The organism is Moraxella sp. CTOTU47579 (genome assembly GCF_032004885.1).
GTDB classification, from domain to species: domain Bacteria; phylum Pseudomonadota; class Gammaproteobacteria; order Pseudomonadales; family Moraxellaceae; genus Faucicola; species Faucicola tetraodonis.
Genome location: NZ_DALZOJ010000003.1, coordinates 57,672 through 224,867, shown reverse-complemented (window position 1 = coordinate 224,867; position 167,196 = coordinate 57,672). Strand labels below are relative to the sequence as shown.

The window sequence follows — 167,196 nt, the reverse complement described above, 5'->3', positions numbered from 1 at the left end:
AACGCGGGACCAATGGATTAAAAGTCCACTGCTCTACCAACTGAGCTAACGATCCTGAGAAGCGTTAAGAAAACGTCTGGGAGACGTTTTTAGCTTCGCAAGAGCAAATCTATGATTTGCTAAAGCATTAAAAAATTGCAAAGCAATATATGGTGGATCGTCCGCGACTCGAACGCGGGACCAATGGATTAAAAGTCCACTGCTCTACCAACTGAGCTAACGATCCAAAACTGTTAAGGCAATCAAAAACGATTTTTAACGTTTTTATTTTGGCTATTGCCGTTAAGTGAGTGCATATTATACGCATTAAATCTTGGTTTGCAAGCCTTTTTGCACAATTTTTTCAACCAAAGATTTGCATCAAGATAGCGGCTTAAATTCATCGACTTATCATACCTTTAACTTATCTAGCCTTGATTAAATAAATCTTGATTGGCTAGACGTGGATTAACTAGGTATTAATTAACTAGGTGATAAAACTTTTATTCACCACCTGATAAGGCATCGACAGGATTGAGTCTCGCGGCATTGCGCGCGGGAATAAACCCAAAAACCACACCAATGAGAGTGGAACACACCACAGCCGCTACAATGGAGGTGGTTGAATACACCACTTGGAAATTACCCCCTGCAAATTTGTTAATTAAAGCGCCGATACCAAACGCTAGACTAATACCTAAAATCCCGCCCAAGATACACACCAAAATCGCTTCTATCAAAAACTGCTGCATGATATCAGATTGCCTTGCACCCACTGCCATACGCACACCAATTTCACTGGTGCGCTCGGTGACTGAGACGAGCATGATATTCATGACGCCAATCCCCCCCACAATCAAAGAAATAATAGCTATCGACGAAACCAGTAATGTCATCGTGCCTGTGGTGGATTCAATCGTCTGACGGATTGAATCAGAGTTTTGAATACGAAAGTCATCGGTGCCGTGTCGCTGCTCTATCAAATCAGAAACAGCTTGCTCAGCGGCACTAGACGAGATAGTATTTTTTAGTAGCACAATAAAACTATCTACATGACTGGTGCCAACCATTCTACGCATCACAGTGGTATAAGGCATATACAGGGTAGGGGTGTCTGAACTTGGACCAAAAGCTTGTTCAGATGGCTGCAATACACCGATGACGCGAGCGGGCACACTACCCACCAACATCACTTCACCAATGGGGTCGCTGACATTGCCAAAAAAGGCGGTTTTTGCATTATTATCAATAATCACATCTTGGGTCATCGAGGTGATACTATTGTCATTAAAAGTTTGCCCAAGCGCGAGTTTTTCGCCTTTCACCGTTAGATAATCTTTGCCCACGCCACTGACATTCACAGAAGCTTCTGTTTCACGGTAACGGGCGGTGGCGGTATTGCTGCTGACTTGTGGACTGACGCTTTGCACATAAGGTTGTTCTGCGACAGCATTGGCATCGGCATCTGTTAAATTATTATCATGGTATTTACGGCGAGGGTCACCAAATTTATAGCCATCTCGTACGGTTAAAGTATTGGTGCCTAAGGAGCTGATATCATTGAGAATTTTTTGTTGAGAACCTTGTCCTAGACCCACTACCGATACCACAGAGGCAATACCAATGATAATACCTAGCATGGTTAACAATGTCCGCATTTTATGGGCTTTCATCGCCAAAACAGACATCTTAAAGGCTTCAGATAAGCGGTCTAAAAACGCGGTAACACCAGACTTTTTGGCAAAATTTAGGTGTTGAACCGCTTTGGTTTTATCAAATCTATTGTCGGTATAATAATCTTTAAGAATCTGTCCGTCTTTGATTTCAATCACGCGTTCGGCTTGGGCAGCGATAGAAGGATCGTGGGTCACCATAATGATGGTATGACCTTGGCTATTTAGATTTCTCAAAATTGCCATCACGTCTTTGCCCGATTGGCTATCTAATGCCCCAGTCGGTTCATCAGCCAGGATAATGTCGCCACCATTCATTAACGCACGAGCAATAGACACACGCTGTTGTTGACCACCGGAGAGTTGGCTTGGGCGATTTTGGGTTTTTGCCGCAAGCCCTAAGTCGTCTAATAATTGAGTGGCGCGCGCTTCACGTTGCCGCACCGGCATCCCTGCATACACAGCGGGGACGGCGACATTGTCTTGGGCATTGATGTCACCGAGTAAATGATAGCGCTGAAAAATAAAGCCAAAATGCTCACGGCGAAGCTCGGCAAGTTCGTCTGCGCTGAGTTTGTCCACCGCTTTGCCATAGATGTGGTAACTGCCCGCAGTCGCCTGATCTAGGCAGCCTAAGATATTCATTAAGGTGGATTTACCCGAGCCTGATTGACCGATAATTGCGACCATTTCACCTTCATAAATGGTCAAGTCAATCCCATGTAAAACCCGAATTTTTTCATCACCTGCAGGGAATTCGCGGATTAAATCCTTCACTTCCATAATAGGTTGTTTGGTATCTTGCGTTATCATCAGCCGTGTGTCTCACAGTTAGCATGCGTCATAGGGTTAGCATGCGTCATAGGTTACAATCAACGTTTACAATCTAGGGTTATCATCTACCAATTATTACATCATCGGTGGACGACCATTATTTTTAGACGATGAACTTGATTTACTTGCCGTTGCTTGACCCACAACCACCTTATCCCCTTGGTTGACGCCGCTAAGAATTTGGGTGGTAATACGATTGGTGACACCTGTTTTGACCGCTTGTTTTTTGGTAGTACCGTCGGCTTGTACGACTTCAACATAACTGCCTATTTTTGGGTCGGTTTTGATTGCCGCAGCGGGTACGCTAAGCACATTACTGACTTTATTTTCAACAATATAGACTTGCGCTGTCATGTTGATACGTAGCGCGCCATCGGGATTGGGGACAGTAAAATAACCAATGTAATAAATCGCTGAATCCGTTGACGTTGATGAATCACTGGCGGTAGTGCCATCGGGCGCAGGTCCAATGGTCGACAGTGTGGCTTGGTATTTCTTATCTGGGCGTCCAATGATATTGAAATAAACAGGCAACCCTACTTTTAGGTTAACGACATCGGCTTCTGATATTTTGGCTTTCACGCGCACACTGCTCAAATCTGCCAATGTCACAATGGTGGGGGCTGATTGATTGGCGTTTACTGTTTGCCCTTGTTTGGTGGTGATAGAAATCACCGTGCCTGACATTGGGGCAACAATTTGGCTATATCCAAGATTTTTTTCAGCCGTATTGACGTCCGTTTGCGATTTTTTTATGGTTTGTTGTGCACTAACAATATCGGCTTGCGATGAGGCAATATTTGCTTGGGCAGTCGCAATCGCTTCTTTGGCACTGTCTACATTGGCTTGCGCTGTTTTGACAGCGGTACCCGCTTGCTCCAGCTCTTGTTTGGAGATGGCATTCATGGCAAGCAAGGATTTTAGGCGATTGTATTCTGTTTGCGATTGTTGCAAGGTTGCTATTTTACCTTTCAAGTCGGCTCGCGCTGTGGCAAGCGCGGCTTGTTTGGTCTGATAGGCGGACTTGGTACTTTCCAAATTCGCTTTGCTTTGCTGTAAAGTAGCCTGCTGCGTGGTTAAGGTATTTTGCAGGGTAACTGGGTCAATTTGAGCAATAACATCGCCTTTTTTGACCGTATCACCAACCTCGACATACAATTTTGTTACTTCCCCTGACACCTGAGCCCCCACATCCACTTGTTTAATGCCTTCAATTTTGCCCGTCGACATCACACTGTTTTCAATATCGCTACGTTCGACATTGGCGGTGATGTAATTGGGTTTTTGGGGTTTGGGTTTAAAGTACCAATAAGCTAACGCTGCCAGCGAAATAACGATCAAACTTAAGATTGCCCATTTGAGCCATTTTTTTTGGGTAGCGGTCATCGTGCCAAGCCTTATCAAGGGATAAACAATTGAAAAAAATTAAATAAATACAGCTTTTTAACAGGGAGCATTAAAAGCTAAATGAGAATAAATTGCAATAAAAATAGGTAAGTCGCAAGGATTTTTAATTATAACGACATAATCTTACTGGATTATAAAATAAATGTTATGAGTAAGAAAAATGCATTAAAAATTTGGGGATAGTGGATTGTACGGTGACTTGATGGGCGTGCTGTTCGAAAATCTGCAAAGGTTGCGAAGCATTTTTAAAAGCAACTTTAAAAGTAACTTTTAAAGCAACTAATGAAATAACGGTTGACCCGCTAGGCGAAAAGCGAGTTGGTAGAGCAGCTCCCAAGCAGGTTGTTGCACCAGACCTTTGATGGCTTGGTCGGCTTTGTACAGTGCATCCGACCAGTTTCGGGTGGCGTCATGGGAATGACGATGCAGGGCTTTACTATACAGCTGTTGCTTACTTTGCCAAATGCCGAGGCTTTGATAGCTTGCCCCTGATTGCAAGCTTAAAATATTGCGCATGTCTTTGGCTATCATCCATAACACCAAACTCTCTGGTTCTTCACTGGCTTTGAGTTGCTGTAAGATTTTTGCAACCTGCGCGATATCACCTGCCAACATGGCATCCGATAAATCAAAGGTGGTAAACATAGATTGACTCACCAACCCATCAAACAGCTGAGACTCATCGATGGTCACGAAATGGGTAGGAGGATTCGCATCTGTTGTAGCATAAAGATAGGAGAGTCGCCACAGACTTTGATAAGCCGCTAGCAAATTATGCTGAGTTTGTGCCATCAGTATCTGCCAAGCGGGTTTGGTGAGCTCGAGCCCAAAATCTTGGGCGTGTTGCTGTAGCAATTGTTCGCGTTGCTGCTCTTGATAAAGATGGCATTCGATGATGTGACCAAATTTGTCGCAAAGCGAAAAAAACGCACTGCTTTGGCTTTTTTTATCGTATTTATCACTGATAATGACTAAGCAATTGCTAGAATTGCTCGTCGCAAATTGCGCTAATTCTGCCAGCGCCTCTTTATCGGGTTTATGATTACCGTGAACGATAATGGCTTTATTGTCGTCAAACAGTGACATACTGCTTAGCTCTGCCAAAACCGCTTGCCATGATTTGGCGCTGGTAATATCCATGCGCGAAATTGCCATATTATGTTGCCGCCAATTGGGCGACATTTTTTCAATCAGCCACTGTGACAACAACTCTTCATGGCCATGCATTAGCCACACCCCAGTGGCGGGGTCTTGCCTATTTTTGAGATGTTGAAAGGCATTTAAAAAATTGTACTGCATCAGCGTATTATCAATTAGGTGTCAATTAGGTATCAATTAGGTTAGGGGGTAGTTGCGGTCGGCACTTTGGTGATTTTTGGAAGGCTCAGTGCGACATATTGGTCAGCAATACGCTGCGCCAGGTTGTCATACAACCATACTTTAATTTGCTCTGCTTGGGGATTGTCAGTGGCTACCACGCCTTGGTCATACTGATAGCTGCGCTGTACTTGAATCGTATTGGTCAGCGTGCGGGGTTGACCATTTTCAGTGGCGCGATAGCTCACCTCTGCGCTTAGTACCATACGAATTTCGGTCAAAATACCGCGTAGCTGGTAGTTTTGCAGGCGAATGTTTTTGACTTCAATACTGGCAGGCAAGGCGGTATTTGATTGGTTGGCTGCCTTGTTATCAATCACCCTATCTTGGGTGTTAATGCTCAGCTGGTCGAGTTGTTTTTTTAACGCATTTTTAACCGCATAGGCTTCTGGGCTATTGTGAAAAATCAGCTCAGTGGTCGGGATATTTTGTGACATGGGCGCGTCATACCCGCGCAAATGAAAACCACAGGCAGGTAGCTGCGTCAGTAACACACTGCTTAGGAAGATACGAAGAAATGGCTGATTCATATAGTTACCTGTCTGTTAGTTACCCATCTATGATTGTCGGTATTGCTTGTGATAACGCTTTATTATAAAGCGTCAAGATAAAGCTTTAAGGTCAAAAAGGGCTTAGGTTGCCAATAAGCCCTTATAATCAATTAGGCTTTTACCACAATATTAACCAGTTTATTGGGCACCACGATTTCTTTGACGATATCGCCGGTGATGAATTTAGCGACGCTGTCGAGTTGTTTCGCTTCGGCTTTTAACCAATCGCTGTCACTGTTTGGCGCCACATCCATTTGACCACGGATTTTGCCATTGACTTGCACCACCATGGTAATAGTGTCTTGTACCAAGGCTGAAGTATCAACGGTGGGATAGGTTAGCGTCATCACATCAATCCCTAACTCCTCAAGTAGGACTTCTGCCATATGCGGCGCGTACATGGTGAGCAAGGTCAATAATGTTATGAGTGCTTCATTGGCTACCGCCAAATCTCTGTCTGAATGAATGTCAAACGCGGTGAGTTCGTTCGACAATTCCATTAAAAATGACACAGGCGTATTGAGCGCCAAGTTTTTGCCAAACGCGTCATCTAATTTGCCGATAGTATCATGTGTTTTACGGCGTAGATTTTTAGCGGCTTTACTCAGCGACTGGGTGTCACTCACCGATAGCGTTGCTGCGGTTAAAGATTGTTGTGCCAATGTTTCGGCATGCTCGATGGTATAACGCCATACTTTTTTCAAAAAGTTATACGGACCTTTTAGTCCATCGTCAATCCATTCAAGCGTCTGGTCGACAGGCGCGGTAAACATGGTGTAAAGTCGAACTGTATCTGCGCCATATTGATCAATAGTCGCTTGCGGGTCGACACCATTGTTTTTTGACTTCGACATTTTTTCGATTTTGCCAATTTTGACTGGCTGACCATCGGCTTTTAAGGTCGCTTCGATGGGCTGACCTTTGTCGTTGTAGCGGATATCAACTTCTTCTGGAAAGTAATAGGATTTGCTACCATCGGCATTTTCGCGAAGATAAGTACCCGCCAAGACCATGCCTTGGGTGAGTAAATTGGCAAAGGGTTCATCTCCCTGCACCAAGCCTTCATCACGCATAAGTTTGTGGAAAAAACGCGCATACAGTAAGTGTAACACAGCGTGCTCAACACCGCCTACATATTGATCTACAGGTAGCCATTTATCGGCCGCGACTTTATTAATCATCCCATCGGTATAATTGGGTGAGGCAAAACGCGCGTAATACCAGCTTGATTCTACAAAAGTATCAAAGGTATCAGTTTCACGTTTGGCAGGCTTACCACAACATGGGCAGTTGACATCAGTAAATGAAGCGAGATTGTTGAGGGGATTGCCGCGTCCATCGGGCACTACATCTAAAGGTAATACCACAGGCAGCTGATTTTCAGGGACAGGTACTGTACCGCAGTCGGCACAGTTGATAACTGGAATTGGGCAACCCCAATAACGCTGACGAGATACCCCCCAATCGCGTAGCCGATAATTAATGGTTCTTTTACCCAAGCCTTTTGGCTCAAGTTGGGTTAAAATGTTGTCAAAGGCTTGTTTAAAATTTAAACCGTCTAACTCGCCCGAGTTAATAGCCACGCCATTTTGCTTATCGCCATACCAGTCTTGCCAAGTCGTCGCATCAAACTGTTGACCTTGCTTATGGTTTTCGTCCAGGTCAATCACTTGCTTAATAGGTAACTGGTATTTATTGGCAAATTCAAAGTCGCGTTCATCATGCGCAGGGACTGCCATGACAGCGCCAGAACCGTAGCTCATTAAGACGTAGTTAGCGACCCAAACAGGCACTTGCTCACCTGTCAACGGATGGGTGACAGTCAGACCCGTATCCATACCCATTTTTTCAGCTTTGGCTAAGTCTGCTTCGGCAACTGAGCCTTTTTTGCAGGCTTCAATAAAGCTTTGTAGGGCAGGATTTGTCGCAGCAGCGTGTTTTGCTAGTGGATGCTCAGCTGCCACCGATACATAAGTCACGCCCATTAAGGTATCTGGGCGGGTAGTAAATACATCTAAGGTTTTTTCTTCACCATTTAAGATATAGGGAAAATGAATTTCCATGCCTTCAGAGCGACCAATCCAGTTGCGCTGCATGGTAATTACTTGCTGCGGCCAATGACCTTCTAGCTTATCCAAATCATTTAACAGCTCGTCTGCATAGGCGGTGATATTAAAGTAGTACATGGGGATTTCGCGTTTTTCAATTAGCGCACCTGAGCGCCAACCGCGACCATCCACCACTTGCTCATTGGCAAGGACGGTATTATCAACAGGGTCCCAATTCACTGTTGAGAGTTTTTTGTATACCAAGCCTTTTTTGAACAGTTGTACAAATAGCCATTGCTCCCACTTGTAGTATTCGGGCGTACAAGTGGCAAATTCACGTGACCAGTCAATCGATAGTCCTAATGATTTGAGCTGTGCGCGCATGTTATCAATATTTGAAAACGTCCACGCAGCAGGGGCGACAGCGTTGGCAATCGCTGCATTTTCTGCAGGCATACCAAACGCATCCCAGCCCATTGGCTGCAATACTTCATAACCTTTTAACCGATAGTAACGGCTCAAAACATCACTAATCGTGTAGTTGCGCACGTGCCCCATATGCAGCTTGCCACTGGGGTAGGGAAACATAGATAGCAAATAACGTGATGGCTTATCTGATGCCGCGTTGTTTACTTGATAGCGATTTTGCTGTTCCCATTTTTGTTGTTGGGCGGGCTCAATCTCTTGGGGTTGGTATTGACTGGTTAAAGCTGAATTACTCATAATGGTCTGAATTTGTAGTATTTGAATGGGAAAATATATTAAGCCCCATAGCATAGCCTAAAACCGTAAAAATTGCGATAAAAAAAGGAGCCAATATGAGCATCACCATCTACGGTATCAAAAACTGTAGCACCATGAAAAAGGCGTTTGATAAATTAACTGCACTGGGTTTGGAGTATGAATTTTTTGACTACAAAAAACAGGCGATAAATAAATCGACATTAGCCAATTGGGTAAAGCGAGCAGGTATAGATAAGGTATTAAATACCAAAGGTACAACCTACCGCAACCTTAGCGATGCGCAAAAAGGCCAAATGAATCAAGATGTGGATGCTGCGTTAGATATGATGGTGGCTAAGCCAAGTATGATTAAGCGCCCGATTGTTGTCTCAGACAGTGAGTTAATCATTGGTTTTGATGAAACTGCCTTTGAAAAACTAGGCATGTAAAACTAGGCAAGTAAAGAGGGACAAGTCAATCGCCAATAAAAAAGCGAGTAACTAAAACTCGCTTTTTTAAGTGGCGGGTAAAAATTACTTTACCACACTAGCAACCGCAGATTTTACCGCATTTGCAGTTTCAACTGGGGTAGAGGCTGCACCACGTTCCTTATTGACGATAGTTTGTGGCGTCATCACAGAAGCGTCTTGTTTGTGATCGCTTAATGAATAAACATACGCCGCCAATAACATAATACGCTCGTTACCCAATTTGGTATCCCAATGTGGCATCACACCGGCACGGCCGTTACGTAACGTAGTACGAACCGTTTCACGGTCGCCACCATATAACCAAATGTCATCCGTAAGATTCACCGCACCGATATCATGGTTACCTTTACCATCTTTACCGTGACATACCGCACAGTTGGTATCAAAAATAGCCTTACCTTGATTAACCAAAGTTTGGTTCAACTGACCATTTTCTTTTGAACCATGACCGGGTGATAGTGATAGTACGTATTCAGCTGCGGCGCGAACACCATCTTCGCCAATCTGCGCTTTCCAAGCTGGCATACCACCGACGCGACCATGATTTAGGGTTAACAAGATTTTATCGGGTGTACCGCCATAAATCCAGTCATTGTCCGTCAAGTTTGGATAACCCGGCGCACCATGCGCTTGTGAGCCATGACACACTGAACAGTTTTGTAAGAACAAACGCTGACCAATTTTAATCGCTTGAGGATCTTGAGAGAGTTTTAGAACGGCAGGTGCCAGTCCTACAATACCTTTATCAATTTGCGATTTTAATTCGGCATTCGGTTCTGCATTTTTAGCTTGCTGCGCTTGTAATTTAGCAAGGCTGTCAATTTGCGCCGTTACTGCTTTGTCTTTTAAGATTTTATCATTGAACGTGCCAGTAAATACAGCATTATTGCGCTCAAGATCGGATGCTAATTCATTAGCACTGGTCCAAGGAACATCTTGACCATCTACTTTTACCGTAGTAATACCTTTCCATGAGCCTGGCATTACTGATGGGAACAATAGCATGTATAGTAGTGCCCAAGCTAATGAACCCCAAAAGATTACTAACCACCATTTTGGTAATGGACGGTCAAACTCTTGGATACCATCGTATTCATGGCCTGTAGTACCGTCATCCGACATTTTTGGGCGATAACCCAATACACCGACTAACCAGAACAAAATCCAAGCCCAACAAGCGATGGAAAATAGGGTTATCCAAAAACTCCAAAATCCACTCATTTTTTATCCTTATTGCGTTGTGATGCACCTGTTAGGTCTTCGTCATCTAACGCAAGTTTTGCATCTTCTTCAAATCGTTTGCGATTCTTTGGCGAGTAAGCCCACCAAACAATCGCAATAAAAGCGATAAACGCTGCGACCGTTGCGATACTGTGTAATGTGCCCAACATTAACGTTGACCTTTCATTGCAGTGCCCAGTTGTTGTAAATATGCAACAACAGCATCGAGCTCAGTTTTACCTTGTACCGCATCAGGTGCACCTGCAATATCAGCATCGCTATAAGGCACACCAAAATGGTCACGGAATAGACGCATTTTTGCTTGTACTTCTCCAGGGTTAACGTCATTTTTTGCTAACCAAGCAAATGATGGCATCACAGACTCAGGTACCAATGATTGTGGGTTAATCAAGTGTTCACGTTGCCAGTCATCAGAATAGCGTCCGCCGACACGCGCAAGATCAGGTCCAGTACGTTTGGACCCCCATAAGAAGGGATGATCCCAAGCGGATTCAGCTGCGCGCGAGTAAGGTCCATAGCGTTCCACTTCAGCCCGAAGAGGACGAACCATTTGGGTATGACAGACGTGACAGCCTTCACGAATATAAATATCACGACCTTCCATCTCAAGTGCGGTCCATGGCTTCATATTGGGCAAAGGTTGGTTAACTTCTTTGGTATAAATCAATGGCACGATTTCTACCAAAGTCGCAAAACTAATAGCTACAACGATTAGGATAAGTAGAAGACCCGTGTTTTTTTCAATAATTTCATGATTGAGTTGCATGAGTCTCTCCTTAAATCTGTTTTACGGTAGCAGTTTCTACTACAGGTGTAGTGGTATCCGCTACTTCAACAGTTTTAGTGCTTGGCATCGTGATAGTTTTGTAAACGTTGTAAGCCATGACTACCATACCTGTGACATACAATAAACCACCAAATGCACGACCAATGTAAGGATAGTGCGAGAACAAGACAGTATCAACGAAACTATATACCAGCGTTCCATCTGGATTTGTAGCACGCCACATCATACCTTGACCAATACCTGAAATCCAAAGCGATACGATGTAGAAAATAGTACCTGCCGTAGCCAGCCAAAAATGCGTGGTGATTAAATCAGTTGAATACATTTTTTGTTTGTTCCAAATACGTGGAATCAATACATATAATGAACCAACCGTAATCATACCAACCCAGCCTAACGCACCAGAATGCACGTGACCAACGGTCCAGTCAGTATTGTGGGATAACGCATTGACAGTTTTGATTGACATCATCGGACCTTCAAACGTTGACATCGCATAGAAGGACAGTGCAACAATCAAGAAACGAATAATAGGGTCTGTGCGAAGTTTATCCCAGCTGCCAGATAAGGTAAGTACACCATTAATCATACCGCCCCATGAAGGCGCAAATAAAATGATAGAAAATACCATCCCTAAAGACTGTGCCCAGTCAGGTAGTGCTGAATAATGAAGATGGTGACCACCCGCCCACATATAAGACGCAATTAACGCCCAAAAGTGGATAATAGATAAACGATAAGAGTAAATAGGACGACCGATCTGTACAGGCACAAAATAATACATCATACCTAAAAACGCGGCTGTTAAGTAAAAACCTACGGCGTTGTGACCATACCACCATTGCACCATAGCGTCAGTTGCACCGCCAAACAACGAATACGACTTCCAGAAGCTCACAGGGATTGCCATACTATTGACAATATGCAGTAACGCAATAGTCAAAATAAATGCCGCAAAGAACCAGTTAGCAACGTAGATATGCGAGGTTTTGCGTTTCAATAACGTACCAAAAAACACAATAGCATAAGATATCCACACCACGGCAATTAAAATATCAATGGGCCATTCAAGCTCAGCATATTCTTTCGCTGAGGTTAAACCCAAGGGTAGGGTAATAATTGCGCCAACAATAACAAGGTTCCATCCCCAAAAGGTGAACCAGGCTAGATAAGGTGCGAATAAACGCGTTTTACACGTTCTTTGAACGATATAATATGAAGTTGCGAATAACGCACAACCACCAAATGCAAAAATCACCGCGTTGGTGTGCAATGGACGCAAGTGGCTAAATGTTAGCCAAGGGATACCAAAATTGAGGGCAGGCCATGCCAATTGTGATGCAATGAACACCCCAATTGCCATACCGATAATACCATATACTACCGCCATGATTGAGAACAACTTAATGATGTCCACTTCATAATCATCGGTAATAGGTATTGCTGTGTTTTGTAAATTCATTCGATGATTTCCTTTACAGCCTATATTATCAACAAGTTTAAGCAGAAATCTCCTTTGTGCCTGTCAATAAAACTATCCGGTCAGATACGTTGGCGCTAGTTATTTTTTTATAAGATAGGCTAACTGTTTAGTGGCTAGTTTCACGATGAATTTTAAAGAAATTAGCGGCTAAATCTTGACGCAAAACAGTAAATTTACAAGCAGTAAAATAGGCTCAAACTCACGATTCTCACCAAGTATTGTAACTTAATCTTTGCTAAATATCATCTAATGTAACGTTCATAGCGCAAAAAAAAATTACATACCAACCATTATAATATGAAAAATAAAAAAAACCATGTAAATTGTGGGGATTTTTTTAACATCCTATACACTATCTAGTAACAATGCTAAAAATGGTTAACCGAGCGCCATTATCGTTGCTCTATAAATAGGTTTATTATGCGTCAGAGAATTGTCATTCATACAAAATCTCGGTAAGATGCACAAGTTCTAATACAACTAACGATAATGAGGATTTAAAATGGCTAAAATTTTAACACAAGAATGGTTTGATAAAGTTGACGAATTAACCAACAAAGCCGGTGACTTAAATCTACCACCCGCGATTAAAAATATGTCAATTAATTTACAAGTCACAGATAGCGACAATCAAGAAGTCAATGCCGCTTTTTATGATGGGACAATTCATCAGGGATTGAAAGATGGCGCTTTAACCACCTTAAAACTGGATGCCGATACCTTAAAAGCGATATTTTTAGATCGTGATATGAACCGTGCGATGGAAGCCTTTATGTCTGGCAAAATCCGTGTCGAAGGCGATATGGGACAATTAATGTCTATTCAAACTGCAAGCCCAAGCGCTGAGCAAAAACAGCTTTTCAAAGACATCTTAGCCAATACACAAGTATAACCAATACACAAGTATAATCGGGCTTATCAAATAATTTAGGATATTGCGAGCATTATCCGTGCGTTAAGCGAAATATCACTAACACCCCGAGCACAAAGAAAATCATCGATAATATTCGGTGATTTTTTTTATCGCGTGCTTGGGTGGGGTACAGTAGCAAACCTGTGGTATAAACCATCAGCCCATTGACTGGGCTAGTTTGAGTGGCTAAGGTGGTTTGAGCAGATAGTGGGAGTGGGCTGTGATTTACCAATCCAGTCTGGGCTTGGATAGCGTCTGAAGTAGAAACTGCGGATTTAGTCGACTGATTTGGCATGGGTCATCTTCCCAAAATAACTGATAGAACACTCATAAACGTTAGCGGATAATGTTAGGTAGGCTGTTGAGCCACTATAGGATTTATGACGTTGATTGATAAAAATTGATTAAAATCAAATTTAAAATAACGATAATATAAAATTGTAGTCAATTCAATGAATTAAATAAAATAACGCGCTAAATTTACATTTATTTACAAAATAACAAAGCCACTGTCATAGTGGGCAGTGGCTTCAAGAAAATTAATCAATAATCTTACAGGGGAAAGGCTTAAAACGCTCTATAATTGGTGGCTGCTTTTTTCTGGTTTTCCATAAAAATAGTCCCCTGTAGCCAAATATTGGCTTGAATATAATCGTTGACTTGAATGGTTGCATCGATGTTATCGGCATTGACCGCTAAACGAATAACGACAGGATTATCAAGGCTTTCACGTAATATCACCACATCAAGCAATACAAATTCAACCCCATTAAAGCTGGTAGTCTGTTTGCCAATAATTTGACCTTGGCACCACGCCTCATCTTGTTGCCCGATGGTTTCACCAAATAAATAAGCACACATATGACCGACATTGATTTCAATTGGCTCCAGCGGCAAGTCGTTTTCGCTAGGTTGCCAAGCGGCGATTTGGGCTTCAAGGTCTTTTGGGGCAACGTTATTATTTTTGGTCAAAATATCATTAAAAGCGCGGTGATAGCGAATCGCTTCAGGCTCATCAACCACAATGGTTTCTGAGCGGTTACTCAAGCTTACAGTGTAAGCAAATGCACTCAGATTGATTAAGTAGCGGTGATTTTTTTCATAGTTGTGCGCATTGATAGCATAATACTGGTCAAACACATACAGCACGGTATTGTCATCAGTTTTTAAGCGCAAAATCGCCTCTATCTGATTGTCACATTTATAGACACCTTCAATCGTGACCCATTGCCCATACGGACTATTGACACAAGGAAACGCATTAATCAAACGTTTGGGTGAGCGATTGCTATCAATTTCAATCACTTGATTGACATGAATTGGCTGATTACCCGATAGTAAAATATGCGAAGGCGTGGCGTTGGTAGCCTTTAGTGGGGTAGGCATGGTGGCAGTATCGATATGCGATTGCAACCAATTTGGGACGTCATCGGGAATATTGTTGGTAAAACATGACCAGTGATCTGCATGACCAACCACTTGATCACAGTTTAGACTAATCGTATTGGGGGCATTTGAAGAAGGGGGTTGGTGAGTATTGGTCATAAGACGTCCTTTAAGTAACAACAGGTTTATCAGTAACAACAGGCTTATACTGCAAACACACTGAATAAACTAAACAGCTGTCACGATATTTATCAAAATTTTAATGATTACATTATCAGCTATCAATAGGCTAATATCAGCCTTCAAATCATCCAGATTAAATTAACGAGTATCATCTATTAACCTATCTGTTAACAATGGATTAACCCTTGATTAAGCAGGGATGAAATTTAATTCTGCTATGTTAATGGGGACATGCAGAATTTTTTCACCTTATTTTGCTTAAAACATCCACAATTTATTGCGCAGTTATGTTTGATTCTGCGAATTTTTAGCAAAATTGCAAAAAAACTTTTGCCAAAATGGTAAAAAAGTGTGTCAGACTAACACGCTTTTAGCAGGCTTGAATAATGGTTTTGAAATAAGTTATTTCTTTGCCTGCTTGTATCATCAAAATAGTGATAATTTTTAGGAATGCTATGTTTCGACCGTTGGCTTTGTTTTTAGGATTACGGTATACCCGTGCTGAGCGAAGTAACCGATTTATTTCTTTTATTTCTTTGATTTCAATGGTGGGTTTGACGCTTGGCGTCGCTGTGCTCATTACCGTGTTATCGGTGATGAATGGCTTTGACCGCGAACTCAAGAGTCGTATTTTGGGCATGGTGCCGCAAGCCACCGTCACTGCCAGTGAAATTATCCCAAATTGGCAGACGCTGGCGCAAACGATTCAAAAAAACCCCAAAGTTGAAGCCGTCGCGCCTTTTATCCAATTACAGGGTATGCTCACCGCAAATGGACAAGTTGCTGGTATCATGGTGACAGGTATTGAGCCAAGCTATGAGAAAAAAGTCTCGATTATTCATCAGCATATGGAAAGTGGTAGTGTCGATAGTCTAAAAGCAGGTCAATTTGACATTGTGATTGGCAAGCAAATGGCGGATTCACTGGGGGTGAAACAAGGCGATATGGTCACCTTGGTGTTGCCAGAAGCTTCGCCATCGCCTGCTGGCGTGATTCCGCGTTTTAAGCGTTTTACCGTCACTGGGGTGTATGACATCAGCCCTGAAGTCAACAATATTATGGCATTCATCCCGATGAATGATGCGGCTACGCTATTGCGTCTGCCTGCGGGGGCGCAGGGTATTCGCATGAAGCTAAAGGATTTGTTTGCCGCACCACAAGTAGCTCAGCAAGCCGCGAGCCTTGCACCCAATATGCTCATGCCTAGTGACTGGACATCGACGCATGGGAATTTATTTGGTGCGATTCAAATGGAAAAAGCCATGGTGGGGTTATTGCTGTTTTTGATTATTTTGGTTGCTGCATTTAACATCGTCTCATCCTTGGTGATGCTGGTGACTGATAAAAAGGCGGACATTGCGATTTTAAAAACCTTCGGCGCCTCGCCTAAGCTCATAACCCAAGTGTTTATGGTGCAAGGATTGTTTATCGGGGTGATTGGTACCGTCGCGGGAACTATCTTGGGCGTGATTTTAGCGTTGACCGTGAGCGATGTGGTGGGCGGTATCAATAATTTATTTGGGTTACATTTATTTGATGCGTATTTTGTCAACTATTTACCTTCACAACTTGAATGGAAAGATGTATCCATCATCGTGGTAGCTTCTCTGGTAATAAGTTTTGTGGCAACCATTTACCCAGCACGCCGAGCAGCGAGTATCCAACCGGCTCAAACATTACGTTATGAATAGGAGTGAGCCATGACGGCGATTTTAACAGGAAACAATATCACCAAGACCTATCAAGATGGTAAAACCACCACGAATGTGCTCAATCATTTAGATATCAGTATTAACAGTGGCGAGCGCATCGCCATTGTTGGCACTAGTGGGTCGGGTAAAAGTACCTTGCTACATATCTTGGGTGGCTTAGATGTGCCGACCAGTGGGGAAGTTTGGTTACATGGGCAGCGCATCAATGATTTGAATGAAACCCAGCGCGGTGAGCTTCGTAACCAGCATTTGGGCTTTATTTATCAGTTTCATCATTTGTTGGCGGAGTTTACTGCCATTGAAAATGTGGCAATGCCGCTATTGATGCGAAAAGCAGTGCCAATCGCAGTAGCGCGTCAACAGTCTATTGAGTTACTGGAGAAAGTAGGGCTGGGGCATCGACTGACCCATCGCCCAGGCGAGCTGTCTGGGGGCGAACGTCAACGGGTGGCGATTGCTAGGGCACTGGTGACAAAGCCTTCATTGATACTGGCAGATGAGCCCACAGGGAACTTAGACTACGCCAATGCGCAGGCGGTGTTTGAAATTCTGTCAGAGCTACAAAAAGATTTTAATACGGCGCTGTTGATGGTCACCCATGACCGGCAATTGGCACAGTTGGCGGATAAACAATTAGCCTTACAAAATGGTACGTGGGTGGCTTAATACTCATCGAGTAGCCAACCGCTGATAAAGGCAAAGTATTCGCGAAACCACACATTTGGACGGATATACCAAGGAGTGTCAGACCCGACCACCTGTAAATTGGTATATCCTTGTCGTTTGCCAATAAGGCTTGCGCGTAAGGTGTGAAAATCACTGGTGACGGCGATTATCGGCTGATTTAAGGCAATCCCTTGCTGCGCTAAAATCGTTTTACTATTGACAAAATTAAGCTCGGTACTGGTGCTTTGTTCTTCAAGCGCAATATGCGCTAAGCTTATACCATAGGTGTCATGTAAATAATCCGCCATCGCTTTGGCTTCACTGACATCCTCCCCCGCATCAAAACCACCACTGGTTATCACAAGTGCGTTTGCAAAGCGCTTGATGACTTCAGATGCTTTATCTAAACGCAGTTTTACCGCATCGGTCGGCTTATTATCTTTTGTTCCGCCACCTAAGACAATAATCGCTTGCGCTGCTTTAGGATGGTTATCGGTGTTAAAGTGCTGTTTTAAATAGCTGACAAAGACACAAAAACTTATTAACCAGACAAAAAATAGTAGCCAAATCAGCTGCCATAGTTTTTTTAATGACGGCTGTGACGCCAAATAAAGTTGGATACGCTCCCAATATACCGCATGGCCTAAAAAAATTAGCCCGATGCCCAATGGCACTAGGGTGCCAATATGAAAAACACGATTGACCAGCAATAGCCCGCAGTCAATAACCAGTATTAATCCTGCAATCCCTAGACTGATTTGAATACTTTTTTTCCCTACGGCTGAGGTATTGTCATTGCCGCTAATCAATTGAGTCAACATCGATTAATAATTTCCAAAAATTGTTATTTGTTTTACTATATCGTTCATTCGATAATTGTAAGGGAAGTAGCGTGCTATCGCTATCTTTATCAAGGATGAAACATGATTTGGCTCATCACGGTTGCCAGTTTGTTGGGGTTTTTAGTTGTCAATACACTAGCAAACCAACCCTTGATGACAGGTTATGCGCTAACAAGTTATGAGATAGCCAGTTATGATGCAAAAATTTGGTATGTTTTATCAGTAGCCCTGTTGATAGCGCTGCTAATCAATGTAGGTTTATACCATGGCTGCAACCGTAAACAGCTAAGAAGAGCATCGCCAAACCCTGCATTCGCCTACCGTTTTGCCTTACCGTTATTATCAAGCTTTATCTTTTTGCTGACGCTCATGTTGAGCGCCAGTTATGGTTTATATCATTATAAGCTGTATCAAAACACGTTATTGCCCTCAGCGCTCACAGTGGATGCCATCGTTGAATCGCATCAGATCAGCGATACGCTGAGCCAAATAAGCCCATTATCAAATGATAATGCCCTAATTGGCAATGGTTTCATCAAACAAATCCTGCAAGTCCGCGTTGATGAGGGCAGCGATGCTGATGCATCGTCATCAACCCCCCGGCCACCGCTAACGGCACTGATTAGCGCTAACATCAAAGACAACCCTGATTGGGAAGCAACCTTGTCGCAGTTAAGACCTGGCATGCAGCTTAACGTAAAATTACAGCTTGAGCCCATTGCACAGCGTAAACCTACAAGCTTACCCAGCAATGCCAAACCGCTCATGCTAGGATTTGATGAAGCGCAATGGTTGAGACAGCGTGGGGTGCAAGCAAAGGGAGTGATCATCGGTATTGAAAAAACGAGCCTACGGGAATTTAACCCATCCCATGTCACAGACCGTATGGCTATTGCTATCGAACAATTGCGCTGGCAACTACGCCAAAAAATCCTCGCCAATTTGCATACAACCCTGCTGAAACAATCCACCGCTATAGTCACTTCTAAAAATACCGATATTGCCCAAACTGCTTTTCAAACTTCTGGTCAAAGTTCGGGTCAAACTTCTAGTCAGAGTTCCATTCAGAGCGCTATCCAAAGCCATGCAATCTTATTAGGACTGTTAACCGGTGATAAAAGCCTGATGGATAGCGACCTTAAGAATCGCTATCAAGTCACGGGGATTAGCCATTTATTGGCAATTTCAGGCCCGCATGTGCTGATGCTAGCTTCTATCGTATCTGTTTTTTTATTATGGCTCGTTAAGTGGCTTGCGCCGCAGTTGTTGGTCAAATTACCGAGTAGTTTATTGGTACTCTGGGTGAGTGTAGTGATGGCAGGGTTTTATGCGCTGCTGGTGGGTTTTGAAATACCTGCCCAGCGGACATTTTGGATGCTGTTACTGCTTACGCTGTCGAAACAGTTATTGGTTAATTTTTCTGCTTATCGGCTGCTGGCTTGGGTTGCGTTAGGCATGATTTGGCTAGAACCGACGGCAGTCGGGCAAGCAGGGTTTTGGTTGTCCTTTGTGGCGGTGGTTTTACTGTTAAAATTTAGCGAGACAATAGGGACAGTTAGCGCCATTGAAATTAAGGATGTTAGTCAGTTACTAGCGCCTACTGCACGCAGCGATGTGCTGAGTGGTTTTGTTAAAATCATCAGCCATCAATTCAAGACGTTACTAAAACTACAAATTTGGCTATTTGTTTGGATGCTGCCTATCGTGGTGTGGTTTTTTGGCAAAGTATCGGTTATTGGCATCTTGGTAAACTTGCTAGCCGTACCATTTTTAGGCTTAGTGATTGTACCTTTGGATATGTTGGCAGGCGTCGTTAGTTGGCTACCCGTGGTAGGGGATTGGCTAAGCCAAATCATTTGGTCGCTGCTAACAACCCTGCTCAATGTATTTCATCTTTTACTTAAGCAACTTATCGACATGGGTGTTGCCAAACAATCATTTTTCGCCTTGTCACAAACGCAGCTTGCCCTGTGCTTGTTAATTGCGCTACTGGGGTTGTTAAAAGGCTTGTTGCCTAGAATGCTGATGTTGCCACTGGCTATCTTGTTGATATTATTGCCACTGCAGCAGCGCAGCCTAAATAACAACAAGCCGACTCTAGCAGTTGGTGATAACCCTAAACTGGTGATTAGTTTATTAAAGAAAGGCGATGATAGCTGGCTGATTTTGTCCGATAACCAAATCAAAGCTGCGCAGGCGGATAAACCCAATTTTTTGAAAACCAAACCAGCTATCCGTAATGTTGCAGTTGATGAAGAAATCAGTTCGCTGTTGAACCGTGATATTTATCCGCTGTTGGCAAATCAGCAGGTTCACCGATTAACTGGCGTGATTAGTCAAACGCCCAGTGTTCGTGTCAATGAGCTGGTGCAACAACTGGCAACCCATGTACCTATTAAAGCCTACTGGCTGGCAGGGTATGATGTCGAACACAGCAGGCTTGATGTGACAGATAAGGCTGTATCTGCAAGTTTTCGTGCGATTACACCGAGGAGCTGCCAAACCGCCCAACGTTGGCAACAAGATGGCTTGGAAGTGACAGCGGTGTCGGGATGGCACTTGGATTTAGCCTTAACCGATGAGCAAAAGCTAGCGACCCAAACCTGTTATATTCACATTCGTTTCAAGCCACCAACTAGAAAGCCCTACGATGTACTGATGTTGGCAGGTAATAGCGATATCCCCATGCAAATGACTGAAAAATTATGCACGGTGTCGGCGACCCATTTACTGATTCAGCCCTATACGTTATCCATTAAACCATCGTGGCTAGCGTTGACTAAACCTTCCTTACTGCATGTGGTCACAGGCGCGTATAAGTCGCAAAAACTGGGCGAAGATAGCCAATTATCGCTGGCTAGTTGGTCAGTGGATAAGCCTGCAGACCACCCATTCGAAGTCCTGTATGCCGATCAAGTGGGCGCGGTAATTTACACGCTTACCCCAGATGATACGGACTGATACTTGACGATTTGGCTACAAGGCAGTGATTGTAATTTTGACCGCTTCCCCCTATCATGGGCGGTAAATTACCTATTGCTAAGGAACTTTTATGTCAGATAATTGGCCACCCGATCCCAACCAACCCTCACAGTCAAAGCCACCTGTTCAACCAAACCATGCACAAAACTTGCCACCCAATGCGCCATACGCAGGCAAAGAATGGCAATTGCTAGAAAAAACCCTGATGGCAAGCCTTGTGGAGCAGCGCCGTGCAAGACGCTGGGGTATTTTCTTTAAGCTTATCACCTTGGGGTATGTGCTACTATTTGGCGCGGTAGTGGCAAAAGGCTGTAGTGGCTCTGCCAAAAGTGGCATGAGTGATATCGATATGAGCAAACCGCATTTAGCCGTCGTCGATGTCAAAGGCGTTATCAGCAGCGACAATGAAGCCAATAGTCAAGCGGTGGGCGAAGCATTGACGGAAGCGTTTAACAACGACCAAGCGCAAGCGGTGGCGTTACGCATCAACTCACCGGGTGGTTCGCCTGTACAATCCGATGAAATCTGGCAAACCATGACCGAATTGAGAAAAGCCCATCCTAACAAAAAACTGTATGCCGTTATCGAAGATATGGGTGCTTCGGGCGCGTATTATATCGCATCTGCGGCAGATGAAATTTGGGTCAATCCCTCAAGCTTGGTCGGCTCAATTGGCGTGATTATGCCAAGCTACAATGTCCAAGGTTTGATGGATAAACTAGGCGTTAAAGATGGCACCATGACAGCCGGTGCGCACAAAGATATTTTAAGCATGAGCCGCCCGCTCTCCGAGTTTGAGCGCCAACATGTACAAGGTGTCCTTGATAACACCCACGCCCATTTTATCAATGCTGTCAAACAAGGTCGCGGCAATCGCCTCAAAAACCCTGACGCCAATCAGCTTTTTTCTGGGTTATTCTGGAGTGGTGAGCAAGCGATTAATCTCGGTTTGGCAGATAAAAAAGGCGGCATCAGCACCCTTGAGTCTCAGCTAAAACTAGACAATGTCGTGGAATATAACCCAGAAGACCCGGTGAAAAAAGTGTTGGGTAAATTTGCCAGCCAAATCGGCTATGGGTTTGGCGAAACGGTCTCCAAAGGCTTTGCTATCCAATTAACCCAAGCGGCTGCAAATGACAAAGGGATGCAATAGCCATGTCATCTGAGACGAGCCAGCATCCGTTAGCCAATGGTTTGCCCTCTGCGCCAACGCTAGCGACAGGCATAGAGGGGATAATAGCGATAGCAGAGGCAGGGCAAAAACCGCTGATACACTTTGCGCATGCCAATGGGATACCATCGCGAACCTATCAATCTCTGTTTGATTTGCTCAGTGATGAATTTGATATTGTCTATATCCCAGCGTTAGGCATTGACCCGCGTTATCCGGTTGACAATCATTGGCAAAAACTGACCCAACAAGTGATTGATAGCATCCAAGCGCACTTAAGCGCCCGCGGGCAAACCAAGGTCATCGGGCTAGGGCATTCGCTTGGTGCATTGTGCACGCTGCAAGCCAGCTATGAGGCGCCCGAGCTATTTAGCCAAGTGATTGCCTTAGACCCACCGCTCATTCATGGCTACTATTCGATGGCACTACATTGGGCAAAACGCTTTAGCCCACGGTTGGTAGATAGGCTCACGCCTGCAGGTCTATCAAGCCATCGCCGTGACACGTGGCCAAGCCGTGAAGTCGCCTACGAGCATCTGCGGCATAAGGCATTCTATCGATACTTTGATGAGCGCTGTTTTAATGATTTTATTCGTTATGGCTTGACTGATACGGCAGATGGCCAAGTGACGCTTACCATTCCAAAAGCGGTGGAAGTAGCGGTGTTTCGCACTAATCCCTCACTTTACTGGCAAAAACCTAACCATCCGCCGGCTGTCCCTGCCAAGCAAATAATTGGTAAAGATAGCTTGTTTTTCAAACGTGGGTTCCCTGCGCTGGTCAAACAGCGTATGGGCATTGATTTTGAAGTACATGAAGGGGGGCATATGTTCCCGTTAGAATACCCAGCCAGTACGGTTGAACGAATCAAAGCGCTTATTCGCTCAGTCAATCATGATATCCAGTAACAAAACCAACATCCATTCAAAGGTTTAATGTGCAAAATTTATCATTACAGCCTAGCACCCCCATCTACGATTTGCCAAAGACCATTGTGCTATCTATGGTGTTATTGGCGGTGTTTTTTGCCAGTCAATTGATCGGCGTGGTGTTGTTTGCACCGTGGGTGCTAAAAGATGCAGCAAATTTGGATATCGCTAAAAAAGTGTTGCAGGGCAGTGAAAACGGCACGTTAATGAGTCTATCGCTAGGCTTTACCTTAGCCATGGTGCTTGGCTGCGTTTATTTGTTTATCCGATTCAAAAACAGCCGTGTCAAAGATTATCTTGCCATGAAGCCCTTTACTTGGCATCAGTTGTTACAATGTAGCGCACTACTGATTGTGCTAAATGTTATCATCAATCTAATCACCGTCTGGCTGGGTCGCGACCCCATGATGTTTATGGACAATCTTGCTGAGTCCGCGCATCCACGCTGGCTGCTTGTGCTGGCGATGGTGGTATTTGCGCCGATCTATGAAGAAGTGATATTTCGTGGGTTTATGTGGACAGGGCTTGCCAGCTCAAAGCTTGGTATGTGGGGCGCCAGTGTGCTAACCAGTATTGTATTTGCGGTGATTCATATGCAATACGGTGTGGTCGAGTTGTTGGGGATTTTTTGTCTAGCGATGCTATTTAGCTATGGGCGTATCATGTCAGGGTCACTGTTATTGCCTGTGGTGTTGCATATGATGAATAATGGCTTGGCGATGGCGCAGTATTTATACGGCTAGTCTTTTTTAGCTAACTTTTAACCCGCATTTAACGCCAAAACCGCTTCACCCGCTTCACGAACTTGGGCAACCGAGAGGGATTTTTGCCCGCTAAGTGCCTGACGCCATTTACGACTGCCTGTCAATCCTTGAAACAAGCCTAAATAATGGCGCATAATGGCCGTCAAGGGTGTGCCACGCGCGTCACTGGCTGCCAAAAAATCCAATAACTGATAAAAAATATCCGCTCGGCTAGGCACTGGCTCGCCCCACAGCTGCATGGCTTCAGCTAAAATATAAGGGTTGTGATAAGCTTCACGCCCAATCATCACGCCATCGACTTTCGTCAGATGGGTTTTGATTGCATCAATAGTGGTGATACCGCCATTGATTTCCACAAATATATCGGGAAAATCCTGCTTTAAGCGGTACACATCCTCATAGCGAAGGGGCGGAATTTCACGATTTTGTTTAGGGCTTAAGCCTTGTAGCCAAGCAGTGCGCGCATGGACGATGACATGCTGACAACCTGCTTTCACCACATGATCTACAAAATCCGCCATAAACTCATAACTATCAAAATTATCAATGCCAATGCGATGCTTGACAGTGACAGGAATATCCACCGCATCGCGCATCGCAGAGACAATATCTGCCACCAATTTGGGCTCTGCCATCAAGCAAGCCCCGATTTTATAATGTTGTACCCGATCGGACGGACAGCCAACATTTAGGTTGATTTCATCGTAACCGTAGTCTTGCCCGATTTTAGCACAGCGCGCCAATTCATCAGGATTTGAGCCGCCAAGCTGAAGCACCAAAGGATGTTCATTGGGATAAAATCGCAGCTGATAGTCTGTATCTCCCTGCAATATCGCCGAGGTACTTATCATTTCAGTATAAAGGTAAGTATAAGGATTGAATAATCGAGCAAAGTAACAATAATCGCGTGTACTCCAATCAATCATCGGGGCGGTGGACAATCGTTTATGCTGCATTGAGGTCATAGGCAGAGTCATCGGCAAATATTCAAAAAAAGTGGCTAATCTATAGCTAATCTATCAGCCAATCAATAAAAGCGGGCGCTAAAAAAAAGCGATGGTAAAACAACTATCAGCGATGAAAAAACTCAAGAATTCATCAGCCGCTTATCTTCCATGCGATACAAACCATGCAAGTTGGTCAACAACATACCCATGATAATGCCAATCACACAGACAAACACCAGATACAGTGCGCTTGAAAGCATTAATTTACGTGAAAAATAAATCAATAGCACAGGCAATAATGCGCCTGCCAATGCATACGCTAAGTTATAGGTAAAGCTAATACCACTAAGGCGTACACCAACCGGAAACAAACGCACACAAATACTTGGGACTAAGCCAATCACGCCAGAGAAAAATCCTAAAATCGCATAGTTAATCAGTAGTAACTCGCTACTGTCTTTTAGTGAAACAAAGAAAACAACACTGGCAATGCTTAAAAATATACAGCCTAAAGTAAATACACGACCTGAATTAAAACGATCGGCAAAATAACCATAGGTTAAAGCCCCCAATCCACCAAAGATAATACCCACCCCATTAGATATCATCATCAAACTGGTATCGACATCAAAAAACTGGATGCCCAAAATCGGCAAAATCAGATAAATCGTCAAATAAACACTGGCGGTAAACCAGGACAAACCCAGCGTCATCACCGTACCATAACGGTATTTGATAATAGCTCGGCGTATCGGTAGACGTTTAACCAAGCGATTTTCAGACTTAGCCATCAGCCAAAGCGGGGTTTCTTCAAGCTTGGCTCGTAACAGCACCGCAAATAGCGTACCGATACCGGCAATGACGAAAGGAATACGCCAACCATACGATTGCATTTGGGTAGGGGTGAGCATATTTGATAAGGTAGAGCTTAAAATATTGCCCATCAAAGTCGAAAAAATCAATGCACCGATGAGGGCGCCACACACTGACCCTAATTGACGCCGTGGCATATGCTCAGCAATGTATACCCATGAAGCGGGCACTTCAGCCCCATAGCCAAAGCCTTGAATTAAACGCAATAATAGCATGAGAACAATCGCTGCCACACCGATATGATGATAGGTAGGCAAACAGGCAATCACTAAACTTGACGCACCCACCAATAGCAAACTATACAGCAACACACGTTTTCTGCCATAGCGATCGCCGATATCACCCAATATCAAACCGCCTAGCGGTCTTGACATATAACCGGCTAAAATCAGCAGCAAAAAACAAATCGACTTTAACGACTCGGGCATATTTTCTGGGAAAAAAGCTTGATTGATACTATCATTAAAATAAAAATAAATCGTAAAATCAAAGGAAGCAAAAAAAACCCCAAAAATCGTTAAATACACCACGTTTTTTTCGTAGCGATTTAAATCCCTAATTTCTTCGTTGGCATCATGGAAAAATGGCATAGTCGACAATATCACTTAGAAGCTGGCTAAAGGTTTACAAGCTTTATAATCAATGGACAGATAGGTTACTTAACGCGCTAAAGAATTAAATTCGTCAGTATTCACCTGATAAATTAAATCACTTGACAAATTGAACACTAAATTATCAAAACTGTAATAAATTTAATTATTTAAATAAATATTACAAGCATATGTCATGATTTAACAGTTGAGATATATTACTTTTTGAAACCGCATACTATAGTGATTTTGGTACTATTTTTACTACCAAAAATGTGTGTTTTTTGTAATATAGCCGCTTACAATAAGCGCTTAAATGGCAAGGCAGAAAAAATCTTTAGCCAAAGTCTATTGACAAACGTCATGTGCGGCTCTTTATCCAATGTGATAAGCTTTTTATTGGTTTTATCATCATGGGTTTGCCACATCAGTTGTTCATCATCGTTAAGATGCACGCGGTAACTGACATTGAGCATAGAATTATCAAACGTATTATGAAAGGATTTGGCAAGCGCTTTATCTTCAATCAGCACACCAAGCTCGGTATTGATATTGGCAGAGCGCGGATCCACATTGTAAGAGCCGATAAAAGTGTATTTGTCATCCACCGCAAAGGCTTTGGTATGCAAACTGGTGCTGTATTTACTGCGATATAAGCTACGTTTTTTGCGGCGAAAATCTGCATCGGCAGAGGATTTTAGCTCATACAGTCCAATCCCTGCTTTGAGCATCGGCACGCGTGCCACGTTATACCCTGAATGCACGATAGGCACATCGGTTGATTCATACGAGTTGGTAAAAATATTGATTTTTACCCCGTTTTCCATGAGTTTGCTTAGTTGCAGCACACCCAAGTCAGTGGGCACAAAATACGATGAGACAATGGTCAATTGCTGTTTTGGGGTGCCAATACGGGCTCGAAGCTTGGATACCAATCGGCTATCTTTATCATCTTGATTAAGCAGTTTTTTGACATCATCTGCCAAAAATTCCATCGGTTGCCAACGAAATGGGATTTTTTTGTTATACAGTTGTTTATCGACTATGGCGCCATTTTGTACCCGATAAAGTTGCGAGCTTTTATGCAGATGCGACTGGCTGTTAATCGGTGCAATCGCAGTCAAAGTCCCCAAAAATGGCTCATCGCTTTTATTACGATCGGGGTTTTTTGAGGGTCTGACCAAACGCTCGATATCATACGATAGAGGACTGTCCCAATAATCTTCAAAACTCTCATTGATTTGGTTGACCACTTTGCCGGCAAGCAAAACATCCAAATCAGCAAACTCAGCGATGCTATCTTTACGCAGATATTCATCGCCAATATTGCGCCCACCAATGATGGATAACTGGCGGTCAAAGGTCATGCTTTTATTGTGCATGCGGCGTTGGTAGCGGGGCAGGGCTACCACAAAATTGGCGGGGGTAAAGCTACGCACCAATTTGGGGTTAATCAATCGCACTTGGATATTAGCATGCGCCGCAAAGGCAAGTAGTTGTTGGTCAAGTTCCGGATTGGTGTTTAAATCATCGAGTAACAGTCGTACTTTGACACCCCGATTGGCGGCTTGGTACAAGTCTTTGAGCATCAGTTGCCCTGCTGCATCGTTGTGCCAAATATAGTATTGGATATCGATGGTCTGCCGAGCCATTTCGGTCAAAATACTGCGTGAGGCGAAGGCATCACTGCTATCAATCAACGGATAATAACCGGAAAATTTGCTCGGTAAGGGGTTTTTGCTGGCACTAATACGGCTGATTAAATACTGACCTTGTATACGCGATTTTTCAGAAAATTTTTGCGCACCTGTCAGCTGCGTTGACACAGTTGGCGTAGCGGCGATATGAGGGTTGCTCGGCAGCACTTGGCAAGCGGTAAGTGGCGTAAGTAGCAGCGTAAGTAGCAATGACAAGCAAAACGTCACAATTTTGGTGGTGAGTTTTTGCGATGCTAGTCTGACAAAGCCAACAGATACCGAATAAAATGCTGCTACCAAAGCCTGAATCCTTTTAAAAAAATCACTGATTAACGTGACACTCGCCTAAGAAAAGTTGGTTGTCATGGCATTTTTGCATAAAATACTGACTTGAAAGCCACCGTCAAATCCAACTTATGCTATCATAATTTATTTGATGCACAAAAGATGTAACATTATGACCCAATTAGACCCCAACTGGCAAAGTGATGCACTTGATTTAAGCCTAGATTATGCCGACCAAACCATCGCCGTGCGCGGCGGTTACCACCGTACCGATGAAGGCGAACATAACGAAGCGATTTTTACCACTAGCTCCTACGTATACAAAAATGCCGCCGATGCCGCCGACCATTTTAATGGCAATAAAAAAGGCAATGTCTACTCGCGCCATACCAATCCAACCGTGCGCGCTTTTGAGCGCAGATTGGCAGCTTTAGAGGAAGGCGAGCGCTGCGTGGCAACCGCATCAGGCATGGGCGCAATTTTGACCATGTGTTTGGCGTACTTGCAAGCCGGTGACCATCTGCTAGCAGCCAAGCAATTATTTGGCTCATCCGTCGCCCTGTTTGATACCTACTTTAAGGCGTTTGGCGTCGAGGTGAGTTATGTAGACTGTTTTGACAATGACGCTTGGCAACAGGCGATGCAGCCTAATACCAAGGTGCTGTACTGCGAAAGCCCTTCCAATCCTTTGGCGCAAATTGCCGATTTAAGCTTTTTATCAACGCTGGCGCATGAAAACGATGCGCTATTAATCGTCGATAACTGCTTTGCTACCCCTGCTATTCAAAAACCTTTAATGTTGGGTGCGGATGTGGTATTGCATTCCGCCAGTAAATATATTGACGGTCAAGGTCGTGTGCTAGGCGGTGCACTGGTCGGTAACAATGACTTGATGGAAAAAGCCTTTGGGGTAGTGCGTACTGGCGGGATTAGTCTATCGCCCTTTAATGCGTGGGTGTTGCTAAAGGGTCTAGAAACCTTGTCACTGCGTATGAAAGCCCACTGCGAAAATGCCAATCAAATCGCTAAATTTTTGCACAATCACCCAAAAGTCAGCAAAGTCCATTTTTCAGGGTTGCCCGATCACCCATCCCATGATATCGCCAAACGCCAACACACCGCGCTCAAAAATGTGCAAGGCGGTGCGTTTGGTGCCATTATTGGCTTTGAGGTGGCTGACCAAGCGGCAGCCTGGCATGTTATCGATAGTACCAACATGATTTCGATTACCAATAACCTAGGCGATGCCAAAAGCACCATTACCCATCCTGCGACGACGACCCATTTTCGCATGACACCTGAAGCAAGAATCGAGGCAGGCGTGAGCGAAGGCTTAATTCGCTTCTCGGTGGGGCTTGAAGATGTCGATGATATTATCGCTGATTTAAAACGCGGTTTGGATACACTCGCCTGATATAAAGCCAAAACCCATTAGCCAGAACCCAAAAGCCAGTAGCAAAATTTACTGGCTTTTTTATTGTGCTTTTTTATTTCAGCGCCTTGACCAATAACGGCAATATTTTCCCTGCGTTGTCGGGTAACACGATGTCAACCGCTGTGGTCTGGGTCGGATTGGGATTAATCTCGATGACGGTTGCGCCCTGTTGTTTTGCCAAATCAATCAAGCCCGCTGCAGGATAAACCACGCTTGATGTGCCGATACTCACCAATACATCACAATTGAGCGCTGCCGTTTCTGCCGTTTGCCAAGCGTCTTGGGGCAACATCTCGCCAAACCACACAATATCCGGGCGAATCAAACCGCCGCATTCACAATGCTTTAACTCAGTGTCTGTGACAGCAATCGCTTTGGTATACGGCTTGCCGCAATCATGACAACGATTTTTGGCCAAATTCCCATGCAGTTTTGCCACCGTAGCACCGCCTTGCTCATGCAGATTGTCGACATTTTGACTAAACAACGTCCAAGTCTTACCTTGCTGCTTTGCCAATGTTTGCCATTCACCTAAGGCAAAATGGGCAGGATTGGGCTGTTTATCGGCGATTTGTCCACGCCACCATTGGTGCCATTGCCACACCAAGGCAGGCTCCTTTTCAAACGCTTGAATGCTGACCAAATATTCGGCTTGGTATTGTTGCCACAATCCAGTAAGTTTATCCCGAAAAGTCGAAATGCCACTTTCAGCCGAGACACCTGCCCCCGTCAGGATGGCAATATTTTGCGCACATTTAATAACATCAGCAGCTTTATAGAGAGCGACCTCTAGCGATGGGGGTGTATTTGTTGTCATAGTCGTAGTTTTTTGCTATTAATGGGTTTATGTGAGTGATGGTATCTTAGCATTTTTATGCTAACAATTTTATGTTAGCAGTTGTATGTTAAAAATTTGGGCTAACGATTAGCAATAGACAGTTTGCGGTCAAATTCGCTACAATGAGCCACCAAGATTAGAAACAAACAGGAAAACTTATGAACTTACAAGCCCTCATGCAACAAGCGCAAATGATGCAAAAGCAAGTCGAAAAAAACGTTGAAAACGCCAAGAAAAAACTGGCAGAAAAAGAAGTGCATGCCGAAGCGGGTAGTGGCTTGGTCAAAGTCACCATGAATGGTCGCCATGTGGTCAAACGTTTATCAATCGATCCAAGCCTACTGCAAGATGACCCTGATATGATTGAAGATTTGATTGCGGCTGCTATCAATGATGCCGTGCGTCAGGCCGATGAACTACATGAGACTGAAATGGCGAGTGCTACCAATGGCATGGGGTTACCACCAGGCATGAATGGTTTATTTTAAACCCACTAGGGCTATAAAATAGTGGAAAATTGCCTTGCGATTATGCAGTCAAACCCCCATAAAAAGCTGATAATTGATTGTCAGCTTTTTTATTTTCCAGCCAGCTTTTTTTATTTTTTATCATTTTTATAAGAATGCGCCTATGCTTACGCCAAAATTTGATGAACTTGTAAAACAACTCAAAGTACTGCCCGGGGTAGGACCCAAATCTGCTCAGCGGATGGCATTGCACTTGCTTAGCTATAAACGCCCGCAAGGTCAAGCATTGGGCGAAGCCTTGATTGTGGCGATGCATGATATCAAGCAATGCCAAGTATGCCGTGGTTTATCAGATGAGGATATTTGCCCGATATGTAGCGATCCGCGCCGCAATGAGCGCGTGCTTTGTATCGTAGAGACGGCAGCAGACATGATGGCAATTGAGCAAACCGCTGGGTTTAACGGTAAATACTTTGTGCTTGGCGGGCATTTATCACCCATTGATGGCATTGGCGTGGAGCAGCTCGGCATCAATCAGCTGATTGGGCTGTTAAAGCAACACCAAGCTGCGCAAACCCCGGTGGAAGAAATCATCTTGGCAACCAGTACCACGGTAGAAGGGCAAACCACCGCGCATTTTATCAGTGAAGCGGTCAAGCCTTACGTCACTCATATCAGCCGGATTGCCCAAGGAATTCCGATGGGCGGTGAGCTTGAGTATTTAGATAGCATGACACTGGGTCAAGCCCTGCAAAATCGTGGACGCTTATAAAATCTTTTCATCAGTTTGACAAGACAAAATCCTAGATTCATCATAAAATACGCTTAAATTATCCGTCCACAAGACCCAAGTTATGCTCATCCAGAACCCGTTAAGCCCAGCCCAATTACAACAACTCCATGACTTGCCAATCCATTGGGTGAAAACTCAGGACGCACTTTTTGCCCTGCTCGATGACCTAGAGCAAGTCGATACCATTGCGTTAGACACTGAGTTTATTAAGCGCGACACTTTTTTTCCCATTCTTGCGCTGATTCAAATCAATACAGGCAAAGCGATTTATTTGATTGACGCGCCTAAGCTGTATTTAGAAGAATTTTGGGAAGTGTTAGCGGATATACCCACCGTGGTGTTACATGCGTGTGGCGAAGATTTGGGGATTTATTATTTACTCTCCAACTTGCCTGCGCTGCGCAATGTGTTTGATACCCAAATTGGTTTGGGTTTTTTGACTGGTGAAAACTCGCTTGGCTATCAAAAATCGCTGCAAGAAACGATTGCTGTGCATGTGGATAAAGGTGAAAGCCAATCAGATTGGTTGCAGCGTCCATTAACACCTGAGCAAGAAAGCTATGCGGTAGACGATGTGCGTTATTTATTGCCGATGTTTGCGACCATCAAAACACAGTTGACCGAGCAAGGTTTATGGCAATATGCGGTTGAAGACTGCCAAAGCTATACCCAAGAAATTTTTGCTAACTTTAGCACGCCTGATAACGCCTTGTATTTGAGTGTCGCTGATTACCGCGATAATCGCGAGCAACTCGCCATGCTGCAAACTCTGTGCGAATGGCGCGAACAACTTGCCAAATCAATCAATAGACCACGCACTTTTATCCTGCGGCCGCAGGCGCTGCGTGAAATCATCGAAAAACCGCCTTTTAGTATGAAGCAGCTAGGTTTTACCAGTATCAAGCCCAATGTGATTCGCATGTATGGGCAAGAGATTTTGACGCTGATTGATAAGGTACGAAAAGAAGATGACGCAGCCTATCCAGCTCTATTGCCTTTACCGTATCGCAGTCTGTCTAGCGATGTGCAAAAACAACTGGAAAAAGCCATCAAACAGCATGGGCAAACCCTGTCAATTAATGAAACAGTATTGATGCGAAAAAAATGGCTGTCAGAGCTGTATGCTTATGCTGTCGCAGCAGAAAAACCGGCATTAAGCCCTTGGCTGAGTGGGTGGCGCAAAGCGTGGATTATGGCAGAGATTTTACCCATTTTGGATAGGGTGATTGCCAATAACTCGCCATCTATTGACCATGAAACAACCGCTGAATAAATAAAAAAATCCCACCGCTGAGTGGGATTTTTTACTACTAAATGGCTTAAAAATAAACCGATTAAAAATAAAACGCTTAAAAAGAACCTAGCATGGTACCCAAAGCAATCACCACCGTCACCGCAATCAGCGGAATTGCCATCGTCACTATGGCGACATCTTTATAAGATTGCTTGTGGGTCAAATGGCAAATGGCAAATAACGTAATCACCGCACCACTATGCGGTAGCGTGTCTAAGCCACCTGCTGCCATCACCGCGACACGATGCAGTAACTCAGGATTTATCCCATGTGCCACTGCCTGCGCCAAATATTCTTTGCCTAAAATGGGCAGCGCGATACTCAAGCCGCCAGAAGAAGAACCAGTGATGCCCGCTAAGGTGGTCATAGCCACGGCTTCTGAGATTAATGGATTGCTAGGCGATAGATTTAACACGCTATCTCGTAACACCGCAAACCCCGCCAATGTGGCAATCACCGCACCATAACCGACTTCTGAACCTGTATTAAAAATAGGCAACATAGAGCTATAAGTGCCTTTATTAAGACTGTGTTGCAAGTTCGTCCATTTGCCTAGGCGCAGCACAATCAAAGCAATAATCGCGGTGACTAAAGCGATAATGATTGACCAAAGTCCCAAAGCGCCCTTGATATCCAAGTCTTTAAACTGCGCTTGCAGTGCAGAGAAATCCATACTCGGAAAAACCGCATACGTTAACAAGGCATTTATGCCGATGACCAATACCAAAGGAATCATCGCCACCATAAAAGAGGTGTGATGGGGGTCTAGGTTATCAGCGTGCAGCTCATCATCTTCATGAATACCATATCCCTCGCCAGCCGTTTTGGCACTATGGGCACGTCGTTGCAGCCACAGCATGCCCAAGCCAAACATCACAAGCGAACCAATAATACCCAGTATGGGTGCAGCAAAGGCATTGGTACCATAATAGGGAATGGGAATGGCGTTTTGGATGGCCGGTGTCCCGGGTAACGCTGTCATAGTAAAGGTAAATGACCCTAACGCAATCGCCCCTGGAATTAGCCTTTTTGGCACCCCTGCTGACTTGAACAAATCTTTAGCAATCGGATAAATGGCAAAAGCCACCACAAACAGCGACACACCGCCATAGGTTAAAATCGCACAGACCAAAACCACAGCCAGTATGGCTTTATTCGCGCCTAATTTACTAACCACCGTTCTGGCAATCGCTGTGGCAGCCCCAGAGTCTGCCATGAGCTGACCAAACACCGCCCCGAGCAAAAATATGGGAAAAAACTTCAATAGAAAGCCACTCAACGCTTTCATAAAAACGGTGGTATAGATAGGTAGTGAGCTTAGAATATCGCCTGATAGCGCCACCGCTAGGGTTGCCATCAAGGGCGCTAAAATTAATACAGAATAGCCGCGATAGGCAAAATACATTAATAGAAATAGCGAAATAATAATCGCAATGGTACTAAACATAATGTCATCCTTGACTTATTATGGGTTTAAAGTCACGCGTAGTGATTACAATTTTTTTGAGTCCCCTGCATCATAACAGAATTCTTTTGACTCGCAATTGGCTTTATAGCAAAAAGCCACACATTTTTGCATGGCTTTTGTAATAAATACGGTAAGTATTGATTGAGGTTTACTCTGCGATTTCACCATTCTCATAGCTTGAGATATCGGGGCAAGAACAGATTAAGTTTTTGTCGCCATACACATCATCGATACGGCTCACCGATGGCCAAAACTTATTGTCACGTACATAGGCAAGTGGATAGGCGGCTTCTTCACGGCTGTATGGACGATCCCAGTCACCGGTTACCACTTGCGCGGTGTGTGGTGCGTTCACCAGTGGGTTGTTATCTGCTGGCCACTCGCCGTTTTTAACTTTCATCGCCTCAGCTTTGATTTGAATGAAAGCTGAGATAAAGCGGTCTAGCTCTTCTTTGCTTTCCGACTCAGTCGGCTCAATCATCAAAGTACCTGCCACGGGGAAAGACATCGTTGGCGCATGAAACCCGTAATCCATTAAGCGTTTGGCGATATCAACTTCGGTGATGCCTGTTTCGGCTTTTAGTGGGCGGATATCAATGATACATTCATGGGCGACGCGACCATTTTCACCACTATAAAGCACGGGGTAATGGTCTTTTAATTTCATAGCCGTGTAATTGGCATTTAATAACGCAGCTTCTGTCGCTTGCACCAAGCCATCACGACCCATCATGGTGATATACATCCATGAAATAGGCAAGATGCTGGCTGAACCAAACGGGGCAGCCGATACCGCACTCATGCCATCTTGTGCATTGGGTACCGCAGATACGACGTGGTTGGCAATAAAAGGCGCCAAATGTGATTTCATGCCGATAGGACCCATACCAGGTCCGCCGCCGCCGTGTGGAATACAGAAAGTTTTGTGCAAATTCATGTGTAGGACGTCAGCACCGACATCCGCAGGTTGCATCATACTGACCTGGGCGTTCATGTTAGCGCCATCCATATACACTTGACCGCCGTGTTGATGAATCAAGTCACAGATATCACGGATACCTTCTTCAAACACACCGTGCGTCGAAGGGTAAGTAATCATCAAGGCGCCCAGATTGTCGCTGTATTTTTCCGCTTTTTGGGCCAAGTCGGCAATATCAACGTTACCACGCTCATCGGTGGCTACCACGACGACTTCCATCCCCATCATCTGTGCTGTGGCAGGATTGGTGCCGTGTGCGGAGCGCGGAATCAGACAGATATGACGATTGGGTTGACCTAAGCTTTCATGATAACGACGAATCGCCAATAGTCCCGCGTACTCGCCTGATGCGCCTGAATTTGGCTGCATAGAGATAGCGTCAAACCCTGTGATGGCTTTGAGTTGCTCTTGCAAGCCTTCAATCATTTCGATATAGCCGCCCACTTGTTCACGAGGTGCAAATGGGTGCACATTGGCAAATTCATTCCAAGTAATCGGTAGCATTTCGCTAGTGGCATTAAGTTTCATGGTACAGCTACCCAGCGAAATCATACTATGATTCATCGCCAAGTCTTTGTTTTCTAGCTTTTTCAAATAACGCAGCATTTCATGTTCGGTGTGATAACGATTAAAGACAGGATGAGTTAAAATCGCATCGGTACGTAGCAATGATGCTGGCAAAGACAAGCTGATATCATCGGATAATTGAGCCGCTACGCCTGTGAATAACTGCGTGAGCACACCAAAATCCGCTGCATCACTGGTTTCATTAAAGGCAATGGCAATATGGTTATCGTCTACTTTGCGCAGGTTATAGCCGATATTGAGGGCATTTTGATAGATTTGCTCAGTTTGACCTTGGGTGTTCACCAACACGGTATCAAAAAACTGCTCATGCACAATCGACATACCAGCTTGTTTGATGGCTTGGGCAAAAGCGCTTGCCAACGCATGAATGCGGGTGGCGATACGTTTGATGCCTTCAGGACCATGATACACCGCATACATCCCTGCCAAATTGGCCAGTAACACTTGCGATGTACAAATATTTGAGTTGGCTTTTTCGCGGCGGATATGTTGTTCACGGGTTTGTAGTGCCATACGCAAGGCTTGTTTACCTTGAGCATCCACCGATACGCCAATGATACGACCTGGGGCAGAGCGCTTGGCACTGTCTTTAAAGGCAAAATAAGCCGCGTGTGGACCACCAAAGCCCATCGGCACACCAAAACGCTGGGTGTTGCCCAGTGCCACATCCGCACCCATGCTACCCGGTGATTTAAGAAGTACCAGACTCATCACATCAGCAGCAACGATTGTCTGCGTGCCTTTGGCTTTGACCGCACTGATGATATCAGTTAAATCAACCACATCGCCTTGCGCGCCCACGTACTGGAAAATCGCGCCAAAGAAGTCGCCATTCTTGGCAACGTCAAAATCACCAACCACTACCTCCCAACCAAAATACTTGGCACGGGTTTTGATGACATCTAAGGTTTGAGGGTAGATACGGCTATCAACAAAAAATTGGTTAGATTTACTTTTACCCACGCGTTTTGCCATCGCCATGGCTTCAGCCGCCGCCGTCGCTTCATCAAGCAAACTGGCACCCGCCAATTCAAGACCTGACAAATCAATACAAACTTGTTGGAAGTTGAGTAATGCCTCTAACCGACCTTGGGCAATCTCCGCTTGGTAAGGGGTATAAGCCGTGTACCAGCCTGGGTTTTCAAGCACATTGCGTGCAATGACTGCAGGTAGGCGAGTCGGATAATAGCCTAAGCCAATATAGCTTTTATTGACCTTGATTTTATCCGCCAACCCGCGCAACTTTGCCAAAGCATCATGCTCAGTCATACTGAGGGGTAAATCTAACTCTTTGCTAAGACGTACCGAAGCTGGCACCGTCTGTTCAATAAAGCTTGCCATGCTGTCAGCGCCGACGGCTTTTAGCATTGCTTCTTTTTCATCTTGGCTAATGCCAACATGACGATGAATAAATTCTGATGATTGGAATAAATCAGCAAATGATTGAAAAGACGGTTGACTCATTCAAGTTTCCTTTAGCGTCTGATAAAACATTGAAAATAAAAATAGCAGGTTTTGTCATGGCTACCATGACAAACATCGGTTGAATGGATAAAAATCACACTTTAATGATATTACACCTTAACGATAAAGCGCTCACGCTCAAAACGGTATTGCTCACTATAGATACCACGCTCGTCGCGTTCACCGGCAGCAATTACCATACAAATATGCTGCTCTTCATTGAGATCAAGCAATTTTTTGAGTTGTGGCTCGTCAAATCCCCCCATCGGGCAACTATCAAAACCGTGGGCACGCAAGGCGAGCATCAAATTCTCGGCAGCCAGTGAGGTGCTAATGAGCGCCCAGTTTTTGAGATCGTCAGCATCATAGATGGGGTCAACCATCGCACCTTTGACTTTGCGCGTGGCTTGCGTCAGCGCCCATTTGGCAGGGGTGAACACATTCATCACACCGCGCGTCATGGTCAGTGGAATAAGCTTGCCATAATAATCTTGCACAGGTTTTGGTACAGGTTTGACAGGAAAATACTTGATATTGTCTTTGGCGTGTTGACGCCACGTGTCAGTACGAGCGACCACGACAATCAGCTTATTGGCGGTTTTTGCTGCATTTTGGCTCATACAATAGGTCACAGTTTTTTGGCGCTTTTCTTCTGATTCAATCACAAAAAATTGCCAAGGCTGTAAATTACTTGAGCTAGGCGCTAACATCGCCATATCGAGACAGGCGTTCAGCACCTCATCACTGATGGGCGTTTTGGTAAAGCGTCGTACCGAACGGCGAGTGCTCACCACCTCATAAAAACTGGCTTGTTTTGGGTCAGCAAGCGGGGTAAGTGTTGACATATCAGCTCTCAAGTTAACAAAATAAAGGATGCGTTCAAAATAAAGGATGCGTTACAGTTAATTGATAGGACAACAGGCTAAGGTAATCAAGCGATTACCTTAGCTAGAGTCTATAAAAAAGACGAGATGAAAATCATGAGATAAAGATGATTAAATACTATCTTGGTACTCGTCTGCGTCCATCAAGCCTTGGTAATCATCGGCATTGTCTGGTTTGATTTTAAAGAACCAACCTTCGCCATAAGGGTCTTCATTAATGGTTTCTGGAGCATCTACTAAAGCTTCATTGACCGCTAGAATTTCACCAGCGATGGGCGCGTATACATCCGAGGCAGCTTTCACCGATTCGACCACGGCAATTTCAGCATCCACGTCAACGTGTTCGCCCACTTCAGGCAATTCAACATACACGATGTCACCGAGCAAGTCTTGGGCGTGGTGAGTAATACCCACGGTGATAGTGCCGTCTTCTTCTTGGCGTAACCATTCATGACTAGCCACATATTTTAAATCTGCTGGAATATTGCTCATAACTATTTTCCTCAAAGCAAAAGTAGGGGTGAAAATAAAAGGCTGTTAGCCAAGCAGTCACACTTGGCGCCTTTTTACTAAATATTTTTAAAAGCCTAATAATTTAACAAACATTTTAAAAGCTAAGTAATTTAATAAACTGAGTAACAAAAATTTGGTCGATACAATGTATATCGACCAAACTTAAAAACCAACTTAGCGGTTTAACCCATTCAACAAGTGAATCGGATTAAATAGCATTACACACAAAGTTATAATCACGACCTTGTGAGGTCACGGTTAACGCACCTTCTGCACCTTTAACGCCCCAATCATACATGGTAGTTTTGGTTGCATTTGACAAGGTATAGCGGTTACCCGAGCCTGATACATCTTGTTTTAATACCATCGCAGCTTGGTTTAGACTGAGCATGGGCGAGGTGATTTTTAAATTTGCGACATTGCTGCCGTTTTCTTGACCGTAGAATGCCACAACTTCAGTGTTGTTGTCGCATTTAAAGGTTTGTGAATTTGCTTGAACTGCCAACACTTGTGACGGACTAGGCTGTGCAACTTGGGTTGAAGTACAGGCCGCCAAACTTGCCAAAAACGGTACAACAAAGAGTAACTTTTTCATGATTTTACCTTCTAAGTATGATGAATTTATTATTGGTTTTTCAAATTACGCTGACTAATCATTTGAATATTGTTCATTAATAAGCGTTAAATCCATCATAACACGATAAAATCCTAGTTGAATTGTTTGTTGCCATTTCTAACAAACGGTAACGAAATGATACGTACTGGCGTCGGTGTGCCCCGCAAATCAACGGTGGCTGCTGTATCCGTCGTCTTTGGAATACGCGCAATCGCAATCGATTGTTTTAGGCTTGGGCTAAAAGTGCCGCTAGTGATTACCCCAGTTTTGCCATTGTCTAGCGTGACCGTCATGCCTTCACGCAGTACCCCACGTGACTCTAGCACTAAGCCTACTTGCATGACGTCATTACCCCCAGCAATCGCTTGGTCTTGTTTGGCTTGCATAGCCTCACGACCCACGAAATTCCGATCATCTTTTACCGCTAACGTCCATGCCATACCGCATTCATACGGATTGATGGTTTCATCCATCTCATGGCCATACAAATTCATACCCGCTTCAAGACGTAATGTATCACGAGCACCTAAGCCTGCTGGGGCGATGCCATGGTCTTTAAGTAAGGTAAAAAATGCTGAGGCCTCGGCTTGTGGTAAAATGACTTCAACGCCATCTTCACCCGTATAACCGGTACGCGCCACAAACCAATCTGCGCCTTCGATGTCGGTCAAGTCTTTGCCCACAAAGGGTTTTAAGGTAGTTAGGCTATCTGCCCAATTTGGTTTGGCTTGGCTCAGTTTCTGCAAGGCATTAGGACCTTGCACCGCAAGCATAGCAAGTTCTGGGCGCTCGGTAATGGTGACAGCAAAGTCTTTGGCGATTTTGTCAAACTGTGCCAAATCTTTATCACGGGTGGCAGCATTTGAGACGATACGATACTCGGTCTCTGCATCGTTCATCCGGTAAACGATTAAGTCATCAATCACGCCGCCGTTTTCGTTTAGCATGGCAGAGTAAAGTGCTTTACCGACAAATTTGAGTTTGGCGACATCATTGGCGAGCAGTTTTTGCAGCCAAGCTTTGGCGTCTTTGCCGGCGATGTCAGTCACGACCATATGTGACACGTCAAACATGCCCGCATCCGTACGCACAACGTCATGTTCTTGAATCTGTGAGCCATAATGAATAGGCAATTCCCAACCAGAGAAGTCAACGATTTTGCCGTTGCTATCGATATGGGATTGATAAAAAGGGGTGCGGTTTAAAGGCTTGTCTGTGGCTGACATGGCAAATCCTTGAGTGGGTAAAAATCAAATAACGGTTTGATGTTTCATTTGATGTTTTAATAGCTTGGGATAAAACGCTAAAGCCAAACATCGCACATCAATAGAGCACTAAAACTAATCCAACCTGATGTCGGTAGCTATCAGCCCTATCTGTCCTGTTACCTGAGATTTTCAATCGACTTGTCAGCTTCTTACTTCTTATAGTACAGATAGACAAGTCAACCTTTTCCCCTTCGGTGGTATTGCAAAGCAATACACTCTCCAGATTTGTTATATTTTGATGCAGTGCATAACACACTGCCAAAAATTACGATTTCAGTCCTTTTACCTGAGCGATTATAGGGTCTTTACGCCTTCGGTGATGGTTTTGGTATTTCATAATTTGATGAAAAACAAAACAACATTCTCTCCTGAAATCTTCGGTTATTATGCTGGGTTTTTAACTTTTTGACAAGCAAATTTGCACAGATTTTATGACCGCCTGATGTTTTGGCAATACTGCATTATGAGCATTATTGTGTTATAGCAAATAAAGCCAAAAGCAAGTATGATTAAAGCCATTGATGAACATTAAACTTTAAGTAGTCAAAAAAAGTTAAAGTATTTAACAAGTGCTTAAATAATTTTTGCGGTTTTGGGTTAAATTTTTGCGTGCTGACCCCATTAAAAGCAGAATAATTTAGCCTTTAACATTTTGAATGTCTTTGAATATTAACCCCAAATACCAAAAAATGTTATTAAAAGTTGTTAAAAGTTACTATAAACGTCGGTGCTAACATTGCTGAGTGAAAATTGGCTGATTGAGAACTGGTAGATGAGTTGGGTTGTTAGCTTATAAAGATGGCATGATAAAAGGAATAAAATAACGATGGACTTCATGAATATTTCGTTGGTAGGCATTTTAACCAGTCTAGCCATGGGCGGTACGTTGCCCGATGATAGCAAAACCCAACAGCAAGTGGCGCAAGTGTCGACGCATATTTTGCCAAATATCGCAGGACAGTGGCAGCTGCGACTTGATAAAACCGACGCTGCGCAGCCAAGTTGTCAAGAGCGGTATAATTTTGGGCGCGATCAACAGTTTATCGGTTCAAGCGGTCAGGAATTTACGTACGGCAAATATTTGTACGCTGACACAGGCGATGGTTTGCCTGCACTAGCGATTCAGACCCAATATGATAACAATGCAACAGACTGTTCTGGCAATCGCGTTGACCAGACCGGCGATATTTTGGTTGCTTATGTCAAACAGCAAGGCGAGCAAATGCAGTGGTGCAAGGATAGTAAAGGCACCCGATGTGATATGACATTGTACCGTGTGTTGCCTTAATTTTTTTTACTTTTTCTCTCTATATCCCATAGCACTTGCAAGATTTGCCAGTGCTATTATCCTCGTTAAAACTTGCAACTAGTGTCAAATACTTATGATTCCACCTTTTTCAAGTGCCAATTCGCAGCAACGTCTGATTAGTCCGATGGGGCGCTCAGAAGACCAAAATGACAATAATATCCGTCCAGCGTTGCTCGCTGAATATATCGGTCAGCCTGTGGTCAAAGAACAAATGGGCGTGTTTATCAACGCCGCATTATCGAGAAAAGAAGCGCTCGACCATACATTGATATTTGGACCGCCTGGACTGGGCAAAACCACACTCGCCAACATTATCGCCCGTGAGATGGGCGGTAATTTGCGCTCAACGTCTGGTCCTGTGCTTGAACGCGCGGGTGATTTGGCAGCGATGCTGACCAATCTAGAGCCGGGTGATGTGCTGTTTATTGATGAGATTCACCGGTTAAGTCCGATGATTGAAGAAATCTTGTATCCTGCGATGGAAGATTTTCAGCTTGATATTATGATTGGCGAAGGACCTGCTGCACGCTCCATAAAGCTTGATTTGCCGCCTTTTACTTTGGTGGCTGCGACCACGCGAGCAGGTTTGTTGACCTCGCCACTGCGCGATAGATTTGGTATTGTACAGCGATTGGAGTTTTATAATGTGGAGGACTTAACGACCATTGTCACAAGGTCGGCTGGATTGCTTAACGTGCCTATGACCAAAGAAGGGGCAGTGGAAGTCGCTAGACGGTCGCGCGGTACACCGCGTATTGCCAATCGGTTGCTACGCCGCGTACGCGACTATGCCCAAGTTAAAGGCGATGGCACCGTCACCGCTGAAATTGCCCATAGCGCACTCGATATGCTGGCAGTTGATAAACGCGGGCTTGATAATCTTGATAGACGTTATCTTGAGATGTTAGAAGAGCGTTTTAATGGCGGACCTGCGGGGGTTGAGTCGATTGCGGCGGCTTTGGCAGAAGATAGAGGCACGCTTGAAGATGTGATTGAGCCGTATCTGATTCAGCAAGGCTATATTGTACGCACCGCACGGGGGCGGATGTTGACTTAATCTTTTGAATTTTTGTAGTGACAAACAAAAACCCCTTACATTGTGTAAGGGGTTTTTACTAATTTAATAGGGTTATTTATAAGGTGTTACACACACATTATAACCAGAACCACTGTCTATTGGATTGATAACCGCGCCATCAGCAAAGGGACTACGCCAGTTTGGACGAATAGTAAAATCGGTGATATCTGTTACTAGTACTGGGAATTCAAATTTTGAACGCTGCTGTACATATTCAGTCCCATCGACTTTAGTAGTGACACGCACATTTGCGGTAAACCAGTTGGCGGTGTCTTTGGCATAGCGTAGTTTGATGTCAAGCTTACCTGTGGCATCGGTGGTTAACGTCGCTGTGCCATCTTGCGTTAGTACGCTACCATCGCCACCTAAAATAGCGACTGGATTAAATGGGTCTAGTTTACCATTGGTGTTGGTGTCTTCGCCACTATCCAGAATGTTGTTAAGGTTGAGGTCTTCAGCACGACAGGTAATATCTTCAATCTTGGTCGGTATGATGCCAAGGGTTTTGCTAAAGTCTCGGTAAGCACGCATACCCCAAGCGACTGCATTGCCAGAGGCATCTGTAGCGGCATAGAACTCGCCACCACGGTAGTAGTCAGGAATCACAGAAACAGAGACAGGTTGATTCACCACAGGTTTACCAGTGCTGTTAACCACATAAATAGAGCCATTCATGATGTAGTATACTTGATCATCGCTTGAGGCAACTTTATCAGAGAAGCTTACCCCAATCGATGCGGCTTGATTTTGTACCGTGAGTGTTTTGGTAGCAGTTTTTGGCGAGTTAATCAGCATATCAGTATTGCCAACGCGTACGGCTTTGACATCACTCTTGATTTGTACGGCATCGACTGCGGTGGGCACTTTACCTGCATAGTAGCGGATAGTTGCAAGACCAGTTTCATCAGTGAGCACGTAGGCATTACTAATTCTGCCGCCTGAAGCATCTTTGACAAGTGAGAACTCAACAATCGCGTTTTTGATAGGACGATCTAGGCTATCTTTGACGGTTGCTGTAACTTTGGCTTCACCATTGGTATTAACAATCGTGATGTCAGAGTTTAAGAAGAATTTATCTACGTTTCTGGAAATAAAGCTAATATTATCACTGAGTAATGGCTTAGCTTGTTCATCTTCAACTGTCAATACTGCATTACCTGGGACACCTGAGGTAAGGTTGAACACAGCTTTCCCATCACTGACATCCGCTGATATACGCGTACCTGTCTGACTACCAACAGTGAGTTGTCCTTTGGTGGTTGATAAATATACTTTAGTAATGCCAGCAACTTTTGGGGTATTGACAGTAATCGTATAAGGCTGATCAACCAATGCTTCATTATCGACTGTATTAATCCCATTTTGGCTAACAGTGATGGTGGTGGTATTTGGAGTAAGCTTGGTCAAAGTATAAAGATTGCTAAATACTTGATAACTCGCTGGGTTAGCTTGATTACTTACACGAACTGCTAAGTTGATTTTACCACTGGCATCGGCGCCTAACTGCGAAACAGTCTTGGTAACACTATAGGTACCTGCCGCATTGGTAACGGCTGTCTCAATAACAGTCGTTGGGTCATCTTTGTTAAACAATTCGATGGTGGTATTAGCGATGGCTTTTTGGGTGCCATCAAGTAGCGTGCCTGTCAGTGTCACATTGTCAGTTGGCAATACAGAGGTTTGCGAAGCAGTAGCATTTTGAATCACTGTACCTGATACTGCAATATCTAGTGTCTGCTCTTCGGCTTGGTAATTGCCATCATTGACAATTACTTTTACTTTAGCATCATGGTTAAGTCTGGATAACAAGCCTATATCGCTTTGTTTAAGTGTGACAACGACATTGCCGCTGCTATCAGTAGTTAAGGATGACGTTTTATCAAAAGATAAACCATAGCTAACACCGTTATCCAAGATTTGTAGATATACAGGAACATTCGCTTTGATACCACCTTTAGTATCAGTGACATGAATCGTTAGAGTCATTTCATCACTGCCAGTAGTCAAGCTATCTTTTGACTTGTTGACAAAGAATTGATAAGCAGGGGTATTGGCATTGCTTGTTGCGCTGCGGACGGTAGTAGTACCCACAGACACACCAGATTGGGCAGTGACGACTAAACCATTTTGTAAAGCAGTCGTTGCCTTGGTAATGTCCTTGATTTCAACTTCAATGGTTGCTTCACCATTGGCGTTGGTATTGACAACTGCACCTGTGTTATTGACCAAGCCAGAATCCGTTGGGACTTTGAAGCTGACTTGCGCATTTGGCACGACAGCCCCATTTTTATCCATCGCAAGTGCTGTGACTTTGACTTTTGAGCCAAAAGCCAATTGAATTGCTGAATCACTGGTTAATAGTAATGTATTGACGCTATTTGCCGTAATGGCTCCTTGGGTTCTTAAGGTTACCGTTGAGCTAGTGATAGCACCGGCAGTTGCTTTAAATGATAGACCACTAGTTTGTAGATAATATTTTTGATCTGGGGTAAGCGCACCGACTTTGAAGGTTAATACCGCTTCACCATTGGCATCGGTGGTTGCCTGAAGAGGGGTGGTATTAGTTATACCCGTTGCAGTTGCCGAATCCAATAGCGTAAAGCTGACAGGCATGTTCGCTAAGCTAACGTTATTTGTATCTCTTACTTGCGCGGTTACATTGATGGTGTCGCCAGTGTTGGTTGTCAATGTGTCCTTGTCTGTAACTAAATTAACTTTAGCGATATCTGCAACAGTTGCTACTTTAATAGATTTTAAAGTAACGGCAGTAGCGGTCTTAGCGTTTGAAGATGCATTTACCGTAAAGCCTTCAGCTAGTTTAGCTTTTTGGGCTGTGGTCAAAGAAGCGTTGACAGCAAAAGTCATCACTGCTTGGCCTGAACCATTCGTATTAGGAGAAGAACTGGCTATGGTTAGTCCATAATCAGCGAGTGTGGGATAACTAAATGCGACAGGTGCATTGCTAACAGGTCTGCCATCTTTACCAAGCGTTGTTGCGGTTATACTAAACTGAGCGTTAGGCGCTAAAGAGATTGTATCAACGCTCGGGGTTAAGCTAATTGAGTTTACTAAACTTTCAGCTGTTTCATTTTTAGCCGTCAAGCTTGCTTGGGCAAATTTACCATTAGAAGATGCATTAACGGTGAAGCCTTCGATTAATTTAGCTTTTTGAGCAGTAGTCAGTGAGTTTACTGTGAAAGTAACAGTAGCTTGACCAGATCCATTCGTAGTTGCCGAAGAATTTGCTACCGTCAGTCCGTATTCTGCAAGTGTTGGATAAGTGAAGGCAATAGGCGCATTACCAATAGGTTTGTTGTCTTTATCATTAGTCGTTACAGTTAATGTGAATGTTGAACCAGTAGTTAAGGGAATAGAGTCCACATTAGGGGTTAGAATAATAGAGTTAACTAAGCTTTCAGCGGTAACCGAACCACTATTGGTATCAAGGTTATCAACACCTTTAAAGGTTGGTCTATTTGACGCTTTTAAATCAATATCTCTATCAATAAAGGCATCAACTTGGAAACCATTTTTTAGATCTTCTCTTTTATCTAAAGACATGACTTGCAAAGTAATTGTAGCAATACCTCTATCATCAGTATTTACAGTAGAGCCAGAAAGATTATAAATACCTAAACTTGGTAAATTTGATAAATCAAAAGTAACAGGTACATTTTTTAAAGCGCCGCCTTTACTGTCAGCGACAAATGCACTTACTGTAATTTGCGTACCTACCTCAAGTTTGAAGTTTGCATTGGAGGGAGAAAGCATAAGTGAACGGGCATCGTTAATAACATTAGTTATTTCAGTAGATATAGAGGGTGCAGCACCAGTTAAGCTAATTGTTCCATTCGTAATGGCTTGCTTGGTATTGGTTGGTTTCACACTAATTGAAAGTTTATCACTGTTTGCTTTTAAATAAGCGGTTGCTTTTGCCAAATCTTTAATTTGCAGTTCAATCGCTGCTTCACCATTGGCATTGGTGGTAATAGGTGTTGGTGTAATGACATAGATTCCGCTTGTCGCTGGGTCTGGAATGGTTGCATCGACAATTACACCTTCTACAGGTTTACCACTTTTTAACGCATTAGCAATAATTGTAAACTTTTCGTCTTGTTTAAGAATGAAAGTATCAAAAGATTTGGTGATAGTGATACTATCAACATCTTTAACATTAGTAGTGGGAGTTGTGGTACCCCCATTACTTTGACCTGGCTTCGAAGGCGGGGGCAATGTATCATTACCGCCACCACCGCCACAACCAGCGAGGGCAAGTGCGGTCGTCAATGCAGAGAGTTGAAAGGATTTGATTAGGTTGGTAGAGATAGCCATAAAGTTATCCTAGAGAAAGTAAGTAAGGCTGCTAAATAAATCGAGAGAGATAAATAGAATCAGAAAAAATTACCAATTTTTCGATGAGCAGAAAATGTTACTTGATTGATGCTAAAATATAATTTTTGATGCTATCTACTTTACTAAGTTTGCACAAAAGTTACAACAAATTCTAATCATAATTTGATGAATTTAATCGAATTGAAATTATAAATTATCAACAAGATTTCTAAATTGAAGGCTGTTTTTTTAGAGCAGGTGTAAAAAAGTTGTCACGAATCTACAATATTGCTAAAAATTAACTACTCATCCCAATGCCCAAAAATGTAAACTAAGTGATAAAGTATGCTGTCAAACAACCTTTCAACGCCTTGTAATATCATTGACCATATATCGCTATATCATTTTTGGGCAAACACTCTGCCGCCATTGCTACCGATAGTCGCAGATGGGTCACACGTATCAATTTGTTATCTAAAAAAAGTAGTGCCTGAGCTATCAAAAGTCGTGCTTTATCAGTTGTCGGCAAAAATTCAGCAAAATCCGTCGTTGACCCATCGAACTTTGCCGCAGGTAACAGATAAAAATAGTTTTATCCCCGAAATTTTCACTGGTTTAGTTACAAAAAATTTGACTGAAAACGGCATTAATTTTGTAACTCTAAAACAACTGTCTAAAAAAAGCCCATTAATTTTTGCGCAGTGGTTTGATGATGAAACCCAAAAAAACGTTATTGCCGGCGTGCTACTGGAAAAAACCCATCTGCCCTTAGATAAGCTGTTAACTATTTGGCAAACCATCACTGCATTGGCGTCGATAAATTTGGCAGATATAATAAGTTTGCTACAAAACACCATAGACTCAGCGCAGATTACTGAGTGGCTTGTGATGCAGCCGGTTTTTTTTATGTCGCCAGAAGATACGGGGCTGATAAATGCACTGGGTTTTAGGCGTGCTGTCAGTTTTCAAGCAGTACAACAACAGCAATTAAAATGGTCAAAAATTCAAAATGTTGCGGACTTGCCTGCCTATCAACAGCATATTGTCCAGCAAATGACTATTTATAAAGCGTCCAATTTTTTTAACATTGCACCAATAACCATCCCGCAGGCTCACTTTAATCAACAGGTGATTTCAAAAGGCAATCGTCAAATAAGTAAAGCGGTGACGTCAAACGCACAAACAGCCAGCAGTATTTTTGCCAAACCGCAAGTTCGCAAACCCGCTGATTGGATAGATAAGCTACAAAAAAATTGGATTGCGACCGCCACCGTATTATCTGTCACCGTTTTTGGCGGGGCAGGCGCGTTGGTGAGCGTCAAAGATAAGCCCGCCGCCACCCAACCCTCAGCAAAAATGTCAGTGGCACATCCGGTTTATCACGATGTGGCGATAGTAAAAGTCGCCTCTGTAGCGGCTAAGACTAATCCGATTACAATGACTGAGCGTGGCAAAAAAGCAGCTATCTCTGAACTACAAGAGAATAATAAACCACGAGATAATCACAAATCACAAGATAATAAGCATTCAGCGCAAGCTGAAAAAGCACGAGATACGAAAAAATCCGACACAAAGCAGCCTAACAAAGAGCGCAAAAAAACAACTAGCCCTGATTTTGGCAATGACTCTAACCTTGATTCTAGCCCTAACTCTAGAAATAATGCTAAAACAGATAACAAAAAAGCTAACTTAATGACCAAAGGCGACAAGAAACCCTCTGAAAAAGCTGCTAGCGCCAGCAAAAAATCAGCTGCTAACGATAAAACTGTAAAACAAAAATCGCCACAAAAAGCGCAGAAAGCCTCATCAACAACAACCGCCACTGACAAAAAATCCGCTAAAAAGCCTGACAAAAAAGCAAATAACACGATGGATAATAAGGCAGATGACAAAGCGAATAACAAAGTAAACAATAACGCGAATAAAAAACCTAGCAATAAATCCAAAACCCATTAATACCGGCATAAAAACTAACTGGCATAAAAACGACATAAACTGACGTATTATTTGTCAGATTACTTGGCTTACGAATATTTTCATGTCGTTTTTTGCCTAAAACTGCTATGATGCACAAGTTTTTCAACGCTTCAGTTATCGGTTTTTGACGTTGTTTTTTAAGGCACTCTCAAAACTGTTCGAGGAAATCATGAGCGCAGCGACTGCATCTATCAATACTTTTACTATTACTGCCCCTGATGACTGGCATATTCATTTACGGGACGGGCAGGCGCTTGCCACGACGGTGCCACATGCTGCGGCCAATTTTCGCCGCGCCATTTGTATGCCAAATTTGGTGCCGCCCGTCAAAACAGCCGCTGATGCTATCGCTTATCGTGAGCGTATTTTGGCGCGAGTGCCCAATGACAGTATCTCCCAGCAATTTGAGCCATTGATGACGCTTTACTTGACCGAGTCACTGACGGCAGAAGACATCGAAGCCGCCGTTAATTCAGGGGTAGTAAAAGCAGTCAAGTTATATCCTGCAGGTGCGACCACCAATTCTGCGGATGGCGTGAGCCATATCAATCATTGCACCGATGTATTTGCCAAGATGGAAGCGTTGGGTTTGCCGCTGTTGGTTCATGGCGAAGTGACGCACCATCATATTGATATTTTCGACCGTGAAAAACGCTTTATTGATGAAGTGATGGTCAATCTCATTGATAAATTTCCAAAATTAAAAATCGTCTTTGAGCATATCACCACCAGTGATGCCGCTGACTTTGTGTTGTCACAGGGCAAAAATGTCGCAGCGACGATTACCCCGCAGCATTTACTGTTTAATCGTAATCACCTGCTGGTGGGCGGGATTAAACCGCATTTTTATTGCTTGCCGATTTTAAAACGCCAAAGTCACCAAAAAGTATTACTTGATGTGGCAACCAGTGGTAATCCCAAATTCTTTATTGGCACTGACTCTGCGCCCCATGCGACGCATACCAAAGAAAATGCTTGCGGTTGTGCAGGCTGTTATAGCGCATCGATTGCGCTGCCCTTGTATGCGCAAGCCTTTGACAGCGTGGGCAAACTTGATAAGTTAGAAGGCTTTACCAGTATTCACGGGGCAAAATTTTATGGCTTACCTATCAATAGTGATAAAGTGACCTTGGTGCGTGAAGCCTGGCAAGTCCCCGAGCATTATCCTTATCTTGACGGTAAAGATTTGACCCCGCTGATGGCTGGGCAAACGCTGGACTGGAAAGTGATGCCATTTAATTTAGCAGTATGATTGTTCACCCTTTATTTTTCTGTTTTTTTTCCGCAAGGTAACGTATGACCGCCACAACTGAACCCATGACTATTGCCAACCGTTTTCGCAATTACTTGCCCGTGGTGGTGGATGTAGAGACAGCAGGGTTCAATCCAAAAACCGATGCCTTGCTTGAGATTGCCTGTATTCCAATTTTGATGGATGATACCGGGCGTTTTTACCCAGGTGAGGCGGTCAATGCCCATATTGAGCCGTTTGAAGGGGCAAATCTTGAAGCGCGTGCCCTGCAATTCACCGGCATCAATCCCCACAGCCCGATGCGAAAAGCCATTGCCGAAGATGAAAAAACCGCCATTCGCCGTATTTTTAAATATTTAAAAACGGTGCGTCAATCGACCCAATGTACCAAATGTATTTTGGTGGGGCATAATGCGCATTTTGACTTGGGCTTTTTAAATGCTTTAATTGAGCGTACCAATAGCAAAAATCAAAGCCAATTTCACCAGTTCTCCGTGTTAGATACCGTCACCTTATCCGCGCTTGCGTTTGGGCAAACGGTACTGGCGAGAGCGTGCAAACTCGCTGGACTAGAATTTGATGGTAATGAAGCGCATTCTGCCTTATATGACACCCAAAAAACGGCTGAATTGTTTTGTTATATCTTAAACAATTATCCGCTGCTGACGCCAAACTTAGCGAGCGATGAGCCTAATGATGAGGAGCGTGATGAGCGTCAGCATAGCGATGATGAGGGTGCACTAGTGTCATCTGATGACCCAAATGATGGCTAAATTTTTTGGTAGTGATTTGGATGTATAACCTTAATTTAACATACAAATCACAGCATTCATCCAAATCTTTAAACTTTAACTGCCACAAATATCAGTATCATGAATATAATCAGCGCCGCAGTCGCAAGCGTCATTTTTTTGCCATAGCTAGTATCCTCGCGTTGGGTTTGCTTGAGTAATGACAGGGTGGCAATACCTTGTGAAATTCGTATGGCATCAGGGTGACCATGTGCCGCAGCCAGCTCTAGCCAGTATTTGCCCATCTCTCTATCTTGCTCGACCCCATGTCCTGCATAGTAGAGTTTACTGAGTAATTTCTCCGCGCGATTGTCTTGTTGCGAGGCTGCTTGTTGCAACAATAGCAAAGCTTGTTGGGAGTTTTGAGAAATCTTGAGTAAGTGATTGCCTTCAAATAGCCACAGCGCTCGACGCAGCAATGCATCAGCAAGACCATTCTCGGCAAATTCATCAATTAATTGTACGGCTTTTGCCAAATTGTCTGCTGATATAGTGTTTTCGACTATATTTTCTGCTGCTACATTGTCTTCGAGTACATTATTTTCTAATGCATTGATTTCTAATAAATTATTTTCCGATGCATTGCCACTTGATTGCGCTGTTTGAATCAGTGCAACCGCTTTTTCATACATTGTTCGGCTTTGTTCTGCCATGTCTGAATCAAGCCATTGAATGGTCTGCAAATCCTGTGTAAGCTCGCCAAAAATCGCATGTTTATTGACCACTGCCTGTGATTCGGCAATGGATTTACGCTGATTGAGCAGTCCTTCATGCAGTGTGGGATTGAGTAGCGCGGCTTCAACTTCTGCCTTATAGCGGGCGATTTCATGTGCTTGGCGTTGCTGTTCTTGTTGTTGTTTTTGCTGTTCAATCTGTTTGGCTTGGGCCCTTGCTTGCGCAATGATTTGGCGATTTAAGCGTGTTTTTAATGGGATTTTGCTGGTTAGCGATTGAGAAGTAAGGGGGTTGTTGAGCGAAGTGGGCGGCATAGATGACGCCGTTTGTTGAGCCATGTGCACAGGTTTATCAGTAGCAGGGGTGACATTCTCTGATACCGCTTCATGATAATTGCGCTTATCCATCATATTGGGTGCATCAATCACCGGGGTGATTTGCATCACTGTTTGGCTAAAATCTGGCACCTCGGTAAAGTCAAACCGATAAATTTGCGGCAATACCACGCCGTCATCGGCAGCCATCTCATTGGGATATTTACGATCAATCAGCGGATTGTCTTCATCGGTGATAAATTTGGGATGAGAGAAGCGAGATGCAATCATGGTGTTGGATAAATGTTGATAGTGATGTCATTATAGAGGACAAATAAGCGAAAGTAAAAAAGCCAAAATCATAAAAAAACCATAAAAAAGGACAGCATCACTGTCCTTTATTATTGTCTTTTTCCACTGTCCTTTTAATGGCAATTTAACGCTGACTTGATTGTAATAGCGCTGTTATTTTGCAGGTGTTATTGGGCAATGGTTACAGGCGTTTTTGATTGTAATTCTTCAAACGTGACACCGTCTGCCAGTTCAACCAGTTTTAAACCGTTATCGGTCACATCCATGATGGCTAAATCAGAGATGATACGATTCACCACTTTTTTGCCTGTCAGGGGGAGCGTACATTCAGCCAATATTTTTGGCTCACCATGTTTGTTGGTATGTTCCATCAATACAATGACGCGTTGAACGCCTGCGACCAAGTCCATGGCGCCGCCCATGCCTTTAACCATCTTGCCAGGAATCATCCAATTGGCAAGATCGCCACTGTCTGAAACTTCCATCGCCCCTAAGATGGCAAGGTTGACTTTGCCGCCACGAATCATGGCAAATGATTGTGAGCTTGAAAAAAAGCTCGCACCAGTCGCTGTGGTGACGGTTTGCTTGCCCGCATTGATTAAATCTGGGTCAACTTTATCGGGTGTTGGGAATTCATCAATCCCAAGCAGCCCATTTTCTGATTGTAGCCAAACGTTGACGCCTTCTGGAATATAGTTCGCCACTAAGGTTGGTAAACCGATACCTAGATTGACATAAAAGCCGTCCTGTAGTTCTTTAGCGGCTCTTTGTGCCATTTGTTCACGAGTCCATGCCATGGTAATCTCCTTATATCCTAGTTTGTCTGTTCTTTGGTCGTCACTTTTTCGATGCGTTTTTCTGGGTTGGCATTGACCACGATGCGATGCACATAAATACCCGGCAAATGAATTTGGTCAGGGTCTAGCTCACCAGTTTCCACCAATTGCTCAACTTCGACAATGGTAACTTTACCTGCAGTGGCGACATCTGGGTTAAAGTTACGCGCCGTTTTATTGAACATCAAGTTGCCCGCTTTATCGGCTTTTTGGGCTTTGACCAGTGCCACATCAGCGACTAATGAGCGCTCAAGGATATATTGACGACCGTCAAATTCACGCTCTTCTTTACCTTCAGCAATTTGGGTGCCTACGCCAGTGGCGGTAAAAAACGCAGGGATGCCCGCACCCCCTGCACGCAATTTTTCTGCCAGCGTCCCTTGTGGGGTCAATTCCACTTCCAATTCACCCGATAAAAACTGACGTTCGAATTCTTTGTTTTCACCCACATACGACGCAATCATTTTTTTGACTTGGCGAGTCTCTAGCAATAATCCTAAACCAAAACCATCGACACCAGCGTTATTGCTGATACAGGTCAAATCTTTAACGCCGCTATCTCGCAAGGCTTCAATCAAAGCTTCGGGAATACCACACAGACCAAAACCACCCACCGCAATCGTTTGTCCATCTTTGATGACGCCTTCAAGTGCCGCAGCTGCGCTGTCATATACTTTGCTGGTCATACATTCACTCCTTGTCGCTAACCAATGTTGTTAATATCATTTACCAAAAATAAAAATCACGCTCAAACCTAAGAATTCTAAAACGAAACAGATTGTATCATTATAGAATTTATATAACAAATTTTGTCTTAAGTAAATCACATTGCATGAATTTTTGCAAAAAGTAAACCCAGTTTTTCGCAAAAATAGGGGATAAAAAAAGGCATACTAGGGATGCCTTAAATTTATTAATGTTTAATAGTCAATTTTTTATCCATCTTCTAGTCATCATTGGCAGAGCGGGTGATGCGTTTGGCGTTCGAGTTGACCGTTTTGGCTTGTCCGTCAATGGTCGTGCCAAATTTACCGCCGTTGTTATTTTTGCCACCAAAGCCCCCAAATGGACTTTGTCCGCCCATACCGCCAAATGGATTTTGACCACCAAACGGGTTTTGTCCACCCATGCCGCCAAGACCCCCTAAGCCACCCATTTTTGAGGGATCCATACCGCCCATTTTGCTTGCCATCATTTGCATCAATTTTTCTGGGTTTTTAGTGGCATAGTCTTTGGCAAAGGCTTTAAACTTATTTTGTACCGCGGGTAATAACACAATAAGTGCCGCAATATCACTTAAAATACCTGGCAGTACCAACAAGATACCTGCCACCGCAAAAGCAATCGCTTTAACCACGGAATTTTCATTGGGACGCATGGCAGGGTTAAGCATGGCAGCTTGCGCTTGTCCAGCCATCGGTTTTAAGGTGGCTATGCCTTTTTTAATGAGTGCGGCACCCACAAAGCCAGCCACGACAAACCACAAAAACACCCACCAGCCACTGACAAATTGTGCGATTAGATACCAAACCAACATCTCAATAATCAACCAGACAATGGCAATCCCAGCTATATTTCCCATGAAAATACGATTCCTAAATTGTGAATAAACTATAAAGAACAAACGATGAATCATTAACCAATGCAATAATGATGGGGGTAATGCATAAAACTATCAAATAGTTTTTTGAAATTCAGCAATTTTTTCGTTAAATTTTTGATAAATGCTATAATTTGACTTCGTTTTTAGCTTCGATATTTTTAGCTTTGACTGCATTTTTAGCAAAATTGTTTTGTGGGTATCTTTTTTTGTACGAGCATCTTTTATGAGTATCTTTATTGGTATTGACCCAGGCTCACGTCTGACAGGCTATGGCATCATTCGGTTGAGCGGGGATAAACTTGAACATTTGGATGCAGGCACGATTCATGCTTACAGCCAAGGGGAAACCATGCCCGAGCGGCTCAAGCGGATATTTGATGGGATTAGCCGTATCGTTGAGCATTATCAAAAATACACCAATGAACCCATGACCGCTGCCATCGAGCAAGTATTTATGGCATCAAACCCCGATACCGCGCTCAAGCTTGGGCAGGCGCGGGGTGCAGCGATTGCCGCTATGGTTGCTAAAGATTTGCAAGTAGCTGAATATACCGCACGGCAAATCAAACAAGCGGTATGTGGCTATGGCGCGGCAGACAAAGAGCAGATTCAGCTTATGGTGATGCGCTTGTTGAGCCTTGAGATACAGCCGCAAGCGGATGCGGCAGATGGCTTGGCGTGTGCGATTTGTCATGCCTATCATAGTCAGACACTGAATAAATTGCTCAGTGGGGCAGCGGTAATCGCTGGTCAAAGCGCAGGTGGACGCTCAAAGAAAAAAGGGCGCTGGCGCTTGACCGAAGTTGATTTGGGTAATTTAAGTTAAAAGGCAGAGGGTAAACGAATCTCAAGAAAATTTTTATATCCAACAAGGCTTTTGACGGGTTTAGACTTCTTTGTCAGCACAAAAATCGCTACAATGGCATCTTTTGAAAATTGAACACAAGAAGTACCTCATGAGCCAACTAGCTACTGCAACTTTATTGATTAAATGCCAAGACCGCGCAGGTATTGTGCAAGCTGTATCCGAATTTTTTTATCGTTATGGCGCCAATATTATCAGCCTTGACCAATACTCGACTGAGCCCGAAGGCGGTCAATATTTTATGCGCCTTGAAATGGCTATCAATGATTTAGACAATATCATCGACAACATGAAAGGCAGTTTTGAGCATACCGTCGCTCGCATCTATCAAATGGAATGGAAACTATTTGATAATAGTAAACGTAAAAAAGTGGCGATTTTGGTGTCCAAATATGACCATGCGCTACTTGATTTGCTGTGGCGCTGGCAACAAGGGCAACTAGATTGTGAGATTACCTGTGTCGTCAGTAATCACCATGATTTGCGCCAAGCGGTAGAAAATTTTGGTGTGCCATTTCATCAAGTGACTGTAAGCAAAGACAACAAAGTACAAGCAGAAGCCGAGATTCAAGCGCTGGTAAAAGACTGTGATTTGTTGGTGCTGGCGCGCTATATGCAGATTTTGTCCGCTGAATTTACCGCCGCTTGGCACATGAAAATTATCAATATTCACCACTCATTCTTGCCAGCCTTTGTCGGTGCTGATCCATACCGCCAAGCGTATGAAAAAGGCGTCAAACTGATTGGCGCCACCGCGCATTATGTCACAGCTGACCTTGACCAAGGACCGATTATTGAGCAAGACGTGCACCGTGTCAGCCATCGCCACCATGTGGCAGAATTGCGGGCGATTGGACAAGATGTCGAGCGTAGCGTGCTGACCCGTGCCGTGCGTTGGCATCTACAAAACCGTGTGATTGTCACAGGCAATAAAACGGTGGTATTTAACTAATTTTTCATCTGTTATGTGTTGTCATTGCAGCTTATCTTGTTATTAGGGCGTAGTTTTTACGCCCCTCTTCCGACTATAAAAATAATCTACCTGTGGTAGTCCTATGCCGTTATCAAAGTCGCCAGCGCCACGATCCAACACTCGTATGACCCACTATAAAACCTTGGGCTTACTGCTCACCTTATACTTGGCTCAAGGCTTGCCCGCAGGATTTATCACCCAAGCCTTGCCAGCGATTTTACGTGAATACAAAGTCTCACTGGTTGCCATTGGTTGGTCGGGGCTGATTTTGGTACCTTGGGGGCTTAAATTCCTGTGGGCTACTGTCGTGGACGGCTATTATTCACAGAAAATCGGACGCGCCAAAAGCTGGATTTTGCCGATGCAAGGGCTATCGATTGTCATACTGATTGCGGTGGCATTTTTTGAACCGCATAATTTGGCACAAACCAGTTCGGTGATGACATTGTATGGGATGTTATTTACCTTAAGCCTCATTGGGGCGACACACGATGTGGCGACCGATGGGCTAGCAACCCGTTTGCTTAAAGCGGCTATGGCGCCCAAAGAACCGCTGACCCATGATATGCCTGTGCCTAATCTTGATTCGGTGAATCAAACGACCAATCACCATCATCGCCAAAGCCAAGGCAATGCCGTACAAGTCATCGGCTATCGGCTGGGGCTGATTATCGGTGGCGGTGTTTTACTGATGCTGTTAGAACAATGGGGCTGGCGTAATAGTTTTCTTGCCATGGCGGCTTTGGTGGCAATGAATACCGTGCCCATTGTGTTTTTTAAAGAGCACGCCAACACCTCGGTTATACCTTCCAAAAAACAAGTACAGGCAGAAAAATCTGGCAGTTTTAAGGCACTAAAAAATTACCTGAGCCACCATTATCAATATTTTTGGTCATCGCGGGAGATGCTGGCTTGGCTAGGGGTGTTATTGACCTATAAAATTGCTGATGGCATTTCAAGCGGTATGGTCAAACCGATGATGGTTGATGTTGGACTCAACTTGCAGCAAATTGGCTTTTGGGCAACTATTTTGGGCTCGGCTGCCTCAGTCGCTGGGGCAGGGGTCGCCACAATTTTGATGAAACGACTCACTCGCTTTACGTCACTGCTATATTTTAATCTTGCTCAAGCGCTGACCACAGGGTTGTATGGGTTGGTAGCTTATGGGTTTTATCATCAGTTACTGACTGATTTTTTGTGGCTCTATGTCGTCAATGCACTGGAGCATTTTTGTGCATCGTTGGCGCTGATTGCGATGCTCACCACCATTATGCATTATTCACGCCCTGCCAATGCAGGGAGTGATTTTACCGTGCAGGTTTGTCTGTTGACGGTGTTGGGCGGCTCAGCGCATTTTGCCAGCGGCTATATGGCGCATTTTTTGGGCTATCAATGGCATTTTTTGGTGAGTATGTTGATTGGTTTTGTCTGCCTTGTACCAATAATTTACTGGCATAAATTAAAAAATAATGAGAAATAATTTCATTTTTAATTGATTTTTGATATTTTTGCCCATATTATCTATTTATATGATAAATTAGAAAATATAGATAGAGCGGAGGGGATATGGCGAAAACATTTTGGCTGAACCAAAAATTTAATATCAATTTACCCATTTGGACGTTATTGTCGCCAAGTATCGCCGCTTTAGTGCTGGCGGTGCATTTGATTTGGCATCCCTCGGGCATCATCATGAATACCGTGACGGCGATTTTTTTGATGGGGTCAGTTTTTGCTGCTGTGCATCACGCTGAGGTGATTGCTCACAAAGTGGGTGAGCCTTTTGGTACGTTGGTTTTGGCGTTGGCGGTCACTGTAATTGAAGTGGCACTTATTTTGGCACTCATGAGTAGTAGTACACCCACCGATGCGGCGGTGCTTGCCCGTGATACGGTATTTGCAGCAGTGATGCTGATTTGTAACGGGATTATTGGTATTTGCCTGTTAATTGGTGGTATCAAAAATTATGTACAGCGTTATAGTTTGCATGGCAGTAAAGCGGCAATTAGTGTGTTATTGGCGATTGCATTAATCGTATTTATTTTACCCAATTTTACCACCTCTGCTGCAGGCGGTTTCATGATTGGCGCTCAGCTGCTGTTTGTAGCGATTTGCTGTTTGATTTTGTATGCCGCATTTATCTTTACCCAAACCATTCGTCACCGTGATTATTTTATTGCCGACGGTGTAGATGATCAGCATCACAGTGATAATACGCTAACCACGGCGATGAGTGTGGGATTTTTGTTTTTCAGTTTGGTGACGGTCGTGGGTCTTGCTAAGATGTTGTCGCCTGCGATGGAAGCGGCGCTGCTCGCGATGGGTATGCCAAAAATCGTGTTAGGGATTATCATTGCTGCCTTGGTACTGTTGCCTGAATCTATTGCCGCGTTAAAAGCTGCCTACAACGACCAGCTGCAAAACAGTTTAAATTTGGGGCTCGGCTCGGCTTTGGCGTCTATTTCGTTGACAATTCCTGTTATCGCGCTTTATTCAATCTTCACAGCAACGCCCGTCATGTTTGGGTTGTCTGCTAAAGAAGGGGTAATGCTAGTCATTACGCTCATGATAACCATCAATACTTTAAGTACCGGGCGCACCACTTTTTTACATGGCATTATCCATTTGGTCATGTTAGCCACTTTTGTGTTTTTCTCCATTATCCCCTAATGGTACAAATTGCATAGAAAATAGGCGTAATAAATGACGTAATAAATGAAAGGATACTTGCAATCAGTAACATTCCTTTACTAAATACTTATGCTCATCGATTTAAGTTTTTGCTAATCTAGAGAGCAACTAGAATAGCGTCATAATTAACACGATTATCATTGTAGTGATTTGAGGTCGTTCTAGTCATTTGAGGTGTTGAAACGATCATTTAATAGTTTCAACAAACCATACATTAAAAATCGTGCATTAAAATATTAAAACATAAGGAAAAACAAATGGGACTATTTAGTTTTGCAAAAGACATCGGTGATAAAATCTTTCATCGTAATAAATCAGTTGATACTGCGGCTCCCGCATCAAATGTCGCACCAACCGCAGCGCCTGCCGCCTCTACTGAGCCATCTGCACAAGAGATTGCGAACTTATTGATTCAGCGCATCCAACAAAATGCCAAAATTGACAATTTATCAGTCAACTATGACGGTAACACGGACAAAGTAACCATTAATGGCTCTGCCGCCAATCAAGCAGAGCGTGAAAAAGCCATTCTAGCGGCAGGTAATGTACAGTATGTTGCACAAGTGGAAGACAACATCACGGTTGCAACGCAAGAGCCAGAATCTCGTATGTACACAGTGAAATCAGGTGATACGCTGTCAAAAATTTCAAAAGAAGTATATGGCGATACCAACCAATACAACAAAATCTTTGAAGCCAACAAACCATTACTATCTGACCCAAATAAAATCTATCCAGGTCAAGTACTTCGTATTCCAGCTTAATTTTTACCTTAAGACTTGTAAACAACCAGTGACCCCTGTCGCTGGTTTTTTTATAAAAAAATTTGCATATCGACAAATAAAGTTTTATAGTATGTCGCTGATTCATTAGTTTTGATAACATATCAAACTGTGAATGCAATCAAATTTTTATTTCCGCTCTGTTTTGGCATTCTGATGTTAGTACCATCGCCAAAACCGCCACCCTAGCAAAAGGGAAAAAGGAGACACATGATGTCCGTACTTACTCACAACGTAAAACGTCTAAACAACACTGTTGATGTGTCTACCGCCTGTTTTAACTAATTAAAATTTGGTTTTTTAACAGCGTATATGCCATACGCCCCTCCATTTACCGATTTTGATTTACCAAACCCAAAGCGTCACCATCAATAGTAACTGACGGATAATAAAGCGAATTTTGGCTTTTGATTATGTTTGTTGTGATGGTAACGATTTGGGTTTTTTGTTGTCTAAAATTTCCCTGTTTTCTTATGCCATAGCAATCGTCGGATAGCTAAAACGCACCCTGCGATAACAAAACTTTTTCAGAGCAGTTAGTGTTTCAAACGCATTTATGTGTGTCAGTCTTGTTTGCCAGTCGTGTTAAACGATTGGACGGTGTTTTATTATTTAAATTTACTTATCAAAGTTATTTTAAAAAATTTTGATTATCATTTATTGGTCTAAATTTGCTACGCTAAAAATGTTAAGGGCAAGTGAATTTAGCATTAAAACAGAAAAAATATATGAGTATTCAATTAGTATTAAATAAATCTGCGCAACATGGCGTACCTGTCAAAGTATTTACCAAAGATATTGAACGAGAAGCCATCCAGCAGTTACGTAATCTTGCCCAGCTTGAATTTGTCCATCACCATATTGCGGTAATGCCTGATGTGCATGTGGGCAAGGGTGCGACTGTGGGTAGTGTGATTCCGACTAAAGATGCGATTATTCCTGCGGCGGTGGGTGTGGATATCGGCTGCGGCATGAACGCGGTGCGACTGTCGCTCAAAGCCCACCAATTGCCCGATAATCTAGCTAAAATCCGTGCAGCGATTGAAGCCAAAGTTCCTGTCGGTTTTAACCAGCACCAAGCCATCACGGTGAAAATGACTACGCTTGACCCACTTGCCAAACGCTTAAAGCGCATCACCGATAAGCACAAGGGGCTGCTCAAAATGCTGCGCAACTTTGAGCGAACTTGGGCAAAGCAGCTCGGTACGCTGGGCGGTGGCAATCATTTTATTGAGCTGTGTATCGATGAAAATGAGGATGTTTGGGTGATGCTGCATTCGGGCAGTCGCGGCATTGGCAACTGTATTGGCGAGTATTTTATTACCCTTGCCAAAAAGGAACAGCAAAGCCGCTTTGGGCATGTGCCTGACCGTGATTTGGCGTATTTTGCCCAAGGCTCCCATAGTTTTGACGATTACCTTGAGGCGGTGCAGTGGGGGCAGGATTATGCGTTAGAGAATCGCCGTGAAATGATGCGGCTGATTATCAATGTGCTACAGCGTGAACTGCCACATTTTACCCTGACCAAAGAGGCGATTAATTGCCATCACAATTATGTCAGCCAAGAACATCACTACGGTGAGGACGTGTACGTCACCCGTAAAGGGGCAATTTCTGCTTTCGAGGGTGAGCTTGGTATTATACCTGGCTCGATGGGGGCAAAATCCTATATCGTCAAAGGCAAGGGCAATAGCGAGGCGTTGTGTTCGTGTTCACATGGGGCAGGGCGACGCATGAGCCGTGGCAAAGCGATTCGGCATTTTAACCTTGATGACCTAAAAGCACAAACGGCGGGCGTGGAGTGCCGCAAAGACAAGGGCGTAATGGATGAAATTCCAGAGGCGTATAAAGATATTGATGAGGTAATGGCGAATCAGTCGGCGCTTGTCGAAGTCGTCCATACGCTCAAACAAGTGATGTGTATTAAAGGATAAACCATGAAAAACCAAAAACAATTAATTAAATTGGGCGAGCGATTGGAGAAAAATCCGTCAATCGTTCAATCCAATTTGGCTGTTAAACCCCGTAATTACTTGGCGTTAAATCCGCTTTTACAAAAAGGCGGACTGCATGAAAAAGATGATGTCGAAATCGCCCGTAAGAAACAACGCAGACAGACCAAGCAGGATTTGCGAAAACAAGTTTGGCGACAGGAATCGTAATAACAAAACACCCCAGATTTTGGGGTGTTTATTTGACGCCCATACAATATAAACTTATTCAAATACCACGTCTGCGCCATCGGCTATCGTGCCATACAGACTTAGGGCATCCCAATTGGTCAAACGCACACAACCGTGTGATTTTTGTGCGCTGATTAACTCAGGCTCAGGCGAGCCATGAATACCATAGCTCCGTTTTGATAACCCAATCCAAGCGCGCCCCACAGGATTGTTGGGTCCTGGTGGTAGCCACTTTTCTTTGGAAGAAAAATCAGTATTATAGGTGGGATTTAATACCCGATTTTTAACTTTTAAACTGCCAGACGGTGAGGGGGTGTAGTTCGAACCCACGGTTGTTGGGTAGCTTGCAACAAGCTCACCACTAGCGGCATAGGCGTATAGAATGTTTTTCTTTTTATCACTCACAACCTTGGTCACTTCCGTCATATTGGGCTGATAAGGATTGTACACGGTGATAACGTTACCTGCTTTGAGTGGCGTGGTGGGGTTTAATCGACTCACCAGTTTTTGGCTCATATGGAACTTTTCAGCTACTGCTTCACGCGCTGATTTGTATTGCATGTCTTTGGGCGCTTTGGTGATAACCAAATCATCGCGCGTTAGCTGATAATTGATAAAAATCGGCTGCTTATTTAAAGTCTCGTTGCTGGTTAACGCTGACCAAGTGGCTTCATCCATCGTGGTGGTTACGGGCAGATTGTGCTTTTGCTGAAAAATCTGCATCGCTTTGATGGTGTTTTTATTCATTATCCCAGTCAGCGCCCCCACACTATGCCCATGCCAGTTAAGCAGTGCTTGGGTCTTAAATACCAGCAGTTCATCAGGCTTAATGAACACTTGTTTTGATGGTAACGTGTCTTTGTCAGCCACGGATGACGGATTGTCATTAGCCGATTGTTTGAGTGCAGAGTAGTCAATAGTTGATTGAAAACCTGGCGTAGATTGGGTCGCTGAAGCAGATGCGGTTGATGCGGCTTGTGACGCGACTACCGCAGAGGCAGGCATGGCTTTTAATTCAATTGCGCCTGTGGGTGACCAACTCACTTGGTTTACTTGCTGGGCAACCATCGGTAAATTATCAGTGGTATAGGCAATCTCTGGCAAGGCTTGTTTCAGTCGTTGCTGCACCAAGCTTGCGCCAATAAACTGTTGACTGACATTGGCTTTTAGCGTTGGGGCAGGCGAAGAGGCAGCGACACTTGCGGTTGTGCTGGCTGTAGTACTAGCTGTAGTACTTGCTGTCGCAACTGTGGGTACATCCATCGCTTGATTGGGTGACTGTTGACAGGCAGATAAACTGATAGCAAGCAGTAGGCTTGTAAAGCAAGGTAAGATTTTATGATAAGAAGACATAGTCATTGAATTTTAAGAAAAATTTAGCAAGTGAGGATGGAAGGTCATCGAGGTTTTAGAGAAACGATAATGGCATACTATAGCAAAACTGGTTTCAAGATAAGCAGGATTTTACAAATTTTTCAAAAAAATGTTGGCAAAAAATGCTATAAAAAAAGGCAGGTTAGACCAGCTAACACTACCTTTAATGCAGGGTAAAAATTAGGGTAATCAAAGATTATAAGTTAGCGATGACCGCATCACCCATCTCTGAGCAAGAAACCAGCGTGGTGCCTTGTTCAAAGATATCGCCTGTGCGTAACCCTTGTTGCAATACTTTTTGCACTGCTTGCTCAACCTGTGTGGCACGGGCTTCATCATTGAGGCTATAGCGTAACAGCATCGCCAATGACAAAATGGTTGCCAACGGGTTGGCTTTATTTTGACCTGCGATATCAGGGGCAGAACCATGCGATGGTTCATATAGCCCTTTGCCTGTGTCATTTAAGCTTGCTGATGGTAGCATACCAATAGAGCCAGTCAGCATTGAGGCTTGATCTGATAAAATATCGCCAAAAATATTGCCGGTGGCAATCACATCAAACTGTTTTGGGGCTTTGACCAGCTGCATCGCTGCATTGTCGACATACATGTGAGTCAATTCAACATCTGGGTATTCGGCAGCCACTTCAGTGAAAATCTGCTTCCAAAACTCTGTGGTCTCAAGCACGTTGGCTTTATCAACTGAACAGAGTTTTTTACCGCGTTTTTGCGCCGCTTCAAAGGCGACTTTGGCGATACGGCGAATTTCTGATTCGCTGTATTTCATGGTGTTGTAGCCTTCTTTCTCGCCGTTTTCAAGCGTGCGAATACCGCGTGGTTCACCAAAATAAATATCGCCGGTGAGCTCACGGACAATCAAAATATCTAAGCCAGATACCACCTCAGGTTTTAAAGTTGAGGCATTGGCAAGCTCTGGATAAAGAATGGCTGGGCGAAGATTGGCAAATAGATTTAAGTCTTTACGAATCGCCAGTAATCCACGCTCTGGGCGCACTGAGCGTTCAAGGTTATCATACTGTGGGCCACCGACAGCACCGAGCAATACTGCATCAGCCTTGCGGCACAGAGTTTGGGTAGCTTCTGGATAGGGTGAGCCATGCGCATCATACGCTGAACCACCTAACAGCCCATACTCATAATGAGCGTCTAATCCTTGCTCGATTAATTTGTCCAATACTTTGACAGCTTGTCCAATGATTTCAGGACCAATACCATCACCTTGTAATACGGCAATTTGTTTTGTCATGTTACTTCCTTCACGTTAATCCACAACTTTTTGCTGACAACGCAGCTTTTAAAATTTTGTTAGTTTCTAAAAAATAATTGAATCAGGCGTTATTGAATGACGCTTTTTTGAGAGGCGCTTTTGCGTGAGGCTTTAAGGTGCATCTATAAAGCCACCTTTACAAATTCATTCGATAAAGCGCCTTGCTGATTGGGTTTTTTACACCATTGATTGGTAAGTTTGGCATTTTCATACAAATCAATACACAGGGGCGTTGGGGCAGATTGTGCTAGTAAACTATAATCGGTCTTTTGAATTTGGCGGTAGGCTTTAAGCTCATAGCGTTTACCGCTTTCAAAACGATGGATAAAACTAAAACTTTCAACCGTCGTCAAGTCCTCATCCAAATAAAAACGGGTGGCAACCATGTGCTGACCACTGGGAAAACTTACCAAGTAATTTGGTATAGTAGACTTGCTCTGCGGCTTACTCATCAAAGGTGTGACGGTCACTGGGCTGGTCATTGAGCTATGGTTGCCAAGTGTAGCGCTCGGGGTGTGAGTCGATTGATTAATAACTGACAACGTGCCAATACGATTGATTTCACAGGCATAAATACCGGTACATTTTAGGGTGCTTTTGCCTGCAGCAATCGGTTGCGGCGCTGTTACCACTGAGGGTTTGGCGCGTGCGCTTGGCTGCTTTGTCATTGATTGACAGCCAGATAGCGCCACTGCCGAACAAATCGCAATGGCTATACCTACAACAGGCAAACAGTCAAGGCGAAAAAAGCGCTTCGTAAACATCATGGTCGTTATTCCCTCAAATCAAAAAAAGCAACTAAAAAATTGCAGTAACAGGGTGCCTGCCATAGTTAGACGATGATAATCATGGCGGATGATGCCATGATTTAAACACAGTCCTAGGCACATTAAAATGTGACTAACATAACCAATATCCCAACCTTTGTCAAAAAATGCCTTTTTAGACGCGGCTTATACGCAGGATGGGATACATGATGGATAAACTATCAATGATAAATCATCAATGATGAAACGCTACTGTCATTGTACATTTACCTAACCAAGCAGCATTTTAAGCCGCGCCTGTGCCAAATACCCAAGGGCGTGATTGTTTGGCGTTCTCTTCATACGCTTTGATGCTATCAGCTTGCTGTAATGTCAGGCCAATATCGTCTAAACCGTTGAGCAGACAGTGCTTACGAAATTCATCGACGTCAAACGCATAGCTTTTACCTGAGGGTGAAATCACTTGCTGTTTTTCTAAATCCACGGTTAATTGGTAGCCATCTTGGGCAAAACATTCGGCAAACAATTCACTGACCGCATCTTCGCTTAAAATCACTGGCAACATGCCATTTTTAAAGCAGTTATTGTAGAAAATATCGGCAAAACTTGGCGCAATCACCGTGCGAAAACCGTATTCTTCGAGCGCCCAAGGGGCATGCTCACGGCTTGAACCACAACCAAAGTTTTTACGCGCAAGCAAAATGTTAGCACCTTGATAACGGGGCTGATTCAAAATAAAATCAGGGTTAATGGGGCGTTTGCTATTGTCTTGACCAGGATAGCCTTCGTCCAAATAACGCCATTCATCAAATAAATTGGCACCAAACCCCGTGCGTTTGATAGATTTCAAAAACTGTTTTGGAATGATTTGGTCAGTGTCCACGTTTGAGCGATCTAGTGGGCAGACAATGCCCTGCTCAAGGGTATATTTTTTCATAGTTCTACCTTAATAATTTCTCACGTCAACAAAATGACCGGCTAATGCGGCAGCGGCGGCCATGGCAGGGCTGACCAAATGGGTGCGTCCGCCATTGCCTTGACGACCTTCAAAGTTACGATTGGAGGTACTGGCGCAATGTTCTTTTGGCTGCAATTTATCCGCGTTCATGGCGAGGCACATCGAACACCCTGGCTCCCGCCATTCAAAACCCGCTGCGGTAAAGATTTTATCCAGCCCTTCGCTTTCTGCTTGTTGTTTAACCAACCCAGAACCGGCTACCACAATCGCTTCTTTGACGCTATCTGCGACTCTGCGACCTTTGATGACCGCCGCCGCTGCGCGGATATCTTCAATACGTGAGTTGGTACAAGAGCCGATAAACACCCGATCCACTTTGATGTCAGTGACCGGTTGACCCGCGGTCAAACCCATATACTCATAAGCGCGTGTCCAAGCCTCTTTCTGTACGTCATCTTTTGCCGCATCTAGGGTAGGGACGTGCGCGCTGATATCCACCACCATTTCAGGGGAGGTGCCCCAAGATACTTGGGGGGCGATGTCCGCGCCTGCCATCTCAATGACGGTATCAAACACGGCATCAGCATCTGAATGCAGGGTTTGCCAGTAAGCCACGGCTTTATCCCACATTTCACCCGTAGGCGCATAGGGACGACCTTTGACGTATTCAATGGTGGTGTCATCAACGGCCACCATACCAACGCGTGCGCCGGCTTCAATCGCCATATTACACACGGTCATACGTCCTTCCATGCTCATGTCACGGAACACATCGCCTGCAAATTCAATGGCGTAACCTGTCCCGCCCGCGGTGCCGATTTTTGCAATGATCGCTAGTACCACGTCTTTGGGGGTGACACCTTCACCCAATTTGCCATCGACTTTGATAAGCATATTTTTCATCTTGGTTTGCACAAGGCACTGTGTTGCCAATACATGCTCAACTTCACTGGTACCGATACCGTGGGCAAGACAGCCTAACGCACCATGGGTTGCGGTATGTGAGTCGCCACACACCACTGTCATCCCAGGTAATACCAAACCTTGTTCTGGGCCTACCACATGCACAATGCCTTGGCGCACGTCATTGATGGTAAATTCAGTGATGTTAAATTTGGCACAGTTTTCATCGAGTGTGGCTACTTGCAAGCGAGAGACGTCATCTTTAATGCCTGCCACCCCTTCTTTACGTTCGCTTGCCACCGTCGGGACATTATGGTCAGGGGTGGCGACGTTTGCTGACAAACGCCAAGGGTCACGATTTGCCAATGACAAGCCTTCAAATGCTTGCGGGCTTGTGACTTCATGTAATAAATGACGGTCGATATAGATAAGACTAGAACCGTCGTCTCGTTGATTGACTAAGTGATCTTGCCAAAGTTTATCATAAAGCGTTTGCGCTGCCATGACACATATCCTATGGTTTTTTTATAAAAGGGCGTAGTAATCGGGTAAACAATAACGCCATTATAACAAAGAAAAATGATAATTTTAATTGATGATTTTTATATTTTATAAAAATTTTAGGAATGTATTGGGCAATTAAATAAATTGTATTTGTGCATACGTTGTCTTATAATCTTATTTAATGTATTTTTTAAAGAATGAAACTTTTATTTATATCAAATGGTAGGGTTTTAGTTTTGGGGGAAAGATGAATACCACAAATTTAAATACTTTTTTAGCGGTTATGCAAACAGGTAGTATCTCGCAGGCGGCTGATAAACTATTTATTACACAGCCTGCAGTGAGTAAACGTATCAAAAACTTAGAAGACGAATTTGATGTCACCCTTTTTGATACTGTGGGTCGTGGTATTATCCCAACCCAAGCGGCACATGACTTGATACCCCATGCCAAACGCTGGCTAGATGATTACGACAATCTAAAAATTAATCTTAAAAACCGCCAGCAAACAGTATCAGGCAAACTGATTATCGGTACCAGTCATCATATTGGCTTACATCATTTGCCAGCTGTCCTCAAACAATTTATCCAAAGCTATCCTGCGGTACAGCTTGAAGTGCATTTTGTCGATTCTGAGCAAGCGCATAAAGCAGTCCTTGATGGCGACTTGTCATTGGCTTTTTTAACGCTACCCCCTGTGTATGATAAACGTCTAAATTATCATATGCTATGGTCAGATCCGCTGCATTTTGTGACAGGCATTTTATCGCCACTCGCGCATAAAATGAACGTGACGCTTGAGCAATTGGCAAATTATCCAGCGATTCTACCCGCCGCCAATACCTTTACCAGCCAAATCACTTTAGCTGAATTTGCCAAATATAACTTAAAACCGTATGCCACCATGAGCACCAATCCGCTGGAGTCGATTCGTATGTTGGTATCGGTTGGGCTAGGCTGGTCGGTGTTACCGCAGACGTTAGTCAATCAAGATTTACAGCCGATTAACATGGATACCCCCGTTGAGTTACAACGCTATTTGGGGTTGGTCACTAACCCCAATATCACGGTATCTGCAAGCATGGCAGCCTTGCTTGACATGTTAGGATTAGAGGTGGATGGTAAACATCGCGATTAATGGTTCGACATAAAAAAAAGCCTATCGATGTGATAGGCTTTTTTTATGAGACTTATTTTTTCTGATAAGTTAAACGCAGCCCGTAAATCCAAGCATCGTTATTTTGGAAATCACCCACTAAGTCGCCATTGGGGATTTTTGATTTGGCATCGCCAAACATCAAATATTTCACGCCTGCCGACACGGCGACTTCGGGTGTAACATTGTACTTGGCGCCTAGACCCACATTCCAATGACCTTCCACAGGTCCTAAGGTGGTGGTGGGATCACCCGCGCCGCTATCCCAACCCACTGAGCCTGATACTGCCCATTGATTACTTAATTTTTTACCCAAGCCCACTTCTGCTGCCCAGCCATCATCTGAGTAATCAATCAAGTTTAAACCATTGGGATATAGGGGTTTAAAATCCGCGCCGGTGGCTTTTTTGGTCGTTGCATTATACAGAGGCGGTTTGATTGAAAAATCACTCCAAGGTACCCAGCGCAGTTTTGCGGTCAACAGCGTGGTTGGATTAAGACCTGTTTGAAAGTCAACATTCACAGATTTTGGGGTAGTGATGGTCATGTCATAACTGCCTGATTCGCCAGTTGCTGGCATGTATTCATACGCTACGGTGTCATGATCAATTTCAGAGCGATAAGTCAACGCCGCTTTAAGCGCAATTTCAGGTTTGCTATAGGCCAAACCTGCCATCCAACCATAACCATTCGATTGGGCAAAGATACCATCATAACCTTGGGTCGAATTGTAGGCTGTACCGCGTAAATGCACTTCACCTTCTAATTTTTGTAATACCGGCCCGCCATATACTTGCCAGTTATTTTTTTCGCCAAATTTGACCCCCACCAAACCCGTGAAGTTTTTACTATCAACGGAGGCATTGGTACCTTCGTTGGGATGCTGAGCGATATTGCTTGCTAGATTGTAGGCTGCCCCTGCTTGCTGTGCGGTTTTAAGCGCGGTAGCCGCATTATAAGCGAGTGTTTGGTTGGTGGGATCTGCTTGATAAGCAGCAGCAGCGGTTTTTGCAGCTGTGGCGGCTGCTAGCGCCGCTTGTCCTGCACCAGCAACCTGCTGCGCGCTGACTGTACCATTAACAAAGTTATTATTGCCTGTGAACTCAACATCCGCGCCCCACGGTTGGTCAAAAAACACACCCACACTGACTTTATCATTGATGTCTGCTTTTGCCCCATAATTGATAAAATCATAGTTTAGCGCCATGTTATTAATATCGCGACCTTCTTCGTACGTGGTTGGCGAAGGGGTGGTGGCCGCATTGTCTTTGCCACTAATTGATGGGTCGATGGTGATTCGTTCGATGTACGCAAAAGTGCCATCTTGCGTAAACCCCCAACTTGGCTGAGTTGAGCGGTCAAGCCCCGCGGCTTGGGCAGCGCTAGCAAATGAAATGCTGGCAATAGCGAGTGTTAAGGATTGCAATCTTAATGACATGAAATATTCCCTTTTACATGGATATTGATAAAGTGCGAATTGGAGAGCTTGCTAAAGGTTGCTAAAAGGTATGAGAAACTTAGACAGGATAGTGAGGCCTTCCAATGGACCCACAAAGAATAGTTAAAAACTTACGCCTTGACAACTTATGGCTTACAAAAATAGCGCCAATTTCTGACCTGATAAGTCATTAATAGCGTATTTACAGTGACATAAACATAACAAAACACCGATTAATATAATCGGTGTTTGAGTCAAAACATGACAAAGTATTAATTTACTCTAGCCAAATTCATTTCCATTTTTCTACCATCATTGTTTTGAACCACTTTGACAGGTAGATAATCGAGTTTTGGGGCTAACCAAAAACTGGTTTGACGGTCTTTATCATCATGTACGCGATCGATACGCACCACATCAAAAGTACCCGCTGGCACGGTAATGCGAGTCATGGCAGATTTTTTGAAGGGCACCGCTTCAACGGTATTGCGATCTGCCATGTAATAGTTACCACGGAACTTGCCTGCTTTTAAATCTTCCCGAATTTGAATTTCTAAACTCAAATCATCATAGGCAGGCTGTGGCAAAGCAATGACTTTGTTTTGACCTTTATAATTGGTGACCAGTTGTTTTTTTGCGTTATTAAAGTTTAATGTGGTAGTTCGACCCGTCCCTAAGATTTTGTATTGGGTTAATGCGCTCACCGGTAAGATAGCGCCATTGGTATTGACAAAATTGGCGGTTTGCTTGGCACTGGCTAATTTACCGACACTTGCATTAACATTATAAAAATACTGATTGCCAGTTTGGGTCAATACACGGCTTGCGGTACCATTATATTTGCCTTCAATATTAAAATTATAGGTTGCATTAAAAGGGGCAACTGCCGCATTCGCTATAGAAGTGATAGCCATCGCTGACACGAGTGAAGTACTTACTAACAGTTTTTTTACTAAAGAATTTTTCATGTTTCATCCATCAAATAACGTTCATCAGATAAGGTTAAATCTATTTGGTATGCATACAGTAGTATTGATGGCAAGCAAATACAAGCCAGTTAACAAAAGATTGTGATTGTGCAATAAACGACAGTCTTTATGAGGTATTTGGGTGAAGGGGTTAAAAAATTGACAACAAATTGCAAAATTTCGTAATTTTCTGCTTGAACAAATTGGCATACATCCCCACTGTTAGACAGTGAATTGATAACATGTCATAAGCATATGATTATTTATGCAAACAGATAGTTATCATCTTTTTGTGGTCGGCAAAATAGAGGGGGTCTTTTGAGCCAACCTCTGAGCTGATCACAGCTTTCAAAGCTAACTACGGCTTTCAAACAATAATTTAACAGTTAATTTATGGAGTAGATTATGGCAATTCGTCCTTTACATGATCGTATCGTCGTGCGTCGCAGCGAAGAAGAACAAAAAACAGCTGGCGGTTTATTGCTAGCAGGCGGCGCCCAAGAAAAACCGTCTCAAGGTGAAGTCATTGCAGTAGGTAATGGTCAAATCCGTGAAAACGGTGATGTACGTGCGCTCGATGTCAAAGTCGGCGACAAAGTACTCTTTGGTCAATATGCCGGCTCAACGGTTAAAGTAGATGGTGAAGAATTATTGATTATGAAAGAAAGTGATGTATTAGGTGTGATTGAAGGTTAATCAGTCATTACTTTAAACAATCGTTTTTTACCCAAAAGCTAATTTACTTAGTCTTAATTTACCTGGTCTTAATCTAACTGGTTAAGTACTTGGTAAAATAATTGATAGCAACCGTGGTAGCAATTTGGACTACCTTATACAAATAAAAATTTATAATTTGGAGAATTTAACATGGCTAAAGATGTAAAATTTGGTATTGATGCCCGTGCAAAAATGATTGATGGCGTCAACGTATTGGCAAATGCGGTTAAAGTGACATTAGGCCCTAAAGGTCGTAACGTGGTTATCGACAAATCTTTTGGCGCACCCACCATCACTAAAGATGGCGTATCAGTGGCTAAAGAAATCGAACTTGATGACAAATTTGAGAACATGGGTGCACAGCTGGTCCGTGAAGTTGCAAGCAAAACCAATGATGTTGCAGGTGACGGTACTACCACAGCGACTGTTTTAGCCCAAGCGATTTTGCAAGAAGGCATGAAATCAGTTGCCGCTGGCATGAACCCAATGGACTTAAAACGTGGTATCGATAAAGGTGTACGTGCTGTTGTTGCACAAATCCACGCGTTTTCAACCCCAGCCAATGACACTAAAGCCATCGCACAAGTTGGCTCTATCTCAGCTAACTCTGACCAAACTATCGGTGACTTAATCGCTCAAGCGATGGAAAAAGTGGGTAAAGAAGGCGTAATCACAGTTGAAGAAGGTTCAGGCTTTGAAGATACCCTTGAAGTCGTTGAAGGTATGCAATTTGATCGTGGCTACATCAGCCCATACTTTGCCAATAAAGCAGATACGTTGACCGCTGAACTAGAAAACCCATTAATCTTGTTAGTCGACAAAAAAATCAGCAATATCCGTGAGTTGATTCCACTGCTTGAAAACGTGATGAAATCTGGTAAAGCCTTACTGATCATTGCTGAAGATGTTGAAAACGAAGCCTTGGCAACTTTAGTTGTGAATAACATGCGCGGCGGTTTAAAAGTTTGTGCTGTCAAAGCCCCTGGTTTTGGTGACCGTCGTAAAGCGATGCTTCAAGATATCGCAATCTTAACGGGTGGTACAGTTGTATCAGAAGAACTGGGCATGAGCTTAGAAACTGCGGATTTATCAGTATTAGGTACTGCCAAAAAAGTGACGGTTGGTAAAGAAAACACTGTGATTGTCGATGGTGCCGGTCAAAAAACTGAAATCGATGATCGTGTTGCCTCTATCCGTCGCCAAGTGGAAGAATCAACCTCTGATTATGACAAAGAAAAGCTACAAGAGCGTATTGCTAAACTCGCAGGCGGTGTGGCAGTTATCAAAGTCGGTGCGGCGACTGAAACTGAAATGAAAGAGAAAAAAGACCGTGTGGATGATGCCTTGCATGCAACTCGTGCTGCCGTCGAAGAAGGCGTTGTAGCAGGTGGTGGTGTGGCATTGGTTCGTGCTATCTCTGCGCTTGACAATGTCAATGGTGACAATGACGACCAAGCCGCGGGTATCAACATTTTACGCCGTGCGATGGAAGCACCACTTCGTCAAATCGTGACCAACGCAGGTGATGAAGCATCTGTGGTGGTAAACCAAGTCAAAGGCGGTCAAGGTAACTACGGTTACAACGCAGCGACTGGTGAATATGGCGATATGCTTGAAATGGGTATCTTAGACCCAGCCAAAGTCACTCGCTCAGCGCTTGAAAACGCAGCATCTGTGGCAGGCTTGATGCTTACGACAGAAGCAATGATTACTGACCTGCCAAAAGACGACGCTGGCGCTGCTGCCATGGGTGGTATGGGCGGCATGGGTGGTATGGGCGGCATGATGTAATCTAAAGATTATATCCTACTCAAGCCATTTAGCTAAAATTAAAACCCTATTAAACTTCAGTTTAATAGGGTTTTTTAATTAGGGAAATTATCACAACCATGACGATGGAACTACCGACCGCTTCACTACCACAAGCCAACACCATCGGTGTATTCAATAAAAATGTGTTAAAAGATAGTATGAGTGTGGATTTATGGGCGAATATTTTGCGTTAAATGGCGGCGCAGTTAATCATTATCCCGTCTAAAAACATACTCAGTTGAGCTTGAAGCATTTTCAACAAACTGATAGCCTTCCAAGTTAAAGTCTTTTAACTGTTGCGCGGTTGTCAGCTGATTTTCAGCGGCAAAACGCACCATCAAGCCGCGTGCCTTTTTGGCATAGAAACTTACCACTTTATATTGACCATCTTTGCCGTCTTCAAAACGGGGCGTGATAATATCCGCGCTGATTTTTTTGGGATTAACCGCCTTGAAGTATTCGTTGGAAGCCAAGTTTACCAAAACTTTGTGTTTATTTTCTGCCATGCGTTGATTGATGAGATTGGCAAGCGTATCGCCCCAAAATTGATACAAATTATCGCCTCTAGGATTTTTTAGTTTTGTGCCCATTTCCAAGCGATAAGGTAGCATCAAATCAAGCGGCTTTAACAAGCCGTACAACCCAGACAATATTCCTAATCGCTCATTGACATAATGGACTTGTTGTTCAGTCATTTGCTTCGCTGCCAAACCTGTATAGACATCACCATCAAATAAATACAGCGCCGCTTTAGCAGGTATGTCAGCATGATCGGTACTAAATGGCTGGGTAGTATCCCATCGCCAATTTTGGTTGCGCACGGCATTTAATTGCCCAAGTTTAGCTGAGATACTCATCAACGCCGACAAATCGGTTGGCGCTAATGTTTTTAATTCACTCATCAATTCGCAAGCGTGCGCCATCAAAGCAGGCTGGGTGTAATGTTGACTAAAATCAAAAGGTAAATCATTTTTTTTATTCAGATTTTTGGCAGGCGAGAGCACAAAGTACATGGGGTATGTTCCGTTTACTTTATCGGTTAAGAATTAGAGCGGTTAAGATAATGATAATGGCAGCGCAGGGCGCAAAGATAACGCCCAAGCCACATAGACTAGGCGAGTTTGATTTTATCGGTTAACAAGAATTCCATCAGCGCTTTTTGGGCATGCAGACGATTTTCGGCTTCATCCCATACCACAGCGCGCGGATCCTCAAGCAAATCATAGGAGATTTCTTCGCCGCGGTGGGCAGGCAGACAATGCATAAATAAGACGTCTGGATCGGCTTTATCCAGTAATGAGCGGGTCACCATATACTGGGCAAATCGCCGCGCACGAGTATTTTGCTCGCTCTCTTGCCCCATACTTGCCCATACATCGGTGGCGACCAAATGCGAGCCTTTGACCGCCTCATTAACATCTTCGACCAGCTCAACACAGTGCGAATACTGCTTGATGAGGTCGGCATTGGGTTCAAACCCATAAGGCGCGGAAACCCGCAGTTGAAAGCCAAATTGATGCGCAGCATGGATAAAAGAAGCGCACATATTATTGCCATCCCCAATCCAAGTCACTGTTTTGCCTTCGATGCTACCACGGTGCTCTATAAAGGTTTGGATGTCGGCTAGTAGCTGACAAGGATGCTGCTCGTCAGTGAGTGCATTGATAACAGGCACTTGTGAATACTGGGCGAATTTTTCAACAATACTGTGTTCAAAGGTGCGAATCATGACGATATCGACCATGCGTGAGATAACACGTGCTGAGTCTTCAATCGGTTCGCCACGACCAAGCTGGGTATCGCGCGGTGATAAAAATATGGCATGGCCGCCAAACTGTCCCATCCCTGTTTCAAACGAAATACGGGTACGGGTACTCGATTTTTCAAAAATCATCCCCAAGGTACGACCGACAAAAGGCTGATAAATAACCCCTTCATGCTGCATCAAACGCAGTTCACTGCCACGTTTAATCACTTGCATTAATTCTTCTTTGCTAAAATCCAATAACGTCAAAAAATGGCGGGTACTCATTGCCTGTCCTACATCCCAATTTTGTCAATAAACATTACAGTAAACTATCAGTATAGCGGATTTATCCAAACTGTCTAGCAAATTGACGCATTTGTGTCACTTTAACATCCGTCACATAGTTAACAGTTATGACTGATAAATCCATGTTGGACGTCGGGTGACCACACTTAACAGCTCATAGCTAATGGTATCATTCCAGCCACCCACCTCATCAATGCTCGGTGCATTACCCCAAAGCTGGACAGGGCAGTCAAGGTTTACCCCAGTGGTATGGGTCAAATCAACCATCAACATATCCATCGCCACCCGACCGATGATAGGCGCCTGTTGACCTGCGGCGACGACATACGCATCATCGCTAATCACCCTTGGATAGCCATCGGCATAACCCACACTGACAATGCCGATGCGCGCTGGGGCTCGGGCAGTCCAGCGACTACCATAACCCACGCTATCGCCCGCTTTTAGCGTATGAATTGCCATGATACTGGCGTTAAAATGCATGACGGGTTGCAGATTTAGCTGTTTGGCAGTGGCATGATTTACAGGCGTTGCCCCATACAAGATAATGCCTGGGCGCACCCAATCATAATGGCGGTCTGACCAGTTCACAATCCCTGCTGAATTACACAATGAGCCTTTAATCGCTGGGTTTACTTGGTCACGTAGCATTTGTAGGGTTGAATCAAATAACTCAAACTGTTGTTGGTTATTGGGATGATCGATGGCATCAGCGTTGGCAAAATGGGTGGTCAAAACAATCTCATAGCCTGAGCTAGTTAATTGCTGGGCGATTTTCTTGATTTCACCCGATGTAAAGCCAAGGCGGTTCATGCCAGTGTTTAGTTTTAGCCACACGGTTGCGCCCGCTTTTGCAGGCTGCTGCAACGCCCAGTCTAATTGGCGTTGGTGGTGTACCACGCACTCGATTTGATGCGCTATACAATATTGCCATTCTGCTAACGAAAACGCGCCTTCAATCACTACCATTAGTTTTTGCCAGCCAGCCTGTTGTAGTTCTATCGCTTCTTGCAAACAAGCGACACCTAAGGCATCGGCTTGTGCGACGGCAGGTAAACAGTTGACTGCGCCATGCCCGTAGGCATTGGCTTTCACCATGGCTAATACCTTGGCGGTCGGGGCATAATCTTTGACGCGTTGTAGGTTATGGGTAAGCGCTGCTAAATCGATGGTGATGCTGGTTTGACGCACAATCTTGACCTTGTTGCAGTGAAATTTTTATTCATCAGGTTCGCTAAAGGAAGCGGTTTGGTAAAATTCAGGGGTTAGGTTACCAAAACGGGTAAATTGCCCTTCAAAGGATAGGCGCACTGTCCCAATAGGTCCATTACGCTGTTTACCGATAATGATTTCAGCTGTGCCTTTAGCATCGCTATTTTCATTATAAACCTCATCACGATAAATGAACATAATCAAATCGGCATCCTGCTCAATTGCACCCGACTCCCGTAAGTCCGACATAATCGGGCGTTTGTTGGGTCGATTTTCTAAACTTCGATTGAGCTGTGATAAAGCGACCACAGGGCAATTCATCTCACGGGCAAGCGCTTTTAAGCTTCGAGAAATCTCCGAAATCTCACCCACGCGGTTGTCGCCTAAGCCTGGCACTTTCATCAGTTGTAGATAATCGACCATTACCATGCCAAGTTTGCCATCATTGTCTTTGGCAATACGGCGACAGCGCGAACGAACCTCAGATGGTGGTAGCGCGGTACTGTCATCGATATACAGTTTTTTAGCATGCAGATGAGCGATGGCATTGGAAAGTTTACCCCATTCATCTTCGTTCATTTGACCTGACCGCAAATGCGTTTGGTTGATAGCCCCCCAAGAGGACAATAGACGCATCACAATTGACTCAGCAGGCATTTCCATCGAAAACACCACCACAGGTAAATCGGTATGAAATAAAATACTCTCTGCCAAATTCATCGCAAATGTGGTTTTACCCATCGAAGGACGCGCTGCCACGATAATGAGATCGCCTGCTTGTAGCCCTTGGGTTTTGTTATTGAGCTCTTCAAACGGGGTCTTAAGCCCAATCATGCCTTCAGGATGGTCTTTAAGTTCTTGGATATTGTTGACGACATTGGTAATAACATCGCTTAGTTGGGTAGGGCCCTTGTGTTTTGACTGGCGGCTATGGGTTTCATTGATGGCAAAAATTTCGCTTTCAACGGTGTCTAAAATATCACTGACACTTTGATTTTTTGGGTCAAAGGCAAGCTCTAGCATATGACTGCCGGCTTTGATGATTTGGCGTAAAGTCGAAAATTCCCTGACCCGCTGCGCATAAGCAGTCAAGTTAAACAGCGTCGCTGGGCTTTGTGATAGGATATCGCCTAGATAATCGCTACCCCCTGCAGGTTCAAGCAGTTTTTGCATATCGAGCCAGTCCATCACCATGGTGGCATCATACGGCTCATTGGCATTGGCAAGATGAGAGATAGCATCAAAAATATATTGATGGCGCTGTGCATAAAAATCATATTTGGTAATAATATCTGAGATGCGATCAAACGACTCTTCAAGGCTCATCAGCGACGCTAGGACGGACTTTTCTAAATCCATACTGTGCGGTTGGTGCTGCGTCAGCGAAGTATTCTTAAGATCGTTCTCTTTGGTTTTATCGTCTGCCATGATGACCTGTGATAAAGTTATTTTAAATAGTTTGAAAGGGCAAAAGTTTGCTAAAAGTTATCGCTTGTAAATGGTGAGTCTAACACACGCATCGAAATAGAACAGTCAATATACCGAAAAAACCATTCAAATTCTAATGAGAAAAATATAAAAAAACGGCAATTTTTTTGAATGAAATCAGCTTGAATTTTAGGCTTTTTTGTTAAATTTTACGCCGCAAACAATAAAAAAAAGAGACAGCAAAGCCATCTCTTTTTTAAAGTAAACTATCAATTAAGCAGCTGAATCTTCTGCCAAGATAGTGACTTGGATGTTGATCATTACATCGTGATGTAATTGGATATCAACATTGTATTCGCCAATTTGACGTAATGTACCTTCAGGCAATTTAACTTCTGAACGGTCAACAGGTAAACCAGATTTGGTTAAGGCATCGGCGATATCGCGAGTACCAATAGAACCAAATAGTTTGCCTTCATCACCTGATTTTGCACGGATGATAACATTGACGTCTTGTAGCGCTTCAGCACGGGCATTAGCAGCGGCTAATTCATCAGCTTCTACTTTTTCAAGTTCTGCACGGCGTGCTTCAAATTTTTCGATGTTAGAAGCAGTGGCTGGTAATGCTTTACCTTGTGGTATAAGGAAGTTACGACCGTAACCTGCTTTTACATTAACAGTATCGCCTAGTTTACCTAGGTTAGCGATACGTTGTAATAAAATAACTTGCATATATCACTCCTCGGTTTATTTTTGGCTGTCAGTGTAAGGAATCAACGCAAGATAACGTGCTTGTTTGATTGCTACAGCCAATTGGCGTTGATATTTGTTTGAAGTACCAGTGATACGGCTTGGTACGATTTTGCCACTTTCACTCACATACTGTTTTAGGATTTCGATATCTTTATAATCGATATGGGTAATGCCTTCAGCAGTAAAACGGCAAAATTTACGGCGGCGATAAAAACGTGCCATGATTAGTCTCCTTAATTATTCGTCGTTGTTGTCTTCAGCATCAACTTCTGACTCATCATCATTTGATTGATAGTCATCTTGAGCTGTATCGTTACGGCGTGAAGCTTTACGAGCACGTTTTTCTTCAGCACTTTTTGCTAATGGTGATTCTTCAGTAATCGCTTCGTCACGACGGATAACTAAGCTACGGATGATAGCATCGTTATAACGGAATAATTCTTCAAGCTCATCAAGCGTTTGTTGACCCGCTTCAATGTTTAATAGCACATAGTGAGCTTTGTGAACTTTGTTGATTGGGTAAGCTAACTGACGACGACCCCAATCTTCTAGGCGATGGATAGCACCACCTTGTTCTTTTACTAAGTTGATATAACGCTCAACCATGCCAACCACTTGGTCGCTTTGGTCTGGGTGAACCAATAATACCAGTTCATAATGTCTCATAAAGACTCCTCACGGATTAAACAGCCGTTGACCCCGTGTCAACAGCAAGGAGATTGAATGCACCTAAGTTAAAATCATCTAACTATATTGGTATAAACAAGGTGCGCTATTATATAGTAGCGCACACTCAGTAGCAAGTTAATATTTACTTAACAAATTCGCCCACGCATTGCTGCAAGGTATTCGATACCGCACGCGCCACAATGACATTGCGCGCGGCCGGGTCGACTGCTGCTGTGGTCAAATCGACAATGGTGACGGACTGCGGGGCTTTTTCGCTGACGCAGCTACAGACATTGCTCGCTACCTCTGCTTGTTTCTCGGAAGTCATCAATACACTGCCCAAGCGCCAGTATTGGTTATTTTGTAATTGAGCTTGGCATTGTTGATTCACTGCGGCTTTAAATATCGCCATGCCGACATTGTTGGCAGCGCCGATGGTGCTATTAGCATCCATCACACCGGTACCAGTGGTAGCGGCGCAGCCGCCCAAGGCTAGGGCTGAGCCAATCACTGCAGCGGCACTTCCTATGCATTTAGTAGCTTGGCGTTTATTAGCTAGGCGTTTAGTAGATAGCCTAATAGCGGCGAAAAAAGAAAATTGTTGATGCATATCAAATACTCCTGTCCTTTATTGTGTTAAACAATTGATAAACACCGCTAACATAGCAGATTACAGAAGATTTCTTTACCACAATTTTTTAACCAAGTCATGTTATTGGGTCATAGTTATTAAAAATAGTTACTAAAAAATATGCCATCAAACTTAAAAAACTGGGTGGGATTTTTTTTCATCAATGTTTATAAAGCCAATTAAATTCCTCGACCTCAGTGATATTAATCGGAAAAAAACGCGAGTTTTTTAGATTTCTCAATAAATTTGATTCAAATTAAACCTTACTAAAAATGTGGAATTGATAACCAATTGTTTTAGGTTGCGCATTTGTTTAATCTTTTTTTTCCTTGTTTTGAGTGTGGAATTGGACTATAACTATACCTAACAAATACATCTATTTACGCAATGATAAGGAGTTGTTATGAACTGGCAATTATTTAGCGCAATTTTTACAATCGCTTCTGGTGTGACTATCGGTGTTCTAATGACCATTGCGCTGGTAACTGGTTTTGACCAAATTCCACACATTATAGCCACAGCGATTGTTGGTTTAATCCTATCTATTCCAATTGCATGGATTGTCGCCAAAAAAATGCAAACACTGACTACTGCCAAAACCCCAGTTGCGCGATAACAAAGTACGCTAGATAAATAACTAAAACCGCTAAAACCGCTTAACTAATAATAGCTAAGCGGTTTTTTTATGGCTAATAAAGTTAAAAGTGTAGCACTCACGCTAGACTACGGTGCTAAACGCTGTAGCTCAACAGCTACTGTAAATCTACCTTAGTGCCTGTATCAACATTGGCATACACTTCAAGCACATCCCAGTTGGTTAAGCGAACACAGCCGTGCGAGGCTTGACGGCTAATGCCTTCAGGAACGGGCGAGCCATGAATCCCGTATGAGGGTTTACTCAGTCCCATCCATACCACACCGACTGGACTTTTGGGTCCTGGCGGCAACATAAACACTTTTTTATCTTTGCCTTCACCGCTACTGGCGCGGTACCAAGGGTTTTTAACACGATTGACAATACTAAAGGTACCCGTAGGAGACGGTGTATCACTACTACCGACCGTGGTAGGATAAGTGGCAATTAATCTATCGCCATTATAAGCGTATAAGATATTGTCGGCTTTTTTGGCAACCAAACGGGTGATTTTCTCATTGAGCGGTGCACCTGGGTTAAACACGGTGATGGTTTCACCTACGGTGAATTTTTTATCGCTATTAAGCTTTTTAAGATAGCGAATATCCATGTGGAAACGTTCAGCCAACATTTCTTGGACGTCTTGATAGTATAGACCTTTCATTTTAGATTTGGCTTCACTACCACTCGGTGTTGGCTGATACGGACCTTTGATATCTTCTTGCGTCAAGGTATAACCGACCAACACAGGCTGATTGGCAGGAATTTTTTCATTTAACAGTTTCCAAACTTCCGCGCTCATACGGCCATCTTGGGGTAGTCCATGCATGGCTTGGAAATTTTTGAGCGCTTTTTTGGCATTCATACCCCAACCGCCATCAATTGGACCCGGTGAAGCATGATTCCAATCTAACAAGGCTTGAAGTTTTAAGGTCGTTGCTGAGTTAACATTTTGACCAGGTTTCCAGTCGGCACTATTGACTAGCTGTGCGTAGTCAGACAAATTTAGGGTAGAAAAACTGGCAGGTGTTGTTGCTGTTTTATTGTTACCCACTGTTGTCGGGTCAAAATTTGGCGCAGCCGTTGTGGTATTGTTGACTTCTTCAGAGCTCGCGCCTGCGACACCTTCACCCGAAGTATAGTCACTATCGATACCTGTTTGGGTGGCATCTTCTTTAATGCCTAATGCCGTGGTGGTGGCTGGGATTGCGGTTGCTGCTGCCGTTGGTTTTGCCGCCGTCACCGCAGTAGCCGAGGCGAGTTTCGGCGTGGTGGTAGATTGTGTGACGCTAGCTGCGGACTTGGCTGGTTGCGATTTTTTAGCCGTTTTACTATCGGTAGTAGTTTCTTTAGCAGTCGCAGCTGCGGTAGAGGCGCTGGCCGCTTTAGTTGTGGCAGTTTTAGTTGTGGCAGTTTTAGTCGTTGTCGTTGTTTTGGTAACAGCTTTGGTGGCGGGTGCCGTTTTGGCGGTAGTGGTGTCTGAGACCGTGTTGGTGGCTGCAAATGCTTGATTGGCAATCAGACAAGCTAGGGTAGATAATACAAATTTTTTCATAGATTGACTCAATAATCGGCAATAACAAATAAAAATAAGGGACAATATAAATAACGTACAATAAAAGCATAAATTGGCAGCAATTATACTATAAAAACCAACTTTTCAGGCAATGGCTCATTTGTTAGCTGCACGACAATCTAAGTCTAAGTAGCGTTTGCCAAAGCGTTTAACAACCTTGCGCTATTAAACCTCGCTGCACACTTAATTTTTACGCCGTTAAATTGTTGTATAGATAAATTGTCCCATAGGCGAATTTACATGCTTTAAGTCTAACATTAACAAATCGCACGATAGACAATGGTAAAATTTTTTAACCAAGCGGTATTTTTATAGCAAAGTTAAGGCAAAAAAGGGTTTAAAACATTTAGACCTGCGAGCAACAGTTATTTTTACCATGTTTATTGAACAGCTCGATGATGAAAAATTGAATTGTACAAATCTGTGGCCCTTTAGCTTGTTAAATAACTTTAGCTCGTTAAATAATTTGTAAAAAAATCAAAGTATATTATAATTTTAATTCAAAATTTTTTAGGTTAACCACTATGTCATCATCGCCATTTGCATCAGCCAATGTTTCTCACACGCCATCTTTTGACCAAAATCAAGATTCACAAAACTTTGACGATTTGCAAATCGATTTGCAAGCACTTGATATGGATGAAGAAACCGAGTCAGATGACATCTTTGACACTATGCAACAAGAGTTTGCTGAAGCACACCAAACCCTAAAAACGATTCGCGATTTTATTCGTTTTGGGGTCAGTAAATTACGCGAGCATGATGTGGTAGTCGCGCAAGGTACGACAGATGAGTTTGCTGAAGCATCTGCCATTGTGCTACAAACCTTGTCGCTTGATTGGTCTGCCGATGAGCAAATTTTAGATTGTCGCCTGACCAATAGCGAAAAATCAGAAGTGTTGACATTGTTGCAGCGCCGTATCGTAGAACGTAAGCCTTTGAGCTATTTAATTAATTTATCTTATTTTTGCGATTTGCCATTTTATGTGGATGAGCGGGTATTAATTCCACGCTCGCCAATTGCTGAGCTGATTCGTCAGCAGTTTTATCCGTATTTTGAGCCGAATGATTTGGTTGAAAAAATCAGTGGCACTACTAATGACAAAAAATTTCATGACCACGGATTGTATGATAAACAATTAGCACAGCCAGAGCGTATGCTGGACTTGTGTACAGGGTCAGGCTGTATTGCCATTGCCTTGGCAAGCCGTTTCCCTGATGCAATGGTCGATGCCAGTGATATCGATAAAAACGCGCTAGAAGTGGCAGCGGTCAATGTGGATCATCACCATATGAACCATCAAGTCAATTTGATTGAGTCAAACTTATTTGAAAAAGTGCCTGCAGAAAATCAATATGATTTGATTGTGACCAACCCGCCGTATGTCGATGCGGCAACGATGGCAGATTTACCACCCGAGTTCTTGCATGAGCCAGACCATGCGTTGGCAGCGGGACAAGATGGCTTGGATTTGGTGCATCATATTTTATACAACGCCCCAGATTATCTGACTCGTGACGGCTTGCTGGTATGCGAGGTGGGGGATAGTGAATGGGCACTGCGCCAAGCCTATCCTGAAATTCAGTTTGATTGGTTAACCTTTGCGCATGGCGGGCATGGGATTTTTGCCATGGATTATGATGAATTGATGGAAAATCGGGCATATTTTGAGCAGTATGTGAGTGTATCTCAATAGGCAGTCGTTTAGGGTTGCTATCTTTAACTGGTTGATTAGGCTTGAGGATTTAACGAGTTAGATAATGGCTAAAAAAACAATATATGAACAGGGTGCAACAAACCTATTATTTGATTTGTAAGCATCCATAAAATAGTAAGCGGAGCGTAAATGGCAGGCAATACCATCGGGCAAGTTTTTACCGTCACCACCTGTGGCGAATCACATGGCGCAGGACTTATGGCAATCGTTGACGGTGTGCCACCAGGGTTGCCTTTAACCGAAGCAGATCTGCAAATTGACCTGGATCGTCGTAAGCCGGGCACGTCAAAATTTGCGACCCAGCGCCGTGAAGACGATACAGTTGAAATTATTTCTGGCGTGTTTGAGGGTAAAACGACAGGTACGTCTATCGGGCTGTTGATTCGCAATACCAACCAAAAATCCAAAGATTATAGCGATATTAAAGACACCTTTCGTCCCAACCATGCCGATTATACTTATAGCATGAAATATGGGTTTCGCGATTATCGTGGCGGTGGTCGTTCATCAGCGCGCGAAACGGCAATGCGAGTGGCAGCAGGCGCGATTGCCAAGAAATATTTGAAACAACGGCTAGGGGTAGAAGTTCGCGGTTATGTCACCCAGATTGGTGATGTGGTTGCCAAACAGATACCTGAAAATACGATTGATTGGGAATTTGTCAACAGCAACCCATTTTTTTGTGCGGATATAGACGCCTTGCCAAAGTTTGAGCAGCTGATTACCCAATGCCGTGAGCAAGGAACAAGCTGTGGCGCAAAGCTTACCATATTGGCATCGGGTGTACCGGTGGGATTGGGTGAGCCTGTGTTTGACAGGCTTGATGCGGATATTGCCCATGCGATGATGAGCATCAATGCAGTCAAAGGCGTTGAAATTGGCGATGGCATGGCAGTGGCGGGACAGTTTGGGCATGAGTCTCGCGACGAGTTAACCTTGCACGGCTTTAATGCCAACCATGCCGGGGGAATTTTAGGGGGGATTTCATCGGGTCAGACGATAGTAGTGAGTATTGCGCTAAAACCTACTGCCAGTATCACTACGCCGGGTCAAAGTATTGATATTCACGGCAATGCACTAGAGATGCTAACCAAAGGGCGGCATGATCCTTGTGTCGGTGTACGTGCTACGCCGATAGCAGAAGCCATGCTTGCCATTGTGCTGTTAGACCATTATCTGCGTCATCGTGGGCAAAATGCAGATGTCACTGTGCCGCTCACCCCGATTGTATAATTTTTTAATAGGGGTATTTGGTTGCTATAAGGTTGCTACAATGCGTTGCCCCATTCAACTTGAGTTAACATTGGTATGACTGTGCCTGACCTTACCCTTGATGAGCAGCAGTACGATGCCTGGCAAAGCGAAATACTGGCGCAGATGGGTATTACACGTTGGGTGCGCCAAGATTGCCCTGTCAAAACGTTTGCTAATCTAGAAGATTTTGAGGTTGTTTCTTCCTATCAAGCGGTTGAGACGCTTGCTGCCATGCCACAGCAGTTACCACCAGCTCAAACTGGGTTAACGAGCGAACTTGCGCCCATTGATACAACGCCAGACTTCAATCATCCTGTTATTGCGGATGCTGCCGTTGATAGCGCAGTAGAATTATCCCCAGCGAATCTGGCAAATTTTCAACCCCATGATGTAGCTTTACTCAATCATTTATCTTTACTGCATGATTCATCTTTACCCCATCATTCACCTTTAAAAGTTTACCCGGCGCCAAATAATGATGGTCACACTAATAACGGGCACAGTGATGACGGGCACAGTGATGAACAGCTCAATGATGAATTGCTCACTGCCAGTTTTGATGTGCAGGCGATAGTGGTGGGTGAGTGGACACTGGTGGTTGACAGTCATTTTTTGCAGACGGACAGCCGCCAACACCAGTTATGGCAACAAATCATCAGTGGGTTAAAAGCGTCAGTGCATTTTTTTAACTTTCCCTTGCTCACCGATAGCCAGCATTTACCCAAAGCTACGGTGCAATTAATGAGCAGCTACCCGATGGCAGTCGCAGGGTTTTCGGGGTTTTTATACCGTATCAATCAAGGCAATCCCAAGGTGGGGGCATTGACGCCATTGCCTGACTGTCTAGATGAACAACCGATACAGCGTCTGCCGTATCTAGTAGATATGCTCGATGATTATCGCCTAAAACGCCAACTTTGGCAGTTGCTATCAAGGTAAACCCAATAAGCCTCCGATTGATGACGCATCTTTATGATTCATCGACTAGCCATATTGTGGTAAAGTATTTTTTTATGTCATTTCACACGATAACATTTCACACGATAACATTTCACATGATAAAAAGGAACGTGCTATGAGTGTCAGCTTTGATCAACGTGTTGCTAACTTTTGTGCAGGCCCAGCGTCTATGCCGACTGCGGTGCTGCAAAAAGCGCAAGCCGAATTGTTAAATTGGCATGGCTCAGGCATGTCGGTGATGGAGATGAGCCACCGTAGCAGTGAATTTATGGGCATTGCCTCAAAAGCCGAGCAGGATTTGCGCAAGCTCATGAACATTCCTGATAATTATAAAGTGCTATTTTTGCAAGGTGGCGCAAGCTTGCAGTTTTCAGCCATTCCTTTGAATTTACTCAAAGGGGAAGCCGATTATTTAGACACTGGCATTTGGTCAAAAAAAGCCATCAGCGAAGCCAAACGCTATGAGCAAGCAGGGCTAGGCAAAATCAATGTCGTCGCTTCTGCCAAAGACAGCAACTATACCACTGTGCCCCCACGTGATAGCTGGCAACTTAATGACAACGCCGATTATTTTCATTATTGCCCCAATGAGACCATTAATGGCTTGGCGATGTTTGATGTGCCAGCGGTGAATGTGCCCATCGTGGCGGATATGTCGTCTTGCATCCTATCTAGCCCAATAGATGTATCAAAATTTGGACTGATTTATGCAGGTGCGCAAAAAAATATCGGTCCTGCAGGTTTGACGCTTGTGATTGTCCGTGATGATTTGATCGGTCATGCCAACTTGGTTTGCCCAAGTATCTTGGACTATAAAAACCAAGCCGACAATGATTCGATGGTCAATACCCCAGCAACTTTTTCTTGGTATTTGGCAGGTTTGGTGTTTGAATGGTTACTTGAGCAAGGGGGTGTCGAGGCAATTTATCAACAAAATTTGTTAAAAGCGCAAAAGCTGTATGAATTTATCGACCAAAGCGATTTTTACCAAAACCCTGTCAACAAAGACAACCGCTCAATCATGAATGTACCCTTCACCTTGGCAGATAGTCAACTTGATAAAACCTTCTTGGCTAAAGCCGACGAAGCAGGATTGTTGAATCTTAAAGGGCACCGTACAGTAGGCGGCATGCGTGCCAGTATTTATAATGCGATTGATTTGTCGACCGTTGAAACGTTAATCAAATTTATGCAGCAGTTTGAACAAACTAGCGTATAAAAAGATTTAACAATCATGCTACATTAAGACTTAACAGCTAAAATGCTTGTTAAGTCTTTTTTATAGTTAGCGGGTGTGGGGCATCTGAGGGATAACAGCTGGCAATACCAAGGTTTTTTGAAAAATAGGTGAAGGGGTCATGGGGATGCAAGTGAAAAAAGACAGGATGATAAAACCAGCCCACTGGATGAGGGTAGTTACTCGCCAGACATTTGGCAAAAAATGCTGGGTGCTGGGCTTGCTAGTGGTCGCGTCCGCTGCCAATACCGCTATCATCACTGACACGTCTATTGCTCACAACAGCACCGCACAATTTGCCAATGTCTCTCATTTACCCTATGCCAATCCCAACGCCCCCAAAGGCGGTGTGTTGAGCCTATCTGCCATCGGCACCTTTGACAGTATTAATAAATGGATTGATGTCGGTACGCCTGTGACCGGCACCGATTATTTGTTTGAAAGTTTGATGACAGGCTCGCTCTCTGAAGCGTTTGTGCAGTACCCACTACTTGCAGATAAAGTCACTTATGACCCAGATGACCCAAGCTGGGTTATCTATCACATCAACCCCAAAGCCTATTTTTGGGATGGCACGCCTGTGACGGCGCAAGATGTCAAAGCCAGTATGGATGCACTGCTCACAAAAGGCGTGATGAGTATGCGTAGCTACTTATCGGATGTCAAAGAAACGCAAGTGATAGATCGACAAACCGTCAAATTTATTTTTAAATCTAAAGACAACCAAGAAATCAAACTGACCGTCGCGCAAATGCCGATTTGGTCAAAAAAATCGATTGATGGCTATTTTGATAAAGTCGGACTGACGCCACTGATGGGCAGTGGCGCGTATAAAGTCGGCACAATCGATGCAGGACGCGCCATTACTTATGTGCGCGACCCCAATTATTGGGGTGCCAAACCTGACGCAGGCGTGGTGGTGAATGTCGGGCGTTATAATTTTGACCAAATTAAGTATGTGTATTATCAAAACCCCGAAGTGGCATTTGAAGGCTTTAAATCCGGCGAATATTTTTTCCGTGCCGAAAACAAAGCGCGGACATGGTCGACGGGTTATAACTTTCCTGCCGTCAAAGCAGGCATGATCACCAAAGCGCAAATCGCCAATAACAACCCCGTACCGATGCAAGCGATTGTGATGAATTTGCGCCGACCGATTTTTCAAGATATTCGGGTGCGCCAAGCGATGACACTGGCGTATGATTTTGAATGGCTCAATAAAACCATGTTTTATGGGCAGTATGAACGCTTGCAAAGCTTTTTTCATGGGTCAGCGCTTGCCGCAACCGGCATGCCAACGCCCCAAGAGCTGGCGGTTATCAATCCGCTATTACCTGACCTTGAGCCCATTCAAACACAGGCTGTTTTAAGCGATTGGCAAGCCCCCAAATCAACTGGCGATGGATTTAATCGAGACAATTTATTAAAAGCGCGTCAATTGCTGCTACAAGCAGGTTTCAAATACCAAAATATGAAGCTATATCAGCCCAATGGTCAGCCCGCCAAACTGGAATTTTTATCCGCCGATGACAAGAATGCGCGCATTGTGTTGCCTTTTTTACGTAACCTGCGACGACTCGGGTTTGATGCCAGCTTTCGCCAAGCCGATGTCCCCCAGTACCTAGAGCGCACTCGCAGATACGACTATGACATGATTATCGATATGTTTGCCCAAAGTTTGTCCCCTGGCGCCGAGCAAACCTATATGTGGGGCTCACAAGCCGCAGACGAAAAAGGCAACCAAAACTCGGCGGGTATCAAAAACAAAGCCATTGATGCGGTGATTGCCAAACTCATAGTCTCCAAAAATCGTGATGATATTGTGCTATACAGCAAAGTATTAGACCGTCTGCTACGGGCGGGCTATTATGTCGTGCCGACTTATGGCAAGCATACTGACAATGTGGCGTATTGGAAATTTTATGAGCATGGGCCGCTGCCAAGCAATGCCATCGGTATCGATTATTGGTGGGTGAACAAAGACAAACAAGCACAAGTCATGCAGTATTTAGGAAAATAATAAGGAATAAAACAATGCTAAAAATCCACCCAATCCCAGCCTTCACTGACAACTATATTTGGGCGATTATCAATGATGGAACACACGAAGTGATTATTGTTGATGCTGGCGATGCTGAGCCTGTTTTAGAGTTTGTCAACCGTGAAAATCTAACCATCACCCAAATGTGGGTTACACATCATCACAGCGACCACATCGGCGGCGTAACAGCATTGGCAAATGTGTTTCCAAACGCACAGATTTTTGCGCATGTCAATATTCACTCGTTAATCAATGCCACACAGTTAATCCCCGTCGCTGAAGGGCGCGAATTAACCGCTTGGGGCAGTCCTGTGCAGGTGTGGCAGGTGGCAGGGCATACCGAAAATCACTTAGCGTACTTAGTGACGCTTGATAACCGTCTGCATATTTTTTGTGGAGATACGCTATTTCGCGCAGGTTGTGGCCGGGTTTTCACCGGCACGATTGAGACGTTGTTTGAAAGCTTTGACCGTTTTGCGCAGTTACATGACGATGAAACGCTATTTTATCCTGCCCATGAGTATACCTTGTCAAATCTTAACTTTGCCCAGTTTATCGAGCCCAATAACCCAGCCATTGCACAGGCAATAGCGCATGACAGTGAGTTACGCCAGCAAAATACGCCAACCTTACCGACCACGCTTGCCGATGAAAAAGCCATCAATCCGTTTATGCGTGCGGTGCTTGCACCCAGTGATGAGATGATAAAAACCGTACAAACGCAAACAGGAATTGAGGATGACAGTCCGTTTGAGATATTTAAAGCCTTACGCCAACTAAAAAATAACTTTTAAGGCTAATAATCAGGGATAACCATGGGCAAATATATTGTTAAACGGCTGTTATTAATCATCCCCACTTTGTTTTTGATTCTGCTAACCAACTTTGCCATTGTCCAATCGGCGCCGGGCGGTCCTGTCGAGCAAAAAATATCCCAAATTGAAGCAGAACAAAAACAGGGCGCCACCCAAACCCAACTGTCAACGACCACTTATCAAGGCAGTCGCGGTTTATCGCCAGACATGGTCGAGGCTATCAAAAAACAATACGGCTTTGATAAATCCGCGCCCGAGCGATTTTGGCTCATGTTGACAAGCTATGCAAAAGGCGATTTTGGTACCTCATTTTTTAAGGGTAAACCCGTGGGCGAGTTGATTTTGGATAAAATGCCCGTGTCGATTTCGCTAGGACTTTGGAGTACATTACTGATTTATTTAATCGCTGTGCCGCTAGGGATTGCTAAAGCCAGACGCCATAATTCACTGATGGATAAAACTACCGCGTTGCTGCTTGCTGTGAGTTATGCCGTGCCTGTGTTTGTGCTTGCGGTGGTGTTACTGGTGATGTTGGCAGGGGGGAGTTATTGGCAGATTTTTCCGCTACAAGGCTTGGTGAGTGAGAATTTTGATAAGCTGTCCACGTTTGGCAAAATCAAAGATTATTTTTGGCATTTGGCATTACCCATCACGGCAAGCACGATTGGCGGGTTTGCGGGCCTGGCGTATTTGACCAAATTTAGTTTTATGGAAGAGTTGAACAAACAATACGTGCTGACGGCTCGCAGTAAAGGGTTAAGCGAAAAAAAAGTGCTATACGGTCACGTATTTCGCAATGCGATGATGATTATTATTGCAGGCTTGCCATCGGCGATTGTGGGAATATTTTTTACCGGCAATTTTTTGATTGAAGTAATTTTTAACTTAGATGGTTTGGGACGACTGGGGTTTGAAGCGATTGGGCAACGCGATTATCCGGTGATTTTTGGCACGTTGTTTATTTTTACCTTGATGGGGCTGATTTTGCAGTTGATAAGTGATGTGACTTATCATCTCATTGATCCCCGTATTGATTTTGAGGGTCGCTAATGCTGATAAAACATCCTGTTTGGCAAGCGCGCATTCACCGCTTTCGGCGTAATCGGTTGGGATTTGTTTCGCTCATCATGTTTAGCTTGATTTTCCTTGCCTGCATGGGGGCAAACCTTATCGCCAATGACAAGCCGATGCTGGTCAATTACCAAAATCACTGGTATTTTCCCATCGTCAAGTCTTACCCCGAAACTACCTTTGGCGGTGTGTTCGAAACCGAAACCAACTACCAAGACCCTGTGGTCAAAGACCTAATCAACCAACATGGCTATATGATTGAGCCTATGATACCGTTTGCCGACCAAACGCCTAGTGTCATGCGCTCAGTGCCGTTTCCTGCGCCGCCCAATGCCCAAAACTGGCTCGGTACCGACGACCAAGGTCGAGATGTGCTGGCGAGGGTATTGTATGGTTTGCGTGTATCGCTATTATTCGGGTTGGCGTTGACGGTGGCAGGGTCAATCATTGGCATTGCAGTAGGGGCGGTGCAAGGGTATTTTGGCGGCTGGACGGATTTAGTGGGTCAGCGGCTGATGGAAGTGTGGGGCGGGCTACCACAGCTGTTTATGATTATTATTTTGGTCAGTCTGTTTAGCCCAAGCGTGTTTGTGTTGTTTGGGCTGATGCTACTCTTTGGCTGGATGGGACTGGTTGGTTTGGTGCGTGCCGAGTTTTTGCGAGCGAGAAATTTTGATTATGTGCGGTCGGCAAAAGCGATGGGGGTGTCAGATGCCAAGATTATGTTTCGCCATATTTTGCCCAATGCGATGTCGTCGAGTCTGTCGCAGTTGCCGTTTATTTTGACGGCGAATATCACGGCACTCACCACGCTTGATTATTTGGGGTATGGCTTGCCTGCGGGGTCGCCTTCGCTTGGGGAGTTGATTTCGCAGGGTAAGGATAATTTGGATTCGCCGTGGCTTGCGTTGGCGGGTTTTTTTAGTTTGACGATTGTGTTGTCGCTATTGATTTTTATTGGGGAAGCGTTACGAGATGCGTTTGACCCTAGACAATAAATGTTAGATTCTAGAGTAAAATTTTTAAGGGATAAAATATGGCAACAAATGATATCTTATTAATTGATGGAATAATTGATGAAAGAATTGAAGAATGCCAACCTTCAAAAGAACGAGGCGAGGTTTTTGAATTTTTTGTGTTTGAACAAAGTTTAAAAGACTACAATTTATCTGATGAAGAAATCCTTTTTGGCTCTGTGGATGGAAGAGCAGATGGTGGAATTGATGGATTTTATATCTTTGTAAATGGACATTATTTAACTGACATCGCTTCATTTTTTTGGCCTAAAACAAATTGCGAACTCGAAATTTTTATTTTGACTTGTAAACACCAAGATACTTTCAAACAAGCACCTTTAGACAACCTTAATTCAACACTGATTGAGTTCTTAGATTTATCTCTCGAAAATAGCGAATTAAAAGGTGAATATTCAGATATTATTTTATCTATGAGAGATAATCTGAGATTTGCTTACAGAAAAGTTTCACCTAGATTAAATAGTTTTAAAATTAATTTAATCTACGCATCAAGGGGAGATACTTCTATTATTGGAGAAACCATTGTTGCTAGGTCTAATCAAATTGTTGGATTAATACAGGGTCAATTTGGGAATTGTGAGGTAAATTTTAAATTTATAGGTTCTTCTCAACTAATTGAATCTTATAGAAAATTACCAAATTTTTCTCTTAGTTTACCATTCAAAGAATTTTTATCTGAAGGTGAGCGATATGTACTGCTTGTTAAAATAAAAGATTATTTTAATTTTATTAATAACGAAGGCTCTTTAAGAAGATATTTATTTGATTCTAATATTAGAGCGTTTATGGGATTAAATTCAGTCAACACGGATATAAGAAATACCTTAAATGATTCTGAGTCACCAGATTTTTGGTGGTTGAATAATGGAATAACAATTCTAGCAACAGGTGCAACAGTTATTGGAAAGACAATTCAAGTAGAAGATATCCAAATTGTTAATGGTCTGCAAACAACGGAGTCTATCTTTAATCATTTCATTATTGGGGGAAAAGACCCTAAAGATAGACTTATTCTAGTGAAAATCATAGTAACCAATGAAAGTTTAGTTAGGGATGCAATTATTAGAGCAACAAATAACCAAACACAGGTTGAAACATCTGCTTTACATGCAACAGATAAAATTCAACGAGATATTGAAGAAGTTTTAAAACTAAATGATTTTTATTATGAGAGAAGGACGAATTTTTATAAGAATCAAGGTATAGAGTCTGACAAAGTAATTAGTCCGCTTTATCTATCTACTGGCTATATTACGCTCATTCTCAAAAACCCCAAAGAAGCAACTGGTTTGAAATCAAGATTCATTGTAAATGATGATAAATATAATAAGGTTTTTGACCAAAATTCAAATCTAGAAGTATGGCCACAAATAGTTAAATTTATGAAAAAAATTGATAAATTTCTATTTTCCATTAAAAAAACAAATTCAAAACGTGAAAGATTCATTAAACATAACCGTCAATTTCTTGCTTTTCTAGTAGCATCAAAGATTTTAAATAACTTTAACTTCAATGTAGCTGATTTTATTAAAATTAATCTTGATAAAATTACTGACGAAACTTGTTTAGAATGCTTTGAATTAATTGAACAAATTACAATAAATAGGCTTAGATTTAGTAATTTACATTTTATAAAAATGTGTCAAATTGCTGAGAAAAAATGGGAAATAAAAGGATTTGAACAAATAAATAAATTACAAGAATATAAAGCAGATTTTAATAGGCAATCTATTGAAATTTCAGATGAATTTGTTGAACAAGTTAGAGCATTATTGCCAATCCAACCTTGGAAACCTAAGATGCACTTAGAAATTCTTACGAAATTAAACTGCTCTCAACGTGAGTATCATGCTGTTGTAAATAAATTGATAAGTGATGGTATTTTTTATAGACAACGTGATGGAGTAGTTTACGATTCAGAAGGAGATATATTATTGATAGATGAGGAACGTGTAAAAGATATATCTAATATTCAACCAATAGGTAAATTAAATAAAAATAATGAATAAAGAAACATTAAAGTTGGATAATTTAAACATAAAATCTGCTAATCAAATCTTAGTGGATAATCTATCCTACACACTCCACACAGGTGAAACGCTCGCCATTGTCGGCGAATCTGGCTCGGGCAAATCCATATCAAGCCTCGCTTTACTCGGACTGCTGCCAAATAGCCTAAGTATCACAGGACAAGCCAGTTTAACAGATAGCCAAACTGACACAACCATCAACTTACCCATTGAAAATAGCCTAAGCAATAAAAATAAACCTAAACAAAACGAAAATATTTTTCGCCAAATCCGCGGCAAACGCATCGGCATGATTTTCCAAGAGCCGATGACCGCCTTAAACCCTTTGCACACGGTGGGCAAACAAATCGCCGAATCGTTAAGTCTGGCTGGTGTGGCAAAAAAACACTGGCGACAGCGTACCCTAGAGCTGCTTTCCCAAGTCAATATTGCCGACCCTGAAAGCAAACTTGCCCGCTATCCGCACGAGCTATCGGGTGGACAACGACAGCGTATCATGATAGCGATGGCACTCGCGCAAGACCCTGACATTATTATCGCAGACGAGCCAACCACCGCCTTAGATGTGACTTTACGCCATGAGATTTTGGGGTTATTGCATCGGCTAAAAAATGAGCGGGGCATGGCGATGATTTTGATTAGCCATGATTTAAACCTTGTCAAACGCTACAGCGACAACCTCATCGTCATGCAACAAGGCAAGGTCATGGAGCAGGGGGCTACCCAAGCAATTTTTGACCAGCCGCAGCAGGATTATACTCGCTCATTGATTTATCAAGATTTTGGACAAAGTTTGCCAATCATTGACAATTCACCCAGCGTTTTGGAAATTAAACAGTTAACCATTGCTTTCCCCCAAAAAAACAATATATTGGGTCAAACCACCCAATGGTTTGAGGCGGTCAAAGGGTTAAATTTGACCCTTGCGCAAGGGCAATCCTTGGGTATAGTGGGCGAGTCGGGTTCTGGCAAAACCACCACGGCTTTGGCACTCATCAAATTATTGGCGAATGCTGCCAAGGTGCAAGGTCAGATTTTGCTGTCAGCCAATGCTCACATGACGGACGTTTTAGCGTTGTCGAATAAAGCCTTTTTGCCGTATCGCTCAAATATTCAAATGGTATTTCAAGACCCATATGCCAGTATCAATCCACGGTTTAGTGTGTTTGAGATAATTGAAGAAGGGCTAACCATTCAAGGTATGGCAAAAACGGAGCGTGAAAAAGCGGTGTTAGCAGCCTTAGACACGGTGCGGTTGCCACGAGATTTTATCAGTCGTTATCCGCATGAGCTTTCAGGCGGTCAGCGTCAGCGGGTGGCACTTGCGCGGGCGTTGGTGATGAAACCCAAAATTTTGTTACTCGATGAGCCCACATCCGCGCTTGATAGCAGCACCCAAGTGGCAATAGTGAAGTTATTGCGAGATATTCAAGCAAAATTTGGCTTAAGCTATATTTTTATCAGCCATGATTTGCAGGTGGTTAAGGCATTGTGTCAAACGATACTGGTATTGAAAAATGGCGAGACACAAGCGTATGATACGACAGACAATATCTTCACCCAACCACAAAATCACTATGTGACTGCCCTAATTGCGCACAGCAGTGAAAACTAGCGGATTTGCTGTCAAAACATTAGAAAGTTAACAATTATCGTGAACCACGTTGTTACGTAAGTTTGCTTGCTTATAGCCAATTTATCCTAGTCATTTAACCCTAGTGATTTTATTACAAGCAATTATATAGCTACTTGATTACATGCACTTCACTACAGCCCCTTTAGCAATTGTTAAAAGTTAACCATGCCAAATTCCATCATTACCGAAGACAAAAAGCCACAGCATGACCTATTTGCTATAGCTGCCTTAACCCCCGCGCAAACCAAATATTTGCCAATCGTGGTGGCAATCGCTTTGTTTATGCAAATTTTAGACTCAACGGTGCTCAATACCGCTTTGCCTGCGATGGCGCATGATTTAAATCAGCCTGCGTTATCAATGCAGTGGACAGTGATTAGCTATGCGCTCACTTTGGCAATTTTTACCCCGATTAGTGGTTTTATTGCCGATAAGTATGGCACTAAGACCACCTTTATGGTGGCAATTGGCGTGTTTACCGCAGGCTCGATGATGTGTGCGGTGTCACCAACCCTCAATAGCCTAATTTTTTCTCGCGTGGTGCAAGGATTGGGCGGTGCGATGCTGATGCCTGTGGGCAAGTTAACGCTGATTAAAAGCTATCCGCGAGAACGTATGCTGTCGGTGATGAATTATGCGGTGATGCCTGCGATGATTGCGCCAGTGATTGGGCCTTTGGTCGGGGGGTATTTGGTGGAGCTGGCAAGCTGGCATTGGATTTTTTTGATTAATATTCCCATGGGGGCATTGGGGATGTGGGCAGGGTGGAAACTGATGCCCAACTATCTACAGCGCAATCCCAGTATGGATTTGCTTGGGTTTTTGCTGTTTGGTGGCGCGATGGCAAGCTTTACCTTTGCGCTCGAGTTTGCCAATAATATTCATGCCGATAATCTGGCTTCAGCGGTTTTTCCCGTGATGGTTGCTTTATTGGCGATTATGCTGCTCATTGGCTATTATTATCACGCCAAATACTCAGAATCGCGTAATGGGCAACAACCGCTATTTGGCTTGGATTTGTTTCAAGTGCGTACCTTTCGGGTGGGCATTGTTGGCAATTTGCTGACCCGTTTGGGGATGAGTGCGATTCCTTTTCTACTGCCGCTACTACTGCAAGTGGTGCAGGGTTATTCGCCGTCACAAGCGGGTTGGATGTTGGCACCGATTGCGGTGGGCGCGCTGTTGACCAAGCCGCTGGTCACGCGTATTGTGAAGCGATTTGGCTATCGTAGAACATTGGCGGGCAATACCTTGTTGATTGGGGTTAATATCATGCTGCTATCACAACTCAATCAAACCACGCCGATTTGGCTAAGTGTGCCATTTTTGACTTTTATGGGGGCGTGTAATTCGCTACAATTTAGCACGATGAACACCATCAGTATCGCACGGCTTCGCCCAAGTCAAACCAGCAGTGGCAATAGTTTATTGTCCGTCAACCAACAGTTGGCGATTAGTTTTGGGATTGGCTTTGGGGCGATGCTGTTACATTTACTGACGCCCGCTCGCGCCTCGCTGGCACAGACGCAAACCGCGTTTTCATACAGTTTTATCATATTGGGTATCATGACGATTTTATCTGGGCTGTATTTTTTGCGATTGCACCGATTTGATGGCAAAGGACTATACCAGTAGTCGGCCTTATATTTCACTCATTTTTATGATAATTTTAATCCTTTAACCCGATTGTCCCTAATTGACCCTAATTGCTATTCTATTGGCGCAATCGTTTTGGAAACCCTATGCTATCCCATGCTTTTTCAATGATAATTGATACCCGTTGGTGTCTTAATGAACTGCTAAAAGATGGCGTCATTGACCAACGTGATTATAATTTGGTGATGACCCATAACCGCAAAACCTTGCATCCCCTGCAAGTGATTGCAGGCTTTCATCTAGTCGATAAAACCACGCACATCGCGCTCAGTCTGGACCAGCTCAATCGCTGGTTGGCACAAAAAGCAGGCGTTGATTATGTACGTATTGACCCGCTGAAAACCGATGTGCCCTCAGTGACATCAATTATGTCATTTGAATATGCGCGCTCGCAGCACATTTTGCCAGTCGCCGTCACCCAAGATACGGTGGAAATCGGTACTGACCAGCCATTTTATCAAGATTGGCAGCTCAATATTGCGCATATCGTGTCGCCCAAAAAAATCAAAACCGTATTAATCAGTCCCGAGCAAATCAACCGCTATCGCCAAGAATTTTATCAAGTCACCAAAGCCATTGCCGGGGCAAACCATCAGCAAAAACGCGCGGATGCCGATATCACCAATGTCGAAGCATTATTACAACTGGGCAATGCCGCCAATATTGAAAATCCCGATGCCAATGACCAACACATCGTCAAAATTGTCGATTGGTTATTACAGTACGCCTTTGACCAGCGTGCCAGTGATATTCACTTAGAGCCGCGCCGAGATAAAAGCAACGTGCGTTTTCGTATCGATGGTATTTTGCATACCGTTTATCAAATGCCGACTGGAATTATGACCGCGGTAGTGGCTCGGATAAAAATTTTAGCAAGACTCAATGTCGCTGAAAAACGTAAACCGCAAGACGGACGGCTCAAAACCCGTACCCCCAAAGGTCAAGAAACCGAGCTGCGGTTATCGACACTCCCCACTGCGTTTGGCGAAAAATTGGTGATGCGGGTATTTGACCCCGAGGTACTGGTGCGCTCTTTTGAACAGTTGGGGCTCACAGGGCGGGATTTGCAAAAATGGGATGACATGACCCGTAAAGCCAATGGTATTATTTTGGTCACAGGTCCGACAGGCTCGGGTAAAACCACGACGCTGTACAGTACCCTCAAAAAACTGGCGACAGAAGAAGTCAATGTCTGTACCATCGAAGACCCCATTGAGATGGTGGAGCCGTCATTTAACCAAATGCAAATTCAAAATAACATTGATTTGACCTTTGCTGACGGTATTCGCTCATTGATGCGTCAAGACCCCGATATCATCATGATTGGCGAGATTCGCGATACCGAAACCGCAGAAATGGCGGTACAAGCCTCGCTAACTGGGCACTTGGTGTTATCGACTTTACATACCAATGATGCCCCCAGTTCGTTGACGAGGCTGCATGATTTGGGCGTGGCGCCGTTTTTAACCTCAGCGACCATTTTGGGCATCATGGCACAGCGTTTGGTGCGTACCCTTTGCCCACATTGTAAATCCAATAAGCCCATGAATGACATTGAGCAGCAGACATGGCAGGCGTTAGTCAGTCCTTGGAAAGCCGCCGCCCCAGATACCATCAATCATGCCGTTGGCTGTGAACACTGCCGTAACACTGGCTATCTTGGGCGAGTGGGATTGTATGAAATCATGGTGCTCAGTAATGCGCTTAAAAAATTGATTAGCGAAGGCGCTGACTTGTCGCAAATCGCGCAAAAAGCCTATCAAGATGGGTTGCAACCGTTAAGACTGGCAGGGGCAAAAAAGATTGCCGAAGGGGTGACGACGTTTGAAGAAGTGATGAGAGTGGTGCCATTAACTTAGGCAGCTAACCATTATTTGAAAGACAAAAAGTAAAAGTTAAAAAATAGCCGGCAACAAAAAAGCCTAAACGTAAAAGTTTAGGCTTAATCAATGGTGCCCGGGGCCGGACTTGAACCGGCACGCTCGTAAGAGCGAGGGATTTTAAATCCCTTGTGTCTACCAATTTCACCACCCGGGCAGGGTAGTCACAGCACTGACGCTTGGCGTCGTGTGGTGTCTGTGTCAGAAGTGGGTGCTATTATAATCAGTTTTGTTAACTTTGCAAGCAATTTTTTACGATATTTTTTCGCGTTTATTGCTGACTCATAATAACAAAACACCCATAATAATAAAACAATAGTACCGCAAAATGAAAATGGAGGCTGAGGCCGGAATCGAACCGGCGTCCGCGGATTTGCAATCCGATGCATGGCCACTGTGCTACCCAGCCATTTCATTTAGGTTTGCTATGATAGCAAAAATTTTTAAAAGTGCAAGGACTTTTTTAGCCATTTGAGCAATGTAATGAAGGATTGTGAAGGGTATTAGAGCGCTAAATTAGCGGTTAAACATTTTCAATGGATGTTATCACACCGCAAAATCGGTTAAAATAACGCAAATTTTTTGCTAACCGACTTTTTGTTGACCGATTCGTTATTGATTGAGGAACCACCATGACTGCGACAGTGTTAGATGGCAAAGCGTATGCCAAACAAATGGAAGCTGAACTTGCCGAGCGGGTTGCCAAGTTAAAACAAGACTCTGGACGCACGCCGATTTTGGCAACGATTTTGGTGGGTGATGACCCTGCCTCGGCAACTTATGTCAAAATGAAAGGCAATGCCTGTCAACGTGTGGGTATGGATTCTTTAAAAGTTGCCATGCCACAAGCCACCACCACCGAGCAACTATTGGCAAAAATTGCCGAGCTTAACAACAATCCAGACGTGCATGGGATTTTGCTACAACACCCTGTGCCCAGCCAAATTGATGAGCGTGCCTGTTTTGATGCCATTGCACTGGCAAAAGATGTGGATGGCGTGACTTGTTTAGGGTTTGGCAATATGGCGATGGGTGAGCCTGCGTATGGTTCTTGCACCCCGCAAGGTATTATGTATTTATTAGAGAAAAACGGCGTTGAGCTTGCTGGTAAGCATGCGGTGGTCGTAGGTCGTAGCGCGATTTTGGGTAAACCGATGGCGATGATGCTATTAAACGCCAACTGTACCGTGACCATTTGCCACTCACGTACCCAGAATTTGGCAGAATTGGTCAAACAAGCGGATATCGTGGTGGGTGCTGTGGGCAAACCAGAACTTATCAAAAAAGATTGGATTAAATCGGGCGCTGTTGTGGTCGATGCAGGGTTTCATCCGCGTACCCATGCGGATGGTACGAGCGGTGGCGTGGGTGATATTGAGCTGACAGGTATCGAAGCTATTGCCTCAAGCTATACCCCAGTGCCCGGTGGCGTAGGTCCAATGACCATCAATACACTCATCCGTCAAACGGTAGAAGCGGCAGAAAAAGCAGCAGCAAAATAATGGGTTTGAATTAAAAAAGGAAGTGTTTAAAGCTTCCTTTTTTTGTGCATTTTTTTTGTATTCATTTTTTCACTATGACTCATGACTGGAAATCTTTACGTGACTGATGCTGAAACTTCCGCTTATAAAACGTCCCCCTATAAAACTTCAACGCCATCAAATGCTTCTGACGCGTCAATCGTTTTTCATCGACTGATTACCGCATTGCAGCAAGTGTTGCCTAGCGCTAATCTTGCCAAGACATATGTGCCGTTACTATCTAAGCCGAATCAACCTTTTTATTTATGGCTCATTGATGCAGATTTTTGTCATGAAGATTTGACGCCAACGGTGATAGAAAATCTGTGGAATAATTGTCCATATTGGGTGTTTGCATGGGCGTCAGGGCAAGTGTTGGCGCAGTATATTTTGCAGCAGCCACAGATGGTGCGCAATAAAGTGGTGATGGATTTTGGCGCAGGGTCGGGGATTGTCGGTATTGCCGCAAAAATGGCCGGTGCCAAACGAGTCATTTGCTGTGATATCGATAGCGTGAGCCTAACTAGCTGCCAAGCCAATGCGCAATTAAATGGGGTAACGGCTGAGCTGCTAGATAATTTATTCGAGTTAAAACAGCAATTTGGCATGGATAAAGTCGATGTGCTGTTGGTCGCGGATGTGCTGTATGACAAAGCCAATTTGCCATTATTAGATGTGTTCTTACAATACGCGCATGAGGTTTGGGTCGCTGATAGCCGCGTCAAAAACTTTGCTCACCCGCGCTACCACAAGGTAACGACGTTAGATAACACAACCACTTTGCCCGATATGGACGAAGCCAAGCAGTTTAACCAAGTAGTGCTTTATCGCAGCACCGATTGACCCAGACAGTAGCAGGGATACAGTAGTATGGAGTGTATGTTCGCAAAAAACCCTCGCCTTTGTTTTCTGTACCTTTAAGGCTATGAAATAATTTGTAACATAGTTATCGCATTATCGCTATTTTCAAGGCATAATAAGCCACACCCCTATTTTTAATCATCTGTTTGTTCAATACCATCCCCGATGGCATGCATCGCGGCATTATTATTGATAACAACAGCTAGATGATTACCTTGCCGTTTTACGTTTAGAAAAGGAATCCTAATATGAGTATTTGTATCACTGCCACAGGATTATACACCCCGCCTTACAGCATCAGTAACGAAGAGTTGGTCACTACTTTTAACCAATACGTTGACAACTATAATGCCAAAAATGCCGATGCCATCACCCGTGGTGAGAAGACGGCACTCGTGCATTCGACGGCTGAATTTATCGAAAAAGCCTCAGGTATCAAATCTCGCTATGTGATGGAAAAAGACGGAATTTTAAATCCAGATATCATGGCGCCTGTGATTCCTTATCGCAAGCTTGGCGAAGAGATGTCCATCATGGCAGAAATGGGTCTAGATGCACTCAAACAAGCACTGGACAATGCAGGTCTACAAGGTAAAGACTTAGACGGCATTATTGTTGCTTGTTCAAACTTTCAGCGCGTGTATCCTGCCATCGCCATCGAAATCCAACAATACATTGGTATGCAAGGCGGTTTTGGCTTTGATATGAACGTCGCCTGTAGCGCAGCAACCTTTGGTATCGCCCAAGCGGTCGGTCTGATTAAAGCTGGCACTGCCAAACGTGTCGCTATGGTCAATATCGAAATCACCTCAGCGCACCTCAACTGGCGCAACCGTGACAGCCACTTTATCTTTGGCGATGTGGCAACCGCGACGATTATCGAAGAGATTGACGAAAAAACAGCCACACCCAAAGGCTATGAAATTTTAGATAGTCATCTGTTTACCCAGTTTTCAACCAATATTAAAAATGAATACGGCTTTTTGGATCGCAGTGAATTCTTAGCCGCTGGCACACCGATGTATCCTGATATCGACGCACCTGTGACCGACAAATTGTTCTTGCAAGAAGGTCGCAAAGTATTTCGTGAAGTATGTCCTGCCGTGTCCAATTTAATCCTTGAACTGCTCCATAAAAACCACATTGAGCCCAAACAGCTCAAAAAAATGTGGCTGCACCAAGCCAATGCCAACATGATTGATTTGATTTTACGCACCGTATTGGGCAAAGAAGCGGATAAGTCGATTGCGCCTATGGTACTGGCGGAATATGCCAATACCAGCTCAGCCAGCCCTATGATTGTGTTTCACAAGCACCAAGAAAATATGCAGTCAGGTGATTTGAGTGTGATTTGCTCGTTTGGCGCAGGTTACTCAATTGGGGGTGTGTTGGTCAAAAAAGTCTAAGCTTTTTATTGTCTCTCACGAAACCCATGCAAATCCCCCCAAAATGTGGCAAAATATCCGATTATTTTGCCATTTTTATTTTTAAGCCCTAAATTAAGCCAAAACTTTTAAGCCATCATTATGAAAGAATCCTTACGTTTTCGCCTTGACCAAATGTCTGACCGTTTCGAAGAAGTCACCGCCATGCTGTCTGAGCCAGAAACCATGAATGACAACAAAAAATTCCGTGAATTATCGGTTGAGCACAGTGATTTATCCGCATTGGTCGATGTCTGGGGCAAATACCGCCAAGCGGAAGAAGATTTGGCAACCGCTGAAGAAATGCTGTCAGATTCAACGGGCGATGGCGACATGAAAGAAATGGCGCAAGAAGAAATCCAAGCCGCCAAAGACACCATCAATGAGCTTGAAGACGTGCTCAATGTGATGATGCTGCCTAAAGACCCGAATGATAAAGTGCCTGCCTTCTTGGAGATTCGAGCAGGGACGGGCGGCGATGAAGCGGCAATTTTTAGCGGGGATTTGTTCCGTATGTATGAGCGTTATGCGGCAACCCAAGGTTGGACAGTGGAAGTATTGTCCGAGAATGAAGGTGAGCATGGCGGCTATAAAGAAATCATCAGCCGTGTATCGGGCACGGGCGTATATGGGCGCTTAAAATTTGAGTCGGGCGCACACCGGGTGCAACGGGTGCCAGAGACTGAAAGCCAAGGACGGGTGCATACTTCGGCTTGCACGGTCGCGGTGATGCCAGAGATTGAAATTGATGATACCGTAGATATCAACCCTGCCGACTTGCGTATCGATACTTATCGTGCCAGTGGGGCAGGTGGTCAGCATATCAATAAAACCGACTCTGCGGTGCGTATCACCCATATTCCAACAGGCACGGTGGTTGAATGTCAGCAAGAGCGTAGCCAACACGCCAACCGCGATAAAGCCATGAAAATGCTGGTATCCAAAATTCAGCAAGAAAAAGTACAAAAACAAATCGATGCGTCAAGCGATATGCGTCGCAATTTGGTCGGTAGTGGTGATCGCTCGGAGCGCATTCGCACTTATAATTTTCCCCAAGGGCGGATGACCGACCACCGTATTAATTTAACCTTGTACAAACTCGATGCCATTATGCAGGGTGACTTAGATGAGCTTCTCGACAGCCTACTGCGTGAGCACCAAGCTGACTTGATGGCATCGGTGAGTGGGGAAGAATAAGATGGCAAAATTTTTAAATACCAGTGGTACTACTTACCATTTGGAAGAACTCATCAAAAAGTCATCTGACCGTTTAATTTTAATTAGCCCTTATCTTAAATTAAATGAACGAATTAAAGAGTTACTTGAAGATAAAAATCGTTTAAAAATTGATATTCGTATCGTATATGGTAAGAGCGACTTGCAACCTGAAGAAATTAATTGGCTCAAAAATTTAACGTTCATTCGAACCAGTTTTTGCAAAAATTTGCATGCCAAATGCTACATGAACGAGAATGAATGCATTATCACAAGTTTAAATTTATATGAATTTAGCCAAATCAATAACAATGAAATGGGCATTTTAATCGCTCGTGATGCAGATAATCAGCTATATAGCGATGCATATGAAGAAGCACAGCGTATTATTCGTATTAGTGAAGAAGTGAGAATGTCAGTTGACAAGGTAAATGAAATGTCAACGACATCAGAAAATAAAGAGTATGGCAAAATAACGATTGCTAAATTAGCGAGTCAGTTGGGTATGAAAACCCCAGAACTCTCTGCCAAAATGATTGAAAATGGTTATTTACAAGAAATTGCAGGCGAATTGCGTTTGACTCAACTTGGTAGTGAAAAGGGTGGTGAAGAAAAACGCGGCAAGTTCGGTATTTTTACCATTTGGCATAAAAATTTTAACTTTTGATAGCGTAACTAAAATTGTGGGAAAACATCATGTCACAGCAAAACCAAACTGAAAATGCAGCAACCGAAGCGCATGTGGAAGACATCCAAGACGTCAACGAACTTATCAAACAACGTCACAGCAAACTTGATTTAATCAAACAAGCAGGCAAAAACCCTTACCCAAACCAATTCAAACGCAAAGAATACGCCCAAGACTTGCAGCAGCAATTTGCTGATAAAGACAAAGAAGCATTGGCAAACAGCGATAAAGTCATGGTGACAGTCGCCGGTCGTATCATGCTCAAACGGGTGATGGGTAAAGCCAGCTTTGTGACCATTGCCGACATGACAGGTCGTATCCAAGCCTATGTCAGCAAAAACGACTTGGGCGAAGAGATTTATAATGACTTTAAAACATGGGATATCGGAGACATTATTGGTGTGACAGGGTATGTATTTCGAACCAACACCGGTGAATTATCTGTGCATGCTACCGAAGTACAATTATTGACCAAATCATTACGCCCACTACCAGACAAATTCCATGGGTTAAGCGATACGGAGGCTCGCTATCGTAGCCGTCATCTTGACCTGATGACCAATGAAGACAGCCGTAACGCCTTTATTATCCGTAGTAAAGTCATTGCAGGGATTCGTGAGTATATGCTTAACGAGCGTTACATGGAAGTTGAAACCCCGATGATGCACGTCATCCCAGGGGGCGCTGTGGCTCGCCCATTTGTCACCCATCATAATGCGCTTGATATGCCGCTTTTTTTACGCATTGCGCCAGAGCTGTATTTAAAACGTCTAGTCGTGGGTGGTTTTGAGCGTGTGTTTGAAATTAACCGTAATTTTCGTAACGAAGGGGTGTCGGCGCGTCACAACCCAGAATTTACCATGATTGAGTTTTATCAAGCGTATGCCGATTACGAAGATTTGATGAAACTAACCGAAAATATGTTTGAAAAACTGGCAAACGATATTTTAGGTACCACAGAGATTGATTATCAAGGTGAAGCAATTAGTTTTAAAGCACCTTTTGAACGCTTGCCAATGACCAAAGCGATTGAAAAATACGCGGATAATTTTGACATGAGCAAAATCGCAGACCGTGATTATCTAGCGGATTATGCCAAAAATGTACTCAAACAAGACGTTAAAGATATCTTTGGGATTGGCAAACTGCAAACCATTATCTTTGAAGAAACCGCAGAAACCAAACTGCGTCAACCAACCTTCGTCACAGAATATCCTGCCGAAACCTCACCGCTAGCACGCCGTAACGATGACAACAGCGAAATTACTGACCGTTTTGAACTGTTTATCGGCGGGCGTGAGATTGCCAACGGCTTTAGCGAGCTCAATGACCCAATCGACCAAGCCGAGCGGTTTAAACAACAAGTGGCTGAGAAAGACGCAGGCGATGATGAAGCGATGCATTATGATGCAGAGTTTATCGAAGCATTGTCCTATGGCTTGCCACCGACTGCAGGCGAGGGCATCGGTATTGACCGTTTAGTGATGTTATTTACCAATGCACCAAGTATTCGTGATGTGATTTTGTTTCCGCATATGCGTCGTAAAGACGTCTGAAAAATTCCAATACAGCGTTAATATAGCGATAGCTTTCAAAACCGCAGTCATTATTGTGACTGCGGTTTTTTATGATAATCCAGTCATCATTGAATACAATAATGAAGCCCGTAATATCAAAGATATCTTTTGAAACAAAACTAATAAAAAATCGGCTCAACTCACTAAATAATCAATGTTAGACTAAACTGTATTTTTCGCTCAAACCCGTCTATTTTCTGACCTATCGTTGAGAAACGTTGACTATGACAGACCCCCGTTCAGACAAGCCTTTGGAAACCCCACCTGTTTTGCCGCCTACTTATCGTAAACCTAACAAATTTACTCTAATACTACCCTGGATTTTGTTACTGCTAGTGCTGTTGGCGGGTTTGTGGATGATGACCAAGCCACAGCTGCCTTGGCAAAAAAATCAAGCAGTGGTAGCCAGTCAGCCCGGTTGGCAGCCGCCGAAATCTGAGCCTGTCGATACCAAAAAACTCGGTGACAATCCAAATGCTGCGGTGGCATCTTATCACAATGCTGTCGCTGTCGCTGCCCAGTCAGTCGTCAATATCTATACCACGCAAAAAATCGAGGAGCATCCCTATATGAATGACCCGATGATGCGCCGCTATTTTGAATATCACGGTATCCCTAATGGCGAAAGCGATAATACCAATTTAGGCTCGGGGGTTATTATTTCGCAAGATGGCTATATTGTCACCAACTCGCATGTGATTTCTAAAGCCGATAACATTATCGTGATGCTCAATGATGGTCGCAAGGCAACGGCAAAAGTCATCGGCAACGATGTGGAAAGTGATTTGGCGGTGATTAAGGTTGATTTGACAGGGCTGAAACCCTTAGGATTTCGTGAACAGTCGACCCAAGTGGGCGATGTGGTGTTGGCAATTGGCAACCCGTTTGGGGTCGGTCAAACCGTCACCCAAGGTATTATCTCGGCAACGGGGCGCACGGGACTGGGTATCAACACGGTGGAAGATTTTATCCAAACCGATGCCGCTATCAATCCCGGTAACTCAGGGGGTGCGCTGGTCGATGCTTATGGTCAGCTGGTTGGTATCAACACCGCGATTTTTTCACGCTCGGGCGGCTCGATGGGGATTGGATTTGCGATTCCTACCGAGATTGTTAAGCTTGTGATGAATGGCATTATTAAAAATGGTAAAGTGCACCGCGGCTGGCTTGGGATTGAATTACAAAGTTCGATGAAAGACCCAACCAAACTCAGTGATGACACGCAGGGCGTTGAAGTGATGAACGTGATGCGTGATGGTCCTGCTGCCAAAGCGGGCTTGCAAAAAGGGGATATCATCACCGCAATGGATAATAAACCTGTCAATGATGCCAATACACTGATTCAAATGGTCGCACGTAAAGCCCCCAACAGTGTGGTTAATCTACAAGTGATGCGTAATAAAGCGCAAAGCAGCGTCAATGTGACCCTAGGTGAAAGACAACCCCAAGAGGCTTTGACCGAGCTACCCACGTCACAAAACTTTGACCAAAACAATGACAGCGCTAATCAAAATGGCGCCAGCAATGAGGATGACATTCCAGCAGAATTAATGGAATTACTCAAAAAACATCATTAAACGTTATTCAAAACTTCAAAAGTTTGATGCGCTGCGGTTAGTCAGGTGCTTTACTTGCTCTGGCTGCCGGCTGTGATTAGCTGTTTTCATTGCCTGCTTTCGTTACCCGCTAAGGTCAAACTACGACCGCCATCCACGGCAATAATCTGCCCTGTGATATACGGGGCAGCTGCCAAAAATACCGCCACTTGCGCGATATCTTGCGGTGTGCCAATTCTTTTTAACGGTACGGCATGGCAGATTTTTTCAATCGTTTGGGCGGTGAGCGCTTGCTCAGAGCCCTCCATGGGTAAAATGTTAATACCCGGCGCGATACCATTGACGCGAATATCGGGCGCTAGTTCGATTGCTAGCGACTGCACCATCATTTGGTGCGCGGCTTTTGCCATGTTATAGACTGTATAACCCCCAAATGGCTTGCCATTGGCGTGAATGTCCAAAATGCTTATAATGCAGCCTTGCGATTTTTTTAGATAAGGGTATAAATATTGGCTGATAAATAACGGGGTTTGCGCATTGGTCAAAAATAAATTTTGCCAGTCTTGCTGAGAGATTTGACCAAAGGGCGTCGGGTAAAAGCGTGAGGCATTATGAACCAAACAATCCAATCGACCAAAACTGTTGATTATGCGCCAAGTCAATTGTGGCAACGTTTCAAAGTTCTCTAAATCCCCTTGCACGCTTTTTGCTGACTGTGGGCGAATGGCATTACAGTAATTAACAAGTTCGATGGCTTCTGATTCACTGGTATGGTAATGGATAATGATATTATAATTGGCTTGGTGCAGTGCCAGCACAAGCGCCCGACCAATTCGTTTGGCGCCACCTGTGACACACGCCACACGGCACGGATTGGATACTTCGCTCATCGCGGCTGGATTCAACATCATTTGCTACCTATGTCTATTTGATTAAGCGTTTATTTGATTAATCGGTTTGTCGTTTTAATCATTCATGCTTTAATCCATATGAGCCCAATTGGTTGGGATTGGAAAACCCCATGATTATCACACACCTTGAACGAGCGACACAACTTTATCAAGCGCTGCAGGATTATCAGCAAAGCACCCATGCCTTTAGCCAGACGTCACAGCGGCAATTGACCGCTTTTGCTAATCATTTGGTCGCTAGCGAACGGCAAGCACAGTATTTGACCGCGTTAGCCAAGCGTACACTAGTTACCCCCACTTATTGGTCAACGCAGCGAGCCAATCCCAATAGCGCGTTTTTTGACCCTGTCAAAGCCATATTATATTGGCAAAGTATCGATATCGCCGAGTCGCTTTGGTTGGCTTTTTTACTCATTCATGTCGGTGATAGCCCACAGTTACAGGGCAACCGTCAATCTCAATGGCAATATTTACGCCTGTTGTATGGCAATTTTAGTGGTGCTGACGAACCTAGTAAACCCTTACTAAGTTGGGCAACGATGACCGCCAACCCTCAAGTAATCGTAGAGTGGGTTCGTGAGTGTCAAAGTCATCAAATAAGCTTTAAATTCGGTAAACATCGCAAATATGAGTCAATCAAACAGCTGCCCCAAGTAGTGGATAGTTACGGGCATTGGCTTGCTGATATAGGTGGGGTAGCAAATTTAACCAATGGAGGGATACAACAAGATTTGAGCGCTGAACAACGCTTTGCCCACTGGTATAAAACCCTAAACATCTATCGATTTGGACGATTAGCCAAATTTGAGTTTTTATCGCTACTTGGCTATCTTAAAGTTTTAGCCATCAAAGCCGATCACTGCTATTTGACTAAAGCCACAGGCCCAAAACGTGGCGCAAAATTGCTATTTGGTCATTACACCACAGACCCTCAGTTAGAGCGTTTGGCGGTACAAACGGCAGAGGCAATTGGGGTTGACTATGCTGTATTTGAAGCAGCGTTATGTCATTGGCAAGCATCACCAAATGGCGCACCAAGTCCTAACGATTTACCTTAAATTTACATAAAAAAAGAGCAGGGCTTAGCCTGCTCTTAATTTTTGACACTTAAAAATTAGTTAGCTTTAAAATAGTTAACTTTAAAAAAATTAGTTACCTTGCTCAAGCGTTTGTTGATAGGCTTGGTCAAAATTGACTGGCGCAAGTAACAATTGTGGGAAACTACCACGGGTCACAATGTCACTGACCACTTCACGGGCATAAGGGAACAATACGTTTGGACAATACGCACCTAAAATTGCGCCCAATTGTTCTTCAGGGATATTTTGCAACATAAAGATGCCCGCTTGGTGTACTTCTGCGATAAACGCGGTTTCCCCACCGTTATTGGCAGTCACATTAACGGTTAATATTACTTGGTAGTGGTCATCGTCCAATTTTTCAGCGGCACTTGATAGGTTGATATCAAGCTCTGGTTGCCATTCACGGGTAAATACCTCTGCACCCGGTACTTCTAATGACATATCTTTAACATAGATACGTTCTAGCGCCAGTTGTGGTAAGTTTTGTTCGTCTGCCATGATAGTGTCCTCAATTAACTGTTTTTACGGGAATTATAACAATATGACAGCTTTAAATTTTTCTAAAAACTAGTCTAAAAACTATCAACTGTATTTATAATGGGCATTATTTATCTAGTAAAGTTCTAGTAAATTTTTTTAATCTGCGAACGATTAATCCGCTAATAAACCATCAAGTTTGCCTTGACGCTCAAGACCAGCGAGTTGGTCATAACCACCAATGAAATTATCACCAATAAAAATTTGCGGTACTGTGCGATAATTATTGGTTTTTTGCGCCAATGCCTGACGTTCTTCTGTGGTCACATCATACATGTTAACTTCTTCAAATGCTTGACCTTTGTTTTTTAATAGCATTTTAGCTTGCATACAGTAGGGGCAAGTCGGTGTGGTATAAATTTTCACCATAGCCATAACAATCTCCTTATTTCTGGATTTTTTAAAATGGGTTAAAAGCTTATTATCAGATACCGATGAGATAATAAAGCGTTATTGATGGTTATGGGGCTTGGCGATTCAAATTTCAAATTGTGAACAGCCAACCAGTCTTATTTGGTTTTGCCGGACACGGTTTTTTCTACCACTAAAGGTAAACCTGCGGCTTGCCAATTGGTAATACCACCATCGAGACGATAAACGTTGTCGTTACCAATCATTGCCACTGCGGTACCTGCAGTCATACCCATTTGGCAAACGATGATAATAGGATGGTCAGCACTACGAAGTGCGTCAACGTGATCTTTTAGCTCAGTAAACGGGATATTGCGGCTGCCTTTGATATAGCCTTTTTCAAAATCTTTTCGTGGGCGGATATCAATCAGCTGAGCGTTTTGGTTGTTAACCATCAAGCCCACTGCATTTGGATTGATTTTTTTGCCGCCGCGTTTGTTCTCAAGCATAAAAAATAGCACAATTAGCACAAACATGGTGCCAAATAAAAATGGGTGATGACCCATAAACTCAAACCAACGTTCCAAGATATCCTCCACAGGGGCATTGCTTCAAAATTATCGTTTGATTGCCCATAAAAAATTGACTGTATTATAACGGTAGTTGTCAATTTTAAGAAACTTTTATTTAGTCTAATATTTAGTCTAAAATCGCAAGCTTAAAAATCCTGCGAGGCCGCTTCTTGTTGCAGGAGTACCAAATTCTCCACCCGCCTTGCTAGCACCTGTCCGTCTGCTACTGCCTGCCACATCGCACAATTGGGCGTGGACTCGGTATGTTTGCAATCGCGAAAACGGCAGTAGGGGGCAAGCGGCGCAAGCTCGATAAAGCCTTGTAAAATATCATCAGGGGTCAAATGCCAAAGCCCATATTCGCGAATACCGGGCGTATCAATAATGGCACCTTTGCTGAGCGCCATCGGGTCAAACGCTAAAAATCGGCTGGTAGTGGTGGTATGTTGACCCAACTGTGAAATGGTTGAAATTTCATTGACTGATTGTCCCGCGGCAGGCAATAACTGATTGACCAAGCTGCTTTTACCAACCCCTGATTGACCAGCAAAAATCACATTCTTGCCGGCAACGGTGTTTTTTAGGTGGGTTAAGTCACCACTCGATTGGGTCACCAAGGTGGCGTAGCCAAGCTGTTGATAGGCTGACAGTAGCTCTGTCACCTCGCTATGACTACCATCTGCCAACAAATCGGCTTTATTTAAAATCAGTAATGGCGTGATGTCTGAGTGATGGCAAGCCACCAAATACCGATCAATCAGCTGGGCAGACGGCAGCGGCAGCGGCGCAAATACGACTGCTAAAATATCGACATTGGCGGCGATGGGTTTGAGCTTGTGGTAACGGTCAGGGCGGTAGATGATGCTTTGTCTATCATAAATCGCTTCAATGCGTCCAAGCCCTGTATTTGGGTCAGCGACAAAGCGGACTTTATCCCCAGTGGCAATCAGTGGCAAGTTGGTACGGGTGTGACAACGCCAAACACTGTGCAGGGTGATGGGTTGCCAAAACGGCTCTGGCTCGTCAGCGGCGACAATCGGTTTTTCAGGCAGGGTTTGCGGTAGGCTAGTGGCTTGGACTTCAAGCTGCTTGCCAAAGTTTGCGACAACAATGCCATCCATCAGCTGGGCATCGTCCAGCACTTGCTGGGATTTTTGCTGTTTTTGGATGCGGCGGGTTTGCTGGTCAGTGAGTTTACGTTTACGGATTAACGCCATACGCTATCTACTACCTCAGCCACTAGGGGATTTTTTACCATACTAACACCTTATAAAATTTTACAATACTTTTGGACTCGCTACATGGGCAGGCATGAGCAATCGCCAACAAAACCGATATTTTACCTGTAAAATCTGCTAAGATGGCGGATTATTTGTTAAAGCGTATGAAAAGGCAGCAGTATGGCGGTTGATAAAAAACATCTGATTTGGATTGACCTTGAGATGACAGGTCTAGATACCCTCAACGATACCATCATCGAGATAGCGACGATAGTGACTGACAGTGAACTCAATATCCTAGCCGAAGGTCCTGTGTTTGCCATCCATACGCCTGACATCGTGCTCAACAGCATGGATGATTGGAACACGCGCCAACATGGGCAATCGGGACTGATTGACCGTATTCGCCGTAGTAATGTGACGATGGCTCAAGCAGAAAGCGAAACCATTGCATTTTTGAGTAAATATGTCGAATCAGGACGCTCACCGATGTGTGGCAATTCGATTTGCCAAGACAGACGGTTTTTGGCACGTCAAATGCCAACGCTTGAGCGGTTTTTTCATTACCGCAACTTAGATGTGTCAACGGTCAAAGAGCTGGCTTATCGCTGGCGCCCCGATATTTTGTCAAGCTTTGAGAAAAAAGGAAATCATTTGGCACTTGATGATATCCGTGATTCGATTCGTGAACTGCGCCACTATAAAGCGCATTTTTTTAAATTTATTGGTTAACAGTAAAATTTTTAAAACGATACAATTCATATCATAATACTTGAAATTGTCCAAAATTTTAGGCATCATAAGCTGACAAAAGGAATTTGTTAGCTTGACTTGAGACAAGTAAATCGAGATACAAATAAATCAGCGTGAGTGTAAATCGGCAATAGTTGTGAGCCCATCGTAAAAAAACTGGTTGTATCAACTCAAATTTATTCCAAGCCAGATTTATTTCAAGTCAGCGTTATTTTAAGCTAGTGGGTGACCGTTGACACTGGCACTTATTCCTATCTCATGGACGACATTAGGAGCCTGTCATGGACAATCTTGACACCCAAACCCCGCAATCTGTTTATTTCTTTGGGGGTGAAAAAAGGCGATCGGGTATCAACCATGCTGCCCCGTACACCGACAGCCATAACCGTGAAAAATTTAATCACATAAACCCACTGCTTTTAACACCAACAAAAATAACAGGTTAACGGAAAAACAATGCAAGTACAAAATAATACATTTTTGGTCACAGGCGGCGCGTCAGGTCTAGGTGAGGCGACAACCCGTTATTTGGTGGCGCATGGCGCAAATGTTATCATCGCCGATCTGAACCAAGAAGCCGGTGAGAAATTAGTGGCGAAATTGGGCGACAACGTGATTTTTGCAAAATGTGACATCACCAGCGAAGCGGATGTCAAAAATGCGATTGAGGCGGGTGTGAACAAATTTGGTAAATTATCAGGGTCAATCAACTGTGCCGGTATCGTGGTGGTGCAAAAATTACTGGACAAGGAAGGCAACCCAGCCGATTTAACCACCTTTACCCGTGGTATCCAGATTAACCTCATCGGCACTTTCAATGTGGTGCGACTGGCAGCGGCGGCGATGGCAAAAAATACTGCAGATAATAATGAAGATAAAGGTGTGATTATCAACACCGCTTCAATTGCCGCATTCGATGGTCAGGTCGGGCAGGGCAGTTATTCGTCATCCAAAGCAGGTGTGGTGGGCTTAACCTTACCACTCGCGCGTGAGCTGCAGCGTCATCAAATACGTATCATGACCATCGCCCCAGGGGTGTTCGGCACACCGATGATGGCAAGCCTGCCAGAAGCTGCCCGTACCAGTCTTGAGCAAGCCGTGCCTTTTCCCAAACGTTTGGGCAATCCAGAAGAATTTGCTAAATTGGTGGCACACATCATCGAAAATAGCTATCTCAATGGCGACGTTATTCGTTTGGACGGGGCTATTCGCATGGGTTAATTCAGTTGATTGTTGCCAGTAACTGCGCACAGTGACTAGCAACAGTAAATATCAACTTAGTCCTCTAAAAAAGCCACTCTCAAGAAGATTGGCTTTTTTTATTAACAATTTCACAATTTCACCGGGACTATTTGGTAAGTCACTATTTGGTGAGTATTAGGCGGTTATTACGGGTCAATCGAAGACGGTATTCTTCGCCGTCATGCTGAATGCGAATCTCTTTGGTCAGCGCAAATAAATGATTGGAATATAGCGTTGGCAAGGAACTTTGTTGGATGAGATTGGCACGATTTAATAAGTGTAGCATGGGATACTCCTTTTCTCTGAGGATGAAGCGAATAGTGTTTTTAATTGATAATGATTATCATTTATATTTAATGGGTCGTCAAGTGACTTTTTTCACTTTTTCATCAAATTTAATGCTTTATAATGGGTAACAATCAACAGTTTGAGAAAAATATGTCAAAAGTCGTTAATGTGGCAGTCGCGGTGATACATTTTAACAATCAATATCTACTGGGATTTCGTCATGCTAGTCAACACCAAGGCAATCGCTATGAATTTGTTGGGGGGAAAATTGAGCCAGATGAAACCCCAACACAAGGGTTAATTCGTGAAGTCTATGAAGAGATTGGCTTGGATATCGCGCAAAATACCGCAGTCAAAATGGGGGTGATACGCCATGATTATGCTGATAAAACCGTGGCATTGCATGTCTTTAAAATTCGAGTGAGCCAAGCCCAGTTTGATGGGTTACAACAGGGTAAAGGCAAGGAAGGTCAAGCCGTCACATGGGTTCATCAGTCAGACTTGGTCGCCAATCAGTACCCTTTGCCCGATGCCAATGCCCGCATTTTAGAGTGGTTAAAATTGCCTAATACAATTTATATCACCCAGCCTTTAGATAGCTTGGTTAGTGTGGATAAGTGGGTTGATTTTTATAGCCAAAAACTGCCCCAAAGTGCCCATTGTTATCTTCGCCCGCAAACCAGCGATGAAAATGCCACCGCTATGATTGATGGCTTACTCACGATAAGGGCGGATATCACCCCGATTATTCAATATGCAACAGTTGAGCGCTTATTTGAGTACTTACCTGAGCGCTTATTTCAGCGTTTAGATGCGTGGTTAAAAAACGGCATGGTACATTTAAATCACCAACAACTCATGACGCTTGATTTCTCAAGTTTATCAAAAAATTATCACTATTTTGCCAGTTGCCATGACCAACATAGCCTAAGCAGATTAAATACCTTGGCAACCTCGCACACTGTCATGGGCTGTTTTTTATCCCCGGTGAAAGCCACACCGACACATCCAGAAACCTTTCAAAGTGGGGGCATGGGCTGGCAAACCTTGGGTGAATTGGCAAAAATCTGTGATGTGCCGGTGTTTGCGCTGGGCGGGGTGGGGCAGGCAGATTTAGCCACCGCCTATGAGCATGGGGCGATGGGAATCGCGGGTATTCGGTTATTGTTCGACAAGGTATAAAAAGTAGCCAACAGGTTGACTTTTTGTTACAACTTGGTGACATACTTTGTGGGCGGTAGAGCGATTTGCTTTATTAATTTACTTTTTTAACTTGCTTTTTTAACTTGCTTTTTAACTGAGTTGGTTTGTTAGCGAAACTGTGTACAATCTTTAACCTAATGAAAAAAGCCCATAAGCGTTTGGGCGTTTGCTATTTAACAATAGCGCATTCGTTGTAACAACTGGCTGACAAAAAATGCCCCAATAGTCACCGTTTGAGCGTTTATTTTGGGCTAAAATGACTACTTTAATGCGCAATAACACTGAGTAAAATAAGGTGATATAGACAATGAAAATAATGAGTAAAAAAACGTTAGCAGTGGCAGGTATTGCAGGTACATTAATTGCGATAAGTGCTTGCTCCACCACCACCCCCACCAAAAACACCTCAACCGAAACCACCGCCAAGTCCACAGGCATTGGTAAAGCTCAGGCGGTGCAAAGCGTTGATTTAAACCGTTATGCGGGCAAATGGTACGAAATCGCCCGTTTGCCGATGTTTTTTCAGCGTAACTGTGCCAGTGATGTCACCGCCACTTATACCCTACAACCGACAGGCAAGGTGGAAGTTAATAACCAGTGTATGGGCAAAGACGGCAAACCCATGCAAAGCATTGGTGAAGCCACCAAAAATGGCGATAGTGGCAGTAAACTTAAAGTTACTTTCTTGCCGCAAGGATTGCGTTGGTTGCCTGTGGGTAAAGCCGACTATTGGGTGCTTGCTTTAGACCCCAATTATAACCATGCGTTGGTAGGTACGCCAAACCAAAAATACTTGTGGATTTTGTCACGCACACCCACGATGGATGAAGACACTTATCAAACAATGGTCGCTACCGCAAAATCTCAAGGGTACGATGTCAGTAAATTGCAAAAAACCGTACAAAACAGCCGATAAGCTTGCTAGCTGAAACACCCTGCTTTAAAATTGCTAAAACGCCTAAATTCCGTTACAATTTAGGCGTTTATTTATTGCTGCATTTTCCACAGATTTTATTTTTCCTTCACAAAAAAAGGTCATACTATGTCTGCCAATCTCTACCAAGACCACCTCACTACTCGCAAAAATCAAGAAGCCCAAGCGATTCAGTTGTTAGTTGAGCTAAATACCCTAGCCAATAAAGGCGTCGATGTGCTGTTTTTTGGCAACCGCATTGCCTTAAACCTTGTTGATATCATCGCCCATCATGACAAAAACGCCCTTAACATCGCTGATACGCTCGCCTTTGTCACCGCGTTAAACGACCAAGATCTAAGCCATACCACCGTGGACTTGGGTCAAGCGCTAAAATCAGGTAAACAAGCCGACAGCTTTACCAGCGGTGACGAAGTGCCTGCGACAGATGTCGTGTTGTATGGTTTTGGTCGTATCGGTCGTATCTTGGCTCGGTTGCTGATGAGCCGTCCTGCCTCAGATAAAGGCTTACAATTAAAAGCCATCGTCGTCCGTCCAGCCGGTGAAGCCGATTTGGAAAAACGTGCAAGCTTGCTTGAGCGTGACTCGGTACATGGCTGGTTTGATGGCTCAGTGGTGGTTGATAAAGCAAACAGCGGTATCATCGCCAACGGTCGTTTTATCAAAGTCATTTATGCCGCTGACCCAAGCGAAATCGACTACACGTCTTATGGTATCGACAATGCCTTAATCATCGACAACACCGGTAAATGGAAAGATGAAGCAGGTCTTGGCAAGCATTTACAGTCAAAAGGTGCCAAAAAAGTGCTATTGACTGCCCCAGCGTCGGGCGATATCAAAAACATCGTCTATAATGTCAATGATGACACCATCGGTAGTGATACCATCGTATCAGCGGCAAGCTGTACCACCAATGCGATTACCCCTACGCTTAAACTCTTAAACGATAAATACGGCATTGAAAACGGTCACATGGAAACCATCCATGCGTTCACCAATGACCAAAACTTGGTCGATAACCACCATAAAGCCGAGCGTCGTGGGCGTGCTGCAACCTTAAATATGGTGATGACTAGCACAGGCGCTGCCAAAGCGGTCAGTAAAGCGATTCCAGAATTAAAAGGCAAATTGTCAGGCAGCTCGGTACGTGTACCAACGCCAAACGTGAGCCTGGCGATTTTGAATTTGAATTTCAAAAACCCGGTCAATTCAAGCGATGAACTCAATGCCTTTATCAAAGAAGCCAGTCAGAGCGAACAATGGCAAGCGCAAATTGCTTACTCAGATTCTGATGAAGCCGTTTCTACCGACTTTGTTGGCTGTGAAAAAGTGGCGATTTGGGATGCCAAATCTACGCTTGCGCAAGACAACCGTGCAGTGATGTACCTATGGTATGACAACGAAATGGGCTATAGCACTCAAGTATTGCGAGTTGCTGAAACCATGGCAAAAAATGCCTAAGTGTTCCTAATCGTTAAGAACGATTACAAGACCGCTCAAGTTTGGGCGGTTTTTTATTGAATAAAATTTCAAACATCGATTGAGTTCAAATTTTTCTTGCTAAAATTCATGCTATAATATTTGGTTATTCAAGAATTTAAGGAAAGTCTTCAATGCGTTTTATCGATGAAGCAATCGTAACAGTCAAAGCAGGCGACGGCGGCAATGGTATCGTCAGTTTTCGCCGAGAAAAATACGTCCCCAAAGGCGGCCCCGATGGCGGTGATGGCGGCAAAGGCGGGGATGTGTACGTGGTGTGCGACGACAACACCAACACCCTCGTCGATTACCGGTTTACCCGTCGCTATGATGCCAAACGCGGCGAAAATGGCGGCGCCAAAAACTGTTCAGGTCGTGGCGCGGATGATATCTATCTATCTGTGCCCATCGGTACCACCGTCGTTGATACTGAAACAGGTGAGGTCTTAGCAGACTTGACCAAAAAAGGGCAAACGGCGAGGATTGCCAAAGGCGGTGACGGCGGGCAAGGCAATACCCATTTTAAAACCTCCACCAATCAAGCACCACGACGTGCCACCCCAGGTTTTGCAGGTGAATTAAAAGTCTTGAAGTTTGAGCTAAAAGTGGTAGCGGACGTAGGTCTTATCGGTCTGCCAAACGCGGGTAAATCCACCTTTATTCGTCAAGTCTCTGCTGCCAAACCCAAAGTTGCCAATTATCCGTTTACCACTTTGGTACCGAATCTAGGTGTCGTGGATGTGGGCAAACACCGCTCATTTGTTATGGCAGATATCCCAGGACTGATTGAAGGCGCCTCTGAAGGGGCTGGACTGGGTATTCGCTTTTTAAAACACGTCGCTCGTACCCGTCGATTATTGCATCTTGTCGATGTACAGCCCATTGATGGTAGCGACCCTGTGGCAAACGCCCAAGTGATTTTTAATGAGTTAGAAAAATTCTCGCCAGAGCTGTCAAAACTGCCACAAATTTTGATTTTAAACAAAATCGACCAAGTGCCCGAAGAGTCATTAAACCAACTTTGCACTCATATCGTGGCAGAGCTTGGTTGGACAGGGATGGTTTTTCGTACTTCCACGCTCACAGGGGAAGGGGTTGATGCCGTGGTTTGGCATTTGATGAATGAAATCGAGCAAGAGCGCGAGATGGAAGAAACTGATCCCGACTTTGCTGAAAGTCAGCGGTTGCGTTTTGAACGACTGGAAGCGGAAGTGCGCGCCAATACGGAAGAGCAAAAAGAAGCATATCGTGCCAAACGTAAAGCTGAGCGTGAAGGTCGCGCATTGGATGAAGATGATTTTGATGACGACGACTACGATGACGATGATGGCGTGGAAGTAGTATACGCACCTTAGCGGTGATGGAAATAGCTTTAAAAAGGTTAGCCCGGGCTAACCTTTTTATTAAGTGAATTTAGATAAGGACGGGTCATTTTTTTAATGCTTTGACAATATGCGGTAATTCACCATAAAACACCCCAATGCCTGTCCCCATCAAGCCATGATTGGCAAGCGAAATAGTCGACACGCGAATGACAAGCAAATCATCCCAACCAAAATGGGTCGCTAATATTTTTTTAAAAAATTCGGTACTTTCATGATGCCCCGTATCTGTCAAATAGATAAACGCGGGTTGATTTGCGGCAAGTTTTTCGATGGTTTTTCCCATGGTGATCAGGGTTTTTTCAAGCTTGCGCACTTTTTCCACCGCGATAATCTCGCCAATTTGATTAATTTGCATAATCGGTTTAATATCAAATAAGTTGGCAACAAATGCGGCAGGGGCGGACAATTTTTTGTTGCGAATAATATAGTCCAAGTCACTGAGGGTAAATAAAAATTCACTGCGACGTCGCAAATCGTCAAGTTTTTTTGCCACGTTTTCAAACGATTCACCTTGTTCAATCAACACTTTTGCCTCGTACGCCAGCGCCCCTTCAGCAATATTGAGTGTTTTGGTGTCATACACAAAGATGTGCAGACGATTGGCATAATGTACTTTGAGTTCTTCTAGCATGGGCAAGGTTTGGCTAAATTTGGACGAGATGCCGCAAACAAATACCTCAGTGACTCCGCGAGCAATCAAATCATTAAACAACAGATGCATTTCATGGATGGATGGCGGAAATGTACTCGCTACCGATTTGAGGTTGGTTTTCATGATGGTTGCTAGGCGCTCACTGGTGATATTTTTACCATCGATAAAATCAACGTTGTTGATGTTTACGTGTAAACGCAGAATGTCTATGCCTTGCGACAATCCGTGGGCTTCAAGACAAGATGAGGAAGTGGTGACAACAGCGCTTTTCATAAATTTGATAAACCCAGTAGCACATGACGATGAGCAAATTTATATAAAAGCAATGTTGATAGCAAGTTATCCTCATCTAAATTGAGAAAACCTCAAGTCAATATTTTTTAGTTGACAATGTCAATTTGTTTTTTCAATGGTTACTATTTGATTGGGATAGAAATGCGTATGATAAAAACATGTGATATTTAACGGCTACCGGCATCGAATTAGCATTTATAAAGCCAGTAAAAATTGTTACAATGCTCAGCCAAGCCATTATGGCATTTAATTTGATTAAAAAATTGCACTTGACTAATTATGATTGCCAACTTATGACTGCCAACGCCTCACCTAGCTCAACTAAAAAAGCCCTTAAGTCAAATACTATTGTGGTAAAAATTGGTTCATCGCTACTAACCAATAATGGTAAAGGCTTGGATCGCACCGCAATTTATGAATGGGCGAAGCAAATTGCCAAGCTGCATAATGAAGGTTATCAGGTATTGCTAGTGTCCTCAGGGGCAGTGGCAGAAGGGGTGGTGCGGATGAATTTGGAAGAACGCCCCAAAAAATTGCAAGCCTTGCAAGCCTGCGCCGCCATTGGGCAGATGGGCTTGATTGAAACTTGGTGGTCGGCGTTGATTCAGTATGGTGTACAAAGCGCCCAGTTGCTACTGACCCATGACGATCTTGCCAACCGAAATCGTTATCTCAATACCGCTAATACGTTAAATCAGCTACTTGAATGGCGCGTGCTACCGGTCATTAATGAAAATGACACCGTCAGTGTCGATGAAATCAAATTTGGTGATAATGACAGTCTAGGTGCGATGGTGGCAGCCATGGTCAAAGCTGATTTATACATTATATTGACCGACCAGCAAGGCGTATTCACCGATAACCCTCGCACCAACCCGGATGCGAAGCTGATTAAGAGCGAACGGGCAATGGCAGATTATTTGTTTGACGTGGCGGGAGATGGTGGCAAATTGGGTCGTGGCGGGATGATTACCAAAATTCGCGCGGCAAGGCTTGCGGCAATGGGTGGTTGTCCCACCGTGATTGTCAGCGGCAGCATCGATAACGTGATTAATCGCGTGGTCAAAGGGGAATCCTTAGGTACGATGCTCACTACCAATGACGATGATAAACGCATTGCCAAAAAACAATGGCTAGCCGCTCATCTGCGTATGGCAGGTCGCTTGGTGATTGACGATGGCGCAGTGGATGCCATCATTAAAAATAACAAAAGCTTATTGCCTGTCGGGGTGATTGAAGTGCAAGGTGATTTTGATGAGGGCGATGTGGTGGAGTGCGTTGATAAAACAGGGGTGCGTATCGCGGTCGGTCAGGTGGATTTCTCATCAAATGAAGCTAAGCGCATCGCTCGCAAACGCAATAGCGACATCGAAGCGATTTTGGGTAAAAATGAGGAACGGCACGTGATGGTACATCGTGATAATATGGCGATTATCGTATAATTTTCGACAATTCTTGATTGAAATTTGACTACTTTTAGACTGATTCAATATTATTTTACCCAATAGTATTTTTACCCAAGATTATTTTTGAAGGCAATGACATGACCCATAACTTTCCGATGTTAAAAAATGACCGCATTTTAAGAGCCATGCGTTTTGAATCTGTGGATGTGACCCCTGTGTGGATGATGCGACAAGCCGGTCGATATTTGCCTGAGTATAAACAAACCCGTGCCCAAGCCGGTGATTTTCTATCGCTTTGCAAAAATACCGATTTGGCGACGGAAGTCACCATTCAGCCATTTCGCCGTTTTGAGTTGGATGCGGCGATTTTGTTTAGTGATATTTTAACCATTCCTGATGCGCTCGGTTTGGGTCTGTATTTTGAGGCAGGGGAAGGTCCAAAATTTCACAAAACTGTCAGAAGCATGGCAGAGGTTGAAGCCTTGCCAACCGTCGCGATGGCAGATGCACTTGACTATGTGATGAAAGCGGTGACCAGTATTCGTCATGCGCTGGCAGGCCGTGCGCCATTATTTGGCTTCTCGGGTAGTCCGTGGACGCTAGCGACCTATATGATTGAAGGCGGTAGTTCTAAAGAATACCGCTATGCCAAAGCCATGTTGTATGGCGAGCCTGAAACCTTGCATGCGCTGCTCGCTAAAATCACTGATGCTGTGATTGATTATTTGCTAGCGCAGATAGCAGCGGGGGCGCAGTTATTACAAATTTTTGATAGTTGGGGTGGGGCATTGGCGCATCGCCAATTTGTTGAATTCTCGCACCATTACAATACTAAAATTGTCGCGGCGATCAAAGCAACATACCCAGAGGTACCTGTGGTACTATTTACCAAAGGTGGCGGCTTGTGGTTAGATACCCAATGCCACAGTGGCGCGGATGCGCTAGGACTTGATTGGACGATGCCACTAGATAGAGCCCGCAGCATCGTCTTTGAACAACAAAAAGAATTGACCAAATTGCACAAAAAGCTGCATACAGGCATCGCGCTGCAAGGTAATCTTGACCCCGCGACATTATTTGCATCGCCTGAGCATATTCGCCAGCAGACGCATTTGATGCTACAGGACGCCTACAGCCTCGGTGATAAAACAGGCTATATAGCAAACTTAGGTCACGGTATTAACCAATGGGTTAATCCTGACCATGCCAAAGCTTTTATTGATGCGGTGCATGAATATAAACTTTAATACCAACATCAGGAGACGACCATGATCAAAGTAGGTATTGTCGGTGGCACAGGCTACACTGGCGTAGAGCTAATTCGACTATTGAGTCGTCATCCACAGGCACAAGTGACGATGCTGACATCGCGCTCAGAAGCGGGCCGACGCGTTGATGATATGTTTCCAAGTTTGCGGGGCGTGACCGATTTAACGTTTTCGGATTTGGATGAAAAAAAATTAGCAGCATGTGATGTGGTATTCTTTGCTACGCCCCACGGCGTTGCCATGAAGCATGCCAAATTTTTAACCGAAAATGGCACTAAAGTCATCGATTTGGCGGCAGATTTTCGTTTGCAGTCGCTACAAGATTTTGAAACTTGGTATAAACTTGAACATACTTGCCCCGATATTTTAAAAGAAGCTGTGTATGGGTTACCCGAAGTCAATCGTGATGCCATTGCCAAAGCCAAGGTCATTGGCAACCCAGGTTGTTATCCCACCACGGCGATTTTGGGATTAAAACCACTAATCGACGCCCAAAACAGCCAGCAGCAGGCATTGATTGAGCCTTGGATTATTATTGATGCCAAATCAGGCGTCTCAGGTGCAGGTCGCCAAGCCAAAATGAATTTGTTATTTAGCGAGACATCGGATAGTTTTAGCGCCTATGGCGTGGCAGGTCATCGTCACGCTCCAGAGATTAGCCAAGGGATTGACCAAATATTGGGTCAAAGCAAACGCTTTCAGTCGCATGATATCCGCTTTGTACCCCATTTAGTACCCATGATTCGCGGTATGTTTACCACGATTCATGTTCGCTTGACGGCGGCGGGTCAAGCGTTAGATTTACAATCTTTATATGAAACCAGCTATCAAAACGAATATTTTGTAGACGTCATGCCAAAAGGGATGTACCCAGATACCCGTAGTGTACGGGGTAGCAACTATTTAAGAATTGCGGTGCAAACACTAGAAAATAGCCCGATGGCGACGATTTTGGTGGTACAAGATAATTTGGTCAAAGGTGCGGCAGGACAAGCCGTGCAAAATATGAACGTGATGTTTGGGCTTGCAGAGCAAACAGGGTTGGCGTTAGTTGCCGTCGTGCCTTAAGTTATTTCTTTAATAAGTGGTTTTCTTAAGCTATTTATGGTCAGCCTATTTAAAAATGTTAATGCCATAACAAGCATTGCTTTATTTTTTTTAGCCAAAAAAATATGACGCTATGATGAAATGGGCTAACTTTATTATTTTTTCAGTCAATAAATTTAGCTGAATTCATCATAATTTTTGTTTATAATGGGGTTCGCTTTAATGGATGTCATATTCATCAACCCTTTTTGAGCTATCATCAGTACTGTGATTATCCATGTTTTGATCGTTTTTCAATTTGAGTATCTCTATGGATTTGCCCGAAGATAATAACTCTTCTCAATCTTTGCCAGAAGCACAACGCAATTATATTGCCCAACCCAACAAGGTGTCGGGGTGGCTGATTGCGTTTGGGGTTAGTTTGTTGTTAGTTGCCATCATTGCACTGGTGTTAGGTCAACGCATTGGTTATCATCGCGGCTTGAGCTTTGCTGCTGAAGAAGCGAAAAAAACCGCCGCAGGTCTTGAAATCTCAGCAGAAAACATCAAATCATTAAAGCTAAAATCTGATACGTTACAAAGCCAATTAACCACTGCGCAGCAAGAGCGTGATATCAGCTTGGCGAACCTATCAGCGCTGCGTACCGATATTCAAGATCTAAAAGTCACCAACTTACAGCTTGAACAAGGTCAGCAATTCTTAACCACGTCGCTTGCCAAAAAAGGCGGTATGAGTTTACAAGTCATCGGGGCAAAAATCGCACCATTGCCAGAAAATGCCTATGAATACCGCTTTGATGTCGGTATGGTCGATCCATCAAATCAGCCAAAAAATCTGATACCAAAATTGACCTTGCTCGATGAAGTTAATATGGTCGAAGTCCCATTGCAACCTAATAGTTACTCGATTCATGGGATTGCAAGAATTCGCGGGCGTTTTTTGATGCCCAAAAACTTTGTACCCAAACAAGTGAAACTTGAATTAGCCGCCGGCAACCAAAAAACTGAGCAAGTGTATGATTGGCAACTCGGTCAACCGATTGATAACATGCCGTATACGCTTGAAGAAACGCCTGAAGCGGATAAACGACCTGTGAGTTCGACCGATAGCACGCCAGTGGCAAGCACAGCCAATACGCAAAAACCTGCCGCAACGACTGCTGTAAAGTAGTATAATCAATGTTTCGTCTAATCTTAGGTAAATGTTCAATTAATGATGCTTCAAACGCTTAATTTTTCTCGTCAATCAGTTGTGTCACAGCCAACCACCACGAATATGGATTGGCATCTACCGGCATGGTTGCCAACACAGTCCCCTAAACATCCACCTAGCCAATCACCAAATTCATTGCCAGCCCGTTTGACCGACATAGAAGGCGAGCCAAATACTGACCCCGTCGAAGATGTGCTATTGGCTGACCCTGAACTGAAAAAACCACAGATGTATGCGGTGGTCATGTATAACGATGACTATACGCCGATGGAATTTGTGGTGGATGTTTTACAAAATCATTTTAAACATTCGCTAGACTCGGCTATCAGTATTATGCTTGCCATTCATCAACAAGGCAAAGGAATTGCCGGTATATACCCTAAAGACATCGCAGAAACTAAAGCCCAAGCCGTCAACCGTGAGGCGCGTCAGGCAGGTTATCCGTTACTGAGTCAAATTGAGCCGCAAGGTTAGTGGCAGTTTGCTATTTAACCCAGTTTTATTTTTGGTAGCACCTTATTTCTATTTTTTATTCATCATTGAATTTTTTGCCATTTTAAAACCCGCCATTAACTACGTTTTATCACTTGAATTTATTAGCAATGTCATTATATTAAACGTAATGATTTTGATTTTTCCCATTTTGTCATCTTTCATTTTTACTTCCTTTTAACCGAACTTAGCATGATTAGCCAGATATCCATAAGATATTTGGTGCTGAGGTGACGGCAAATGAAACTTGAGAAAACATCAACGCAAATAACCATCAACACCTATAACGACATCAAACCAATCAATTAGATAACGCATGATTTTTCAAGTAGGGCAAAATCAAAAACCGTCGGTGACAAGTATTAAGGATATCTTATGTTAAGTTTAGAATTACAAAGCACGTTGCGGTTGGTAGTGACACTTGCAAAACAACGTGCACATGAATATTTAACGGTCGAGCATCTGCTATTGGCACTGTTAGAGAATGAAAATGCGGTAGAAGCCTTGGTGGCTTGTGCAGTCAATGTGGATCAGCTTGGCAAAGATTTGACCCAGTATATTGATGAACATACCCCAACGGTCGATATCAACGAAGATTACTCGCCACAACCAACGCGCAGTTTTGACCGTATCTTGCAGCGGGCGATTTTTCATGTGCAATCGGTTGCCAGCAGCCGTTTGGTAGAAGGCTCAGATTTGCTAGTGTCTATGTTCTCAGAGCATGACACCTACGCGGTGTACCTGCTTAAAAAACAAGGGGTGACGCGACTTGAGTTGACCCAGTATCTGTCGCATGGTCAAGACAAAAAAGTGCGCGACAAATTAACCAGTGTTGAAACTGAAGAAACGGGTGAAAAAGCCAATAAAGACCCATTGACTGAATTTACCGTTAATCTCAATCAAAAAGCCTCTACGGGTGGCACCGATCCGTTAATTGGTCGCCAAGCAGAAATCGAGCGTACCGCGCAGATTTTATGCCGCCGCCGCAAAAATAATCCGCTACTGGTGGGTGACCCAGGGGTGGGTAAAACGTCGATTGCGGAAGGCTTGGCATGGTTGATTGTCAATGACAAAGCACCAAAACCATTATCAGGCTGTGTGGTATATAGTTTAGATATTGGTGCGCTGATTGCCGGTACAAAATACCGCGGTGATTTTGAAAAACGGATGAAAGCGCTATTAGATGCCTTAAAAGCCAAGCCCAATGCGATTTTATTTATTGACGAAATCCATATGATTATCGGCGCAGGCTCATCGATGAGCAGCAATATGGATGTGTCAAATTTAATCAAACCTGCGTTGGCATCCGGTGAGCTGCGTTGTATCGGCTCAACCACCTTTACCGAATACCGCCAAGTGTTTGAAAAAGACCATGCCTTAAGTCGTCGTTTCCAAAAAGTTGATGTCAACGAACCATCCATTGATGAAACGATTGATATTCTACGCGGTCTGAAAAAACAATATGAGAAATTCCATAACGTCAGCTATACCGATCAGGCGCTACAAAGTGCGGTGCATCTGGCGGTAAAACACATTCACGAACGCTTTTTACCTGACAAAGCCATTGATGTGATTGATGAAGCGGGTGCATTTGTTCGCCTGCAAAAACAAGCCGAAAATCAGGTTGAATCTACTGTGGACAGCAATCAATCCACTGATAATGTCGCAAATGACAAGTTATCAAATCAGCCTGTGGTGGATGAAGACGCACTTGTCGATGACTTAGATGTTAGCCATGCAGCGGATGGTGTTGTCGAACCTGAGGCTATGTTAAGCGAAGCCGACAATAAAGTGATTGACGCGGCACAACAAAATGGCGAGGTGGTGATTGATGTTCCGCAAATTGAATACATTATCTCAAAAATTGCGCGCATCCCACCAAAATCCGTCTCAACGGATGACAAATCGGTGCTGCAAAATCTTGAAAGCAACCTAAAACATCTGGTGTTTGGTCAAGATGAAGCCATCAAAAACTTGGCAGATGCCATCAAGTTGTCACGTGCAGGCTTAAAACCAGATGATAAACCGATTGGTTCGTTTATGTTCGCCGGTCCTACCGGTGTCGGTAAAACGGAAGTCAGTCGTCAGTTAGCGAATTTGTTAGGCATTGAACTGGTTCGTTTTGATATGTCTGAGTATATGGAAGCACATACGGCGTCACGCTTGATTGGGGCACCGCCAGGCTATGTGGGCTTTGATCAGGGCGGTTTATTGACCGAAAAAATCAATCAATTCCCGCATTGTGTACTATTGCTAGATGAGATTGAAAAAGCCCACCCTGACGTATTTAACTTGCTGCTCCAAGTGATGGATCATGGCTCGCTCACTGACAATAACGGTCGCACATCAAGCTTTAAGCAAGTGATACTGATCATGACTACCAATGTCGGCGCTGATAGCATCAGTCGCAACAGCATGGGCTTTACCAAACAAGATCATAGCCGCGACAATAGTGAGGCGATGAAACGGATGTTTACCCCAGAGTTTCGCAATCGTTTAGATGCCATCATTCAATTTAACCCATTGGATCAAAATGTCATTGTATCTGTGGTTGATAAATTCTTGGTTGAACTGCAAGCCCAGCTTGATGACAAGAAAGTGGTGCTTGAAATTGATGATGAAGTCAGAAATTATCTGGCAGAAAAAGGTTACGATCGTCTCATGGGTGCCCGCCCAATGAACCGCTTGATTCAAGATGAAATCAAAAAACCATTGGCAGAGCAAATATTATTTGGTGATTTGGTGAATGGCGGTACGGTTTCGATTCGTATGAATGCCGATAAAACAGCGATTGAGCTTGTGCCGATTGATGAAAAGCAAATTGACAATGTCTAGGTCTAGGTTTAGTAATATCTAGTATAAAAAAAGGAGCCACTGAGCTCCTTTTTTTTATGCCTACTGATGATACTGAACGACTATACTTAATAAATGGGCTTAATAATTATACAAAACCAAATTTGGGTTTTTCTGCTTGTTTCTCTCGATAGGACAGATGATCCATGTTGGTTAACTCTGCCAATGAGTGCGGTTTATTGACGGTGATAACTTTATCAATGGATGCCAAAAACGCGTTGGATTTTTCAACGGACAGTTCTTTGAATTTATACTCAGCTATCAATCGACCTTTACGCAGCAGCGCGGGGTCAATTTTTGAGATATTGGAGTTAAAGGTACAGATAAACTGGCACTCCAACACATCCGATAGCATACCATCAGCAATGTTCAAAATCGCCGATACCACATCGGTATTGGCGTTATCAATGCTACGCTCGGCAATGTAGTTTTCACAGTCTTCAAGCACTAATACCGAGTTTTTGTTATCCACCAACAGTGACATAAATTCAGGGTTGGTCAAATACCCAATCATGGTAGTGGGCACAAAGATGAATTTTTTATTAGGCACTTGGCTAGTTAGCCATTTGATATAGTTGGTTTTACCTGAACCCGCCACGCCATGCAACAGTACCACGCCTTTACCATCGTGATTGAGCGATTCTTTGATATGCTGATGCACGGGCAGAAAATCCTCGTGATACATGGTATCTAAATTGATGGGAAATGGTTTGATACGATGGGTTTTAAACACAAAACCATGAACCTCTTTGAGTAAAATCGATACTTTAGCCTCTTGCGACACATACTTTTGCAAGTATTCATCAAACACGTTTTTGACACTGGCCGCCGAATGCGGATTGGTCGAAATATAGTAAATACTGACGACTTTTAACAAGCCTGACTCAAAGATGTACTCGTCATAGTCATTGGACAAATCTTCATTGGTGAGCATGAACACTTCATATTTGGGATGAAAATAGCAAGCTTCACGCTCATACAAGGTATTATTTTTATGCGAATAGGCGACGGTGGTAAAATCAGTGCAACGCTCAAAATCTTTAAGCTGCTCTTTGCGAATTACCATATCATGGTTGCCAACATGCACCCCAGGGAAAATATCATCGAGTAGCGACTCAAAAGGATTATATTTGCTAGCGTATTGGAGGTTGTCTTCAATAAGTTGAACAGTATAGGGCGGCTCGGAGGAGGCGCTGAGCAGCTTTCGCGGCTGGTAATAGGGCGATTGTAAAATTTTCATAGGAATATAGGCTTATAAAAGGCAGTAGAAAAATTAACATAGTTAGTAGTAAACAAGCTAACTATAGAGATGGGGCAGTTAATACTAGATGCAAGTTAAAAATTAGCTAGTTGGCAATCAGTTAAAAAATTTTTAGCAACAAAATGAGCAGCATACTGGCTAACAGTAAGGCAGTAAGCAATGGTGAGATAAGATAGACAGGAATTTTAGGCATAAAAAAACCTGCAAGAGGCAGGTTAATTTAACTAATACCGATTTGAGTGGTGGGGCTGAAGAGACTCGAACTCTTACACCTCGCGGCGCTGGAACCTAAATCCAGTGCGTCTACCAATTTCGCCACAGCCCCATGAGTTGCCTCAAAGTGTTGACTCAATATTTGTATCAGTGTCTTTGTGGTTGGCTATTATATAGAAAATTTTCGCTTTGGCAAGGGGTTTTTTAAAAAAAACGCATTTTTTTATTGGTTAAGTAAAATTTTTAGCGCATTGATAATATCTGCCAAGTTACTAATACGGTTTTCCACGCGTTTTGCCAGCAGCTTGTCAATAAAAGGCTGGCAAGCTTGGCAAGCAAATTCTGATAACTGATGATTTGGGCATAGAAAAGGCACGGGCTGTTGGCGATGCGCGATTGCCCAACCAGGATAATCATCTGCCATAAAAGGCAGACATCCCATCAATAATTCGTACCATATCACCCCCAAACTATAGTAGTCGCTAAACTTGTCAAAAGGCTGTCCTGTGAATTGCTCAGGACTCATATAGGCAGGCGTACCAGCGGTGTAAGTTTTGCAGTTCAGTGAGGCATTTTTCCCCATAGCATCGCCAAGACCAATATCACTAAAACTAAAATCACTCAGACCAAAATCAATTAACACCACTTCAAGATTGGGTTTTACAATAAAGTTGGCGGGTTTGAGATCCAAATGCATCAGCCCAAATTGATGCAAACGGTTGACCACTTGGCAACTATGTAAAAAAATGGTCATTTTTTGCGGAAGATTAAGTATTGGCAATTTAGCATGCGCATACAGCAAGGATTTTAACGTCTCGCCTGGATGATACGACATGACTAGACACGGACTAACAGATTGCTGCGGCTGCTGTTGGTCAAAGATGAGGGTATCAGGTAGAAGGTTTGAAGCATACAGCGTGGGAATACCGCTTGTATGATGGGTGCTGTCAATCGCTAGGCTTTGGCAATGATGAAGGGCGTTAATTTCTTGCTCAAAATGGGCGAGATTGGTTGCATTAAAGTGAGGTAGTAATTGTTTAACGACAACGGCAGTAGGCGGGGAGTGAGTTGAATGCCATACCCCGTACCAAAGCTCGGTATGGTTGAGTGGATTTGAAGCTGATAGTGGCTGTAAGTCAGTAACGAGCGACTGACAGCCATTTTTTATGATAACCAGTACTTTGTGAGTTGACCTTGTCTCAATCATGATGGCTTAACGAGTCTACCTTCAATCAACTGCTGGTATTTTCGGGTCACGGTATTGCGCCCCCAACCCAGTAGGTCAGCCGCTTGTCCTTTATGCTGAGCAGTATGGGCAAGTGCCACTTCAAGTAAACATTTCTCAAACATCGGATAAGCGGTTTGCAGAATGTCGTACTGTCCTTCAGCGAGTGCTTGTTGTGCCCAAACTTGCAGCGGCGTGATCCAATCTGCGGTTGCGCCAGTTTGTGAGGCGTGCAAGGTCGGTATGACCGTCGTAGCGGATAAAGGCGTTGGCAGCTCACTCGAATGGACATTCAGATTAGCACTAGCACTGGGGCTGTTACTCGGAGCTGGCAAAGATGACGGATGTTCGCTAGCAGGTGCCTCAAACTGAGTGTCAGGCTGATAGTTATGTGTCGTATGTGTATTGGGCTCACGCGTAGTTACAGGCTTGCTATCTTGTAATTCAAACGCTTGTAAAATCTCGGGTGGCAAATCACTCGGCTGAATGGTTTGCCCTGTTGTCATCACACTGAGCCAGCGGCAGGTATTTTCAAGTTGACGCACGTTACCTTGCCAAGGATAGCTTTGCAAAATATGCATCGCAGACGGCGTGATGGTTTTGGTGTGGGTATGCATGCTTTTGGCGATATTTTGCATAAAAAAATCGATTAACAGCGGAATGTCTTCGCGGCGCTCACGTAGGGAAGGTAGCGCCAGTCGAATGACATTGAGCCGATAAAACAAATCTTCACGAAACTTGCCTTGCTGCACCAGAGTTTCTAGGTTTTGATGGGTCGCTGCGATGATACGTACGTCGACTTTAATGGGTTTGAGCCCACCGACACGGTAAAACTCACCATTTGCTAAGACGCGCAGCAAACGCGTTTGGGTCGGTAAAGGCATGTCGCCGATTTCATCCAAAAATAAAGTGCCGCCATGCGCCTGCTCAAAACGCCCTTGGCGCGTGGTAGTCGCACCCGTAAACGCGCCTTTTTCATGACCAAATAGTTCAGCTTCAATCAAATCATGCGGAATCGCCGCCATATTGAGGGCGATAAATGGTTTGGATTTGCGTGGCGAATGTTCGTGTAAGGCACTGGCAATCAGCTCTTTACCCGTCCCTGATTCGCCGGTGATGAGTACTGTCATCGGCATATGCGACAAGCGACCAATCGCACGAAATACTTTTTGCATGGCAATGGATTGCCCGATGATGCCCGATGGGTTGGTGGGGGCTTTTTCTAGCGCGACTGCTACTTTTTGCGCTGGCGGCTGCTGTGCATCACGAATCAGAGAGTCGTTGTAGTTCTCAGACTTACTGCGCTTTTGTGTTTGGTTTGACTGGCTTTGCAGGCAAGCTTTTTTCACCATGGCAATGGCATCATCCAACTCAAACGGCTTGGGTAAGTAATCAAATGCGCCTGATTGATAGCTATCCACCGCAGACTGCACATCGGCATGCGCGGTCATGATGATGACAGGGATTTGTGCAAAGGCTTGTTTGATTTTACTGCTAAAGTCCAATCCGTTCATCATCGGCATTCGAATATCGGTGACGATGACACTTGGCAAGGAGGCACTATTGTCACTCTTCGGTTGGCTGTCTTGCTCGCTATCTTGTAGTAGCCGCCACGCCGATTGCGCATTGCCAAAGGTTTGCACTTGAAACCCACTATCTGTCAGCGTATCTTCTAAAATCATACGTAGCGCTTGGTCGTCATCGATGACCCAAACAATAGGCTCGGTGGTTGGCGTTTTATTATTGGTATAAGTCATATAAAAACCCTATATGGGAAACTGTAGTGTTTAAAAATTCATAGCCGATCAGTCATGATGCTGTGGTGTATCACGCTTAAACTATCATTTGGTTATTTGCCGAATTTGCCAAGGTAAAAAAATCGTAAATAGGGTTTCACCTGGCTGAGAGGTCACACTGATTTGCCCTTGATGGCGCTGAATAATGTCATGAGCAAGTGCCAGTCCCAACCCTGTACCATTGGCGCGTCCTGTGACCAAAGGATAAAAAATTTGCGGTAACAACTCACTATCAATGCCCAAGCCATTATCAATAAAATCAACCCGCAATACGCTTTTATGTCGTATATCGCCAATGGTTTGTTGGTGCTGAATACGGGTCTTTACCGTGATGATAGGCGATACAATGTCGTTTTCATTGAGCGCTTGTATCGCATTATTGACGATATTCATAAATACTTGTACGAGCTGGTCTTTATCAGCGGTGATTTCTGGCAACGATAAATCAAAGTCTCTGACTAGACTAATATTGGGGTTTTGTATCTCTGCCAACGTTAGTACATGCTGCAGGGGCTCATGTACATTGATTAATTGCCAGTTGGGCAAATTTGGCGCACCCAGCAATTGGGTCACTAAGTTATTGAGTCGTCTGGTCTCATCCATGATGATACTGAGATAATTCGCGACCTTTTGCGCCTTGGTGTCGTTAATATAGCGCACAATCCCATCAAACTTCATGATTTGATTAAAATTCTTCTCAAGCAGTTGGCTTGCCCCAAGGATGCCGGCTAAAGGGTTTTTGACTTCGTGTGCCATACTGCGAATCATTTGACGGGTTATCAAATGTTGGTGATTTTGATACTGTTCTTGTTGAATACGACTTTCGCGATCTTTTGCCCAAATTTCAATCAAATAGAAAAAACCCGCCTCGGTTTCTAACGGGGAAACCCCATAATCGACCAATAATGGTGCACCAATCCCTTGAGCGCTTAGCCCCAAAATGGTGCAATCATGATGGATGAATGCTTGGTACATTTTTTTGGTATGTTCAAATTGGTTTTGCAGCGCCAATTTGACCTGTGCTTTGGTTTTTTTATGGGTTATCGGGTCATCATCCGTATGCGATTGCTCTGATGCTTGCGTTAGTAATTTTTCATAGTTTGCGGGGGTTAAAATATCGATCACATTTTTATGAAGTAAATGGTGCTGACTGACTGACAAAATCTGCTCAGCCGTCGCGTTGATATAGACGCACTCGTAGTTGATGTCAGCGACAATTAACCCCGATAGTAGGTTATTGAACATGTCCTCAAACAGGTTCTGGTTGGATTCGAGACTATGTAAAAAAGTAGGATGGGTCATTGGATAACTACCACAAATTTGAGCAATGGTTAAAGTGCAATTTAAATGCCAATAAACTATTGGATAATTTTTGGATTATTGTCATAACAGATAAATAATTAGAGTGATGGGCAGCAAATCAGTCATTTGATATTAAAAAATCACTCATTTATAGCAACGTGCTAATCGTAGTATGATATATTTTGAACCAAAATAGTGCAAAAGTTAAAGCCTAATTGCTAAAAAAAGACATATAAAAAAAGGGCATAAAATCTATGCCCTTTGATGTACTGTAGCTATAAAAATTTAGAACCATTGGTAGGTTAGTGAGACGAATGAATTAATGCCTTTTTGGCGGTAGCCATAAACGGTCTCATAATCTTTATCTGTGAGATTATTAAGACGACTGCTAATGGTTAGGTTGGGACTGACATAATAATTCCCAGTCAGGTTCAACAAGGTGTAGCTGTCTAGAGTTTGTGAATTGTTGGCATCACGATAACGCTCTCCGACGTATTGTACCTCCGTTCGAATGTCATATTTTGGCTGTTGATAGCCTAGGTAAACAATACCTTTGTTTTTGGGTTGATAAATTAATTCTTTGCCCGTTTTTTTATCTTCAGTATCTAGATAATCATAACCTAGACCAAATAAAGTATTATTTAACTGCCAGTCACTGGTTAACGAAATACCGTTAATATCCGCTTTATCTATATTTTGCATTTGACCTGCATAAGTAAGTGGGTCGGTGGTTACCCAAGCTAATTTATCGGTAAATTTAGATTGGTAGGCTGTTACGCGTGTGTGTTGATGATGATTGCTGTTTTCAATAAAGATTTCTGCATTTTTGCTGGTTTCAGGTTTTAAGTTGGGATTTTCTGAGCCTGGCCAATACAAATCGTTGAATGTGGGGGCACGAAAATTGGTTGCGTATGATGCACCAATGCGAGTGTTGGGGCTAAGACGATACGCACCGCCCACATTGTAGGTGGTCTTGCTATCAAATTGTGAGTTATCATCGTGACGCACATTTAATTGCACATCATATTTATCTTGAGCGAGCTGATATCCCAAAAACTCACTGTTGATAGTGCGGTGAGTCACGTCATAATCATTAGAGCTATCAACTTCTTGTTTTAAATTCTCATAACCACCGATAAGCTTACCGAGTGGCAACTGATAGCCAAGCTGTATGGTTACTTGTTTCTGAGTCGTATTGATTACATCGTCTAGGCGACCTGTTTGCCAATCTGCACCATCATACGTGGTAGATTTATCATAACTTTGACCATATTTAATATTTGCAGACAGTTTATCTTGTTGATAATCGGCAAAAGCTGAGACAGCCGCGTTTTTTTGGTCAGCATACGCGTTTGGCACTTCTGAACCACTATCAATATCTGTAGTGGATTTTGCAAATAATCCTGTTGCTCCAATTTCAACATTGTCATTGACTTTATGCTTGGCGACCAAACTTGCGTTTTTGGACTCAAAACCGTCTTTGTCAGCATGATGTATGCCGAACTGAGCGTAAGGTTTCGTCGCGTCAATGCCATTGGTCTTTTCATAACCCGTAGAAAGGCTTAAAGTCGTTGCAGAATTAACCAGTTGTCCTGTAATTTGCCCTTTATAGCTGTTTTCTGTGCCGCCGCCAACAGTCAATGCGACATTAGACTGTTGGGCGTTTTGACCTTTAGTAAAGACTTGAATCACGCCGCCCATCGCATCTGAGCCATAAAGACTTGAGCCAGAAGCACCATAAACTATTTCTATTCTATCGATTTGGTCGACTGGTAACAGCGATAATGCTGCTCCACCTGCGGTTGCAGAGCTGTAACGAATCCCATCGATTAATACTAAGACTTGACTATTGGAGTAACCACGCAATCTGACACCACTGCTCGCACCATCCCCACCATTTTGAGTAACATATATGCCACCTTGTCCACGAAGTACATCTATCACGCTTTGACCGCGATAACGTTGCAATTGTTCTTCATCAATCACAGTGGTTTGGGCGATGGTATTCTTGACAAGCGTCGGCGTTTTGGTTGCCGTGGTGGTAAAAGTAAGGCTCGGCAAAGTCGTTTCAGCTTCGCCAATAGCAGCTTCGCTAGTCGCTGCATGAGCGCTAACACCAGTCATGGACATGCCAATAATCACCAAAACGCTTTGCGTCATTGGATGGATATTAAAAAATGGCTTTTTGATAAAACGAGGTGATGTCTGACAGGTATAACGCATAACTTGACCCAAAAAAATAGTTTAAAGATACATTGTAGAAAAATATCGTTACATAAGCTATTACTTTGGGTTGGTTATTTCTCATCAAAGCTTGAGGATTTTTCAATAAAAAACCCCTTTAGCAACTAAAGGGGTTTTGATAAAAGCCTTCGTATCAACAGTTAGCTGGCTTGTTGCTGTAATTTTTTAGCTTTTTGGTAGCATTCATTGATGTGATTTTCAGCAATTTTTTTAAACATCAAATAACCGATGGTACCTGCCACTAATTGACCGCCAAATGGTACAAATTTGGTGACTTGCTTGGCGATAATACGGCTACCAAAGCCTTGGAAAGTTTTTTTGGCGATACTGCGCGACACCACTAGCCCTGCAAAATCAACCGCTTTATCTTTTAGTTGGTTGATTTGCGTGCCGTTGTTCAAATCTACCGCTGCTTGGGCGGGTTCAATTAAACCAAATTTAGCGGAGATTTCAGGTAGCAATTTTGATAATAGACCTGCGTCAACCGCAACGTCTAGCAACGGCACTGGGACAACTGCGGCTACGGCAGACATTTTAGCTTTACTTTTAATCATCGCCTCGCATTCGCGTTTGATTTTTTCTAAGTCAAGTTTTGGGTCAATGGTTTTGGTCAAATTTTCTGCTGACATAATTTTTCCTTCTAAAAAATTTCAATTATCAATAGTAAAGGTAGTATTGCAAAACGCTTGCAACAAGAGATGATTATTCATTAATGGTTGGTGATACTGTTTCATTAATGGTAAGTGAGGACTCTTTGGTTTGATTATAACTGAGTGTAAACGTATCAATAAGCATCTTTTTGCAAAAAAATGCTAATGGTTTGTAGTGGCATTATTACGATATGCAAAACGCACAAATAGCTACGGAAGCTGATGAGATGTTTTTCACCGTTTCGCTGTTGTAATTTTGCCTATTCAGTCTCATTATGCTAGTTTGTTCTCTCTACTTTATTTGACAACCATGATAAATTTATGTTGACTGTGACTCCCCGTTTTAGTGCGACCCATATTGACGAGATTCCCCGCGATTTACAGCCCTTGGCGCAGACATCGATGACATTAGCCCGCGTTTTGGCTGGGCGGGGCGTGCAAGATGTGGCAAATTTAGACACCGCCTTCAATAAGATGTTACCTGCAAATTCGTTGACAGGCATTACCAAGGCCGTGGCGCTACTTGATAAGGCGATTGATACGCAGCAAAAAATACTGATTGTGGGTGATTTTGACTGCGATGGCGCGACCAGCACGGCACTGATGGTAAGGGTGTTACGTGAAATGGGCGCGAAGGTTGAGTTTTTGGTGCCCGATCGTTTTAAGTACGGTTATGGACTGACGCCAGAAATTGTTGCGCTAGGTATTGAAACCTATCATCCTGATGTCATTGTCACGGTTGATAATGGTATCTCTAGCCATGCGGGGGTCGAACTTGCCAAAGCCGAAGGGCTAACGGTGATTATTACCGATCACCACTTGACGACGCAGGCGACACCAAACGCCGATGCCGTGGTCAATCCCAATCAGCTGGGCTGTGATTTTGCTAGTAAATCATTGGTAGGGGTTGGGGTGGCATTTTATGTGCTAGGCAATCTTGCCAAAGTCAGACGCCAAGCCAACAAATCCACCACCCAAGTGAGTCGCTATATTGATTTGGTGGCACTTGGCACGGTGGCGGATGTGGGCGTATTAGACCAAAATAATCGCATTTTGGTGCACCAAGGTATCCAAGCCATCAAGCAAGGTCGTTGCTGTGTGGGTATTTTGGCGTTGTTGGAGCAGGCGAGTCGGCAGGCAGCCGACATTACGGCTCAAGATTTTGGTTTTATTTTAGGACCCCGCATCAACGCCGCAGGCCGTATGGATAGTATGCGGATTGGCATTGACTGCTTACTGACCGATGATTGGGGGGAGGCACAGCGGCTTGCGCATCAGCTCGATAAACTCAATCAAGAGCGCCGCCAAGTCGAGCAGGGCATGCGACAACAAGCCGATAGTGTGTTGAGGACGCTTGAGAATCCATCTGAGCAAAGCGCTGTAAATCAAGTAACGCACCGCAAACGCAGTATTATTTTGTATCAAGATGAGTGGCACCAAGGGGTGATTGGTATCGTCGCAGGCAGATTAAAAGAAAGCTACCATGTGCCCGCTATCGTGTTTGCCCCTGCTGATACAGCATTGATTGAAGATGACGATGCTATCAAAGGTTCCGCACGCTCTATTGAAGGCATTCATATCCGTGATGCCATTGAATCAGTCGCGCAAACCTACCCCGAACTCATTAGCCACTTTGGTGGGCATGCGATGGCGGCAGGCCTGACCATCAAACGGAAAAACTTTGAGCCATTTTGTAAAGCGTTTGATGAGGTAATTGCAGCGGTGGCTGATGAGGTATTTGCAGAGACGTTATATAGCGATGGCGAATTGACAGCCGGTGAATTCACGGTTGATTTTATAGATAGCTTGCAGACGTTGGCTATTTGGGGACATGGGTTTGTGGCACCGATATTTGATGGGGTGTTTGTGGTGCAAGATTATCGGGTGTTAAAAGAGCGTCATTTAAAATTATGGTTGTCGTATCCCGATGTGCCTTTTACTATCGAAGCGATTTGGTTTAATGTTGACTTTGACGCGATAGCTTTGTCTGCTATCAATCGCAGTGTGTCAAAAGTGCATTTACTCTATGAGCTTGAGAAAAATTTATTTAATGGACAAACTAAATTGCAGCTAAGGGTAAAAAAGGGTGTACTCCTCTAGACAAGCGTTTTTGCTGATTCATACACAATCTGATAACCATAACACCCAATAAAGATGATAAACGACATAAAATGACATGTTAATATAATTTATCACCTATACCGCGCTAAATTTTGATAAATTATGCAGGTATCAAGGTGTTAATTTTTTAAAGCTTGATAAAGCTTTGGCGCTTAGCTGGCTATTATTTATTATTAACCGCTTGCCTTTTAACTATCTGTCTTTTACCTGCGTATGGAGAATTGCCATGAGTAAATCGCTTGCCAACAATGCAACCGCAACGACGGCTCGGCAATGGCAAATCCTCTCACAGCTGGATCGCAAACGTTGGCTCGGTACCACCCATATCAAAGAACAGCTTGATTTGATGGGGTTTGATATCAGTTTGCGAACCATTCAGCGAGATTTAAACGCCTTGGCAACGCGTTTTCCGATTGAAAAAAATAACACCAATCCACAAGGTTGGCGCTGGCGAGAAGATGCACCGATGCAAAGCTTGCCGCACATGAATTTGTCGCAAGCGGTGGCGTTTAGTATGATGCGCCATAATTTGACCCAGCTATTACCGCCGGCTATTTTGGATGAATTAATTCCGTGGTTTGATCTAGCGAATAGACAACTCAAAGAAAGCAAAGTAGTAAACACTTGGCTTGATAGAGTGCGTATCCTGTCAGCCAATCAACCGCTCATCCCGCCATCGGTCAATCCAGCCGCCAAAGACGCTGTGTATGACGCATTGTTTCAAAATAAAAAACTCATCGCCTGTTATAAAGCGCGCGGGCGCGAGGAGGCGCAAAAATACACTTTAAATCCGCTAGCCATTGTGCAGCGTGGCGTGGTGATTTACTTGATTGCCTCGCGAACTGACAGAGCGTCTGACGATGTGCGTCAATTTGCTTTGCACCGTTTTGAAAGTGCGGAAGTGAGCGCAAGCGACGCGCAAACCCCGAAAGATTTTAATTTAGACAATTATATCAATACAGGCGCGATGGGGTTTAATTACCCGTTGTTCCAAAAACTCATGCCTGACAGCGAAAAAAACAACCACGAGCCCCCCATACAGCAAGTGCAGTTACTGTTTCATCCATTATCGGGGGCAAGTTTGCTTGAAAGCCCATTATCAACTGACCAGCAAAGCTGGGAAGATGACGAAGGATTGCATATCACAGCCACAGTGAACATGACGTCGCAGCTAGTATGGTGGCTACGCGGCTTTGGTAAAGGACTGCGAAAAATCGAGCCTGAGATTTTATCAATCGCCGTCTTTGAGACCCAAACGCCCAATCAGCAACTGCCTAATCGACAAGCGTTCGACCAACAACCCACCGTCCAAACAATAAGCGAATAACTAACAAACGCCCAAGTAAACTAACTACTTTGTCCGATTTTTCGAGAATCTTATGAAACATACTGATAATAACACCCTTGAATCCACTGCCACCGACACCAGCTTGCAGCAGCCTAGTAAGCCAAAAACCACAATTTTATACAGTGATTTGACGGATGATTCACCTATTACCGCTGCCAAATCGCCTGATAATCTGACACCCAGCACTACTACAGAGACCTATCAGATTATTTCGACGCAGTTTGCCGACCCAACGCCAGCACAGACGGTTGAAATACTAGCGCCTGTCAACTCATCCAATTTGACCGATAAAAACAGCAATGACGCGGTAGTGACAAGCACCTCGCCGCTGCACCATTCGCTACACAAAGCGCCAAAAATCAACTCAATGACTGATGACAAGATTCTTCAAAAAAGTCATCAGCTAGCAATCACCCAAGACGATCAACTTGAAGATGATAAAACAGCGTCAGGTATAGCCGTCGAGCATATGGATGTGGTACTCAAGCAGTGGTATTTTACCGTGCAATGGCAGCAAACGCAGATGCCAAAATCAGGGCTTTACAATAAATTTAAAAAACGCACACAAGCCATGGACCTAGACTTATCCTGCTTACTTTGTAACCGATATGGCGAGGTAATCGAAACCGTTTGGTTCAAAAATGTCCGTGATAAAGCGCAATCCGTACGTCATCAAGGCGATGAATTATTGGGCAAAAAGCCATTTAGCGCTATCGATGAACGCAAAGAAGACCCTTATAACAATCAAAGCACCAAGGTCAATGATGCCAACCTCAATCAAGAAAGTATGGTGCTTTTTTTAAGTAAGCTTCCGCCGCAAGTATTTCATGTGGTGATGATTGTGTCATCTTATCACGGCTATGCGCTTAGCAAAGCGAAACAAGCGTCTTGTCAGCTCAGTGATGATGAAGGCAATGTGATTAGTGAATTAGCTTTGGCCAAACTGCCAAGTAATACGAAGGCATTATGGTTTGCCAGTCTGACCCGTTCTGCCGATAGCTGGCGCTACAACAACGAGCAGCAACCTTTAGATAATAACAAGATGGCGCTAATTGAAAAAGAAGTGAGTGAAAAATTGGTACGTACGGCCAGATGATTGGGGGATGTAGTGTAAACTTATTGTTTCTCAGAGGTAAAATAACGAAGCAATTTTAAAGCCAAAATTTTATACATTTGAGGATGTTGCCATCGCATCTGTCAGTGATTGGATGTATTCGTCACTGTGATACTGTGGTACACTATGACAAAAAAAGGGATTGTCTTAATCGATAGGGATACATCGCATCTGCATTATTTTTCTCCTAAATATAGGTATTCCTAGATACATTATTGACTCATTATGCGGTAACCGTATACTTTGCGTTTAAAATGGTCAATCACATTTTATCCCCTAATTAGTAATACTTACTGTGAAATTTCTCACGCTGCTAGATGCATCATCTAGTCTCTCAATTAACATTCATATAAAAGAGGTTCTCTATGGCTAGTGGAAAGTCAAATATTATCTATACTTTAACTGACGAAGCACCGCTACTGGCGACTTATTCACTACTTCCTATTATTGAAACATTTACCAAGCCTGCTGGCGTTGAAATCACTAAAACCGATATTTCCGTTGCCGCGCGTGTATTGGCAGAGTTCTCCGACTACCTGACCCCAGAACAACAAGTGACCGACAATCTTGCTGAGCTTGGTCGGTTGACCCAAGACCCAGACACCAATATTATCAAATTGCCTAATATCAGTGCCTCAGTGGCTCAGCTGCAAGAATGTATTGAAGAGTTACAAGCCAAAGGCTACAACATTCCTAATTACCCAGAAAACCCAACCACAGACGAAGAAAAAGCCATCAAAGCCCGTTATGGTAAATGTTTAGGTTCTGCGGTAAATCCCGTATTACGTGAAGGTAACTCCGATCGCCGTGCACCCGCTGCCGTAAAAAACTATGCCAAAAAACACCCGCATTCAATGGGTGAATGGAAACAATGGTCAAAAACCCACGTCTCTCACATGGAAGAAGGGGACTTTTACCATGGCGAAAAATCAATGACCCTTGATAAAGCGCGTAAAGTCAAAATGGAACTCATCACCAACAGTGGCAAAGCTTTGGTGCTAAAACCTGAAGTTGCCCTACAAGACGGTGAAGTGATTGACTCGATGTTTATGAGCAAAAAAGCCTTAATCGAGTTTTATGAAAAAGAGCTAGAAGATTGCCGCGAAGGTAAAATCCTGTTCTCTCTACACGTCAAAGCCACGATGATGAAAGTATCACATCCTATCGTATTTGGTCACTGCGTGAGAGTGTACTACAAAGATGCATTCGAAAAATGGAACAAAACCTTTGACGAACTAGGTATTAATGTTAACAACGGTATGGCAGGCCTATACGAAAAAATCGAAACCCTACCGACCACTATCCGTGAAGAAATCGTCCGTGACCTGCATGCCTGTCAAGAACATCGCCCCGCGTTGGCAATGGTGGACTCAGCGAAGGGAATCGATAACTTTTATTCGCCAAATGATGTCATTGTAGATGCCTCAATGCCAGCGATGATTCGTAACGGTGGTAAAATGTGGGCAGCGGATGGCAAGCCTTACGACTGTAAAGCGGTGATGCCAGAATCGACCTTTGCCCGTATTTACCAAGAAGTCATCAACTTCTGTAAATGGCATGGCAACTTTGACCCAGCGACCATGGGTACCGTACCAAACGTAGGTTTAATGGCACAAAAAGCGGAAGAATACGGTTCTCACGATAAAACTTTTGAAATCCCAGAGGCAGGCGTTGCCAATATCACTGACATTGAGACAGGCGAAGTACTGATGTCGCAAAATGTTGAAGAAGGCGATATTTGGCGTATGTGTCAAGTCAAAGATGCGCCAATTCGTGACTGGGTAAAACTGGCAGTGACGCGTGCACGTAACTCAGGCATGCCAGCTATCTTCTGGCTTGACCCATACCGCCCACATGAAAATGAACTCATCAAGAAAGTTAAAAAATACTTACAAGAGCATGATACCACAGGGCTAGATATTCAAATCATGTCTCAAGTTCGTGCGATGCGTTATACCCTTGAGCGTGTGGCGCGTGGTTTGGATACCATCTCAGTCACAGGTAACATCTTGCGTGATTACTTAACTGACTTATTCCCAATCCTAGAATTAGGCACGTCAGCCAAAATGCTATCAATTGTCCCATTGATGGAAGGCGGTGGTCTTTACGAAACAGGGGCAGGCGGTTCAGCCCCAAAACATGTCGAGCAGTTGGTTGAAGAAAACCACTTGCGCTGGGATTCACTCGGCGAGATGCTTGCGCTTGCGGTATCTTTAGAAGACTTAGGGATTAAAGAAAACAACCCACGCATAAAATTACTGGCAAAAACCCTAGACTTGGCGACGGGTAAACTGTTGGATAACGACAAATCACCGTCACGCCGTACTGGTGAGTTAGACAACCGTGGCAGCCATTATTATCTAGCCAAATATTGGGCAGAAGAATTGGCGAACCAAGACCAAGATGGCGAGCTTAAGACCAAGTTTGCGCCACTTGCTCAAGCGTTGTCAGAAAATGAAGACAAAATCGTGGCGGAATTAAATGAGGTTCAAGGTCAAGGTGCGGATATTGGCGGTTACTATCAACCAGACCAACAAAAGCTAAGCCAGGTGATGCGCCCAAGTGCGACATTTAACCAAGCATTGGCTTCGTTTGATGCCTAATTCAATAGTATAAAAAAAGCCGAAGCTGAATGCTTCGGCTTTTTTAGTGCCTGGCTTTTTTAGTATCTGTAAATGGTTAAACATAGCTGAGCCAAAACCATCAACATCATTATTTTTGCTTTTCTTCAACTAGCGCCAATGCAGATTTTAGCTGGTTAGTAATATCATTTTTATCATAATTACGAATATCATGAAAATTTAAATGCAAATTAAACCCAGGTAAACTGAAGTCCACCCAATCGGTTTGTTGCATGGATTCGCTTTTGGGTTCAAGCAATTCCCACACATTCATGGCATCTTGAAAGCCTTTAAATTTAAATTGCCCCACGGCTTGGCAATGATGGATATGACCAATTAAATTAAACGTACTTTCACTGATCAAAATTTGATTGTTTTGCGCGGCAGATTCAAGGCGAGAGGCAAAATTGGCTTCTTTTCCAACCACGGTATAAGTCATACGATTGCGGCTGCCAAAATTACCGACATAACAATACCCTGTATTGATACCCATACGTACATGCAGCCCTTCAAAACCGAGTAATCGCCATTGGTGGCGCAGCACTTCCATTTCACGGCGCATCTCAATTGCCATACTGGCACAAGCAATCGCGTTATCACGGTCATTACCACCCACATCACCAAAATAGCACAATAACCCATCCCCCAAAAACTTATCGAGGGTAGCCCCATATTTTTGGCTCACTTGGGTCATACGGTCAAGGTAAGTATTTAAAATATTGGCTAAATGGTCGGGGCTAATATGATCTGACAAATCAGTAAAACCAACAATATCGGAAAAAAAAATAGTTAGCTTGCGCCGTTGATTAATGACTTCAACTTTGGTGTTATTTTTGACAATCGGTTGCCAAATCTGGGGGGGCAGAAAACGGGTTAATTTATTGGTCACATTGACCAAGGTATCAATCCGTGCTTGTTGCTGCGCAAGCATTTGATTTTTTTGGCGTAAGCGAATCACCAGAGAACAAATATGATAACCAACAATTAAGATATCGGTAAATACGATGACAAAATTTAAAATATCTTCTTGTTTGGCGGTCAAACTAATGGCGGGTAATAAAAAATGCGCAGATATCAGACTAAGTAGACCCACTGCTACAGTTAATAATACCAACGAAACAGTATGTTTGGTATCTGAAAAAATCAGACGAATTAAAATTAACAACCATAACGCAAGGCTTGGGATATAGTTAAACTGCAACATACCCGTTGCCAACGCCATCAGGGTTAATACACTTGCCGAAGTAATGTAGTGATGGGGCCGGATAACACTCAAAGCAGTGACAATAACGCCCGCTACCAACAGCAAAATACTGAGCGTATGATAAATAGGCGGTACATCAAGAGAGGTTAAGGTAAGCAATAAAATAAAAAATGCCGCCAGTTCAATGAATTTCGGACGTTTTAGATTGGTCGAAAGACCTTGAATGGATTCACGCAATTTAGTTCGTCTACCTCGTGCCTCGTAGTAAAATTTTTTTAGACGTTCATTTGCCAATCAAATGGCATATCACGATGACCCCGCAGTGCCATCATCAGTGTCTGCTGCATATGGCTTAGTACTTCAGGGGTATAAGGGATGGCTGGATTACCCCAGACTGGATTGGGCCAAGCAATGTCATTTTGGTAGCGCACGATATGATGAAAATGCAATTGCGACACTTGATTGCCAAGCGCGGCGATGTTCATTTTGTCGGCTTGAAAAGTTTTGGCAAGCTGACTTGATAGCCAGCTGGATTCACGTAAAAACTGGGCTTGGTCACTGGCGGATAGTTCGTATAATTCTTTGATACCGGGTACACGCGGAATTAAAATCAACCAAGGAAATTGACAGTCGTTCATCAAGCGGCAAGTAGATAACGGAAATTCGCCCACCAAAAAAGTATCTTTTGCTAGTTGTGGATGTAAATTAAACATAATAACTCAATGCATTTAAAAGTGTTTTTGGAATTTAAAACTGATAAAATCAAATAATTCGCGTATTTTAGCAGTTATACCTACAAGACGAAATACTTTATTCAGAATAAGCGCATTGCAATTTAAGGTTTCTTAAAGCATAAAGCAAGGCCGTTATCATCTAGCCTAACTATTAGCCTAAGTATTAGCCTAGCTATGTCTGAGCGTTTTACAAATTTTGGGAAGTTTATGCAGTTGTCAAAGTCTCTTAACCAATGTCAGCGTCATGCTGATGCACCATCTTTATACCGCCGTTGTTTTATGATGGCATTGTTTGCCTTACTCATGGTTATTACCAGTGTCAAACCGACCACTGTATGGGCGGCTGATAGCAGTAAATCAGCCAGTAGCGCCAGCGGCACAGCAACCCCACAAGATACCTTTGGGCGTGACACCCCGCGCGGTAGCGTGCAAGGCTTTATTCAAGCCTTGGCAAAAAGTGATTGGATGCTCGCTAGCCGTTATGTGGATTTAAGTTCTACCAAAGACCCCAGTGGCACGCTCGAATCTTTAAAATCGGCACTTGATAGCGGCGGACGTATCAACGAGCAGCTACAAATCAGCAATGATCCTACCGGCAATCTCGATGACAAACTAGCGCCCAATCTCGATAAGGTCGGGGAGATCAACAATCCCTCCGCTGACAAAAAGAGTATCGACATCTTAATGCAGCGTGTCAAACAATCTAACGGTACCTATATTTGGCTGATTTCACAACAAACCTTGCGAGAAGTGGCGTCGTTATCACAGGTTACCCAGCCGACACTGGTAGAAAAGTACATTCCCAAACAATGGATTGAGAAAGATATTAAAGGCTATAGTCTTGGGCACATCGGGGCAGTGATTGCGCTCATGATAGCGACTTATCTCGCCTGTCTATTGATTAGCCAAATCTTATACATGATTATCACGCGGATTTATCTAGCGACTCACCCAGATAAAGAAAAACAATTTCCGATTGATGGGCGAGTGGTCGTACCTGCCGCAATGGTGCTAACGGCGCTGATTATCAAAGAAGCCATGATTTTGGTGGGTATCAATTTGGTTGTGCGCAATATGGCGTCCAGCCTTGCCGATATTTTATCTTGGGTATCCATGGTATGGTTGATTTTACGTATTTTGGATTTGATTTTTAAACGTGCAGAAAACTATGCCAGTAATAACCATCATCCAGAGCGGCTATCGGTGCTAAATCTGCTGCGAAAAGTGGTAAAATTGATTTTGATTGCGGTTGCGACCATTGTGATTTTGGGTAATCTAGGCTACGACTTAACCACAGGTATTGCCGCATTGGGGATTGGTGGTGTGGCGTTGGCATTGGGTGCACAAAAAACGATTGAAAACTTGGTGGGCAGCGTATCGGTCGTTGCTGACCAGCCTGTCAATGTGGGCGACTACTGCCGCTTTGGCACACAAGAAGGTACGGTTGAAGACATCGGTATCCGCTCCACCCGTCTGCGCACCACCGATCGCACGGTGGTAACGATTCCCAATGGTAACTTCTCATCTATGAGCATTGAAAATGTCTCTCAGCGCGATATGTTTCATTTTTCGCAAGTGTTCTATATCTCGCGTGATAGCGAAATCAGTGAGATCAAGGAATTTATCGAGCAGACGCAAATTTATATCACCAATCATCCGGACACCAACAGCGTGTGGAATCAAGTGCGTATCTCTGGCACTCAGCAAGACGCGTATCTTGTCGAAGTGAGATGTTATCTCAATGTGAAAGGCGCGATGGATTTTAATCAAAAACAAACTGATATGATTTTAAAAATCGCGGAGATGATGCAAGAAGTGGGGCTCAAAAATGCGTTACCGACCAGCCGTGTAATGATGGGCAAACCGATTGATGTTACCTATTCAAATTTTGCTAATACTGTACCTGTGAAAGATAAAGTAGCGGGGTCAGAAAAACTGGCACAATCGGACAAGCCTGATACCAAGCCTTAGTGACTCATAGTTTTGACATTGGCTTTTGAATTGGACAGGGTGGTGGCAGGTGTGGCATCACCCAAGTCAACATACACAGGAATCGGACTGTCGTATGTTTGCGGCAAAGAAGCACACGAGGTAAGGTTCATGAGTAAAATGGCATAAACAATCAACGGGTTTTTCAAGTTCAAACATCCTATGTAATAAAAATCCATGCAATGAAAATTTCTAGGCTTTTAATAATAAAAACCTAGATATTACGTCAAAAAGATTTAGACAATCAATTTAATGGGTTATGCCATTTTTATTTGTATTTACAAAAGATAAATCACTGAATAAAAAACTAGGGATAATCCATCAGTATTATCCCTAAATACTCTCTTATAAAGTACAAGCGCCGCCAGCACAGCCATTTTCAAGGTCGTCTTGGGCATCATTTGCGCCATCACGGGTGTTATGATAGTACAGCGTCTTAACACCTAATTTGTACGCCATCAACAAGTCTTGAATCATCACCTTCATCGGGACACGGCTATCTTCAAACTTGGTTGGGTCGTAGTTGGTATTCGCTGAGATACTTTGGTCAATGAATTTTTGCATAATCGCCACAAGACTCAAATAACCTTTGTTATTTGGCATTTGCCATAATAGCTCGTATTGATCTTTGAGCTTATCAATCTCAGGCACCACTTGTTTTAAAATACCGTCTTTTGATGCTTTGACAGATACCAGACCGCGAGGTGGCTCAATACCATTAGTTGCGTTAGCAATCTGGCTAGAGGTTTCTGATGGCATCAAGGCGGTCAAGGTTGAGTTACGAAGACCGTGGGTTTTGATATCGTGACGCAGTGCTTCCCAGTCGAGTTGTAGCGGCTCATTACAAATCGCATCAATATCTGCTTTATACGTATCAATCGGTAAAATACCTTGTGAATATGTGGTATCGCCAAATGCAGGACAAGCGCCTTGCTCTTTAGCCAGTTTATTGGATGCCACCAACAAATAATACTGTAAGGCTTCAAAAGTGCGATGGGTTAAACCGAGCGCTGTAGGATCTGAATATTTGGTACCATTTTTGGCAAGATAATAGGCATAGTTGATGACACCAATACCCAGCGTGCGGCGTTTCATAGAGCCATTTTTAGCAGCGATGACAGGGTAGTCTTGGTAGTCAAGCAACGCATCTAGCGCACGCACGATGAGTTCCGCTGGCTCTTTGATGTCTTCTAGTTGGTTGATTTCACCCAAGTTAATGCCTGATAACGTACAAAGGGCGATTTCACCGTTTTCATCATTGATGTTGTCAAGCGGTTGGGTCGGTAGCGCGATTTCCATACATAGGTTGGATTGGCGAATTGGCGCGACACTTGGGTCAAACGGACTGTGGGTGTTGCAATGGTCAACGTTTTGCACATAGATACGACCCGTGCTGGCACGCTCTTGCATCATTAGGCTAAACAACTCTTGCGCTGGCACACTGCGTTTGCGAATAGATTCATCTTGCTCATATTGCTCATATAAACGCTCAAACTCGGCTTGATCGGCAAAAAAAGCATCGTACAAACCTGGCACATCCGATGGTGAAAACAGGGTCACGTTTTGATTTTTAATCAATCGGGTATAGATGGTTTTATTGATTTGTACGCCATAATCCATGTGGCGAACACGGTTATCTTCCACACCGCGGTTGTTTTTGAGCACCAGCAGATTTTCCACTTCCAAATGCCAAATCGGGTAGAACAAGGTCGCTGCACCACCGCGCACGCCGCCTTGTGAGCAGCATTTAACCGCAGTTTGGAATAGTTTGTAAAAAGGAATACAGCCGGTGTGCTGCGCTTCACCGCCACGAATTGGGCTACCTAATGCGCGAATACGACCCGCATTGACACCAATACCGGCACGCTGTGACACATACCGCACGATGGCACTGGTGGTGGCATTGATACTGTCTAAGCTATCATCGCATTCAATAAGTACACATGAGCTAAACTGACGCGATGGGGTACGCACGCCCGACATGATTGGCGTTGGCAGTGAGATTTTAAAAGTAGACGTGGCGTCATAAAAGCGCTTGATATAATCTAATCGCGCCGCCTTGTCATATTGTTTGTCATAACTGGCAAACAGGCACATACCGACGAGCATGTACAAAAATTGTGGGCTTTCAAAGACTTGTTTGCTGACGCGGTCTTGCACCAAGTATTTGCCTTCCATTTGTTTGACGGCGGCATACGCAAAGCTTAAATCACGGTTGTGGTCAATATAGTCATTGAGTATATCAAATTCTTCTTTGCTAAAGTCTTGCAAAATATGCGCATCGTAACGACCTTCTTGGGTCAGTTTGGTGACATGGTCAAACAAATGCGGCGGCTCAAATTGACCAAACGCGATTTTGCGTAAATGAAAAATTGCCAATCGCGCTGCCAAATACTGATAATCAGGCGTTGCCGCAGAAATCAAATCCGCGGCTGATTTAATGATGGTTTCATGGATGCTTTTGGTGGTGATTTTGTCATAAAACTGGATGTGTGAGCTGATTTCTACTTGAGAAACAGACACATTATCAAGCCCTTCTGCTGCCCACTCGATGACTCGGTGAATCTTATCCAAATCAATTTTTTCCAAACGCCCGTCGCGTTTTTGCACGAGGATGTCTTCAGTACGAGTCATAATACGTTCCTTTTTTTACCTGTTTATCAACGTCATATCTGTATGTATTAAAAAGGCGCTGAGTGAGAGGTGGTGAGATAAAAATGTCAAATAAAACAGCTAACCGAAAGTATAGTGAGTGTGTATGCCGCTTTTAACGACCGCTTTTGAGCCAAAGCTACACCACGTATATAGCATCGCAAAGTCATTGCCGTACTATTGCAAGGTTTTGCAAAAAAATACTATATCTAGGGGTTGTTTTATTATTTCGCACAATATAGCCTAAAAAAATTTGTAATTCTAGCTTGTATTTTTTTCAATTTTTTGCCTATTTTTCTGCAAAAATCCTAGACGCTTGATTTTATTAGCAGTTCATCAAGTCAAGCAAAAAGATAAAAAATTTGTAATTGTTAAAGTCAGATGGATTCATGAATGCGTAGTCATTGTCATAAAAATTTGAAAAATTTATGCTATAGTCAAACTATAGTCAAACCATTAAAACGATTTTGCAATCGTGGTTTTTTATGAAATCAATCAACAAAAAAAGGACGGACAATGACAACTTTTAGTAATTTTACCTATGATGAATTAACTATCGGGCAAACTGCCAGCATGACCCGCCAAGTGACCGCAGATGATGTCAAAGCATTTGCGCTTGTTACCCATGACTACAACCCAGCGCATCTCGATAATGAGTATGCCGAGCAGAGCCAGTTTAAAGGTGTGATTGCGCATGGTATGTGGACAGCAGGTCTATTATCAGCCTTGATTGGTACCAAATTTCCAGGATTGGGGACAATTTATCTGGACCAAAGTTTGTCTTTCCGTCGTCCTGTGCATATCGATGATACCTTAACCGCGACCTTGACGGTGAAAAGTAAAGACGATAGCAAAAAATGGGTGGTGTTAGATTGCCAAGTGACTAATCAAGAGGGTAAAGCGGTAGTGACAGGCGAAGCACAAGTAATTCCCCCTACTGAAAAAAGCAGCCGTGAAGCGGTAAAATTAGACGATTTTACCCTGCGTCAAACCTTCACAGAATAATCAGCCGGTATAGAGTAGACAACATAGAAGTGTTGCAGTTATTGATGACAATTATTTGCTACAATAAAGCCAAGAGATTCTTTGGCTTTTTTTATAATTTTTTGATAGCAGATAAACCATGAAAACATTAACGCCTGAACAACAACAAATTTTAGCCAATGTCAAAATGCCGGACGACTGGAAGCAGGCCTTGGCGACAGAGCTAACGAGCAGTAATATGGATAAGATTCGCCAGTTTTTGCGAGATCAATATCATGCGCAAAAAGTGATTTATCCCTCGGGTAGTCAGATGTTCAATGCGTTTAATTTGACGCCTTTGTCGCAGGTTAAAGTAGTGATTTTGGGTCAAGACCCGTACCATGGCGCGGGACAAGCGATGGGGTTATCTTTTTCTGTGCCCAAAGCCATCCCCAAACCCCCGAGTCTACAAAATATTTTACGAGAGCTCGCCGCCGATTTGGGTATCGCCCCGTCAAAACATGGCGATTTGACCCATTGGGCAACCCAAGGGGTGCTGCTACTCAACAGTATGTTATCCGTAGAAGCAGGGCAGGCAGGCAGCCATCAGCGTATTGGCTGGGAAACATTCACTGATGCAGTGATTGAGGCTGTCAATCAGCACTGCGAGCACTGTGTCTTTATCCTATGGGGGAGTTACGCACAGAAAAAAGGCCGTTTTATTGATACCTCTAAGCATTTAATCATTACAGGCACGCATCCATCACCGCTTGGCGCCAATCGGGGTGGTTTTTTTGGCACGCGTCCTTTTTCCAAAGCCAATGATTATCTGATAGCTCACGGCAAAAGCCCAATAGATTGGCAGTTGCCACAGTAGTTTGGGTGGTATAAAAAATGGGTGCTAGTGAACATAACTGTTGTGAAAGCAGCTTTTATGAAAAAGAATTTTGTGACACAGGCTTTTATGACAGCGATGACGCCTTTATGCAAGCGGCGCTTGACGTTGCAGCCGAGGGCGGAGAGAGGGGCGAAGTGCCAGTGGGTGCGGTGATTGTGCATCAAGGCACCATCATAGCCAAAGGCTACAATCAACCGATTTTAAGTCATGATGCCACGGCCCACGCCGAAATCGTGGCAATAAGGCAGGCATGTCAATATTTTGATAATTACCGTCTGCCAGCGGATTGTGAACTGTTTGTCACGCTTGAGCCTTGCACCATGTGTCTAGGAGCGATTATTCACGCCAGAGTGTCGCGCTTGGTGTTTGCAGCGACAGAGCCGAAAGCAGGCATGATTGTCAGCCAACAGGATTTTAGCCAAGTGGCGTTTTATAATCATTTTTTGACCGTAAAACAAGGCGTGATGGCAGAGCAAAGTCGCGCGTTGTTGCAGGATTTTTTTCGCCATCGCCGTGAGCAAAAAAAACAAATGCGCGAGCAGTTAAGGGCAAACCAATAACCAATGAGTCTCTCAAAACCATTCTTTAAAATAAAAAATATTGGATAAAAAAAGGCAACCCATCGGCTGCCTTGTTTGACGCAAAAAACAGTTAGATTTTTAGACTAAAGCATGTTAGAGAATGTCATGACGCTTTTGGTGTTAATGCTTTTGGCGTTAAACAGTTACGCTGCATCAAAAAGCCTTGCCAGCCAAAAAAGCTAAAGTTACGGATATTGGCATGGTTCGTACCTTTCGGCTCTGCTTTAACACTGTCATAGTGCTCAGCAAACAGTTTTAGCGTATCTTGTTGGGTCAAATGGTTGAGTAGGGCAAAGCCAAACACTTTCGCACTGCCTTCATTTTCACCCGCCGCATTGTGCACTTCGCCATTGTTAAACTCAGTTGGTCGATAGTCATAGTAACTATCGATGATAGCTAGCACGGAAGCAAAATCTAGCGATTTGTTTTCTAGTTTAGCTAATAGTTTTGATAGTTCTAGCTTATCAATAGCGCTCATAGTTACTCCAAAAGTCAAAATAAATAAGGTGATTAACGGTTAAAATAATCGTCCTCAAACGGATCAAAAGCTGGGTTAAAATTATTGTTGGTCTGACCAAAACCGCGGTTTTCCACACGGTTTTCTAAATGACGCATTTGCTGACCGCTGTTACGCGGTTGAGAGGGTTTACTGCGCTCTTGGGGGAAGGCCTCATGACTGGCTGCCCCAAAACCACTGCGGTCTTGACCCATTCTATCATGGGCGGCAAAATCGACTGGGTGATTATCATAACCCATGCGTTCATGCCCAGTCCGTTCATGCAGAATTCTTTGATAAATCTCTTCACGGTGTACGGCAATGTCTTTTGGCGCATTGACGCCCAGTCTGACTTGATTACCTTTTACACCCAGTACGGTGACACTGACTTCGTCACCTATCATTAACGTTTCGCCAACACGGCGAGTCAAAATTAACATGCGTCACACTCCTTATGTCGCAACAAGTACCATCAATGTCCTATGATGATTCAACGATAAATTAGCTAAATTCGTCAAATATATTATCATGTATCATTGCCCAATGATACGTTAAAGACAGACTGCAAGGGCATAATTTAAGCGAACTCATCATGCTTGGCGGCTATTTGCCAACAGTCAAAATAGGCATTGAGGGGTCAGTTGCGTTTGTGCCCAATAAACGAGATGCCATTATAAACGAAATGCTGAAGTAAAAAAAAGGTTAACACCCGCAAAACGCGGATATTAACCTTGTTTTTGTGGAGAATTACAAATTTCTTATAATCCAGCAACCTTGCTTTCACCGTCTTCACGGTCAAGACCAAAAGCAGTATGTAACGCTTTAACCGCTTTTTCCAGTTGTTCTTCTTGAATCAGTACCGAGATTTTGATTTCGCTGGTAGAAATCATTTGGATATTGATGTTGTTTTCTGCCAGTGTTTCAAACATTTTGCTTGCCACGCCTGCATGTGAACGCATACCAACACCCACCAGTGATACTTTAACCACATTGTTGTTGCTCACGATTTCTTTGCCGCCAATCTCAGCAAGATTGTCACCCAAAATCGCTAGGGTTTTATCAAAGTCACCACGATTAACGGTAAAGGTAAAGTCGGTCAATCCGTTTTCTGCGATGTTTTGGATAATCATATCGATTTCGATATTGGCAGCACTGATTGGGCTTAAAATCGATGATGCAATACCAGGGCGATCAGGCACTGCTAAGATAGATACTTTAGCTTCGTCACGGTTAAAGGCGATGCCCGAAATAATTGGTTGTTCCATGCTGTCTCCCTCATCGGTGGTAATTAATGTACCTACATTCTTTTTAAAATCATCATCGAATTGACCATCGGCGTTTTCATCAAAACTGGATAAAACACGCAGTGGTACTTGGTATTTTCCGGCAAATTCAACCGAGCGAATTTGCAACACTTTTGAGCCAAGGCTTGCCATTTCTAGCATTTCTTCAAAGGTAATTTTTGATAATTTTTTGGCTTTTGGTGTCACCCGTGGGTCAGTAGTGTACACGCCGTCGACATCGGTATAGATTTGACATTCATCGGCAGATAGGGCAGCAGCCAGTGCAACGCCTGTGGTATCTGAGCCACCACGACCTAAAGTGTTGATGTCACCTTTTTCATCCACGCCTTGGAAACCCGCCACCACAACGACCATGCCAGCATCGAGTGCGGCACGAAGCTGACTATCATCGATATGTTGAATACGGGCTTTGGTATGACTGTCATCCGTACGAATCGCCACTTGTCCACCCGTCATTGACTTGGCGCTCACACCGATTTCATTTAATGCCATAGCAAGTAAAGAAATCGAGACTTGCTCGCCGGTTGACACCATTTGGTCGTATTCACGAGCGTTCGGCTCTTTACTGATTTGACGTGCCAAATCAATCAAGCGATTGGTCTCGCCACTCATGGCAGAGACGACAACCACCACTTGATGACCATTGTCATGCCAACGTTTGACGCGCTGTGCCACATTTTTGATACGTTCGACACTACCCATCGACGTACCACCGTATTTTTGTACGATTAAAGCCATTGTCAATACACCCTATAATATCGTGCACATTGTTTGCCATCGCTATGCAAGACTTGCCATACCAAGTCCTTGATGGATTGCTTAGCAGATTGTTTACAATGTCACGAAACGTAAATTAAACGGTACTTTATACCATATTTCCCAATTTTGGGGCAAGGCAAAATTGCCAAAAATCGTCAAATGACTGGCTCAAAGCGCAGGGTTATCGTGAACAAAACGTTATCAGTTTAGGCAATCGGTTGTAGCGGTAAAGCTACAGCGCGTTGCACGGCAGGACGGTCATGCAGGTTTTTTGCCCAGCGTTGTAGATGGGTGTAGTCTTGCACTTGTAAAAACTCGCCAGCGTTATACAATTTGCCCAGTGCCAACTGACCATACCATGCCCAAATCGCGATATCCGCGATACTGTAGTCATTACCTACCATAAACGTGTGAGTCGCTAAATGTTGATCGAGTAAATCTAATTGGCGTTTGGTTTCCATGGTAAAGCGATTGATAGCATATTCAAACTTCTCTGGGGCATACGCATAAAAATGCCCAAAGCCGCCACCGACATATGGCGCAGCGCCCATTTGCCAAAACAACCATGACAAACATTCGGCACGTTTGGCGGTGTCTGCTGGGATAAACTGCCCAAACTTTTCGGCAAGGTATAGCAATATAGCGCCTGATTCAAACAGTTTAATCGGTGGATTAACACTGTTATCCACTAGTGCAGGGATTTTAGAATTGAGATTGATGTCAACAAAATCTGAGCCAAATTGATCGCCATTCATGATGTCGATTTTGTAGGCGTCATACTGTGCGCCTTCAATACCGAGCTCTGCCAACTCTTCAAGTAACATATTGATTTTGATACCGTTTGGGGTGTTAAGGCTGTAAAGCTGCAAAGGATTTTTACCAATCGGTAAATGTTGCTCGTGGGTCGCTCCTGCGGTAGGGCGGTTGGTACTGGCAAATTTGCCACCGTTTTGGCTATCATTTGTCCAAATTTTGGGGGGCTGGTAATGATTATCCATGATGTTTCCTTATTGATTATGAGTATTTTAAAGCTATAAGCATGATTTAAAGCTTCGTTGGTTGATAAGATGTTAGATATGATTATAGACACGACTATAGATGCGATTATAGGAACGATTATACACAATGTGCTTTAAGCTTTATGATACCGAATGTTTGGCTAAAGTAAATGGCGCTTTGATTAAGCCTAATTAAACTAACGCTTTATATAGCCGCATAAAAAAATAACCCCATAAAAAAAGCCGAATAAGTCATTCGGCGTTTTTTTAGACATAGTTTTAATTAGGCAAGTCGCTCAGCCAACCAATTTGGTAGCGCTTCTAATACGGCTGGCAAGCCTGCCACATCAGTTGCGCCGCCTTGGGCAAAGTCAGGTTTACCGCCCCCTTTACCGCCAAGCTGCTCGCTTAAGTGTTTGATGATATCGCCCGCTTTGATTTTGCTGGTTAAGTCTTTGCCGACACTGGCAGTCAGCGCAATTTTATCGTCAGCCACGCCCGCGAGCACCACGATGCCATTATGCAATTTTGACTTCATGTCATCGGCAATCGTGCGTAATGCTTTACCATCCATGCCTTGTAAACTTGCAATCAGCACTTTTTGTCCATTGATATCTTGCACGTTGTTGATTAAGTCTTTGGCTTGGCTGCTGGCCAATTTTTGCTGCAAACGCTCAAGCTGTTTTTCAAGGTCGCGTGTTTTGTCGGTCATTTGATTGACACGGTCGGCGATTTCGTCGCGTTTGGCTTTGAGCTGACTGGCAAGTTGATTGAGCTGTTTTTCACCTTGCTGCACATAGTTGACTGCACCCATGCCTGTCACCGCTTCGATACGGCGAATGCCTGCCGCGATACCTTGCTCACTGACGATTTTAAATAAGCCGATATCACCCGTGCGTTGTACATGCAGACCACCACATAGTTCGATGGAGAAAGGCTTGCCGTCTTTATCTATCGTACCCATCGACAATACGCGAACCGTGTCACCATATTTTTCACCAAACAGTGCCATCGCGCCTTTGTCTTGCGCTTGCGTCATGCTGAGCATTTCTACAGTGGCAGGTTGGTTGGCAAGGATTTGTTGGTTAACGATGTTTTCAATGGTGATAATGTCTTGCTCAGTCAAGGCTTTGTCATACGAGAAGTCAAAACGCAACACCTCACTATTGACCAATGACCCTTTTTGGGTGACGCCTGTACCCAGATGCTCACGAAGGGCGGCGTGCAGTAGGTGAGTGGCGGAGTGGTTTTTGGCACTCATGGCGCGTACTTGGCTTGCAACGCGTGCTTCGCTTGACTGACCCTGGCGGATACTGCCCATTTTGACCACGCCATAATGAATGATGGCTTGACCAGATTTTTTGGTGTCTTGAACTTCAAATACACCGGTTTCGGTTTGGATGTCACCCAATTCACCCGCTTGACCACCGCCTTCAGCATAAAAAGGCGTTGCCGATAATACAATGACCCCTTCATCGCCTTCCTGCAATTGTTCAGCAGATTTGCCCTCAAGGTATAAATGGGTGATAGTGCTGCTGTGTTCTGCTTTGTCATACCCCAAAAATTCAGTGGCACTGTCGACTTGAATCAATTGGTTGTAATCAACGCCAAATTTACCCGCTTCACGGGCGCGGGCGCGTTGCTGCGCCATGCCTTGCTCAAAACCGGCTTCATCAATGCTGATGTCGCGTTCGCGCACGATATCGGCCGTCAAATCGGCAGGGAAACCATACGTGTCGTACAATTTAAACACGGTTGCACCCGACAACGTATCGCCAGATTTTAAGTTATCTAATTCTTGGGATAGCAGTTTAAGACCTTGTGATAGGGTTTTGGCAAATTGCTCTTCTTCTTTTAAGATGGCTTGCTCAATGTTGGCTTGCTGTTCACGAAGCTGTGGGTAGGCGTCGCCCATGATTTGGGCAAGTGGCGCGACGAGCTTATAAAAGAAGTTGTCATTAGCGCCTAATTTATTGCCATGACGAACCGCGCGGCGGATGATACGACGCAGCACATAACCACGGCCTTCATTGCTTGGCAGTACGCCATCTGCAATTAAGAAGGAAACCGAGCGGATATGGTCGGCAAGCACTTTGAGTGATGGCTCAGACTGTAAGTCGATATCGTTTGGCAAGCCGATCACTTGCGCCGCGTGCTGCATGAGATGGGTAAACATATCGATTTCATAGTTGCTATGCACGCCTTGCATGATGGCACTAATACGCTCTAAACCCATTCCCGTATCGACACTTGGCGCAGGCAGTTTTTCAAGTGTGCCGTCTTTTTGGCGGTTAAACTGCATAAAGACATTGTTCCAAATCTCGACAAAACGGTCGCCGTCTTCTTCAGGTGTACCTGGCAGACCGCCCCAAATATGCTCGCCGTGGTCATAAAATACTTCGGTACAAGGACCACAAGGACCTGTGTCACCCATTGCCCAAAAGTTATCCGATTGGTATTGACCGCCTTTATTATCCCCAATACGGATGATACGCTCGGCAGGCAAGCCTACCACATTATGCCAAATATCAAAGGCTTCATCATCGGTGTGATACACGGTGACATACAGCTTGTCTTTTGGCAGACCAAGCCATTTATCCGATGTCAAAAACTCCCAACAAAATGGGATGGCTTGTTGTTTAAAATAATCGCCAAACGAAAAATTACCGAGCATCTCAAAAAATGTATGGTGACGCGCGGTATAGCCGACATTATCAAGGTCATTGTGTTTACCGCCTGCGCGCACACATTTTTGCGACGATACCGCACGTTTATAATCGCGTTTGTCTATCCCTAAGAACACATCTTTAAATTGGTTCATACCGGCATTGGTGAATAGCAGGGTAGGGTCATTATGTGGGACTAGGCTCGATGATGCCACTGGGGTATGACCATTTTCGGCAAAATAATTGATAAAAGCTTGACGTATATCGGCTGAAGAAAACGGACGGCTCACAGCGGCTCCTTAAGATATTTCAAAATTAAATTTGGCATATATTATCAAAAAAATGTAAACATTGTATTTTAGCAGAATTCATTCGATGTGGATAATGCTTTTATAAATAGCATCTTTTATAAACCACACCTTTTAACAACCGCACTTTTTATAAAATGCACATTGAATCTAGAAACTTGGGCAAAAGTATGAGGTTTGCAACGTTTTTCATGGGGATAAAAAAAAGACCGATAGATACCATCGGTCTTTTTTGATAATTCTTTTTTGCCAATTTTTTATAGCAATGTAGTTTGGAGTAAAAAATTACCGCTCTACTTGACTGACATCACGTACCGCACCTGTATCCGCGCTAGTAGTCATCGCTGCATACGCCCGCAAGGCGGCTGACACTTGGCGCTCACGATTGACAGGTTTCCAAGCTTGGTTGCCACGGTTCACCATCGCTTCTCGGCGTTTTTCAAGTTCGGCAAAATCAACCGCCAAATGAATCGAGCGATTAGGGATATCAATCTCGATGGTATCGCCTTCATTGACCAAACCGATGGTACCGCCTTCAGCGGCTTCTGGGCTGACGTGACCGATGGATAAACCCGACGTACCCCCTGAAAAACGACCATCGGTAAGTAGCGCACAGGCTTTACCTAGACCTTTTGATTTTAGGTAAGAGGTCGGATACAACATTTCTTGCATACCAGGACCGCCTTTCGGACCTTCATAGCGAATCACAACGACATCACCTGCGACAATTTGGTCTGCTAAAATCGCTGCAACGGCGTCATCTTGGCTCTCAAAAACACGGGCACGACCGGTAAATTTTAGGATGCTGTCATCCACGCCCGCTGTTTTGACGACACAGCCACGTTCAGCAATATTACCAAACAATACCGCCAAACCACCGTCTTGCGAGTAGGCAAATTCTTTGCTACGGATACAGCCAGATTCGCGGTTGACATCAAGATTGGACCACGCATTGTTTTGGCTAAAGGCTTGCGTGGTGCGTACCCCACCTGGGGCTGCAATATAACGCTCACGTGCCTCGGTATTATCAGGATTCATGATATCCCATTGGCTAAGCGCTGCTTTGAGTGACGCACTATGAACGGTGGGAACATCGGTTTGCAGTAGGTTTGCGCGATCAAGCTCGGCTAAAATTGCCATCACACCCCCAGCACGGTGCACGTCTTCCATATGATATTTTTGTGTTGCCGGAGCAACTTTCGATAGACAAGGCACACGGCGGCTTAGACGGTCAATATCCGCCATTTTAAAATCTACTTGGGCTTCATGGGCAGCGGCAAGCAAATGTAGAATTGTGTTGGTTGAGCCGCCCATGGCGATATCAAGGCTCATGGCGTTTTCAAATGCCGCTTTGGTCGCAATTGAGCGTGGCAATACGCTGGCGTTATCTTGCTCATAATAACGTTTGGCAAGTGTTACGATACGACGACCTGCTTCTAAGAATAAATCTTTACGTTTGGCGTGAGTGGCAAGTAACGAGCCATTACCAGGCAGGGATAAGCCTAAGGCTTCGGTCAAACAGTTCATCGAGTTGGCAGTGAACATGCCTGAGCATGAGCCACAAGTTGGGCAAGCAGAGCGCTCAGTTTGTGCCACATCTTCGTCACTAATCAAGTCATCTGCCGCATCAATCATGGCGTCGACTAGGTCAAGTTTGCGAATTTTTTCACCCAATTCATTCATCACGGTTTCATGGGTGGTATGCCCATCGCCCAACGTGGATGCCAATACTTTGCCCGCTTCCATTGGACCGCCCGACACAAAAATCGTTGGGATATTGAGGCGCATCGCTGCCATCAGCATACCAGGGGTGATTTTGTCACAGTTTGAGATACAAACTAGCGCATCGGCGCAGTGGGCATTGACCATATACTCCACGCTATCGGCAATTAAATCACGGCTTGGCAAGCTATAGAGCATACCCAAGTGACCCATGGCGATACCATCATCCACCGCAATGGTGTTAAATTCTTTGGCAACACCACCTGCCGCTTCAATCTCGCGGGCAACCAACTGACCCAAGTCTTTTAGGTGTACGTGCCCGGGTACAAACTGGGTAAACGAGTTAGCAATCGCGATAATCGGTTTGTTAAAGTCCTCATCTGTCATACCTGTTGCACGCCAAAGTGCGCGTGCACCCGCCATATTGCGGCCAGACGTGGAAGTTTTTGAGCGATATTGTGGCATGGTTGTTCCTTATTTCTAACAGTCAATACAAGTGATAAATTTAGCACTTAGTGTACTCTGTCTCGACCAAAAGGGCTAGTCATGGCTCATGATAGATAGTTATAATTGGTTTTAAAGAATGGCATATTAGCCACCCTTATCATGGCTATATCACGGCTATCATTCAACCGTATCTCTCAACAGTAGCTAAAAAAAACTCATCAAAAGGATGTTATTTTGACCAATCCCACCTTAAGCATCACGGATGTCATCCAACAAAGTCTGGCATTTTTAAGTAAAGATAGCCTAAGCAAACATGATTTGAGCAAACACGATTCAAGCGAAGATAAAAATGCCGCAGCAGCAAATCAACCCTTCACTGGATTGATTATTGGTAATGACACGCAGTCGGTTTTTAGCCAAATTCAAGCCATTGATGAAGCTATTGATCAAGCCGTGAGTTGGGAAGCGTTTGATTATCAAGAGTTTATCGCGCATCGGTTTGCCAAACGCTATGACTTGGCAGTGATAATTTTATCAAACGATAGCGCTATCGATACCCAAATCATTCAGCGCTGTCGCGACTTGTTTGCCAAGCATTGTTTGGTGGTGCAAAACTTATCCCAACCAAAAACAGGTGTGGATATGGTGAGCTTTGGCTTTAGCCGATTACATGAGCAGCCGATTGTGGAAAATGACCAAGATCACCATGCAACCAGCTACCAAGTATGGCAATTTAATCTGTTTGACTATAAACATTTGCCAGATTGGTTTAATAGCAAGTTTTGGGCAAACCCTGAATTATGGAATAAATTTCGTTGGTAGCGGTTGTAGACACAACTTTAGACAGTTTGTTTTTTTATCACTTATCTTATAAAAGGTGATTTCTTCAGCTATTCGTTTAATCCAAAAATTAAACTACTTTGAGAATTTCGAGGAAAAGTTGGCTAAATTTACAGTAATACTGTTTACAAAAAGCGCGAGATTGATTTACTCTATCGAAAAGTAACAAACAAAATAGGTAAACGCGTTAAATAATAATTTTTGAGGAAAGACTATGAAATTAACGATACTAAAAGTAGTAAGCGCTGCTGCGATGATGGCAACCATCGCCTTAACAGGGTGTTCTGCCAAACGTACTGGCACGTCTGAAGTGGTGGTTGCGCCGATGGGCGTTCCCGGTGGTGTAGGCTACTATAACGGTGGCGCTGTGGTAACAAACTCGACGTCAGTCATCACTGCCGCGGGTGCTAACCCAAATACCGTGTATTTCGGCTTTGATAGCAGTGAAATCGACGCTCAAGGTCAAGCTGTGTTAAATCAACAAGCGCAATTCTTACAAGCCAACCCAAGTGCCCGTATCGCTATTGCTGGTCACACCGATGAGCGTGGCAGCCGTGAATACAATCTGGCATTGGGTGAGCGCCGTGCCCAAGCCGCACAAGCCTATTTAGCTACGTCAGGGGTATCAGCTTCACGTATGGAAGCCATCAGCTATGGTGAAGACCAACCTGCCGATCCCGGTCATGACGAATCAGCATGGGCAAAAAACCGCCGTGCAGAAATTTCTTACTAAGTATTGCTTAGTGAGTAAAAGACAAACAAAAAAACCTGTTGATTCAACAGGTTTTTTTGTGGTTAAAATCGGCTTATTTTACCAGTTGTACGGTACCATTGGCAGTAACCGTAATGGTGCTATCGCCCGCTTGGAAGTTTTGGTCAGCGACTTTGGCACTGGCGGCTTCTAGCATCATTACACTGCCATACGCACGCGGTGCACGATAATCGCCCCCTTGACTAAACTCCAACGAGACTAACTGATAGCCTTTCGCGCCCCACACAGGCAGCAGCGTTTGCGCTTGGCGCTGGAAGTTTTTGGAAGCTTCCATCATCAATTCTTGCTCGGTGGCTTTGCGCGCGGCATCAGACACGCTAAAGTCTAATCCATCAACCGTCATAAAACTTTGCAATTCGGCAATCAATTTGCTAGCGGCGACTGTGTCGGTGCTCTTTAAATTCAAGCTTGCAGTCCCCGTCCAACCAATGATTTTTTGGTTTTTATCATATTGTGGATAGGTGGTTTGGTTGCCCGTACTGACTTGCACTTGTGGGTATTTTTTGGCAATGGCAACCGCTTGGTTCAATGTAGTAGCGATTTGATTAGCCACCTCACTGCTTGATTTGTTTTGCACAGTTTTGCTAAGGGTAGCATTGATTTGGTCATTGCTGACTTTTTTACTCGCTGAGGCAGCAAAGTTAAGCAAGCCAT

The 167,196-nt window shown here is 43.8% G+C and carries 137 protein-coding genes, 5 tRNA genes, 1 pseudogene and 2 riboswitches (2 of these 145 running past the window's edge); of the genes and pseudogenes, 71 read left to right on the top strand and 72 right to left on the bottom strand.

Annotated features, from left to right (window positions below):
* From RTP55_RS03520 to leuS, 7 genes are all read right to left on the bottom strand, one after another.
* Positions 1-55, bottom strand: a tRNA-Lys gene (locus RTP55_RS03520) (it extends 121 nt beyond the left edge of the window).
* A gap of 95 nt (positions 56-150) precedes the next feature.
* Positions 151-226 (bottom strand) — tRNA-Lys (locus RTP55_RS03515).
* A gap of 256 nt (positions 227-482) precedes the next feature.
* A complete protein-coding gene (locus RTP55_RS03510) occupies positions 483-2,465 on the bottom strand; it encodes a MacB family efflux pump subunit (RefSeq protein ID WP_312116416.1) in 1,983 nt (660 codons plus the stop codon).
* Between the two features lie 96 nt (positions 2,466-2,561).
* Positions 2,562-3,872: an efflux RND transporter periplasmic adaptor subunit gene (locus RTP55_RS03505; RefSeq protein ID WP_159375030.1), complete on the bottom strand. Its 1,311-nt coding sequence runs from the start codon at positions 3,870-3,872 to the stop codon at positions 2,562-2,564.
* Between the two features lie 300 nt (positions 3,873-4,172).
* Complete coding sequence (holA, locus tag RTP55_RS03500; RefSeq protein WP_312384244.1) at positions 4,173-5,192, bottom strand: DNA polymerase III subunit delta; 1,020 nt, start codon at positions 5,190-5,192, stop codon at positions 4,173-4,175.
* Positions 5,193-5,233: 41 nt separating this feature from the next.
* Positions 5,234-5,800 carry an LPS-assembly lipoprotein LptE gene (locus tag RTP55_RS03495; protein ID WP_309596997.1) on the bottom strand — a complete coding sequence of 189 codons (567 nt, stop codon included), beginning with the start codon at positions 5,798-5,800 and terminating at the stop codon, positions 5,234-5,236.
* A gap of 131 nt (positions 5,801-5,931) precedes the next feature.
* On the bottom strand, positions 5,932-8,592 hold the full coding sequence (gene leuS / locus RTP55_RS03490) for a leucine--tRNA ligase (protein ID WP_312384239.1): 2,661 nt from the start codon (positions 8,590-8,592) through the stop codon (positions 5,932-5,934).
* Between the two features lie 95 nt (positions 8,593-8,687).
* On the opposite strand from leuS, the gene RTP55_RS03485 reads away from it, so the two are divergent.
* Positions 8,688-9,041 (top strand): Spx/MgsR family RNA polymerase-binding regulatory protein, encoded by a 354-nt coding sequence (locus RTP55_RS03485; RefSeq protein ID WP_219332123.1) that lies wholly within the window; start codon positions 8,688-8,690, stop codon positions 9,039-9,041.
* Positions 9,042-9,125: 84 nt separating this feature from the next.
* Here the strand turns inward: RTP55_RS03485 and ccoP are convergent, their stop codons facing one another.
* Genes ccoP through ccoN form a run of 4 tightly spaced genes read right to left on the bottom strand, consistent with a single transcriptional unit; the run spans position 9,126 to position 12,574 of the window.
* Entirely contained in the window at positions 9,126-10,304 is a 1,179-nt protein-coding gene (ccoP, locus tag RTP55_RS03480; RefSeq protein WP_312384236.1) for a cytochrome-c oxidase, cbb3-type subunit III, read from the bottom strand.
* On the bottom strand, positions 10,301-10,474 hold the full coding sequence (locus RTP55_RS03475; RefSeq protein WP_050325699.1) for a cbb3-type cytochrome oxidase subunit 3: 174 nt from the start codon (positions 10,472-10,474) through the stop codon (positions 10,301-10,303). Before RTP55_RS03475 ends, ccoP begins: the two co-directional genes overlap by 4 nt.
* Positions 10,474-11,091, bottom strand: coding sequence for a cytochrome-c oxidase, cbb3-type subunit II (gene ccoO, locus RTP55_RS03470; protein ID WP_065252990.1), 618 nt, complete (start codon positions 11,089-11,091; stop codon positions 10,474-10,476). Before ccoO ends, RTP55_RS03475 begins: the two co-directional genes overlap by 1 nt.
* Before the next feature lie 10 nt (positions 11,092-11,101).
* Entirely contained in the window at positions 11,102-12,574 is a 1,473-nt protein-coding gene (gene ccoN, locus RTP55_RS03465; RefSeq protein WP_203172121.1) for a cytochrome-c oxidase, cbb3-type subunit I, read from the bottom strand.
* Between the two features lie 523 nt (positions 12,575-13,097).
* Here ccoN and RTP55_RS03460 point away from each other — a divergent pair.
* Complete coding sequence (locus RTP55_RS03460; protein ID WP_036597947.1) at positions 13,098-13,487, top strand: SCP2 sterol-binding domain-containing protein; 390 nt, start codon at positions 13,098-13,100, stop codon at positions 13,485-13,487.
* 52 nt (positions 13,488-13,539) lie between these two features.
* Here the strand turns inward: RTP55_RS03460 and RTP55_RS03455 are convergent, their stop codons facing one another.
* Positions 13,540-13,803: a hypothetical protein gene (locus RTP55_RS03455; protein WP_312116404.1), complete on the bottom strand. Its 264-nt coding sequence runs from the start codon at positions 13,801-13,803 to the stop codon at positions 13,540-13,542.
* Positions 13,804-14,075: 272 nt separating this feature from the next.
* Positions 14,076-15,053, bottom strand: coding sequence for a hypothetical protein (locus RTP55_RS03450; protein WP_312384232.1), 978 nt, complete (start codon positions 15,051-15,053; stop codon positions 14,076-14,078).
* 479 nt (positions 15,054-15,532) lie between these two features.
* Between RTP55_RS03450 and RTP55_RS03445 the strand changes: the two genes are divergently transcribed.
* Together RTP55_RS03445 and lolD are read left to right on the top strand one after the other, a co-directional pair.
* Positions 15,533-16,768 (top strand): lipoprotein-releasing ABC transporter permease subunit, encoded by a 1,236-nt coding sequence (locus RTP55_RS03445; protein WP_065252986.1) that lies wholly within the window; start codon positions 15,533-15,535, stop codon positions 16,766-16,768.
* A gap of 9 nt (positions 16,769-16,777) precedes the next feature.
* Positions 16,778-17,455, top strand: coding sequence for a lipoprotein-releasing ABC transporter ATP-binding protein LolD (gene lolD / locus RTP55_RS03440; protein ID WP_007115912.1), 678 nt, complete (start codon positions 16,778-16,780; stop codon positions 17,453-17,455).
* Here lolD and RTP55_RS03435 read toward each other — a convergent pair.
* Entirely contained in the window at positions 17,452-18,276 is an 825-nt protein-coding gene (locus tag RTP55_RS03435; RefSeq protein ID WP_312384230.1) for a YdcF family protein, read from the bottom strand. The two genes, lolD and RTP55_RS03435, sit on opposite strands and share 4 nt — an antisense overlap.
* A gap of 102 nt (positions 18,277-18,378) precedes the next feature.
* Here RTP55_RS03435 and RTP55_RS03430 point away from each other — a divergent pair, with 102 nt between their 5' ends.
* The 4 genes from RTP55_RS03430 (at position 18,379) to RTP55_RS03415 (ending at position 24,122) form a co-directional block, all read left to right on the top strand.
* Complete coding sequence (locus RTP55_RS03430) at positions 18,379-21,258, top strand: ComEC/Rec2 family competence protein (protein ID WP_312384227.1); 2,880 nt, start codon at positions 18,379-18,381, stop codon at positions 21,256-21,258.
* Positions 21,259-21,349: 91 nt separating this feature from the next.
* The gene (gene sppA, locus RTP55_RS03425; RefSeq protein WP_312384224.1) at positions 21,350-22,432 is read left to right on the top strand and encodes a signal peptide peptidase SppA; all 1,083 of its coding nucleotides are present in this window, start codon (positions 21,350-21,352) and stop codon (positions 22,430-22,432) included.
* A gap of 2 nt (positions 22,433-22,434) precedes the next feature.
* Complete coding sequence (locus tag RTP55_RS03420; RefSeq protein WP_312384222.1) at positions 22,435-23,358, top strand: alpha/beta fold hydrolase; 924 nt, start codon at positions 22,435-22,437, stop codon at positions 23,356-23,358.
* A 29-nt stretch (positions 23,359-23,387) separates the two neighbouring features.
* A complete protein-coding gene (locus RTP55_RS03415; RefSeq protein WP_312384220.1) occupies positions 23,388-24,122 on the top strand; it encodes a CPBP family intramembrane glutamic endopeptidase in 735 nt (244 codons plus the stop codon).
* A gap of 17 nt (positions 24,123-24,139) precedes the next feature.
* On the opposite strand, the gene dusA is transcribed toward RTP55_RS03415, so the two are convergent.
* From dusA to RTP55_RS03400, 3 genes are all read right to left on the bottom strand, one after another.
* The gene (gene dusA, locus RTP55_RS03410; RefSeq protein WP_312384279.1) at positions 24,140-25,108 is read right to left on the bottom strand and encodes a tRNA dihydrouridine(20/20a) synthase DusA; all 969 of its coding nucleotides are present in this window, start codon (positions 25,106-25,108) and stop codon (positions 24,140-24,142) included.
* Positions 25,109-25,230: 122 nt separating this feature from the next.
* Positions 25,231-26,553, bottom strand: a complete 1,323-nt coding sequence (locus RTP55_RS03405; RefSeq protein WP_312384218.1) for an MFS transporter — start codon at positions 26,551-26,553, stop codon at positions 25,231-25,233.
* Positions 26,554-26,852: 299 nt separating this feature from the next.
* Positions 26,853-28,550, bottom strand: a complete 1,698-nt coding sequence (locus tag RTP55_RS03400) for a phospholipase D family protein (RefSeq protein WP_312384216.1) — start codon at positions 28,548-28,550, stop codon at positions 26,853-26,855.
* 157 nt (positions 28,551-28,707) lie between these two features.
* Here RTP55_RS03400 and RTP55_RS03395 point away from each other — a divergent pair, with 157 nt between their 5' ends.
* Positions 28,708-29,949 carry an O-succinylhomoserine sulfhydrylase gene (locus tag RTP55_RS03395; RefSeq protein WP_312384214.1) on the top strand — a complete coding sequence of 414 codons (1,242 nt, stop codon included), beginning with the start codon at positions 28,708-28,710 and terminating at the stop codon, positions 29,947-29,949.
* 73 nt (positions 29,950-30,022) lie between these two features.
* Here RTP55_RS03395 and RTP55_RS03390 read toward each other — a convergent pair whose 3' ends face one another.
* Positions 30,023-30,787, bottom strand: coding sequence for an NAD-dependent deacylase (locus tag RTP55_RS03390; protein WP_312384212.1), 765 nt, complete (start codon positions 30,785-30,787; stop codon positions 30,023-30,025).
* 179 nt (positions 30,788-30,966) lie between these two features.
* Between RTP55_RS03390 and RTP55_RS03385 the strand changes: the two genes are divergently transcribed.
* From RTP55_RS03385 to RTP55_RS03375, 3 genes are all read left to right on the top strand, one after another.
* Complete coding sequence (locus tag RTP55_RS03385) at positions 30,967-31,296, top strand: YbaB/EbfC family nucleoid-associated protein (protein WP_007115923.1); 330 nt, start codon at positions 30,967-30,969, stop codon at positions 31,294-31,296.
* A gap of 142 nt (positions 31,297-31,438) precedes the next feature.
* On the top strand, positions 31,439-32,047 hold the full coding sequence (gene recR / locus RTP55_RS03380) for a recombination mediator RecR (protein WP_007115924.1): 609 nt from the start codon (positions 31,439-31,441) through the stop codon (positions 32,045-32,047).
* Positions 32,048-32,129: 82 nt separating this feature from the next.
* A complete protein-coding gene (locus RTP55_RS03375; protein WP_203172111.1) occupies positions 32,130-33,341 on the top strand; it encodes a ribonuclease D in 1,212 nt (403 codons plus the stop codon).
* 76 nt (positions 33,342-33,417) lie between these two features.
* On the opposite strand, the gene RTP55_RS03370 is transcribed toward RTP55_RS03375, so the two are convergent.
* From RTP55_RS03370 to gcvT, 6 genes are all read right to left on the bottom strand, one after another.
* The gene (locus tag RTP55_RS03370) at positions 33,418-34,809 is read right to left on the bottom strand and encodes a GntP family permease (protein ID WP_312384207.1); all 1,392 of its coding nucleotides are present in this window, start codon (positions 34,807-34,809) and stop codon (positions 33,418-33,420) included.
* Positions 34,810-34,978: 169 nt separating this feature from the next.
* Positions 34,979-37,861, bottom strand: coding sequence for an aminomethyl-transferring glycine dehydrogenase (gcvP, locus tag RTP55_RS03365; RefSeq protein ID WP_312384205.1), 2,883 nt, complete (start codon positions 37,859-37,861; stop codon positions 34,979-34,981).
* A gap of 110 nt (positions 37,862-37,971) precedes the next feature.
* Entirely contained in the window at positions 37,972-38,706 is a 735-nt protein-coding gene (locus tag RTP55_RS03360) for a nitroreductase family protein (protein WP_099808283.1), read from the bottom strand.
* Between the two features lie 150 nt (positions 38,707-38,856).
* A complete protein-coding gene (gene gcvH, locus RTP55_RS03355; RefSeq protein WP_007115930.1) occupies positions 38,857-39,237 on the bottom strand; it encodes a glycine cleavage system protein GcvH in 381 nt (126 codons plus the stop codon).
* Between the two features lie 229 nt (positions 39,238-39,466).
* Positions 39,467-39,853: an MliC family protein gene (locus tag RTP55_RS03350; protein WP_309595995.1), complete on the bottom strand. Its 387-nt coding sequence runs from the start codon at positions 39,851-39,853 to the stop codon at positions 39,467-39,469.
* 113 nt (positions 39,854-39,966) lie between these two features.
* Positions 39,967-41,100, bottom strand: a complete 1,134-nt coding sequence (gene gcvT / locus RTP55_RS03345) for a glycine cleavage system aminomethyltransferase GcvT (RefSeq protein WP_312384198.1) — start codon at positions 41,098-41,100, stop codon at positions 39,967-39,969.
* Positions 41,101-41,240: 140 nt separating this feature from the next.
* Positions 41,241-41,375: riboswitch (glycine riboswitch) on the bottom strand.
* A 31-nt stretch (positions 41,376-41,406) separates the two neighbouring features.
* A riboswitch (glycine riboswitch) is annotated at positions 41,407-41,523 on the bottom strand.
* Between the two features lie 454 nt (positions 41,524-41,977).
* Here gcvT and RTP55_RS03340 point away from each other — a divergent pair.
* Both RTP55_RS03340 and ruvB read left to right on the top strand, forming a co-directional pair.
* Positions 41,978-42,430: a hypothetical protein gene (locus tag RTP55_RS03340; RefSeq protein ID WP_312384196.1), complete on the top strand. Its 453-nt coding sequence runs from the start codon at positions 41,978-41,980 to the stop codon at positions 42,428-42,430.
* A gap of 94 nt (positions 42,431-42,524) precedes the next feature.
* A complete protein-coding gene (gene ruvB / locus RTP55_RS03335; protein ID WP_062331309.1) occupies positions 42,525-43,508 on the top strand; it encodes a Holliday junction branch migration DNA helicase RuvB in 984 nt (327 codons plus the stop codon).
* 72 nt (positions 43,509-43,580) lie between these two features.
* Here the strand turns inward: ruvB and RTP55_RS03330 are convergent, their stop codons facing one another.
* Positions 43,581-47,861 (bottom strand): beta strand repeat-containing protein, encoded by a 4,281-nt coding sequence (locus RTP55_RS03330; protein ID WP_312384193.1) that lies wholly within the window; start codon positions 47,859-47,861, stop codon positions 43,581-43,583.
* A 345-nt stretch (positions 47,862-48,206) separates the two neighbouring features.
* Here RTP55_RS03330 and RTP55_RS03325 point away from each other — a divergent pair, with 345 nt between their 5' ends.
* The 3 genes from RTP55_RS03325 (at position 48,207) to rnt (ending at position 51,863) form a co-directional block, all read left to right on the top strand.
* Positions 48,207-49,817, top strand: coding sequence for a hypothetical protein (locus tag RTP55_RS03325; protein ID WP_312384190.1), 1,611 nt, complete (start codon positions 48,207-48,209; stop codon positions 49,815-49,817).
* Positions 49,818-50,007: 190 nt separating this feature from the next.
* Positions 50,008-51,090 (top strand): dihydroorotase, encoded by a 1,083-nt coding sequence (pyrC, locus tag RTP55_RS03320; RefSeq protein WP_312384187.1) that lies wholly within the window; start codon positions 50,008-50,010, stop codon positions 51,088-51,090.
* 44 nt (positions 51,091-51,134) lie between these two features.
* Positions 51,135-51,863, top strand: a complete 729-nt coding sequence (gene rnt / locus RTP55_RS03315) for a ribonuclease T (protein WP_312384183.1) — start codon at positions 51,135-51,137, stop codon at positions 51,861-51,863.
* Positions 51,864-51,931: 68 nt separating this feature from the next.
* Here the strand turns inward: rnt and RTP55_RS03310 are convergent, their stop codons facing one another.
* The 4 genes from RTP55_RS03310 to RTP55_RS03295 all read right to left on the bottom strand — a co-directional run bounded on the left by RTP55_RS03310 (position 51,932) and on the right by RTP55_RS03295 (position 55,600).
* A complete protein-coding gene (locus RTP55_RS03310) occupies positions 51,932-53,161 on the bottom strand; it encodes an SEL1-like repeat protein (RefSeq protein WP_312384180.1) in 1,230 nt (409 codons plus the stop codon).
* Between the two features lie 188 nt (positions 53,162-53,349).
* Positions 53,350-53,979 (bottom strand): 3-oxoacid CoA-transferase subunit B, encoded by a 630-nt coding sequence (locus RTP55_RS03305; RefSeq protein ID WP_138017959.1) that lies wholly within the window; start codon positions 53,977-53,979, stop codon positions 53,350-53,352.
* Between the two features lie 17 nt (positions 53,980-53,996).
* A complete protein-coding gene (locus RTP55_RS03300; RefSeq protein WP_007114900.1) occupies positions 53,997-54,704 on the bottom strand; it encodes a CoA transferase subunit A in 708 nt (235 codons plus the stop codon).
* Positions 54,705-54,964: 260 nt separating this feature from the next.
* Positions 54,965-55,600 (bottom strand): FxsA family protein, encoded by a 636-nt coding sequence (locus RTP55_RS03295; protein ID WP_312384174.1) that lies wholly within the window; start codon positions 55,598-55,600, stop codon positions 54,965-54,967.
* A 244-nt stretch (positions 55,601-55,844) separates the two neighbouring features.
* Here RTP55_RS03295 and ruvC point away from each other — a divergent pair, with 244 nt between their 5' ends.
* The 7 genes from ruvC (at position 55,845) to RTP55_RS03260 (ending at position 63,094) form a co-directional block, all read left to right on the top strand.
* Complete coding sequence (ruvC, locus tag RTP55_RS03290; protein ID WP_312384172.1) at positions 55,845-56,447, top strand: crossover junction endodeoxyribonuclease RuvC; 603 nt, start codon at positions 55,845-55,847, stop codon at positions 56,445-56,447.
* A gap of 130 nt (positions 56,448-56,577) precedes the next feature.
* Positions 56,578-57,438: a formyltetrahydrofolate deformylase gene (purU, locus tag RTP55_RS03285; protein ID WP_065252963.1), complete on the top strand. Its 861-nt coding sequence runs from the start codon at positions 56,578-56,580 to the stop codon at positions 57,436-57,438.
* Positions 57,439-57,541: 103 nt separating this feature from the next.
* Positions 57,542-58,939 carry an MFS transporter gene (locus RTP55_RS03280; RefSeq protein WP_312384169.1) on the top strand — a complete coding sequence of 466 codons (1,398 nt, stop codon included), beginning with the start codon at positions 57,542-57,544 and terminating at the stop codon, positions 58,937-58,939.
* An 86-nt stretch (positions 58,940-59,025) separates the two neighbouring features.
* Positions 59,026-60,129 (top strand): calcium:cation antiporter, encoded by a 1,104-nt coding sequence (locus RTP55_RS03275; protein ID WP_312384166.1) that lies wholly within the window; start codon positions 59,026-59,028, stop codon positions 60,127-60,129.
* A 278-nt stretch (positions 60,130-60,407) separates the two neighbouring features.
* On the top strand, positions 60,408-60,914 hold the full coding sequence (gene lysM, locus RTP55_RS03270; protein WP_312384164.1) for a peptidoglycan-binding protein LysM: 507 nt from the start codon (positions 60,408-60,410) through the stop codon (positions 60,912-60,914).
* 746 nt (positions 60,915-61,660) lie between these two features.
* Entirely contained in the window at positions 61,661-62,866 is a 1,206-nt protein-coding gene (locus tag RTP55_RS03265) for an RtcB family protein (protein ID WP_312384162.1), read from the top strand.
* A gap of 3 nt (positions 62,867-62,869) precedes the next feature.
* Positions 62,870-63,094 carry a hypothetical protein gene (locus tag RTP55_RS03260; RefSeq protein ID WP_284034265.1) on the top strand — a complete coding sequence of 75 codons (225 nt, stop codon included), beginning with the start codon at positions 62,870-62,872 and terminating at the stop codon, positions 63,092-63,094.
* A 54-nt stretch (positions 63,095-63,148) separates the two neighbouring features.
* On the opposite strand, the gene RTP55_RS03255 is transcribed toward RTP55_RS03260, so the two are convergent.
* The 5 genes from RTP55_RS03255 to leuC all read right to left on the bottom strand — a co-directional run bounded on the left by RTP55_RS03255 (position 63,149) and on the right by leuC (position 68,909).
* Positions 63,149-64,468 carry a L,D-transpeptidase family protein gene (locus RTP55_RS03255; RefSeq protein WP_312384156.1) on the bottom strand — a complete coding sequence of 440 codons (1,320 nt, stop codon included), beginning with the start codon at positions 64,466-64,468 and terminating at the stop codon, positions 63,149-63,151.
* Positions 64,469-64,685: 217 nt separating this feature from the next.
* On the bottom strand, positions 64,686-65,756 hold the full coding sequence (leuB, locus tag RTP55_RS03250; RefSeq protein WP_312384154.1) for a 3-isopropylmalate dehydrogenase: 1,071 nt from the start codon (positions 65,754-65,756) through the stop codon (positions 64,686-64,688).
* A 143-nt stretch (positions 65,757-65,899) separates the two neighbouring features.
* A complete protein-coding gene (locus RTP55_RS03245; protein WP_309577808.1) occupies positions 65,900-66,544 on the bottom strand; it encodes a hypothetical protein in 645 nt (214 codons plus the stop codon).
* 286 nt (positions 66,545-66,830) lie between these two features.
* Positions 66,831-67,481: a 3-isopropylmalate dehydratase small subunit gene (gene leuD, locus RTP55_RS03240; RefSeq protein WP_007114912.1), complete on the bottom strand. Its 651-nt coding sequence runs from the start codon at positions 67,479-67,481 to the stop codon at positions 66,831-66,833.
* 9 nt (positions 67,482-67,490) lie between these two features.
* Entirely contained in the window at positions 67,491-68,909 is a 1,419-nt protein-coding gene (leuC, locus tag RTP55_RS03235; protein ID WP_099808268.1) for a 3-isopropylmalate dehydratase large subunit, read from the bottom strand.
* 247 nt (positions 68,910-69,156) lie between these two features.
* Between leuC and RTP55_RS03230 the strand changes: the two genes are divergently transcribed.
* On the top strand, positions 69,157-70,047 hold the full coding sequence (locus RTP55_RS03230; RefSeq protein WP_065252955.1) for a LysR family transcriptional regulator: 891 nt from the start codon (positions 69,157-69,159) through the stop codon (positions 70,045-70,047).
* A gap of 52 nt (positions 70,048-70,099) precedes the next feature.
* On the opposite strand, the gene RTP55_RS03225 is transcribed toward RTP55_RS03230, so the two are convergent.
* Positions 70,100-71,503: an outer membrane protein transport protein gene (locus RTP55_RS03225; protein WP_312384148.1), complete on the bottom strand. Its 1,404-nt coding sequence runs from the start codon at positions 71,501-71,503 to the stop codon at positions 70,100-70,102.
* A 272-nt stretch (positions 71,504-71,775) separates the two neighbouring features.
* Positions 71,776-72,471, bottom strand: coding sequence for a DUF3108 domain-containing protein (locus tag RTP55_RS03220; protein ID WP_312116290.1), 696 nt, complete (start codon positions 72,469-72,471; stop codon positions 71,776-71,778).
* Between the two features lie 402 nt (positions 72,472-72,873).
* Between RTP55_RS03220 and RTP55_RS03215 the strand changes: the two genes are divergently transcribed.
* A complete protein-coding gene (locus RTP55_RS03215; RefSeq protein ID WP_197931485.1) occupies positions 72,874-73,167 on the top strand; it encodes a co-chaperone GroES in 294 nt (97 codons plus the stop codon).
* A 171-nt stretch (positions 73,168-73,338) separates the two neighbouring features.
* Positions 73,339-74,979, top strand: coding sequence for a chaperonin GroEL (gene groL / locus RTP55_RS03210; RefSeq protein ID WP_007114919.1), 1,641 nt, complete (start codon positions 73,339-73,341; stop codon positions 74,977-74,979).
* A 227-nt stretch (positions 74,980-75,206) separates the two neighbouring features.
* Here groL and yaaA read toward each other — a convergent pair whose 3' ends face one another.
* The 8 genes from yaaA to RTP55_RS03170 all read right to left on the bottom strand — a co-directional run bounded on the left by yaaA (position 75,207) and on the right by RTP55_RS03170 (position 81,725).
* Positions 75,207-76,013, bottom strand: a complete 807-nt coding sequence (gene yaaA, locus RTP55_RS03205; RefSeq protein ID WP_096489139.1) for a peroxide stress protein YaaA — start codon at positions 76,011-76,013, stop codon at positions 75,207-75,209.
* A gap of 98 nt (positions 76,014-76,111) precedes the next feature.
* Positions 76,112-77,032 carry an ornithine carbamoyltransferase gene (argF, locus tag RTP55_RS03200; protein ID WP_096489138.1) on the bottom strand — a complete coding sequence of 307 codons (921 nt, stop codon included), beginning with the start codon at positions 77,030-77,032 and terminating at the stop codon, positions 76,112-76,114.
* Between the two features lie 126 nt (positions 77,033-77,158).
* The gene (alr, locus tag RTP55_RS03195; protein WP_312384144.1) at positions 77,159-78,244 is read right to left on the bottom strand and encodes an alanine racemase; all 1,086 of its coding nucleotides are present in this window, start codon (positions 78,242-78,244) and stop codon (positions 77,159-77,161) included.
* Positions 78,245-78,271: 27 nt separating this feature from the next.
* On the bottom strand, positions 78,272-79,693 hold the full coding sequence (dnaB, locus tag RTP55_RS03190) for a replicative DNA helicase (RefSeq protein WP_099834203.1): 1,422 nt from the start codon (positions 79,691-79,693) through the stop codon (positions 78,272-78,274).
* 273 nt (positions 79,694-79,966) lie between these two features.
* On the bottom strand, positions 79,967-80,425 hold the full coding sequence (gene rplI, locus RTP55_RS03185; RefSeq protein WP_160001454.1) for a 50S ribosomal protein L9: 459 nt from the start codon (positions 80,423-80,425) through the stop codon (positions 79,967-79,969).
* Positions 80,426-80,440: 15 nt separating this feature from the next.
* The gene (rpsR, locus tag RTP55_RS03180) at positions 80,441-80,668 is read right to left on the bottom strand and encodes a 30S ribosomal protein S18 (protein ID WP_135888716.1); all 228 of its coding nucleotides are present in this window, start codon (positions 80,666-80,668) and stop codon (positions 80,441-80,443) included.
* 15 nt (positions 80,669-80,683) lie between these two features.
* Entirely contained in the window at positions 80,684-81,112 is a 429-nt protein-coding gene (gene rpsF / locus RTP55_RS03175; RefSeq protein ID WP_007114929.1) for a 30S ribosomal protein S6, read from the bottom strand.
* Between the two features lie 145 nt (positions 81,113-81,257).
* On the bottom strand, positions 81,258-81,725 hold the full coding sequence (locus tag RTP55_RS03170; RefSeq protein ID WP_257619723.1) for a hypothetical protein: 468 nt from the start codon (positions 81,723-81,725) through the stop codon (positions 81,258-81,260).
* 424 nt (positions 81,726-82,149) lie between these two features.
* Between RTP55_RS03170 and RTP55_RS03165 the strand changes: the two genes are divergently transcribed.
* Complete coding sequence (locus RTP55_RS03165; protein WP_007114931.1) at positions 82,150-82,362, top strand: hypothetical protein; 213 nt, start codon at positions 82,150-82,152, stop codon at positions 82,360-82,362.
* A 136-nt stretch (positions 82,363-82,498) separates the two neighbouring features.
* Here RTP55_RS03165 and RTP55_RS03160 read toward each other — a convergent pair whose 3' ends face one another.
* Positions 82,499-83,935 carry a L,D-transpeptidase family protein gene (locus RTP55_RS03160; protein WP_312384136.1) on the bottom strand — a complete coding sequence of 479 codons (1,437 nt, stop codon included), beginning with the start codon at positions 83,933-83,935 and terminating at the stop codon, positions 82,499-82,501.
* A gap of 695 nt (positions 83,936-84,630) precedes the next feature.
* Between RTP55_RS03160 and prmB the strand changes: the two genes are divergently transcribed.
* The 12 genes from prmB (at position 84,631) to tfpB (ending at position 101,270) form a co-directional block, all read left to right on the top strand.
* Entirely contained in the window at positions 84,631-85,653 is a 1,023-nt protein-coding gene (gene prmB, locus RTP55_RS03155; RefSeq protein ID WP_198001372.1) for a 50S ribosomal protein L3 N(5)-glutamine methyltransferase, read from the top strand.
* 150 nt (positions 85,654-85,803) lie between these two features.
* Positions 85,804-86,907 carry a chorismate synthase gene (aroC, locus tag RTP55_RS03150; protein ID WP_312384135.1) on the top strand — a complete coding sequence of 368 codons (1,104 nt, stop codon included), beginning with the start codon at positions 85,804-85,806 and terminating at the stop codon, positions 86,905-86,907.
* A 75-nt stretch (positions 86,908-86,982) separates the two neighbouring features.
* Entirely contained in the window at positions 86,983-87,867 is an 885-nt protein-coding gene (locus RTP55_RS03145; RefSeq protein ID WP_312384133.1) for a hypothetical protein, read from the top strand.
* A 136-nt stretch (positions 87,868-88,003) separates the two neighbouring features.
* Entirely contained in the window at positions 88,004-89,107 is a 1,104-nt protein-coding gene (serC, locus tag RTP55_RS03140; protein WP_312384131.1) for a 3-phosphoserine/phosphohydroxythreonine transaminase, read from the top strand.
* A 166-nt stretch (positions 89,108-89,273) separates the two neighbouring features.
* Positions 89,274-91,145, top strand: a complete 1,872-nt coding sequence (locus tag RTP55_RS03135; RefSeq protein WP_312384128.1) for an extracellular solute-binding protein — start codon at positions 89,274-89,276, stop codon at positions 91,143-91,145.
* A gap of 14 nt (positions 91,146-91,159) precedes the next feature.
* Entirely contained in the window at positions 91,160-91,960 is an 801-nt protein-coding gene (gene gloB, locus RTP55_RS03130; RefSeq protein WP_096489128.1) for a hydroxyacylglutathione hydrolase, read from the top strand.
* A 21-nt stretch (positions 91,961-91,981) separates the two neighbouring features.
* The gene (gene yejB / locus RTP55_RS03125; protein WP_099808257.1) at positions 91,982-93,031 is read left to right on the top strand and encodes a microcin C ABC transporter permease YejB; all 1,050 of its coding nucleotides are present in this window, start codon (positions 91,982-91,984) and stop codon (positions 93,029-93,031) included.
* Complete coding sequence (locus tag RTP55_RS03120; protein ID WP_219331455.1) at positions 93,031-94,050, top strand: ABC transporter permease; 1,020 nt, start codon at positions 93,031-93,033, stop codon at positions 94,048-94,050. Before yejB ends, RTP55_RS03120 begins: the two co-directional genes overlap by 1 nt.
* Positions 94,051-94,088: 38 nt before the next feature.
* The gene (locus RTP55_RS03115) at positions 94,089-96,098 is read left to right on the top strand and encodes an AIPR family protein (protein WP_219331454.1); all 2,010 of its coding nucleotides are present in this window, start codon (positions 94,089-94,091) and stop codon (positions 96,096-96,098) included.
* Entirely contained in the window at positions 96,091-97,734 is a 1,644-nt protein-coding gene (locus RTP55_RS03110; protein ID WP_409418408.1) for an ATP-binding cassette domain-containing protein, read from the top strand. Before RTP55_RS03115 ends, RTP55_RS03110 begins: the two co-directional genes overlap by 8 nt.
* A gap of 186 nt (positions 97,735-97,920) precedes the next feature.
* Positions 97,921-99,390: a DHA2 family efflux MFS transporter permease subunit gene (locus RTP55_RS03105; RefSeq protein WP_286130640.1), complete on the top strand. Its 1,470-nt coding sequence runs from the start codon at positions 97,921-97,923 to the stop codon at positions 99,388-99,390.
* 107 nt (positions 99,391-99,497) lie between these two features.
* Positions 99,498-101,270 carry a type IV pilus assembly ATPase TfpB gene (tfpB, locus tag RTP55_RS03100; protein WP_312384116.1) on the top strand — a complete coding sequence of 591 codons (1,773 nt, stop codon included), beginning with the start codon at positions 99,498-99,500 and terminating at the stop codon, positions 101,268-101,270.
* Between the two features lie 91 nt (positions 101,271-101,361).
* On the opposite strand, the gene RTP55_RS03095 is transcribed toward tfpB, so the two are convergent.
* Together RTP55_RS03095 and RTP55_RS03090 are read right to left on the bottom strand one after the other, a co-directional pair.
* Positions 101,362-101,448: transfer RNA gene (locus RTP55_RS03095), tRNA-Leu, on the bottom strand.
* Between the two features lie 178 nt (positions 101,449-101,626).
* Positions 101,627-101,700: transfer RNA gene (locus tag RTP55_RS03090), tRNA-Cys, on the bottom strand.
* A 223-nt stretch (positions 101,701-101,923) separates the two neighbouring features.
* On the opposite strand from RTP55_RS03090, the gene folD reads away from it, so the two are divergent.
* From folD to RTP55_RS03055, 7 genes are all read left to right on the top strand, one after another.
* Positions 101,924-102,793, top strand: a complete 870-nt coding sequence (gene folD / locus RTP55_RS03085; protein WP_036589930.1) for a bifunctional methylenetetrahydrofolate dehydrogenase/methenyltetrahydrofolate cyclohydrolase FolD — start codon at positions 101,924-101,926, stop codon at positions 102,791-102,793.
* A 177-nt stretch (positions 102,794-102,970) separates the two neighbouring features.
* Positions 102,971-103,654, top strand: a complete 684-nt coding sequence (locus RTP55_RS03080) for a class I SAM-dependent methyltransferase (protein WP_062334721.1) — start codon at positions 102,971-102,973, stop codon at positions 103,652-103,654.
* A gap of 266 nt (positions 103,655-103,920) precedes the next feature.
* Positions 103,921-105,078, top strand: coding sequence for a beta-ketoacyl-ACP synthase III (locus tag RTP55_RS03075; protein WP_312116334.1), 1,158 nt, complete (start codon positions 103,921-103,923; stop codon positions 105,076-105,078).
* A gap of 120 nt (positions 105,079-105,198) precedes the next feature.
* Positions 105,199-106,293, top strand: a complete 1,095-nt coding sequence (gene prfA / locus RTP55_RS03070; protein WP_203172078.1) for a peptide chain release factor 1 — start codon at positions 105,199-105,201, stop codon at positions 106,291-106,293.
* Position 106,294: 1 nt separating this feature from the next.
* Positions 106,295-106,978 (top strand): phospholipase D family protein, encoded by a 684-nt coding sequence (locus tag RTP55_RS03065; protein ID WP_076774067.1) that lies wholly within the window; start codon positions 106,295-106,297, stop codon positions 106,976-106,978.
* A gap of 29 nt (positions 106,979-107,007) precedes the next feature.
* On the top strand, positions 107,008-108,555 hold the full coding sequence (lysS, locus tag RTP55_RS03060; RefSeq protein WP_312384113.1) for a lysine--tRNA ligase: 1,548 nt from the start codon (positions 107,008-107,010) through the stop codon (positions 108,553-108,555).
* Between the two features lie 245 nt (positions 108,556-108,800).
* The gene (locus RTP55_RS03055; RefSeq protein WP_312384112.1) at positions 108,801-110,153 is read left to right on the top strand and encodes a S1C family serine protease; all 1,353 of its coding nucleotides are present in this window, start codon (positions 108,801-108,803) and stop codon (positions 110,151-110,153) included.
* A gap of 86 nt (positions 110,154-110,239) precedes the next feature.
* Here RTP55_RS03055 and RTP55_RS03050 read toward each other — a convergent pair whose 3' ends face one another.
* Positions 110,240-111,043: a pteridine reductase gene (locus RTP55_RS03050; protein WP_312384111.1), complete on the bottom strand. Its 804-nt coding sequence runs from the start codon at positions 111,041-111,043 to the stop codon at positions 110,240-110,242.
* Between the two features lie 110 nt (positions 111,044-111,153).
* On the opposite strand from RTP55_RS03050, the gene RTP55_RS03045 reads away from it, so the two are divergent.
* Positions 111,154-112,101 (top strand): alpha-glutamyl/putrescinyl thymine pyrophosphorylase clade 3 protein, encoded by a 948-nt coding sequence (locus tag RTP55_RS03045; RefSeq protein ID WP_312384110.1) that lies wholly within the window; start codon positions 111,154-111,156, stop codon positions 112,099-112,101.
* 90 nt (positions 112,102-112,191) lie between these two features.
* On the opposite strand, the gene secB is transcribed toward RTP55_RS03045, so the two are convergent.
* The 4 genes from secB to rsgA all read right to left on the bottom strand — a co-directional run bounded on the left by secB (position 112,192) and on the right by rsgA (position 114,802).
* Positions 112,192-112,623, bottom strand: a complete 432-nt coding sequence (gene secB, locus RTP55_RS03040) for a protein-export chaperone SecB (RefSeq protein WP_050325070.1) — start codon at positions 112,621-112,623, stop codon at positions 112,192-112,194.
* Between the two features lie 153 nt (positions 112,624-112,776).
* The gene (grxC, locus tag RTP55_RS03035; protein ID WP_036589920.1) at positions 112,777-113,037 is read right to left on the bottom strand and encodes a glutaredoxin 3; all 261 of its coding nucleotides are present in this window, start codon (positions 113,035-113,037) and stop codon (positions 112,777-112,779) included.
* Between the two features lie 134 nt (positions 113,038-113,171).
* Entirely contained in the window at positions 113,172-113,600 is a 429-nt protein-coding gene (locus RTP55_RS03030; RefSeq protein ID WP_007114958.1) for a rhodanese-like domain-containing protein, read from the bottom strand.
* Between the two features lie 131 nt (positions 113,601-113,731).
* Positions 113,732-114,802 (bottom strand): ribosome small subunit-dependent GTPase A, encoded by a 1,071-nt coding sequence (gene rsgA, locus RTP55_RS03025; protein ID WP_312384106.1) that lies wholly within the window; start codon positions 114,800-114,802, stop codon positions 113,732-113,734.
* Between the two features lie 183 nt (positions 114,803-114,985).
* On the opposite strand from rsgA, the gene orn reads away from it, so the two are divergent.
* From orn to RTP55_RS03010, 3 genes are all read left to right on the top strand, one after another.
* Positions 114,986-115,537, top strand: coding sequence for an oligoribonuclease (gene orn, locus RTP55_RS03020; protein ID WP_138017988.1), 552 nt, complete (start codon positions 114,986-114,988; stop codon positions 115,535-115,537).
* Between the two features lie 302 nt (positions 115,538-115,839).
* Positions 115,840-116,004, top strand: a complete 165-nt coding sequence (locus RTP55_RS03015; RefSeq protein WP_157819377.1) for a hypothetical protein — start codon at positions 115,840-115,842, stop codon at positions 116,002-116,004.
* 10 nt (positions 116,005-116,014) lie between these two features.
* Positions 116,015-116,779: a 3-hydroxyacyl-CoA dehydrogenase gene (locus tag RTP55_RS03010; protein WP_312384102.1), complete on the top strand. Its 765-nt coding sequence runs from the start codon at positions 116,015-116,017 to the stop codon at positions 116,777-116,779.
* A gap of 142 nt (positions 116,780-116,921) precedes the next feature.
* Here the strand turns inward: RTP55_RS03010 and hemP are convergent, their stop codons facing one another.
* Positions 116,922-117,086 carry a hemin uptake protein HemP gene (hemP, locus tag RTP55_RS03005; RefSeq protein ID WP_007114963.1) on the bottom strand — a complete coding sequence of 55 codons (165 nt, stop codon included), beginning with the start codon at positions 117,084-117,086 and terminating at the stop codon, positions 116,922-116,924.
* A 152-nt stretch (positions 117,087-117,238) separates the two neighbouring features.
* Between hemP and RTP55_RS03000 the strand changes: the two genes are divergently transcribed.
* From RTP55_RS03000 to obgE, 4 genes are all read left to right on the top strand, one after another.
* Complete coding sequence (locus tag RTP55_RS03000; RefSeq protein ID WP_312384100.1) at positions 117,239-118,270, top strand: NUDIX domain-containing protein; 1,032 nt, start codon at positions 117,239-117,241, stop codon at positions 118,268-118,270.
* A 328-nt stretch (positions 118,271-118,598) separates the two neighbouring features.
* Complete coding sequence (locus RTP55_RS02995) at positions 118,599-119,207, top strand: lipocalin family protein (protein WP_409418407.1); 609 nt, start codon at positions 118,599-118,601, stop codon at positions 119,205-119,207.
* Between the two features lie 126 nt (positions 119,208-119,333).
* On the top strand, positions 119,334-120,686 hold the full coding sequence (locus RTP55_RS02990; RefSeq protein ID WP_312384098.1) for a glyceraldehyde-3-phosphate dehydrogenase: 1,353 nt from the start codon (positions 119,334-119,336) through the stop codon (positions 120,684-120,686).
* Positions 120,687-120,838: 152 nt separating this feature from the next.
* Complete coding sequence (gene obgE / locus RTP55_RS02985; RefSeq protein WP_203172067.1) at positions 120,839-122,059, top strand: GTPase ObgE; 1,221 nt, start codon at positions 120,839-120,841, stop codon at positions 122,057-122,059.
* Positions 122,060-122,132: 73 nt separating this feature from the next.
* Here the strand turns inward: obgE and RTP55_RS02980 are convergent, their stop codons facing one another.
* Positions 122,133-123,014 carry a DegV family protein gene (locus RTP55_RS02980; protein ID WP_312384097.1) on the bottom strand — a complete coding sequence of 294 codons (882 nt, stop codon included), beginning with the start codon at positions 123,012-123,014 and terminating at the stop codon, positions 122,133-122,135.
* A 314-nt stretch (positions 123,015-123,328) separates the two neighbouring features.
* Between RTP55_RS02980 and proB the strand changes: the two genes are divergently transcribed.
* The 6 genes from proB (at position 123,329) to clpA (ending at position 131,296) form a co-directional block, all read left to right on the top strand.
* On the top strand, positions 123,329-124,477 hold the full coding sequence (gene proB, locus RTP55_RS02975) for a glutamate 5-kinase (RefSeq protein WP_312384096.1): 1,149 nt from the start codon (positions 123,329-123,331) through the stop codon (positions 124,475-124,477).
* 101 nt (positions 124,478-124,578) lie between these two features.
* On the top strand, positions 124,579-125,688 hold the full coding sequence (hemE, locus tag RTP55_RS02970; protein ID WP_312384095.1) for a uroporphyrinogen decarboxylase: 1,110 nt from the start codon (positions 124,579-124,581) through the stop codon (positions 125,686-125,688).
* A gap of 21 nt (positions 125,689-125,709) precedes the next feature.
* A complete protein-coding gene (gene argC / locus RTP55_RS02965; RefSeq protein WP_188874992.1) occupies positions 125,710-126,777 on the top strand; it encodes an N-acetyl-gamma-glutamyl-phosphate reductase in 1,068 nt (355 codons plus the stop codon).
* A gap of 289 nt (positions 126,778-127,066) precedes the next feature.
* Positions 127,067-127,927, top strand: coding sequence for a hypothetical protein (locus tag RTP55_RS02960; RefSeq protein ID WP_312116364.1), 861 nt, complete (start codon positions 127,067-127,069; stop codon positions 127,925-127,927).
* Positions 127,928-127,969: 42 nt separating this feature from the next.
* Positions 127,970-128,443, top strand: coding sequence for an ATP-dependent Clp protease adaptor ClpS (locus RTP55_RS02955; RefSeq protein ID WP_312384094.1), 474 nt, complete (start codon positions 127,970-127,972; stop codon positions 128,441-128,443).
* Positions 128,444-128,836: 393 nt separating this feature from the next.
* Positions 128,837-131,296: an ATP-dependent Clp protease ATP-binding subunit ClpA gene (clpA, locus tag RTP55_RS02950; protein WP_312384092.1), complete on the top strand. Its 2,460-nt coding sequence runs from the start codon at positions 128,837-128,839 to the stop codon at positions 131,294-131,296.
* Between the two features lie 106 nt (positions 131,297-131,402).
* Here the strand turns inward: clpA and RTP55_RS02945 are convergent, their stop codons facing one another.
* From RTP55_RS02945 to RTP55_RS02915, 7 genes are all read right to left on the bottom strand, one after another.
* Positions 131,403-132,554: an AAA family ATPase gene (locus RTP55_RS02945; protein WP_312384090.1), complete on the bottom strand. Its 1,152-nt coding sequence runs from the start codon at positions 132,552-132,554 to the stop codon at positions 131,403-131,405.
* 261 nt (positions 132,555-132,815) lie between these two features.
* Positions 132,816-132,900: transfer RNA gene (locus tag RTP55_RS02940), tRNA-Leu, on the bottom strand.
* A 111-nt stretch (positions 132,901-133,011) separates the two neighbouring features.
* Entirely contained in the window at positions 133,012-133,995 is a 984-nt protein-coding gene (locus RTP55_RS02935) for a serine/threonine-protein kinase (protein WP_312384089.1), read from the bottom strand.
* Positions 133,992-135,770: a sigma 54-interacting transcriptional regulator gene (locus RTP55_RS02930; RefSeq protein WP_312384088.1), complete on the bottom strand. Its 1,779-nt coding sequence runs from the start codon at positions 135,768-135,770 to the stop codon at positions 133,992-133,994. The genes RTP55_RS02935 and RTP55_RS02930 overlap by 4 nt, the downstream gene beginning before the upstream one ends.
* 84 nt (positions 135,771-135,854) lie before the next feature.
* The gene (locus tag RTP55_RS02925; RefSeq protein ID WP_312384086.1) at positions 135,855-137,111 is read right to left on the bottom strand and encodes a two-component system sensor histidine kinase NtrB; all 1,257 of its coding nucleotides are present in this window, start codon (positions 137,109-137,111) and stop codon (positions 135,855-135,857) included.
* Between the two features lie 285 nt (positions 137,112-137,396).
* Positions 137,397-139,334, bottom strand: a complete 1,938-nt coding sequence (locus tag RTP55_RS02920) for a TonB-dependent receptor domain-containing protein (protein WP_312384084.1) — start codon at positions 139,332-139,334, stop codon at positions 137,397-137,399.
* A 161-nt stretch (positions 139,335-139,495) separates the two neighbouring features.
* Positions 139,496-139,984: a hypothetical protein gene (locus RTP55_RS02915; RefSeq protein ID WP_312384083.1), complete on the bottom strand. Its 489-nt coding sequence runs from the start codon at positions 139,982-139,984 to the stop codon at positions 139,496-139,498.
* A 342-nt stretch (positions 139,985-140,326) separates the two neighbouring features.
* Here RTP55_RS02915 and recJ point away from each other — a divergent pair, with 342 nt between their 5' ends.
* The 4 genes from recJ (at position 140,327) to RTP55_RS02895 (ending at position 147,191) form a co-directional block, all read left to right on the top strand.
* Positions 140,327-142,105 carry a single-stranded-DNA-specific exonuclease RecJ gene (gene recJ / locus RTP55_RS02910; protein ID WP_312384081.1) on the top strand — a complete coding sequence of 593 codons (1,779 nt, stop codon included), beginning with the start codon at positions 140,327-140,329 and terminating at the stop codon, positions 142,103-142,105.
* Between the two features lie 247 nt (positions 142,106-142,352).
* Positions 142,353-143,453, top strand: a complete 1,101-nt coding sequence (locus RTP55_RS02905; RefSeq protein WP_312384080.1) for a helix-turn-helix transcriptional regulator — start codon at positions 142,353-142,355, stop codon at positions 143,451-143,453.
* Between the two features lie 52 nt (positions 143,454-143,505).
* On the top strand, positions 143,506-144,570 hold the full coding sequence (locus RTP55_RS02900; RefSeq protein WP_312384076.1) for a TerD family protein: 1,065 nt from the start codon (positions 143,506-143,508) through the stop codon (positions 144,568-144,570).
* Positions 144,571-144,953: 383 nt separating this feature from the next.
* Complete coding sequence (locus RTP55_RS02895) at positions 144,954-147,191, top strand: NADP-dependent isocitrate dehydrogenase (protein WP_312384075.1); 2,238 nt, start codon at positions 144,954-144,956, stop codon at positions 147,189-147,191.
* Between the two features lie 109 nt (positions 147,192-147,300).
* Here RTP55_RS02895 and RTP55_RS02890 read toward each other — a convergent pair whose 3' ends face one another.
* Entirely contained in the window at positions 147,301-148,650 is a 1,350-nt protein-coding gene (locus RTP55_RS02890; protein ID WP_312384072.1) for an adenylate/guanylate cyclase domain-containing protein, read from the bottom strand.
* Positions 148,651-148,688: 38 nt separating this feature from the next.
* Complete coding sequence (locus RTP55_RS02885; protein WP_101963546.1) at positions 148,689-149,126, bottom strand: HIT domain-containing protein; 438 nt, start codon at positions 149,124-149,126, stop codon at positions 148,689-148,691.
* Positions 149,127-149,354: 228 nt separating this feature from the next.
* On the opposite strand from RTP55_RS02885, the gene RTP55_RS02880 reads away from it, so the two are divergent.
* Complete coding sequence (locus tag RTP55_RS02880; protein WP_312384067.1) at positions 149,355-151,118, top strand: mechanosensitive ion channel family protein; 1,764 nt, start codon at positions 149,355-149,357, stop codon at positions 151,116-151,118.
* On the opposite strand, the gene RTP55_RS02875 is transcribed toward RTP55_RS02880, so the two are convergent.
* Positions 151,115-151,285 (bottom strand): hypothetical protein, encoded by a 171-nt coding sequence (locus RTP55_RS02875; protein WP_309596048.1) that lies wholly within the window; start codon positions 151,283-151,285, stop codon positions 151,115-151,117. The genes RTP55_RS02880 and RTP55_RS02875 overlap by 4 nt on opposite strands.
* A gap of 196 nt (positions 151,286-151,481) precedes the next feature.
* Complete coding sequence (gene nrdA, locus RTP55_RS02870; RefSeq protein WP_312384065.1) at positions 151,482-153,770, bottom strand: class 1a ribonucleoside-diphosphate reductase subunit alpha; 2,289 nt, start codon at positions 153,768-153,770, stop codon at positions 151,482-151,484.
* Positions 153,771-154,304: 534 nt separating this feature from the next.
* Between nrdA and RTP55_RS02865 the strand changes: the two genes are divergently transcribed.
* The 3 genes from RTP55_RS02865 to tadA all read left to right on the top strand — a co-directional run bounded on the left by RTP55_RS02865 (position 154,305) and on the right by tadA (position 156,209).
* Positions 154,305-154,793 (top strand): MaoC/PaaZ C-terminal domain-containing protein, encoded by a 489-nt coding sequence (locus tag RTP55_RS02865; protein WP_312384063.1) that lies wholly within the window; start codon positions 154,305-154,307, stop codon positions 154,791-154,793.
* 118 nt (positions 154,794-154,911) lie between these two features.
* Positions 154,912-155,628 carry a uracil-DNA glycosylase gene (gene ung / locus RTP55_RS02860; protein ID WP_065264178.1) on the top strand — a complete coding sequence of 239 codons (717 nt, stop codon included), beginning with the start codon at positions 154,912-154,914 and terminating at the stop codon, positions 155,626-155,628.
* A gap of 17 nt (positions 155,629-155,645) precedes the next feature.
* Positions 155,646-156,209: a tRNA adenosine(34) deaminase TadA gene (tadA, locus tag RTP55_RS02855; protein WP_312384061.1), complete on the top strand. Its 564-nt coding sequence runs from the start codon at positions 155,646-155,648 to the stop codon at positions 156,207-156,209.
* 124 nt (positions 156,210-156,333) lie between these two features.
* Here the strand turns inward: tadA and RTP55_RS02850 are convergent, their stop codons facing one another.
* The 6 genes and pseudogenes from RTP55_RS02850 to ilvD all read right to left on the bottom strand — a co-directional run bounded on the left by RTP55_RS02850 (position 156,334) and on the right by ilvD (position 164,948).
* Positions 156,334-156,708, bottom strand: coding sequence for a HopJ type III effector protein (locus RTP55_RS02850; RefSeq protein ID WP_099808227.1), 375 nt, complete (start codon positions 156,706-156,708; stop codon positions 156,334-156,336).
* A gap of 275 nt (positions 156,709-156,983) precedes the next feature.
* A pseudogene (csrA, locus tag RTP55_RS02845) lies at positions 156,984-157,166 on the bottom strand (carbon storage regulator CsrA); the annotation flags it as partial.
* Between the two features lie 318 nt (positions 157,167-157,484).
* The gene (locus tag RTP55_RS02840; protein ID WP_099808225.1) at positions 157,485-158,768 is read right to left on the bottom strand and encodes an aspartate kinase; all 1,284 of its coding nucleotides are present in this window, start codon (positions 158,766-158,768) and stop codon (positions 157,485-157,487) included.
* A 227-nt stretch (positions 158,769-158,995) separates the two neighbouring features.
* Entirely contained in the window at positions 158,996-159,787 is a 792-nt protein-coding gene (yghU, locus tag RTP55_RS02835; RefSeq protein ID WP_312384060.1) for a glutathione-dependent disulfide-bond oxidoreductase, read from the bottom strand.
* A gap of 283 nt (positions 159,788-160,070) precedes the next feature.
* Positions 160,071-162,743 carry an alanine--tRNA ligase gene (alaS, locus tag RTP55_RS02830; RefSeq protein ID WP_312384058.1) on the bottom strand — a complete coding sequence of 891 codons (2,673 nt, stop codon included), beginning with the start codon at positions 162,741-162,743 and terminating at the stop codon, positions 160,071-160,073.
* A gap of 303 nt (positions 162,744-163,046) precedes the next feature.
* Positions 163,047-164,948: a dihydroxy-acid dehydratase gene (ilvD, locus tag RTP55_RS02825; RefSeq protein WP_312384056.1), complete on the bottom strand. Its 1,902-nt coding sequence runs from the start codon at positions 164,946-164,948 to the stop codon at positions 163,047-163,049.
* Positions 164,949-165,164: 216 nt separating this feature from the next.
* Between ilvD and RTP55_RS02820 the strand changes: the two genes are divergently transcribed.
* Both RTP55_RS02820 and pal read left to right on the top strand, forming a co-directional pair.
* The gene (locus RTP55_RS02820; RefSeq protein WP_312384054.1) at positions 165,165-165,752 is read left to right on the top strand and encodes a DUF6231 family protein; all 588 of its coding nucleotides are present in this window, start codon (positions 165,165-165,167) and stop codon (positions 165,750-165,752) included.
* A 232-nt stretch (positions 165,753-165,984) separates the two neighbouring features.
* On the top strand, positions 165,985-166,503 hold the full coding sequence (gene pal / locus RTP55_RS02815; RefSeq protein WP_312384053.1) for a peptidoglycan-associated lipoprotein Pal: 519 nt from the start codon (positions 165,985-165,987) through the stop codon (positions 166,501-166,503).
* A gap of 73 nt (positions 166,504-166,576) precedes the next feature.
* Here pal and RTP55_RS02810 read toward each other — a convergent pair whose 3' ends face one another.
* Positions 166,577-167,196: the 3' portion of an SIMPL domain-containing protein gene (locus tag RTP55_RS02810; RefSeq protein WP_312384051.1), read on the bottom strand. Its footprint extends 190 nt past the window's final position; 620 of the gene's 810 nt are visible here — the last part of the coding sequence; its start codon lies beyond the right edge, outside the window; it ends in the stop codon at positions 166,577-166,579.

What these genes read in the sequence shown, in the direction of transcription:
- RTP55_RS03510 (WP_312116416.1), bottom strand. Translation starts at nt 2,465, where the DNA reads ATGATAACGCAAGATACCAAACAACCTATTATGGAAGTGAAGGATTTA.
- RTP55_RS03505 (WP_159375030.1), bottom strand. Translation starts at nt 3,872, where the DNA reads ATGACCGCTACCCAAAAAAAATGGCTCAAATGGGCAATCTTAAGTTTG.
- holA (WP_312384244.1), bottom strand. Translation starts at nt 5,192, where the DNA reads ATGCAGTACAATTTTTTAAATGCCTTTCAACATCTCAAAAATAGGCAA.
- RTP55_RS03495 (WP_309596997.1), bottom strand. Translation starts at nt 5,800, where the DNA reads ATGAATCAGCCATTTCTTCGTATCTTCCTAAGCAGTGTGTTACTGACG.
- leuS (WP_312384239.1), bottom strand. Translation starts at nt 8,592, where the DNA reads ATGAGTAATTCAGCTTTAACCAGTCAATACCAACCCCAAGAGATTGAG.
- RTP55_RS03485 (WP_219332123.1), top strand. Translation starts at nt 8,688, where the DNA reads ATGAGCATCACCATCTACGGTATCAAAAACTGTAGCACCATGAAAAAG.
- ccoP (WP_312384236.1), bottom strand. Translation starts at nt 10,304, where the DNA reads ATGAGTGGATTTTGGAGTTTTTGGATAACCCTATTTTCCATCGCTTGT.
- RTP55_RS03475 (WP_050325699.1), bottom strand. Translation starts at nt 10,474, where the DNA reads ATGTTGGGCACATTACACAGTATCGCAACGGTCGCAGCGTTTATCGCT.
- ccoO (WP_065252990.1), bottom strand. Translation starts at nt 11,091, where the DNA reads ATGCAACTCAATCATGAAATTATTGAAAAAAACACGGGTCTTCTACTT.
- ccoN (WP_203172121.1), bottom strand. Translation starts at nt 12,574, where the DNA reads ATGAATTTACAAAACACAGCAATACCTATTACCGATGATTATGAAGTG.
- RTP55_RS03460 (WP_036597947.1), top strand. Translation starts at nt 13,098, where the DNA reads ATGGCTAAAATTTTAACACAAGAATGGTTTGATAAAGTTGACGAATTA.
- RTP55_RS03455 (WP_312116404.1), bottom strand. Translation starts at nt 13,803, where the DNA reads ATGCCAAATCAGTCGACTAAATCCGCAGTTTCTACTTCAGACGCTATC.
- RTP55_RS03450 (WP_312384232.1), bottom strand. Translation starts at nt 15,053, where the DNA reads ATGACCAATACTCACCAACCCCCTTCTTCAAATGCCCCCAATACGATT.
- RTP55_RS03445 (WP_065252986.1), top strand. Translation starts at nt 15,533, where the DNA reads ATGTTTCGACCGTTGGCTTTGTTTTTAGGATTACGGTATACCCGTGCT.
- lolD (WP_007115912.1), top strand. Translation starts at nt 16,778, where the DNA reads ATGACGGCGATTTTAACAGGAAACAATATCACCAAGACCTATCAAGAT.
- RTP55_RS03435 (WP_312384230.1), bottom strand. Translation starts at nt 18,276, where the DNA reads ATGTTGACTCAATTGATTAGCGGCAATGACAATACCTCAGCCGTAGGG.
- RTP55_RS03430 (WP_312384227.1), top strand. Translation starts at nt 18,379, where the DNA reads ATGATTTGGCTCATCACGGTTGCCAGTTTGTTGGGGTTTTTAGTTGTC.
- sppA (WP_312384224.1), top strand. Translation starts at nt 21,350, where the DNA reads ATGTCAGATAATTGGCCACCCGATCCCAACCAACCCTCACAGTCAAAG.
- RTP55_RS03420 (WP_312384222.1), top strand. Translation starts at nt 22,435, where the DNA reads ATGTCATCTGAGACGAGCCAGCATCCGTTAGCCAATGGTTTGCCCTCT.
- dusA (WP_312384279.1), bottom strand. Translation starts at nt 25,108, where the DNA reads ATGACCTCAATGCAGCATAAACGATTGTCCACCGCCCCGATGATTGAT.
- RTP55_RS03405 (WP_312384218.1), bottom strand. Translation starts at nt 26,553, where the DNA reads ATGCCATTTTTCCATGATGCCAACGAAGAAATTAGGGATTTAAATCGC.
- RTP55_RS03395 (WP_312384214.1), top strand. Translation starts at nt 28,708, where the DNA reads ATGACCCAATTAGACCCCAACTGGCAAAGTGATGCACTTGATTTAAGC.
- RTP55_RS03390 (WP_312384212.1), bottom strand. Translation starts at nt 30,787, where the DNA reads ATGACAACAAATACACCCCCATCGCTAGAGGTCGCTCTCTATAAAGCT.
- RTP55_RS03385 (WP_007115923.1), top strand. Translation starts at nt 30,967, where the DNA reads ATGAACTTACAAGCCCTCATGCAACAAGCGCAAATGATGCAAAAGCAA.
- recR (WP_007115924.1), top strand. Translation starts at nt 31,439, where the DNA reads ATGCTTACGCCAAAATTTGATGAACTTGTAAAACAACTCAAAGTACTG.
- RTP55_RS03375 (WP_203172111.1), top strand. Translation starts at nt 32,130, where the DNA reads ATGCTCATCCAGAACCCGTTAAGCCCAGCCCAATTACAACAACTCCAT.
- RTP55_RS03370 (WP_312384207.1), bottom strand. Translation starts at nt 34,809, where the DNA reads ATGTTTAGTACCATTGCGATTATTATTTCGCTATTTCTATTAATGTAT.
- gcvP (WP_312384205.1), bottom strand. Translation starts at nt 37,861, where the DNA reads ATGAGTCAACCGTCTTTTCAATCATTTGCTGATTTATTCCAATCATCA.
- RTP55_RS03360 (WP_099808283.1), bottom strand. Translation starts at nt 38,706, where the DNA reads ATGTCAACACTTACCCCGCTTGCTGACCCAAAACAAGCCAGTTTTTAT.
- gcvH (WP_007115930.1), bottom strand. Translation starts at nt 39,237, where the DNA reads ATGAGCAATATTCCAGCAGATTTAAAATATGTGGCTAGTCATGAATGG.
- RTP55_RS03350 (WP_309595995.1), bottom strand. Translation starts at nt 39,853, where the DNA reads ATGAAAAAGTTACTCTTTGTTGTACCGTTTTTGGCAAGTTTGGCGGCC.
- gcvT (WP_312384198.1), bottom strand. Translation starts at nt 41,100, where the DNA reads ATGTCAGCCACAGACAAGCCTTTAAACCGCACCCCTTTTTATCAATCC.
- RTP55_RS03340 (WP_312384196.1), top strand. Translation starts at nt 41,978, where the DNA reads ATGAATATTTCGTTGGTAGGCATTTTAACCAGTCTAGCCATGGGCGGT.
- ruvB (WP_062331309.1), top strand. Translation starts at nt 42,525, where the DNA reads ATGATTCCACCTTTTTCAAGTGCCAATTCGCAGCAACGTCTGATTAGT.
- RTP55_RS03330 (WP_312384193.1), bottom strand. Translation starts at nt 47,861, where the DNA reads ATGGCTATCTCTACCAACCTAATCAAATCCTTTCAACTCTCTGCATTG.
- RTP55_RS03325 (WP_312384190.1), top strand. Translation starts at nt 48,207, where the DNA reads ATGCTGTCAAACAACCTTTCAACGCCTTGTAATATCATTGACCATATA.
- pyrC (WP_312384187.1), top strand. Translation starts at nt 50,008, where the DNA reads ATGAGCGCAGCGACTGCATCTATCAATACTTTTACTATTACTGCCCCT.
- rnt (WP_312384183.1), top strand. Translation starts at nt 51,135, where the DNA reads ATGACCGCCACAACTGAACCCATGACTATTGCCAACCGTTTTCGCAAT.
- RTP55_RS03310 (WP_312384180.1), bottom strand. Translation starts at nt 53,161, where the DNA reads ATGATTGCATCTCGCTTCTCTCATCCCAAATTTATCACCGATGAAGAC.
- RTP55_RS03305 (WP_138017959.1), bottom strand. Translation starts at nt 53,979, where the DNA reads ATGGCATGGACTCGTGAACAAATGGCACAAAGAGCCGCTAAAGAACTA.
- RTP55_RS03300 (WP_007114900.1), bottom strand. Translation starts at nt 54,704, where the DNA reads ATGACCAGCAAAGTATATGACAGCGCAGCTGCGGCACTTGAAGGCGTC.
- RTP55_RS03295 (WP_312384174.1), bottom strand. Translation starts at nt 55,600, where the DNA reads ATGGGAAATATAGCTGGGATTGCCATTGTCTGGTTGATTATTGAGATG.
- ruvC (WP_312384172.1), top strand. Translation starts at nt 55,845, where the DNA reads ATGAGTATCTTTATTGGTATTGACCCAGGCTCACGTCTGACAGGCTAT.
- purU (WP_065252963.1), top strand. Translation starts at nt 56,578, where the DNA reads ATGAGCCAACTAGCTACTGCAACTTTATTGATTAAATGCCAAGACCGC.
- RTP55_RS03280 (WP_312384169.1), top strand. Translation starts at nt 57,542, where the DNA reads ATGCCGTTATCAAAGTCGCCAGCGCCACGATCCAACACTCGTATGACC.
- RTP55_RS03275 (WP_312384166.1), top strand. Translation starts at nt 59,026, where the DNA reads ATGGCGAAAACATTTTGGCTGAACCAAAAATTTAATATCAATTTACCC.
- lysM (WP_312384164.1), top strand. Translation starts at nt 60,408, where the DNA reads ATGGGACTATTTAGTTTTGCAAAAGACATCGGTGATAAAATCTTTCAT.
- RTP55_RS03265 (WP_312384162.1), top strand. Translation starts at nt 61,661, where the DNA reads ATGAGTATTCAATTAGTATTAAATAAATCTGCGCAACATGGCGTACCT.
- RTP55_RS03260 (WP_284034265.1), top strand. Translation starts at nt 62,870, where the DNA reads ATGAAAAACCAAAAACAATTAATTAAATTGGGCGAGCGATTGGAGAAA.
- RTP55_RS03255 (WP_312384156.1), bottom strand. Translation starts at nt 64,468, where the DNA reads ATGTCTTCTTATCATAAAATCTTACCTTGCTTTACAAGCCTACTGCTT.
- leuB (WP_312384154.1), bottom strand. Translation starts at nt 65,756, where the DNA reads ATGACAAAACAAATTGCCGTATTACAAGGTGATGGTATTGGTCCTGAA.
- RTP55_RS03245 (WP_309577808.1), bottom strand. Translation starts at nt 66,544, where the DNA reads ATGATGTTTACGAAGCGCTTTTTTCGCCTTGACTGTTTGCCTGTTGTA.
- leuD (WP_007114912.1), bottom strand. Translation starts at nt 67,481, where the DNA reads ATGAAAAAATATACCCTTGAGCAGGGCATTGTCTGCCCACTAGATCGC.
- leuC (WP_099808268.1), bottom strand. Translation starts at nt 68,909, where the DNA reads ATGGCAGCGCAAACGCTTTATGATAAACTTTGGCAAGATCACTTAGTC.
- RTP55_RS03230 (WP_065252955.1), top strand. Translation starts at nt 69,157, where the DNA reads ATGAATACCACAAATTTAAATACTTTTTTAGCGGTTATGCAAACAGGT.
- RTP55_RS03225 (WP_312384148.1), bottom strand. Translation starts at nt 71,503, where the DNA reads ATGTCATTAAGATTGCAATCCTTAACACTCGCTATTGCCAGCATTTCA.
- RTP55_RS03220 (WP_312116290.1), bottom strand. Translation starts at nt 72,471, where the DNA reads ATGAAAAATTCTTTAGTAAAAAAACTGTTAGTAAGTACTTCACTCGTG.
- groL (WP_007114919.1), top strand. Translation starts at nt 73,339, where the DNA reads ATGGCTAAAGATGTAAAATTTGGTATTGATGCCCGTGCAAAAATGATT.
- yaaA (WP_096489139.1), bottom strand. Translation starts at nt 76,013, where the DNA reads ATGTACTTTGTGCTCTCGCCTGCCAAAAATCTGAATAAAAAAAATGAT.
- argF (WP_096489138.1), bottom strand. Translation starts at nt 77,032, where the DNA reads ATGAGTACCCGCCATTTTTTGACGTTATTGGATTTTAGCAAAGAAGAA.
- dnaB (WP_099834203.1), bottom strand. Translation starts at nt 79,693, where the DNA reads ATGGCAGACGATAAAACCAAAGAGAACGATCTTAAGAATACTTCGCTG.
- rplI (WP_160001454.1), bottom strand. Translation starts at nt 80,425, where the DNA reads ATGCAAGTTATTTTATTACAACGTATCGCTAACCTAGGTAAACTAGGC.
- rpsR (WP_135888716.1), bottom strand. Translation starts at nt 80,668, where the DNA reads ATGGCACGTTTTTATCGCCGCCGTAAATTTTGCCGTTTTACTGCTGAA.
- rpsF (WP_007114929.1), bottom strand. Translation starts at nt 81,112, where the DNA reads ATGAGACATTATGAACTGGTATTATTGGTTCACCCAGACCAAAGCGAC.
- RTP55_RS03170 (WP_257619723.1), bottom strand. Translation starts at nt 81,725, where the DNA reads ATGCATCAACAATTTTCTTTTTTCGCCGCTATTAGGCTATCTACTAAA.
- RTP55_RS03165 (WP_007114931.1), top strand. Translation starts at nt 82,150, where the DNA reads ATGAACTGGCAATTATTTAGCGCAATTTTTACAATCGCTTCTGGTGTG.
- RTP55_RS03160 (WP_312384136.1), bottom strand. Translation starts at nt 83,935, where the DNA reads ATGAAAAAATTTGTATTATCTACCCTAGCTTGTCTGATTGCCAATCAA.
- prmB (WP_198001372.1), top strand. Translation starts at nt 84,631, where the DNA reads ATGCAACAAGAGTTTGCTGAAGCACACCAAACCCTAAAAACGATTCGC.
- aroC (WP_312384135.1), top strand. Translation starts at nt 85,804, where the DNA reads ATGGCAGGCAATACCATCGGGCAAGTTTTTACCGTCACCACCTGTGGC.
- RTP55_RS03145 (WP_312384133.1), top strand. Translation starts at nt 86,983, where the DNA reads ATGACTGTGCCTGACCTTACCCTTGATGAGCAGCAGTACGATGCCTGG.
- serC (WP_312384131.1), top strand. Translation starts at nt 88,004, where the DNA reads ATGAGTGTCAGCTTTGATCAACGTGTTGCTAACTTTTGTGCAGGCCCA.
- RTP55_RS03135 (WP_312384128.1), top strand. Translation starts at nt 89,274, where the DNA reads ATGATAAAACCAGCCCACTGGATGAGGGTAGTTACTCGCCAGACATTT.
- gloB (WP_096489128.1), top strand. Translation starts at nt 91,160, where the DNA reads ATGCTAAAAATCCACCCAATCCCAGCCTTCACTGACAACTATATTTGG.
- yejB (WP_099808257.1), top strand. Translation starts at nt 91,982, where the DNA reads ATGGGCAAATATATTGTTAAACGGCTGTTATTAATCATCCCCACTTTG.
- RTP55_RS03120 (WP_219331455.1), top strand. Translation starts at nt 93,031, where the DNA reads ATGCTGATAAAACATCCTGTTTGGCAAGCGCGCATTCACCGCTTTCGG.
- RTP55_RS03115 (WP_219331454.1), top strand. Translation starts at nt 94,089, where the DNA reads ATGGCAACAAATGATATCTTATTAATTGATGGAATAATTGATGAAAGA.
- RTP55_RS03110 (WP_409418408.1), top strand. Translation starts at nt 96,091, where the DNA reads ATGAATAAAGAAACATTAAAGTTGGATAATTTAAACATAAAATCTGCT.
- RTP55_RS03105 (WP_286130640.1), top strand. Translation starts at nt 97,921, where the DNA reads ATGCCAAATTCCATCATTACCGAAGACAAAAAGCCACAGCATGACCTA.
- tfpB (WP_312384116.1), top strand. Translation starts at nt 99,498, where the DNA reads ATGCTATCCCATGCTTTTTCAATGATAATTGATACCCGTTGGTGTCTT.
- folD (WP_036589930.1), top strand. Translation starts at nt 101,924, where the DNA reads ATGACTGCGACAGTGTTAGATGGCAAAGCGTATGCCAAACAAATGGAA.
- RTP55_RS03075 (WP_312116334.1), top strand. Translation starts at nt 103,921, where the DNA reads ATGAGTATTTGTATCACTGCCACAGGATTATACACCCCGCCTTACAGC.
- prfA (WP_203172078.1), top strand. Translation starts at nt 105,199, where the DNA reads ATGAAAGAATCCTTACGTTTTCGCCTTGACCAAATGTCTGACCGTTTC.
- RTP55_RS03065 (WP_076774067.1), top strand. Translation starts at nt 106,295, where the DNA reads ATGGCAAAATTTTTAAATACCAGTGGTACTACTTACCATTTGGAAGAA.
- lysS (WP_312384113.1), top strand. Translation starts at nt 107,008, where the DNA reads ATGTCACAGCAAAACCAAACTGAAAATGCAGCAACCGAAGCGCATGTG.
- RTP55_RS03055 (WP_312384112.1), top strand. Translation starts at nt 108,801, where the DNA reads ATGACAGACCCCCGTTCAGACAAGCCTTTGGAAACCCCACCTGTTTTG.
- RTP55_RS03050 (WP_312384111.1), bottom strand. Translation starts at nt 111,043, where the DNA reads ATGATGTTGAATCCAGCCGCGATGAGCGAAGTATCCAATCCGTGCCGT.
- RTP55_RS03045 (WP_312384110.1), top strand. Translation starts at nt 111,154, where the DNA reads ATGATTATCACACACCTTGAACGAGCGACACAACTTTATCAAGCGCTG.
- secB (WP_050325070.1), bottom strand. Translation starts at nt 112,623, where the DNA reads ATGGCAGACGAACAAAACTTACCACAACTGGCGCTAGAACGTATCTAT.
- grxC (WP_036589920.1), bottom strand. Translation starts at nt 113,037, where the DNA reads ATGGCTATGGTGAAAATTTATACCACACCGACTTGCCCCTACTGTATG.
- rsgA (WP_312384106.1), bottom strand. Translation starts at nt 114,802, where the DNA reads ATGGCGTTAATCCGTAAACGTAAACTCACTGACCAGCAAACCCGCCGC.
- orn (WP_138017988.1), top strand. Translation starts at nt 114,986, where the DNA reads ATGGCGGTTGATAAAAAACATCTGATTTGGATTGACCTTGAGATGACA.
- RTP55_RS03015 (WP_157819377.1), top strand. Translation starts at nt 115,840, where the DNA reads ATGGACAATCTTGACACCCAAACCCCGCAATCTGTTTATTTCTTTGGG.
- RTP55_RS03010 (WP_312384102.1), top strand. Translation starts at nt 116,015, where the DNA reads ATGCAAGTACAAAATAATACATTTTTGGTCACAGGCGGCGCGTCAGGT.
- hemP (WP_007114963.1), bottom strand. Translation starts at nt 117,086, where the DNA reads ATGCTACACTTATTAAATCGTGCCAATCTCATCCAACAAAGTTCCTTG.
- RTP55_RS03000 (WP_312384100.1), top strand. Translation starts at nt 117,239, where the DNA reads ATGTCAAAAGTCGTTAATGTGGCAGTCGCGGTGATACATTTTAACAAT.
- RTP55_RS02995 (WP_409418407.1), top strand. Translation starts at nt 118,599, where the DNA reads ATGAAAATAATGAGTAAAAAAACGTTAGCAGTGGCAGGTATTGCAGGT.
- RTP55_RS02990 (WP_312384098.1), top strand. Translation starts at nt 119,334, where the DNA reads ATGTCTGCCAATCTCTACCAAGACCACCTCACTACTCGCAAAAATCAA.
- obgE (WP_203172067.1), top strand. Translation starts at nt 120,839, where the DNA reads ATGCGTTTTATCGATGAAGCAATCGTAACAGTCAAAGCAGGCGACGGC.
- RTP55_RS02980 (WP_312384097.1), bottom strand. Translation starts at nt 123,014, where the DNA reads ATGAAAAGCGCTGTTGTCACCACTTCCTCATCTTGTCTTGAAGCCCAC.
- proB (WP_312384096.1), top strand. Translation starts at nt 123,329, where the DNA reads ATGACTGCCAACGCCTCACCTAGCTCAACTAAAAAAGCCCTTAAGTCA.
- hemE (WP_312384095.1), top strand. Translation starts at nt 124,579, where the DNA reads ATGACCCATAACTTTCCGATGTTAAAAAATGACCGCATTTTAAGAGCC.
- argC (WP_188874992.1), top strand. Translation starts at nt 125,710, where the DNA reads ATGATCAAAGTAGGTATTGTCGGTGGCACAGGCTACACTGGCGTAGAG.
- RTP55_RS02960 (WP_312116364.1), top strand. Translation starts at nt 127,067, where the DNA reads ATGGATTTGCCCGAAGATAATAACTCTTCTCAATCTTTGCCAGAAGCA.
- RTP55_RS02955 (WP_312384094.1), top strand. Translation starts at nt 127,970, where the DNA reads ATGATGCTTCAAACGCTTAATTTTTCTCGTCAATCAGTTGTGTCACAG.
- clpA (WP_312384092.1), top strand. Translation starts at nt 128,837, where the DNA reads ATGTTAAGTTTAGAATTACAAAGCACGTTGCGGTTGGTAGTGACACTT.
- RTP55_RS02945 (WP_312384090.1), bottom strand. Translation starts at nt 132,554, where the DNA reads ATGAAAATTTTACAATCGCCCTATTACCAGCCGCGAAAGCTGCTCAGC.
- RTP55_RS02935 (WP_312384089.1), bottom strand. Translation starts at nt 133,995, where the DNA reads ATGATTGAGACAAGGTCAACTCACAAAGTACTGGTTATCATAAAAAAT.
- RTP55_RS02930 (WP_312384088.1), bottom strand. Translation starts at nt 135,770, where the DNA reads ATGACTTATACCAATAATAAAACGCCAACCACCGAGCCTATTGTTTGG.
- RTP55_RS02925 (WP_312384086.1), bottom strand. Translation starts at nt 137,111, where the DNA reads ATGACCCATCCTACTTTTTTACATAGTCTCGAATCCAACCAGAACCTG.
- RTP55_RS02920 (WP_312384084.1), bottom strand. Translation starts at nt 139,334, where the DNA reads ATGCGTTATACCTGTCAGACATCACCTCGTTTTATCAAAAAGCCATTT.
- RTP55_RS02915 (WP_312384083.1), bottom strand. Translation starts at nt 139,984, where the DNA reads ATGTCAGCAGAAAATTTGACCAAAACCATTGACCCAAAACTTGACTTA.
- recJ (WP_312384081.1), top strand. Translation starts at nt 140,327, where the DNA reads ATGTTGACTGTGACTCCCCGTTTTAGTGCGACCCATATTGACGAGATT.
- RTP55_RS02905 (WP_312384080.1), top strand. Translation starts at nt 142,353, where the DNA reads ATGAGTAAATCGCTTGCCAACAATGCAACCGCAACGACGGCTCGGCAA.
- RTP55_RS02900 (WP_312384076.1), top strand. Translation starts at nt 143,506, where the DNA reads ATGAAACATACTGATAATAACACCCTTGAATCCACTGCCACCGACACC.
- RTP55_RS02895 (WP_312384075.1), top strand. Translation starts at nt 144,954, where the DNA reads ATGGCTAGTGGAAAGTCAAATATTATCTATACTTTAACTGACGAAGCA.
- RTP55_RS02885 (WP_101963546.1), bottom strand. Translation starts at nt 149,126, where the DNA reads ATGTTTAATTTACATCCACAACTAGCAAAAGATACTTTTTTGGTGGGC.
- RTP55_RS02880 (WP_312384067.1), top strand. Translation starts at nt 149,355, where the DNA reads ATGCAGTTGTCAAAGTCTCTTAACCAATGTCAGCGTCATGCTGATGCA.
- nrdA (WP_312384065.1), bottom strand. Translation starts at nt 153,770, where the DNA reads ATGACTCGTACTGAAGACATCCTCGTGCAAAAACGCGACGGGCGTTTG.
- RTP55_RS02865 (WP_312384063.1), top strand. Translation starts at nt 154,305, where the DNA reads ATGACAACTTTTAGTAATTTTACCTATGATGAATTAACTATCGGGCAA.
- ung (WP_065264178.1), top strand. Translation starts at nt 154,912, where the DNA reads ATGAAAACATTAACGCCTGAACAACAACAAATTTTAGCCAATGTCAAA.
- tadA (WP_312384061.1), top strand. Translation starts at nt 155,646, where the DNA reads ATGGGTGCTAGTGAACATAACTGTTGTGAAAGCAGCTTTTATGAAAAA.
- RTP55_RS02850 (WP_099808227.1), bottom strand. Translation starts at nt 156,708, where the DNA reads ATGAGCGCTATTGATAAGCTAGAACTATCAAAACTATTAGCTAAACTA.
- RTP55_RS02840 (WP_099808225.1), bottom strand. Translation starts at nt 158,768, where the DNA reads ATGGCTTTAATCGTACAAAAATACGGTGGTACGTCGATGGGTAGTGTC.
- yghU (WP_312384060.1), bottom strand. Translation starts at nt 159,787, where the DNA reads ATGGATAATCATTACCAGCCCCCCAAAATTTGGACAAATGATAGCCAA.
- ilvD (WP_312384056.1), bottom strand. Translation starts at nt 164,948, where the DNA reads ATGCCACAATATCGCTCAAAAACTTCCACGTCTGGCCGCAATATGGCG.
- pal (WP_312384053.1), top strand. Translation starts at nt 165,985, where the DNA reads ATGAAATTAACGATACTAAAAGTAGTAAGCGCTGCTGCGATGATGGCA.